The organism is Dactylosporangium sp. McL0621, assembly GCF_049995355.1.
Classification (GTDB): domain Bacteria; phylum Actinomycetota; class Actinomycetes; order Mycobacteriales; family Micromonosporaceae; genus Dactylosporangium.
This window is the reverse complement of the sequence record NZ_CP188259.1, coordinates 5,601,402-5,825,690: the sequence shown is the minus strand read 5'-3', so window position 1 is coordinate 5,825,690 and position 224,289 is coordinate 5,601,402. Positions and strand designations below refer to the sequence as shown.

Annotated in this window: 213 protein-coding genes and 3 pseudogenes (2 of these 216 running past the window's edge); 69 read left to right on the top strand and 147 right to left on the bottom strand. The window is 73.7% G+C overall.

Going from position 1 to position 224,289, the window contains the following annotated elements; translation table 11 throughout:
• Window positions 1–229: the start of a helix-turn-helix domain-containing protein gene (locus ACPPVO_RS27520; RefSeq protein ID WP_426514041.1), read on the bottom strand. 713 nt of this gene lie to the left of the window's left edge; the window shows 229 of its 942 coding nt (coding positions 1–229); its start codon is at window positions 227–229; the stop codon falls past the left edge of the window.
• Window positions 230–300: 71 nt separating this feature from the next.
• Here ACPPVO_RS27520 and ACPPVO_RS27515 point away from each other — a divergent pair, with 71 nt between their 5' ends.
• Window positions 301–1,329 (top strand): saccharopine dehydrogenase family protein, encoded by a 1,029-nt coding sequence (locus ACPPVO_RS27515; protein WP_426514040.1) that lies wholly within the window; start codon window positions 301–303, stop codon window positions 1,327–1,329.
• Between the two features lie 194 nt (window positions 1,330–1,523).
• Window positions 1,524–2,486, top strand: a complete 963-nt coding sequence (locus ACPPVO_RS27510) for an NADPH:quinone reductase (protein ID WP_426514039.1) — start codon at window positions 1,524–1,526, stop codon at window positions 2,484–2,486.
• Here ACPPVO_RS27510 and ACPPVO_RS27505 read toward each other — a convergent pair.
• The gene (locus ACPPVO_RS27505; protein ID WP_426514038.1) at window positions 2,483–3,175 is read right to left on the bottom strand and encodes a type 1 glutamine amidotransferase domain-containing protein; all 693 of its coding nucleotides are present in this window, start codon (window positions 3,173–3,175) and stop codon (window positions 2,483–2,485) included. The two genes, ACPPVO_RS27510 and ACPPVO_RS27505, sit on opposite strands and share 4 nt — an antisense overlap.
• A gap of 127 nt (window positions 3,176–3,302) precedes the next feature.
• Between ACPPVO_RS27505 and ACPPVO_RS27500 the strand changes: the two genes are divergently transcribed.
• The gene (locus ACPPVO_RS27500) at window positions 3,303–3,449 is read left to right on the top strand and encodes a hypothetical protein (RefSeq protein WP_426514037.1); all 147 of its coding nucleotides are present in this window, start codon (window positions 3,303–3,305) and stop codon (window positions 3,447–3,449) included.
• Between the two features lie 28 nt (window positions 3,450–3,477).
• Complete coding sequence (locus tag ACPPVO_RS27495) at window positions 3,478–4,191, top strand: SDR family NAD(P)-dependent oxidoreductase (RefSeq protein ID WP_426514036.1); 714 nt, start codon at window positions 3,478–3,480, stop codon at window positions 4,189–4,191.
• 7 nt (window positions 4,192–4,198) lie between these two features.
• Here the strand turns inward: ACPPVO_RS27495 and ACPPVO_RS27490 are convergent, their stop codons facing one another.
• The gene (locus ACPPVO_RS27490) at window positions 4,199–5,386 is read right to left on the bottom strand and encodes an LCP family protein (RefSeq protein ID WP_426514035.1); all 1,188 of its coding nucleotides are present in this window, start codon (window positions 5,384–5,386) and stop codon (window positions 4,199–4,201) included.
• Between the two features lie 237 nt (window positions 5,387–5,623).
• Between ACPPVO_RS27490 and ACPPVO_RS27485 the strand changes: the two genes are divergently transcribed.
• The 3 genes from ACPPVO_RS27485 (at window position 5,624) to ACPPVO_RS27475 (ending at window position 8,095) form a co-directional block, all read left to right on the top strand.
• Complete coding sequence (locus ACPPVO_RS27485) at window positions 5,624–6,466, top strand: hypothetical protein (protein ID WP_426514034.1); 843 nt, start codon at window positions 5,624–5,626, stop codon at window positions 6,464–6,466.
• A gap of 54 nt (window positions 6,467–6,520) precedes the next feature.
• A complete protein-coding gene (locus tag ACPPVO_RS27480) occupies window positions 6,521–7,522 on the top strand; it encodes a serine hydrolase (RefSeq protein WP_426514033.1) in 1,002 nt (333 codons plus the stop codon).
• 81 nt (window positions 7,523–7,603) lie between these two features.
• Window positions 7,604–8,095, top strand: a complete 492-nt coding sequence (locus ACPPVO_RS27475) for a hypothetical protein (protein ID WP_426514032.1) — start codon at window positions 7,604–7,606, stop codon at window positions 8,093–8,095.
• A 128-nt stretch (window positions 8,096–8,223) separates the two neighbouring features.
• Here ACPPVO_RS27475 and ACPPVO_RS27470 read toward each other — a convergent pair whose 3' ends face one another.
• The 4 genes from ACPPVO_RS27470 to ACPPVO_RS27455 all read right to left on the bottom strand — a co-directional run bounded on the left by ACPPVO_RS27470 (window position 8,224) and on the right by ACPPVO_RS27455 (window position 13,610).
• A complete protein-coding gene (locus tag ACPPVO_RS27470; protein WP_426514031.1) occupies window positions 8,224–11,142 on the bottom strand; it encodes an FAD-binding and (Fe-S)-binding domain-containing protein in 2,919 nt (972 codons plus the stop codon).
• Between the two features lie 3 nt (window positions 11,143–11,145).
• The gene (locus tag ACPPVO_RS27465) at window positions 11,146–12,909 is read right to left on the bottom strand and encodes a thiamine pyrophosphate-dependent enzyme (RefSeq protein WP_426514030.1); all 1,764 of its coding nucleotides are present in this window, start codon (window positions 12,907–12,909) and stop codon (window positions 11,146–11,148) included.
• A gap of 159 nt (window positions 12,910–13,068) precedes the next feature.
• A complete protein-coding gene (locus tag ACPPVO_RS27460) occupies window positions 13,069–13,443 on the bottom strand; it encodes a hypothetical protein (protein WP_426514029.1) in 375 nt (124 codons plus the stop codon).
• Complete coding sequence (locus ACPPVO_RS27455; protein ID WP_426514028.1) at window positions 13,437–13,610, bottom strand: hypothetical protein; 174 nt, start codon at window positions 13,608–13,610, stop codon at window positions 13,437–13,439. Before ACPPVO_RS27455 ends, ACPPVO_RS27460 begins: the two co-directional genes overlap by 7 nt.
• A 50-nt stretch (window positions 13,611–13,660) precedes the next feature.
• Between ACPPVO_RS27455 and ACPPVO_RS27450 the strand changes: the two genes are divergently transcribed.
• Complete coding sequence (locus tag ACPPVO_RS27450; protein WP_426514027.1) at window positions 13,661–14,251, top strand: class I SAM-dependent methyltransferase; 591 nt, start codon at window positions 13,661–13,663, stop codon at window positions 14,249–14,251.
• On the opposite strand, the gene ACPPVO_RS27445 is transcribed toward ACPPVO_RS27450, so the two are convergent.
• The 3 genes from ACPPVO_RS27445 to ACPPVO_RS27435 all read right to left on the bottom strand — a co-directional run bounded on the left by ACPPVO_RS27445 (window position 14,178) and on the right by ACPPVO_RS27435 (window position 16,096).
• The gene (locus ACPPVO_RS27445; protein ID WP_426514026.1) at window positions 14,178–14,828 is read right to left on the bottom strand and encodes a rhomboid family intramembrane serine protease; all 651 of its coding nucleotides are present in this window, start codon (window positions 14,826–14,828) and stop codon (window positions 14,178–14,180) included. The genes ACPPVO_RS27450 and ACPPVO_RS27445 overlap by 74 nt on opposite strands.
• A 108-nt stretch (window positions 14,829–14,936) precedes the next feature.
• Complete coding sequence (locus tag ACPPVO_RS27440) at window positions 14,937–15,134, bottom strand: hypothetical protein (RefSeq protein ID WP_426514025.1); 198 nt, start codon at window positions 15,132–15,134, stop codon at window positions 14,937–14,939.
• Between the two features lie 44 nt (window positions 15,135–15,178).
• Window positions 15,179–16,096, bottom strand: coding sequence for a cation diffusion facilitator family transporter (locus ACPPVO_RS27435; RefSeq protein WP_426514024.1), 918 nt, complete (start codon window positions 16,094–16,096; stop codon window positions 15,179–15,181).
• 73 nt (window positions 16,097–16,169) lie between these two features.
• On the opposite strand from ACPPVO_RS27435, the gene ACPPVO_RS27430 reads away from it, so the two are divergent.
• The 6 genes from ACPPVO_RS27430 (at window position 16,170) to ACPPVO_RS27405 (ending at window position 19,724) form a co-directional block, all read left to right on the top strand.
• The gene (locus tag ACPPVO_RS27430; protein WP_426514023.1) at window positions 16,170–16,589 is read left to right on the top strand and encodes a hypothetical protein; all 420 of its coding nucleotides are present in this window, start codon (window positions 16,170–16,172) and stop codon (window positions 16,587–16,589) included.
• Window positions 16,586–17,815 (top strand): NRAMP family divalent metal transporter, encoded by a 1,230-nt coding sequence (locus ACPPVO_RS27425; protein ID WP_426514022.1) that lies wholly within the window; start codon window positions 16,586–16,588, stop codon window positions 17,813–17,815. The genes ACPPVO_RS27430 and ACPPVO_RS27425 overlap by 4 nt, the downstream gene beginning before the upstream one ends.
• A 2-nt stretch (window positions 17,816–17,817) precedes the next feature.
• Window positions 17,818–18,198 (top strand): hypothetical protein, encoded by a 381-nt coding sequence (locus ACPPVO_RS27420; protein ID WP_426514021.1) that lies wholly within the window; start codon window positions 17,818–17,820, stop codon window positions 18,196–18,198.
• A complete protein-coding gene (locus ACPPVO_RS27415; RefSeq protein ID WP_426514020.1) occupies window positions 18,185–18,472 on the top strand; it encodes a PRC-barrel domain-containing protein in 288 nt (95 codons plus the stop codon). The genes ACPPVO_RS27420 and ACPPVO_RS27415 overlap by 14 nt, the downstream gene beginning before the upstream one ends.
• 121 nt (window positions 18,473–18,593) lie before the next feature.
• The gene (locus tag ACPPVO_RS27410; protein WP_426514019.1) at window positions 18,594–18,842 is read left to right on the top strand and encodes a hypothetical protein; all 249 of its coding nucleotides are present in this window, start codon (window positions 18,594–18,596) and stop codon (window positions 18,840–18,842) included.
• A gap of 87 nt (window positions 18,843–18,929) precedes the next feature.
• Window positions 18,930–19,724 (top strand): hypothetical protein, encoded by a 795-nt coding sequence (locus tag ACPPVO_RS27405; RefSeq protein ID WP_426514018.1) that lies wholly within the window; start codon window positions 18,930–18,932, stop codon window positions 19,722–19,724.
• On the opposite strand, the gene ACPPVO_RS27400 is transcribed toward ACPPVO_RS27405, so the two are convergent.
• The 3 genes from ACPPVO_RS27400 to ACPPVO_RS27390 form a co-directional block, all read right to left on the bottom strand.
• Complete coding sequence (locus tag ACPPVO_RS27400; RefSeq protein ID WP_426514017.1) at window positions 19,655–21,028, bottom strand: FAD-dependent oxidoreductase; 1,374 nt, start codon at window positions 21,026–21,028, stop codon at window positions 19,655–19,657. The two genes, ACPPVO_RS27405 and ACPPVO_RS27400, sit on opposite strands and share 70 nt — an antisense overlap.
• Before the next feature lie 371 nt (window positions 21,029–21,399).
• Window positions 21,400–22,350 carry an NAD(+)/NADH kinase gene (locus ACPPVO_RS27395; RefSeq protein ID WP_426514016.1) on the bottom strand — a complete coding sequence of 317 codons (951 nt, stop codon included), beginning with the start codon at window positions 22,348–22,350 and terminating at the stop codon, window positions 21,400–21,402.
• A gap of 245 nt (window positions 22,351–22,595) precedes the next feature.
• On the bottom strand, window positions 22,596–23,246 hold the full coding sequence (locus ACPPVO_RS27390) for a phosphoribosyltransferase (protein ID WP_426514702.1): 651 nt from the start codon (window positions 23,244–23,246) through the stop codon (window positions 22,596–22,598).
• A 70-nt stretch (window positions 23,247–23,316) separates the two neighbouring features.
• Between ACPPVO_RS27390 and ACPPVO_RS27385 the strand changes: the two genes are divergently transcribed.
• Entirely contained in the window at window positions 23,317–24,012 is a 696-nt protein-coding gene (locus ACPPVO_RS27385) for a dienelactone hydrolase family protein (RefSeq protein WP_426514015.1), read from the top strand.
• 329 nt (window positions 24,013–24,341) lie between these two features.
• On the opposite strand, the gene ACPPVO_RS27380 is transcribed toward ACPPVO_RS27385, so the two are convergent.
• The 12 genes from ACPPVO_RS27380 to ACPPVO_RS27325 all read right to left on the bottom strand — a co-directional run bounded on the left by ACPPVO_RS27380 (window position 24,342) and on the right by ACPPVO_RS27325 (window position 38,423).
• The gene (locus ACPPVO_RS27380; RefSeq protein ID WP_426514014.1) at window positions 24,342–25,850 is read right to left on the bottom strand and encodes a DUF7402 domain-containing protein; all 1,509 of its coding nucleotides are present in this window, start codon (window positions 25,848–25,850) and stop codon (window positions 24,342–24,344) included.
• A 191-nt stretch (window positions 25,851–26,041) separates the two neighbouring features.
• Window positions 26,042–28,042, bottom strand: a complete 2,001-nt coding sequence (locus ACPPVO_RS27375; RefSeq protein ID WP_426514013.1) for an RDD family protein — start codon at window positions 28,040–28,042, stop codon at window positions 26,042–26,044.
• A gap of 11 nt (window positions 28,043–28,053) precedes the next feature.
• Window positions 28,054–29,364: an Nramp family divalent metal transporter gene (locus ACPPVO_RS27370; protein WP_426514012.1), complete on the bottom strand. Its 1,311-nt coding sequence runs from the start codon at window positions 29,362–29,364 to the stop codon at window positions 28,054–28,056.
• Between the two features lie 12 nt (window positions 29,365–29,376).
• Window positions 29,377–31,077 (bottom strand): chaperonin GroEL, encoded by a 1,701-nt coding sequence (gene groL / locus ACPPVO_RS27365; RefSeq protein ID WP_426514011.1) that lies wholly within the window; start codon window positions 31,075–31,077, stop codon window positions 29,377–29,379.
• Window positions 31,078–31,093: 16 nt separating this feature from the next.
• Window positions 31,094–32,119, bottom strand: coding sequence for an NAD(P)-dependent alcohol dehydrogenase (locus ACPPVO_RS27360; RefSeq protein WP_426514010.1), 1,026 nt, complete (start codon window positions 32,117–32,119; stop codon window positions 31,094–31,096).
• Entirely contained in the window at window positions 32,116–32,829 is a 714-nt protein-coding gene (locus ACPPVO_RS27355) for an iron-sulfur cluster assembly protein (RefSeq protein WP_426514009.1), read from the bottom strand. Before ACPPVO_RS27355 ends, ACPPVO_RS27360 begins: the two co-directional genes overlap by 4 nt.
• Window positions 32,826–33,875 (bottom strand): amidohydrolase family protein, encoded by a 1,050-nt coding sequence (locus tag ACPPVO_RS27350; RefSeq protein WP_426514008.1) that lies wholly within the window; start codon window positions 33,873–33,875, stop codon window positions 32,826–32,828. The genes ACPPVO_RS27355 and ACPPVO_RS27350 overlap by 4 nt, the downstream gene beginning before the upstream one ends.
• A 4-nt stretch (window positions 33,876–33,879) precedes the next feature.
• Window positions 33,880–34,254, bottom strand: a complete 375-nt coding sequence (mimD, locus tag ACPPVO_RS27345; protein WP_426514007.1) for a propane 2-monooxygenase effector subunit MimD — start codon at window positions 34,252–34,254, stop codon at window positions 33,880–33,882.
• The gene (locus ACPPVO_RS27340; RefSeq protein ID WP_426514006.1) at window positions 34,251–35,423 is read right to left on the bottom strand and encodes a toluene hydroxylase; all 1,173 of its coding nucleotides are present in this window, start codon (window positions 35,421–35,423) and stop codon (window positions 34,251–34,253) included. Before ACPPVO_RS27340 ends, mimD begins: the two co-directional genes overlap by 4 nt.
• Complete coding sequence (locus tag ACPPVO_RS27335) at window positions 35,423–36,463, bottom strand: FAD-binding oxidoreductase (protein WP_426514005.1); 1,041 nt, start codon at window positions 36,461–36,463, stop codon at window positions 35,423–35,425. The genes ACPPVO_RS27340 and ACPPVO_RS27335 overlap by 1 nt, the downstream gene beginning before the upstream one ends.
• Window positions 36,464–36,468: 5 nt before the next feature.
• A complete protein-coding gene (locus ACPPVO_RS27330; protein WP_426514004.1) occupies window positions 36,469–38,118 on the bottom strand; it encodes a methane monooxygenase in 1,650 nt (549 codons plus the stop codon).
• Between the two features lie 65 nt (window positions 38,119–38,183).
• Window positions 38,184–38,423, bottom strand: coding sequence for a hypothetical protein (locus ACPPVO_RS27325; RefSeq protein WP_360394461.1), 240 nt, complete (start codon window positions 38,421–38,423; stop codon window positions 38,184–38,186).
• Between the two features lie 128 nt (window positions 38,424–38,551).
• Between ACPPVO_RS27325 and ACPPVO_RS27320 the strand changes: the two genes are divergently transcribed.
• Both ACPPVO_RS27320 and ACPPVO_RS27315 read left to right on the top strand, forming a co-directional pair.
• The gene (locus ACPPVO_RS27320) at window positions 38,552–40,366 is read left to right on the top strand and encodes a sigma-54-dependent Fis family transcriptional regulator (protein ID WP_426514003.1); all 1,815 of its coding nucleotides are present in this window, start codon (window positions 38,552–38,554) and stop codon (window positions 40,364–40,366) included.
• Between the two features lie 20 nt (window positions 40,367–40,386).
• Entirely contained in the window at window positions 40,387–40,479 is a 93-nt protein-coding gene (locus ACPPVO_RS27315; protein WP_426514002.1) for a hypothetical protein, read from the top strand.
• Here the strand turns inward: ACPPVO_RS27315 and lgt are convergent.
• Genes lgt through ACPPVO_RS27300 form a run of 3 tightly spaced genes read right to left on the bottom strand, consistent with a single transcriptional unit; the run spans window position 40,436 to window position 42,399 of the window.
• A complete protein-coding gene (lgt, locus tag ACPPVO_RS27310) occupies window positions 40,436–41,266 on the bottom strand; it encodes a prolipoprotein diacylglyceryl transferase (RefSeq protein WP_426514001.1) in 831 nt (276 codons plus the stop codon). The two genes, ACPPVO_RS27315 and lgt, sit on opposite strands and share 44 nt — an antisense overlap.
• A gap of 54 nt (window positions 41,267–41,320) precedes the next feature.
• A complete protein-coding gene (locus tag ACPPVO_RS27305) occupies window positions 41,321–42,106 on the bottom strand; it encodes a class I SAM-dependent methyltransferase (protein ID WP_426514000.1) in 786 nt (261 codons plus the stop codon).
• Window positions 42,106–42,399, bottom strand: a complete 294-nt coding sequence (locus ACPPVO_RS27300; protein WP_426513999.1) for a hypothetical protein — start codon at window positions 42,397–42,399, stop codon at window positions 42,106–42,108. Before ACPPVO_RS27300 ends, ACPPVO_RS27305 begins: the two co-directional genes overlap by 1 nt.
• Before the next feature lie 59 nt (window positions 42,400–42,458).
• On the opposite strand from ACPPVO_RS27300, the gene ACPPVO_RS27295 reads away from it, so the two are divergent.
• Window positions 42,459–43,097, top strand: coding sequence for a TetR/AcrR family transcriptional regulator (locus ACPPVO_RS27295; protein ID WP_426513998.1), 639 nt, complete (start codon window positions 42,459–42,461; stop codon window positions 43,095–43,097).
• Here ACPPVO_RS27295 and ACPPVO_RS27290 read toward each other — a convergent pair.
• Both ACPPVO_RS27290 and ACPPVO_RS27285 read right to left on the bottom strand, forming a co-directional pair.
• Window positions 43,087–43,722 (bottom strand): response regulator, encoded by a 636-nt coding sequence (locus ACPPVO_RS27290; RefSeq protein WP_426513997.1) that lies wholly within the window; start codon window positions 43,720–43,722, stop codon window positions 43,087–43,089. The two genes, ACPPVO_RS27295 and ACPPVO_RS27290, sit on opposite strands and share 11 nt — an antisense overlap.
• On the bottom strand, window positions 43,719–45,407 hold the full coding sequence (locus ACPPVO_RS27285) for a sensor histidine kinase (protein WP_426513996.1): 1,689 nt from the start codon (window positions 45,405–45,407) through the stop codon (window positions 43,719–43,721). Before ACPPVO_RS27285 ends, ACPPVO_RS27290 begins: the two co-directional genes overlap by 4 nt.
• Window positions 45,408–45,554: 147 nt before the next feature.
• Between ACPPVO_RS27285 and ACPPVO_RS27280 the strand changes: the two genes are divergently transcribed.
• Complete coding sequence (locus ACPPVO_RS27280) at window positions 45,555–46,040, top strand: hypothetical protein (protein WP_426513995.1); 486 nt, start codon at window positions 45,555–45,557, stop codon at window positions 46,038–46,040.
• A gap of 11 nt (window positions 46,041–46,051) precedes the next feature.
• Here ACPPVO_RS27280 and ACPPVO_RS27275 read toward each other — a convergent pair whose 3' ends face one another.
• Together ACPPVO_RS27275 and ACPPVO_RS27270 are read right to left on the bottom strand one after the other, a co-directional pair.
• Window positions 46,052–46,702 (bottom strand): hypothetical protein, encoded by a 651-nt coding sequence (locus ACPPVO_RS27275; RefSeq protein ID WP_426513994.1) that lies wholly within the window; start codon window positions 46,700–46,702, stop codon window positions 46,052–46,054.
• Window positions 46,699–47,133, bottom strand: coding sequence for a hypothetical protein (locus ACPPVO_RS27270; RefSeq protein WP_426513993.1), 435 nt, complete (start codon window positions 47,131–47,133; stop codon window positions 46,699–46,701). Before ACPPVO_RS27270 ends, ACPPVO_RS27275 begins: the two co-directional genes overlap by 4 nt.
• Window positions 47,134–47,208: 75 nt before the next feature.
• Here ACPPVO_RS27270 and ACPPVO_RS27265 point away from each other — a divergent pair, with 75 nt between their 5' ends.
• Entirely contained in the window at window positions 47,209–51,423 is a 4,215-nt protein-coding gene (locus ACPPVO_RS27265) for a hypothetical protein (protein ID WP_426513992.1), read from the top strand.
• Here ACPPVO_RS27265 and ACPPVO_RS27260 read toward each other — a convergent pair.
• The 3 genes from ACPPVO_RS27260 to ACPPVO_RS27250 all read right to left on the bottom strand — a co-directional run bounded on the left by ACPPVO_RS27260 (window position 51,393) and on the right by ACPPVO_RS27250 (window position 53,558).
• On the bottom strand, window positions 51,393–52,760 hold the full coding sequence (locus tag ACPPVO_RS27260) for an esterase/lipase family protein (protein ID WP_426513991.1): 1,368 nt from the start codon (window positions 52,758–52,760) through the stop codon (window positions 51,393–51,395). The two genes, ACPPVO_RS27265 and ACPPVO_RS27260, sit on opposite strands and share 31 nt — an antisense overlap.
• A gap of 183 nt (window positions 52,761–52,943) precedes the next feature.
• The gene (locus ACPPVO_RS27255; RefSeq protein WP_426513990.1) at window positions 52,944–53,387 is read right to left on the bottom strand and encodes a methyltransferase domain-containing protein; all 444 of its coding nucleotides are present in this window, start codon (window positions 53,385–53,387) and stop codon (window positions 52,944–52,946) included.
• Window positions 53,388–53,414: 27 nt separating this feature from the next.
• Complete coding sequence (locus ACPPVO_RS27250) at window positions 53,415–53,558, bottom strand: hypothetical protein (RefSeq protein ID WP_426513989.1); 144 nt, start codon at window positions 53,556–53,558, stop codon at window positions 53,415–53,417.
• Window positions 53,559–53,701: 143 nt separating this feature from the next.
• On the opposite strand from ACPPVO_RS27250, the gene ACPPVO_RS27245 reads away from it, so the two are divergent.
• The gene (locus ACPPVO_RS27245; protein ID WP_426513988.1) at window positions 53,702–53,923 is read left to right on the top strand and encodes a three-helix bundle dimerization domain-containing protein; all 222 of its coding nucleotides are present in this window, start codon (window positions 53,702–53,704) and stop codon (window positions 53,921–53,923) included.
• Window positions 53,924–54,123: 200 nt separating this feature from the next.
• On the top strand, window positions 54,124–55,626 hold the full coding sequence (locus ACPPVO_RS27240) for a beta-N-acetylhexosaminidase (RefSeq protein WP_426513987.1): 1,503 nt from the start codon (window positions 54,124–54,126) through the stop codon (window positions 55,624–55,626).
• Window positions 55,627–55,636: 10 nt separating this feature from the next.
• Here ACPPVO_RS27240 and ACPPVO_RS27235 read toward each other — a convergent pair whose 3' ends face one another.
• The 3 genes from ACPPVO_RS27235 to ACPPVO_RS27225 all read right to left on the bottom strand — a co-directional run bounded on the left by ACPPVO_RS27235 (window position 55,637) and on the right by ACPPVO_RS27225 (window position 58,636).
• Complete coding sequence (locus tag ACPPVO_RS27235; RefSeq protein ID WP_426513986.1) at window positions 55,637–56,581, bottom strand: dipeptidase; 945 nt, start codon at window positions 56,579–56,581, stop codon at window positions 55,637–55,639.
• Window positions 56,582–56,607: 26 nt separating this feature from the next.
• Entirely contained in the window at window positions 56,608–57,585 is a 978-nt protein-coding gene (locus tag ACPPVO_RS27230) for a hypothetical protein (protein ID WP_426513985.1), read from the bottom strand.
• Between the two features lie 97 nt (window positions 57,586–57,682).
• On the bottom strand, window positions 57,683–58,636 hold the full coding sequence (locus tag ACPPVO_RS27225) for a sulfotransferase domain-containing protein (RefSeq protein ID WP_426513984.1): 954 nt from the start codon (window positions 58,634–58,636) through the stop codon (window positions 57,683–57,685).
• Window positions 58,637–58,830: 194 nt separating this feature from the next.
• On the opposite strand from ACPPVO_RS27225, the gene ACPPVO_RS27220 reads away from it, so the two are divergent.
• From ACPPVO_RS27220 to ACPPVO_RS27210, 3 genes are all read left to right on the top strand, one after another.
• Entirely contained in the window at window positions 58,831–59,277 is a 447-nt protein-coding gene (locus ACPPVO_RS27220; RefSeq protein ID WP_426513983.1) for an ATP-binding protein, read from the top strand.
• Window positions 59,278–59,431: 154 nt separating this feature from the next.
• Complete coding sequence (locus tag ACPPVO_RS27215; RefSeq protein WP_426514701.1) at window positions 59,432–60,229, top strand: hypothetical protein; 798 nt, start codon at window positions 59,432–59,434, stop codon at window positions 60,227–60,229.
• A gap of 156 nt (window positions 60,230–60,385) precedes the next feature.
• Window positions 60,386–61,168, top strand: a complete 783-nt coding sequence (locus ACPPVO_RS27210; RefSeq protein ID WP_426513982.1) for a hypothetical protein — start codon at window positions 60,386–60,388, stop codon at window positions 61,166–61,168.
• Here ACPPVO_RS27210 and ACPPVO_RS27205 read toward each other — a convergent pair.
• Window positions 61,159–61,941 carry a helix-turn-helix domain-containing protein gene (locus tag ACPPVO_RS27205; RefSeq protein ID WP_426513981.1) on the bottom strand — a complete coding sequence of 261 codons (783 nt, stop codon included), beginning with the start codon at window positions 61,939–61,941 and terminating at the stop codon, window positions 61,159–61,161. The two genes, ACPPVO_RS27210 and ACPPVO_RS27205, sit on opposite strands and share 10 nt — an antisense overlap.
• 87 nt (window positions 61,942–62,028) lie before the next feature.
• On the opposite strand from ACPPVO_RS27205, the gene ACPPVO_RS27200 reads away from it, so the two are divergent.
• The gene (locus ACPPVO_RS27200) at window positions 62,029–62,409 is read left to right on the top strand and encodes a nuclear transport factor 2 family protein (RefSeq protein ID WP_426513980.1); all 381 of its coding nucleotides are present in this window, start codon (window positions 62,029–62,031) and stop codon (window positions 62,407–62,409) included.
• On the opposite strand, the gene ACPPVO_RS27195 is transcribed toward ACPPVO_RS27200, so the two are convergent.
• From ACPPVO_RS27195 to ACPPVO_RS27170, 6 genes are all read right to left on the bottom strand, one after another.
• Window positions 62,406–63,134: a mechanosensitive ion channel domain-containing protein gene (locus ACPPVO_RS27195; protein ID WP_426513979.1), complete on the bottom strand. Its 729-nt coding sequence runs from the start codon at window positions 63,132–63,134 to the stop codon at window positions 62,406–62,408. The two genes, ACPPVO_RS27200 and ACPPVO_RS27195, sit on opposite strands and share 4 nt — an antisense overlap.
• Before the next feature lie 38 nt (window positions 63,135–63,172).
• On the bottom strand, window positions 63,173–64,363 hold the full coding sequence (locus ACPPVO_RS27190; protein ID WP_426513978.1) for an MFS transporter: 1,191 nt from the start codon (window positions 64,361–64,363) through the stop codon (window positions 63,173–63,175).
• 60 nt (window positions 64,364–64,423) lie between these two features.
• A complete protein-coding gene (locus tag ACPPVO_RS27185; protein WP_426513977.1) occupies window positions 64,424–65,635 on the bottom strand; it encodes an MFS transporter in 1,212 nt (403 codons plus the stop codon).
• Between the two features lie 102 nt (window positions 65,636–65,737).
• The gene (locus ACPPVO_RS27180) at window positions 65,738–68,419 is read right to left on the bottom strand and encodes a bifunctional YncE family protein/alkaline phosphatase family protein (RefSeq protein ID WP_426513976.1); all 2,682 of its coding nucleotides are present in this window, start codon (window positions 68,417–68,419) and stop codon (window positions 65,738–65,740) included.
• 75 nt (window positions 68,420–68,494) lie between these two features.
• On the bottom strand, window positions 68,495–69,844 hold the full coding sequence (locus tag ACPPVO_RS27175) for an ABC transporter permease (RefSeq protein ID WP_426513975.1): 1,350 nt from the start codon (window positions 69,842–69,844) through the stop codon (window positions 68,495–68,497).
• Window positions 69,841–70,761, bottom strand: coding sequence for an ABC transporter ATP-binding protein (locus tag ACPPVO_RS27170; RefSeq protein WP_426513974.1), 921 nt, complete (start codon window positions 70,759–70,761; stop codon window positions 69,841–69,843). Before ACPPVO_RS27170 ends, ACPPVO_RS27175 begins: the two co-directional genes overlap by 4 nt.
• Before the next feature lie 264 nt (window positions 70,762–71,025).
• Between ACPPVO_RS27170 and ACPPVO_RS27165 the strand changes: the two genes are divergently transcribed.
• The 3 genes from ACPPVO_RS27165 to ACPPVO_RS27155 all read left to right on the top strand — a co-directional run bounded on the left by ACPPVO_RS27165 (window position 71,026) and on the right by ACPPVO_RS27155 (window position 73,297).
• A complete protein-coding gene (locus tag ACPPVO_RS27165; protein WP_426513973.1) occupies window positions 71,026–72,258 on the top strand; it encodes a condensation domain-containing protein in 1,233 nt (410 codons plus the stop codon).
• Between the two features lie 16 nt (window positions 72,259–72,274).
• The gene (locus tag ACPPVO_RS27160) at window positions 72,275–72,622 is read left to right on the top strand and encodes a dihydrofolate reductase family protein (RefSeq protein WP_426513972.1); all 348 of its coding nucleotides are present in this window, start codon (window positions 72,275–72,277) and stop codon (window positions 72,620–72,622) included.
• A gap of 78 nt (window positions 72,623–72,700) precedes the next feature.
• Window positions 72,701–73,297, top strand: a complete 597-nt coding sequence (locus ACPPVO_RS27155; protein WP_426513971.1) for a dihydrofolate reductase family protein — start codon at window positions 72,701–72,703, stop codon at window positions 73,295–73,297.
• A 237-nt stretch (window positions 73,298–73,534) separates the two neighbouring features.
• Here ACPPVO_RS27155 and ACPPVO_RS27150 read toward each other — a convergent pair whose 3' ends face one another.
• The 8 genes from ACPPVO_RS27150 to ACPPVO_RS27115 form a co-directional block, all read right to left on the bottom strand.
• Window positions 73,535–74,962, bottom strand: coding sequence for a hypothetical protein (locus ACPPVO_RS27150; RefSeq protein WP_426513970.1), 1,428 nt, complete (start codon window positions 74,960–74,962; stop codon window positions 73,535–73,537).
• Window positions 74,953–75,681, bottom strand: a complete 729-nt coding sequence (locus ACPPVO_RS27145; protein WP_426513969.1) for an SDR family NAD(P)-dependent oxidoreductase — start codon at window positions 75,679–75,681, stop codon at window positions 74,953–74,955. Before ACPPVO_RS27145 ends, ACPPVO_RS27150 begins: the two co-directional genes overlap by 10 nt.
• Window positions 75,674–76,840, bottom strand: coding sequence for a mandelate racemase/muconate lactonizing enzyme family protein (locus ACPPVO_RS27140; protein WP_360395182.1), 1,167 nt, complete (start codon window positions 76,838–76,840; stop codon window positions 75,674–75,676). Before ACPPVO_RS27140 ends, ACPPVO_RS27145 begins: the two co-directional genes overlap by 8 nt.
• 8 nt (window positions 76,841–76,848) lie before the next feature.
• Window positions 76,849–78,129, bottom strand: a complete 1,281-nt coding sequence (locus ACPPVO_RS27135) for an ABC transporter substrate-binding protein (protein ID WP_426513968.1) — start codon at window positions 78,127–78,129, stop codon at window positions 76,849–76,851.
• 26 nt (window positions 78,130–78,155) lie between these two features.
• Window positions 78,156–78,980 carry a carbohydrate ABC transporter permease gene (locus tag ACPPVO_RS27130; RefSeq protein WP_426513967.1) on the bottom strand — a complete coding sequence of 275 codons (825 nt, stop codon included), beginning with the start codon at window positions 78,978–78,980 and terminating at the stop codon, window positions 78,156–78,158.
• Window positions 78,977–79,861, bottom strand: coding sequence for a carbohydrate ABC transporter permease (locus ACPPVO_RS27125; protein ID WP_426513966.1), 885 nt, complete (start codon window positions 79,859–79,861; stop codon window positions 78,977–78,979). Before ACPPVO_RS27125 ends, ACPPVO_RS27130 begins: the two co-directional genes overlap by 4 nt.
• Entirely contained in the window at window positions 79,858–80,571 is a 714-nt protein-coding gene (locus ACPPVO_RS27120; protein ID WP_426513965.1) for a GntR family transcriptional regulator, read from the bottom strand. The genes ACPPVO_RS27125 and ACPPVO_RS27120 overlap by 4 nt, the downstream gene beginning before the upstream one ends.
• An 87-nt stretch (window positions 80,572–80,658) precedes the next feature.
• Complete coding sequence (locus ACPPVO_RS27115; protein WP_426513964.1) at window positions 80,659–81,606, bottom strand: ATP-binding cassette domain-containing protein; 948 nt, start codon at window positions 81,604–81,606, stop codon at window positions 80,659–80,661.
• Window positions 81,607–81,725: 119 nt separating this feature from the next.
• Here ACPPVO_RS27115 and ACPPVO_RS27110 point away from each other — a divergent pair, with 119 nt between their 5' ends.
• A complete protein-coding gene (locus ACPPVO_RS27110; RefSeq protein WP_426513963.1) occupies window positions 81,726–81,926 on the top strand; it encodes a TOBE domain-containing protein in 201 nt (66 codons plus the stop codon).
• 6 nt (window positions 81,927–81,932) lie between these two features.
• Here the strand turns inward: ACPPVO_RS27110 and ACPPVO_RS27105 are convergent, their stop codons facing one another.
• From ACPPVO_RS27105 to ACPPVO_RS27090, 4 genes are read right to left on the bottom strand one after another with little or no spacing between them, the layout of a single operon-like run.
• Entirely contained in the window at window positions 81,933–82,982 is a 1,050-nt protein-coding gene (locus tag ACPPVO_RS27105) for an ABC transporter ATP-binding protein (RefSeq protein ID WP_426514700.1), read from the bottom strand.
• Between the two features lie 20 nt (window positions 82,983–83,002).
• Complete coding sequence (locus ACPPVO_RS27100; RefSeq protein ID WP_426513962.1) at window positions 83,003–83,845, bottom strand: ABC transporter permease; 843 nt, start codon at window positions 83,843–83,845, stop codon at window positions 83,003–83,005.
• The gene (gene modA, locus ACPPVO_RS27095) at window positions 83,842–84,663 is read right to left on the bottom strand and encodes a molybdate ABC transporter substrate-binding protein (protein ID WP_426513961.1); all 822 of its coding nucleotides are present in this window, start codon (window positions 84,661–84,663) and stop codon (window positions 83,842–83,844) included. The genes ACPPVO_RS27100 and modA overlap by 4 nt, the downstream gene beginning before the upstream one ends.
• Entirely contained in the window at window positions 84,660–85,079 is a 420-nt protein-coding gene (locus ACPPVO_RS27090; protein ID WP_426514699.1) for a TOBE domain-containing protein, read from the bottom strand. The genes modA and ACPPVO_RS27090 overlap by 4 nt, the downstream gene beginning before the upstream one ends.
• 306 nt (window positions 85,080–85,385) lie before the next feature.
• Between ACPPVO_RS27090 and ACPPVO_RS27085 the strand changes: the two genes are divergently transcribed.
• Window positions 85,386–85,631, top strand: a complete 246-nt coding sequence (locus tag ACPPVO_RS27085) for a hypothetical protein (RefSeq protein WP_426513960.1) — start codon at window positions 85,386–85,388, stop codon at window positions 85,629–85,631.
• Window positions 85,632–85,649: 18 nt separating this feature from the next.
• On the opposite strand, the gene ACPPVO_RS27080 is transcribed toward ACPPVO_RS27085, so the two are convergent.
• The 4 genes and pseudogenes from ACPPVO_RS27080 to pdhA all read right to left on the bottom strand — a co-directional run bounded on the left by ACPPVO_RS27080 (window position 85,650) and on the right by pdhA (window position 92,147).
• Window positions 85,650–88,061, bottom strand: a complete 2,412-nt coding sequence (locus ACPPVO_RS27080) for a GcvT family protein (RefSeq protein ID WP_426513959.1) — start codon at window positions 88,059–88,061, stop codon at window positions 85,650–85,652.
• 430 nt (window positions 88,062–88,491) lie between these two features.
• Complete coding sequence (locus tag ACPPVO_RS27075; RefSeq protein ID WP_426513958.1) at window positions 88,492–89,988, bottom strand: dihydrolipoamide acetyltransferase family protein; 1,497 nt, start codon at window positions 89,986–89,988, stop codon at window positions 88,492–88,494.
• Window positions 89,981–90,975: pseudogene (locus tag ACPPVO_RS27070) on the bottom strand (alpha-ketoacid dehydrogenase subunit beta). Before ACPPVO_RS27070 ends, ACPPVO_RS27075 begins: the two are co-directional and overlap by 8 nt.
• A gap of 89 nt (window positions 90,976–91,064) precedes the next feature.
• Window positions 91,065–92,147, bottom strand: coding sequence for a pyruvate dehydrogenase (acetyl-transferring) E1 component subunit alpha (gene pdhA / locus ACPPVO_RS27065; protein WP_426513957.1), 1,083 nt, complete (start codon window positions 92,145–92,147; stop codon window positions 91,065–91,067).
• A gap of 127 nt (window positions 92,148–92,274) precedes the next feature.
• Here pdhA and ACPPVO_RS27060 point away from each other — a divergent pair, with 127 nt between their 5' ends.
• Together ACPPVO_RS27060 and ACPPVO_RS27055 are read left to right on the top strand one after the other, a co-directional pair.
• The gene (locus ACPPVO_RS27060) at window positions 92,275–92,733 is read left to right on the top strand and encodes an Lrp/AsnC family transcriptional regulator (protein ID WP_426513956.1); all 459 of its coding nucleotides are present in this window, start codon (window positions 92,275–92,277) and stop codon (window positions 92,731–92,733) included.
• The gene (locus ACPPVO_RS27055) at window positions 92,730–93,170 is read left to right on the top strand and encodes a TIGR03618 family F420-dependent PPOX class oxidoreductase (RefSeq protein ID WP_426513955.1); all 441 of its coding nucleotides are present in this window, start codon (window positions 92,730–92,732) and stop codon (window positions 93,168–93,170) included. Before ACPPVO_RS27060 ends, ACPPVO_RS27055 begins: the two co-directional genes overlap by 4 nt.
• Before the next feature lie 210 nt (window positions 93,171–93,380).
• Here the strand turns inward: ACPPVO_RS27055 and ACPPVO_RS27050 are convergent, their stop codons facing one another.
• Together ACPPVO_RS27050 and wrbA are read right to left on the bottom strand one after the other, a co-directional pair.
• On the bottom strand, window positions 93,381–96,023 hold the full coding sequence (locus tag ACPPVO_RS27050) for a glycosyl hydrolase (RefSeq protein ID WP_426513954.1): 2,643 nt from the start codon (window positions 96,021–96,023) through the stop codon (window positions 93,381–93,383).
• Between the two features lie 169 nt (window positions 96,024–96,192).
• On the bottom strand, window positions 96,193–96,804 hold the full coding sequence (gene wrbA / locus ACPPVO_RS27045) for an NAD(P)H:quinone oxidoreductase (RefSeq protein ID WP_426513953.1): 612 nt from the start codon (window positions 96,802–96,804) through the stop codon (window positions 96,193–96,195).
• Between the two features lie 88 nt (window positions 96,805–96,892).
• Between wrbA and ACPPVO_RS27040 the strand changes: the two genes are divergently transcribed.
• Window positions 96,893–97,495, top strand: coding sequence for a TetR/AcrR family transcriptional regulator (locus ACPPVO_RS27040; RefSeq protein ID WP_426513952.1), 603 nt, complete (start codon window positions 96,893–96,895; stop codon window positions 97,493–97,495).
• A 41-nt stretch (window positions 97,496–97,536) separates the two neighbouring features.
• Here ACPPVO_RS27040 and ACPPVO_RS27035 read toward each other — a convergent pair whose 3' ends face one another.
• The 10 genes from ACPPVO_RS27035 to ACPPVO_RS26990 form a co-directional block, all read right to left on the bottom strand.
• Complete coding sequence (locus tag ACPPVO_RS27035) at window positions 97,537–97,947, bottom strand: hypothetical protein (RefSeq protein WP_426513951.1); 411 nt, start codon at window positions 97,945–97,947, stop codon at window positions 97,537–97,539.
• A gap of 34 nt (window positions 97,948–97,981) precedes the next feature.
• Window positions 97,982–98,947, bottom strand: coding sequence for a MerR family transcriptional regulator (locus tag ACPPVO_RS27030; protein WP_426513950.1), 966 nt, complete (start codon window positions 98,945–98,947; stop codon window positions 97,982–97,984).
• Window positions 98,948–98,997: 50 nt separating this feature from the next.
• Entirely contained in the window at window positions 98,998–99,420 is a 423-nt protein-coding gene (locus ACPPVO_RS27025; RefSeq protein ID WP_426513949.1) for a hypothetical protein, read from the bottom strand.
• A 34-nt stretch (window positions 99,421–99,454) separates the two neighbouring features.
• The gene (locus ACPPVO_RS27020; RefSeq protein WP_426513948.1) at window positions 99,455–106,474 is read right to left on the bottom strand and encodes an RHS repeat-associated core domain-containing protein; all 7,020 of its coding nucleotides are present in this window, start codon (window positions 106,472–106,474) and stop codon (window positions 99,455–99,457) included.
• Between the two features lie 5 nt (window positions 106,475–106,479).
• Entirely contained in the window at window positions 106,480–107,016 is a 537-nt protein-coding gene (locus ACPPVO_RS27015; RefSeq protein ID WP_426513947.1) for a hypothetical protein, read from the bottom strand.
• Entirely contained in the window at window positions 106,959–111,146 is a 4,188-nt protein-coding gene (locus tag ACPPVO_RS27010; protein WP_426513946.1) for a LamG-like jellyroll fold domain-containing protein, read from the bottom strand. Before ACPPVO_RS27010 ends, ACPPVO_RS27015 begins: the two co-directional genes overlap by 58 nt.
• 219 nt (window positions 111,147–111,365) lie before the next feature.
• The gene (locus tag ACPPVO_RS27005; protein WP_426513945.1) at window positions 111,366–112,034 is read right to left on the bottom strand and encodes a hypothetical protein; all 669 of its coding nucleotides are present in this window, start codon (window positions 112,032–112,034) and stop codon (window positions 111,366–111,368) included.
• Between the two features lie 72 nt (window positions 112,035–112,106).
• Entirely contained in the window at window positions 112,107–112,862 is a 756-nt protein-coding gene (locus tag ACPPVO_RS27000) for an ATP-binding protein (protein ID WP_426513944.1), read from the bottom strand.
• 136 nt (window positions 112,863–112,998) lie between these two features.
• The gene (locus ACPPVO_RS26995) at window positions 112,999–114,681 is read right to left on the bottom strand and encodes an MFS transporter (protein WP_426513943.1); all 1,683 of its coding nucleotides are present in this window, start codon (window positions 114,679–114,681) and stop codon (window positions 112,999–113,001) included.
• Window positions 114,678–115,133, bottom strand: coding sequence for a MarR family winged helix-turn-helix transcriptional regulator (locus ACPPVO_RS26990; protein WP_426513942.1), 456 nt, complete (start codon window positions 115,131–115,133; stop codon window positions 114,678–114,680). The genes ACPPVO_RS26995 and ACPPVO_RS26990 overlap by 4 nt, the downstream gene beginning before the upstream one ends.
• 47 nt (window positions 115,134–115,180) lie before the next feature.
• Between ACPPVO_RS26990 and ACPPVO_RS26985 the strand changes: the two genes are divergently transcribed.
• The gene (locus tag ACPPVO_RS26985; RefSeq protein ID WP_426513941.1) at window positions 115,181–115,639 is read left to right on the top strand and encodes a universal stress protein; all 459 of its coding nucleotides are present in this window, start codon (window positions 115,181–115,183) and stop codon (window positions 115,637–115,639) included.
• Window positions 115,640–115,957: 318 nt separating this feature from the next.
• Here ACPPVO_RS26985 and ACPPVO_RS26980 read toward each other — a convergent pair whose 3' ends face one another.
• Window positions 115,958–117,019 carry an MBL fold metallo-hydrolase gene (locus tag ACPPVO_RS26980; RefSeq protein ID WP_426513940.1) on the bottom strand — a complete coding sequence of 354 codons (1,062 nt, stop codon included), beginning with the start codon at window positions 117,017–117,019 and terminating at the stop codon, window positions 115,958–115,960.
• 23 nt (window positions 117,020–117,042) lie between these two features.
• The gene (locus ACPPVO_RS26975) at window positions 117,043–118,104 is read right to left on the bottom strand and encodes a hypothetical protein (RefSeq protein WP_426513939.1); all 1,062 of its coding nucleotides are present in this window, start codon (window positions 118,102–118,104) and stop codon (window positions 117,043–117,045) included.
• A gap of 45 nt (window positions 118,105–118,149) precedes the next feature.
• Between ACPPVO_RS26975 and ACPPVO_RS26970 the strand changes: the two genes are divergently transcribed.
• From ACPPVO_RS26970 to ACPPVO_RS26960, 3 genes are read left to right on the top strand one after another with little or no spacing between them, the layout of a single operon-like run.
• Window positions 118,150–118,500, top strand: a complete 351-nt coding sequence (locus tag ACPPVO_RS26970) for an ArsR/SmtB family transcription factor (protein WP_426513938.1) — start codon at window positions 118,150–118,152, stop codon at window positions 118,498–118,500.
• Complete coding sequence (locus ACPPVO_RS26965; protein ID WP_426513937.1) at window positions 118,497–118,868, top strand: VOC family protein; 372 nt, start codon at window positions 118,497–118,499, stop codon at window positions 118,866–118,868. Before ACPPVO_RS26970 ends, ACPPVO_RS26965 begins: the two co-directional genes overlap by 4 nt.
• Before the next feature lie 33 nt (window positions 118,869–118,901).
• Window positions 118,902–120,461 carry a PP2C family protein-serine/threonine phosphatase gene (locus tag ACPPVO_RS26960; RefSeq protein WP_426513936.1) on the top strand — a complete coding sequence of 520 codons (1,560 nt, stop codon included), beginning with the start codon at window positions 118,902–118,904 and terminating at the stop codon, window positions 120,459–120,461.
• Between the two features lie 83 nt (window positions 120,462–120,544).
• Here the strand turns inward: ACPPVO_RS26960 and def are convergent, their stop codons facing one another.
• Window positions 120,545–121,045: a peptide deformylase gene (gene def / locus ACPPVO_RS26955; RefSeq protein ID WP_426513935.1), complete on the bottom strand. Its 501-nt coding sequence runs from the start codon at window positions 121,043–121,045 to the stop codon at window positions 120,545–120,547.
• 78 nt (window positions 121,046–121,123) lie between these two features.
• Here def and ACPPVO_RS26950 point away from each other — a divergent pair, with 78 nt between their 5' ends.
• Window positions 121,124–121,309, top strand: a complete 186-nt coding sequence (locus ACPPVO_RS26950) for a hypothetical protein (RefSeq protein WP_426513934.1) — start codon at window positions 121,124–121,126, stop codon at window positions 121,307–121,309.
• A 30-nt stretch (window positions 121,310–121,339) separates the two neighbouring features.
• Here ACPPVO_RS26950 and ACPPVO_RS26945 read toward each other — a convergent pair whose 3' ends face one another.
• Window positions 121,340–121,885, bottom strand: a complete 546-nt coding sequence (locus tag ACPPVO_RS26945; protein ID WP_426513933.1) for a CGNR zinc finger domain-containing protein — start codon at window positions 121,883–121,885, stop codon at window positions 121,340–121,342.
• A gap of 62 nt (window positions 121,886–121,947) precedes the next feature.
• Here ACPPVO_RS26945 and ACPPVO_RS26940 point away from each other — a divergent pair, with 62 nt between their 5' ends.
• The 3 genes from ACPPVO_RS26940 to ACPPVO_RS26930 all read left to right on the top strand — a co-directional run bounded on the left by ACPPVO_RS26940 (window position 121,948) and on the right by ACPPVO_RS26930 (window position 123,371).
• Window positions 121,948–122,667: an AzlC family ABC transporter permease gene (locus ACPPVO_RS26940; protein ID WP_426513932.1), complete on the top strand. Its 720-nt coding sequence runs from the start codon at window positions 121,948–121,950 to the stop codon at window positions 122,665–122,667.
• Entirely contained in the window at window positions 122,664–122,984 is a 321-nt protein-coding gene (locus ACPPVO_RS26935; RefSeq protein ID WP_426513931.1) for an AzlD domain-containing protein, read from the top strand. Before ACPPVO_RS26940 ends, ACPPVO_RS26935 begins: the two co-directional genes overlap by 4 nt.
• Window positions 122,985–123,131: 147 nt before the next feature.
• Window positions 123,132–123,371 (top strand): hypothetical protein, encoded by a 240-nt coding sequence (locus ACPPVO_RS26930; RefSeq protein WP_426513930.1) that lies wholly within the window; start codon window positions 123,132–123,134, stop codon window positions 123,369–123,371.
• Here the strand turns inward: ACPPVO_RS26930 and ACPPVO_RS26925 are convergent.
• Window positions 123,346–124,071, bottom strand: coding sequence for a class I SAM-dependent DNA methyltransferase (locus ACPPVO_RS26925; protein ID WP_426513929.1), 726 nt, complete (start codon window positions 124,069–124,071; stop codon window positions 123,346–123,348). The two genes, ACPPVO_RS26930 and ACPPVO_RS26925, sit on opposite strands and share 26 nt — an antisense overlap.
• A gap of 72 nt (window positions 124,072–124,143) precedes the next feature.
• Between ACPPVO_RS26925 and ACPPVO_RS26920 the strand changes: the two genes are divergently transcribed.
• Entirely contained in the window at window positions 124,144–125,133 is a 990-nt protein-coding gene (locus tag ACPPVO_RS26920; RefSeq protein ID WP_426513928.1) for a fibronectin type III domain-containing protein, read from the top strand.
• A gap of 16 nt (window positions 125,134–125,149) precedes the next feature.
• On the opposite strand, the gene ACPPVO_RS26915 is transcribed toward ACPPVO_RS26920, so the two are convergent.
• Window positions 125,150–127,111, bottom strand: coding sequence for a family 43 glycosylhydrolase (locus ACPPVO_RS26915; protein ID WP_426513927.1), 1,962 nt, complete (start codon window positions 127,109–127,111; stop codon window positions 125,150–125,152).
• A gap of 117 nt (window positions 127,112–127,228) precedes the next feature.
• Here ACPPVO_RS26915 and ACPPVO_RS26910 point away from each other — a divergent pair, with 117 nt between their 5' ends.
• A complete protein-coding gene (locus ACPPVO_RS26910) occupies window positions 127,229–128,596 on the top strand; it encodes a putative Ig domain-containing protein (protein ID WP_426513926.1) in 1,368 nt (455 codons plus the stop codon).
• A 71-nt stretch (window positions 128,597–128,667) separates the two neighbouring features.
• On the opposite strand, the gene ACPPVO_RS26905 is transcribed toward ACPPVO_RS26910, so the two are convergent.
• The 3 genes from ACPPVO_RS26905 to ACPPVO_RS26895 all read right to left on the bottom strand — a co-directional run bounded on the left by ACPPVO_RS26905 (window position 128,668) and on the right by ACPPVO_RS26895 (window position 130,147).
• Window positions 128,668–128,943, bottom strand: coding sequence for a GlsB/YeaQ/YmgE family stress response membrane protein (locus ACPPVO_RS26905; RefSeq protein WP_426513925.1), 276 nt, complete (start codon window positions 128,941–128,943; stop codon window positions 128,668–128,670).
• An 84-nt stretch (window positions 128,944–129,027) separates the two neighbouring features.
• On the bottom strand, window positions 129,028–129,720 hold the full coding sequence (locus ACPPVO_RS26900; protein ID WP_426513924.1) for a DUF427 domain-containing protein: 693 nt from the start codon (window positions 129,718–129,720) through the stop codon (window positions 129,028–129,030).
• The gene (locus tag ACPPVO_RS26895) at window positions 129,689–130,147 is read right to left on the bottom strand and encodes a MarR family winged helix-turn-helix transcriptional regulator (protein WP_426513923.1); all 459 of its coding nucleotides are present in this window, start codon (window positions 130,145–130,147) and stop codon (window positions 129,689–129,691) included. The genes ACPPVO_RS26900 and ACPPVO_RS26895 overlap by 32 nt, the downstream gene beginning before the upstream one ends.
• A 47-nt stretch (window positions 130,148–130,194) precedes the next feature.
• Here ACPPVO_RS26895 and ACPPVO_RS26890 point away from each other — a divergent pair, with 47 nt between their 5' ends.
• Together ACPPVO_RS26890 and ACPPVO_RS26885 are read left to right on the top strand one after the other, a co-directional pair.
• A complete protein-coding gene (locus ACPPVO_RS26890; RefSeq protein ID WP_426513922.1) occupies window positions 130,195–131,031 on the top strand; it encodes an alpha/beta hydrolase fold domain-containing protein in 837 nt (278 codons plus the stop codon).
• An 11-nt stretch (window positions 131,032–131,042) separates the two neighbouring features.
• Complete coding sequence (locus ACPPVO_RS26885) at window positions 131,043–131,471, top strand: GNAT family N-acetyltransferase (RefSeq protein ID WP_426513921.1); 429 nt, start codon at window positions 131,043–131,045, stop codon at window positions 131,469–131,471.
• Here the strand turns inward: ACPPVO_RS26885 and ACPPVO_RS26880 are convergent.
• The 5 genes from ACPPVO_RS26880 to ACPPVO_RS26860 are packed head-to-tail and all read right to left on the bottom strand — an operon-like array spanning window position 131,468 to window position 137,465.
• A complete protein-coding gene (locus ACPPVO_RS26880; protein ID WP_426513920.1) occupies window positions 131,468–133,660 on the bottom strand; it encodes a glycoside hydrolase family 3 N-terminal domain-containing protein in 2,193 nt (730 codons plus the stop codon). The two genes, ACPPVO_RS26885 and ACPPVO_RS26880, sit on opposite strands and share 4 nt — an antisense overlap.
• Window positions 133,661–133,665: 5 nt before the next feature.
• On the bottom strand, window positions 133,666–134,928 hold the full coding sequence (locus tag ACPPVO_RS26875; protein WP_426513919.1) for an MFS transporter: 1,263 nt from the start codon (window positions 134,926–134,928) through the stop codon (window positions 133,666–133,668).
• 27 nt (window positions 134,929–134,955) lie between these two features.
• Window positions 134,956–135,687 carry a sulfite exporter TauE/SafE family protein gene (locus tag ACPPVO_RS26870; protein ID WP_426513918.1) on the bottom strand — a complete coding sequence of 244 codons (732 nt, stop codon included), beginning with the start codon at window positions 135,685–135,687 and terminating at the stop codon, window positions 134,956–134,958.
• A gap of 22 nt (window positions 135,688–135,709) precedes the next feature.
• Complete coding sequence (locus ACPPVO_RS26865; protein ID WP_426513917.1) at window positions 135,710–136,990, bottom strand: Dyp-type peroxidase; 1,281 nt, start codon at window positions 136,988–136,990, stop codon at window positions 135,710–135,712.
• Window position 136,991: 1 nt separating this feature from the next.
• Window positions 136,992–137,465 carry a copper chaperone PCu(A)C gene (locus ACPPVO_RS26860; RefSeq protein ID WP_426513916.1) on the bottom strand — a complete coding sequence of 158 codons (474 nt, stop codon included), beginning with the start codon at window positions 137,463–137,465 and terminating at the stop codon, window positions 136,992–136,994.
• 69 nt (window positions 137,466–137,534) lie between these two features.
• On the opposite strand from ACPPVO_RS26860, the gene ACPPVO_RS26855 reads away from it, so the two are divergent.
• Entirely contained in the window at window positions 137,535–138,053 is a 519-nt protein-coding gene (locus ACPPVO_RS26855) for a copper resistance CopC family protein (RefSeq protein ID WP_426513915.1), read from the top strand.
• Window positions 138,054–138,072: 19 nt separating this feature from the next.
• Entirely contained in the window at window positions 138,073–138,459 is a 387-nt protein-coding gene (locus ACPPVO_RS26850; RefSeq protein ID WP_426513914.1) for a hypothetical protein, read from the top strand.
• Window positions 138,460–138,956: 497 nt separating this feature from the next.
• Here ACPPVO_RS26850 and ACPPVO_RS26845 read toward each other — a convergent pair whose 3' ends face one another.
• The 4 genes from ACPPVO_RS26845 to cbiM all read right to left on the bottom strand — a co-directional run bounded on the left by ACPPVO_RS26845 (window position 138,957) and on the right by cbiM (window position 142,659).
• A complete protein-coding gene (locus ACPPVO_RS26845) occupies window positions 138,957–139,718 on the bottom strand; it encodes a class I SAM-dependent methyltransferase (protein WP_426513913.1) in 762 nt (253 codons plus the stop codon).
• 174 nt (window positions 139,719–139,892) lie between these two features.
• Complete coding sequence (locus ACPPVO_RS26840) at window positions 139,893–140,663, bottom strand: energy-coupling factor ABC transporter ATP-binding protein (RefSeq protein WP_426513912.1); 771 nt, start codon at window positions 140,661–140,663, stop codon at window positions 139,893–139,895.
• On the bottom strand, window positions 140,660–141,595 hold the full coding sequence (cbiQ, locus tag ACPPVO_RS26835) for a cobalt ECF transporter T component CbiQ (protein WP_426513911.1): 936 nt from the start codon (window positions 141,593–141,595) through the stop codon (window positions 140,660–140,662). The genes ACPPVO_RS26840 and cbiQ overlap by 4 nt, the downstream gene beginning before the upstream one ends.
• Window positions 141,592–142,659 carry a cobalt transporter CbiM gene (gene cbiM / locus ACPPVO_RS26830; protein WP_426513910.1) on the bottom strand — a complete coding sequence of 356 codons (1,068 nt, stop codon included), beginning with the start codon at window positions 142,657–142,659 and terminating at the stop codon, window positions 141,592–141,594. The genes cbiQ and cbiM overlap by 4 nt, the downstream gene beginning before the upstream one ends.
• A 136-nt stretch (window positions 142,660–142,795) precedes the next feature.
• Between cbiM and ACPPVO_RS26825 the strand changes: the two genes are divergently transcribed.
• Window positions 142,796–143,284 carry a hypothetical protein gene (locus tag ACPPVO_RS26825; protein ID WP_426513909.1) on the top strand — a complete coding sequence of 163 codons (489 nt, stop codon included), beginning with the start codon at window positions 142,796–142,798 and terminating at the stop codon, window positions 143,282–143,284.
• Window positions 143,285–143,295: 11 nt separating this feature from the next.
• On the opposite strand, the gene ACPPVO_RS26820 is transcribed toward ACPPVO_RS26825, so the two are convergent.
• Complete coding sequence (locus ACPPVO_RS26820) at window positions 143,296–144,015, bottom strand: cobalt transporter (RefSeq protein ID WP_426513908.1); 720 nt, start codon at window positions 144,013–144,015, stop codon at window positions 143,296–143,298.
• 116 nt (window positions 144,016–144,131) lie between these two features.
• On the opposite strand from ACPPVO_RS26820, the gene ACPPVO_RS26815 reads away from it, so the two are divergent.
• Genes ACPPVO_RS26815 through ACPPVO_RS26800 form a run of 4 tightly spaced genes read left to right on the top strand, consistent with a single transcriptional unit; the run spans window position 144,132 to window position 146,814 of the window.
• A complete protein-coding gene (locus ACPPVO_RS26815; RefSeq protein WP_426513907.1) occupies window positions 144,132–144,449 on the top strand; it encodes a hypothetical protein in 318 nt (105 codons plus the stop codon).
• A complete protein-coding gene (locus ACPPVO_RS26810) occupies window positions 144,446–145,390 on the top strand; it encodes a PEP/pyruvate-binding domain-containing protein (RefSeq protein WP_426513906.1) in 945 nt (314 codons plus the stop codon). The genes ACPPVO_RS26815 and ACPPVO_RS26810 overlap by 4 nt, the downstream gene beginning before the upstream one ends.
• Window positions 145,390–145,929: a transcriptional regulator gene (locus ACPPVO_RS26805; RefSeq protein ID WP_426513905.1), complete on the top strand. Its 540-nt coding sequence runs from the start codon at window positions 145,390–145,392 to the stop codon at window positions 145,927–145,929. The genes ACPPVO_RS26810 and ACPPVO_RS26805 overlap by 1 nt, the downstream gene beginning before the upstream one ends.
• A 9-nt stretch (window positions 145,930–145,938) precedes the next feature.
• On the top strand, window positions 145,939–146,814 hold the full coding sequence (locus ACPPVO_RS26800; protein WP_426513904.1) for an LLM class flavin-dependent oxidoreductase: 876 nt from the start codon (window positions 145,939–145,941) through the stop codon (window positions 146,812–146,814).
• Here ACPPVO_RS26800 and ACPPVO_RS26795 read toward each other — a convergent pair.
• Together ACPPVO_RS26795 and ACPPVO_RS26790 are read right to left on the bottom strand one after the other, a co-directional pair.
• Entirely contained in the window at window positions 146,805–147,425 is a 621-nt protein-coding gene (locus ACPPVO_RS26795; protein ID WP_426513903.1) for a carboxymuconolactone decarboxylase family protein, read from the bottom strand. The two genes, ACPPVO_RS26800 and ACPPVO_RS26795, sit on opposite strands and share 10 nt — an antisense overlap.
• Window positions 147,422–147,829 (bottom strand): (R)-mandelonitrile lyase, encoded by a 408-nt coding sequence (locus tag ACPPVO_RS26790; RefSeq protein ID WP_426513902.1) that lies wholly within the window; start codon window positions 147,827–147,829, stop codon window positions 147,422–147,424. Before ACPPVO_RS26790 ends, ACPPVO_RS26795 begins: the two co-directional genes overlap by 4 nt.
• A 130-nt stretch (window positions 147,830–147,959) precedes the next feature.
• Here ACPPVO_RS26790 and ACPPVO_RS26785 point away from each other — a divergent pair, with 130 nt between their 5' ends.
• Window positions 147,960–148,832 carry a helix-turn-helix transcriptional regulator gene (locus ACPPVO_RS26785; RefSeq protein ID WP_426513901.1) on the top strand — a complete coding sequence of 291 codons (873 nt, stop codon included), beginning with the start codon at window positions 147,960–147,962 and terminating at the stop codon, window positions 148,830–148,832.
• Window positions 148,833–148,841: 9 nt separating this feature from the next.
• A complete protein-coding gene (locus tag ACPPVO_RS26780) occupies window positions 148,842–149,018 on the top strand; it encodes a hypothetical protein (protein ID WP_426513900.1) in 177 nt (58 codons plus the stop codon).
• 122 nt (window positions 149,019–149,140) lie between these two features.
• Here the strand turns inward: ACPPVO_RS26780 and ACPPVO_RS26775 are convergent, their stop codons facing one another.
• Window positions 149,141–151,681, bottom strand: coding sequence for an FAD/NAD(P)-binding protein (locus ACPPVO_RS26775; protein ID WP_426513899.1), 2,541 nt, complete (start codon window positions 151,679–151,681; stop codon window positions 149,141–149,143).
• Between the two features lie 115 nt (window positions 151,682–151,796).
• On the opposite strand from ACPPVO_RS26775, the gene ACPPVO_RS26770 reads away from it, so the two are divergent.
• The 3 genes from ACPPVO_RS26770 to ACPPVO_RS26760 are packed head-to-tail and all read left to right on the top strand — an operon-like array spanning window position 151,797 to window position 154,455.
• A complete protein-coding gene (locus tag ACPPVO_RS26770; RefSeq protein WP_426513898.1) occupies window positions 151,797–152,768 on the top strand; it encodes a MetQ/NlpA family ABC transporter substrate-binding protein in 972 nt (323 codons plus the stop codon).
• 3 nt (window positions 152,769–152,771) lie between these two features.
• Complete coding sequence (locus ACPPVO_RS26765; protein ID WP_426513897.1) at window positions 152,772–153,794, top strand: methionine ABC transporter ATP-binding protein; 1,023 nt, start codon at window positions 152,772–152,774, stop codon at window positions 153,792–153,794.
• Between the two features lies 1 nt (window position 153,795).
• Window positions 153,796–154,455 carry a methionine ABC transporter permease gene (locus ACPPVO_RS26760; RefSeq protein WP_426513896.1) on the top strand — a complete coding sequence of 220 codons (660 nt, stop codon included), beginning with the start codon at window positions 153,796–153,798 and terminating at the stop codon, window positions 154,453–154,455.
• Window positions 154,456–154,461: 6 nt separating this feature from the next.
• Here the strand turns inward: ACPPVO_RS26760 and ACPPVO_RS26755 are convergent, their stop codons facing one another.
• Window positions 154,462–155,061 carry a cysteine hydrolase family protein gene (locus ACPPVO_RS26755; RefSeq protein WP_426513895.1) on the bottom strand — a complete coding sequence of 200 codons (600 nt, stop codon included), beginning with the start codon at window positions 155,059–155,061 and terminating at the stop codon, window positions 154,462–154,464.
• Between the two features lie 70 nt (window positions 155,062–155,131).
• On the opposite strand from ACPPVO_RS26755, the gene ACPPVO_RS26750 reads away from it, so the two are divergent.
• Window positions 155,132–156,079: a GlxA family transcriptional regulator gene (locus ACPPVO_RS26750; RefSeq protein WP_426513894.1), complete on the top strand. Its 948-nt coding sequence runs from the start codon at window positions 155,132–155,134 to the stop codon at window positions 156,077–156,079.
• Window positions 156,080–156,742: 663 nt separating this feature from the next.
• On the opposite strand, the pseudogene ACPPVO_RS26745 reads toward ACPPVO_RS26750, so the two are convergent.
• The 3 genes and pseudogenes from ACPPVO_RS26745 to ACPPVO_RS26735 form a co-directional block, all read right to left on the bottom strand.
• Window positions 156,743–157,396, bottom strand: a pseudogene (locus tag ACPPVO_RS26745) (serine/threonine-protein kinase); the annotation flags it as partial.
• 95 nt (window positions 157,397–157,491) lie between these two features.
• On the bottom strand, window positions 157,492–159,669 hold the full coding sequence (locus ACPPVO_RS26740) for a bifunctional polysaccharide deacetylase/glycosyltransferase family 2 protein (RefSeq protein ID WP_426513893.1): 2,178 nt from the start codon (window positions 159,667–159,669) through the stop codon (window positions 157,492–157,494).
• Window positions 159,666–159,974 (bottom strand): hypothetical protein, encoded by a 309-nt coding sequence (locus ACPPVO_RS26735; RefSeq protein ID WP_426513892.1) that lies wholly within the window; start codon window positions 159,972–159,974, stop codon window positions 159,666–159,668. The genes ACPPVO_RS26740 and ACPPVO_RS26735 overlap by 4 nt, the downstream gene beginning before the upstream one ends.
• Before the next feature lie 68 nt (window positions 159,975–160,042).
• Here ACPPVO_RS26735 and ACPPVO_RS26730 point away from each other — a divergent pair, with 68 nt between their 5' ends.
• Entirely contained in the window at window positions 160,043–160,870 is an 828-nt protein-coding gene (locus ACPPVO_RS26730) for a chitosanase (protein WP_426513891.1), read from the top strand.
• Between the two features lie 21 nt (window positions 160,871–160,891).
• On the opposite strand, the gene ACPPVO_RS26725 is transcribed toward ACPPVO_RS26730, so the two are convergent.
• From ACPPVO_RS26725 to ACPPVO_RS26715, 3 genes and pseudogenes are all read right to left on the bottom strand, one after another.
• The gene (locus ACPPVO_RS26725; protein WP_426513890.1) at window positions 160,892–161,536 is read right to left on the bottom strand and encodes an SDR family NAD(P)-dependent oxidoreductase; all 645 of its coding nucleotides are present in this window, start codon (window positions 161,534–161,536) and stop codon (window positions 160,892–160,894) included.
• A gap of 99 nt (window positions 161,537–161,635) precedes the next feature.
• A complete protein-coding gene (locus ACPPVO_RS26720; RefSeq protein WP_426513889.1) occupies window positions 161,636–162,574 on the bottom strand; it encodes a quinone oxidoreductase family protein in 939 nt (312 codons plus the stop codon).
• Window positions 162,575–162,592: 18 nt separating this feature from the next.
• Window positions 162,593–163,700 (bottom strand): annotated as a pseudogene (locus ACPPVO_RS26715) (LLM class flavin-dependent oxidoreductase).
• A gap of 82 nt (window positions 163,701–163,782) precedes the next feature.
• Between ACPPVO_RS26715 and ACPPVO_RS26710 the strand changes: the two are divergent.
• Window positions 163,783–164,049, top strand: a complete 267-nt coding sequence (locus ACPPVO_RS26710) for a hypothetical protein (RefSeq protein WP_360391723.1) — start codon at window positions 163,783–163,785, stop codon at window positions 164,047–164,049.
• 329 nt (window positions 164,050–164,378) lie between these two features.
• On the top strand, window positions 164,379–164,798 hold the full coding sequence (locus ACPPVO_RS26705) for a DUF3618 domain-containing protein (protein WP_426513888.1): 420 nt from the start codon (window positions 164,379–164,381) through the stop codon (window positions 164,796–164,798).
• 4 nt (window positions 164,799–164,802) lie between these two features.
• Here ACPPVO_RS26705 and ACPPVO_RS26700 read toward each other — a convergent pair whose 3' ends face one another.
• The 6 genes from ACPPVO_RS26700 to ACPPVO_RS26675 all read right to left on the bottom strand — a co-directional run bounded on the left by ACPPVO_RS26700 (window position 164,803) and on the right by ACPPVO_RS26675 (window position 169,686).
• Window positions 164,803–165,159, bottom strand: coding sequence for an STAS domain-containing protein (locus tag ACPPVO_RS26700; protein ID WP_426513887.1), 357 nt, complete (start codon window positions 165,157–165,159; stop codon window positions 164,803–164,805).
• 485 nt (window positions 165,160–165,644) lie between these two features.
• Window positions 165,645–166,142: an N-acetyltransferase family protein gene (locus ACPPVO_RS26695; RefSeq protein WP_426513886.1), complete on the bottom strand. Its 498-nt coding sequence runs from the start codon at window positions 166,140–166,142 to the stop codon at window positions 165,645–165,647.
• Window positions 166,143–166,341: 199 nt separating this feature from the next.
• Window positions 166,342–167,505, bottom strand: coding sequence for a multidrug effflux MFS transporter (locus ACPPVO_RS26690; protein WP_426513885.1), 1,164 nt, complete (start codon window positions 167,503–167,505; stop codon window positions 166,342–166,344).
• Window positions 167,502–168,434: an ATP-binding protein gene (locus tag ACPPVO_RS26685; protein WP_426513884.1), complete on the bottom strand. Its 933-nt coding sequence runs from the start codon at window positions 168,432–168,434 to the stop codon at window positions 167,502–167,504. The genes ACPPVO_RS26690 and ACPPVO_RS26685 overlap by 4 nt, the downstream gene beginning before the upstream one ends.
• The gene (locus ACPPVO_RS26680) at window positions 168,431–168,772 is read right to left on the bottom strand and encodes an STAS domain-containing protein (protein ID WP_426513883.1); all 342 of its coding nucleotides are present in this window, start codon (window positions 168,770–168,772) and stop codon (window positions 168,431–168,433) included. The genes ACPPVO_RS26685 and ACPPVO_RS26680 overlap by 4 nt, the downstream gene beginning before the upstream one ends.
• A gap of 149 nt (window positions 168,773–168,921) precedes the next feature.
• Window positions 168,922–169,686 carry an enoyl-CoA hydratase-related protein gene (locus tag ACPPVO_RS26675; RefSeq protein ID WP_426513882.1) on the bottom strand — a complete coding sequence of 255 codons (765 nt, stop codon included), beginning with the start codon at window positions 169,684–169,686 and terminating at the stop codon, window positions 168,922–168,924.
• A gap of 40 nt (window positions 169,687–169,726) precedes the next feature.
• On the opposite strand from ACPPVO_RS26675, the gene ACPPVO_RS26670 reads away from it, so the two are divergent.
• Window positions 169,727–171,055 (top strand): PLP-dependent aminotransferase family protein, encoded by a 1,329-nt coding sequence (locus ACPPVO_RS26670; RefSeq protein WP_426513881.1) that lies wholly within the window; start codon window positions 169,727–169,729, stop codon window positions 171,053–171,055.
• Window positions 171,056–171,058: 3 nt separating this feature from the next.
• Here the strand turns inward: ACPPVO_RS26670 and ACPPVO_RS26665 are convergent, their stop codons facing one another.
• Both ACPPVO_RS26665 and ACPPVO_RS26660 read right to left on the bottom strand, forming a co-directional pair.
• Window positions 171,059–171,523, bottom strand: coding sequence for a hypothetical protein (locus ACPPVO_RS26665; protein WP_426513880.1), 465 nt, complete (start codon window positions 171,521–171,523; stop codon window positions 171,059–171,061).
• Between the two features lie 8 nt (window positions 171,524–171,531).
• A complete protein-coding gene (locus ACPPVO_RS26660; protein WP_426513879.1) occupies window positions 171,532–173,313 on the bottom strand; it encodes a putative bifunctional diguanylate cyclase/phosphodiesterase in 1,782 nt (593 codons plus the stop codon).
• Between the two features lie 128 nt (window positions 173,314–173,441).
• Between ACPPVO_RS26660 and ACPPVO_RS26655 the strand changes: the two genes are divergently transcribed.
• Window positions 173,442–173,855: a hypothetical protein gene (locus ACPPVO_RS26655; protein ID WP_426513878.1), complete on the top strand. Its 414-nt coding sequence runs from the start codon at window positions 173,442–173,444 to the stop codon at window positions 173,853–173,855.
• A gap of 4 nt (window positions 173,856–173,859) precedes the next feature.
• Here the strand turns inward: ACPPVO_RS26655 and ACPPVO_RS26650 are convergent, their stop codons facing one another.
• Both ACPPVO_RS26650 and ACPPVO_RS26645 read right to left on the bottom strand, forming a co-directional pair.
• Window positions 173,860–175,353: an MFS transporter gene (locus tag ACPPVO_RS26650; protein WP_426513877.1), complete on the bottom strand. Its 1,494-nt coding sequence runs from the start codon at window positions 175,351–175,353 to the stop codon at window positions 173,860–173,862.
• A 96-nt stretch (window positions 175,354–175,449) separates the two neighbouring features.
• A complete protein-coding gene (locus ACPPVO_RS26645; RefSeq protein WP_426513876.1) occupies window positions 175,450–176,556 on the bottom strand; it encodes a Vms1/Ankzf1 family peptidyl-tRNA hydrolase in 1,107 nt (368 codons plus the stop codon).
• Between the two features lie 121 nt (window positions 176,557–176,677).
• On the opposite strand from ACPPVO_RS26645, the gene ACPPVO_RS26640 reads away from it, so the two are divergent.
• The gene (locus ACPPVO_RS26640; RefSeq protein WP_426513875.1) at window positions 176,678–176,923 is read left to right on the top strand and encodes a hypothetical protein; all 246 of its coding nucleotides are present in this window, start codon (window positions 176,678–176,680) and stop codon (window positions 176,921–176,923) included.
• 89 nt (window positions 176,924–177,012) lie between these two features.
• On the opposite strand, the gene ACPPVO_RS26635 is transcribed toward ACPPVO_RS26640, so the two are convergent.
• The 5 genes from ACPPVO_RS26635 to ACPPVO_RS26615 are packed head-to-tail and all read right to left on the bottom strand — an operon-like array spanning window position 177,013 to window position 181,779.
• Window positions 177,013–178,752: a hypothetical protein gene (locus tag ACPPVO_RS26635; RefSeq protein ID WP_426513874.1), complete on the bottom strand. Its 1,740-nt coding sequence runs from the start codon at window positions 178,750–178,752 to the stop codon at window positions 177,013–177,015.
• Between the two features lie 36 nt (window positions 178,753–178,788).
• A complete protein-coding gene (locus ACPPVO_RS26630; RefSeq protein ID WP_426513873.1) occupies window positions 178,789–179,541 on the bottom strand; it encodes a hypothetical protein in 753 nt (250 codons plus the stop codon).
• A gap of 50 nt (window positions 179,542–179,591) precedes the next feature.
• A complete protein-coding gene (locus tag ACPPVO_RS26625) occupies window positions 179,592–180,083 on the bottom strand; it encodes a hypothetical protein (protein WP_426513872.1) in 492 nt (163 codons plus the stop codon).
• Window positions 180,080–180,631, bottom strand: a complete 552-nt coding sequence (locus ACPPVO_RS26620; protein WP_426513871.1) for an RNA polymerase sigma factor — start codon at window positions 180,629–180,631, stop codon at window positions 180,080–180,082. The genes ACPPVO_RS26625 and ACPPVO_RS26620 overlap by 4 nt, the downstream gene beginning before the upstream one ends.
• Window positions 180,628–181,779 carry a S8 family serine peptidase gene (locus ACPPVO_RS26615; protein ID WP_426513870.1) on the bottom strand — a complete coding sequence of 384 codons (1,152 nt, stop codon included), beginning with the start codon at window positions 181,777–181,779 and terminating at the stop codon, window positions 180,628–180,630. Before ACPPVO_RS26615 ends, ACPPVO_RS26620 begins: the two co-directional genes overlap by 4 nt.
• A gap of 101 nt (window positions 181,780–181,880) precedes the next feature.
• On the opposite strand from ACPPVO_RS26615, the gene ACPPVO_RS26610 reads away from it, so the two are divergent.
• Window positions 181,881–184,496 (top strand): CHAT domain-containing protein, encoded by a 2,616-nt coding sequence (locus ACPPVO_RS26610; RefSeq protein ID WP_426513869.1) that lies wholly within the window; start codon window positions 181,881–181,883, stop codon window positions 184,494–184,496.
• A gap of 4 nt (window positions 184,497–184,500) precedes the next feature.
• On the opposite strand, the gene ACPPVO_RS26605 is transcribed toward ACPPVO_RS26610, so the two are convergent.
• From ACPPVO_RS26605 to ACPPVO_RS26495, 23 genes are all read right to left on the bottom strand, one after another.
• On the bottom strand, window positions 184,501–185,286 hold the full coding sequence (locus ACPPVO_RS26605; RefSeq protein ID WP_426513868.1) for a hypothetical protein: 786 nt from the start codon (window positions 185,284–185,286) through the stop codon (window positions 184,501–184,503).
• Window positions 185,287–185,291: 5 nt separating this feature from the next.
• Window positions 185,292–185,741, bottom strand: coding sequence for a hypothetical protein (locus tag ACPPVO_RS26600; RefSeq protein WP_426513867.1), 450 nt, complete (start codon window positions 185,739–185,741; stop codon window positions 185,292–185,294).
• 1 nt (window position 185,742) lies between these two features.
• Complete coding sequence (locus ACPPVO_RS26595; RefSeq protein ID WP_426513866.1) at window positions 185,743–186,795, bottom strand: PASTA domain-containing protein; 1,053 nt, start codon at window positions 186,793–186,795, stop codon at window positions 185,743–185,745.
• Between the two features lie 22 nt (window positions 186,796–186,817).
• Window positions 186,818–187,288 carry a phage tail protein gene (locus tag ACPPVO_RS26590; protein WP_426513865.1) on the bottom strand — a complete coding sequence of 157 codons (471 nt, stop codon included), beginning with the start codon at window positions 187,286–187,288 and terminating at the stop codon, window positions 186,818–186,820.
• Window positions 187,275–189,845 carry a baseplate J/gp47 family protein gene (locus ACPPVO_RS26585; protein WP_426513864.1) on the bottom strand — a complete coding sequence of 857 codons (2,571 nt, stop codon included), beginning with the start codon at window positions 189,843–189,845 and terminating at the stop codon, window positions 187,275–187,277. The genes ACPPVO_RS26590 and ACPPVO_RS26585 overlap by 14 nt, the downstream gene beginning before the upstream one ends.
• A 10-nt stretch (window positions 189,846–189,855) precedes the next feature.
• Window positions 189,856–190,257 (bottom strand): GPW/gp25 family protein, encoded by a 402-nt coding sequence (locus ACPPVO_RS26580; protein WP_360385696.1) that lies wholly within the window; start codon window positions 190,255–190,257, stop codon window positions 189,856–189,858.
• Window positions 190,254–190,592: a hypothetical protein gene (locus ACPPVO_RS26575; RefSeq protein ID WP_426513863.1), complete on the bottom strand. Its 339-nt coding sequence runs from the start codon at window positions 190,590–190,592 to the stop codon at window positions 190,254–190,256. Before ACPPVO_RS26575 ends, ACPPVO_RS26580 begins: the two co-directional genes overlap by 4 nt.
• Window positions 190,589–192,103, bottom strand: a complete 1,515-nt coding sequence (locus ACPPVO_RS26570) for a phage baseplate assembly protein V (RefSeq protein WP_426513862.1) — start codon at window positions 192,101–192,103, stop codon at window positions 190,589–190,591. Before ACPPVO_RS26570 ends, ACPPVO_RS26575 begins: the two co-directional genes overlap by 4 nt.
• Window positions 192,100–192,831: a hypothetical protein gene (locus ACPPVO_RS26565; RefSeq protein ID WP_426513861.1), complete on the bottom strand. Its 732-nt coding sequence runs from the start codon at window positions 192,829–192,831 to the stop codon at window positions 192,100–192,102. Before ACPPVO_RS26565 ends, ACPPVO_RS26570 begins: the two co-directional genes overlap by 4 nt.
• Window positions 192,819–193,652 carry a hypothetical protein gene (locus ACPPVO_RS26560; protein WP_426513860.1) on the bottom strand — a complete coding sequence of 278 codons (834 nt, stop codon included), beginning with the start codon at window positions 193,650–193,652 and terminating at the stop codon, window positions 192,819–192,821. The genes ACPPVO_RS26565 and ACPPVO_RS26560 overlap by 13 nt, the downstream gene beginning before the upstream one ends.
• Window positions 193,630–194,133, bottom strand: coding sequence for a phage tail protein (locus tag ACPPVO_RS26555; protein WP_426513859.1), 504 nt, complete (start codon window positions 194,131–194,133; stop codon window positions 193,630–193,632). The genes ACPPVO_RS26560 and ACPPVO_RS26555 overlap by 23 nt, the downstream gene beginning before the upstream one ends.
• Window positions 194,134–194,146: 13 nt before the next feature.
• Window positions 194,147–195,349, bottom strand: a complete 1,203-nt coding sequence (locus ACPPVO_RS26550; protein WP_426513858.1) for a phage tail sheath family protein — start codon at window positions 195,347–195,349, stop codon at window positions 194,147–194,149.
• 1 nt (window position 195,350) lies between these two features.
• A complete protein-coding gene (locus ACPPVO_RS26545) occupies window positions 195,351–196,016 on the bottom strand; it encodes a carboxypeptidase-like regulatory domain-containing protein (RefSeq protein WP_426513857.1) in 666 nt (221 codons plus the stop codon).
• 6 nt (window positions 196,017–196,022) lie between these two features.
• Entirely contained in the window at window positions 196,023–197,339 is a 1,317-nt protein-coding gene (locus ACPPVO_RS26540; protein ID WP_426513856.1) for a hypothetical protein, read from the bottom strand.
• A gap of 89 nt (window positions 197,340–197,428) precedes the next feature.
• Window positions 197,429–197,827, bottom strand: coding sequence for a hypothetical protein (locus ACPPVO_RS26535; RefSeq protein WP_426513855.1), 399 nt, complete (start codon window positions 197,825–197,827; stop codon window positions 197,429–197,431).
• A 12-nt stretch (window positions 197,828–197,839) separates the two neighbouring features.
• Window positions 197,840–199,636: a glycoside hydrolase family 15 protein gene (locus tag ACPPVO_RS26530; RefSeq protein ID WP_426513854.1), complete on the bottom strand. Its 1,797-nt coding sequence runs from the start codon at window positions 199,634–199,636 to the stop codon at window positions 197,840–197,842.
• A gap of 34 nt (window positions 199,637–199,670) precedes the next feature.
• A complete protein-coding gene (locus ACPPVO_RS26525; RefSeq protein ID WP_426513853.1) occupies window positions 199,671–200,063 on the bottom strand; it encodes an ATP-binding protein in 393 nt (130 codons plus the stop codon).
• 94 nt (window positions 200,064–200,157) lie between these two features.
• Window positions 200,158–201,174, bottom strand: coding sequence for an AI-2E family transporter (locus ACPPVO_RS26520; protein ID WP_426513852.1), 1,017 nt, complete (start codon window positions 201,172–201,174; stop codon window positions 200,158–200,160).
• Complete coding sequence (locus ACPPVO_RS26515; RefSeq protein ID WP_426513851.1) at window positions 201,171–202,037, bottom strand: PPK2 family polyphosphate kinase; 867 nt, start codon at window positions 202,035–202,037, stop codon at window positions 201,171–201,173. The genes ACPPVO_RS26520 and ACPPVO_RS26515 overlap by 4 nt, the downstream gene beginning before the upstream one ends.
• The gene (locus ACPPVO_RS26510) at window positions 202,018–204,717 is read right to left on the bottom strand and encodes a cation-translocating P-type ATPase (protein WP_426513850.1); all 2,700 of its coding nucleotides are present in this window, start codon (window positions 204,715–204,717) and stop codon (window positions 202,018–202,020) included. The genes ACPPVO_RS26515 and ACPPVO_RS26510 overlap by 20 nt, the downstream gene beginning before the upstream one ends.
• A gap of 63 nt (window positions 204,718–204,780) precedes the next feature.
• Window positions 204,781–208,029 carry a chemotaxis protein CheB gene (locus tag ACPPVO_RS26505; protein ID WP_426513849.1) on the bottom strand — a complete coding sequence of 1,083 codons (3,249 nt, stop codon included), beginning with the start codon at window positions 208,027–208,029 and terminating at the stop codon, window positions 204,781–204,783.
• Window positions 208,030–208,033: 4 nt separating this feature from the next.
• Window positions 208,034–208,213 carry a hypothetical protein gene (locus ACPPVO_RS26500; protein WP_426513848.1) on the bottom strand — a complete coding sequence of 60 codons (180 nt, stop codon included), beginning with the start codon at window positions 208,211–208,213 and terminating at the stop codon, window positions 208,034–208,036.
• 115 nt (window positions 208,214–208,328) lie between these two features.
• Window positions 208,329–209,213 carry an SDR family oxidoreductase gene (locus ACPPVO_RS26495; protein ID WP_426513847.1) on the bottom strand — a complete coding sequence of 295 codons (885 nt, stop codon included), beginning with the start codon at window positions 209,211–209,213 and terminating at the stop codon, window positions 208,329–208,331.
• A gap of 147 nt (window positions 209,214–209,360) precedes the next feature.
• On the opposite strand from ACPPVO_RS26495, the gene ACPPVO_RS26490 reads away from it, so the two are divergent.
• From ACPPVO_RS26490 to ACPPVO_RS26480, 3 genes are read left to right on the top strand one after another with little or no spacing between them, the layout of a single operon-like run.
• Window positions 209,361–209,864, top strand: coding sequence for a SigE family RNA polymerase sigma factor (locus tag ACPPVO_RS26490; RefSeq protein WP_426513846.1), 504 nt, complete (start codon window positions 209,361–209,363; stop codon window positions 209,862–209,864).
• Window positions 209,861–211,006, top strand: a complete 1,146-nt coding sequence (locus ACPPVO_RS26485) for a hypothetical protein (protein WP_426513845.1) — start codon at window positions 209,861–209,863, stop codon at window positions 211,004–211,006. The genes ACPPVO_RS26490 and ACPPVO_RS26485 overlap by 4 nt, the downstream gene beginning before the upstream one ends.
• A gap of 25 nt (window positions 211,007–211,031) precedes the next feature.
• Window positions 211,032–211,901: an alpha/beta fold hydrolase gene (locus tag ACPPVO_RS26480; RefSeq protein ID WP_426513844.1), complete on the top strand. Its 870-nt coding sequence runs from the start codon at window positions 211,032–211,034 to the stop codon at window positions 211,899–211,901.
• 78 nt (window positions 211,902–211,979) lie between these two features.
• On the opposite strand, the gene ACPPVO_RS26475 is transcribed toward ACPPVO_RS26480, so the two are convergent.
• The 7 genes in view from ACPPVO_RS26475 to ACPPVO_RS26445 are tightly spaced (at most 44 nt apart) and all read right to left on the bottom strand, a layout consistent with a single transcriptional unit that may run on beyond the window.
• Window positions 211,980–213,203, bottom strand: a complete 1,224-nt coding sequence (locus ACPPVO_RS26475; RefSeq protein WP_426513843.1) for a hypothetical protein — start codon at window positions 213,201–213,203, stop codon at window positions 211,980–211,982.
• Window positions 213,200–215,692 (bottom strand): hypothetical protein, encoded by a 2,493-nt coding sequence (locus ACPPVO_RS26470; protein WP_426513842.1) that lies wholly within the window; start codon window positions 215,690–215,692, stop codon window positions 213,200–213,202. The genes ACPPVO_RS26475 and ACPPVO_RS26470 overlap by 4 nt, the downstream gene beginning before the upstream one ends.
• Window positions 215,692–217,851, bottom strand: coding sequence for an ATP-binding protein (locus ACPPVO_RS26465; RefSeq protein ID WP_426513841.1), 2,160 nt, complete (start codon window positions 217,849–217,851; stop codon window positions 215,692–215,694). Before ACPPVO_RS26465 ends, ACPPVO_RS26470 begins: the two co-directional genes overlap by 1 nt.
• The gene (locus tag ACPPVO_RS26460) at window positions 217,848–220,046 is read right to left on the bottom strand and encodes a hypothetical protein (RefSeq protein WP_426513840.1); all 2,199 of its coding nucleotides are present in this window, start codon (window positions 220,044–220,046) and stop codon (window positions 217,848–217,850) included. The genes ACPPVO_RS26465 and ACPPVO_RS26460 overlap by 4 nt, the downstream gene beginning before the upstream one ends.
• A gap of 44 nt (window positions 220,047–220,090) precedes the next feature.
• Window positions 220,091–221,740 (bottom strand): phage tail protein, encoded by a 1,650-nt coding sequence (locus ACPPVO_RS26455; RefSeq protein WP_426513839.1) that lies wholly within the window; start codon window positions 221,738–221,740, stop codon window positions 220,091–220,093.
• Window positions 221,741–221,753: 13 nt separating this feature from the next.
• Window positions 221,754–223,958, bottom strand: coding sequence for a putative baseplate assembly protein (locus ACPPVO_RS26450; protein WP_426513838.1), 2,205 nt, complete (start codon window positions 223,956–223,958; stop codon window positions 221,754–221,756).
• Window positions 223,955–224,289, bottom strand: the 3' portion of a protein-coding gene (locus ACPPVO_RS26445; RefSeq protein ID WP_426513837.1) for a GPW/gp25 family protein. Its footprint extends 55 nt past the window's final position; only the last 335 of its 390 coding nucleotides appear in the window; its start codon lies off the right edge, out of view; its stop codon occupies window positions 223,955–223,957. The genes ACPPVO_RS26450 and ACPPVO_RS26445 overlap by 4 nt, the downstream gene beginning before the upstream one ends.

Sequence of the window (224,289 nt, the reverse complement as noted above, 5' to 3'; positions counted from 1 at the left end):
GCTCGGCCCAGCCGGGCACGATCACGGTGCCGGCCCGGGCCAGCCGGTCCAGCCCGTCGTCGGGCTCCAGCAGGAACCGGCCGTCGGCGCGGACCGGGGCGGCGCCGCAGATGACGAGGTCGTACCAGGGCGCGACCGGCACGGGCGGGGCCGAGCCGAACAGCTCGCAGGCCAGCGACAGCTCGAAGTTGAGGACCCCGTCGGCGACAGCCACCGCGACTGTGTGCATGTCCGAAACTGTACGCATCTCGTCGTTCCCGACGCTCACGGTCCCCCGGTCCCGGTCGGCACGATGAGCGAGTGGATCTTTCAGGCAGGACCGTGACCGTCTACGGCGCGTACGGGCACACTGGTCGTTTCGTCACCGCCGCGCTGCTCGAGCGCGGCCTCACCCCCGTCCTGGCCGGCCGCGACCCGCGCCGCCTCGAGGCCGTGGCCCGCGCCAGCCTCGACACCCGGCCGGCGGCGGTCGACGACCCGGCGGCGCTGGACCGGGCGCTGGACGGCGCGGCCGCGGTGATCAACACGGCCGGCCCGTTCGCCGCGACAGCGGGCCCGGTGATCGAGGCCGCGCTGCGGGCCGGCATCCCGTACGTGGACGTGGCCGCCGAGATCGAGGCCAACGCCGACACGTTCCGGCGCTTCGGCGAGCGCGCCGGGGCGGCCGGCGCGGTCGTGGTGCCGGCGATGGCGTTCTACGGCGGCCTCGGCGACCTGCTCGTCACCGCGGCGATGGGCGACTGGACCCGGGCCGACCGCGTGGACATCGCGTACGGCCTGGACAGCTGGCACCCCACCCCCGGCACCCGCATCGCCGGCGACGTCTCCCGGCAGCGGCGCAACGGCCGCCGGGTCCGCTTCACCGAGGGCCGGCTCGACTACCACGACGACGCGCCGCGGACCGAGCGCTGGGCCTTCCCGCCGCCGGCCGGCGCCCGCGAGGTCGTCGCCGAGTTCTCGATGGCCGACATCGTGACCGTGCCCAGCCACGTGGACGTGCGGGAGGTGCGCACCCACATGACGGTCGAGGCGGCGCGGGACCTCGCCGCCCCGGACACGCCGGCCCCGGTCGCGGCCGACGCGAGCGGCCGCTCCGCCCAGTCGTTCGTCGTCGACGCCGTCGTGCACCGCGGTGGGCAGCGGCGACGGCTCGTGGCGTACGGCCGCGACATCTACGCCGTCACCGCGCCCCTCGCGGTGGAGGCGGTCACGCGCATCCTCACCGGCCGCACGCGCACCACCGGCGTCGCGTCCGCGGGCGCCATGTTCGACGCCGCGGACTTCCTGGCCGCCCTGGCCCCCGACATCGTCGTCGAGCCGGCCGGCTGACGTGCGCGCGACCGGAAAAGCGCGACCGGAAAGCGCGACCGGAAAGCGCGACCGGAAAAGCGCGACCGGAAAGCGCGACCGGAAAGCGCGACCGGAAAGCGCGACCGGAAAGCGCGACCGGGAAAAGCGCGACCGGAAAAGATCGTCCTCGGGCCGTGAGGCGGCGGCCCGGCCGGCGCGCAGAATTGGCTTCCATGCGCGCCGCCCACCTGCACGAGCTGGGAACGCCCGACGTCATCCGGTACGGCGAGCTCGACGACCCCGTGCCCGGGCCGACCGACGTCCTCGTCGAGGTCGTCGCCACCACGGTCAACCCGGTCGACGCGTTCGTGCGGTCGGGGCTGTTCCGCACGCCGCTGCCGATGCCGTTCGTCGTCGGCCGCGACCTCGCCGGGACCGTCGTGGCCGCGGGGCCCGGGGCGGCCGGGTTCGCGCCGGGCGACGCCGTGTGGTGCAACAGCCTCGGCCATGCGGGCCGGCAGGGCGCCGCCGCGCAGTTCGCGGTCGTGCCGATCGAGCGGTCGTACCCCCTCCCGCCCGGCGTCGCCCCCGAGACCGCCGTGACCGTGGCCCACCCCGCCGCGACCGCGTACCTCGCGCTGTTCACCCACGGCCGGCTCCGGGCGGGCGAGACGGTCGCGGTGGCGGGCGGCGCGGGCAACGTCGGGGCCGCGCTGATCGTGCTGGCCGCGGAGGCGGGCGCCCGGGTCGTGGCGACCGCGTCCGCAGCCGACGCCGAGTACTGCCGCTCCCTGGGCGCGCACGAGGTCCTCGACTACCGCGAGGCCGGCCTCGGAACCCGACGGCCGGACCTGTACGTCGACACCTCCGGCCGCAACGACCTGGAGACGGTGCTCGACCGGCTGGCGTTCCGCGGCCGCGCGGTCATCCTGTCCGGGGCGACCTCGCGCCCGGTCCTGCCCGCGGCGGCGCTGTACATGGACGACCGCACGGTGACCGGCTTCGTCATCTCCCACGCCACGACCGCCGAGCTCGCCAAAGCCGCCGCGGCCGTCAACCGCCTGCTCGCCGCGGGCCGCCTGCGGCCCCGCGCGACGGTGGAGCTCCCGCTGTCGGCGACGGCCGAGGCCCACCGCATGCTGGAGCGCGGCGACCTCCGCGGCCGGCGGGTCGTGCTGCGCCCCGGCGTCCGCTAGGCGAGCACCTTGAGCAGTTCGCGGGCCAGGGGCGCGGCCGAGGCCGGGTTCTGCCCGGTGTACAGGTTGCGGTCCACGACCGTGTAGGGCTTCCAGCTCTCGCCGCGCTCGAAGCGGACGCCCAGGTTCTTCAGCTCGTCCTCGAGCAGCCAGCGGGCCCGCGCGGCCAGGCCGACGGCGTCCTCCTCGTCGTTGGTGTAGGCGGTCACGCGGTACCCCTGGAAGGGTGAGACGCCGTCGCGCCGGGTGGCCAGCATCGCGGCCGGGGCGTGGCAGACGACCGCGAGGGGCTTGCCGGACGCGAGGGCCGCGCTGAGCAGCCGGCCCGAGTCGGCGTCGTCCCACAGATCCTGCATCGGGCCGTGGCCGCCCGGGTAGTACACGGCGTCGTAGTCGGACAGCCGCACCTCGGCCAGGACGAGCGGCCGGCGCAGCTCCTCGGCGGAGCGCAGCACGCTCTCCTCGTCGAGGGCGCCCTGCTCCCCGCCGGCCATCGACGGGCGCAGGCTCATCACGTCCACGTGCGGGACGACGCCGCCGGGGGTGGCGACCTCGACGGTGTGGCCGGCCTCGGTCAGCGCGCGGTACGGCGCCGCGAACTCCTCGGCCCAGTAACCGGTCGGATGCCGGGTGCCGTCCTTGAGCGTCCAGTAGCTGGCCCCGGTGAGCACGAACAGGATCTTCGCCATGCGACCGACGGTGCCGCGGGCCGGGGTGATGCCGCCTAGTCCTGTCCGGGTGGGCCCCGGCGACGGGGCATCGGAGCGCGCCCGCAGCCGCTACAGTCGCCAGCGTCGATTCCCGAAGGAGGACGAGATGCGTCGGTCGATGGCAGTCCTGTTCGCGATCCTGGCCCTGGGCACGCTGACCACGGTTCCGGGGGCGACGCCCGACTCCCCCGTGGTGCTCCACGTCAACGCCGAGAAGGATTACCACGACGCCGGTGAGACCCGGCCGGAGTAGGCGACCGGGTCGGGCGGCGAGGGGGAACATGAGCGGCGCGGGCGGCCGGAGGCGGCTGGCGGTCGTCACGGGCGCCGGGCGCGGGCTCGGGGCCGCCCTCGTGGACCGCCTCGCCGCCGGCAACTGGGACGTCATCGCCTGCGTGCGCACGCCGCGGGTCCCGGCCGGCCCCGACCGCGTGGTGACCGTCGTGCAGGACGTGCGCGACCCGGTCGGGGCGGCCCTGCTCGCGGCCGTCGGCGAGCGGCCGGTCGACGCGCTGGTCAACAACGCCGGCGTGGGGGCGCCCGGGCGGCCCCTCGCCGAGTGCGACCCGCAGAGCATCCTGCACGCGGTCGACGTGAACGTGGCCGGGCCGCTGCGGCTCACGCAGGCGCTGCTGCCCCGGCTCACCGCCGCCCCGGCGCCGATCGTCGTCAACGTGACGTCGCGGCTCGGGTCGCTGTCCGCGCAGGCCGCGGGCGAGTTCGCGGGGCGCAGCACCAGCTACGCGTACCGGATCTCGAAGGCCGCCCAGAACATGCTCACCATCGCCCTCGCGCAGGAGCTCGCCGGGCGGGTGCGGTGCTGGGCGGTGCACCCGGGGAGCCTGACCACGGCCATGGGGGTCGCCGGCGCCGCCACGTCGCCCGAGCGGGCCGCCGACCGGCTCGCGGAGCTGCTCGACAGCGCCGACCCGGCCTCGCCGCGGTACCTGTCGCTGGACGGGAGCGAACGGGACGGGCCCGAGCTGGCCTGGTGAGCCCGGCTCAGCTGGGGGCGACCAGGTCCAGGTGGCCGGCGACGAAGGCCTGGACCCGCTCGGTGCGCACCGCGTCGAGCAGCTCCAGCGTCGTCTGGTCGAGGGTCTCCGCGTTGGCGGCGTCCGGGCTGTTGTTGAAGGTGCCGTTGTTGGTCTTGATGGTGAGCAGGTCGTCGCCGCCGATGCCGCGCATGGCGTACGCCCAGTCGGCCAGGTCGAGGCCGCCGCTGTCGATGGTCATCGCCTTGCCCACGACCTGCAGCACCTGGCTGAGCCGGCCCGGGTTGGTGAGCACGTCCTGGCTGAGCATCTTCTTGAACACGGCCTTGAGGAACTGCTGCTGGTGGCGCTGGCGGTCGTAGTCGCTGTTGGGCAGCAGCTCGCGCTGGCGCACGTAGTCGAGGGCCTGCCACGGCTCGAGGTGCTGGTAGCCGACGTGGTACACCACCGGCGTCACCCCCGCCACCGGGGACAGCCCCTGGCCGCCGTCGGCCCGCGTGTACTGCCGGAACGGGACCTTGGTCTCGCCCTTGGCGTCGTGGCCGATGTGGACCGAGGTGGTCTCCTCGTCCACGTACATGTCGACGCCGCCGAGCACCTCGACGACCTGCTGGAAGCCGGTGAAGTCGACGATCGCGGCGCCGTCGAACGTGATGCCCCACAGCGACTTGATGGTCAGGGCGAGCAGCTCCACGGCGTGGGAGCGCTGGTTGGCCCCGGTGAGCCCGTCGCCGCCCCACGCGTAGGCGCCGTTGATCTTGTCGTGGCCGCCCTCGTACTCCTTCACCCCGTTGTCGTACGGCGGAATCTTCACCCACGTGTCGCGCGGGATGGAGACCAGGTAGGCCTGGTCGTGGCTCGCCGGGATGTGCAGGATGATGATCGAGTCGGCCCGCACCAGGTCGGCCGGGTCCTGGCCGGGCCGCGCGTCGATGCCGATGAGCAGGATGTTCTTGGCCCCGTCGATGTCGACGTGCCCGCGCTGCTGGGCCTGGCGCCCGCTGTCGCCGAGCAGGTTCTCCTGGGCGACGCCCCGGGTGGCGTACTTGAACAGCGCCTCCTTGCCCGCCAGCGCCCCGCCCGCCAGGAGCGTGAACACGAGCCCGAACGCGATGAGCAGCCGTGCCCACACGGGGTCGCGGCCGGGCAGCCGAGGGGCGCGGCGCCGGCGATCTGGGGGGTCCGGCGAGGTCACGGCCGACTCCTGAGGGTCAACGGGCTTTCACTGTACAAGATCACCGCCGGTGGATCGGGTGGCCTTCACCGCTATTGACGCAATTCCCAGGCCGTGCGTTGCACCGGGCCGCGGTCCCACACGGCCGAGGACCACCTCGTCGAGTCCTGCTCGGCCCCTGCAGGAAGTCGAGTCCTGCTCGGCGCTGGAGGAAACGGCACGGTGACGGGGTGGCCCGCATCGGCCAAGATGGGCGGCGTGGGCATGACGGCGCGGCGGGTCGCGATCGGTGGCGGGCTGTCCGCCGTGGCGCTGCTCGGCCTGGCCTACGCCCGCACCGCCGCCACCATGGTGCTCGCCGTCGTCGCGCTCGCCGTCGCCGGGATCGTCACCCTCGTCCCCGGGCCCGACCAGGCGCCGCGCCGCGACCGGCTGCTGCTGCCCCTCGCCGCCAGCGTCGCGCTCTCCACGCTCGCCGCGCTCTCCGTCGTGTGGGCGGCCGTCACACCCGAGGGGCCGATCCCGTGCGTCGGGCCGTCGAGCGCCGCGCGGCTCGGGCTCGCGGCCGCGTTCGTCGCGCAGGGCGCGGCGGCGGTCGTGGTCGTGCGGGCCGCGAACCGGGACCGGGGGGCGGCGTCGTGGCGCGCGTACCTGCGCCACAACCCGCGGCTGCGCGCCTCGCTCGCGGTCGCGCTGCACCTGGCCGCGCCCGCCGCCACGCTCGCCGTGCTCGCCGGGGCGACCGCCTGTCACCTGAGCCACACGCGGCTGCTCGACACGCTTGCCGCCGGTACCGTCGCCGCCGCCATCGCCGGGGTCGACCTCTTCCTCGCCGTCCGGCTCGCGGGGCTGGTGACCCTGGCGCCGGCGCGCGCCGTGGACACCGACGGGATCGAGCTCGCCCTGCTGGCCGCCGACATCCGCTCGATCACCCAGCTCAGCGTCGTGCACCTCACGCACGACGAGCTCATGGTCACCGCCCGTGTCGGCGTGCCCGCCGGGGCCGACGTCGCCGCGGCGCTGCACGAGGCCCGGGCCCACATCCGCGACTTCGTGCCGACGGCCCGGCACATCTATCTTCAGCCCCATTTGCAGGGTTAAATATGCCTTCGGACTGACAAACGCGACAAACGGGGAGGGCTTATGGCCATGGGGATGAGCCGGCGGGCGGCGATCGCGGCCGGCGCGGGGGCGACCGCGGCGCTTGTCGCGAGCGGGTCGGCGGGCGCGGCGCCGGCCCGGGACGAGCTCGCCGGGCTGCCGCCGGCCGAGAAGATCCGGCGGGTGTACGGGCGGCAGAAGGCGAAGGCCGGCGGCACCTGGTACTCGCACGTCACGCGGGTCAACGCCGCGGGCGCGCTGGAGACCGTGGTCGAGGACGACGCCGACCACGTCGTGAACGGGTACAGCGTGCAGAAGCTGGCCGTCGCGACCGCGGTCATGGACAAGATCGACCGGGGCCGGCTCACCCTCGGGCAGAAGCTGGACCTGCAGGCCGACATCATCCTGGGCGGCAGCGGGATCTACTTCCTGCACACCGTCTGGGGCGACGACATCACCGTGGCGAACTTCCTCACCGCGATGCTGCTCGTCTCCGACAACACCGCGGTGCGCATGTGCGGGCGGGTCGTGCCGGCGCTGGAGATCAACGACATCCTGGCCGCGAAGGGCTTCGTGCACACCCGGGTCGAGCCGGTGGCCAACCCGAACCGCTTCTTCCTCGGTACCACCACCCCGCACGAGATCACCGACCTGCTGACCCGGCTGGCGAACGGGACGCTGCTGTCGGCGTCCTCGTGCACGTTCCTGCTGAGCATCCTGCGCTGGATCGACGGGTACCACGACGGCATCCGCCGCAACATGTCCTCGGAAGAGCGCAGCCGGGTCGCGACCAAGTACGGCGCCGACTTCAACACGCTCGGCGCGGCGCGGCACGAGGCCGGCATCATGTTCGGCGCCGACGGCTCGCCGGCGCTGGTGTACGGGTTCTTCGCCGAGGCCCTGGGCGACCTCGACAACTACGGCGCGACCCACCCGGCCGTCGAGGCCCACGCGGTGCTCGGCCGCACGATGTTCGACACGATCCAGACCACCACCACGGCGGCCGCCCGCACGAAGATGCTCGTGCCGGAGTTCAAGCCCAACAACGGCGGCTGACCCGTCCTGCCCGCGCCGCGCGATTCGCCCGGCGCGGGCCCGCCGCCGTTAGTGACGGGGACCGGCGGGTAGAGCCCGGCCATGACCACGGGACTGCTTCGCGGTGCGCTCGCCGGTGCGGCCGGGACGACCGCGCTCAACGCCGCCGGATACCTCGACATGGCCGTGCGCGGACGGCCCGCCAGCAACGCGCCCCAGGACCTCGTCGAGCGGGCCGCCGAGGACGCCGGGGTGCACGTGCCCGGCGACGAGCGGACCCGCGCCAACCGCCTGCAGGGGCTCGGCCCGCTGGTCGGCGCCGGGGTCGGCATCGCCGTCGGCGCCCTGGCCGGCCTGCTGCACCACGCCCTGGCCCGCCGCGGCCGGGAGCTGCGCCCGGCGGTCGAGGTGGCGCTCATCGGCGGCGTGGCCATGGCGCTGGCCGACGTCCCGCTGAAGGCGCTCGGCATCAGCGACCCGAGGACGTGGTCGGCCAAGGACTGGGCGAGCGACATCGTGCCGCACCTGGTGTACGGCACCGTCACCCGCGCGGCCCTGCGGCGACCAGGTACGGCTCGGCGTCGGCCGCTCTGAACGTCAGGCCGTGGCCGGGCGCGTTCAGGTCCGGCCACGGCCTGACGTTCAGAGCGCCGTCCTCGCCCGGCCGGGTGACGCCGTCGAGCAGGCATCTTGTACGCCGCCCAGCGCACCGGGACGCAACATCAGCCACGGTCGCCCGGCCGATGCGAGATGCGCTGCTCCGGGTACGCGCCGAGGATCTCGCCGTGCACCGCGGCGTTGAGCACCTCCGCGAGGTGCACGGCGCGGCGCCCGGTGCCGGCGTCCTCGATCTGCGTGCGGCACGAGAAGCCGTCGGCGAGCACCAGGGTGCCCGGGTCCGCGGCGCGCACGGCGGGCAGCAGGGTCCGCTCGGCGCAGGCGAGCGAGACGTCCCGGTGCCCGGCGGTCATGCCGAAGTTGCCGGCCAGCCCGCAGCAGCCCGAGTCGAGGTCCTGCGCCTCCAGGCCGATCGCGTCCATCAGCGCGGCGTCCGCCTCGGCGCCGAGCACCGCGTGCTGGTGGCAGTGGCGCTGCACGATCGCGCGGCCGCCGCCGGGCAGCTGCGGGGCGAAGTCCGGGGCGCGTTCGGTCAGCAGCTGGGCGAGGGTGACGCTCTGCCGGGCCAGGCGGTCGGCGTCCTGGTCGCGGCCGAACAGCTCGCCGAGGTCGGAGCGGAACACCGCGGTGCACGACGGCTCGAGGCCGACCAGCGGCAGGCCCTCGCGCATGTACGGGGCGAGCGTGTCGACGGTGCGCCGCAGCACCCGCCGGGCGGTCCCGAGCTGGCCGGTCGAGATCCAGGTCAGGCCGCAGCAGACCGGTTTGGGCGGGACGATCACCTCGAAGCCGGCGGCCTCGAGCACGCCGACGGCCGCGGCGGCGATGGCGGGCGCGAACGCGGTGGTGAACGAGTCGGGGAAGAGCAGCACGCGGCCCCGCTCGCCGGTGCCGCGGGAGCCGCGGCGGCGCAGCCACTTGTCGATGCGGGCGGGCGCGAACCGCGGTACCGAACGCTGCGGGTCGATGCCCGCCAGGCGTTTCGCGCCGGGCAGCCGCGCGGCCAGGCTCGCCAGGTCGGGCGCCACCGACGCGGCCCGGGCCAGCAGCGGCAGCCAGCCGAGGGAGTAGTGCTCGCGCGGGCGCAGCCGCCCGGCGTAGTGGTGGTGCAGGAACTCGGCCTTGTACGTGGCCATGTCGACCTGCACCGGGCAGTCGCTGCGGCAGCCCTTGCAGGCCAGGCAGAGGTCGAGCGAGTCGCGCACCGCGGTGCTGCGCCACCCGTCGTCGATGACCCCGCCGTTGACCATCTCGAACAGCAGCCGGGCCCGGCCCCGGGTCGAGTGCTCCTCGTCGCGGGTGACCTGGTAGCTCGGGCACATCACGCCGCCGTCGGGCGCGCTGCGGCGGCACTCGCCGACCCCGGCGCAGCGCATCGCGGCCCGGGCGAAGCTGCCGTCGTCCTCGGCGTAGCGGAACGCGGTCGCGGGCTGGGCCGGGGCGTAGTCGGCGCCGAGGCGCAGGTCGCCGTCGAGGGGCCGGGCGTGCACGACCTTGCCGGGGTTCATCCGCCCGGCCGGGTCGAAGATCGCCTTGAACTCCTCGAAGGCCCGCACGACGTCGTCGCCGTACATGATCCGCAGCAGCTCGCCGCGGGCCTGCCCGTCGCCGTGCTCCCCGGACAGCGAGCCGCCGTGCTCGACGCACAGCCGCGCCGCGCGCCGCACGAACTCGCGGTATTGGGCGATGCCGGGGGCGCTGGTGAGGTCGAACGGGATGCTGCAGTGCACGCAGCCGTGGCCGAAGTGGCCGTAGAGGCTGGTGGCGCCGTACCCGAACTCGTCGAGCAGCCCGCCGAGCGCGCGCAGGTAGTCGCCGAGCCGCGCCGGGGCGACCGCCGAGTCCTCCCAGCCGGGCCAGGCGTCGGGGCCGTTCGGGGTGCGCGCGGTGGTCGCGAGGGCGGCCTCGCGCACCTTCGCGAGCCGCTCGCGCATGTCGTCGTCGTCCAGGATCGTGCCCGGCCCGTCGTGCTCGGCGACGACGGCCCGCGCGGTCCGTTCCGAGTCGTCGCCGGCGAAGTCCGCCATGAGCCAGGCACGGCCGTCCGGCAACGCGCGCAGGATCTCCGTCGGCCGGTGCTCCTCCCGCTCGTACCGCAGCAGCTTCTCGTCCAGCCCCTCCAGCTGGATCGGCGAGTGCGCGGCCACCCGCGGGGCCGCGTCGCCCGCCGCCGCGATGTCGGGGAAGCCCAGCAGCACGGTGACCAGGTTCCCGGGCCGGGGCAGCACCCGCAGCTCGGCCCGCAGGACCACCACGCAGGTGGACTCGGTCCCGACGAGCGCCCGGGCGACGTGGAACCCGTGGTCGTCGCGCAGCTCGGGCAGGTTGAAGCCGGAGACCCGCCGCGGAATGTCCGGGAATCGGGTCGCGATCTGCTCCTCGTAGCGGTCCCGCAGCTCGCGCAGCGCGTGGTGGAGCCCGGTGTCCTCGAAGCCGGCCCCCACCCACATCCGCGTGCCGTCGTACGTCAGGATCTCGAGGCGCTCGACGTTCGCGGCGGTGGTGCCCGACCACTGGGCGGTGGACCCGCAAGAGTTGTTGCCGACCATCCCGCCGATCGTGCAGTGCGAGTGCGTCGCCGGCTTCGGGCCGATGATCAGGCCGTGCGGGGCGAGCGCCGCGTTGGCGTCGTCCAGCGGCGTGCCCGGCAGGATCACCGCCGTGCGGGCGTCCGGGTCGACGGACTCCACGCCGCGCACGTACTTCGAGAAGTCCAGCACCACCGCGACGTTGCAGCACTGCCCGCCGAGGCTGGTGCCGCCGCCGCGGGACACGATCGGCACGTCGTGCTCGCGGCAGACCCGCACGGCGGCGACCGCGTCGTCCGGGTCGCGCGGGCACACCACGGCGATCGGTACCTGGCGGTAGTTGGAGCCGTCGGTGGAGTATGCGGCCCGCGCCCCGGCGTCGAAGCGCACGTCGCCGCGGACCGCCCGGCGCAGCGCCGACTCCAGCCCCGCCGCGTCGCGGGACTGGGGTGCGGCCCGGCGGGCGGTCGGCGCCGGCAGGGAGACGACCGCCATGGCTCAGCTCCTCAGCTTCTGGATCTTGTCCTTGAACAGGGTGGTGGCGATGGCCGCCGGGTGCGGCTGGCCCTTGATGAACGCCGTGGCGAACTTCTTGGCCTGCTCGTAGGTGACGCTCGCCGGCATCGGCGGCTCGTTCGGGTCCACGGCCACGTCGACCAGGGCCGGGCCGTCGTACGCGAACGCCTCCCGCAGCGCGCTCGCCACGTCGCCGGGCTTGTCGACGCGGGTGCCGAAGCCGCCGCAGGCCCGGGCGATCGCGGCGTAGTCCGGGTTCGGCTCGCCGAAGCGCACGCCGTGCTCCGGGTAGCCGAGCACCATCTGCTCCCACAGGATCTGGCCGAGGGAGTTGTTGTTGCTCACCACGACCTTGATCGGCAGGCCGTACCGGGCCGCGGTGTTGAACTCGGCCATGAGCATGGCGAAGCCGCCGTCGCCGACGAACGCGACGACCTGGCGGCCCCGGTGGGCGTGCTGGGCGGCGATCGCGTACGGCAGCCCGGGCGCCATCGACGCCAGCGTGCCCGAGAGATAGAACTCGCGGCCGCCGCGGATCTGCCAGTGCCGCGCCGCCCAGGTCGCGATCGTGCCCGAGTCGCACGTGAGGATGGCGTCGTCGGTGCAGAGCGCGTCGAGCTGGGCGGCGAGATACTGCGGGGCGATCGGGTCGCGCTCCGGCGACTCCAGGGCCGTCAGGTGCTCCCGCCAGTCGCGCACCTTCTCCTGGTACCGCCGCAGATGCTTCTGGTCCTTGCGCTCCAGCAGGGGCAGCAGTGCCTCCAGGGTGGCCCCGACGTCGCCGACGAGGGGCACGTCCGTGGCGACGCGGGTGCCGGCGCGTCCCGGGTCGATCTCGACCTGCACGACCTTGGCGGTGCCGGGCTTGGGCAGGAACTTGGTGTACGGGAAGTTCGTGCCGAGCATCAGCAGGACGTCGATGTCCTCCATCAGGTCCTCGCTCGGCTTGGTGCCGAGCAGGCCGAGGCCGCCGGTGACGTACGGCGAGTCGTCGGGCACCACCATCTTGCCGGCCAGCGTCTTGACGATCGGGGCGCCGAGCGTGTCCGCGACCTGCACGACCAGCGCGCCGGCCCCGCGGGCCCCGATCCCGGCGAGGATGCCCACCTTCTCCGCGCCGTTGAGCAGGCCGGCGGCCACGCGCAGGTCGGCGTCGCGGGGCCGGACGGCCGGCGGCAGGTACACCGGCGAGCTCGACGGCGCCACCACGGGCGCAACCGTCTGGTACGGGTCCTTGCCGGCCGGGGCGACCTGGATGTCGTTGGGGATGGTCAGATGGGCCACGCCGCGGCGCGCGTAGGCGGTGCGGATCGCGATGTCGACCAGGGTCGGCAGCTGGGCCGGGTTCATGATGATCTGGTTGTACTCGGACACGTCCTCGAACAGCCGGTCGAGGTTGACCTCCTGCTGGTAGGCCGTGCCGAGCACACTGGACTCCTGCAGTCCGGTGATCGCCAGCACCGGGGCGTGGTCGAGCTTCGCGTCGTACAGACCGTTGGCCAGGTGGATGCCGCCGGGCCCGGACGTCGCCAGGCACACCCCGATCCGGCCGGTCGCCTTGGCGTGCGCGGTGGCCATGAACGCCGCCGCCTCCTCGTGGTGCACGAGGACGAATCGGATCTTGTCCTGGTTGCGGCGCAGCCCCTCCATGATGCCGTTGATCCCGTCGCCGGGCAGCCCGAACACCGTGTCGACGCCCCACTCGACGAGCCGGGAAATCAGTACTTCAGCCGTAATCGCGCCCATGTCAATGCGCGCTACCCGGTCAGATCCCGCCCAAACTGCCCCCTGCCACGTACCGGTTCGACCGAACGCTCCCGGGCCTCACGACACTCATCCGCAGCGGCCGCCGGGCCGTGGTGACCCGCCGCAACGACCTGGATGTATCAGTCCATGTAGACGGAGTCATCCGGCGATCACCTCGCGGGCGGCGATCGCCGCGGCGAGCAGTGTCTCGTCGGCGCGCATCTCGGCGTCCTCGTCGCCGATGTTGAACGCCGCCCGGCGCCGCGAGGAGATGAACCGATCGAGCCGGCCGAGCACCGGCCGCGCGTGCGACCCCATCGCGGTGAGTACCCGCAGCGCCTTCGGCCCGTACAGGTCGTCGGTGAGGTAGTACGGCAGGACGGCCAGCAACCCGTCGGCGACCGCGGGACCTTCGTGGAGCCAGAGCGCGCCGGCCGACTCCACCTGGCCGAATCCGGGCGAACCGAACAGGCTCCGCAGCTGCTTGTGCTGGCGGACTGTGAGGCCGCCGTGCTCGGCGAGCCAGGTCAGCAACTCGGGTGCGAGACGGTCCCGCCGGCCAGCATCTCGCGAGCGGCGGCCACCGGCGCCTGCGGGTCGGCGCCCGCCCGGGCAACCGCCCGGAACGCCTCCGCCAGCCGGGGCTCGTCGCTGCCGGCGCGCATCAGCCGTACCAGTTCCGGCACGTCCGACATGGACACAACGGCGATCGTACGCAGCACGGGAACCGCCGGGATGGCACAGTGGACGGGTGATCTCTGCGCAGTTCGCTCGTCCGCGTGGTCTGCTCGGGCGCCTCGTCGGCCGCACGATGGCGCGCAAGAACGCGCAGCTGACCCGCCGCGTCGTGGCCGCGCTGCAGTTGACCGGCGGCGAGACGGTGGTCGAGTTCGGCTCGGGTCCCGGCGTGGGGCTGCGGCTGCTCGCCGAGGCCCTGCCCGCCGGGCGCGTCATCGGCGTCGAGCCCTCGTCCGTGATGCGCGCCCAGGCCACGGCCCGGCTCCGCCGGATCGCCGGCCGGGTCGAGCTGATCGACGCCACCGCCGAGACCGTCACGCTCCCCGCCGGAAGCGTCGACGCGGTCTGCGCGGTCAACAACGTCCAGCTGTGGCAGCCCCTGCCGGCGTCCCTGGCCAACGTCGTCCGGCTGCTGCGCCCCGGCGGCCGGTTCGCGCTGGGCGTCACCGAGCACGCCGTCCGGCCCGACGGTGGCAGCGTCGGGCGCGCCTTCGACGACGAGCTGATGCCCTGCCTGCGGGAGGCGGGACTCACCGGCCTGACGGCCACCTGGGAACCCGGCGGAAACGGCCGGGAGCTCCTGATCGAGGGCCAGGCCGGCTGACCTCCAGGCGGGCCAGCGCCGCTCCCCCGAGGGCGCCGAGGACCGCCGCGCCGCCGTGGATGTCGCCGAGGACCAGGAGCACCAGCGCGACCACCAGCGACACGGCGGCGGCCAGGCGGCGCCGGCGGTCCGGCTCGCCCAGCAGCGCGGCCGCGGCCAGGGAGGCGGCGAGGCCGAAGTTGACGAGCGAAGTGCCGGCGCCGACGGGGTACACCACCAGCCCCCACAGATCCCCCAGCACCTGCACGACCAGGGCCAGACCGATCCAGCGCACGGTTCCCCAGCGGCGCTCGGCGAGCGTGCCGATCACCGCCAGCGTGACGAGGTTGAAGATCGTGCCCGGCCACCCGCTGTCCTGCACGACGAACGACGTCACGAGGCGCCACAGCTCGCCCCCGGCGATCGCCGCACGGTCGCGGCGCAGCGCCTCGTACAGCGCCGGTGCCACGGTCAGCTGCAGTAGCGAGAACACCGCGACGAGCCCGAACGCGACCGCCGTGGCGATCGGGAACTTCCGCGAAACCGGGGCGCCCGCCAGCCCGGCGGTCACCAGCAGCGCGACGTAGAGGACGGCCACGCGTCAATGATGCCGGGAACCGATGAGTGGATGACATCTCCGGCGTCCGGGTCTGCCGTTCCGGCTGCGGCGCTGCTTCGATGATCCCGGAAGTATCCCCATGAGCGGTCAACAGGGAGATGCGAGGTTGCCGTGAAGGCCGACGCCATTTCCGCGATGGCGGCTGTCGCCGCCCTTGTCGTGAACATCGTGTTCCTGGCATTGCTGGTGAAGCAGCTGCGGCTGCTGCAGCAGCAGATCACCGACGCGAGCGAGTCGTTCGTGGCCGAGCAGGTTCGCATCAAGCGCCAGGCGACCCTGGCCCACATCGCGGCCACCATGGAGCATCGCCGGCAAGGACGGCCACGCGATCAGACCAGTGTGATGACCGCGTCGGCGACGCCCGGGTTGCGCAGCAGGCGCTCGCGCAGCTCGGTGACGTGCGTGACGAGCTCCGAGCCGGGGCGGGCGCGCAGCTCCTCGCTCGGCGACACGTTCATGGTCACGAGCAGCTGGGAAGGGCCGACGTACACGGCGCGCAGCTCGTGCACGGTGCCGATCCACGGCTGCGGGCCGATCGTCTCGCGCAGGTCCTCCATCACGTCGTCGGGCGCGGCCGCGTCGATCAGCAGCGCCTTGGAGCGGCGGGCCAGCAGCCACGCGACCACGGCCAGCAGGACGCCGATGGCCATGCTCGCCGCCGGGTCCCACCAGGCCCAGCCGGTGACCATGTGCATGATCAGGGCGATCAGGGCCAGGGCGATGCCGACGAGGGCGGCGGAGTCCTCGAGGTACACGGTGGTGGCGCTCGGGTCGGAGGCGCGGACCAGGTGCTCGCGGACCGAGCGGCGCCGGGCCTTGGCGTCCTCGCGCAGCTGGCGGCGGGCGGTCAGCCACGACCACGACTCGAAGCCCGCCGACACCACGAGCACCGCGATGCCGATCCACGGGCTCTCCAGCGGCTCCGGCACCAGCCAGCTGCGCACGCCCTCGGCGATCGACAGCAGGCCGCCGACGAGGAAGATGCCGAGCGCGGCCAGGAACGCCCAGAAGTACCGCTCCTGGCCGTAGCCGAACGGGTGACGGCCGTCGGGCTTGCGCTTCGAGCGGCGCAGCCCCAGCCACAGCAGCACCTCGTTGCCGGTGTCGGCGGCCGAGTGCATCGTCTCCGCCCACAGCGCGGCCGAACCAGTGAGGATCGCCGCGACCGCCTTGGCCGCGGCGATCGCCAGGTTCGCCCCCGCGGCCACGAGGACGGTCTTGGTGCTGCTCTCGTCGCTTTCCGCCATGCACCCATCGATACCCGTCCGGGCGCCGGGCAACCGTGTTTGGAAATGGACCGCACCCGGGTACAGCGCGCTCATGCGACCTCGGATCATGGCCGCCACGGTGACCGGGTTGCTCGTGGTCCTGTGCGGGCTGCTCGGGTACTGCTCGGTGCGCCCGCCCGATTTCCACGACTTCCGCGTGGCCGCCGAGCGCACGGCCCAGGCGGCCCACGACGCGCTGCTGACCGCCGACCTGACCGGCGGCGCCGTGCGCGACGGGCGGGCGCCGGAGCTCTACGCGACGGTACTGCTGGATGACAGTGCGAAGAGCTTGGCGTCCTCGGTACGCGACTTCGCCCAGCTGCCCCCGCCGGACGACCCGGCCAAGGCGCTGCGCGACCGCCTGCTGCCCCTGCTGACCGAGGCCGTCGCCCGGCTGCAGGACGTCGCGGCCGACCCCACGGACACCGACGGGCTGCGGGAACTGGCCGGACGGCTCGGTGAGGTCGGATGAACAAGGCGTTCGCCATCACGCTGGGCATCCTGACCGCGATCGGCGGGTTCGTCGACATCGGCGACATCGTGGCCAACTCCGAGGCCGGGGCCCGGTTCGGGATGTCCCTCGCCTGGGTCGTGGTCGTCGGCGTGGTCGGGATCTGCGTGTACGCCGAGATGGCCGGCCGCGTCGCCGCCGTCTCCGGCCGCCCGGTGTTCGACCTGGTCCGCGAGCGCCTCGGGCCGCGCGTCGGGCTGGTCAACCTGGCCGGCTCCTACCTGGTGACCGTGCTGACCCTCGGCGCGGAGCTCGGCGGCGTCGCCCTCGCGCTGCAGCTGGCCACGAGCGTCAACTACCTGCTGTTCGTGCCCGTCGTCGGGTTCGTCGCCTGGGTCGTGCTGTGGCGCACGAAGTTCGAGACCATCGAGCGGGTCTTCGGCCTGCTCGGCCTGACGCTGATCGTGTTCGTCGTGGCGCTGTTCAAGCTCGACGTGCCGTGGTCGGACCTGTGGCACCAGGCAAGCCGCCCGGGCCCGGCCGGCGACGAGAACTGGGGCACGTACTCGTTCCAGGCCGTCGCCCTGTTCGGCGCGGCGATGACACCGTACGAGGTGTTCTTCTTCTCCTCCGGCGGTGTCGAGGAGCGCTGGACGGCCAAGGACCTGACGATCAACAAGGCGAACGTGTTCATCGGCTTCCCGCTCGGCGGCCTGCTCTCGCTGGCGCTGATGGCCACGGCCGCGACCGTGTACCACCCGCTCGGGATGCGCCTGGACAACCTCGGCCAGTCCGCGCTGCCGGTGGTGCTCGCGCTGGGCAAGCTCGGGCTCGCCGTGGCCATCCTCGGCTTCTTCGCGGCCACGTTCGGGGCGGCCATGGAGACCGGGCTCTCGGCCGGGTACACCATCGCCCAGTATTTCGGCTGGTCCTGGGGCAAGCGCCTCAAGCCCACGCAGGCGGCCCGCTTCCACACGGTCGTGCTCGTGAGCGTCCTCATCGGCGTCGCCGCGCTCGCGACAATGGTCGATCCCGTGCAGCTGACCGAGTACACCCTCATCTTCAGCGCGGTCGTGCTGCCGCTGACGTACCTGCCGATCCTGGTCGTCGCCAACGACCGCGACTACCTCGGCGACCGCGTCAACGGCCGGCTCGCCAACGCGCTCGGCCTGCTCTACCTCGCCGTCATCGTGATCGCGGCCGTGGCCGCGATCCCGCTGCTGGTCATGACCGGAATGGGAGGCTGACCATGCCGCTGCTGATCGGCTTCGACCTGCTCGACCGGCAGATCGTCGACCTGGCCGGCGAGGCGGTGGGCAAGGTCGACGACGTCGAGCTCGCCCCCGGCCCCGACGGCGGGCCGCGCATCGCCGCGCTGCTCGTCGGCCCGCAGGCCCTCGGCCGCCGGCTCGGCGGGCGCCTCGGCCGCTGGGTCTCCAGCGTCTCGGGCCGGCTGCACCCGGCCGAGAACCCCGACCCGCTGCGCATCCCGTGGGACGTCGTCGGCCACACCGACAGCGCCGTGCACCTGACCATCCGGCGGGAGCTGCTCGCCGAGCCCGCGCTGGAGCAGTGGCTGCGCGAGCACCTCATCAGCCGAATCCCGGGAGCCCACGATGCCGGCAACTGACCCCGCCCAGGCCGGCCTGCGCGCCAGTGATCTTCTGGGCAAACGCGTCGACGGTACTGCGGGCCGCGTCACCGACCTCGTCGTGGACGACGGCGCGATCGTCGCGGTGATCGTCACCCGGCGCCCCTGGGGCCGCCTGCTCGGCTACGAGCGCGACCAGACGACCGGCCCGTGGCTGCTGGAGGCCCTGGCCCGCTGGGTCCTGCGCCGCGACAGCGCCGAGATCCCCTGGTCGCAGGCGGCGCCCAGCCTGCTACGGGACGTGAGTTACTGAGGCCCCCACCTCTTCCGAGGGATGTTCATACTCCACATGGCCTCGCGATCATGCCCGCGGGCGAAGACGGTCGTACGCTGCGTTTGCATGTGCATGTTGCCGAGACGGAGAGGGTGCCCGCGTGATCGAGGCCGACGAACCGCTGCTGGACGACGCGCCGCGGTTGTTCGGGATCGTCGCCGACCCCGAGGACGACGGCCACCCGTCGGTCGTCGCGTGGGGGCACGAGCTCACCGGACACGCCCTGACGAGCTGGTTCCTGGCCGACGGGCGCATCGAGGTCGCCGTGTTCGGCTCCGCCGAGGCCGCCCTGGCCACGGCCGAGGCGCTGTACCCGTCCAAGCTCGTGTGGATCGACGGGAAGCCATAAGGCCGCCCTCCCGGCGTGCCGGTGTGCGGGTCACGCGAGAATCTGGGTACACGCGTGGGCATGGACACGGCTTGGGGGACGGCTTCGGTGACGGATACGGTGACGCGGCGGTGGCAGGAGGCCGACGACGCCGTCGAGTCGCTGGTGGCGACGCTGACGGCGCTGGTCGTCCGGGCCGAGCACCGCGGCAGCCGCAAGCGCCCGCGCGGCCGGTCCCGGCCGAAGAGCACGCGGCGGTACCTCGCCGAGGTCATCCGCTCCCACCGGCTCGCGCCCGGGCTGCGGGTGGACCGGAACATGATCGCGGCGCTGTTCACCGGGCACCGGGAGCTCGTCGGCAATCCGGTGCTCGTCGTCGCGGTGGCCCAGGCGTGCGGGATCATCGCCGGGCACAAGGTGCCCGCGAAGGAGGCCGCGCGGTTGCGCGCCGCCAGCGCGCGCGTGGCCCGGCTCATCGAGCGCGCGCAGTCTGCCGGCCCGGTCGCAGTCCCGGTCGCCGTCCCGGTTCCGATTCCCGCGCCCTCGCCTCCGCCGGTGCTGGAGACGCTGCCTTTGCCAACGGCGCCCGTGGAAACGGCACCGGTCGTGCCGGCGCCTCCGCTTGTGCCGGCGCCTCCGCTTGTGCCGACGCCTCCGCCGCCGGTCGGGGCGCCTCCGCTTGTGCCGGCGCCTCCGCTTGTGCCGGCGCCTCCGCTTGTGCCGACGCCTCCGCCGCCGGTCGGGGCGCCTCCGCTTGTGCCGGTGTCTCCGCCGCCGGTCGGGGCGCCTCCGCCGTCGGTTGTCGAAACGCCGGCGGAGGCCTCCCGGAGGTCCTACTGGGCGATGGTGGCCGTCGCCCTGCTCGTCGTGCTCGTCGCGCTCTGGGCCTTGCTCCTGCGCTGAGCCCGCAGCACCCGGGCCAGCATCCCGGGCGCCAGCAGCGACTGCGGCGGACGCATGAGGTTCGTGACCTCGAGGAAGCGCCGGGCCACGGCCGCGTCGTGGCCGGTCGCGGCCTGGACCCGGGCGACGTACGCGTTGAGCACCTCGCCCCGCCGCGTCCGCGCCCCCTCCACGAACGGGTAGGCGAGGTCGCCGCCGGCCGACATGTCCCACGGCACGTCGATGATCCGGGCCGCCCGCGCGTAGAAGCGCCGTGGCAGACCATCGAGCCCCGCACCGGCCGCCCGCCCGAGGGCCGCGGCCTGCGCGACCGCGACCGTCATCCCCTGGCCGTACGCCGGGTTGAAGCTGCACAGCGCGTCCCCGATCGACACCAGCCGCTCCGGAAGCCGGGTCAGCCGCTCGTAGCGCCGCCGCACGCTGGCCGGCAGCCGCAGCCGCACCGGGTCGCCCAGCGGCTCCGAGGAGGCCAGGAGCGCGTGCAGGCGCGGGTCGGGCAGCTTCGCGGCGAAGTCGAGGTACCCGTCCGGGTCGGTGGGCGGGGCCTGGCCGGGGCCGACCCCGAGCAGGGTCACCATCCAGCGGTCGCCGTCGACGCCGAGGGCGATCCCGCCGTAGGGCCGCGCCGGGCCGCCGGGCGCGTTGAGGATCGCGGGGAAATCGGCCGCACCGGGCCCGCGGCGGTAGTCGCGGGAGACGTAGACGGTACCGGCGTCGATGCGCTCCTCGGCCGGGCGCTCGAAGCCCAGCGCGGCGAGCCAGGTCGTGCCCCGGTTCCCGCGGCCGGTGGCGTCGACGACGAGGTCGGCGCGGACCTCGTGCTCGCCGCCGCCGACCGGCCGGACGGTGGCGCCGGTGACCCGGGCGCCGTCGAAGGTCAGCCCGGTGGCCTCGTGGCCGTCGAGGATCGTGACCCCGGGCAGCGCCGCGACCCGGCGGCGCAGGCCGGCCTCGAGCAGGGCCCGGCTGATCGAGAGCCCGGCCAGCCCGGAGGCGACGCGGGGCGCGGGCCGGTCGCCGAAGATCCACACGACGTCGCGCTGGATGTCGAGCGGGATGGCGCCCAGCTCGGCGAGCTCGTCGACGAGGCCGGGAAAGAGCTCCTCGAGCACGGCCCGGCCGCGGGCGAGCAGGCCGTGGCCGTGCTCGGCCTGGGGTACGCCCCGGCGGTGGGCGGCCCCGTCGGGCAGGGTGTCGCGGTCGAAGACGGTGACACGGTCAAAGGAATCACGAAGGGCGCGGGCGGCCGTCAGGCCGGCGATGCTGCCCCCGAGGACAATGGCATGGCGTTGGTTGTCGGACACGCCGATGATCCTGCGTCCCCCGGCCGGAGCCCAGGGTCAGTAACGAGACAGTGCCCATCTGCGGACCTTACGTATCACGGCCCGCGATGGCCTCGTGGGCGCGCTGGCGCATCTCGGGCGGGATGAAATCGAGCAGTTGGTCGGGGCGCAGCGGCAGGTCGAGGAGGCTCAGCTTCACCCGGCTGCGGCTGGCGTGCTCGGCCGCCGAGAACCGGACGGTTACGTATCGCGGCCCGCGATGGCCTCGTGGGCGCGCTGGCGCATCTCCGGCGGGATGAGCTCCAGCAGCTGGTCGGGGCGCAGCGGCAGGTCGAGGAGGCTCAGCTTCACCCGGCTGCGGCTGGCGTGCTCGGCCGCCGAGAACCGGACGGTTACGTATCACGGCCCGCGATGGCCTCGTGGGCGCGCTGACGCATCTCCGGCGGGATGAGCTCCAGCAGCTGGTCGGGGCGCAGCGGCAGGTCGAGGAGGCTCAGCTTCACCCGGCTGCGGCTGGCGTGCTCGGCCGCCGAGAACCGGACGATCTCGCCCGCGTCGCGGCGCAGCGTCGTGGTGATGCGGTCGCCGGGGTGGAGGATCGCACCGGCGGTACCGTCGACGTCGACCGCGATCGGAGCGCTGTCCTCGGCCACGGTGAAGCTCACCCGGTCGCCGGCGCCGAGGACCACCGAGCGGGCGATGCCGGCCATCGGGGCGACCGGCGTGACGACGACGGCGTCCGAGGACGGCGAGAGGATCGGCCCGCCGGCCGCATGGTTGTACGCCGTCGACCCGGTCGGCGTCGCCACGATGACGGCGTCGGCGCGGTAGTAGCCGAACCGCACGTCGTTGACGGACAGGTCGACGGAGACGGCCCCGGAGCGCCCGGTGCGGGCCAGGACGACGTCGTTGAACCCGAACCCGGTCGCGAGCTCGGCCGGCCCGGCGTTCGCGGCGAGCCCGGCGTGCCGCTCGATCGTGAAGTCACCGGCGGCGAGGCGGGCGAGCGCGGCGGGCAGCTCGGGCGGCGACACCTCGGCGAGGAACCCGAGGTTGCCGTGGTTGACGCCGAGGATGGGCACCGGCCGCGCGACCACCAGCCGCATAGCGCCCAGAATCGTGCCGTCGCCGCCGAGCGCGATGATCCCGTCGACGTCGGCCGCGAACCGGTCGTCGGCGACGGTACCGACACCGTCCGGCAGCCGGTCCCGGTCGCGCTCCCGGGCCACGACCCGCACGGGGTGCCCACCCGTGGCCGCGAGGATGGCCGCAACGGAGTCGTCGACCGGCTTGCGCGGGTGCAGCACGAGACCGACGGTGCCGACCTTCGAGTGCTCGCTCATGCGTACCAGTCTGCCGTGCCGCGAACAACACGCCCGTGCTGCGTCCCAGTCCCCGTGCCGTGTCACTGTCACAGATAGGCCCGTGCCGCGTCCCAGGTGGGCCCGTGACCTGTCCCAGCGCCCGTGCCGCGGCACAAGGTCGGCCCGTGCCGCGTCACAGCCGGACCGTGCGCGTCACAGCCGGACCGTGCCGCCGTTACAGCGCGGCCGGGCCGCTTCCACTTCCACGCCCCACTGCCGCGGCGCTACGGCGTGCCGGTCCGGGCGTGGCGCTCCAGCGCCGCATCCACGTCGGCGTCGGTGAGCTGGGTGAAGTCGGCGTACCACTGCCCGACCGCGGCGAAGTCCGGCGGCGCGTGCAGGTAGACGACGGTCGCGCTGCCGCCCAGCCGGTCGCGCGCCTGCTCGGAGCAGACCGGCACGGCCAGGACGATCCGCGCCGGTTCCCGGGAGGCCAGCCAGCCCACGGTGGCCTGGGCGGTGACACCGGTGGCCAGACCGTCGTCGACGAGCACCACGCAGCGGCCGGTCACCGCGGGGGCCGGGCGGTCGCCACGGTACCGCCGCACCCGCCGACGCAGCTCGGCCCGCTCGGCGGCGACGGTCGGGGCGAGGTCGGCGGAGCTGAGCCCGAGGTAGCGCAAGACGTGCGTGTCGAAGACCGGCGGCCCGTCCTCAGCAAGCGCCCCGACGCCGAACTCCGCGTGGCCGGGCGCCCCGATCTTGCGGGCGACCACGATGTCGAGCTCGGCGCCGAGCCGCTCGGCCACGGGCACGGCGACCGGCACACCGCCACGGGGCAGCGCCAGCACCAGAACGTCACCGGCGACGGCGGGCGAGCCGGCCAGCTTCTCGGCGAGGGCTCGACCGGCACCGCTCCGGTCGGCGAACAGCATCACGCCGTTCCTCTACCCGCCCGAGGCCCCGGCATGCGTACTCCACCCCACTCGGGGTAGGCGGGAGATCATGGGACACGACACGATGATGGCGGTACCGTCCGCCGGGGTCGTCCTCGACGCCGACGTGACCGTGCCCGCCGATGCGCGCGGGATCGTGCTGTTCGCCCACGGCAGCGGCAGCTCTCGCCTCAGCCCGCGCAACCGCATGGTCGCCGGCCGTCTGAACGGCGTCGGCCTGGCCACGGTGCTGACCGACCTGCTCACCGCCGACGAGGAACGCCGGGACGCCGCCGGGGGGCGCCTGCGCTTCGACATCGGGCTGCTCGCCGACCGGCTGACCGGCGTCGTCGACTGGATCGCCGCACAGACCGTGCTGACCCGGCTCCCGCTGGGCCTGTTCGGGGCCAGCACCGGCGCCGCCGCGGCGCTGCTCACCGCGGCCGACCGTCCGCGCCACGTGCGGGCGGTGGTCTCCCGCGGCGGCCGCCCGGACCTTGCCGGCCCCCGGCTCACTGAGGTGACCGCGCCGGTACTGCTCATCGTCGGCGAGCTCGACGCCTCGGTCCTGGACCTCAACCGGGCCGCGCACCACGACCTCGGCGGCGAGTCGGCGCTGTGGATCGTGCCGGGCGCGACGCACCTCTTCGAGGAGCCCGGGACGCTGGACCAGGTCGCGGGCGCGGCGGCGCAGTGGTTCGACCGGCACCTGGCCGACTTCGACCTGACCCTGAACGGCTACCTGCCCGACGACGACGGCACCTGAACGGCTACCCGCCCGACGACGGCACCTGAACCCGTCCGCGCGCCGCCGATTTGGGCACCCGGCCGAGGTCAACCTCACCCTGCACGGGCTACCCGGCCGGCGACGGCACCTGAGACCGTCCGGGCGCGGCCGATTTGGGCACCCGGCCGACGTCGACCTCACCCTGCACGGGCTACCCGGCCGGCGACGGCACCTGAGACCGTCCGGGCGCGGCCGATTTGGGCACCCGGCCGACGTCGACCTCACCCTGCACGGGCTACCCGGCCGGCGACGGCACCTGAGACCGTCCGGGCGCGGCCGATTGCGACCACGCCCGAACGGTCCTGATGTCAGCTGGCGAAGGCCTTGACCTCCAGCAGGCCGACCGAGCTGGTGCCGGTGGACTGCAGCAGCACCCGCAGGCGCGTGGTGCTGACCTGGGTGAAGTTCACGGTGATGTACGCGTTCGCGGTGACCGGGTAGCCGCTGGCGCCCGGCACGTCGACGTACGCGCTGCCGTTCCAGTACTGCAACTTCCAGCTCGAGGGCACATCGATGCCCTGGTTGTCGTCGAAGAGGTACACCTGCACGCGCTTCAGCGTCTGGGCGCTCGACCATTGCAGCTCGGCCCACTGCTGCCCGCTGTTGGGCCACGTGCCCCAGCGCGGGTTGACGGTGTCGTTCGACGACGGCGGGTCGATCCCGTCGTTGATGGCGTTCACCGACTCCCACGACGACGTGTACGACGCCGACGGCGTCGCGGACCTCGCCAGGTTGCTGTCCGGCTGCGGGTTGCCGCCGCCTCCGGTGCCCTTGATGAGGAACAGGTTGTCGGCGACGTTGTAGTACTTCGACAGGTACGACCCGGCGGGCGGGTTGGTGCTGTAGTAGTCGTCGTGGTTGCAGTCCAGCCGGTTGTCGTGCGCCCGGTCGGTGCACACCGTGCGGACCGTGACGCTGGCGTCGTCCTTGTAGCACATCACGTCCCACTCGTCCGTGCAGTGGCCGAAGCCGGACGCGTTGGGCGCGTTGTTGTTGACGGCGCCGAGGGTGTGGCCGAGCTCGTGCGCGGCCACGCCGGCGTTCCAGCAGCCGTTGTCGGCGCGGGCGTACTCCGGGCCGGTGTTCGACCGGTTGGAGTCGCTCTTGGTCGTGTCGCCGGCGAGGCCGCCGATGCCGCAGTACACGTTCGCGTCGACGAACTGCAGGTACTTGCGGTCCGTGCGGGTGTACCCGGCCGCCTTGACCGCGTTGAGCAGCGGCGCCCAGTCGTTGGCGTTCAGGGCGGAGTCGGCGATCTGCACGTCACGGACCACAGGGCGGCAGGCGCCGTTGACGGTCTCGGTCACGTACCGCACGTGCCGCTCCCCGCCGGTCTCCTTCGCGCTCTCGTTGAAGATCGTGTCCACGCCCTCGGCGAGGGTGCGGAACGTCTCCAGGTACTGCGAGTAGCGGCTGCTGGAGCCGTGGATGTAGAGCACCTCGACGCGGCGGCCGCTCGTACCGTCGCCCTCGCAGACGGCGAGCGCCTGAGTGGACGCCGCGGCCGAGGCGATGGCGGGCACGCCGGCCTTGACCGACAGCCCGGCGGGCGGCGTGTCGGGCCCGTGCGTGCACATGACCGGGCTGGTCCCCTTGACCTCGAGCAGGCCGGCCCCGCACGGCCCGGCGGGGCGGCGCTGCAGGCCGTCGTACACGAGGCCCTTGGCGGGCTCGTTGGCGGGCACGGCGGTGAGGTCGGCGGTCTGACTGGTCCGGTCGCCGGCGAACGCGCTGCCGGCGGCGTAGACCCCGGCGACGACGAGGCCGATGGCGGCGGCCGCGGCGACGATGATCCGTGTGGGTCCGGATCTGGGCATGGGTTGGGGGCTCCCTTCACAGGGCATTGACGAAATCCTTTTCGTAACCCTGGTCGCCCGTATTGCCGGGAGTCAATGCTTGTGACGGGTTGTGCCAAGACTTAAGCGGCATCAAAGAGTGAGCACGGAGCCGAAAACATTTCGGGGTGAAACGTTCACGACAGAACTTCCGCCGCCGGAGGGCGGCCGAATCAATCGGCGGCGGAATGCGGCGGAATCGCGTCGGGCGGCGTCTCGGGCCACATCGGCAACGGCGGCACGGCGGGAGGCTGCGACTGCACGGCGGGAGGCTGCGACTGCACGGCGGGAGGCTGGGACGGAACGGCGGAAGGCTGGGAAGGCACGGTGGGCACGGCGAACGACTGGGACGTCACAGCGTCAGGCTGGGATGGCACGGCGGAAGGCTGGGACGGCACGGCGGGCACGGCAAACGACTGGGACCGCACAGTGGAAGGCTGGGAAGGCACGGCGGCGGGGTGGAACGGCACGGTAGGAGACTGGGACGGCGCGGTCGGCACGTCGAACGACTGGGACCGCACGGCGGGACGCTCGGACGGCACGGTCGGCACGGCGGGAGGCTGGAACGGCGCGGCGGGTAGGGCGGGCGGTGCCGGTGCGGTCGGGGGGTCGGCGGGCGTGTTCGGCTCCTGGCGCTCGGCCCGCGCCGCCTGGCGCTCCTGCCACAGCTGCTGCGCCCGGTCGCCGACCTTGCGCGCCGCGCCGGCCGTGCGGTCGCCGAGCTCGCGGGCCCGCTTCGCTCCGGCGGCGCCCAAGGCCTGCGACTGCTGGCCGACCTTCGAGTTGAGCGCCTGCTGCACGGGCGCGGCCTGGACCAGCTTCTCGGCGCCCTGCCGCGCCGCCTCGCCCGCCGCCGCCGCGCCCTGCCGCGCCGCCTCGCCCGCCGCCGCCGCGCCCTGCCGCGCCGCCTCGCCCGCCGCCGCCGCGCCCTGCCGCGCCGCCTCGCCCGCCGCCGCCGCGCCCTGCCGTGCCGCCTCGCCCGCCGCCGCCGCGCCCTGCCGTGCCGCCTGGCCCGCCACCGCCGCGGCCTCCGCCGCCGCCGTGGCGGTCTTGCGCGCCGCGGCCGCCGCCGCGTCAGTGGTGCGCCTGGCCGCCGCCGGGAGGTGTTCCGCTCCGCGACGCCGGGCCGCGGCCGCCGCCTCCGCCGCGACCTGGGCCGCCACCACCGCCGCGTCCGCGCCCATGCGCCCGGCCACCGCGGCCGCATCCCCGGTCCGCCGCCCGGCGTCCAGCGCCGCGCCCGCAGTCCAGCGCCCGGCGTCAGCCGCCGCACCAGTCGTCCAGCGCCCGGCGTCAACTGCCGCATCCGTGGTCCGTCGACCCGCATCCAGCGCCGCATCCGTGGTCCGCCGACCCGCATCCAGCGCCGCCCCCGTCGTCCGCCGCCCGGCGTCCAGCGCCGCACCAGTGGTCCGCCGCCCGGCGTCGATGGCCGCCCCCGACGTGCGCCGTGCGAGCTCCGCGGTCGCCGCCGCGACCTGCGCGTAGAGCGCCCGCCGCACGACCACCGTCCCGGCCACGCGATCCACGACGGTGCGGTGCTTCGGGCCGAGGGCAGGCAGCAGGTTGACCCACCACACCACCGTGGCCACGACCAGCACGAGGACGCCGAGGGAGAACTCCCCGTAGACGGCCAGGGCCAGCCCGATCCCGACCAGCCCGGTCTCGACGAACGTGGTGGCGAAGGCCCGCCGCACCGCGAACCGCCCGCCCCCGACCTTGGTGTCGGCGACGATCTTGCCGATCGTCCGGCCCCGCCAGGCCAGCATGGACGCCTGGTACGTGAACTGCAGCAGCGGCACGGCGAGTACCGCCAAAATCAGCGGCAACGCCAGGTCGAGCCACTGGCCCGAGGCTACCGCCCGGAAGCCGGGGCCGCCCGCGCCGCGGTGTGTGACCAGCCCGACCAGGCGCGTGGCCCCGACGTCGGCGGCGACGCCACCGACGTAGTTGGGCAGGCCGCGCACCAGGCTCCACAGCGCGTACGCGACCAGGGCCACGCCGGGCACCATGACGATCAGGTAGTCGATCCACCAGCCGAGCAGCCGCCGCCCGATCCCGGCCCGCTTCGGCTCCGCGTTCACGACCGGGGGCGACGGCGGCGCACCCACCAACGGCGCGCCCGGAAAAGGAGGTGGGGCCCAGTACTGCGGCTGGTATGAGGGATCGACCACGACGATATACCTTAGTGCCCCCGCAGCACCGTCCACAGCAGGTACACGTTCAGAACAATGATGAGCGCGGCGATCAGCGACGTCGCGGCCGTGGTCAGCGGGCGGTTCACGAAGGTGCCCATGATGTCGCGGCGGCGGGTGAGCAGCACCAGCGGTACCAGGGCGAACGGGATGCCGAAGGACAGGACCACCTGGGACGCGACCAGGCTCCCGGTCGGCGGCAGGCCCAGGCCCAGCACGAGCAGGGCGGGCAGCATCGTCAGGCCCCGGCGCAGGAACAGCGGGATGCGCCGGCGGATGAAGCCCTGCATGACGACCTGGCCGGCGTAGGTGCCGACGCTCGAGGAGGACAGGCCGGACGCGAGCAGGGCCGCGGCGAAGGCCAGGGCCGCGCCGCCGCCGACCAGCTCGGCGAGGCCCGCGTGCGCGGCCTCGATCGAGTCGATGCCCGCGCGGGCGGTGCCGTGGAACAGTGAGGCGGCGACGACGAGCATCGAGAGGTTGATGACGCCGGCGGCGCCGAGGCCGACGATGACGTCGAGGCGCTGGAAGCGCAGCAGCTCGTGCCGCTCGGCGTCGTCGCGGCAGGAGACGCGGGCCTTGGTGAGGGCGGAGTGCAGGTACACCACGTGCGGCATGACGGTCGCGCCGAAGATGCCCGCGACGAGCAGCAGGGCGCCGCTGTCGCCCAGGCGGGGCAGCAGTCCCCCGGCGATGGCACCCGGGTCGGCGCCGACGGCGGCGAGGTCGTAGAGGAACCCGAGGAAGACGATGGCGAGCAGGGCGGCGATGGCCAGCTCGAAGCGGCGGTACCCGCGCTGCTCCAGCGCCAGGATGCCGAACGCGACCACGGCGGTGATGAGGCCGGCGGGGAACAGCGGCACGCCGAAGACCAGGTAGAGGCCGACGGCGGCGCCGACGAACTCGGCGAGGTCGGTGGCCATGGCGATGACCTCGGCCTGGACCCACAGGCCGCGGGCGACCGCGCGCGGGAAGTGTTCGCGGCACAGCTCCGGCAGGTCGCGGCCGGTGGCCACGCCGGTCTTGGCCGACAGGTACTGCACCAGCATCGCCATGAGGTTCGCCGTGATGATGACCCAGACGAGCAGGTATCCGTGGGCGGCCCCGGCGGTGATGTTTATCGCGAAGTTGCCCGGGTCGATGTAGGCGACGGCGGCCACGAACGCGGGGCCGAGCAGGGCCAGGCCGCCGCGCAGGCGTCCCCGGGCGCGCAGGGCGTGCAGGGCCGGGGCGGGCCGCGGCGGCTGGTCGAGGGTGGGGACGGCGGCGATGGCGCCGCCGTCCCCGGGAAGGGGTGGCATGCTCGGCTGCTCTCAGCCGACCGACGGGCCGAGCCCGAGCGACTGCGGGGTACTCGAGTCCGGCGAGGGCTGGTGCAGACCCTCGTCGAGCGCGCCGAACTCCGTCATGAGCGCCGGGCTGCCACCCCACGGCGTCTGTTCCTCGGCCACGAGTGTGTTCGTGGTGAGCAGGAGCCCGGCCACTGAGGCACCGTTCTGCAGCGCGGAGCGCGCCACCCGGAGCGGGTCGACGATCCCCATCTCCAGCATGTTGCCGTAGCGGCCCTCGAGGGCGTCGAAGCCCTCCTCCGGGCCGAGGTGTTGCAGGCGCGCGACGACCTCGGGGCCGGAGTAGCCGGCGTTGGCGGCGATCAGGAAGGCGGGTTCGGTGAGGGCGCGGCGCACGATCTCCACGCCGGTGGCGTAGTCGTCCTTGACCTCGAGGTCGTGCAGCGCGGACTCGGCGTGCAGCAGGGCCGCCCCGCCGCCGGCGACGACGCCCTCGGCCATCGCCGCGCGGGTGGCCGACAGCGCGTCCTCGACGCGGTGCTGCAGCTCCTTGAGCTCGGCGTTGGTCGGGGCGCCGACCCGGATGACGGCGACCTTGCCGGAGAGCGCGCCGATGCGCTCGGTGAGCACGTCCTCGTCGATGCCGAAGGTGGCCCGGGCGAGCTCGGAGCGCAGCTGGGTGAGGCGGAACTCGACGTCGTCCGGGGCGCCGTTGCCGCCGATGATCGCGGTGCTGCCGGCGGTCACCCGCACCTGGGTCGCCCGGCCGAGGTGCTCCACGGTCATGGTCTCCAGCGAGAAGCCGGAGTGGCGGCTGTACACCGCGCCGCCGGTGATCGCGGCGATGTCCTCGAGCTTGTGCAGCCGCCGGTCCCCGAAGCCGGGGGCGCGGACGGCGACGCACTGGAAGGTGCGGTTCACGTGGTTGTGCACGAGCATGCTCAGCGCCGTGCCCTCGACGTTCTCGGCGATGATGACGAGCGGGCGGGGCGCCCGCATGATCTTGTCGAGGATCGGCATGAGCTGCTGTACCTTGGTGATCTTCTCGCTGCACAGCAGGATGTAGGGCTCGTCGAGGACGGCCTCCAGCGCGGCCGGGTTCGTGACGAGGTACGGCGAGAGGTACCCGTTGTCGAACTCGAAGCCCTCGACGAACCCGACGCTCATCCCGTGCGAGCCGGGCGCGGCGGACTCCTCGACGGTGACGATCCCGCCGTTGCCGACGGTGTGCAGGGCCTTGGCGATCACCGCGCCGACGACCTCGTCGTCGTTGGCCGAGATCGCCGCGACGCGCCCGAGGTCGGCCTCGGTGTCGACCGGCCGGGCCACGGCGCGCAGGTGCTCGACGAGCCGGCCCACGGCGAAGTCGATGCCGCGCTTGACGAGCACCGGGTTGGCGCCGCCGTCGATGGCGGTCATGCCCTCGCGCACGATCGCCTGGGCCAGCACGGTCGCGGTGGTCGTGCCGTCGCCGACGATGTCGTTGGTCTTGATCGCGGCTTCCTTGACCAGCTGGGCGCCCATGTTCTCGAACTGGTTCTTGAGGTGGATCTCGCGGGCGATGGTGACGCCGTCGTTGGTGACCACCGGCGAACCGGTGATCTTCTCCAGGATGACGTTGCGGCCCTTGGGCCCGAGCGTCGACTTCACCGCCTCGGCGAGCTGGTCGACGCCGGCCAGCAGCAGGCTGCGCGCCTGCGGGCCGAAGCGGAGTTCCTTGGCCATCGGTTCCTCCCGGCCGCTACGGCACGAGGATCGCGCGGCCGCGGACCCGGCCGGCGTCGAGGTCGGCGATCGCTTCCGCGGCGGCGGAGAGCGGGTAGGTCTTGGTGTGCAGCGTGACCTTGCCGGACTCGGCGAGCACCATGAGCTCGGCGAGGTCGGTGTAGGTCCCGACGATGTTGCCGATGATGTTGCGCTCGGTCGAGATGATGTCGAGGGTCGGAATCTGTACCGTGCCGCCGTAGCCGATGACGAAGTACGACCCGTTGCGCCCGGTCATCGCGAAGCCGTCGTGCTCGGCGCCCTGTTCGGCCACGAAGTCGAGCACGACCTCGGCGCCGCGGCCCCCCGTCAGATCCTGGACCGCCTCGACGTGCCGGCCGTCGGCGACGACGGTGTGGTCGGCGCCGAGCTGCTCGGCCAGCTTGAGCGCGTCGGGGTTGCGGTCCACCACGATGATCTTCGTGGCGGTCAGCGCGGCCAGGCACTGGATGCCGATGTGCCCGAGGCCGCCGGCGCCGATGAGCACCGCGGTCGTGCCGGGGTACAGCAGCGGGATCGCCTTGCGCACGGCGTGGTAGGCGGTGATGCCGGCGTCGGCGAGGGCGGCGACGTCCTCGGGCCGGGTGGCCGGGTCGAGCCGGACACAGGCGCGGGCCGAGGTGAGCAGGAGCTCGGCCATGCCGCCGTCGTGCGACAGCCCCGGGAAGCTGCTGTCGACGCAGTGCATGTCGTTGCCGGCGCGGCAGGCGTGGCAGAGCCCGCACGTCGGGGTGGGGTGCAGGATCACGGTGTCGCCGACGGCGACGTTCGTCACGCCGGCGCCGATCGCGTGCACCCAGCCGGCGTTCTCGTGGCCGAGGGTGTAGGGCAGCGCGGGGTTCATCGCCGCGGCCCACTGGCCCTCGATGATGTGCAGGTCGGTGCGGCAGACACCGGCCCCGCCGATGCGTACGACGACGTCGAGCGGCCCGGAGACGACCGGCTCGGGGATCTCCTCGACGACGGGCGTCTGGTGGTAGCCGTGCAGTCGAACGGCCTTCATCGATCCTCCTCAGAAGTTTGCCCGAGGCCCGCGTCGGCGTAGCGGTGCCGCAGCATGCCGCGGCAGATGCCGGTGTTGGCCTCGATGTTCACGCGCGTGGTGCGCGCCTTGCGCAGGTACAGCGGCGCCGCCCCGCCCGGCACGCCGCCCCCGCCGTCGGGGTCGATGAGCAGGGGCGCGTCATCGCCGGCGGCGAGCCCGAGCTCGGCCCGGCGTCGCCGCAGCCGCCGCAGCTCGGGCGACGGTGGCACGTCGCCGAGCCGCAGCCGGGCCAGGTCCGCCGGGTCGCGCCCGGCGCCGAGCAAGGGCCGGCACACCTGGTCGGTGCCCGCGAGCACGGCCTTGCGCAGGAACCCCGCACGCAGCTCGTCGAGCTCGCCGGCCGCCTCGCCGGCGAAGGACCCCGCGAACCCGGCCCGCGCGGCGACGCCCGCGTTTATCGCGTCGGCCGCGAAGTGGTCCTCGAGCACGATGCGGGCCGCGCGGACCCCGTCGACGGCCGCGACCGCGTCGTAGGCGTCGGCGACCATGAGGAACGCGAAGTTCGGCGCGCAGAAGTACGTCGGCAGGCGCAGGTGCACCTCGGCGACGCCGTCCGCCGAGCGGGTGCACGAGGCGACGAAGCCGAGCGCGGTGATCGGCTCGTCGAGCTCCGGGTCCCGGACCCCCTCCAGCGCGGTCAGGAGAGGGTCCGCGAGCACCCCGGTCATGCCGAGTCGACGAGCTGGGCGTCGTCGCGGGCGGCCGGGGTACCCTGGCCGGCGTCGAGGCGGAACTGCGCCGGCACGTCGATGCCGTAGAGCCGGGCGGCGTTGAGCCCGAGGATCTTCTTCTTGGTCGCGGTCGTCACCCGCGGGTAGTCGGAGAACTCGTCGTCCGGGTAGTCCCAGTCGACGAAGCCCTCGACCTGCCACTTCGGCTCCCAGATGCCGTAGTCGCTGCCGAAGGTCATCTTGTCCTCGCCGACCCAGAACAGCAGCTCCCCCATGACCTTGGCGAAGAAGCGCGGCCGGGCGTGCATGAGCCCGCCGATGACGACCGACAGCCCGGCGTACACATTCGGCTCCTGCGTCGCCATGAAGCAGAAGTCCTCGATGCGGGGCAGGCCGACGTGCTCGACGATGAAGTTCAGGCCCGGGAAGTCGGTCGCGGCGTGGTCGACGTCGCTGACGTCGAACGCGTCCTTGTCCAGCGGCCAGATCGTCGGTCCCTTGTGGACGTGGATGTTCACGATGCCGAGCTCCTGGCAGGCCTCGAGGTAGCGGTAGGCCTCGCGGTCGGTGAGCTTCCAGCCCCGCGAGCCGTTGCGCCACTCGGCGGTGTAGAGCTTGACGCCGCGGGATCCGTAGCGCTCGACGTTCTCCTTGAGCCGCTTGAGGCCGTCGTCGCCCTCGCGGGGGTCCCAGCGGGTGTTGGCGATGAACCGGCCGGGGTGCTTTTCGCCGAGGGCGGCGTTGCGCTCGGTGGTGTTGAAGCCCTCGCGGTACCACTCGGTGAGGTATGTCGGTTGGAACACCGCGACGTCGACGTGGCCGTCCTGGAAGACGTCGCGCATGAGGTCTTCCTCGGTGTACTTCATGAACTTCTCGATCGGCCAGTGCGTCTCCTCGGGCCCGAGGCCCTGGTACGCGTGGAAGCACTCGATCCAGCCCTTGGCGTACTGCTCCGCGCCCGGCACCCAGTTGTCCGGGGCGGCGTTCCAGTAGTGCATATGGCTGTCGACGACGAAGTACCGCTCGCCATCCTTCTCGTACACGGTGCTACCTCGATCCGGCGGTGAGGTCGAAGCCGATGTACTCGGCCGCGTCCTCGGGGTTGGCGAACATGATGGTCCGGTCGTCCTCGTGGATCATGCGGCCGTAGTGTGTCGACATGCTCTCCTCGAACTGGGCCGCGTCGAAGTAGCCGGGCTCCTCGCCGAGGGCCTCGGAGACCTCGTCGTACACGACGTCCATCCGGCCGGACGCGTCGACGCGGATCATCGAGGGCAGCGGCAGCACCCGGACATTGGGCTTGCCCGCCATCACCTCGGCGACGACGACGCCGACCTGGTTGTTCATGAGCGTGAAGCCGCACATGTTGGACGGGCTGCTGTCGGACTTGAACGGGCTGTGCCCGAACTCGGTGGTGGTCACTGGGCCAGCTCCTTCGGGGTCGGCAGGCCGAGGTCGGTGAGGATGCCGGTGAAGCGGCTCTTGGCCCGGTCGAGGGCGTCCTCGAAGCGCGGCGGCTTCGCGTCGGGCTGGGACCACAGCGGCTGCAGCGCCCGGGCGGCGGCGATGCACCGCGGCACCCAGTTCGCCAGCCACTGCCCGATCAGGCCGCGGTTGTGCTCGGCGAACTCGCGGTCGTTGGTGAGCAGCTGGAACATCGCCACGGTGTAGCGCAGGTCGCGCTCCGAGAAGTCGTACTCCTCCGCGCCGACGATCGTGGGGGTCACGAAGTCGCCGTTGCGGGGGGCCGCGTGCTGGACGAGCCCGCTGCGGAACAGCTCGCCGACCAGCGGCTCGAACACGACGTTGGCCGCCAGGACCGCCTCGCACCAGTCGTCGATCGCGGTGAGCGCCTCGGCCGTGTCCCGTACACCCTGCCAGGCCGGATCGGTGTTCCAGGTCTCCAGGTGGGCGGAGCCGTCGAAGCCGGGGATCTCCTCGCTGAGGGTCAGGCTGTACAGCGCGAGGTCCTGCGCGGCCCGGATGCGGTGCATGCTGTTGACCGAGATCGCGTTGTTGTGCATGTTCGTGGGGGCGCGCCGGTTGGCGTTGGCGAACAGGTAGAGGCCGAGGCCGTGGTCGACGTGCATCCAGGCGCCGACGTGGCGCTCGACGAACTGGACCCAGTTGGGGTTCCACTGCTCGAACGCCTTGGCCCGGCGGGCCGCCTCCACGTTCTGGGTGACCTGGCGCACGACGTTGGAGTTGTAGCGGTACAGCGAAAACTCCCACTCCTCGTTGGGGTCCCGGAACTCGTGCCACCCGTGCGCCGGCCAGTCGTAGCCGCGCCCGCCGGAGCCGGGCCCGCGCCGCGGCTCGGGCCGGTCGGAGCCCCAGGCCTTCAGGGCGGTCCAGTCCAGCGGGTAGCCGCCGCGGCCGTCGGAGAAGCCGTAGAGCCAGCCCTGCGCCAGGTAGTGCCGCGGGTCCGGCTGCACCTCGACGGTGACGTCCTCGTAGTGGGTCTGCTTGCGCTTCTGCGGCAGGTAGTAGTTGAACCGGCGGGCGCCGGAGTCAGGGAACTGCTTGGCGCCGGCCTCGGCGTCGGTGAAGACGGGCTTCGGAACGCTGCGTTCCTGCGGCACGGTCGTCATCAATCCTCCCCACCTGTGGTGGTGAACTTGTCGAAGTAGATGCGTTTCTCCTCCACGCCGAGCGCGGTGAGCGCGGCCATCGCCGCCTCGACCATCGGCGGCGGCCCGCACACGTAGGCGTGCACGCCCTTGAGGTCGGTCTCGTGGCGCTTCAGTACGTCGGTGACGAGCCCGGTCTCGCCGTCCCAGCCGGAACCGTCCTCTTCGGACAGTGCCGGCACGTAGCGGAAGTCCTTGATGGTGGCCTCGAGCGCCCGCAGCTCCGGGCCGAAGCACAGGTCCCGCCGGGTCCGGGCGCCGTAGTAGAAGACCGCCGGGCGCTCGATGCCCCGCTCGGCGATCGAGCGCAGCAGGCCCAGGATCGGCGCCAGGCCGGCGCCGCCGCCGACGAACACGATGCGTTCGTCGTGGGCCTCCCGCAGCGTGAAGACCCCGAACGGGCCGGTGATGTCTAGCCGGTCCCCGACGGCCAGCCGGTTGTCCAGGAAGGACGAGAACAGGCCGCCGGGGTACACCTTGATGACGAACTCGAGCCGGCCGTCCTCGCGGCTGGAGACGTTGGCCATCGAGAACGACCGGGTCTCGCCCGTGCCCGGCACGGTGATGTCCATGTACTGGCCGGGAAAGAACTTGATCTCCGCCGGCTCGACCAGGCGCAGGACGAGGTGGCGCAGGTCGTGGGTCACCGGCTCGATCGACACGACCTCGGCCACGGCCTGCTGGATCGGCAGGCCGGACCGGATCATGTCCTCGTCGAAGTTGAGCAGCTCGATCCGCACGTCCTCGTAGACGTGCGCCCGGCAGAGCAGGGTGAAGCCCTCGTCCTTCTCGTAGTCGGGCAACGCGAACGTCGAGTAGCGATCGAGCTCGATGTCGTCGCCGTCCAGGACGAACGACTTGCAGGAGGCGCACTGCCCCTCCTTGCAGCCGTGCATGAGCATGATGCCCTGCTCGGCCGCGGCACGCAGGACCGTCTGGTCCTCGTCGACCTCGATCTCGATCCCGACCGGCTCGAACCGGACCAGGTGCTTGTCGCCCACGGTGCCTATTTCTTGGGTGCCGGACGGCCGGCGGGGCCGCCGCGGATGTAGTCGGCGTGGAACGCCTCGCGCTCCTGGGGCGTCATCTGGTTGAGCAGCACGTTGGGGCTGAGCACCTCGGGCATGCGGCGCAGGTGGTCCAGCGTCCACATCTTCCTGGGGTCCAGGTCCAGGTGCGGCTGGGCGACGAGCGTCCTGCCGTCGTCGCGGACGAAGCCCATGTCGCTGACGACATCGGCCCAGTTCCAGCCGTGGTACAGCGTCTCCCACTCGCGGGCGCCGATGAGCTGGCCCATGTTCGGGGTGTTGCGGCCCTGGTACACCGGCCGGAACGCCTCGACGTCGGTCCACCGGCACGCCTCGTGGCAGTAGGTGCGCCACTGGCCGTCGACCTCGGCCATAACCATGTCCTCGCGCACGAGGCACGGCACCATGCAGGTCCAGCAGCGGTGCGGGTACTGGTAGTCGACGTCCTCGGCCACGATCGGGTGGTGGCCGTTGGGCCGCGACAGGCGGTTGTACTGCTCCCACCACTTGCCGTACCGGTTGTACCAGCCGGGGTACTTGTGCTCGAACCACTCGAAGTCGGCGTCGGTCATCGGGTCGATCCGCCAGTAGTTGGCCAGCCAGCCGGTGGCGAAGAACTGCGCGACCTCGTGCACGTAGCCCTTGTTCCAGATCTGGTTCCAGGCCTCCTCGATGAGGTCGTGCGGGATGGTCAGGCCGTACTTCTCCAGCGGTACGAGGTAGCTGCGGTAGTAGTCGTCGTAGATCCAGCGCCGCCACATCTCGGCGTAGCTCTCGCGGTCCTTGCGGCGGTCCTTCGTGCCGTACTCGATGAAGGTCCCGATCGCCGCGTCGACCACGCGGTGGTTGTTCCACCACGCGTAGCGCAGGTCGCGCTCGAGCAGCTGGTGGTTGCTCTCGTCCGACAGCGCCATGAGCAGGGTCGCGTACCCGTTGCTGATGTGCCGCGACTCGTCGGACTGCACCGAGTGGAACACCGTCGGCAGCAGGTAGTCGCCGTTGGCGGCGGCCTCGGCCGGCATCGCCACGAACAGCGTGTTGGTGAACGCGGTCTCGGCCACGATCGTCAGGTAGATGCTGGCCGCGGTGATCGCGTCGCCGGTGATGAACCCCTCGGCGAACTGCCGGCCGATGGTGCCGCAGTAGTCGTTCTGGAAGTTGCGCAGGCTGCTGTTGAAGCCGGCCGGGTCGATGTAGTTGTTCATGTACAGGCGCTTGAGGTTCTGCTGGATCGTCGAGTGCCGGACCTCGTCGATCATCTGGATCGCCTGGCCGTTGTGCAGCTCCGGGTTGGGCACGGTGCGGAACAGCAGCGGCATCGCCCGCGCCGCGGAGATCTCCGGCAGCGGGATGATGCTCAGGAACAGCTTCTGCCACTCCAGCCAGCGCTCCTGGACCTGGCGGAACATGTTGCCGCGGATCGCGCCGTCGGAGGCGCCGTACACCCGGTTGTCCTTCTCCTCCTGCATCGGGAAGTACGAGCGCAGGACCTGTTTGAGCGGGTCCTTCTTCTGCGCCTTGCGGAACGTGTAGTCGGTGCCGTACTGCGACACCGGCTCGTGGTACATCGGCTCCCAGGAGAGCTCCTGGATCTTCTGGTGGGCCCTGGCCACACTCTGCCGACTCATCCTCACTCCTTCACCGGTACGTGTCGTGACAGGAATGACACCGCACGTATCCGCGTGCGGCTGTCTCAACTTGAAGCAGGGGGCTGCTCGAAGAAGGCCGCCCGGATCTCGGCCAGGTGGACCTTGACGCCCGCGGCGACCTGGCGGTCCCCCTCCGCGGCCGGCGTGATGCCCAGCGCCTCCAGCAGCCGCGCGGCCGGCTCCCCCGGGTCGCGGCCGCCGAGCACCGGGTGCAGGCCCTGCGCGGCGAGATGGTGGAACACGACGTTGACGACGCTCCACGGGTTGTACGTCTCGGCGTCCATGGGGGCATCACACGGCGTGCCAGATGCACGTGCGGTCTCAACATGAGACACGTCCGGGGTCACCTGCGCGTAGTTTGTAGTGAGCACCGGGCGTCGAAGGCCGTCGACGGGTCCGGGAAGGGGGCGCAGTGTCGCGCACACCGAAACAACCCCCGTCAACGGCCTCCGTCTCGGCGGACGCCGACGGGCTCGCCGTGACCCGCGAACGGTTCCTGTCCGCCGAGAAGATCGAGCCGGCCCAGGTCCGCGACACGATCCTGGCCTCGTGGTGGCGTTCGCGGCACTGGAACGTCGCCGCCGACCGGATCGAGCTGACCTACCTGCGCGACCCCGACCTGGACACGCCGCTGACGCACAGCGCGCTGCCGGTGCTGCGCCACCTGCGGGAGAACCTCGACGGCCAGCCGATCAGCATCATCCTCACCGACCCGGCGGGCGTGGTGCTGAGCCGGATGACCGCCGACCGCGACCTCACCGCGCACCTGGACCGGGTCAACCTCGCGCCCGGCTTCAGCTACGCCGAGCAGTTCGTGGGCACCAACGGCATCGGCACGGCGCTGGAGGGCGGGCGGCCGATGCACGTGTTCGGCCACGAGCACTACGCCGAGCACCTCGAGGACCTGGCCTGCGCGGCCGTGCCGATCCACCATCCGATCTCCGGCAAGACCGTCGGCGCCATCGACCTCACGTGCTGGCGGCGCGACGCCGGGCCGCTGCTGCTGGCCCTGGCCAAGAACGCCGCGGGGCAGATCCAGCAGGCGCTGCTCGCCGACAGCGGGGTGCGGGAGCTGGAACTGCTGCAGGAGTACCTGCGCACCTGCCGCCGCACCGCCGGGATCGTGTTCGCGCTGAACAACGACGTGGTGATGATGAACGACCAGGCCCGGCAGGTGCTGGACCCGGCCGAGCAGGCCGTCCTGCTGGGGCAGGCCTCGCAGACCCTCGCCGGCCCGCGCCCGTCGTCCGCGGTCGACGTGCAGCTGCCCAGCGGCCTCACCGCGCGGCTGCACTGCCGGCCGGTGCCCGCCGACGGCCGGCGCAACGGCGGCGTCGTGCACGTCAAGCTCTCCCCGAACGCCCGCCCGGCGCTCGAGTCCGCCCCGGCCCACGGGCGGGTCTCGGCACTGGCCGGCACCGGCCTGGTCGGGTCGGGCGTGCTCTGGCTGCACGGCGTCCGCCGGGTCGAGGAGGCCTTCGCGGCCGGCGAGTGGGTGGTGGTCGAGGGCGAGCCGGGCGTCGGCAAGCTGGCCGTGATCCGCGCCGTGCACGACCGGCACGACCCGGGCGGGCACTTCAAGGTGCTCGACGCCGCCGGCACCGGCGACCCGGCGTGGGCCGCCGCCGCCCGCCGCGAGATCGTCACCGGCTCCGGGACCGTGGTCGTGCGCCATCTCGACCGGCTCGGCCCCGGGCGGGTCCAGGCGCTCGCGGCGGCGCTGCTCGCGCTGCGCAGCTCCGAGCGCCGCGACCGGTGCCGGGTCGCGGCGACCATGAGCACCGGGGCCGGCCCGGCCGACCTGCTGCGGTTCTTCCCCACCACGGTGGAGATCCCGCCGCTGCGCCACCACAGCGAGGACGTGCAGGAGCTGGTGCCGCAGTTCCTGGGGCGGCTGGTACCCGACGGGCGCCTGGTGTGCTCGCCGGAGGCGATGCAGGTGCTGGTGCGGGCCAGCTGGCCGGGCAACGTCGAGCAGCTGTGGCAGGCGCTGCGGCGCACCGTGCAGCGGCGGCGCACCGGCTCGATCCAGCCGCAGGACCTGCCGCCCGAGGCCCGCACGGTGAGCCGCCGGCTGCTGAGCACCCTGGAGTCGATCGAGCGCGACGCGATCGTGCAGAGCCTGATCGACAACGACGGCAACAAGGTCAAGGCCGCGGACAGCCTGGGCATGTCCCGCGCGACGATCTACCGGAAGATCCACGAGTACGGGATCGTCACGGCCTGACGCTCCGGCACCGCGCGCGGGTGACGCTCACGTTGCACTTCCGCAGCGGCACCCTGGTCACCTACCACGTCACGAAGTCAGGGACGTCCGTGACCGGGACCGTGACCGGCTGAGCCAGAACGCGGTCACCGCCCCGGCGAACACGATCGCGCACGTGAAGGTGTTCAGGCGCAGCCCGAGCACGTGGTTGGCGGTGTCGACGCGCAGCAGCTCGACACCGGCCCGCCCGACCGTGTACGCGGCCACGCACAGCGCGAACACCTGCCCGCGCACGAGGCCGAAGCGCCGCTGGGCCCAGACGACGAGCACGGCGACGCCGAGGCACCACAGCGCCTCGTAGAGGAAGACCGGGTGGTACAGCGCGATGTCCGGCGTCGCCGCCGGCCGGTGCTGCGGATCGATCCGCAGCGCCCACGGCAGCGACGTCGGCCGCCCGTACAGCTCCTGGTTGAAGTAGTTCCCGAGCCGCCCGACCGCCTCGGCGACGGCCACCCCGGGCGCCGCGGCGTCGGCGAAGGACGGCAGCGAGATCCCGAGGCGGCGGCAGCCGATCCACGCGCCGAGCGCCCCGAGCGCGATAGCGCCCCAGATGCCGAGCCCGCCGTCCCAGATGTACAGCGCACGCACGGGGTCGCGGCCGCGCGCGAAGTACAGCTCGGGGTCGGTCAGCACGTGATAGATGCGCCCGCCGGCGATGCCGAACGGCACCGCCCAGATCGCCACGTCGACGACGTCGTCGCGCCGCCCGCCCGCGGCCGCCCACCGCCGCTGCGTCATCACGACGGCGACGATGATCCCGGCGATGATGCACAGCGCGTAGGCCCGTATGGGCAGCGGCCCGAGGTGCCACACGCCACGGGCCGGGCTGGGAATGGCGGCAAGCAACGCCGGGGCATTCATCGAGCTACTGTCGCACAGCCCGGGCGGTGGCGCGGTCCCCCGCCGGGCGCCCGGTCAGGCGCGGGCGGTGACCAGCCACAGGCCGGCCGGTAGGCGGTGGCCCGGGCCCGGCCCCCGGTACCGGGCGAGGAGCCGGGCCGCTGCGTCCCGGGCCGCGGCCCGGGCCTCCGCCGGCGCGGCCCGGTACGCGGCGCCGGCCGGCCCGAGCTCGATCAGCCACTCCGCCACCGTCCCCGGCTCGTCCGGCGGCTCCAGCACCACGTCGACCGGCTCGACCTCGATGCCGTCGAAGCCCGCCGCCGTGAGGATGCGCCGCACGCGGGCCGGGTCGGCCCAGGCGAACGGGCCCGGCTCGTCGCCCACCGGCAGCGGCGGCAGCGCGCCGACGTGCGGGGCGGCGCCGAGCAGCGCCGCCGGCAGCCACGGGTTCGCGGCCATGTCGCGGAAGACCATCGCGGCCAGCGGGGCGCCGGGGCGCAGGGAGCGGCGGATCGCCGTGCAGCCCGCGACCGGGTCGGCGAGGAGCATCAGCGCGTTGCGGGAGTACGCCGCGTCGAAGGGGGCGCCCGGGATCTCGTCGAGGGTCTCCACGTCGGCGCAGACGAACTCCAGGTGCGGGAAGCGGCGGCGGGCGGCAGCGATCATCTCCGGGGAGACGTCGACGCCGACCGCCGCCAGCTCGGCCGTCGTGCCGCCGCACCCGCACCCCACGTCGACCACCCGGCCGGGCGCGGGCCCGAGCCGTTCGATCGCCGCCGCGCCCAGCGGTCGCCCGACGGTGTCGGTGCGATCGGCGTGGCGGACCCAGCCGGGCGCGGCCTGCGCCCAGAAGGCGGTCATCAGAACGGCATCTCGTCGCCGTCGACCGTCATGACCCGGAACCCGGCGGCCAGCGCGGGGTCGAACCCGTCCTCCTGGGCGGCGAGGCCGGCCGCGCGGACCAGCCGCTCGGACTGGAACCGGCGGAACGAGCCCTCGTCCTGCCAGACGTTGACGATCCGCCACCCGCCGTCGACCGGGCCGGCGACGTGGGCGAGCAGGCCCGGCGGCCGGTCGGGGCCGAGGTTGCGCTCGACCATCCGGTAGTCCGCCTCGCGTACCCCGGGCATGTCCTGCACGACACCGAACGGCATCGCCACCACCTCCGTTTAGTAGAGTGACACTCTATCCAATAGAGCACTACACTCCAGCCGTGGTTGTCAAGCGGCGGTACGAGTCGGCCCGGCGACAGGAGCAGGCAAGACAGACCCGGCGCGCGATCCTGGCCGCGGCCGCGAAGCTGTTCGTCGAGCCCGGGTACGCGGCCACCCCGCTCACCGCGGTCGCCGCCGAGGCCGGGGTCGCGGTCCAGACCGTGTACGCGGTGTTCGGCAGCAAGCGGCAGCTGCTCTCCCAGCTGGTCGACGTCACCATCGCGGGCGACGACGAGCCGGTGGCGCTGCCGGACCGGGCGTTCGTCGCCGAGATCGCGGCGCTGCCGGACCCGCGGGCCAAGCTGGCCCGCTACGCCCGGCACCTGTCCGCGACGAACGCCCGCCTCGCCGACGTGATCATCGCGCTGGCCGGGGCCGCGAGCGCCGACCCGGACGCCGCGGAGATCTGGCGCAAGAACGCGGACGAGCGCCGCCACGGGATGGGCCTGTTCGCCGCCGAGCTCGCCGCGACCGGGGAGCTGCGGCCCGACCACGACGTGGAGTCGGCGGCCGACGTGCTGTGGCTCGCCATGGACATCCGCAACTACGACTGGCTGGTGCGCCGGCGGGGGTGGAGCCCGCAGCGGTACGAGCGCTGGTACGTCGACACCGTCGCCGCCGCGATCCTCAGGCCTTAGCCCGGCCGAGGCCGCCCGCACGGCCCAGCGCGATCGCCTCCTCGCGCGTGGCCACGCCGAGCTTGGCGAGCATGTCGGAGACGCGGTTGCGGATGGTCTTGGGGGCCAGGAAGAGCCGGGCCGCGACCTGGCCCGTCGGCAGGCCCTGGGCCAGCAGCTCGAGGATCTCCAGGTCGCGGGAGTCCAGCGCGGCGAGGACGGCCGGGGGCGGGGCGGCCGCCGCGGCCGCGATGACCGCCGCCTGGGTGCCGCGGCCGAGCACGAGGGTGCCACGGGCCGCGGAGTGGATGGCGGCGAGGACGTCGTCGGGGTCGGAGTCCTTCAGCAGGTACCCGTCCAGGCCCGACCCCAGGCTGCGGATCACCGACTGGTCGTCGGCGTGCATGGTGAACAGCACCGCGCGCAGGCCCGGCCACCGCCGCTTGAGCTGCGCGCCCAGCGTGATGCCGTCGCCGTCGGGCAGGCGGAGGTCGAGCAGGGCGATGTCGGGGCGGGCGGTCACCGCGAGCGCGTCGGCCGCGCTGCGCACAGCCGCGACCAGCTCCAGGCCGCCGTCGGACTCGATCAGCGCGGCCAGGCCGGCGAGCACGATCGGGTGGTCGTCCACCACCAGCACGCCCGTCATGCCGGCAGCTCCAGCCGCAGGCGCGTGCCGTCCGGGCCGGCCGCGACGTCCAGGGTCCCGCCGAGCTCCTCGGCGCGGCGCCGCAGCGAGGAGAGGCCGACGCCGGGGTTGATCGGGCCGCCGGCGCCGTCGTCGTGTACCTCCACCAGCACCGGCCCGCCGGGGGTCGCGCGCACGGCGACGGCGACCCGGGCCGCGCGGGCGTGGCGCAGCGCGTTGGTCAGGCCCTCGGCCACGGTGCGGTAGACCGCGACGGTGACGGGGGCCGCGAGGGGCGTCTCGAGGCGGTCGTCCAGCGTGACGGACGGGCCCTGGCCGGTGAAGGTACCGACGAGGCGGGCCAGGGCCGTGGACAGGTCGGTGTCGTCCAGCACCGACGGGGTCAGCCCGGACACGACCCGGCGCAGGTCGCCGCGGCAGCCGGCCAGATCGGCGGCGAGCTCCTCCAGCAGCGGGGTCGGGCTCCGGCGCAGCTCGGCCCGCACCCGCAGGCTCATGCCGGCGAGCACCGGGCCGATGCCGTCGTGCAGGTCGCCGAGGATCCGGGCGCGCTCGGCGTCGCGGTGGCGGGCGACGTCGCGGCGGGCGTGGTCGGCCTCGACGGCGAGGCTGACCGCCCGGGCCATCAGCGCGACCGTCGGCAGCAGCTGGCGCACGACGCGCTCCTGCCACGGCTCGGGGCCCTCGGGGTGGCGGGGCTCGAGGAACACCGTGCCGGCGCGGGTGCCGGCGACGATCAGCGGGTACAACACCCAATGCCCCGGCGGCTCGGGCGCGTCGGGGCCGATGACGATCTCGACCCGCCGGTGCCCGCTCGCCGCGGCGATCATCGCGGCGGCCTTGCTCAGCAGCGCCCGGACGTCGGCCTCCGCGTGCAGGTCGGCGGTGATCTGCTCGACGTCGGCGGCGGTGAGGGTGCCGCGGCCGTACCGTCGCGACAGCAACGCCCGCCGCAGCCACAGCGCGGCGGGCAGGACGAGGGCGGCCGCCACGACGGCCGCGAACACCCCGGACACGTCCGCGCCGGGCAGCCCCGCCCGCTGCCCGACGGCGCGCACGGCGGTCCCGGCGCCGGCCCCGGCCAGCAACGTGAGCACCGCGACCGCGGCGTCGAGCACCGGCTCGTCGACGGGCCGCAGCTCGCGCACGGTCGCCAGGCGGAACACGACCCCGGCCATGGCCGCCGCGCCCAGCGCCTCGACCGTCGCCGCCACCCGGGGCCCGCCCCCGGCCGCGGCGAGCAGCGCCGCCGTGACGAACCCGGCCGACCACACGACGAGCCACACCAGCCGGCGGCGCGACATCCGGTCGGCGGGCCGGTCCAGGCCCCAGGCGATGACCGCGAACGCCGCCACGACCGGGGCGACGCCGAGCCCCGTCCAGCCGTGCTCGACCCGCGCCCACCGCGACGGGTCGCCGCCGCTCGCGAGGGCGACCGCGACGACGACGGCCGGCAGGACGGCCAGGGCGGCGCACGACCAGCCGAGCCGCGAGCGGGGGTCGCGGTCGAGCAGCAGCGCGCCGACGATCCCGAACGCCGGCCAGCCGAAGCCGAACAGCGCACCGGTCGGCATCACCGCGCCGTCGAACCCGGGAATGCCCGGCGCCACGCCCACGGCGGTCGCCGCGCCCGCCACCACGACGGCGCGCGACAGCCCGCGGGGGATCGACGCCGGAACGGTCACGGGTTCATAGTGCTACAGCGGGGGCGCGGCGCCACAGACCGGCGGGACACGCCGGGACGGCGCGGGACACGGCGGGCCTGGCCCGCGGGACGGCCCGGCCCGCACGGTGGGTGCACACCGACCCGCTCCCCCAGAGAGGCAACCGACATGTCCGCTCTCAGCACCGACCGGCCCGCGTCCACGACCCGCGGCCTGCCCGCCCCGCTGCTCGTCGGCGGCGCGTTCGCCCTGTCGACCGTGGCCAACATCGCCTTCCAGCTCGGCGACATCCTGTTCACCGACAAGGACCCGCACCGGCCCGAGGGCCCGATCGCGAGCATCGTGAGCATCGCCGTGGTCGGCGTGGCCGCGCTGGCGATCGCCCTCGCGGCCGGCCTCCCGCTGGCGCCGCACCCGGCCCGGGCCCGCGTCGGGGCGATCGTGCTCGGCGCCCTGTCCCTGGTGACCGTGCCGCTGTTCTGGTCCGGGGCACCCGCGGTCCTGGGCGCGGCGGCGGCCTGGCTCGCGGGCCTCGCGCGGGGCGGCCACCCGCAGCCGGGCGCGGCGCGCGCCTTCGGCATCATCGGCTTCGTGGTGGCGATCCTGGGCGTCGTGGCCGTCTTCGCGGGCGGGATCAGCGGCCTGATCGGCTGAGCGCGCGGCGTTCAGGCGTCCTCGTCCGGGGCCGGCGCCACCACGCGGTCCCAGTCGACCGTGACCCGGCGCCCGGTGATGCGGACCGGCAGCGTCGCCCCCGGCTCCGGCCACCTGTCCACCGCCACCACCTCCTCGACCCGGAACCGCGCCTGCCGCAGCCCGGGCGCGTCCACCACCAGCTCCATCTCCGCCGAGCCCTCCGGCCGATCGCCGGGGGGCTCGGACACCTCGGCCACGACGGCGACGCCGGCCATGTCCCACGGCGCCCGCCGGCCGGCCGGCATCGTCAGCGTGAGCACCGCCGCGCCCACCGAGGCGATGGCGAGCGCGGCCCCGAGCGTGACGACCCACGGGGCCCCGGACCCGCTGCCGAAGCTGAACAGCGCCAGCGCGACCAGCAGGCCGACGCCCGCCCCGGCCCGGGCCAGCAGCCGCCGGAAGTGGAACCCCTCGTCGCCGACCGCCCCGAGGAGCCGGGCGAGCGCGCCGGGCCCGGACCGGCCCAGCTCGTCGGCGCTCAGGTGCGACAGGCGCTCGGCGGCGACGGACAGCGCGCGGCTCGACGTGCCCAGCGCAAGGCTCGGGGCGCCGCGGCCCACGGCGGTGCGCGCCGCCCGCCACACCTGCGGCGTCAGCTCGAGACGGTCCGGCGACGTCATCGGCGCGCCGCCAGCACCAGGGCGAGCACCGTGGCGACGAGGGCGGCCGCGGCCTGGCCGTAGACGGCGAGGGACGCGAAGACGAGGCGCCGCCGGTTCGCCTCCAGCACCAGGAGCTTGGCGGCGTAGAGCGCGGCCAGCCCGTCCTCGGCCGAGTCGTCCACCGCCCAGGCCTTCAGCGCCCCGGCGCCGGGCCCGACCGCCAGCGCCGGCACCACCGCGCCGACGCCCGCGACCATGGCCAGCACGAGCGCGACGAGGAGCAGCACCGCGACGGCGCCGCCGTCGCCGGCCGCGGCGAGCACGACCGCGCCGACGAGGCCCGCCGCGAGCAGCAGCCCGGCCCGGCCGGCGAGCGCGGCGGACTGTTCCCGCACGTCGCCGAGCTGCCGGTCGACCTCGGCCAGCAGGTGATCGAGACGGGACGTCACGCGGTCCACCCACCTGTCGGAGCGGCTTGACACGGAATGCTGGTGCGCCTGTCGGTCAATCGGCACGATAACACTGTGGACACGGACGGTAAGCGCGACGGACGGCTCGCCGTCGTGCTCATCGACCGGTACGACCACCTGCCCGGGCTCGATCACAGCCGCCGCGAGGTCGCCGAGACGGCGGTACTGCTGGAGACGCTCGGGTTCGCCACCCAGGACCCGCCGGCCGGCCAGGGGCTGCTGGCCGACCTGCTCGACATGCTGCGCGGGTTCGAGCCGGCCGAGCGGCGGCTGCTGCTGTACTGGACGGGCCACGGCAAGGGCGAGCACGACGGGCGCCACTACCTGGCCGCCCGGGACAGCCCGAGCAGCGGGCTGGACAGCGTCAACGCGATCCCCATGGAGACGCTGGGCCGCCGGCTGGCGCGCACCGACGCGGAGCAGATCCTGGTCCTCGTCGACGCCTGCTACAGCGGCGGCGGCGCCGACGAGCTGGCCACCGCGTTCAAGGCGGCCGCCGACGCGCGGCGCAGCGTATCCGGCCGGCCCCGCGGCATCGCGGTCATCACCTCCGCCGAGCGCTACGACACGGCGCGGGAGAAGGTCTTCGCGGCCGCGATCCGCACGCTGCTCACCGACGGGCCGCCGGCCGGGCCGGAGCTGAACCTCTGGGGCCCGCACGACAAGTACATCGGCGCCGACGAGTTCGCCCGCGCCCTGAGCATGGTGATGGGCGACGGGTCCGCGCTACAGCGGCCGGACATCGCCACCCGCGGGCCGTTGGGCCGCTGGCTGCACAACCCGCACCACGAGCCGGACCTGCCGTCGCGGCCGCTGCTCGACCCGGGCTCGGAGGTGCTGCGCGCGGCGGACGTGGCCGAGCACTTCCTGCCGAAGTTCCGCGGGATCGAGGTCGGCGAGCGCGGTTGGTACTTCACCGGCCGCGAACAGCAGCTGCGCGAGCTCGTCGACTGGCTGGGCACCGCGCCGCACGGCCTCGCGGTGGTCACCGGCGCGCCCGGCACCGGCAAGTCCGCGCTCCTGGGCCGGATCGCGCTGCTGTCGGTGCCGCGGTACCGGGAGGCGGCCGAGGCGGCCGGCGGCGCGACAGGCGTCGTCCCGCCCGTCGGCGCGATCGACATCGGGCTGCACGCCAAGAACAAGACGCTCCTCGAGTGCGCGGCCGAGATCGCGGCGGCCGCGGGGCTGCCGGCGTCGGGCTGGGCCACCGCCGAACAGTTCGTCGCCGCGGTCGGGCGCTCGGGGCGGCGCCTGACCATCCTCGTCGACGCGCTCGACGAGACCCAGCCCGACGACACGTACGCGATCGCCGCCGACCTCCTGCGCCCGCTGGCCCATCTCGACGGCGTGCGGGTGCTCGTCGGCACCCGGCCGGACCGCGCCGGGCTCGAGGCGGGCGCCGACGGGCCGCTGCTGCGTTCGCTCGCCGCCGAGCACACGGTGCGCCTGGCCGACACCGTCGACACGCGCAAGGACGTCGCCGCGTACGCCCGGCTGCGGTTGCGCGCGACTCCGGGCTCGCCGTACGCGGACCGGCCCGAGGCGGCGGAGGCGGCCGCCGAGGAGATCGGCCGCGCCGCCCAGGGCGTGTTCCTCATCGCCCGCCTGCTGGCCCGGGCGCTGGCCGGCCGCGCCGACGTGCTCGACCTGACCGGCACCGAGGCCCGCGAGCTGTTCAGCGGCGGCCTCGCCGACGTGTTCGCGGCCGACCTGCGCCGCTACGGCAGCGACATGCAGCGGGTCGTGGTGTTCCTGCGGGCGCTGGCCTGGGCCGAGGGCGCGGGCCTGCCGCGCCGGCAGGTCTGGCTCGCCGTGGCGGACGCGCTCGGGCCGGCCGGGTCCGCGTACACCGAGGACGACCTGAACTGGATCATGGCGCACGCCGGCGCCCACCTCATCGAGGCCGGCGAGGACGGGCAGACCGTCTACCGGCTGTACCACCAGTCCTACAACGACTACTTCCGCCGCGGCCGGGACCCGGCGCGGGTGCAGTCGCTGGTCGTCGACGGGCTGCTGGCGACGGTCCGCCAGGACGGCGTCCCCGCCTGGCCGATCGCCAACCCGTACGTGCTGCGCCACCTCGCCACCCACGCCGCGGCGGCCGGGCGGATCGAGGAGGTGATCCGCGACGCCGGCCTGCTGGTGTACGCCGACCCCGACCGCCTCGCCCGGGCGCTGGCCACGCTGGGCTCGGTCGCCAACCCCGCCGCCGAGCTCTACTGGCGCGCGCTGGACACGCTGCGCACGACCGAGCCGGACCACCGGGCGAAGCTGCTGCACAACGTGGCGCTGCACGAACAGCCGACGGGCCTGGCCGTGCTCGGCGGCCTGCTCGCCGGGGAGTTCCGGGCCCTCTGGTCGACCACGCCGACCGGGCCGCTGCTGCTGTCGCTGACCGGGCACACCGACGCCGTCCTGTCGGTGTCGTTCGGGACGGTCGGCGGGCGCACCCTGCTCGCCACGGCGAGCCTCGACCGCACTGTGCGCATCTGGGACGCCGCCACCAGCGAGCAGCTGCTCACGATCGGCGGGTTCGCCGAGACCCCGCGCACGGCCGCGTTCGTCGCGACCGGCGCGGGACCCTGCGTCGCCGTGCTCGAGGAGGGCGGCCGGGTCCGGCTCTGGGACCCCGTCTCCGGCGCCGCGCTGGAGGCCCAGGTGCCCGGCATGACCGGCTTCGACGAGCTCGCCGTGCACGGTCAGCTGCTCGCGGGATCCCGGGGCGAGACGATCGAGCTCTGGGACGTCGCGGCCGCGAGCCTGCGGATGACGCTGGACCGCGTGCCCGGCGGCCCCACGGACCTGCGCCGGCCGGCGTCGACGTTCGGGTTCGGCGAGCACCGCGACGGCGTCTACCTGGTCGACGGCGGGGGCGGCCGGGTCCGGGTGTGGGACACCGGCTCCGGCGCCGTGCTCACCGACCGGCTCGAGCACGACGACGGATGGGTGCGCAAGGCCGCCGGGGGCGTGGTCGGCGGGCGCGCCGTGATCGCCGGCAGCGGCAACGGCACGGCCCTGTGGGACCTGGCCAGCGGCCGCGAGGTGCTGCGGCTGCGCGGCCACCTGAGCTGCGTGGCGCTCGGCACCTCCCGCCAGCACGGCCCCGTGCTCGCCGGCGGCCAGGCCGTGTGGTCCTGGGCCAGCAACCGGGACCACAACCAGCTGGTGCTGTGGGACGCGCGCACCGGCGAGGAGCGGCTGCGGCTGCGCAGCCGCGGCCCGGCGCGCACCGTCGCGTTCGGCACGGTCAGCGACCGGAGCCTGCTGGCCTCGGTCTCGGACGAGAGCTCGGCGGTGAGCCTGTGGGACCTGAGCCTCGGCGCCGACGACCGGCCGGCCGCGACCGCGGTCACGGCGCTCGCCCTGCGCTCGACCGAGGCCGGCCCCCTGCTCGCCGCGAGCACCGACGACGGGGTGCGCATGTGGAACGCACGCACCGGCGAGCACCTGTTCCGCCTCGCCGGCGAGCCGTACCCGGGCCGGCCGCTGGCCTTCGGCCGCCTCCGCGAGCGCACCCTGCTCGCGACGGGCGAGAGCGACTCGGTGTACCTGTGGGACGCCCACACCGGCGCCGAGCTCGCCTCGCTGGCCGAGCCCGCGCCGTGGACCAGCGCGCTGGAGTTCGGGCGGCTCGGCGACCGGCGCGTGCTGGCGTCCGGCTCCGCCGACGGGCACGTCCGGCTCTGGGACGTCGCCACCCGGCGGGTCCGGCTGGCGCTACGCCTCGGCCGGCGGGCGGTGCCGGCGCACCGGGGCGCGGTGACGGCCGTGGCCTTCGGCCGCATCGGCGACGACACCGTGCTCGTGAGCTGTGCCGCCGACGCGGTGCACCTGTGGGACGCCCACACCGGCGAGCACCTGGCCGACCTCGGCCCCGGGTTCGCCGACGCCACCGGGGTGGCGACGGTCGACGCCGCCGGCGCGGCGATCCTCGTCGCCGGGTTCCGGGACGGGCGGGTCTGGATCGGGCCGGTCGATCCGCGGCGCGCGGGCGAGGGGCGCACGGTGCAGTCGCGCGAGCCGGGCCGGGCGGTCACCGCCGTCGCGGCCGGCGTCCACGAGCCCTGGCCGCTGGCCGCGACCGGCAACCTCGACGGCGAGGTCGTGCTGTACGACGCGACGAACGGCCAGTGGTACGCCCGGGTCGTCGGGCACTTCGACGAGGTCGCCGCGCTCACGGTCGGCTCCGACGGCGGCCGCACGCTGCTGGCCGTGGCCGACCAGGCCCGGGCGACCGTCTACGAGCTGCCCGACGCGACGGTGACGTAGTCGCCGACGGTCACCGGCGGCGTCTCCGCGACGGCCGTGACGTCCAGCCGCCAGATGCCCTCCGGGGCGGGGATCCGGCCGTGGTACCCGCCCGAGCCGTCGGCGTCGAGCCGGATCTCCGCGACGGTGTCCCGGCCGTACGGGTCGGGCCCCTCCGCGCCCGGCTCGCGCAGTACCGCGTGCAGGAGCAGGTCGGCCCGGTCGGCGCGCACGGCGACCGGCACCGGCCCGGACGCGACGACCTCGGGCACGTCCAGCCCGAGCTCGCACGGCGGCGCCAGGATGCCGCCGAGGTCCCGGGCCAGGATCTTGTCGGTCAGCGCGTCGAGGAGCGCGGCGGTGCCCGGCAGGCCGCCGTGCCGGGCCGCATGCAGCAGCGCGGGCGCGGTGTTCGGCCACTCCGGCGGCACCGCCGAGAACAGCGCGACCGTGCCGTCGCCGGCGTGGTCGACGCCGCCCTGCTCGTGCCGGTACCGGCGGACCGGCCCGAGCTCGACGCTCTGCACGGTGGCCTGGATCTTGCCCGCGAAGGCGTAGAGCTCGTAGGGCGGGGCGCCGTTGCCGGCGACGGCGGCGGCGATCTCGCGGTGGAACGCCAGGGCGTCGCGGACCATCGCCGGGTCGGCGCCGGGCACGCTCACGGTGTCGAGGCCGGCGGGCCCGTCGGCGGTGGACACGCACCGGTACGTCGGCAGCAGCTGGTACACCGCGGGCAGGCTGCGGGCCAGCTCGGTCAGGGGCTCGTCCCAGCCGAGGGCGCCCAGGCCGCCGAACGCGTCGCCGGTCAGCGCCGAGATGGCCTTCACCGCGCCGCGGTAGGGCGTGCCGAGCGTGACCACGCGCCAGGCGTGCTCGCGGCCGCCGAGCACCTCGAGGTGGTACCGGACCACCAGCCCGCCCATCGAGTGGCAGACGAACACGACCCGCGCACCGGCGTTGCCCGGCCGCGCGCGCCACTCGGCGAGCCAGCGCTCGACCCGGCGGCTCAGCAAACGGGCGGTGTGGCGGTTCGAAAGACGCCAGTCGTACCCGAACCCGCGCACGCCGCCGGGGTTGACGCTCTCGAGGTGGGCGAGCAGCCGGCCGTACCCGCCGCCGGCCCAGAACCCGGGCCACAGGTGCCAGCCGGTGATCGGTCCGCCGGCGCTCAGCCCGGCCGGGTCGTCGGGGGCGGCGTCGCCGATGCCGGCCGGCAGCCGGAGCGCGCCGACGGTGCGCCGCAGCCCGGTGAGCCCGCCGACGATCGCGCGGGGCGACAGGTTCCACACGTCACGACCGGCGGCGTCACGCAGGACGCTGCCGGTGATCCCGGGCACGACGACCAGGAGGTCAGCCATCGACATCAGCCTAACAGCCCTCGGGCCGCCATCACCGGACGGCGAGCAGGACCCGGTCCGACAGCACCTGCCAGACCGTGCCGACCTCCCGGAACCCGGCGTCGCGCAGGGCCCGCACGTGAAAGGCGAAGTCCGGTGGTACTTCCTGCCGCCGCTTCGTCGCCAGGAGCCGTTCCCGCGCGGCTAGGGGCTGTGTCGAAGTGGGGGTCGGAGCGAGGCGAGCTCGCGGTACACCCGGGTCAGGGAATCCGGCCACAGCCAGTGCAGTGCGGTGCTGCTCAGCACCGCGTCGACCCGCGGCTCGCCAAGCTCCGCGACCCAGCCGGGCGCGGCGAGGTCCGCCTCGACCCAGCGCAGCCGGCCGCCCGCGTCACCGAGGGCGCCGCGGCCCAGGGCGAGCATCACCGGGTCCATGTCGACGGCGACGACGCGCGCGGCGGGGAAGCGCGCGAGCAGGCGCTGGGCGATCGAGCCGGGCCCGCAGGCGAGGTCGACCGCGGTGAACCCGTCCGGCAGGAGCGCCGCGAGCACGTCGAACATCGCCGTGAAGCGGGCCTCGCGCTCGGGCACGTACCCCTCCTGCTGCGCGTCCCACCGGTGCAGCCAGTCATCCCAGTCGATTCCCATGCCGCCGATTCTGACAGGTTCCTGCCATCACCGCCGCCCCACCCGCGACGCGGGCCGCTCAGTGCGCCGCTCGGCCCGCACCGTGAGCCGGGCCAGTACGTCACTCATCGCCATCCCGAGGGCCGCGACCCCCGCCCCGAACACCAGCACCCGTACGTCTCGCCGAAGCATCGTCCTCGACCTCCCTCGCCTCCACGATGCGGCCCGGGGGCGCCGGCGCGCCTGAGGCCGGCGGCCCGGATCGACGGGACGTTCGGCCCTGCCGCCGGGTCGGCCGCGACGCGAGAGTGAAGGCGAGAGATGGGAGCCCCGACATGCCCGCGACCGAGTACCGGACGAAGCTCGAAGCGCACGCGATCGAACACCTCACGGCCCGGCTGATCCGCCGGTACGCCGCCCGGCACGACCCCGCGACGGTCCGCGCCACGGTCGAACGGGTCACCCGGCGCTACGCCACGGTCGGCGTGCACACCTTCGTGCCCGTCCTGATCGAGCGCGACGCCCGCAACGAGCTGGAAGCCGCCGCCGAGGTCTAGAGGACGCGGGCCTGGACGAGGAAGCGGTGGGTGCGCACGGCGAACGCGCCGTCGCCGCGGATGCGCGGCCACGAGCCGCTCGAATGCCTGCACAGCGCCCAGCTTATGCTCGAGGCGCCACGGCCTTGTCCTGGGCGGACTCCAGGAATAGGGTGACGTCTGTCGATCAGTCAGGCTTGTTAACAGTACGGAGGCACGCCATGCGGTGGAGGCTGATCCTGGCAGCACTGGTCGCGGCCGGCGCGTCCACGGTGGCGGTCGCCGAGCCCGGCGCCGCCGCCCCGGCCCGCGGCGCGTACGCCGACATCCTCCCCGCGCCCGTCTCCGCCCGGCCCGAGCGGGGCGCGTTTACGATCGGCCGCCACACCACGATCACGGCCGGCCCGGGCGCGCGCGGCGTGGCCGAGCAGCTCTCGGCGATCCTGCACGTGCCCGTGGTGAGCCGGGCCCCGAAGGGCGGCAACACCATCGCGCTCACGGTCGCCGGGCGCGACCAGGGCGACGAGAGCTACCGCCTCGACGTCGGCCCGGCCCGGGTGACGCTGACCGCCGGGCGCGCGGCCGGCCTGTTCGCGGGCGTGCAGACCCTGCGGCAGCTGGCGAACGGGCACAGCATCCCGGCCGGGCACGTCGCCGACGCGCCGCGGTTCGCCTACCGCGGGGCCATGCTCGACGTCGCCCGGCACTTCTTCAGCGTCGCGCAGGTGGAGCGGTACATCGACCAGCTGGCGCTGTACAAGATCAACACTTTGCATCTGCACCTGGCCGACGACCAGGGCTGGCGCATCATGATCAACAGCTGGCCCCGGCTCGCGACCTACGGCGGCAGCACCGCCGTCGACGGCGACCCGGGCGGGTACTACACGCAGGCCCAGTACCGCGCCATCGTCGCCTACGCGGCCGCCCGGTACGTCACCGTCATCCCCGAGATCGACATGCCGGGGCACGTGAACGCCGCGCTCGCCTCCTACGCGGAGCTCAACTGCGACGGGGTCGCGCCGCCGCTGTACACCGGCACCGACGTCGGCTTCAGCTCCCTGTGCGTGAACAAGGAGATCACGTACCGCTTCCTCGACGACGTGATCGGCGAGCTGGCCGCCCTCACGCCCGGCCCGTACCTGCACATCGGCGGCGACGAGGCCCACGCCACGAGCCAGGCCGACTACGTGACGTTCATGAACCGCGTCCAGGGCATCGTGGCCGCGCACGGCAAGCGCGTCCAGGCCTGGCACCAGGTCGTGACCGCGAGCCCGCTGCCGACGACGGTCGCGCAGTACTGGGACACCACGAACGTCAACCCGGAGGTCGCCGCGGCGGCGGCGAACGGCACCGGCGTGGTCCTGTCCCCGGCGAACCTCGCCTACCTCGACATGAAGTACAACGACTCCACCCCGCTCGGCCAGGACTGGGCCGGGCTGATCGAGGTCGCCGACGCGTACGGCTGGGACCCCGGCACGTACCTCGTGGGCGCCCCGACGTCCGCCGTCCGCGGCGTCGAGGCTCCACTGTGGACCGAGACGATCCGGACGTCGGCCGACATCGAGTACATGGCGTTCCCGCGCCTGCCGGCCATCGCCGAGCTCGGCTGGTCGCCGGCGTCGACCCACGACTGGGCCGCGTTCCGCCTGCGCCTGGCCGCCCAGGCCCCGCGCTGGCAGGCCATGGGCATCAACTTCTACCGCTCACCCCAGGTCCCCTGGTAGGTGCGAACGGTCAGCGCCAGCTCCGGGCGGCGACCCGACGGAAGTTGCCGCCCAGGATCGCGCCGACGGCGTCGTCCGGGTACCCCCGCTCGCGCAGGGCCGCGCCGACGCCGAGCAGCCCCTCCGGCGGCATGAACTCGACCGGCCCCCAGCGGGTGTAGCTCTCCGGGAACAGCGAAGGGTTCTGCCGCATATCGGCCGCCAGGTCGTCGGCGTCGAACGAGTAGTCGGTGGCCAGGCCGACGTGCTCGGGGCCGACCAGGTCCACGGCGTAGTCGACGTGACGCAGCAGCGCCTCCATTGACGCGTCGTTCGGCCCCAGGAAGATCCCGACACCGGTGATGCCGACGACGCCCCCGGTCGCCGCGCACGCCCGCGCCTGCTCGTCGGTGATGTTGCGCGGGTGGTCCCAGAGGGCGCGCATGCAGGAGTGGCTGTAGATCACCGGGCGCTCGGACGCCTCGCACAGGTCCAGACCGGTCCGGGCGCTGCAGTGCGAGCCGTCGGGCACCATGCCCACCGCGTTCATCTCGCGGACCAGGGCCCGGCCGAAGGCGGTCAGCCCGTCGTCGGTCTCGTCGAGACACCCGCACCCGGCGGCATTGCGCTGGTTGTACGTCGGGAGCAGCGTGCGCACGCCGAGGTCGTAGAACTGCCGTACCCGGCCGAGGTCGCCCTCCAGCGGCCCGGAGTCCTCGAGGTCGAACGCGACGGCCACGCGGCCGGCCCCGATGTCGTCGAGGCCCGCGGCCAGCCCGAGCCGCTCGTCGGCCGCGATCCGCCGCCGCCAGCTCTCCAGCAGCCCGAGCACCTCGCCGGCCCCGTGCGGCGCGTACCCGACGTTCACCGACACGAAGCTGCCGCCGGGCCGCTGGTACCGGGCCAGCTGCCCCACGTCGGCGCCGGTCGACAGCGGCAGGCAGCAGTGCTGCTCCCACAACAGATGATCGCTCATGCACAGATCCTGCAACGCGCCCGGCGTCACTGCATCGCGGTGGCCGGCGGGTGGTCGAAGGATTCGGGGCAGCGGAAGGTGTACAGCGCGTAGCCACGCCCGATCTGCACGCCGACGGGGTCCGGGGATGCGGCCGGGTCTTCATCGGACGGGCGCCAGCTGCAGTTCGTGCCGTTCCAGTCGGACGAGTCCGCGGTGAAGGTCAAGGTCATCGAGGCGCCGCAGACCGCACAGTCCATCGGGTACGGGTCGGTCAGCGACCAGTTCGCGTACCCGCCGACCTTCCATCCCGGTGCCAGCGACAGGTCGGCCTGGTAGTCGGGACGGCGGTCTTCGTCGTCGTCCTCGTCCTCGTCTCCACCCCACGCCTCGAGCCGCTCGCGGAGGTCATCGGGGAGCAGGTCGGCGTACTGGTACTCGCGAACCTGCTCGGGGTACACCACGCACGGGATCGGCAGGTACATGTCGCTGACCACCGCCGGCTCGGGAGGCGCCTCGAGCAGCGGGCCGACGGCGGAGCTGTCGCGCCAGTAGAGAAATACGCGGGGGCTGTAATGCCGGTCCGAGTGGTCCACCGGGCACCACAGCACCTGGAGCACGTCGGTGCCGTCCGGACCGGCGTAGTCGGGGATGTCCCGGCGGTACAGCTGCGCGACCGGGACCAGCGGGATCGACTCCTCGAGCAGGTCGTCCAGGTCCAGCGCCTCGGCCGCGTCGAGTTCGGCCCGCTCCTCGGCGGTCAGGAACTCCCCGCCCGGCAGCGGCTCCCGGGCTTTCGCGGCCGCGAGAACCTCCCGCCGGCGACGCACGAAGGCCGGGCTGGTCAGGTTGAACGGCTCGTGCGCCCCGGCGTCGTCACAGACCGGCCACGCCTCGCCGGCCGGCCAGAGCAGCGGCCCGCCGACCGAGCTGTCGGCCGCGGTCGGAGCGCCGGGCCGGGGATGCAGGCGGGTGGCGGTGGTGGAGTGTTCCCGCAGCTCGGGGAAGAGCTCGGTGATGTCCACGGGACGCGGCGGTGTAGTGCGGACCATAGCAGTGGATCGTACGTCGCGTCCCGGCCGAACCCGCCCCCAAGATCAGGGTGTGCGACGGCCGTTTGCGTCAAACGCCGGAGACAAGCGTCGGCGCGGAATCGGCTTCGAGCCATGAGCGCAGCCCCGGGTCGAGCGGAGCGGCTGCTGTCTCGTAGAGGGCCAGGTCTTCCTCGGTGAGGACATTGCGCCAGCGTCCGTTGGTGCCCTTGTAGAAGAAGCGACCGGCGCCGCCCTCGAACATCAGTGGCCGGCTGATGTGCTCCTCGTTGCGGGTCGCGTCCTGCTTCATGGCGTCGAACCGGGCGGCCGCCACGAGCTCGGGCCAAGCATCCTCGGCCACCTCGAGGTCGGTGAAGGCGGCGACGCGGCGCATCTGCGCCTCAAGATCGGCGAGCAGATCGGCGTAGTGAACCATCAGCACGTTGGACAGGTTCCGATACGGCCAGAAGGACGCGGCGTGGTGATGGTGGGACCAGAACGGCCAGCCGTCCGACTCCCAATCGAACAGGCTGCGGGTCATCCAATCGGCCCACAGGTCTCGCTCAGTGGCCGGGCACCGCGGCATCGGGCCGGCCGCGCCACCCGCGGCGTCCAGCAGCGAGTAGGTGAACTCGGTGTAGGCGCTGTAGTGGTTGAAGGCCGACATGAACACGTCCCGCGTGTCGCGGCCGACGTACACGTAACGGACGGCCGGGTCGTACGGCAGAGCGTCGAACGGCAAGTGGCTCTTCAGGAAACGCTGGTGCTCCTGGGCCTCGATGCTCGCCACGACGCCATCCACCTCGCCCAGGAAGGCCGCGTCGATCCACGGAGACAACTCGGCGAGCGGTGCCGGCAAGGGGCCCGCGCCGAAGACCAGCAGGCTCATGATGCGTTGCATCCAGGTCGTACCCGCCTTCATCGAGGTCGAGATGACGACGTCGCCAGGCCGCAGTGTGATGTGATCCCACCGCACGCTGTCGAGGTGATGGCTGCGGTAGGTGCGGGTACGACGCGGCGTGTCCATGTACTCCTTTCCCACGCCTATAACATGCCGACCCGGGCAACGCCGCCATCCGTCCGATCGGCGGCTCACCGCGCCGTCCGGGTGCTCAGCGGTGCAGTGACTCCTGGCCGCTAGCATCGGATCCCGTGATCGTATGGATCAACGGTACCCACGGTGTAGGCAAGACAACGACCAGCGCACTCGTGCAGCAGCTGATCCCGGGTTCACGGGTGTTCGACGCCGAGAAGGTCGGCGCGGTACTCATGGACATCACGCCGGGGCTGCCCGAGACGGACAACTTCCAGCACTGGCCGCCGTGGCGGCCGCTCGTGGTCGAGACCGCCCGCCATGTCCTCGACTACACCGGCGGCACGCTGGTGATCCCCATGACGGTCCTGGTCGAACAGTACTGGCGCGAGATCAGCGCGGGTCTCGACCAGCATGCCATCCCGGTCAGGCACTTCGTCCTCCACGCCGACCGGGACACCCTCATCGGGCGCATCGAGGGGGAACACCCGGTGCCCTCCCCGTTCCGTCTCGAATACCTCGAGCCCTACGCCGAGGCGGCCCGCGCCTGGCTGCACGCCGAGGCCGAAGTCGTCGACACCACCCATCTCACGGCCGCCGAGGCTGCCTCGCGGATCGCAGATGCCGTCAAGTTCGGCATGGGACGATGAGGTCGAGGCTTCCGTCGTGCAGCACATGGTCAGCAGCTCGGCCAGGTAGGCCGCCACGTTGGCCAGGCGCGCGTTGCGGCTGAACGAGCGCGGACGCGGGATGCCCGGACCGTCGGATGGATCGTGTGGCATGTGTTGAACTAGGGGCGTGCAGATGCGTCCCGCAGAACTGGAGGCGATCCGGGCCGGCGACGTCGACGTGGCGTTCCGACGGTGGGAGCAGCCTCGGGTCAGGGTCGGTACCCGGATGCGTACCGCGGTCGGACTGGTCGAGATCACATCCGTCGACCGCGTGGCGGTGAGCTCGCTGTCCGCCGCGGATGCCCGCCGGGCCGGCGCGGCGTCGCTGGCCGCGCTCCGGCAGGGGCTGGACCGCCTCCACCCCGAGCGGCCGGTGTATCGGATCGGGCTGCGGTACGGGGGCGCGGACCCGCGGCACGCGTTGCGGGAGTCGGTACCCGACGCTGCGGACATCGACGCGATCATCGCGGCGCTCGACCGGCTCGACCGCGCCTCGCCGATCGGGCCCTGGACCCGGGCGACGCTGCTACTGATCGACGAACTGCCGGCCACCCGGGCCCCCGACCTCGCACAACGGCTGGGGCGCGACACCCCGTCGTTCAAGCAGGACGTGCGCAAGCTCAAGGAGCGCGGCCTGACCGAGTCGCTCGACATCGGGTACCGGCTCTCGCCACGCGGCGCCGCCGTCCTGGACCACGAGGGTCATCCCCGGCCGGCCCGGGCCCGGCCGGTACCGGAGCCGGGCACCCCGCTGCCACACATCGGCGCGGCCGCGACACGTGCGCTCACCGCACAGGGCGTGGTCCGGCTCGAACAGGTGGCCGGACTCAGCGAAGGCGAGGTCCAGGCACTCCACGGAGTCGGGCCCTACGCCATTCGCCACCTACGAGCGGCGATGGACGCGGCCGGGCTGTCCTTCCGATCACCGTAGGCGGGCGATACAACAGAGACGTTCCGAGCTCCGCCAGGCTCTTCTCGCGACGCCTTGACCGATTCGGTGAGCGGCCGACGGCGTCGACAAATCGTGGCAGGACCGTCGCCCGGTCGGCTATTCTTCGCCCCGCCATCGACACGGGGGGATGTCAACATGCCACGTCGAACGCCGCTGCTTGCTGCCCTGATCCTGACCGCCGCCGCCCTCGGCACGTCGGGCTGCCTCGGCCTGCCCGACACCGACTCGGAGCCGTACCGGCCCACGAGCGCGCCGAGCGTCAGCCGCTCGCCCGCCCCGCCGCCGGCCAAGGACGACGTCGTCGCCGCGCTCACGAAGCTGATGTCGGCCCAGTACACCTTCCACGTCCAGAGCAACCTCGCCGACGAGACCAACGGCCGGATCGAGGCCACCGGCGGGTACGACCACGCCGGCAAGGTGTTCGAGGAGGACGTCACGCTCACCGGCACCGCCCACGACACCCACCTGCACCGGGTCGTGTTCGGCACCGACTCGTACAGCCGGGACAAGGACTCCGAGAAGTGGGTCCACCTGGACCTGGCGCGGCTCAAGAGCCAGTCCCTGGTCGGCCTGAACATGGACAACCCGACCGGCCTGGCCACGTTCATCACCAGCGTGGCCTCGGCGACGGCGACGGGCCCGCACGCGTACAAGGGGCTCTTCGACCCGATGGAGGGCACCGACGAGTTCCTGCCGGTCGGGCACCCGAGCATCGTCGCGTTCTACTCGAAGAACGCGCCGTTCATGCTGGAGACCGACGACCAGGGCAACGTGACCTCCATCCACGTCGAGATGGAGCTGACGGACAAGCCGGCGTTCGTGTGCACGACGACGTTCGCCGGGCACGGCCAGCCGCTGGCCACGAAGCGCCCGGCCAAGAACAAGACCGCCGAGGCGGACAGCTTCTACTACAACTGAGCCGCGAGGAAGTAGCGTGCCGTCGCCTCGTCCGCGGGCAGGTACGTCTCCACGGCGACCTCCGAGAGCGCGATGTCGAACGCGGCCCCGAACGTGGTGACGGTGTTGATGAAGTGCAGCTCGGACCCGCGGTGCCCGATCCGGATCGGCAGGGCGATGTCGGCCGGGTCGGGCGGCGGCGGGTGTACGTCGCGCCCGTACCGCAGCAGCTCCTCGTGCAGCGCGTGCAGCTGCGGGTCGCCGGTGTGCAGGGCCTGGCGGGCGAGCCGGGGCAGGAGGTGGGCACGCACCTGGGCGAGGTTGCGGATGCGCGGCGCGAGGCCGCCGGGGTGGAACCCGAGCCGCATCATGTTGACCGGCGGGCGCAGCAGCTCGGGGTCGACGCCCTCGGCCAGGCCGCCGAACGCGGCGTTGGCGGCCAGGACGTTCCAGCGGCCGTCGACCGCGACCGCCGGGTACGGCTCGTGCGCCCGCAGGATCCGTTCCAGCGCGTCGCGGACGCGGCCCGAGTCCGGATCGTCCGGCGGCCGTTCCCGGTAGAGCGGGGCGTGGCCGGCCGCGACCAGGAGGCGGTTGCGCTCCCGCAGCGGGATGTGGAGGTACTCGGCCAGCCGGAGCACCATCGCGCCGCTGGGCACGGTGCGGCCGGTCTCCACGAAGCTGATGTGCCGGGCCGACACCTCGGCGCCGATCGCCAGGTCGAGCTGGCTGAGGCCGCGCAGCCGGCGCCACCGGCGCAGCAGCGGGCCGATCGGTTCGGCGGAGGCAGGCACGTCCCGAGTGTCGCCGACGGACGCGCGGATGACCATTACCTCGCATGTCATCGACAGGCCGCCGGTCCGGCTGCCACGGTGCTGGGCATGACAGACATCAGCGTTGCCGAGCGCAACCGGGCGTTGGTCCTGCACGGCTTCCGCGAGTTCGCGGCCGGCAACATCGAGGTGCTGCGGCCGCTGCTGCGGGAGGACTTCGTCGAGCACAGCCCCGGCAACCCGTCGGGCCGGGACGCCTTCATGGAGTGGATCGCGGCCGCGCCGGTCGCCGGCGCCGCGCTGGAGCTCAAGCGGGTCGTCGCCGACGACGAGTACGTGGTCGTGCACTACCGGATGGTGACGCCGGAGGACGAGCGCGGCACCGCCGTCATCGACATCTGGCGGCTCGCCGACGGGCAGATCGCCGAGCACTGGGACGTCGTCCAGCCCGTCCCCGAGCCGTCCACGACGCCGAACGGCATGTTCTAGACGTGCTTGCGCTCCTCGCCGGACTCGGCCCCGGCGATGACGGTGGCCAGGGCGGCGCCGTCCGGCACCGGGGCCGAGACGTCGGCCGGGGCCTCCTCGTCCGGCTCGTCGACGGCCGGGCCCACGGCCGCGGCCAGCAGCGCCGAGTTCGGGATGTTGAGCGGGCCGTCCTTCGTCTCCAGGATCGTGTACAGCAGGCCCGCCGACACGACCACGCCCGTGTGCGGGCCGTTTATCGCGCCGGACAGGACCCGGACCTGCTGGCCGGGCACGTACGGGCGGGCGAAGAGCAGCACCAGCCCGGCGAAGAGGTTGCCCAGCACCGGCTGCGCCGCGAGGCCGACGACGATGCCGGTGATCGCGCCGCCGACGAGCACCTGCCGCAGCTGCACGCCGAGCAGGTCGCACACGGCGAGCACGGCGATGAGGTACCCGGCGAGCAGCACGAACAGTCGCAGCGGGGTGCCGGCGGCGGCCCCGGCCCGGGCTACGGCGACGCGCTGCACCTCGCGGGCGGCGGTACGGCTGGCGGCCACCCCGAAGATCGCCGTGAACAGCGCGCAGCCGTAGGCGATCAGCCGCGCCCGCAGCGACTCGGCGTGCACGCCGCCGATGTCGTGCCCGACGACCAGGAAGATCAACGCCAGCGTGCCGAACGTGATCGTCTTGCGGAAGTCGGCGCGCACCGTGATCTCGATCGCGCGCCGCCGTGTCAGCCAGCCCACCGCCGTACCTCCCGCTCGGATGATCACCGGAGGCGACCCTACCGCGCGACCTCCGCGGTGCTCGCCAGGACCAGCGCCGACACCGCGGCGAGTACCGCCGCGAGCGCGAAGACGAGGCCCGGCATTCCGAAGGCCAGCGACCACGCGAAGACCGCGAGGGCGGCGACCGGCACCGCCGCCTCCGCGATGGCCCCGATGCCGCTGACCGCCCCCTGGACCGTGCCCTGCTCGTCCGGCCCGGTGACGCGGGACAGCCAGGCCTGCGCGGCCGCGGACCCGACGGCGCCGAGCACGCCCACGGCCTGCAGCACGTAGACCCCGGCCGGTACGGTCACGAACGCGGTGCCGGCCAGCGTCGCGGACCCGAGGGCTCCCCCGAGTACCGCCGCACGCTTCTCCCCCAGCCGGCGCACGACCGGCCCGACGAGCCGCGCCTGGAACGCGACGCCGGCGAGCGCCCCCGCGGCCATGACGAGCCCGACGTGGGCGGTGCTCCACGCGAACCGGTAGGTGACCAGGAACGTCCAGCTCGCCTGGCTGGTCATCCGCGCCAGGTCGGCGAGGAACCGGGCGACGGCGAGCCGGGACAGCACCGGCCGGCGCAGCACGTCCGCGAGGGCGGCGAGCGGGTTGGCGGCCCGCAGGCTCAGCGGCGTGCGGCGGTCGCCGGGCCGCGACTCCGGCAGCACGAACCATCCGTAGGCGGCGTTGGCGAACGCGAGTGCGGCCGCGGCGTAGAACGGCAGCCGCACGTCGACGCCCCCGAGCAGGCCGCCGACCGTCGGGCCGGCGATGAACCCGAGCCCGAACGCGGACCCGACCAGCCCGTAGGCGCGGGCCCGGTCCGGGGCGGGCGTGACGTCGGCGATGTAGGCGTTGACGACGGTGTTGGTGCCCGCGCAGGCGCCGGCGAGGCCGTGGAAGAGCAGCAGCAGGGCCGCGGCCGGCGTGACGGCGTGGCCGAGGTAGTCGACGCCGAGGCCGAGGAGGGACAACAGCAGGACCGGGCGGCGGCCGTACCGGTCGGCAAGCCGCCCCAGCAGCGGGGAGGAAAGGAACTGCAGCACGCCGTAGCTGGAGCCGACGATCCCGGACCAGCGCGCGGCGTCGGCGGCGGTCCCGGCGATCGCGGTCATGAGGGCGGGCACGATCGGCACGATCAGGCCGAGCCCGAGCATGTCGACGAAGACGGTGACGAGCAGGAACGACAGGGCGGGGGCCCGGCGCATGGGTACTCCTGGGGTCGAGGGGGTCGGGTGCCCCCCTCGACCTCGCAGAGGTACGGAGGATCAACCTATCGCGGGCGTCAAATGGTTTAATTCGGGCGGCGCGGCGGCGTGCATCCGCCGGTCGACGACGAGCATCAGCACGGCGGCGAGGGCGGCGGCCGCGGCGAGCACCAACCAGAACGGCGCCGGCCCGCCGACCAGGAACACCGCGATCGGCGGCCCGATGGTGTTGCCGAGCTGGAACACCGCCCAGGCCGCCCCGGACGAGCGCCCGAGCGTGCCGGCCGGCGCGATCCGCTCGACGAGCGTGTAGAACGCCGGGCTGTACGCGCACTCCCCCAGCGCGAACGTGACGATCATCGCGAACAGCAGCGCGGTGCGCGCCCCGCCGGTGAGCGCCCCGGCGGCCCAGCCGAGCAGCCAGGCCCCCGCCCACAGCAGCCCCATGACGATCAGGGCCCGCGTCTTGTGCACCCGCTCCACCCAGCGCGCCACCGGCAGCTGCCCGACGAGCACGACCAGCGTGGCGACCGCGTACAGCCCGCCCACCAGGGCCGTGGACCCGGACATCGCGCCGCGGACCATGAGCGGCACGCCGCTGTCCACCTGCGCCAGCCCGAACGTGACGAGCAGCAGCTGGGCGGCGAGCAGCAGCCCGAAGGTGTACCCCGGCCGGAAGGGCGCGAGCCGCTCCTCCCGCCGCACCGCACGGACCGGCGGGACGCGCCGGGCGAGCACGAGCGCGTACACCGCGCAGCTGACCCCGTTGGCGACACACAGCCAGCGGAACGCCGGCGCGCCGGCCGGCCCGAGCACAAGCCCGCCGATCCCGGCCCCGACGCCCAGGCCGAGGTTGAGCAGCAGGTACCGCATGGACATCGTGCGCGCCCGGACCGCCTCGGAGGCGCTCAGCCCGGCGATGACGGGGACCACGGCGGGCAGGAACGCGCCGGTACCGACGCCGATGACGAGCATCGCGGGCCCGTCGGCCCCGGCGGCCAGCAGCACCCACCCGGCCGCCTGCACGAGCAGCGCGCCGATCGCCACGGCCCGGGGCGCGTACCGGTCGACGAGCCGCCCCCCGAGCACCGACACGGGCACCGCGACCCCGGCGAGCAGCAACAGCAGCAAGGCGGTCGCGGTGTCGGACCGCCCGCGCAGCTGGTGCAGGTAGATGGCGAGGAAGGGGTAGCAGAGCCCGGTCCCGATCGCGGACACCGCGTACCCGGCGACGAACCACCACGCCGGGCCGCTCAACCGCGCCGCGCGCATACGCCTCCCCGCTCCGCCCGCCCCGAGCGTAGCCCGGTGCGCTGCGCCATGACGGGCCCCCGACCGGCGCGGCGGCCGGGCGGGGGCCCTTTGCGAGGACGGTCAGCCGTCGGTGTCCGGGGCCGGGAGGTAGGCCCCCGGCACGTTCTCGGGGGCGTAGATCTTGTCCTCACCGGGGTACGGCTTGGACCAGTCGTGCGCCTCGTACCAGTCGAAGTGGTTCATCTGCGCGGGGTTGGACGAGTCCGCCCGCGCGTTGGTGCCCGTCAGGTGCTGCTGCGACTTCCACTGCGCCCACTTCGACGCCACGGCCTGCTGGGCCGCGGGTACCGTCGCGGTGGCCGCGGGCGGGGCGTTCGGGTTCGCCGGGGCGGGGGTATCGGCGCCGCACAGGGGCAGCGTCGTCAGGCCCGCGGTCAGCGAGGTCTGGTTCGGCAGCGCGGTGAAGGGCGTGTAGTCCGGGCGCTGGGTGAAGGCGTCGCGCATCGGGGTCGCCGCGCTGTCCTTCTGGTTCATCGGCCGGATGCCGAGGATCTGCTCGATCGTCCGGATCATCGTGATCTGCGTGTAGTAGCGGCTGTCGACCACGCCGTGCTGGGCCCACGGGCTGATGATCTGGATCGGGGCCCGGTGGCCGTCGACGTGGTCCAGGCCGGCCTGGGAGTCGTCCTCGACCACGAAGATCGCGGAGTCCTTCCAGTACGGGCTGTGCGAGATCTCGTCGATGATCCGGCCGGTGGCGAGGTCGTTGTCGGCGACCTGGGCCGCACCGTTCGGCGGGCCGCCGGTGTGGTCGCTGGAGAGCCAGAACATGTTCAGGTTGGCCGGGCCGTGCTGCTCGAAGTCGCGCTTCCAGATCTCGTACCGGTAGATGTCCGGCACGTCCGTGTCGAACTTCGGGAAGCCGTGCACCGACACGTCGTTCAGCGACGGGATCGGCGAGGACGAGGTCAGCGGGTACGCCGTGTCCTGACCGGTCGCGGCCATGTTCTTCGTGTCGCAGTACAGGTTCTGCCAGGTCGCGCCGGCCGGCTTGGTGAGGAACTGCTGGAACTCGCCGAAGTCCCGGACGGTCTTGCCGGTCGCCTGGGCGCCGGTCCACAGGAAGCCGGTGCGCTGGTGGCCGAGGGCGTCGTCCTCGGTGTCGTAGCTGCGCAGGTACTCGCCGGCCGAGGACTCGGTGTACTCCGGGTCGTCGGCCTGCATCAGCCAGTTGTGCCCCTCGGCGGAGTTCGTGCCGATGTCGTACGTGTTGTCGTACAGGCCGAACTGCTGCGCCAGCGCGTGCTGGTTCGGCGTCACGTTCTGGCCGTACTGCGCCAGCGCCGGGTCGCCGTTGCCCCGCGTGTCGTCGCCGAACATCTGGTCGTAGGTCCGGTTCTCCTTGACGATCAGGAACACGTGCTTGATCGTCGACGGGTCGCCGAGGCGCGCCGGGACCGGCACCGGCCGCGGGTGCAGCCGGCCCTGGTCGGCCGCCAGCGCGACGGAGCCGCCGGCCCAGCCGTTCTGGCTGAAGACCTTGGCCGTCATGGCCCGGATGACACGGTCGCTGGGGAGCGTGAACCGCTGCAGGCTCGAGGTCGTGTCGTGGGTACCGTGGCCGGCCGGGTTGTTGGGCCGGCGGGCGTCCACGCCCCGCGTGTTGGAGACCAGCACCTGCTTGCCCACCGTGGTGATCTCGGCCGGGAAGTAGTCGGTCGGGAGCAGGCCGACGAAGCTGACCGGCTGCTGCGCGCCGCCGAACCGGTAGACGGCGACCGCGTTGGCCCGGCCGAGCGTCACCAGCAGATGGCCGTCGTCGGTGAGCGTCACGGCGTCGGGCTCGTAGCCCACGGACGCCTCCGGCCACGGCTGGGTGGCGATCGTCTGCACGACCTTGTTGCGGGCCGTGTCGATGACGGACACGTCGTTCGACGCCGTGTTGGTGACGAACAGCGTCCCCCGCTTGGCGAACAGCGCCGTCGGGTGCAGGCCGACGTCGATGCTCGCCACGGCCGCGGCCGGGTTCGCCAGGTCGATGACGCTGACCGTGCCGGTGGTGGTGGCCGCGGTCACCTGGCTGGCCGGCACCTGCGTGTTGTACGAGTTGATCGTGCTCTCGCCGGGCTTGGCCGGACGGCCGCCCTCGTTGCTGACGTAGAGCCGGCCCCCGGCCATGAGCAGGTCGCGCGGCGCGTTGCCGACCGCCCAGCTGTGCTGGATCTCGCCCGTGGCCGCGTTGATGGCGACGACGCGGTTCTGGCCGTTGACGGCGGAGTACACGGTGGCGCCGTCGGGCGAGAACACCGCCTCGCCGACGAGCGCCCGCCGCGGACCGTCCGCCGCGATCGGGACGAACACCGGGTCGGCGAGCGAGCCGTCGGCCTGCACGGTGAACTTGCGGTAGCCGTCGGCCTGGCCCAGCCACAGCTGCGAACCGTCCGGCGAGTACGTGGGGCCCTCCTGGCCCACGTCGTTGCCGCTGATGCGCAGGTTCGCCGCGGCGTTGTTGCCGATGAGCTGCTGCACCTTCCAGTTGCGCAGGTCGACGATGGCCAGCGCCTCCCCGCCGTCGGCGACCGCGGCCGCCAGGTGGGTGCCGTCCGGGCTGGCCGACGACGACATGATCTTGCCGTTGTTGATCTGGAGGCGTTCGCCGATCGGGTCGAGGTACTGGTCGTCGGAGACGACGAGGCCCCGGTCGGTGAGCTGGCCGACCTGGTCGGTGCCGAACTGGTGGGTCTGGGCGTAGGCCGCGCCTGCGCCGGCGGCGACCACGGCGACCGCGGTGGTGCCGGCCACGAGGGGGATCTGGCGAGTGAGAAGGCGGACGTGAGCCTTCTCGACACGCCTGCGGCGGCGTGTTACCTGCATGGGCTATCCCTTCCGGTTGGTTGACCACAGCTCGACGTTGCCGTCGAACTGCCAGAGCGGGTTCGGTGTGTCCCCGGCCGGGGTGTGCACCAGGAAGTAGCCGTTCACTTCCTTCGGTCCATCGCCGTCGGCGATGTACCGCCCGTCTGCGGTGACGTCGAGCTGGTAGATGGCCGACCCGGTGGCCTCGACGTCGGGAAGGTGCCAGGAGACGACGCAGCGCCAGTCGTTGCCCGGCCCCTCGGGGGTGCCCTGGCCGCCGCCCTTGGTGCACGCCGCGGTCGCGCCGAGCCGCTCCTCGGTCACGTCCGGGCGGTTCAGCTGGCCGGTCTGGATGCGGTACAGGTGGGCGAACGCGATCGCGACCGAGCGCTCGACCTTGTCCTGATCGATGCCGGAGCTCGTCGCCCCGCTGCCGTTCGCCGCGGCGACGACCGCGATAGTCACGGCGACCAGGCCCGCGAGCGGCAGCAGGCCGGCGGTGACCGCCCGCCGCCCGGCGCCGTCGTAGGCCGGGTTGGTGAAGTCGCGCCGGATGAAGAGCAGGTAGGCCAGGGCCGTCGCGGTCGCCGCCCACGCCAGGCTGACCGCGACGCCGATGAGCAGCGGACCGGGCTGCGCCGGGCTGGTGAACAGGCCGTTCCAGGCGATGAAGGCGTACCCGGGCAGCGCGAGACGCACGGCGACGGGCAGCGGCAGCATCTGGGCGACCTGCATCGCGAGGGCGACGAGCGCCGGCAGCAGCAGCCCCATCGGCGAGCGCCCGAGCGCGACGGAGCCCAGCAGCCCGATCGCGGCGAGCGCGAGGGTCGGCGCCAGCACGCAGACCCAGGCCAGCAGGACCTTGCCGGCGGCGTCGCCCGGGGACAGCAGGTGCCCGTCGAGGCCGACCAGCGGCCGGTTGCCGACGGCCGCGAGCCCGCCGGCCGTGCTGGAGACGGCCAGCCCGGTCACCATCAGCACGATGACGCTGAGGCTCGCGAGGGCCTTCGCGGCGAAGATGCGCCGCGGCGAGCGGACCGCCACGAGCAGGTGCCGCCAGGTGCCGAGCCGGTCCTCGGCGGCGAACACGTCGCCGGCGACGACCGAGGTGAGCAGCGGCAGCGCCCAGGTGCCGGCGAAGCCGAGCATGACCAGCGACCCGGCCCAGCCGGTGGTGAGCATCCAGCGGCCGAAGAGGGTGTCGGTGGGCAGCGTGCTCTGCTGGCCGACCGCGGCCACGAACAGGGCCGGCGCGATCCAGCAGGCGAGCACCAGCAGCCGGACGCGCCACTGCGAGACGAGCTTGACCACCTCGAACCGGTAGCCCCGGGGCACGGAGACGGGCCGGGCGGCGGTGATGGTCGCGGTCATACGGCCGCCTCCTGCTGTTCGGTGAGCGTCAGGAACGCGGCCTCCAGGGGCGACACCACGGGCGCGAGCTCGCGCAGCGCGATGCCGGCCCGCACGAGCCGCACCACGAGCTCGTCGAGGGCGGGCACCAGCGCGTGCACGACGAGCGTGTCGCCCTCGGCGACGGCGATCCCGGGGGTCTCGGCGGCCAGCCGGCGCGCGGCGGGCGGGTCGGAGGTGAGCAGCCGGTAGTCGAGCTCCCGGCTCTCCACGGCCAGCTTGGACAGCGGGCCGGAGAAGACAACCCGCCCGGTGGCGAGGATGGTGACGTCGGAGCAGAGCGCCTCGACGTCGTCCATGCGGTGGCTGGACAGCACGACGCCGGTGCCCTGGGCCGCGAGCCGGGTGAGGACGCCGTTGACGTGCTTCTTGCCGGCCGGGTCGAGGCCGTTGGCGGGCTCGTCCAGCACGAGCAGCCGGGGCCGGGACAGCAGGGCGGCGGCCAGCCCGAGCCGCTGGCGCATGCCGAGGGAGAAGCCGGCGGCCCGGTCGTCGGCGACGTCGGTGAGCCCGACCTGCTCCAGCGCCTCGTCGATCGGGGTCGTGGGCGCGTCGCGGCCGCGCAGCGCGGCGAGCGCGGCGAGGTTCTGGCGGGCGGTGAGCGAGGGGTAGAGGCCGGGCCCGTCTACGAAGCCGGCGACGCCGTCCGGGGCGGCGAGCGCCCGGCCGACCGGGGTGCCGAGGATCTCGAGCCGGCCGCTGTCGGCGACGGCGAGGCCCAGCAGCAGCCCCAGCAGCGTCGTCTTGCCGGCGCCGTTGGGCCCGACGAGCCCGTGGATCTGACCCTCGGCCACGTCCAGGTCGACGCCGTCGAGCGCGACGACCTCGCCGAAACACTTGGTGATCCCGCGCGCGCGGATGGCTCGACGTCTGTCCATGCCATCGAACCTAAGGACCGCGCAACGACACAGCAGGCCCGCCGAGCTGAACGTTTCCGAAACGGGGAGAAGACCGACGTCGATGAACAATCCTCCGGAAACCGCCCCTTTCCAATGTATGGTCACCCTCCCCCGTAGAATCCCCGGCGTCGATGCGTCGGGTGAGCCAGGGGGCGGCATGCCGGAAACGATCATGGTGGCGTTCCGGCCGCCGGCGGCGGCGTCGAGGAGCTCAGCTGGGGGCAGCGCGAGCTGTGGAACGGCATGGAGCGGCAGCGCACCTGGATGCCGATGGGCATCGTGCTACCGCTGGCCGCCGGGGCCACCGTCGAGGACGTCGCCGAGGAGCTGCGGTTCATCCTCGAGCGCTTCCCCTCGATGCGCACCCGGCTGCGCCTGCGCCCGGACGGGCCGCCGCTGCAGGTGCTCGCCGGCGCCGGGGAGGTACCGCTGGAAGTCATCGACGCCCCGGACGACGCCGATCCGGCCGCGGTCGCCGCGGCGGTCAGCGCCCGGCTGCACGGGACGGCGTTCGACTTCGAGCGCGACTGGCCGGTCCGCACCGCCGTCATCCGGCACCGGGGCGCGCTGACCCACCAGGTGACGGTCGTGTGCCACCTCGTCAACGACGGCTTCGGCGGGCTCGTGCTGGCCGAGCAGGTCGGCCGCTGGCACCGCGCGGGCCGGCGCGCCGACGGCGAGCCGGGCGGCCTGGCCCCGCTGGAGCAGGCACGGTGGCAGCGGTCCGAGGCCGGGCGCAGGCAGTCGGCGTCGGCGCTGCGGCACTGGGAGAAGACCCTGCGGGCCATCGAGCCGCGGCGCTTCCCCGGGCCCGTCGACGCCCGGCGGCCGCGGCACTGGCAGGCCGACTTCTCCTCGCGCGCGCTGCACCTGGCCGCGCAGGCCGTCGCCCGGCGTACCGGCACCGACCGCACCACGGTGCTGCTGACCGCGTTCGCCGCCGCCCTGTCCGAGGCGACCGGCATCCACCCGGTGGTCGTGCGCGTGGTGGTCAGCAACCGGTTCCGCAGCGCGCTCGCCGAGGCCGTGAGCCCGGTCAGCCAGCCCGCCCTGTGCGTGCTCGACGTGGCGGGCCGGCCCTTCGACGAGGCCGTGGCGCTGACCGGACGGCGGAGCCTCACGGCGTACAAACACGCCTACTACGACCCCGGCGACCTCGAGGAGCTCATCGCGCGGGTCAACCGCGACCGCGGCGAGGAGGTCGACATCGCCTGCTACTTCAACGACCGCCGCCCGCCAGGCCCGGCCGACGGGCCGGTGCCGGCCGCCGAGGAGGTGCGGGCCGCGCTGCCCGAGACCACGTTCCGGTGGATGGCCAGGCAGGACCGGCCCAACGAGCGCATGTTCGTCACCATCGCCGCCGAGCCGGATACGGTACACCTGGACATCTGCGGCGACACCGAGCACATCCCGCCGGCCGCCCTCGAGGCCTGCGTGCGCGGCATGGAGGCGGTGACCGTCGCCGCGGCCACCTGATCGCACAGGAGGACGCATGCCGGGCCGGTTCGAGATCTGGACGTCGATGCCCAAGGTGCTCGTGTCCACCACCCGCACCGGCGCGGGCCACAACACCCGGGTCATCGGCGGCGACCTGCTGCGCGCGCTCGCGGAGCTGCGCGCGCAGACCGACGGCGACGTGGGGGTCGGCGGGGCGACGCTCGCCACCCACCTGCTGCGGGCCGGGCTGCTCGACGAGCTGCTGCTCCTCACCCACCCCGTCATCCTCGGCGCGGGCCGGCCGCTGTTCGACGACCACGCCGAGCCGATCGAGCTGGACCTGCTCGAGCAGCGCGCGTTCGAGCAGGGCGTGACGATGCACCGGTACGCGGTCAGAGGGTGACCACACCTTGATGTCGAGAACCGGCGGGCCGCTCCGACCGGATGGCGAACGGACACCCGGAGGGAGAGGATCACCGCCATGAGCAAGGTCGTCTGCAACATCGCCGCTTCGCTGGACGGGTACGTCGCGGGGCCGAACCAGAGCCTCGAGGCGCCGCTGGGCGAGGGCGCCGAGAGCGTGCTGCACCGGTGGATGTTCGAGGCCGAGGAGGAGAACGCGGCCGAGGTCGCCGAGATCTGCGACGCCGGCGCGTTCATCATGGGGCGCAACATGTTCGGGCCGGGCCGCGGCGCGTGGGACCTCGGCTGGCAGGGCTGGTGGGGCGAGGACCCGCCGTACCACGGCCCCGTCTTCGTGCTCACCCACCACGAACGCGAACCGCTGCCGATGGACGGCGGCACCACGTTCCACTTCGTCACCGGCGGGATCGCCGAGGCGCTCGAGCGGGCCCGCGCGGCGGCCGGGGACCGCAACGTCGCCGTCGCCGGGGGCGCCTCGACCGTCAACCAGTTCCTGGCCGCCGGGCTCCTCGACGAGCTGCGGCTGCACGTCGCGCCGGTGCTGCTCGGGCGGGGCGAGCGGCTCTTCGAGGGGGTCGGCCGGGCCGGGCTGACCCAGGTCTCGGCCCGGCAGACCTCGCTCGTGACGCACCTGCGCTACACGATCGACCGGTAGGCGGCGTGGACACCGGTTCGTGGACGTGGGGGTCGGGCTGCTGCTCACGCGGGGGTGACCGCGGCACGTCGTGTCGCGGCACCACCACGCTCAGCCTCGCCGGTGACCGGCTGGAGTACCGCGGGTTCTGCGCCGACCCCGGATTCGGCGGCGGCTACTGGATCGCCGATCAGCCGGTCGACGACTTCCTCGCCCGCGGACCGGCACGACCGCTGCCCGAGGACGTCGTCGCGGCCGTCACAGCCGCTCGATCCAGAACTGGACCGACGTAGGCGGCAGGGACAGCGACAGCACCGGGCCGGTCTTGTCGGCCAGGTTGGCGTTGCGCGCCGCCGGCGTGTACTGCTGGCCCTGGAACGCCCGCGCCGAGCCGGTGTCCACGGTGTAGGAGACGGTCGACGTGCCCCGGTTGGTGAAGGCGAAGACGAGCTTGCCCTGCGGGGTCTTCCACGCCATGATCCGCTGGTCGGTGCGGACCGTCGCCTCGTCGACGGCGTAGCGGACCGAGTTCCACGGCAGGTACTTCACGAAGCCGTGGATGCCGTTGAAGTTCTGCGGGTTGTAGTCCCAGTGCCCCTTGGCGATGCCGGCGAACTTCGTGAAGTCGTCGTCGTCATAGGGGCGCCAGTAGCCCAGCGAGTAGCCCGAGGACTCCGAGTTGTACGTCGGCTTGAGCGCGTGCAGCCAGAACCAGGTCGGCGCGTTCTGGAACGTCATCCAGTTCATGATGGACTGGGCGGTGTTCACCATCTTCCAGTCGCTGGTCGGCACCTGGTACTCGAACTCGTTGGAGAACACCGGCTTGCCGGCCGCGTCGCTGGTGTAGTTGTTCTGCAGCTGGTCGTTGCTGTCCGAGCCGATCCGGTGGAACGACCAGCCGTCCACGTAGGACAGTGCGGCGGCGTCGGCCCGGATGAGCGCCCCGCCGCGGCCGCGCTGGCCGTTCTCGGCGTCGGCGTGGATGAAGACGTCCGGGAAGGCCGCGCGGACCTTGGGCGCGACCGCCTTGAACGCCTTGTAGTACTGGTCGTTGCTGTACCCGCAGCAGGAGTAGGCGACCCCGGCGATGCTGGGCTCGTTCTGCAGGCTGAACATCTTGACGGGCACGCCGTTGTCGCGCAGGTACTGCAGGTCGCGCACGATCGCGTCGCCGAACTGGTCGAGCCAGCCCGGGTCGGTGGAGGCGATGGTGCCGCCGACGTAGCTGCCGTTGCTCTTCCAGCCGGGCGCGGGCGACCAGTACTCGGCCGAGACGCCCTCGATCCCGGACTGCGCGACGAGCTCGGCCAGCTCGCTCAGCTGCGTCGACCAGCGGCCGACGATCTGCTTCTGGGCCGCGTCCAGGCCGCGCAGGTAGAGCCCGAGCGCCAGGCGGAGATAGCGGAAGCCGCGGTCGTCGCGGATCTTCAGCAGGTCGCGGTACATCCGGGTGCGCTCGGTCGCGACCAGGTCGTGCGGCACCGAGGTGGTCGCGGCGGGCAGGCCGTTGTTGCCCGAGCCGATCGAGTCGGACTGGATCTCCACGCCGAGGCCGAGGATGGTCTGGCGGGGCTGGTCGTGGCGGATGACGTAGTCGGCGGTGGCGGCGCTCGCGGGGCGGGCGAAGGCGGAGGCGCCGATGACGGCGCCGGCGAGGCCGATGGTGGTGCGTCGGGTCAGAGGCATGGCGGTCCCTCCTGGAGCGGTGGCAGGCCGAGCTTGCCCCGTGGTCCGGGGCGGAGCAGGGCGGCGGTCTGGGCCGCGCCGGCGCCGCCGTCGAGGACGAGTTCGGTGCCGGTCAGATATGGGGCGGTGAGGACGTAGGCGACGGCGGCGGCGATGTCGTCGGGGGTGCCGAGGTGCTGGGTTTCGGTGAGGCGGGCGAGGTCGTCGGGGTCGGTGAGGCGGGTTTCGGTGTCGGGGGTGCGGACCCAGGCGGGGGCGATGGTGACGGCGCGGATGCCGTGGCGGGCGTAGTCGACGGCGAGCTGGCGGGTGAGGGCGGCGAGGGCGGCTTTGGATGCGCTGTAGGCGGGCAGGGCGGGGAAGTGGCGGGTGGCGTGGATGGAGCCGATGGTGATGATGACGCCGTGGCCGGCGGCCATCATGGCGGGCAGGACGGCGCGGGCGCACAGGAACGCGGAGGTGACGTTGGTGTCCATGACGTGGTGCCAGGCTTCGAGGGTGGTCTCGTGCGCGGGGGCACCGGCGGTGATCCCGGCGCAATGAACAAGGGCCTTCACCAGGCCGGCATCGGCGAGCGCGGCCTGCACGCCTTCCTCGGTGGTGAGGTCGCCGTCGGCGCGGTCGACGCCGTGGACCTGGTAGCCGTCGGCGGCGAGCCGGGCCGCGACCGCCGACCCGATGCCGCCGGCCGCGCCCGTCACCACGACCAGGTCAGGCACGGAACACCGCGTACTCGGCGATCAGGTCCTCGTCGAGCGTGACCCCGAGCCCGGGCCCGTCCGGCACGACCAGCGCACCATCCACGAGGGACGGTCGCTCGAGCGGCAGGTCGTCGCGCAGGGGGTTGGGCAGCCGGTTGTACTCGTAGATGGGCACGTTCGGCGTGGCCGCGGCGAACTGCAGGGCGGCCGCGAGCCCGACCGCCGACCCGACACCGTGCGGGGACACGGCGACGTGGAACGCGTCGCACAGCGCCGCGATGCGCCGGGCCTCGGTGATCCCGCCGGCCCGGGCCAGGTTCGGCATGACCACGTCGACGGCCCGCCGCAGCAGGAACTCCCGGTAGCCGTACCGGGTGAACTCGCTCTCGCCGGTCACCACCGGGATGTGCACGGCCGCGCGGACCTCGGCCAGCCCGGCCACGTCGTCGGTCGCCAGCGGCTCCTCCAGCCAGCGCACGCCGAGCGGCTCCAGGGCGAGCCCGAGCCGCACGGCCGTCTTGACGTCGTAGGCGCAGTTGAGGTCGACGTGCAGCGCGGCCCGGCCGGCCATCGCCTCGACCACCGCGCCGGCGTGGGCCAGGTCCGTCGCCTCGCCCCGGCCCAGCTTGAGCTTCACCGCCCGGAAGCCGGCGTCCACGAAGGACAGTGCCCGCTCGGCCGACTCCGCGGTGGTCGGCAGGAACGGGATCGGCGAGGCGTACACCGGCACCCGGTCCCGGACCGGGCCGCCGAGCAGCCGGTGGACCGGCAGCCCGGCGGCCTTGCCGCGCAGGTCCCACAGGGCCAGGTCGACGCCGCTGATCGCCTCCAGGTAGAAGCCGCCGGTGCGCCCGGCGCCGGCCTGCGCGCCGAACATGAGCTCCCACAGCGCCTCCGAAGCGCCGGCGTCCCGCCCGAGCAGCATCGGCGCGAGCACGCTGCCGACGATTGTCGCGGTGACGCGCGGCTCCGGCAGCCCGTAGGCCTCCCCGATGCCCTCCAGCCCGTCGGTCGTGCGGATACGAACGAGGGTGGTGTACTGCCCGAGCCGCGGCAGCACCCGATGGCTGGACGCGGGCGTGAGCAGCCAGTCGGGCACCGCGTCGCGGCTGCCGTAGACCCGCTCGAACGGGGCGGACAGGGCGACGGCCTCGACGGAGGCGATGGTGAGCTTCACGGGATCCCTTACTTGATGAGGGCGTTCATCCGGTCGCGGGCCGAGGCGAGCGCGTCCTTCGGCGTCTTCTTGCCGATGAGGATCGACTGCACCTCCTCGGCGAGGACCTTCTCCATCTGCGAGAACTGCGGATACCCCCAGAACGGGCTGGCACTGGAGTTCGCACCGATCTGCGCACTGAAATCGGTCGCGAACTTGTCGTTCTTCACCGCCGTATCCGCCAAACCCGCATTCGTCGTCGGCGGCAACCCCGTCCTGGTGAACCAGTCCACCGCATACCCCTTATCGGTGGTGACCGTCTTCGCGAAATTCGCCGCCGCGGCCGCCCCCGCACCGTTCATCACCGCGATCACCTGACCCCAGGCCAGATGCCGAGGCTTGTCCCCACCGGCCTTCACCGGCCGCGCCACCGGCTGCAACTTCGCCGCAAGATCCTTGTCCGGCGACGACTTCGTCACCGTCGCCTTCCCACCGATCGCATCCTCATAGAACGCGGTCTTCCCCTGCGACATCAACGCCCGCGCATCAACCCGGTTCACATCCGCCGCGATCAGCTTCTGGTCATACAACTTCTTGTACCAGGTCAACGCCTCAACACTGCCGTCATCCCCGATCACAATCCGGTTGTCCCGCACAATCGGCGACCCGAACTCCCACATCCACGGAATGACATCCTTGAGCTGATCCACCTTCGTCATACCCGCCCACGGCACAATCCCGTTCCCGAGCCCCTTCACCGCCGTCAACGCCGCCTCGAACTCGGCCACCGTCTTCGGCGGAGCCGTCACCCCCGCCCGCGTCAGCAACTCGTTGTTGGCGATCAGCCCGATCCCGGCGAACGTCCACGGCAACCCGTACTGCACCCCGTTCGACTGCCCCAACGCCAACGCCGCCGGCGCATAATCCAGCCCGCCCACCACACTCCGCAGATCCACCAACTTCCCCGTCGCCGCCAGGGTCGCCAGCCACGCCACATCGAGCTGGATCGCCCCCTTCAACTGACCACCCTGCACCTGCAACAGCAACTGATTCAGATAATCGTTGTACGGATACGACGGCGTCGTGATCTTCACACCGGCATTCGCGGCACTGTACTTATCGATCGCATCCTGCATCGGCTGCTTCGTCACCGCCTCGTTGAACGACCACGACGTGAACGGAAACTCCTTCACCCCGTCATCCTTGAGGCCTTCGGAGCCGGCGGGAGTGGGGGCCTGGGTGGACGGGGCGCAGGCGGCGAGCGTGGTCAGACCGATCGCGCCGAGGAAGGTGCGGCGGGTGATATGCATCGGGACAACTCCTGAAAAGGGGGTGTTCAGCCCTTCACGGCGCCGGAGGTCAGGCCGGCGACGAGATAGCGCTGCAGAACGGTGAAGCCGATGACGACAGGGAGGGACACGACGAGGGAGGCCGCCATGAGATCGGGCCAGGCCGTCTCGAACTCGCCGAGGAACGTATTCACCAGACCCGGCGGCAGCGTCTGCTTGTCAGGCCCGGCAAGCGTCAGGGCGAAAATGAAGTCGTTCCAGCCGCGGATGAACGCGAACAGTCCCGTGGCGACGAGGCCGGGCAGCGAGACCGGCAGCAGAATGCGATGGATGATCGCACCCTGCCCGGCCCCGTCGACCTTCGCCGCCTCGATGAGCTCATCGGGGATGGTGTCGAAGAAGCCCTTCAGCATCCACACGCACAGCGGCAGCGTGAACGTGGTGAAGGACAGAATCAGCGCCAGGTACGAGTTGAGCAGACCGGCCTGACTGAACACGAGGTACAACGTGATGAGCAGCAGGGCCTGCGGAAACATCTGCGAGGCCAGCACGAGGTACATGAGCGAACGGCGGCCGCGGTACCGGAACTTCGCGAACGAATAACCGGTGTAGGCGGACACGATGACGGTGAGCACCGCGGTGAGCGCCGAGACGATGAGCGAGTTCAGCAGGTACCGCAGCAGCTTGGGATTTTGGAAGATGTTCCCGAAGTGCTCGAACGTGATGTGGTCGGGCACGAAGTGCGGCGGAAACCGGAACACCTCCTGCGTAGGCGTCAACGCCGTGACGAGGACCCAGTAGACCGGGCCGAACGCAAACACCCCGATGACGGCGACGGTGCTCACGGCGAGCCAGGGGCGCGGGCGGGTCACGCCCGCTCACCCCGCTCGGCCAGCCGCACGTAGACGACGGTCAGCCCGAGGATGAGCAGGAGCCACAGGGCGCCGAGAGCGCTCGCCCGGCCGAGGTCGAAGGCCTTGAAGGCGGTGTCGTACACCGCGACGGCGAACGTCGTCGTCGAGCCGGCCGGCCCACCACCCGTGAGCACATAGATCATGTCGAAGTGCTGCACATTCCAGATCACCTCGAGCAGCACGACAATCCCGAGAATCCCCCGCAGATGCGGCAACGTCACATGCCAGAACCGCGCCACCGCACCCGCACCATCCAGCGCCGCCGCCTCATGCAACGCCGCCGGCACCGTCTGCAGACCCGCCAGCAACATCACCATGATCCACGGGAAACTCGCCCACGACTTCGCCACCACGATCGCCGCCATCGCCGTACCCGGCTGCCCCAACCACGACACCGGCTCATCCACCAGATGCAGCCTCGTCAGTAACCCATTGAGCAGCCCATAGTTCGCATTGAAAATCCAAAGCCAGATGAACGACACGACGACACCCGGGATGACCCACGGCATCAGGAACAGACCGCGCAGCACCGCACGGCCGCGGATGCGCGAGTTGAGCGCCAGGGCCAGAGCGAAGCCGAGGACCACCGGCACGACCGTCGAGGCGACCGTGAACACCAGGGTGTTCTGCAGTACCGGCCAGAAGTTCTGCGCCAGCACGTCCCGGAAGTTCCCCAGGCCGACGAACGAACGGCCCGGGAGCACCAGGCTCTGCCGGAACAGGCTGGTGCTCAGCGCCCCGGCGAGCGGGTAGAGCACCACGGCGCCCAGCAGCGCGAGCGCCGGGAGGGTCAGCAGGAAGCCGAACGTACGGTCGGACAGGCCCCTGGGCGCGCTCACGGCTCCACCGCCCCGGTGCCGACGCTCGGGTGGTCGTCGTCGAGGTCGATGAGCTCCGGGTCGAGGTGCGCCCGCAGCTCCACGCCGAGCTGCCACTCCACGTGGTCACGCGCGGCGCGCTCGGCGTCGTCCGGGTCGCGGCGGCGCAGCGCGTCGAGGATCGCCGCATGCTCGGTCATGACCTGGCCCCAGGCCGGGTCGACACGCACGCCGATGCGGTAGTGCTGCACGCGCAGCAGCGCGAGATCGGTCATCTCGCGCAGCGTCGCGTACCGGGTGGCGGTGGCGATCCCGGTATGGAACCGCCGGTTGAGCTCCGACATCGGACCGAGCCGCCCCCGCTCGAACTGGAAGCGCATCTGCTCGTGCAGCTCCTGCAGCTCGGCCAGCTCGGCGTCGGCGATGGTGGTCGCGGCGACCCGGGCGGCCAGGCCCTCCATCGCGCCACGGGCCAGGTAGACCCCGCGCATCTCGCGCAGCGACAGCGGCGCGACGTGGGCGCCGGCGTGCGGGTTGGGCTGCACGACGAGGCCCTGGCCGGTGAGCCGCTGGACCGCCTCGCGCAGCGGGATCTTGCTGATGCCGAGCGAGCGCGACAGGGCGTCGATGTTGATGCGGGCGCCCGGGCGCAGCTCGCCGGAGAGGATGGCCCGGCGGAGGCGGTCGTAGACGACATCGGCCTTCGTCTGGAACCCCTCGAGTCGATCCACGCCATCTCCCCAGGTCAGGCGATCGTCGTATACTATCGATCGCATGCGAGGCAGTGTTGCACCCGCATCCAGGGCGGCGCAAGAGGCTCAGCGGGCGGTCACCGCCAGGTAGCCGTCCTCGAGGCCCGGCTCCACCGGCAGGGCCTGCGGGCTCGGGGCGACGGGGGCGACGATGCGGTACCGGACGCCGCCCTCCTGCGGGATCGCGGACACGATGGTGCCGTCGGCGGGCGGCGGGCCGTCGGTGACGAGCGACCACACGCGGCCCTCGGCGCACCGGGTCAGGTCGCCGACCGTGCCGCGGAAGATGAGCCGCCCCTTCGCCAGCACCGCGACCTCCCGGCAGGTCTGCGCGATGTCGTCGACGATGTGCGTGCTCAGCAGCACCGTGCGCCGGCCCGCGAACTGCGACAGCAGCGTGCGGAACCGGATCCGCTCCTCCGGGTCGAGGCCCGCGGTCGGCTCGTCGACGATGAGCAGCCGCGGGTCGGCGAGCAGCGCCTGGGCGATGCCGACCCGCTGGCGCATGCCGCCGGAGAAGCCGCGCAGCCGCCGGTCGGCGTGCTCGGTCAGCGCCACGACCTCGAGCAGCTCGCCGACCCGCCGGCGCCGGGCCGCACGGTCGTCGAGGCCCTTGAGCAGCGCCACGTAGTCCAGGAACTGGCGGGCCGTCAGGTCCGGGTATACGCCGAGGTCCTGCGGCAGGTAGCCGAGCTCGCGCTGCACCGCGGTGCGCCCCGCCCCGCCGCCGAGGTCGTGCCCGCCCACGGTCACGCGGCCCGACGACGGGCGCACGATGCCGGCGAGGATGCGCATGAGCGTGGTCTTGCCGGCGCCGTTGGCCCCGAGCAGCCCGAACATGCCGGTCGGCACGACGAGGTCGAGGCCGTCGAGGGCGGCCACCCCGCCGCGGTACGTCTTGGTCAGCCGTTCTATCTCGATACGCATGCAAGGTCGACCGGTGGGGGCCGGCAGCAGTACCACCGCCAGGCCCGCCGTGGCGAGCACGACCGCACTCAGCAGCGGCAGCGCCACGACCGGGCCGGTGAGCGCCGCGATCGCCGGCCACCGCGGCCACGCAGTCCCTGGTGTAGAAGGCGGCCGCGGCCCGGCCCCGCACCGCGTCCTCGCTGCCCGTCTGCACCCGACAGCCGGTGACGACCTTCGCCACGGCGCCGGGCACACCGGCGGCGGTCACGGCGGCGAGCGCCACCGGGAGCGCGGTCGTGGGAAGCATGGCGCTGGACGGGGGCCGGACGGCGACCGGGGACGCGGCGGAGGACCTCGGGCTCGCCGCCGGCGCCCGGGTGGTCGTGCCGGTGAAGGCGACCGAGGTCAGCGTGGCGCTGCCCTAGAGCGGTTCAGGCCGGGTAGGCGTGGGTCTCGATCGCCTTGACCGCGGCCCACACCTGCTCCCCCGGGGCCAGGTGCAGGTGCGCGGCGGCGGCCGGGGTGACGTCGGCGGCCGCGGCGATCGGCCCGTCCAGCTGGACGCGCAGGTTGTCGCCGTGCCGCTGGATGCCGGTGATGGTGGCCGGCCACGTGTTGCGGGGGCTGCCGTCGGGCCGGCTCGGGTGCAGGGCGACGGCGGCGGGGCGGAACACGACGAACGCGTCGCCGTCGACCCGGTCGTCGCAGGTGAGGGCGAACCCGTCGGCGAGCCGGACGGTGTGGCCGTCGGCGCGGCCGCGGTACAGGTTGAGCCCGACGAGCCGGGCGACGTAGTCGGTGCGCGGCCGGGCGGTGACGGTGGCGGCGTCGCCCTCCTGCACGACGTGGCCGTCCTCCACGATGACGAGCCGGTCGGCCAGGACGAGCGCGTCGAGCGGGTCGTGGGTCACCAGCAGCGTGGCGCCCGGGTGGGCGGCCAGGTGCCGGTGCAGCTCGGCCCGGGTGTCCAGGCGGGTGCGGGCGTCGAGCGCGGCGAGGGGTTCGTCGAGCAGCAGCAGGGTCGGGTCCACGGCCAGGGCCCGGGCCAGCGCGACCCGCTGGGCCTGGCCGCCGGACAGTTGCCGGGGTCGGCGGCGGCCGTAGTCGGCGAGCCCGACCCGGGTCAGCCACGCCTCGGCGGTGGCGTGGGCGGTGCGCCGGTCGGCGCCGCGCCGGCGGGGGCCGAACGCGACGTTGTCGGCGGCGGTCAGGTGCGGAAAGAGCAGGTAGTCCTGGAACACCACGCCGATCGGGCGGCGCTCCGGCGGCGTCCACACCCGGCGGGCGGGCCGGTCCAGGTCGGCGCCGGCGAGGGTGAGGTGGCCGCCGGTGAGCGGTTGCAGGCCGGCGAGGGCGCGCAGGGCGGTGGTCTTGCCGGCCCCGTTCGGGCCGAGCAGGGCGACGACCTCCCCGGCGGCGATGGTCAGCGCGATGTCCAGGCGGAACGTGCCCCGGTCGACGACCAGGTGCGCGTCGAGCATCGCCGGGTCGGAGTGGCCCGTCACGTGCTGCCGATCCAGCGGTCGCGCAGCCCGGCGAGGATGGCCACGGAGACGGTGAGCAGGATGAGGCTGAGCACGATGGCGGCGTCCAGGTCGCCGCTCTCGAGGGTCTGGTACACGGCGAGGGGCATGGTCTGGGTGATGCCGGGATAGTTCCCGGCGAACGTGATCGTGGCGCCGAACTCGCCGAGCGCGCGGGCCCAGCACAGGATCGCCCCGGCGGCGACCCCGGGCGCGACCAGCGGCAGGGTCACGTGGGTGAACGTGGTCCAGCGCCCGGCGCCGAGCGTGGCCGCGGCCTCCTCGTAGCGGCGGTCGGCGCCGCGCAGCGCCCCCTCGACGGCGATGATGAGGAACGGCATCGCCACGAACGCCTCGGCCACGACGACGCCGGTGGTGGTGAACGGCAGCGTGAACCCGAACGTCGTGTCGAGCCACTCGCCGAGCAGGCCCCGGCGGCCGAACACGAGCAGCAGCGCCACCCCGCCGACGACCGGCGGCAGCACCAGCGGGACGGTGACGAACGCCCGGACCAGCCGCCGGCCCGGGAACTCGACCCGGGCGAGCAGCCACGCCAGCGGTACGCCCAGCAGGAGGCACAGCACCGTGGCGAGGGTCGCGCACTGCAGGGACAGCCACAGCGCGGTCAGCAGCCCGGGGGTGGCGAGCCGCTGGGGCAGCGTGCTCCACGGCGCCCGGATCAGCAGCCCGGCCAGCGGCAGGACCAGGAACGCCAGGCCGAGTGCGGCGGGCAGCAACAGGCCGAGCGGCGCCTGCCGGCCCGGGGCAGCGCGGCGGGGCAGCGCGGTGTCGCGCCGTCCCGGCTCGTCGTCCGTGGTCACGGGGCCTGGAAGCCGGCCTCGGTCAGGACCGTCTTGCCCTTGTCCGACAGCACGTACGCGATGAACGCCTTCGCCCCGGCCGCATTCTTGGCCGCCTTGAGCGCGACGATCGGGTACTCGTTGATCGCCCCCGCCGACTCCGGGAACTCGATGCCCTCGACGTCCGCGGTGGCGACCTTGGCGTCGGTGCGGTACACGAGCGCGGCATCGACCTCGCCGAGCCTCACCTTCGACAGGGCCGCCTTGACGTCCTGCTCGAGCGTGACCGGGGTCAGCTTCACGCCGGCGGCGCCGAGCGCCTTCTTCGCCGCCGCGCCGCACGGGACCGCCTCGGCGCACAGCGCCACCTTGACCCCGGGCTTGGTCAGGTCGGCCAGGCCCTTGACCGCCTTCGGGTTGCCCTTCGGCACGGCGATCACGAGCTGGTTCTTCACGAACGTCGTCGGGGTGCCGTCGCCGTTGCCGGCGTCGGTGACGGTCTTCATGTTCGCCGGCGCCGCGGAGGCGAACACGTCCGCCGGGGCGCCCTGGTTGATCTGGGTGGCGAGGGTGGAGCTGCCGCCGAAGTTGAACTTCACCGTCGCGCCCGGGTTCGCGGCCTCGAAGTCCTTGCCGAGCTTGGTGAACGTCTCGGTCAGCGACGCCGCCGCGAACACGTTCACGGTGCCGGTCACGCTCGGCGCGGCGGCACTCGTGGCGCCCGTGGTCCCGGTCCCGGCGGCGGGGGTGTCGGTCTTGTCGCTGCCGCAGCCGGTCACGGTCAGCGCCGCCGCCGCCGCGACAGCGGCGAGCGTGGTGCGCGCGCGGTGCAGTCTCACGTGGTCCTCCCTCTATGTGCCACGGCCGGGGTGGACCGCTCCACCACCACCGTGGTCGACTTGATCACTGCCACCGCGACCGACCCGACCTGCAGATCGAGCTCGTCGACGGCCTCCCGGCTCATCAGCGACACCAGCCGGAACGGCCCGGCCTGGATGTCGACCTGGGCCATGACCGTGTCCTTCACCACCGCGGTGACGATTCCCCGCAGCCGGTTGCGCGCCGACGTCTCGGACCGCCCGTCGGGCTCCACGCCCTGGGTGCGGACGAAACCGGCGAGCTCGACGCCGTCGATCGTGCGGTGGCCGTGCTCGTCGCGGCCCGCCTGGAGCCGGCCGGCGTCGACCCACCGCCGCACGGTGTCCACGCTCACCCCGAGCAGTTCGGCCGCCTCGCCGATCCGAAAGACCGTCACGGCCATCACCGTACCGCGCCGCACTTGCGGCCTTCTACCCACCGATCGGACCGCATCCTCGGCATGGTTTAGGCGGAACAGCCGCCGCATCTGCATCATGGCTACATGGCCGAGCAGGATCGGCGGTGGGCCACGGTGCTCGACCATCTCGCCGCCGCGCTGCTCGAACGGGCCGCGCGGGTCGTGGTCGACGGCACTGACAGCGCCGCTTGCGCTGCTGGCCGACCGGCTCGCGGAGCGGCTGCACGCCGCCGACCGGCACTGCGTCCGGCTCACCGCGGCCGCGGGCGTCGCCGAGGACGACGGATGGGCGGTCCGCTCCGCCGGCCGCGTGGTCATCGCCGACGGGGGCCGCTGGCGCGACCGGCTCCCGTCCGGCTCCTGGGACCTGACCGTCTGGGTCCGCACGCCGCCCGCCACGGCCGCACCCTGCGCCCCGACGAGCCGCTCGCCGAGCCGGTGCTGCGCTCCGTCACCGGCCGCACCGGCTGGCGGCTCGTCAGCTACGACGACCCGCCGCACCGCTTCCACGCCGTCGCCGTCCGCCGGTGACCGGCCGGCGGGGCCGCGCTAGACCTTGATCCGCTCTCCCGCCGGGTCGAAGGGCGGGCGCCGGTGTACCGTCGCGGGCACGAGCCGGCCGCCGACGTTGATCTCGAAGGCGCCGCCCTCCCAGGCCGTGACGTACGCCAGGGCCACGCACGCGCCAAGCGTCTCGCCCCAGGCCGCCGAGGTGACCTGGCCGACCGGGCGCCCGTCGCGCCGGACCAGTTCGCCGCCCCACATCATGACGTCCGGGTCGCCGGCGACGAGGGAGACCAGGCGGCGGGCCGGGCCCTCGGCCTTGGCCCGTTCGACGGCGGCGCGGCCCAGGAACGGGGTGTCCGAGCGCAGCTTGCAGGCGAACAGCAGCCCCGCCTCGACCGGGTTCGTGTCCGGGTTCAGGTCGGGGCCCCAGGCGCGGTACCCCTTCTCCAGGCGCAGCGAGTTGATCGTGTAGTAGCCGGCCGGCGCGATGCCGGTCTCCAGCAGCCGCTCGTAGACGCCGGCGGCGAACTCGGCCGGGACGTACAGCTCCCAGCCCAGCTCGCCGACGTAGGTGATGCGGGTCGCGCGCACAGTGGCGTGCCCGAGGTCGATCTCCCGGCTGGTCGCGAACGGGAACGCGGCGTCGGACAGGTCGGCCCGCGTCAGCGACCGGAGCAGCTCGCGCGACCGCGGCCCCATCACCCCGTAGACGGCGTAGGCGGAGGTGACGTCGGTGGCGGTGACGTGCCGCTCGCCCGTGTGCCGGCGGATCCAGTCGCGGTCGCGCTCCACCGAGCCGGAGCTGGTCACCAGCAGGTACTCGTCGCGCGCCAGCCGGGTGACGGTCACGTCGGACTCGTAGCCGCCGCGGGCGTTGAGCAGGCCGGTGTACACCGCACGGCCGGTCGGCACCGCGACGTCGGCGGTGCACAGCCACTGCAGCAGCTCCTCGGCGTCGCGGCCGGCGATGAGCAGCTTGCCGAAGGACGTCTGGTCGAACAGCGCCGCCGCCTCCCGGGTCGCGCGCTGCTCGGCGGCCGACCACGCGAGCCAGTTCGGTTTGCCCCAGGTGTACTCCAGCGAAGGCGTCACGCCCGCGGGCGCGAACACGTTCACGCGCTCCCAGCCCATCTTCGAGCCGAAGGCGGCGCCCGCGGCCGCCTGCAGGTGGTGGGCCGGGGAGCGCCGGAACGGCCGGGCGGACGTCAGCTCGCGGTTGGGCCACGGCACCTCGTAGTGCAGCCCGAGCACCTCGGCGACCCGGTCGTGCAGCCACTGGTTGTTGCCGTGGAACGGCGCGAACCGGCGGATGTCCACACTGGACAGGTCGCTGGTCGGCTCGCCGGCCACGATCCACTCCGCGAGGGCCCGCCCGGCGCCGCCGGCCGAGGCGATGCCGACCGAGTTGAAGCCCGCGCCGACGAAGAAGTTCCGCACCTCCGGCGCCTCGCCGAGGATGAACTGGTTGTCCGGGGTGAAGCTCTCCGGGCCGTTGTAGAACTTCTTGATGCCGGTCTCCCGCAGCGCCGGAATCCGCAGCTGCGCGTTGTCCATGAGGATGCCGAAGTGGTCCCAGTCCTCGGGCAGGAGCTGGAACTCGAAGGGGTACGGCAGCCGGTCAGGCGCGACCCACGGCTTGGCCTCGGGCTCGAACCCGCCGACGACGAGCCCGCCGACCTCCTCCTTGAAATAGGTGTACCCGTCCGGGTCGCGCAGGATCGGCAGCATCCGGTGCACGCCGGCGATCGCGTCGGTGACCACGTAGAAGTGCTCGGCCGAGTGCAGCGGCACGTTGACCCCGGCGAGCGCGCCGACCGCCTTCGCCCACTGCCCGGCGCAGTTGACGACGATCTCGGCCTCGATGTCGCCCGCGTCGGTGCGCACCCCGGCGACGGCACCGTCGCGCACGTCGACGCCGAGCACGCGCACGCCCTGCACGATCCGCGCGCCGCGGTCGCGGGCGCCCTTCGCGAGGGAGTTCGTGACGTCGGTGGGGTTGGCGGTACCGTCGCCCGGCAGCCAGATCGCCCCGACGAGGTCCTCGGTGGCCAGGATCGGGTACAGGTCCCGGGCCCGCACGGGGCCGATGAGCTCGCACTCGAGGTCGTAGGCGGCGGCGGACGCGGCGGTGCGCTCGAGCTGGACCATCCGGTCGGGGGTGCGGGCGACGGTGACGCCGCCGCACCGCTTGAAGCCGGTACCGAGCCCGGTCTCGGCCTCCAACTCGCCGTACAGCTGCGCGGAGTACTGCACGAGCCGGGTGCCGCTCTCGGTCGCGCGCAGCTGCCCGACGAGGCCGGCCGCGTGCCAGGTGGTGCCGCTGGACAGCCGCCCCTGCTCGACGAGGACCAGGTCGGTCCAGCCGAGCTTGGCCAGGTGGTAGGCGACGCTGGCCCCGATGACGCCACCGCCGATGACGACGACGCGAGCCCGGTCCGGCAGGGCGCTGCTCATGCCCGCGACGCTAGCAGCGCCGTCGCCACCGCAAAAGGATCTACAGGTCGCCGCTCAGCCCCGCCGCGCCACGAACGCCCTACAGATCGCCGCTCAGCCCCGCCGCGCCACGAACGCCCTACAGATCGCCGCTCAACCCCGCCGCGCCACGAACGCCCTACAGCTCGCCGCTCAACCCCGCCGCGCCACGAACGCCCTACAGCTCGCCGCTCAACCCCGCCGCGCCACGAACGCCCTACAGATCGCCGCTCAGCCCCGCCGCGCCACGAACGCCCTACAGATCGCCGCTCAACCCCGCCGCGCCACGAACGCCCTACAGATCGCCGCTCAGCCCCGCCGCGCCACGAACGCCCTACAGCTCGCCGCTCAGCCCCGCGGCGCCACGAACGCCCTACAGCTCGCCGCTCAGCCCCGCGGCGCCACGAACGCTCTACAGCTCGCCGAGCGCCGTCAGCGGGGACTCGACGCAGTCGGCGATGTAGCGCAGGAAGCCGCCCGCCGCGCCGCCGTCGCAGGCCCGGTGGTCGAACGCGAGGGTGAGCTGGCTGACCTTGCGCACGGTGAGCTCGCCGCCGACCACCCACGGCCGGTCGATGATCCGGCCGATGCCGAGGATCGCGACCTCCGGGTGGTTGATGATCGCGGCGGAGCCGTCGACGCCGAAGACACCGTAGTTGTTGACGGTGAACGTGCCGCCGGTCAGCGCGGCCGGCGCGAGGGTGCCGGCCCGGGCGGCCGCGGTGCGCTCGGCGATGGCGGCCGACAGGGCGCGGGTCGGCATCCGGTGGGCGTCGCGGACGACGGGAACGACCAGGCCGCGGTCCGTCTGCGCGGCAAATCCCAGGTGTACGTGCTGCGGTATGACGATCTCGTCCCGCTCGACGCGGGCGTTGAGCTCGGGGTGGCGGGCCAGGCCCAGCAGCGCGAACCGGGACAGCAGCGCGAGCAGGCTGACCGGCCGCTCCGGCGCGGCCGCGTTGAGCGCGGCGCGGGCCGCGAGGAACTCGGTGGCGTCGACGTCGACCCACACGGTGGCCTCGGGGATCTCGCGGCGCGACCGGCTGAGCTTCTCGGCCACGGCGCCGCGCACGCCCTTGAGCGGGATGCGGGTCTCCCCCGGCTCGGTGGGCACCAGGGCCTTCTCGACGTCGGCGCGGCGGATCAGCCCCTCGGGGCCGGTGCCGACAACGGTCCGCAGGTCGAGCCCGCCCTCGCGCGCGATCCGCCGGACCAGGGGCGAGATGACCCGCACGGGACCGCCGCCGTGCGGCACAGGCCCAACGCCGTGCGGCACAGGCCCAACGCCGTGCGGCACAGACCCGTCGCCGTGCGGCACAGACCCAACGCCGTGCGGCACAGGCCCAACGCCGTGCGGCACAGACCCGTCGCCGTGCGGCACAGGCCCAACGCCGTGCGGCACAGACCCGCCGCCGTGCGGCACAGGCCCAACGCCGTGCGGCACAGGCCCAACGCCGTGCGGTACAGACCCGTCGCCGTGCGGTACAGACCCGTCGCCGTGCGGCACAGACCCGCCGCCGTGCGGTACAGACCCGTCGCCGTGCGGCACAGACCCACCGCCGTGCGGCACGGTCTGGGCCCGGCGGGGGCCGCGGCGGTTGCGGCGGGTCTCGGTCGTGGTGCCGTAGCCGATGAGCACGTTGCCGCTGACGACGCCCGGCTCCTGGAGGCCCTCGACCGGCTCGACCGTGATCAGCGGCGCGCCGACACGGACCACGGTGCCCGGCGGGGCGTGCAGAGCGGTGACGGTACCGGCGAAGGGAACCGGCACCTCGACCGCCGCCTTGGCCGTCTCGACCTCGACGACGGGCTGGTCGACGCGCACGGTGTCGCCGACGCGGACCATCCAGGTGAGCACCTCGGCCTCGGTGAGGCCCTCGCCGAGGTCGGGCAGGAGAAAGTCAGGCATGGTCGTCCCACTGCAGCTTGGCGACGGCGTCGAGGATGCGGTCGGGGTTGGGCAGGTGGTGCTGCTCGAGGTGCGGCGGCGGGTACGGGATGTCCAGCCCCGTGACGCGCAGGATCGGCGCCTGCAGGTAGTGGAAGCACTGCTCCTGCAGGCGGGCGACGACCTCGGCGCCGTACCCGGCGAACCGTGCGGCCTCGTGCACGACCACGACGCGGCCGGTGCGGCGCACGGAGGCGGTGACGGTGGCGTCGTCGAACGGCGAGAGGCTGCGCAGGTCGATGACCTCGAGGTCCCAGCCCTCCGCGACGGCCGCGTCGGCCGCCTCGAGCGCGGTGGCGACCATGCCACCGTAGGCGACGACTGTCACGTCCGGCCCGGGCGCCGCACGAGGGCGCGGTCGATCGCCGGGCCGTCGACGGTGAGCGGCTCGGTCTCCTTGGACCAGTACCGCCGCTTGGGCTCCAGGAAGATGACCGGGTCGGGGCAGGCGATCGCCTGGCGCAGCAGCCGGTACGCGTCCGACGGCGTGCCGGGCGTGACGACCCGCAGGCCCGGGGTGTGCGTGTAGTACGCCTCGGACGAGTCGCAGTGGTGCTCGACGCCGCCGATCCCGCCGCCGTACGGGACTCGCACGACGATCGGCAGGCCCACCTTGCCGCGGGTCCGGTTGCGCAGCTTCGCCAGGTGGCTGGTGATCTGCTCGAAGGCCGGGTACGCGAACGCGTCGAACTGCATCTCGACCACGGGCACCAGGCCGTTCATCGCCATGCCGATCGCGGTGCCGACGATCCCGGACTCGGCCAGCGGGGTGTCGAACACCCGGCCGTCGCCGAACTTGGCCGCGAGCCCGTCGGTGACGCGGAAGACGCCGCCGAGGGGGCCCACGTCCTCGCCGAACACGAGCACCCGCGGGTCGTCGGCGAGCGCGTCGGCCAGGGCGGCGTTGAGCGCCCCGGCCAGGCTGACCGTGGTCGGCCGCTCCACCATGCTGGTCATGCGGCCTCCGCTTCGCTCCGGCCGCACGACCTCCGAGCTGAGCCCATGATGCCCGGCCCCTCCGCTTCGCTCCGGACCGGTCATGCCCGTGCCTCCTCGTCGAGTTCGGCCATGAGCTCGGCCCGCTGCGCGAGCAGCGCCGGGGTCGGGGTCGCGTACACGTGCTCGAACAGCTCCACGGGGTCGACCACGGCGTCGGCGTTCATCGCCTCGCGGACGTCCGCCGCGAACCGCTCGGCCTGCTCGGCGAACCCGGCCTCGGTGGCGTCGTCGAGGAGGCCGGCGTCGTGCAGGTACACCCGCAGGCGCTTGATCGGATCGCGCTCGAGCCACGCCCGGACCTCGTCGGAGTCGCGGTAACGGCTGGCGTCGTCGGCGTTCGTGTGCGCCTCGATGCGGTAGGTGAGCGCCTCGATGAGCGTCGGGCCCTCCCCCGCGGCGGCGTGTTCGACCGCCTCGCGCACCACCGCGTGGACCGCGGCCGCGTCGTTGCCGTCGACGAGCCGGGAGCGCATGCCGTACCCGACGCCCTTGTGCGCCAGCGTCGGTGCGGCGGTCTGCTTGGACAGCGGCACGCTGATCGCGTAGCCGTTGTTCTGCACCAGGAACACCACGGGCGCCTTCCACACCGCGGCGAAGTTCAGCGCCTCGTGCGTATCGCCCTCGCTGGTGGCCCCGTCGCCGAGCAGTACCAGGGCGACCTGGTCCTCGCCCTTGAGCCGCGCCGCGTGCCCGAGGCCGACGGCGTGCAGGGTGTTGGTGGCCAGCGGGGTGCACTGCGGGGCGACGCGGTACGCGTACGGGTCGTAGCCGCAGTGCCAGTCGCCGCGCAGCAGGGAGAGCACCTCGACCGGCGGGACGGCGCGGGAGACGATCGCCACGGAGTCGCGGTACGTCGGGAAGAGCCAGTCCTGCTCGCGCAGCGCGAGCACGGCGCCGATCTGGCACGCCTCCTGGCCGTGCGAGGACGGGTACACCGCGAGGCGGCCCTGCTTGGTGAGCGCCGTCGCCTGGGCGTCGAAGCGGCGGCCGACCGTCATCCGGCGGTACAGCTCCAGCAGTGTCTCGTTCTCCGGAAGGCTCGCGCCGGCGCGGCGGTGGCCGTCGGCGTCGATCAGGCCGAGCGGGGTGTCGCTCGGCAGCAGCGCCTCGATGGTGGTCACGGGGTTTCCTTCCACCAGGTGGGATGTCCAGCATCATCGGCCCCTCTGCGGCCATTGGTCCAGCGCAGGACTACATTTGGAGACGAATGGACCTGCTTTTGCTCGGATCCGCCGCTTAGGGAGACGGATGGCTCAGCTGGATGAGGTGGACCGGCGCATCGTCGAGGCGCTGCGGGCCGACGGCCGGGCGTCGATGCGCACCCTGGCCGAGGCCCTGCACATCTCGCGGGCCAACGTCTACGCGCGCGTGCAGCGCCTCGAGCACGACGGCGTGATCACCGGCTATACCGCGACCATCGATCCGCAGCGGTACGGCCTGGGCGTCGCCGCCTATGTGTACGTCAACATCAGCCAGCACTCGTGGAAGGCGGTCCAGGCGCGCATCCTCGCGATGCCGGAGGTCGACCACGCCGCGCTCGTGTCGGGCTCGCACGACCTGGTGCTGCTCGTGCGTACCCGCGACACGACCTCGCTGCGCGAGCTGGTGCTGACCCGCCTGCAGGGCATGCCCGAGATCACCTCGACCGAGACGGTGCTCATCTTCGACGAGCTGCCGACCACACCGCGCGTAAATTCTCTGCCATGACAACGCTGGATGAGTTTGCCGCGCTGGCCGCGCGGGAGCACGGCCTCGTGGTGGTCTCGACGGTCCGCGCGGACGGCACGGTCCAGGCCTCGGTGGTGAACGCGGGCGCCCTGGCCCACCCGCTCACCGGCGCGCCCGCGCTCGCCTTCGTCACCTACGGGAAGGTGAAGCTGGGCAACCTGCGCGCCCGGCCCCGCGTGACGGTGACGGCCCGGGCGGGCTGGGAGTGGGCGACGCTGGAGGGCACCGCGACCCTGATCGGCCCGGACGACCCGGCGGTCGGCGTCGACGCCGACCGCCTGCGGCTGCTGCTGCGCGAGGTCTTCAAGGCGGCGGGCGGCGATCACGAGGACTGGGACGAGTACGACCGGGTGATGGCCGAGCAGCACCGCACGGCCGTGCTCATCGACCCGGCCCGCATCTACAGCAACGGGTAGGCGGCTTCAGGCCGCGCGCAGCCACAGGGTGGTGCCGGCGGCGGCGGTTATCCGGCCGTCGCCGAGCATCAGCAGCGAGCCCATGCGATCACGCTACGGCGCGCCAGGCCACTCGACTGTGGCATTCATAATAGTGAATGTCGATAGCAGGGCCGGCGCCCGCGACGACGTGGAGCGGGCCGGGACCGAGCCCCGGCCCGCTCCTTTCGCCTAACCGAACAGCAGCAGCTGCCAGAGGTCGAACGACTGCACACCGCGCCCGTGGGTCGCCGCGTAGAGCCGCAGCCCGAACAGGCCCGTGCGCAGCTGCATCGTGGTGGTGGTGGGCAGGTTGCGGCCGAGGACCTTCCAGTTCGCCTGGCCCGGCGGGCGGTACAGCACGCCGAGGTCGGTGCCGACGACCAGGCCGCCGCCCCACAGGACCTTCAGCGCGTTGGCCGGAATGTCGGGCAGGTTGGCCGAGATGTCGGTCCAGTGGGCGCCCGCGTCGCGGGACTCGAAGACGTGCCCGACGCCGGCGCCGGGGCCCTCGGTCCACTTGCGGGAGTAGCCGTTGATGGCCACGAACACGTGGTTGGCGTCGGCCGGGTCGACGTCGAAGCCGGACACGTACCGGTTCGGGATGACCCCGTCGACCGGCAGCGTGAGCTGGTGCCAGCCGGTGCCGTCGGCCTTGCCGACCGCGATGCCACGGGTGAAGCCCTGGTTGTTGCACGGGCCGCACCAGCCGACGTAGACCATACCCCCGGAGATCGAGACACCGGTGGCGACGTGGCCCGGGCCGAGGTCGAACGCGTTGACCCAGTCCGCGCCCGACTGGATGTTGAAGCCCTTGTGCTGGATCCACACGTGCCGGCCGCCGGCGACCCAGTCGTTGACGTTCTTCGGGTCGGCGGCGATCGGCGCGATGAACCGCGCGCCGGCCGAGCCCAGCGCGTTGTCGGGCGGGGCGATGTTGCGGCTGGAGACCTTGCTCGGGTCGGTCGTCCACGAGCCGTCGTTGACCGCGCAGTTGTTCGTCACCGACAGGGCCAGGTACACGTACTCGGCCGCGATGTTGCACCCGTTGTTCGGGTCGACGATGGTGTCGCCGCCGTCGCCGCCGAAGTTGGAGCCCATCACCCGGTCGCCCGGCCGCAGGATCGACTCGCCGTTGTCCTGCAGGCCGCCGCTGATCGCGACCCCCGCGTTGTGCCCCTGCCGGTCGGCGCCGACACCGACCGAGTAGTACTGCAGCACGTCCATGCTGCCGTCGTTCTGCGACACCCAGTCGGTGGCGTGCCCGGACGCGTCCGCCTGGCCGTTGACGGGACGCTTGTAGATGCCGCCGTCGTCGCCGACGACCACGTACGGCTTGCCGCCGTTGCTGCCGATCGCGGCCGCGTGCTGGTCGGCGTGGACGGTCTGGTGGCAGTCGCCGGTCTGCTTCGACGGGTCGATGCTCCAGCACGCGAAGTTGAAGTTCCAGTACGGGCCGGGCGTCGTCCACGTGGCGCCGGCGTCCTTGGACTCGAAGACCTCCTCCAGCCCGATGTACAGGTGCTTCGGGTCCTTCGGGTCAACCTGGACGAACTGGTTGTACCAGGCCTGAATGCCCGGCATGTAGCCCGGCGCGGTGTTGGCCGAGCCGGACGCGGCCAGCTTGTGGTAGTCGGCCGCGAGCTTCCACGGCCCGAAGGGCGAGCCGCTGTCGGAGACGAACACGCCGTAGAGGTTGCTGTCGCCGTTGGTGGCCAGCATCTCGGGCGACTGCTCGATCGCGTAGTACTTCGAGCCGTCCGCGGACCGGCCGAACGTGACGGCCCCGAGGTTGTCGGGGTCGCTGGCGATGTCGCCCGCGAGGGTCGTCTTCTGCCAGGTGCCGCCGACCTTGGTGTAGAAGCCGTTGTAGTCGTCGCCGCTGCGCCAGCCGATGGCGAGGACCACCTTCGACGGGTCGCGCGGGTCGATCGCGACGTCGTTGGCGATGTTCTTGTACGCCGCGGCGTCATCGGCAGCGTCGGCGCCGCCGGGCAGGAAGGTCGGGTTGGGCGCGAACTCGAGGTGCCACGGCCCGGACAGGTTCGTGGTCGAGTGCGTCCACACGCCGCGGCTGGTCGCCGCCCACACTTTGTCGCCGCCGAAGCGCAGCGCCCGGATCGTGGTGTTCTCCAGCTCCGTGCCGCCGACCCGGTCCGAGCTGCGGAACTCGCCGTGCCGCGGGTCGGCGAGCAGGTAGACGCCGGTGCCGACGAAGCTGGTCGCGCTGGTGTTGGCCTCGCCGGTGGCGAACCACAGCCGGCCGCGGTCGTCGAGGCGCAGGTCGCCGGTGGCCGGGGCGGGCAGCTTGTCGGAGATCGGCTGCCAGTGCCCGCCGCCCGTCGACGAGCGCCACACGCCGCCGTTGGCGGAGCCGGCGTACACGTATCCGTGATCGTCGGCGGCCATGCCGACGACCCGGCCGGTCACGTTGCCCGCGCCGCCGGATGAGTTCGAGTTGATGTCGCGGTACCGCGGGTCGTCCGAGTTGTACGGCAGCCCGGTCTCGTCGACCCACCGGCCGCCGGTGTGTGGCAGGGACTGCAGCTGCGCCCACGCGGCCGAGTACGCCCCCGGCGCCACGATCCCGGGCGCGCTGCGGGCCTCGTTCCACTGGTCGGCCTGCTCCATGATGTCGCTGGAGCCCTCTTCGTCGTCCTCGCCCGGCGCAAGGCTGTTGACCGTGCCCGCCCGGTGTGCGGTCGCGGCGCGGTCGGACGCGTGGGACGGGCGCGGGAGGCTCGGCGCGGCGCTTGCGGGCGCGCCGCCGAGCGTGAGCGCGAGCACCGAGAGGCTCGCGGTGATGAGCAGACGTCGATGCCGAAGCTGCGGCAAGGCCGGCTCCCTCCAGAACCGAGGCGCCGGCCGGGCATGGCCGGCGCATTCACGCCTGATCGGTTCATTGATCGGCTTTCACATCAAGTGAAGCCGATCAACAAACGCGTTCCGGAGGGTGAAGAAGAGGGTTCTCCTATTGACGCCGTTAGCTTAGCCAAGCCTATTCTTATTTCACCAACGCGCTTTCCAGGAGCCGGGCGGTCACGATGGCGAGGCGGCGCCCCTGGTACCGCGCGGCCGTCAGCGTCGCCACGGTCGGAGCACCCTCGGCGCCCGGGTGGGCGATGCCGTACGGGTTGCCGCGCGCGGCGTGGATCGACGGGTCCGTGTAGCCGGGCGGGACGATGAACGCGCCCCAGTGGTAGAACGTGTTGTACAGCGCGAGCAGCGTGGACTCGTTGCCGCCCTGCGGGTTGGCCGCGCTCGTGAAGGCGGTCGCGGCCTTGTCCGCCAGCTGCCCGGTCGCCCAGAGCCCGCCCGTGGTGTCGATGAACTGCTTCAGCTGCGCGGCGATGTTGCCGTACCGCGTCGGCGAACCGAACGCATAGGCGTCCGCCCATGTCAGGTCCTCGTGCGTGGCGGTCTCGACGTGCGGGGTGGCCTCCACGTGCGCGCGCCAGGCCGGGTTGGCGTCGATCGCGTTCTCCGGGGCCAGCTCCGCCACACGGCGCAGCCGCACCTCGGCGCCCGCGTCGACCGCCCCTTCCGCGATCGCCTCGGCCAGCGCGTGCACGTTGCCCGTGGCCGAGTAGTAGATGACGGCGACCTTCGCGCCCATGACGCCTCCAAAACTGGAAACAATTCCGCTTACGTGGTCGAGACTAAGTGGAACTTCTTCCACTTACAAGGGGTGGGATGCTTCTCACGTGAACCGCCGCAAGCCGCCCCCGCTGCCGCTCATCGACCAGCCCCCCGCCGAGCGGGCCGACGCCGCCCGCAACCGGCAGCGGCTCGTCGAGGCGGCGCTGCGGATCGTGGCCACCCACGGCGTCGCCGGGCTCGCGCTCGACGAGGTTGCCCGCGAAGCAGGAGTCGGCGTCGGTACCGCGTACCGCCGCTTCGGCGACGTCGGCGCGCTCGCGTACGCGCTGCTGGAGGAGCACGAGGTGCGTTTCCAGGAGGCGTTCCTGGCCGGCCCGCCCCCGCTCGGCCCGGGCGCGCCGCCGGACGAGCGCATCCGCGCCTTCGTGATCGCGCTGCTCGATCTGCAGGAGGAGCAGTGGGACCTGCGGCTGCTGGCGGTGAAGAAGGCGGCGCTGGGGTACGCCAGCGGCCCCTACCCGACGTACCACCTGCACCTGACGCGGCTGATCGAGGACCTCGGCCGCGGCCTGGACGCGCCGTACGTGGCGAGCGTCCTGCTGGCCCTGCTCACCCCGAACGTGCTCGACCATCAGCGCCGGGTGCTCGCGCTCGACCCGGAGCGCATCCGGCACGGCATCGAGACCGTGCTGGCCGGGCTCCTCTGACACAGCACCCTGTTTTGGTTGCGCTTGAGTTTGGGTGCGCTTTATTGCAGGACCCGCCCGCGCGGGTTCTTGGCCATCCAGCGCTGGTGCTCGCGTTCGAGCATCGCCGGGTACCGACGGAACTGCGGCCCGGCGTCGGCGAGCGCGTCCTCGATCCACTCGCGGGCGGCGTCGGTCGACACACCCCACCGCCACACGAGCGCCTCGCGGGCGCCCCGCTCCCGGCCGAGCAGCCGGGGCCGCACGAGCAGCAGCGGAAAGTCGTGCGTGACCTCGGCGATCATCTGCATCCGCGCGACGGCGTCGTCGACCTCGTACGCGGCGATCGCCCCCTGCCGCAGGTCACTCGCGAGCGCGCGCACCTCGAGGGCGCCGACCCCGAGCAGCGCGGCGACGGCCCGCACGGCCGTGGCCCGCCCGCCGATGAACCTGACCTCAGCTCCCCTGCGCATCGATAGCCCACGATAGTAGATCGCGCCGTTCCGTTCAGCCGCGCCCCAGGATCCCGGGTTCCGAGTTCGCCCGCAGCGCTGTCATGAGCCACTCCCCCGGACCGGCGAGACTCTCGGGCACCGGGCGACCGGTGATGGTGCGGACGAGCCGCCAGTACCGCTCGGCCTTGGGGTTGCTCGCGACCTCGAGCTGCTCCAGCAGCCGGCTGCGCGCCTTGCGCCCGTCCTCGTGCGGCGGATCGACGGTGGCGCGCTGGGTGGGCAGCCAGACCGCGACGATCTCGCCGACAATGGGATCGGCGGAGGGCGAGTCGGCCGCAATCCCGTGCGCGATGGCCGCCTTCGCCTGCTGAACCCAGAACGCGGCGACCTCTTCGGCTCCTCGGGGCTGCGGCCCGGGCGCGATCCGGGCAACGTACTCGGCCGTGCGGCGCATGGACTCGGCCAGGCCGGGGTCTTGGACGAGCTCGGCCAGCTCCAGCCACGCGTCGACCTGCTCGGCGGTGGGATCATCGGGCAACTCGGGCCGCGCGGCGAGCAGCCCTTCGCGGTACGCGGGAACGTCAACCCCGTCGAGCACCTCGGCCACGAACCGCTCGATGATTGCGGCCCGCTCCCGGGCGGACAGCTTCGCGAGCCTCGTCAGCACGGCAAGTTCCGCGGCCCCGGTACCGCGGGCCGCGACCGACCGGAGCACGGCCTGCTGCAGCCTCAGCGCCCGGATCTGAGCCTCGACAGCCCGCGCGTGCACGCCCGCGACCTCGGCGAGATCCTGTTCCTGCCCGACGACGTCGCGGATCGCGGCCATGCCGAGCCCGAGCTGCCGGAGCGTGCGCGCGAGCTCGAGCCGCGCTACGGCCTCGATCCCGAACCGGCGGTAGCCGGCACCGGTCCGTTCCGCGGGCGGCACGATCCCGAGGTCGGACCAGTGCCGGATGAGCTTGACGGAGAGCCCGGTCCGGCCGGCGAGGTCACCGATGCTCAGCAGTACGTCATCCACACACCCATGCTGCGGTCTCCCACCGTGGGAGAGTCAACGCTGGGGCACGCTCATTCGAACGGTCCACAACCGAGCCTTTGGGCAACCACACCGAAGATGTCCTCGCCTCCGAGAGCCGAGAACAGATTCTCCAGCAGTTCGCCGGACCGCTCGACCGAAAGCCGCTCGCCGTTGAGGCCTGTGCCCGACAGGTCACCACCGGCGATCTGGTGCCAGGAGACCGCACCCACTATGCCCAGCGCGACGGACGACTTGTTCCTGTCCGCCTCGACAAATCCGAAACAGGTGCCGGTCGACGCGTCGTAATTCAACTGGTCCAACGAGACGCGGGCATCTTCACCTGAGATCGGGACGGCGAGTACCAGTTCGAACTCCGCCCCCGTCACGATGTTGTTCCGCACGCGCTGACGCAGGTCGACCGGCTGTCGCCCGAATCGCTCGAACGCGACCTCCATCTGCCGGACCAGGTCCATGGGGACCACGGGCCGACCGTCGGAGATAGTCCACTCAAAGGCCATAGTGCACCCAACCGTCGGCAGCGCGAATGGAGATCCTCGAGAATGCCGGGCCACCAGCCATCCTGGTCAAGTGGTCGATGCCGGTGGCCTCCGCGACAGATACCCCATGCGCGCGAATGAACAGGACCGCGCCTTGGCCGCCAAACCCGTTCCTCAGGATGGACCTGCGCGCTTTGTCCGCCGCACCCTTCAATGCGTTGACGTTGTTAGCGCTACCGGGTGCCACTTCCTTGAGACTTGCCGGAATGCCGTTCCAAGTGCCATCGATCCCCGCAGTGTTGCCGACGCCCTGCCCTTCGAAATGGCCGCACAGCTCATCCACCACTTCCTTGGCCTGCACGAACTCGTCGTCCGACAAAACGTTGCGATTGATGGTTCCACAGTTGTGGACCAGGACGGGCAGGTCGCCCGCAACGACATAGTACGTGTGGGTGTCAGCGACGGTGAGGTCGTACATGTCCCGCGCGCCGAGGTAGTTGCGGACCCCGAGGAACTCGGCCGAGGTCCCGGCAGTTCCACCCTGCTCCGTTCCCGATCGCAGATCGCCGGCGCTGACCCACAATTGCTGGGTGCTGTCCCAGAACGGGTGGTTCTGGGAGGTCCTGATCGTGGCAACAGTGCCGTCTGCGGTCTTGACCGCAAGGTCGGTAAGAGCGTGGTCGCGGTTCAGCTTGACCGCGAGCACTGTGCGCGGCGATGTCTCACCTGTCCTTGGATCAGTGGCCTTAACCGCGTCGCCGACCTTGACGTCCTTGATGGGTTTCTGCTTGCCGTCCGCCATCTGGACTTTGGTCTCGGCGGTGAAGCTACAACCCTTCTTGAACGCGCCCTTGGCACCCTGGGCAATGGCCTTCGACTCGGCCGCGGCCGCCTTACCGCCCGCAGACGCGGCGGCCTTGAGTCCGCCGCCGCCCATGAGGGCTGCCTTACCGGCCTTGAGCATGGCACCCCCGACGGAGCCCAAACCGCCCATGAGACCGCCGACGATGGCCCCCTGCGCGCCAGTCTTGAGCATTCCTCCCCAGGAGAAGTTGCCCTTGTGTTCGACCTTCGTCTGGATGGCGTAGGTGACCATGTTGGTCACCGCGCCCGCCAGTGCACCGCAGGCGACGGCTCCTACCCCGGTCACGCCGATGAGTGCGCCGCAGCCGAGCCCGACCGCGAAACCGGCGATGTTGCCGATGATCTCGGCCTTGTGCTCGTCGACCCAGTTGACCGTTGCGGTCGTGGCCTTCTTCAGGCCGCACTTGATCGGGTGGGCCTTGCACCAGGCCTTCTGCTGCGCCTCCTTGGCGCGTTTCTGCCGGTCCAGCTCGGCCTGCGCGTCGCGGTCGTACTGGGCCTGATCGAAGGGCTTGTCCATGTTGGCGGCGCCGGACTTGCCGTAGTACTGCTCGTCCGTCCGCTCGCCGGTCGGGTCGCTGTGAGTGATCGGGCTGTTCTCGGCATACGCATAGGCCTGCAGTTGCTGCGGATCACTGCTGTCCACGACTGGGTCGGCCGAGATGAAGCGGCCGATCGCGGCGTCGTAGTACCGGGCACCGACCTCTTCCAGGCCGGTCGGATCATTGGTTCCGCCGACGAAGCCCTTCTCGTTGGGCCAGGTGATCGAGGCGCCGCGCTGCTCACCGAACGGCTGCTGGCGGCGAACCGTTACTGCCTGTGTGGTAGCCACGATCGAGACGTCAGCGGTGCCTTGGCCGTCATTGGCGAGCCAGGTCAGGCCCGCCGCACTACGCTGGCCGACGATTGTCCCGCCGAACGAGTAGTAGCGGGTGCAGGTCTTCGCCGCGGTCTGCGTGTTGTAGCGCAGCTCCATGCCCGGCAGGTACAACGTCTTGCCTGTTACGTCCTTACGGATCAGGCGGTTGCCGCTGGCATCGTACAGAAACGTGGTGGTGCCGGCGGTGTCGGTGACGCTGGTGAGATGGCCCTCGGCGTCCCATTGCAGAGTTTGGTCGCCATTGGCGCCCGGGCGGCCGGTGGTGTTCCCGGCAATGTCGTACGTGTACGAGGCAATCCGCGTGCCGTTGTTGTCGGTGACGCTGGTACCTGTCAGCGAATGCGGGCGGACGATGTTCGCCGGAGTCGTGCCGGTTGGGTACGTGTAGTCGGTAACGGCGGTGCCGGCGGCCGTACCGTACTGAGTCTGCTGGGTGCGGCGGCCGATCGTGTCGTACTGGTAGTTGACCCGGTACGGGGCCGGGCCGCCCGTCGCGGCCGTCGGGCCGGTCGCACAGTCGCCCGAAGCCGGCGTCCACGCATCCGTAAGCCGCTCATAGCGGTCGTGAAGGAAGCACTGCGAGTCGGCAGTGCCGCCGGCCGGCGTGTCGGCGATCTTCGTGATGGTGCCGAAGTCATTGTACGAGTAATGCAGGTCAGCCACCGTGTTCGGCGACACCTGGTCGCGCTCGGCTTTCAGGCCGGTCACCCGGCCGGTCTCCAGCTCGTACGAGCGCGAGAGGTAAGCGCGAGGGCCGTTGCTGTCACCGTCGTCGGTGCTCACCGTGCTGTTGAACAGGGTGTACTGCGTCGGCTGGGCGAGCGCATTGAACGACGTACGTTCGACGAGCCAGCGACGCTGATCGGCCCCGTAGAACGTGCTCAGGTTGTCGGTCATGCCGAGGGCGTTGTACCCCACGACTGTGGTCTCGGACTGCAGGTCACCGGCGGCCGGAGAGCCGATGCTGTTGATCGAGCCGTCGACGTTGTAGCCCGTATAAAACGTGTAGTCGCCCGCGAGGCCGGTCTCCGCGGTAGGGATGCTGAGGGTTGAGACCGTCGGCTGGTACTGGTCGTTGTATTGCACCGAGGTCGACTTGTACTGCTGCCCGCTGACATAACGGATCGACGAGGTCGGGTAGCCCTTGGCGTTGGTGACGCCGTCTTCGAACTTGGTCGTGTCGTACGTCCAGCCCGCGAGCTGGTTCGCCGCGGTGATCGAGGTCTGGTACAGGCCCGTCTTGCGGTTCAGGTTGTCATAGGTGGTGAGCAGGACTTTGTTGCGGCTGTCAGTGCTCTTGGTCAGGCGTCCGGCGTTGTCGTACTCCTTGGTCGTGGTACCGCTGTCCGGGTCCTTGGAGGAGGTGTTGCGCCCACGCAGGTCGTAGTCGTACGTCCACTCATATCCGGCCGGGTCGACCACTTTAGAGAGCAGACCGCGGCGGTTGTAGCTGTACGTGGTCTTGTCAAAGGTGCTCGGGTCCGAGTTCAAGTTGCCGGGAATCCGGTTCGCGAACTGCCAGAGCTCGGTGGTGCGGCCGTTCTCGTCCGTGCGCGTCAGGCTGCCAGTGCCACCCATCGGCGGCGTGACGGCCGTGTAATCGCCGCCGTAGTACGTCGTCGTGCGCCACCGTTCGGTGTTGTACGGCTGGAAGATGTCCGCGATCTGCCGACCGGCCCCATCGTAGATGTAGCGGCTCTGCGTCGGGATGGTCAGGCCCTCATCGACCGGTGCCACGATGGAGGTGCCCGGCGTCCCCGATGCGTCGTGGTACACGCCGAAGTTGCGCGAGCTCCGGCCGGCGGTGTCGTAGAAGGTGTCGGTGAGCAGACGGCCGCCGGATGGTGAGTCGGTCTGGGTCTGCCGCTCGCGGACCAGGCCGTCAAAGAGCTCGTATGACGTGGTGTAGCCGCCCGACGGGTTCAGTGTCTGCGTCGTGACCGCGTTCGCGCCGTTGGTCCGAATCAGGTAGGCGTACTTCGAGTTGGCTGGCGCGTTGGCCGCCTTGCTCTGGCCGGGCAGCCACACCGCGGTGAGGCGGCCGAGCCCGTCGTATGCCTGGTCTGTGCGCCGGCCGTTCTGATCCACGGTGGATGTGGCCAGGCCCCATGCCGGCTCCAGCGTCGTTGTCATTGTCCAGTTGCGCGGGTTGGTGTCGACGGTCTTGGTGACGGGGCCGGTGGTGGCCGGGGTGTAGTCGGTCTGCGAGTGGTAGTCCATCGCGTCCCAGGACTCCGTGACGCGGCCCAGCACGTCGTATGCCGAGCGGCTGAGCTGGTAGTACGTCGGGTTGGTCGCGCTCCAGACGCTCAACGCCTCGCTCTTCGTCACATCACCCTTCGTCGGGGCGGTGCCGAACGTGGTCGCGTTGTCGTAATACAGGCGGCTGTCACCGATCACATCAGCCTCGGTGATCGGACCCGCCGCCACCTTGTCACAGTCGACCGAGAACGTCTGCGTCCGCTGCTGCGCCGTCATCAGCCACACCGACGTGTTCCGCGGTTCGAACGACGTCGTCGTGCACTGCTCATCGCCCGTCACCGCGTCATCGCCGTAATCCGTCGCGGTCACGACCATGCCCAGCGAGTCGAACGTGTTCTTCGTCGACGAGCGGCGCACCCCACGGCCCGCATCCAGCGTCGTGCGGCTGTGCACCGCCGACGTGTTGATGAACTTCGCCGTCGTCGTAACGCCGTTGATCGTCCGCGTCGCCGTGGCCGCGGACTGCCACGGATCGTTGATCGCGCCGCTGACCTCCGCACCGCCGACACCGTTGAACGTCCGCGACTCCCGGATCATCCCCGAGTAGGCGTCGTCGTCCGGGACGCTGCCACCCTCGGAGTCGACCACGTTCACCGAACGCGTCCCCGACGGCAGGTGATCGCCGTTCATCCCCCGGAAGTACAGCGTCTCCGAGTACGTCCGCTCATCCGGGTTCCCCGGCGCGGTCGGTGCCTCACCCGCCGACGTGCCGACCTTCGCGTAGCCCCGCCACACGTTCCACGTCTTCTGATCCGACGAGATCAGCCCGTCGTCGTCGGCGTAATGCCACGCCGGGTCACCGAGGTACGTGTACTGGTGCAGGACCCGCTTCGACCCGCCCGTCAGATCGTTCTCGATGACCTTGTCCACCACATACTTGTGGAAATAGTCCGTGACCTCACCCGTGATCGGGTCCGGCGTCCACCGCACCGGATAACACCGCAACGTGTTGTTCTCCGGCGACGCCGGCATCCGCGAACCGACCACACAGTCCTTCCCCAGATACACAATCTGGATCTGACCACCGGTCTCCGTGTTGATCGCCGTCAACCGCGACCAGTTCATCGACGGCGACGCATCCACCCCATCCACCCGGTTCGGCATCTGCGTCGGCACGAAACTCACATCAGGCAGATCCGTCTGCCCACCCACCAGGCCGCTGTGCCCGACCTTGTCCAGCCACAACCCCGCCCGGGTCCCGTCCTCCGGATCCGGGAACGTGTGCGTCAGCGTCCACCGCTCGGTGTCGCGCATCGCCGACGTCGACACCTCCCACACCTGCGTCGTGATCGAGGCGAGGCGGCGGGTCGTCCAGAACGACGGCGACGTCTGCGGACACGTCGCCCCACTGTCACAGTTCAAATCCCACGGCGTGTCCGGCCAGTGCGCCTTGTCCTTCGTCCCACACGACGACAGGCACCGATCGGCGTAGCCGTAGTTGATCCGCGCCGCCGGATGCCCCGAGAACACCGTGTCCGTGCCGGTGGTCCAGTCCCCGGCCGTGGTCAGGTTCTCATCCCGCGTCCCGTACACGACGTGGTCGAGGTAGCCACCCCGGTCGTACTGCGTCGCCGTACCGTTGTTCTTGCTGTAGAAGTTCCGGTCGGCGCCGTACCAGTACGACATCGTGTTGCCGTGCGGATCGACAACGAAGTCGAGATTCCACCGGTACGCCTGCGTACACGACGACGCCGCGAACGTCGCACCATGACACGGCTCGCCGGCGTCGTTGCCGAACACCGGCTCCGTCCACGTCGACTGCGTCGCCGTCCCCGCCGGCGCACCCGGCAACTGATTCCGCCCGAACCAGTACTGCGTCCCATTCACCGTGGTGACAACCCACCACTCACCATCATTGTCACCATTGGCCGCACCCAGCTTGTGCTCCACCCGCGACCCGTCATCATTACGCGGATGCCACTTGTTCGGGTCCGTACCATCCTTGATCAGCTCCGAACCCGAACCGTTCAAACTCATCGTCGCGTTGTCCGTCGCCCAGCACATGTCACCGGTCTTCGCCGCCGCGTTCCCGCCAGTCTTCGGATCCTCCGCACACGTCTTGTACCGACGCTCGATATAACCCGACGTCGACAGCTCGAAACCCTCACCCACAATCGACGGCTGATTGTTCGACGTCACCATCCGCCCATCAACCGACTGCGCCGAATACGTAATCTGCAACGTCGGCGACGGACCACCCAACGACGGCGGCGTCCGCATCGGGAACGACCACGAAAAATCACCAGCCGACCCACCAGCCGACCACGTACTCGACGACGACAGACTCGTCGCACCGTAACTACCCGACGCCCCCGAGCTCCCGGCCGTCAGGGCGAGCGTCTTCGCCGTCGCGCCGAGGACGACGTCCGCGGAGACCGTCTTCGTCTTGGAGTCGTTGTGGCTGGGCACGTCGGTGCCCCGGCACTCGGCCCGCTCCGGCGTCGACTGCGCGCACGCGGGCAGTTCCACCAGCTTCAGCCGGGTCGACCAGTCCGCGCCGTACGCCGTCGCGAACTTGCTGTAGTCGACCTTCACCCCGACGCCGGCCGCGTCGCTGCCGCCGTCGCCCCGCCCGACCTTGAACAGCAGGCCCTGGACGTTGGCCTTCTTCGCCGCCTGCTGGTCCAGGACCTCGACGTGCACCTTGCCCGGGATCGGCACGCTCGCCGCGCCGATCGTCCGCGCCTGCCGCGTCGTCGTCGGCGTGGTGATCGTGACCGGGCCGCCCGCCACCTTCGCCGCGGCCGGATCCATGTCCGTCGCCGACGCGCCGGGCCAGACCGGGGCCGGGTTGTCCTGCGCCTTCTTCGTGGTGTCCTTGACCGGCTTCCCCGCCGGTACCGGCTTCGTCTTCACGCTCGGCACCTTCGCGGCGCCGGCCGGGGTGAACGGCTTGGCCGGGCCCGCGAACGCAGGCGCCTGCACGCCGAGCGCCACCAACAAGGCCAGGGGCAGGCCCAGCAGGAGACCCCGCCGGAACTTCGAGTCACGCACCAGCGACCTCCGGAGCTGAATGACGGACATGGCGGTCACGCGACCGGCGGGGTGTAGATGACGGCCCGGCTGTCGACGAGCGCGTCGCGGAAGGAGGAGTAGGTCTGCCCGACGGTCCCGTCGGCGTTCTCGATGCCGACGACCGTCCCGAGCCCGCGTTCGTAGGCGTTGTCGAGGCCGGCGTAGTTGAAGGTGATCGTGCCGTTCTCGGCGATGAGCACCTCGGCGTTGACGCGTCGCGACGTGTTGCCGAAGAGGTACATGTCGCGCCACTCGATGACGAACTTGCGGTTCGGCGCGGAGCCGACGACCGCGGTCCGGACGCTGGAGCTGCCGTCCAGGACCAGGTCGTCCCAGAACGGATACAGCGCGGCGTTCGGGCCGGTCGGATCGGGTAGCGCGGCCCGCGCGTCCGGCACCTCGTAGCCGGGATCGGTGAAGCTGACGAAGCCGTTGGCCGAAACCCAGGCGCTGGTGTACGTCTGGCCGTAGAACGTCACCGGGAACGGCAGCGTTATCGGGGTGTGCGCGTCGTCGTCGACGATCGGCAGGACCGTGGTGTCGGCCGGCACGAACGCCTGCGTCGCCGTCGTGCACGTGTAGCCGAACTCGTCCGGTACCGGGGCCAGCGCCAGGTTCGCCACCGTCGGCCCGGACACGTGCCCGGTGACCGCGGCCGTGGCGCAGCCGTCCACCGTGGACACGCTGAACCCGCCCTCCTCCACGGAGGCGAACGCGTAGCTGCCGTCGCTCGCCGACGTGGTCGTGAGGCCCTGGGGCTGCAGCGACACGGTGAGCCCGGCGGCGGGTGCGCCGTTGCGGGCACGGTGCCCGTCACGGTCCCGGTGCCGATCGGCTGGGCGTCGAGCGGGTAGTCGATCAGGATCGCCTTGCCGTTCTCCAGCAGCGGCTGGTTGTAGAGGTACTGCAGGCCGTACTCGCCGCCGGTGCTCTCGATGCCGACCGTCGCGTCCAGGCCCTTCTCGACGTCGTCGGCGTCGATGTCGGCGTAGTTGAAGGCGATGTCGCCGTTCTCGGACAGGATCGCCTCGAACGTGACCCGCTTCGGCGTGCCCCACATCTCGACGTTGCGCCACTCGACGATGTACTGCCGGTTCGGGAACGCCCCGGTGAGCTCGGTGCGGACGCTGGCGCTGCCGTCGACGATCAGGTCCCGCCAGAACGGCGCGACGATCGCGTTCGGGGCGGCCGCCTGCGGGATGGCCGCGCCGGCGGAGGCGTCGCCCGCCGCGCTCGGGTCGGCGAAGGCGATGAAGCCGTTCGTCGACACCCAGGCGGTGGAGGAGTTGTGACCGTAGAACGGCACCACGAACGGCAGCGCAACCTGGGTGGTGGCGTCGTCGCCGCTGAGGTTGAGGAGGCTGCCGTCGGCGGGGTCGAACGCCTGGCTCTGCGCCGTGCAGGTGTACCCGAAGATGTCGGACTGCGGGTACAGCGCCAGGTCCACGTACGTCTGCCCGGTGACCACGACCTCCGTGCTGGCGTACAGCCCGCACGCGTCGCCGACCGCGGTCGACACGGTGTACGTGCCGGCCGTCAGCCCGGTGAACTGGTAGACGCCGTTCGCGTCCGTCACCCGGGTCACGCCGCTCGGGCGCAGCATCACCGTCGCGCCGGCGACCGCGCTGCCGCTGATCGGGTCGGTGACGGTACCGGTGATCGCCGGCGGCGTGCCGACGTTGACCAGCGCGGTGGTGGTCTCGCTGTTGCGGGTGCCCGCGACGGACTCGGCGAACAGCTGGATCTGGCCCTGGGTGAGCGGGGTGACGGTCACGGTGACCGAGCCGCCCGGCGTGGGCAGCGTCGCGGTCGAGCCCGGCGGGTAGATGCCGAGGCCGTACTTGATCGCCGTCACCGAGGGGTCGCCGCCCGCGCTCAGGGTCACCTGCAGCGGCTGGTTCGCCGTGGCGTTGTTGCCGTTGGGGAACGTGACGATCGGCTTCTCCGGCTTGAGCTGGCTGGTGAGCTCCGGGTCGGTGCTCGGCACGACGCGGCCGTAGATGCGTACGTCGTCGACGCCGCCCTTGAAGAAGCTGTCGGCGGCGCCGTTCCACTTGCGCCGGCCGAGCGTGACCGGGCCGGTCGCGTTGAACCCGCCGGAGAGCACGAGCGTCCCGGTCTGCAGTACCCCGTCGACGTACATGCGCAGGGTGTGGGTCGACGCGTCGTAGGTGGCGACGATGTACGTCCACCGGCCCGCGACGGGCGTGCCGTCGGACACGAGGCCGGCGACGACCGGCGGGTTGTCGACGTCGGTGCCGTACATCGCGAACCGCCAGCGGTTGGTGCTGCCGTGGTATCCGAGGGTCCACGCCGAGGTGCGCGTGCCGTCCTGGCCCACCGCGACGTAGCTCGCGCCGCCCGGGTCGAGGGTGTCGACCTTCAGCCAGGCGGTGACGGTGAAGTTGGCGTCGGTCCGCACGGTCGTGGCGGCGCCGGTCGACGGGTCCTTGGTCTGGATCGGGCCGGCCGTCGCGCCGGTGGCGTTGGTGCCGTTGAACTGCAGCGCCTTGCCGGTGCTGCCGCGGCTGGCGATCCACGCCGGGTTGGTCAGCGTGAGCGGGTTGCCGTGGCCGCTCGCGTCCACCGCGGTGGTGCCGGAGCCCTCGTCGAGCCGCCAGCGGGCATCGGGACCGGCGCCGGCCTGGACGCTGAACGCGTACGACTTCGGGGTCGCCGAGTAGCTGCCGCCGGTGTCCTTGGTCCACACCCGCAGGGTGAACGCGTCGTCGGTCGGCGGGGTGATGGTCACCGTCGCCGTGTTGTCCGCGGCCGGAGCCACCTGCGTGGCGTTCGGCGGGGTCGTGCCCGTGTCGAGGGTGTACGCGTAGCCGGCGAAGTCCGACGGCACCGTGGCCGGCGGGAAGAACTTGAACGTCCCCGCCACCCCCGCCCCGCCGTGCCGCTGCCCGTCACTGGGATAGTCCGTCGACGTCACCTGCGACGGCGCCCCCGGCGGCGCGGTGTCCACCTTGAACTCGCACACCTGCGAGAACTGCCCGTCGTCGGTACCGTCGTAGGAACGGGCCTGGAACTGGTACACCCCGTCGTTGACCAGCCGGCCCGGCGGCACACTCACGATCGCCGTCGTCCCCGGCGTGACCGAGTTCTGCATCACCCGGTCGTTGTCGTTGCGGGCACCGCCCACCGGCCACCACCAGAACGACACATTGTGCACCTGCGCCGTACCGTCACCATCACTCGTCCGCGCCCGCAACTCCGGCGTCACCGTCTTCACCACCGGCCGCCCCGCACCCGTCACACACGCACTGCCCGACACCGTCAGCTGATCCGGGGCGTTCGGGTACGAGTTGTACGTCACCGTCAGCAACGCCGTCCCGGCGTCGAACTTCTTCCACGCGTTATGGTTCGCCTCATCACCCGCCCGCAGGCCGATCGTCACACCGTTCCAGTACTGCCCGGCCGCGGACTGGATCAGCCCGGTGATCCCCCACTCACTGCGCACCCGGGTCTTGTTGCAGGTGTGGTTGTCCACAAACGTCTGCAACGAGCTCCAGCTACCCGCATGGTTGCTCCAGTTCGTGTTCGCGTCGATCCCCCCGACCCACCACAGGCTCGTACGCGTGTCGCTGCACGTCCACGAATGCAGCAGATCCATCGAAAACTTCGCGTCCAGCACATGCTTGCCCACATACGAAGACGTCGGCAGCAGGAAGATCGACCGGTAGATCATCGTCTGACCCTCATCGGTGTACCCGACCTTCGCACACGGCACCGCCGTATACGGCGACGGACACCCGTTGCGGTCATAGCTCCAATACGACTGCGACGTGAACCGGCTATTGATCATCGTCCAGGCCGACGCGTTGAACGCCGGATCGATGAACACCGGAAACTTCGTCGCACCCCCGCGCAGCACCTGCAGATCCGGCCGGATCACGACATCGCCGCCCTCGACCGCCACCGGCATCCGCGCGGTACGGCTCTGCACCCCGACCGCCTTCGCGTCGGCCGGCACACCGCCGGAGGAGTCCCACATCGCCGGCGTACCCGAGGAGAACATCGGCGCGCCGCTACCGTCGACATAACTCACCGACCCCGCATCACCGGTCTTCACCCGCAGACCCTTGGTCGCGGTGCGGAACCGCACATTCTCCAGCGCCCGCTGCTTCGCCGCCTCCGGCGTCTTCACCACCAGAACCTCGGAGTAGCCCTCAACCTCGGCGGTCAGCTGCAGATCCACGCCGGGAAGCACCTCCGGATACGTGGCGGTGCGGCCCTCCACCTTCGGCGCGGGCAACGCCGTGGGCCACGACAGCGCCAGCTCACCGGACCCGCGCCGCAGCGACACCAGCGGACCGCTGCCACCACCCGAAAACGTCGTACCCAGCCAACTCGCCACCGGCGCATACCCGGACGACGTCTTACGCAGCATCGGATCCGGCGCGGTCCAGCCGCCGTTCGCGGTCCGCACCCGCTGCACCACCATCGCCTCGGACGACGTGAAGGTCCCGTTCGGGTTCGCGAAAACCTGCGCCCGCTCGGTACGCCCCGACAGGACCTCGACCCGGCCCTTACACACGGCCGCCTGCTGCTGCGCACTCGCCGCATCGTTCGCCGTTCCGGGACAGGCGACCGGCTTGGGCGCGGCCGCGGCCGGGCCCGCGAAGGGCGGTGCCACCAGCAATGCGACGACGAGACCGAGCAGCGCGATGAGCACGCCGGGCCGAAAATGCGCACGCCGAACAGGCAGACGAATATCCACGCCGGCCACTCCCCCATGATCCAGTTGACTGGTGCGAGGGAAGGCTAGGAGTTACCTGGGAACGCGGTCAACGGGTCGGGGTGCTGCCATGACCGGCGGGCGCTACTCACGGTCGCTACCCAATGTGAGCGTGCGTGCACGGCACCCTGTTCGAACCGGACGGAGTCTTAACCGTCAGTCGTATTCCGGTGCGTCAATATGAAGAAAATCACGCCCATCTACCTGGCTGAATGCCAGCTCATGGGCGAGTCCGGCGTCCGCCGGCGACGCCTCGGTGCGCTCGACCATCTGGGCGAGCCGCTCCACCTCCGGCAGCAGCCGCACGGAGATGATCAGCTCGCCGACGCCGGCGATCGCGGCGGCGATGATCGGGCCGGCCACCGGGGCCGCGGCCACCGCGATCGTGGCGATCAGGCCGCTCGCCGCGCGCACGCGCAGGCACAGGCGGCCCAGGCTCGGGAAGGGCTGCGCCGCCGCGGCGTCGACGGCCGCGGCGACGCCGAAGGCCAGGGCGGTCACGGCGACGCCGACGGACGGGTCGGCGCCGGGCATGCGGAGCAGGATCACGCCGGCGAGAGCGAGCAGGGCGGGGCCGGCCTGCGGGGCGAGCGGGCCGCCGTACCGGGCGCGCAGCACCTGGCCGCCGCCGAGCCGGCCGCACGCGGTGAACAGCAGCCACGCGCCGAGCGTGGCCGCGCCGGCCGCGCGCACGGACGTGGGCCAGAGCGCCGCGAGCGCCGCCACGAGGACGCTCAGCAGGCCGAAGCTCGTCACGGCCCACCAGCCGAGGACGCCGAGCAACGGGCGCGCGTGCCGGCCGACCGTTTCCAGCTCGGGTTGCATGGGGGGTCTCCTCGCGGTGTTGCCGGATCGACCACCCTGATACCCATCAGCCCGGGCTACCGAACATATCGGTCATCGTGACTGATGCCGTGGCAGCCAGATGGCAGCCCAGACGCATTTCCCCCTTGCGGTGCACAGACAGCCCCAGACGGTGGCGTTGCGGTCGATGATGTGCAGCCCGTCGCCCGGGAGGTCGACGCGGCGGCGGGCATTGGGCAGTACCGTCGGAGGCCGGGGATCCCCGTCGCGCACGGCCAGATGCAGGTAGCTGCCGCGGCGGCTGACGGTCAGGGTCAGCGGCGTGGCGGCGTGGGTGGCGGCGTTGTGCACGAGCTCGAAGACGATCCGGCGCGCGACCGTGGCGGCCTCCGGCAGGCTCCAGGCCATGCAGGCGTCGTGGACCTGCAGCCGGGCCTGGCTCGGCGCGAAGCCGTCCGGCTCCAGCGTGACGGTGAACCGGTCCGGCGGCGTCGGGCCGAGCTCGACGGCCGCCTCGGCCGCCGGCACGTCGTCGAAGAGCCGCAGCACGCGGTGCCAGAACGGGTTCGCGAGCCGCGCCCGCAGCCGGCCGCGGGCCGGGCGCACCCACAGCAGGAAGACGCCGTAGTCGCGCAGGGCCCTGGCCTGGGCCGCGTGGCACAGCGGCGCGGCGGCGCCGGTGGCGTCGTCGAAGTCGGTGAGGTCGACGATGACGGCCCGGGGGCAGGCGACGAGCGACTTGCCGATGGTGGTCCGCAGCCGGTGCTTGTGCTCCGTGGTCAGCGAACCGGCGACGGTGACCCAGGTGATTTCCCGCTCGAGATCATGACGGGTCTCAATGGTCATCATGGGCTAACCATAAAACGAACCCGTTGAACCTGAACCCGTCCGCGGAACGAACCACCATCCGTGGTGCAGACAGCCGGAAACCGCCGGTCCGGCGACCCCTGAGGGGTTACCGGGCCGGCGGCACGGGCCGGGCCGGTCAGCGCAGGGACGGCTCCGGCGGCACGACGAGCACCTCGCACCCGGCCTCGGCGACGATGCGCTGACCGGCGCTGCCGTCGAGCAGATGGGCGACGCCGCCGTGGGTCGGGCCGCCGATCGCGACCAGCTGGGCGCCGACCGCCTTGGCGTGCCGGGCGATGAGGCTGCCGGCGTGGCCGTGGTCGGCGACGCTGCGCAGGACGTGGCCGGACGCGGCGACGCCGCGGGCGGCGAGCCCGTCGAGGGCGGCCTGGACGCGGGCGCGGGCCTGCTCGTAGGTCTCCCGGTCGACGGCCTCCTCGCCGACGACCGCGATCTCGTGGACGTGCAGCAGCTCCAGCGGCGCGTGCAGCTCGGCGGCCCGTTCGGCCGCGGCCGCGGTGACGGCGGCCGCGTTCGGGCCCGAGTCGACGGCGACGACCACCGGCCGGTTGCCGTTGGCCGGTCCGGTGCGCCCGACGGCGACGATCTCGCCGATCGGCTCGGCCTCCTCCGCGGCGGCGGCGTTCTCGGCGTCGGTGAGGATGCGGTGGCCGGTGGCCAGCACCGCGATCGCCAGGAGGAAGGTCGCGGCGCCGAGGTAGAACGGCACGTGGATGTTGTAGTGGTCGGCGAGCTTGCCGGCCGCGAACGGGGCGAGGCCGCCGCCGATGAAGCGCACGAAGCCGTAGGAGGCCGAGGCGACCGGCCGCGGCACCGGGGCGACGGTCATGACGGCCTGGGTGGTCAGGGTGTTGTTGATGCCGATGAAGGCGCCGCACACGATGACCGCGACGATGACCGTGGCCGGCGAGTCGGTGAACGCGGCGATGACGGTCATCACGACGCCGAGCAGGAACAGGTTGACGTACAGCGTCCGGGCCGTGCCGAAGCGCCGCTGCAGCCGCGGGGCGACCGCGACGCTGAAGAGGGCGACGAGCAGGCCCCAGCCGGTGAAGACCAGGCCGAGCTTGTGCTCGTTCAGGTGCATCGGGTACGGCGCGTACCCGAGCATGGTGAAGAAGCCCCAGTTGTACAGCACCGCGGTCAGGCTCATGATCAGCAGCCCGCGGTGGCGCAGCGCGGTGAGCGGGGCGGCGATCGAGGTCCGCACGGCGGGCGTGGTCGTCTTCGGCACCAGGAAGATCGTCGCCAGCAGCGCGATGAACATCAGCACGCTGACGCCGTAGAACGGGCCGCGCCAGCTGATGCCGCCCAGGGTGCCGCCGAGCAGCGGGCCGACCGCGATGCCGATGCCGAGCGCCGTCTCGTACAGGATGATCGCCCCGCTGAAGCCGCCGGTCGCGGACGCCACGATGACGGCGAGCGAGGTGGCGATGAACAGCGCATTGCCCAGGCCCCAGCCGGCCCGGAAGCCGACGATGCCGCCGATCGTGTCGGAGGTGCCGGCGAGCGCCGCGAAGACGACGATGATCGCCAGGCCGGCGATGAGGGTGTACTTCGGCCCGATCCGGCTCGACACCATGTTCGTGATGAGCATGGCGACCGCGGTCACGAGCAGGTAGCTGGTGAACAGCAGCGACACCTGGCTGGGCGAGGCGTGCAGCTGGGCCGAGAGCGCCGGCAGGATCGGGTCGACCAGGCCGATGCCCATGAACGACACGACGCAGGCGAACGCGACGGCCCACACCGCCTTCGGCTGGCGGAACGGGCTGGCCGCCGCCGGACTGTGCTGGCTCACATGCATGAGGAGGTACTCCCGGGAAGGGTCTGGTAGGTGGTGACGAGCCGGTCCAGGGCGGGCAGGGCGGCGGCGAGCGCGGCGCGGTCCGCCGGGTCGAGGCGGTCGGCGAGCCCGGCCAGCAGCCGGGCCCGGGTGTCGCGGCGCCGGCGCAGCACCTCGGCGCCGTCCTCGGTGAGGTGCACCATCACCACCCGGGCGTCGTCGGCCCAGGAGCGCCGCTCGGCGTAGCCGTCCTGCTCGAGGCGGGACACGAGCTGCGTCATGGCCGGCTGCGTGATGCCTTCGCGCGCGGCGAGCTCCGAGATGCGGCACGGGCCGTGCACGTCGAGCGTCCGCAGCACCGCCGCCTTCGACAGCGAGACCTGGTCCGCGGGGGCCAGCCGCCGCAGGAGCGAGACGACCCGCTCCAGGCTGTTGGCGAGGGCCACCCCGTCGAGGATCTTGGACACACAACTTTTATATCACGTGCTTATATTCAGGCGTTATGCTTCTGGGTGTGATCGAACCCTCAAGCACCCCGGGGGACGGGCCCGGCACGATCCTCGTCGGCGTCGACGGCTCGACGTCCTCGCTGCGGGCCGCCGCGTACGCCGTCGGGCTGGCCCGCCGCCAGCGCTGCCGCCTCGTCGCGGTGTACGTGCGCACGCTGCCCGCGACCGTGCTCTCCCTGGCCGACACCGGCGGCGGGGCGGCGACGAACGTGGTCGACGCGCACGACGCCGTGGAGCGGCAGCTGCGCGACGCCGTCGAGCACTACATCCCGCTGCTGAGCGTCGACGCGCACCTGGTCGTGCGCACCGGCGAGCCGTACACCGAGCTGGTCGACGCCGCCCGGCAGCTCAACGCGGACGCGGTAATCGTCGGGCGCTCGGCGAACGCGCTGCACCGCATCGCCGGCTCGGTCGCCGTCAAACTCGTGCGCTGCGGCCGCTGGCCGGTGACCGTGGTGCCGTGATCAGGCGCGCGACCACCGCTTGCGGCGGCCGGCCGGTGACCGTGGTGCCGTGATCAGGCGCGCGACCACCGCTTGCGGCGGCCGGCCGGTGACCGTGGTGCCGTGATCAGGCGCGCGACCACCGCTTGCGGCGGCCGGCCGGTGACCGTGGTGCCGCGATCAGGCGCGCGACCACCGCTTGCGGCGGCCGGCCGGTGACCGTGGTGCCGCGATCAGGCGCGCGACCACCGCTTGCGGCGGCCGGCCGGTGACCGTGGTGCCGCGATCAGGCGCGCGACCACCGCTTGCGGCGGTCCGCCGGTGACCGTGGTGCCGTGATCAGGCCCGGCGCCAGCGCACCAGCGCGTCCTCCGACGCCTGCACCGCCCCGATCGCGGCCAGGTGCTCCAGGTGCGCGAGCGTCTCACCCAGGGCCATCCTCCGCAGCATCCCCACCAGCGCGTCCCACCCGCGCGACCACGTGATCGCCGCCGCGACCGCCCACGCGGACGGCGCGCCGAGGGCGTCGATCGCGCGCAGGATCTCCCCGCCCCGCTCGTCGTGGTGGCGCACGAGGTCGGCGGCGCGCGTGTCGAGGCCCCGGAAGCGGTACTCGTGCGCCGGCAGTGCCTCCTCCGCCCCGAACTTGCCGGTCAGCCCGAGCGAGGCCAGGTAGTCGCCGAGCGGGTTGCCCGCGCTCGCGGCGTGGACCGTGATGTTGGGGCTGATCCGCGGCAGCAGATGGTCGCCGGTGAGCAGCACGCCCGCGCCGGACTCGTGCAGGCAGAGGTGCCCGGGGGTGTGCCCCGGCGTCCAGACCGCCCGCAGCTCGTGCCGCGCGAGGGGCAGCCGGTCGCCGTCCTCGATCGCGCGGTCGGGCTCGGCCATGTGCAGGAGCTCCCCGAGCCGCTCCGGGGAGATGGCCAGCGCCTCCGCCTCGGCCTCGGGCGCGCCGTGGCGCAGCAGCCAGGCGCGGTCGGTCCCGGGGTCGCGGCCCCGCCACGAGCGGGCGGGCAGCGTGCGGGCCTCGGCCGGGTGCATGCCGATCCAGGCGCCGGTGCGCTCGCGCAGCCAGCCGCTGAGCCCATGGTGGTCGGGGTGGATGTGCGTGACCACGATCCCGGTGATGTCGGCGAGGTCGGCGCCGGCGGCCCGCGCCCCGGACGTGAGCGCGGCGCGCCCCTCGGCCGTGTCCCAGCCCGGGTCGACCAGCAGCGCGCCGGCGTCGTCGAGGAAGAGGTAGCTCAGCGTGTACCGCAGCGGGTTGTCCGGAATCGGCACGGGAATCGACCACACGTCGGGCCGGACCCGCTCGACCGGCGGCAGGACCCGACGCTGCCAGGCCTGGTGCTGGTCGGTCCCGGTGACGATCACGCCGCGTTCGTCGGCCGCAGCGCTCATAGGCGTCATGCTAGCCACAACGGTCACGGTTCGGCCGGGCCGGCGGCTGTCCAACCGGTCACATGCCCGCACAACAGGCCGGTCGCGACCACCAGGCGCGCGACCGCCGTGTCGGCCGCCGCGGCGCCGATGCCGACGGCGGCGAGACCCACCGCGGCGTACCGGCGGTGCGCTGACGGCACCGGCCCGGGCGCGAGCGTCAGCCCGGTGTGCCGCCCGGCCTGGTCGAGCGCGGCGAGCAGCGCGTGCGCCGGACCGCGGGCCTCGACCGGAACGGCGTCGGCGCGGTCCCCGGCCCCGGCGACGTGGATGACGAGCGGGGTCGCGCCGGCCTTGTGCAGCTGCCGCGCGTGGTGGGCCGAGCCCTGCGCGCCGAGCAGCGCCACCGACAGCCCCGCGGCCCCCGGCAGCGCCGCGGCGAGGACCCGGGCCGCCTCCAGGACGACCGCCACCCCGCCGGCGTCGTCGGCCTGGGCGGTGAGCAGCAGCTCGGGGGCGGTCCCCGAGCGCCAGCGGCCGTGCCGGTTGACGCCGGGCCGGTCGAGCCGGCGGATGGGCGTGCTGCCGGCCAGCCAGGCGTCGCCGGCCGCGGCCGCGCGGGCGACCTCGGCGTGGATGCCGGTGTCGAGCGTGAGGATCGGCAGCGGTCCCGGGTTGGGTCCGGTCCGGATGGTGTACCGCCAGCCGTCCGCATCCACCCCGCGCGGGACGAGCAGCCCGAGCGCGCCGTGGGCGTGGCCGTACGCGGCGAACAGGGTCATCCCGGCCGGCACGACGAGCCAGCGCCCGGCCGGATCGCCGCCGCCCGCGACGACGAGCTCGCCCCGCCGGACGAGCGGGCGGTCGGCCGACGCCAGGTGTACCGCGACCTCGCGCCCGGCCGCGAGGGGGCCGCCGGACCAGCGGACGCTCGGCTCGGCGTACACCTCGGGGACGAACGGCACCGTGAACGGCTCGGCCGTCACCGCCGCGCCGGCATCCTCGAGGACGTGGCGCGGGTCGTGTGCGGCGACGGTGGCGGCGAGACGCTCGCCGGAGACCCCGGCGAGCGCACGCGGCAGCGCGTCGTCGGCGCAGGTGGCCATCGTTCAACCGTTGCACGGTATTTCGAGATCTGTCAAGCTAGACACATGTCAAATCAGCTGGTCGTGCTCACCGGAGACGCGTGCTGCACCCCGATCGCGCGGGAGCGCATGCCCGCCGAGACCGCGGCGGTCCTCGCGCCCGCGTTCAAGGCCCTCGGCGACCCGGTGCGGCTCCAGCTCATGTCGATGATCGCCAGCGCGCCCGAGGGCGAGATCTGCGTCTGCGACCTGACCCCGGCGTTCGAGCTGTCGGGCCCGACCATCTCGCACCACCTGCGCACCCTGCGCGAGGCCGGGCTGGTCGACGCCGACCGGCGCGGCACGTGGGTCTACTACCGCGCCCGGCCCGGCGTGCTGCAACAGCTGGCGACGCTGCTCTCGGTGGATTCCGCGTGACCGTGGGGCGCCGGCACCACCTGATCGTCGACTGCCCCGACCCGGCGGCGAGCGCGCGCTTCTGGAGCGCGGTGCTCGGCGAGCCGGTCACCTACGACGACGGCGACTTCGTGGTCGTGTCGGCCGACACCACCACGTCGGGGCTGGCCTTCCAGCGCGCGCCGGGGCAGCCGCGGCCGACCTGGCCCGATCCCGCGGTACCGCAGCAGATGCACCTCGACGTGATGGTCGACGACCTCGCCGCGGCCGCCGGCGCGGTCGTGACGCTCGGGGCGGTACAACTGCCGGGCGATTTTGTGTTCGCCGATCCCGCCGGGCACCCGTTCTGCCTGGTCCAGCGCCCGGGCTGGGCGCCGCCGATCGGCTGACCGACAGGCGCCGCCGGGCGGTACCGTCGAGCTGTGCATCAGCTGTTCGAGGCGGCCGGGTCGCTGCGCGAGGCGTACGCGAAGGTCGACTGGGCCGCCACCCCCCTGGGGCCGGTGGCGTCCTGGAGCCCGGCCCTGCGCGGGGCCGTCGAGCTGGCGCTGCGCACGCGGTTCCCGGTGACGCTCTTCTGGGGGCCGCAGTTCGTGATGGTGTACAACGAAGCCTATGCGCCGATGATCGCCGAGAAGCACCCGGACGCGCTCGGCACGCCGGCCGAGGTCGTGTTCGCCGAAATCTGGGGCGACATCGGGCCGATGCTGGAGCAGGTCCGCGCCGGCGGCGACGCCACCTGGGTCGAGGACTTCCGCCTGGAAATGCTCCGGCACGGCTTCCTCGAGGAGTGCTACTTCACGTTCTCGTACTCCCCGGTGGTCGGCGACGACGGCCGGGTCGAGGGCGTCGTCGACATCGCGTTCGAGACCACGACGCAGGTCCTGCTCCACCGCCGCCTGCAGCTGCTCAACACGCTGCAGGACCGGCTCGCCGCCGTCCACCACCGCGGCGAGGTCCTGCAGCGGGCCATGCCGGTGCTGCACGCCGACCCGCACGACCTGCCCGACGTCGAGATCGCCGCGGCCGACGACCCGGGCGACGTGGTGGTCCGCGAGACGGCGGCGGGAAAGGTGGCGACGGTACGGCTGAGCGCCCGCAGGTACACCTCGGGCGACCTGATGCTGCGCACGACCCTGAGCCCGCGCCTGGTCGCCGACGACGCGTACCTGATCTTCGTGCGGCTCGTCGGGGCCACGATCACCCAGGCGCTGGACCGGGCGCGGCTGCGCGAGACCGAGCGCCGGGTCGCCGCGATCGAGCGGGAGATGTCCGCGACGCTGCAGCGCAGCCTGCTGACCCCGCCGATCGGCACGGAGCACTACCAGGTCGCCGCGCGCTACCTGCCCGCGCTGGAGCACGCCCGCGTCGGCGGCGACTGGTACGACTCGTTCCTGCTGCCCGACGGCACCCTGACCGTCGTCGTGGGCGACATCACCGGCCACGACCGGTACGCGGCGGCGACCATGGCCCAGGTCCGCAGCATCCTGCGGGGCATCGCGTACACCCTGCTCGGCCCGCCGTCACGCATTCTGACCGCGACCGACGAGGCCATGTCCGGCCTCGGCCTGGACACCTTCGCGACGGTGATCCTCGCCCAGGTCAGCGCCGAGCCGGGCACCCCAGCCCCCTACACGCTGCGCTGGTCCAACGCCGGCCACCCGCCTCCGATCCTGCTCGCCCCCGACGGCCACGCCCGCCTGCTGCGCCACCCGCCGGAACTCCTGCTCGGCACCGGCCTGCCGGCGACGCGCAGCGATCACACCGTCACCCTGGCGCCCGGCAGTCACGTGGCCCTCTACACCGACGGCCTGATCGAGCTGCCCGGCGAGCCCCTCGACGACGGCCTGGACGGCCTCGCCGAACTGCTCACCGACCGGCAGGACCTAACCGCCGACCAGCTGTGCGACCACCTGCTGGCGACGTCCAGGACCGGCAACGCCGACGACATCGTCGTCACCGTGCTGCGGACGGGCCGCTGATGCGCCCCCGCGGCACCAACGACCTCGTGAGCCTGCCAGAGGCGCGTTAAGAATTTGTTGTACCGCCGCCGCGCCGACGATCCTCAGACCCGCAGGCCGGCCTCGCGCAGCAGCTCCTCCCGCCGCTCGGCCGGCAGCCGGTCCACGTACAGCACCCCGTTGAGGTGGTCGGTCTCGTGCTGCAGGCACCGCGCGAAGTACCCGGTGCCGGTGACCGTGATCGGGTTGCCGTGCCGGTCCTGCCCGGTGACGGTCGCGACCGCCGCGCGGGGCAGCGACCCGCGTGGCCCGGGCACGGACAGGCAGCCCTCGTCGCCGTCGGCGGGCTCGGCCAGCGGCTCCAGCACCGGGTTGACCACGTGCCCGACCTGCCGGGCGTCGTCGGCGTCGGGGCAGTCGTAGACGAACACCTGCCGGTCGACGCCGATCTGGTTGGCCGCGAGCCCGACGCCGCGCGCCTCGTACATCGAGGCGAACATGTCGTCGATGAGCTCGCCGAGCGCGTCGTCGAACTCGGTGACATCGGCGCAGCGGCGGTGCAGGACGGGGTCGCCGTAGTTGACGATCGGGCGCGCGGTGGGCATTGATCAACAGTACCCGCCCGCCGCCGTCACTTCCGCAGTACTGCCAGGGCGTCGGACCAGGCGACCACCTGGTCGAGGGTGGCGCTCAGCGCGTCGAACTGGTGCGCGGGCGTGCTCGACGTGCTCTCGGTCGGCGGTCTGCACGACCGCGTCCAGCACGACTACGTCGTGAACGGCCTGCTGCACCACCTGCGCAAGCGCGGCATCGTCAAGGACGGCTATCTGGGCCCGACGCTGCGCGACAACCTCGGACTGCCGCTGTGACCGTGGCCGCCGGCCGGACCGGATAGCACGTCAGGTCGCCCGCCGGCGGCGGCTGTAGGCGCGCACCCGCGCCCGGTTGCCGCAGTCGTCCGGGTCGCACCAGCGCCGGCTGCGGTTGCGCGTGGTGTCCAGGAAGAGCCATCCGCAGCCTTCGCCGTCGCAGCGGCGCAGCGTCGAGAGGTCCGGCCGGCGCAGCAGCTCGGCCACGGCCAGGGCCAGGTACGGCACCGGCCGATCGGCCGGGACGGTCTCCGTCAGGGGCAGGCGGTCGGACACCCGCGCCTCGGCGAGGGCGGCCCGCCAGGCCTCGTGCACGGTCCGCACGTCGTCGCCGGTCGCGGGCTCGCCCGCGAGGTGTGCGTCGATCAGGCCGATCGCCGCCCCGCGCAGGCCGCGCACGCGCTCCAGCGCCGCGTCGTCGGCCCGCGCCCGCGCGCCGGTCGCGGCCTCGAACCAGTCGGCGAGCAGCGTCGCGGAGCCGAGCCGGTCGACGCTCCGCGCCGGGTCCAGCCGCCAAGACAGCGTGTTGCACAGGTCGAGCGCCAGGTGGCCGCCGATGAAGCACCATTGGTACACCCTCAGTAATCTACATGCTCTAAAGGTGTTTAGGCCATGTGAGCGCCGGAGAAGACGAAGGCATGGGTAACGGCATTCGGGTGGGCGTCGGGCTCGCCGCGGGCGCGTTCCTGCTCGCGGTGGGCTTCGGCGCGTTCGCGGTGACGCACGGCTGGCCGGCCTGGCTGGCCATCGCCATGTCCGCGGTCGTGTTCTCCGGCTCGGCCCAGTTCGCGCTCGTCACCGCGCTCGCCGGGGGCGGCGGCATCGGCCCGGCGCTCGTCGGCGGCGGCATCGGCCCGGCGCTCGTCGGCGGCGGCATCGGCCCGGCGCTCGCGAGCGCGGCGCTGATGAACCTGCGGTTCGTGCCGATGGCCGCGGCCACCGCCCGGTTCCTGCCCGGCGGCCCGCTGCGCCGCGCACTGCAGGGCCAGGCCGTCGTCGACGGCTCCTGGGTCGCCGCGCAGCGACCCGGCGGCGGCTTCGACCGGCGGCTCATGTTCGGCGCGACCCTGGTGCAGTGGCCGGCCTGGGTCCTCGGCACCGCCCTGGGCGCCCTGGTCGTACCGGGCGGCTCCGCGCTCGCGGCCACCGGTCTCGACGTCATCTTCCCCGGCTTCTTCGCCCTGCTGCTCCTCGATGCCCTGCGCACCGCCCCCCGCCTGGCCCCGGCCGGAGCGCTCGCGGCCGCGATCGCCGCCACGTGCCGGTTCATGCCGTCCGGGGGGGCGCTGGCCCTGGCCGGGGCGGCCGCCGTGCTCGCCCTGCGCACGCCGGCCCGCGTGCGGGAGGCCCGGCCGTGACCACGCTGATCGTCGCCACGGTCGCGCTCGCGCTGCTCAACGTGCTGTACAAGGCGATCGGGCCGGCGCTCCTGGGCGGCCGGACCTTCCCGCCCCGGCTGCAGGCCGTGGCCGACGCGCTGCCCGTGGTACTGCTCGCCGCCCTGCTCACCGTCGACGTGCTGGGCCCGGGCTGGCGGGACTTCGACTGGACGCTGCTGCCCGGGCTGGGCATCGCCATCGGACTGCGCGCGCTGGGCCGTTCCCACCTGACGTGCATCGTGGCGGCGGTCGCGGGCACCGCCGGGCTGCGCCTGCTGCTCGACGCAATCGGCTGAGCGCTGTGCGCTGGGCCGCCTATCATGGCGGGCATGAACGGGCCGACCCCTGAATGGATCATGGTTCTCGCCTACGCCAATGTGGCCGGCTCCCCGCGGCCCCAGGCGGCCCTGCGCGGCTGACTGCGCGAGCGCGGCATCGACTGGATGCCGTTCGCGGACGACGAGGTGCGCATCGACGTCTACTGCGGCCGCGACGAGTCCGGCCGCCCGAGCGGCTCGATCGTGCTGCGGGTCGCCGCGGGCGCATTGGAGCGGCACGGGCTCCATCCGGACCAGCCGCTGTCCCGCGCCGTCGGGCCGTCGCCGCCGAAGTGGTGGCACGCCGAGTGCGAGCGCCGCTGGGCCGGGCGCCGCTCGCTCACCTGGTGGGCCGGTCCGCGATGAACACGAACTCCAGGCCCGGGCGGTCCGGCGCCTGCCGCACGTCGCGCACCCGGTAGCCGGCGGCGGCCAGGCTCGCCTCGACCTCGTCGCGGGCCCGGAAGCGCAGCGTCGAGTCCGAGGTGATCTCCGTGCCGTCGTCGAGAAAGCTATAGGTGTACCGGAACGACACGAACGGCAGCCGCACGTCCGTCACCTCGCGGCGCCGCTCCACCCGCCCGGCGCCGGGCACGTCGAGGGTCACCGGTCCGGCGTCGGCGGCCCACTCCTCCCATGCGCGCGCCTCGGGTCGCCTGGTCTCGAAGGCGAGCACGCCGCCCGGGCGCAGCGCGTGGCGAACGGCCCGCAGCGCTCCGGTCCAGGCCTCGTCGGTCAGGAAGACCTGGGCCACGTTGCCGGTCATCAGGGCCAGGTCGGCCCCGATCGCCGGTACCGCCGCGGCCTCGCCGTGCACCCACGTGACCGCGCCGGACTTCGCGCGCGCGACCGCGAGCGAGGCCTCGGCCGGGTCGACGCCCACGACGGTGCGGCCGCCGCTCGCCAGGCGCACCGCCAGCGCCCCGGTGCCGCAGCCGACGTCGAGCACGCGGCGGGCGCCGAGCTCGCCGGCCAGGGCGAGATAGGCCGGCAGATCGGTCCGGGCGCCGTCGAACGCGTCGTAGACGCGGGCGAGTCGCGGATCGGCGAAGATGGCGTCGGGCACGCAGCGAGGGTATAAGGTTTGCGACGACATCGATGTCTATGGAAGTCCGCCCCACGTTTCGGAGGCGCCGCCATGTCTCAGATTCTCCGTCTTCTCCGCCGCGTCGCCGGCGCCGCCACGGCCCTGACCGTGGCCTTCGTGATCGCGGGGGCGCCGAGCGCGCACGCCGCCGACACGGGCGCGCCGACGGTCCCGGCCGACTTCACCGGGTCGATCAACTGTGCCCTGGTGCTGACCCTGCACTGGACCGCCTCGACCGATGACGTCGGCGTCGTCGGCTACGACGTCTTCCGGTCGGTCGGCAACGAGCCGTTCGCCTTCGTCCGGACGACCCCGGCGACCTCGTTCTCGGAGTCGCTGCTCGGCGTCGTGAAGTACCAGGTCCGGGCCCGCGACGCGGCCGGCAACGTCTCCGGCTTCACCGCCGCGGCAAGCATCATCCCGCCGCCCTGCCCGTTCCCGACGGACCGGGAGGCGCCCACGACGCCGGGCCCGATCGGCGTGTCGGTCAACTGCGCCCTGATGGTGACGCTGAACTGGGGCGCCTCCACCGACAACGTGGCGGTCATCGGCTACGACGTGTACCGGTCCGTCAACAACGGGCCGTTCACGTCGGTCGCGACGACCCCGGCGACGACGTTCACGGAGGCGCTGCTCGGCGTCGTGAGATACGAGGTGCGGGCCCGGGACACCTCCGCCAACGTCTCCGCCTTCACCGCGGCCGTGTCCGCCGTGCCGCCGCCGTGCCCGGCGCCCGACACGCAGCCGCCCACGACGCCGGGGACGCCGAGCGCGTCGGGGACCACCCGCTCGTCCACCACGCTGGCGTGGGCCGCCTCGTCGGACAACGTTCACGTCAGCGGGTACGACATCTATCGCGCCTCAGGGGCCACGGGCGGCACCTTCGCGCCCGTCGGCACCGCCACGACCAACTCGTTCACGGACACCGGCCTGACCGCGGGGACCACCTACCGGTACCAGGTCCGGGCCCGCGACGCCGCCGGGAACGTCTCGGCGTTCTCGGCGGCGGTCACGGTCACCACGCGGCGGGTCCGGTGGTGACGGCCCGCGGGAGTTCCTACGGTCCGAGGTAGCAGGCCTTGACGACGTTGTAGAACGCGTCGCCGAACACGGCGTTGGTGCAGGCGGTCGCGCCGGCGACCGAGCGGTAGGCGAACGCGCCGTTGGCGCCGTAGGCGACGGTGTGGGTACCGCTGAAGCCGCACGTTCCGTTTTCGGCGGCGCACTGCGTATATCCGGCCGGGCCGCCGATCGGGGCGGTGTAGCAGGACTTCAGCGAGCCGTAGGCGGGGTCGGTGCCGAAGGCCGCGCTCGTGCACGGCACCGGGCCGGCGGGCGCGGTCTGGTACACCAGCGTCCCCGCCCCGTAGGCCACGACCGCCGGCGCGGTCAGCGTGCAGACGCCGTGCTCGCCGGTGCAGCGGGTGAACCCGGCCGGGACCGCTCCGGCCGGGAGGGCGGCGCGGGAGCTGACCGTCGTCGCGAACCGCGTGGTCCGGTTCGCCTCGGCGCGGAAGGTCGCGCCGCCGTCGGAGCTGTAGCCCTGGCCGCCGCCGGGGTACGGCGCCGAGTCGTTGTGCAGCATGCCGTAGCAGCCGGTGGTGTTGGCCGACTTCACGACGATGCCGTAGCGGGTGCCCGCGGTCACCGCGATGTTGGGATAGACGGTGGCGTCCCGCGGCGCCCACCCGATCGAGTACGCGGGCAGCGTGGTGCTGTACAGCGCGTTGCCCGTCGGCTGGAACGAGGCGTTCGCCTGGTAGATCGAGATCTGCAGCCCGGCGTCGGGGTAGCCCTGCTGGTAGGTGCTGTAGGAGGCGGAGGTGAGCGTGCCGCCGCGCGACGGGACGAACGTCTGGATGCGGGCGATGTTCCGGCCGATGTCGCACCAGGACTGGTACCCGCCGACCCCGCCCGACTGGTCCTGGTCCGGGGAGGCCTGCTGGGCGCCGGGCGACCCGGTGGCCAGGGCGAGGGAGAACGTGGCCTGGCAGGTGATCGGCGCGATCGCCCCGTTCGCGCCGAACTCCAGCGGCGCCCAGTACGAGTTCGCGAGGGCCTCGTTGGGGTCAGCGTTGTTCCACAGGTCGCTCGCGTACAGGTAGGCCGTGCCCGTCGTGGTCGGCAGCGCCGAGACGAACGCGGGCTGGCCGCCGCAGGAGCTGGTCGTGACCTTCGTGGCGGCCGACCAGGGGCCGAGCGGGTTCGTGGCCGTGCGGTAGGACGTGCCCGTGCCGGCGCAGTAGCCGCAGTTGGGGTCCGAGTAGGTGATGTAGTAGATCCCGTTGCGCTTGAACAGCGCGGGCGCCTCGGTGGCGGACTGGTGCAGGCGCGTGTAGCTGCCGGTGCCGGAGAGGTACGCCGCGTTGAGGCGCTCGACGACGATGTCGCCGGAGCTGCGCCAGTCGGTGTACGCCAGGTACGCCGCCCCGTCGTCGTCGACGAGCAGCGCGTGGTCGCCGTTGTTGACGCCGGCGACCGGCGCGTTGTTGTTCACTGCGAGCGTCGGCACGGCGACCTCGGTGAACGGGCCGATCGGCGAGGAGGCGGTGAAGACGCGATAGCCGACGCTGTTGTCGTAGACGTTCACCCACAGCACGTACTGGCCGGTGGCGGCGTTGCGGACCACGTGCGGCCGGAAGCAGCCGTAGGTGTCGCCGTTGCAACGGGTCTGCCAGGTCGCGGTCGTCGGGTCGAAGAGGTAGCCGCGGTCCGTCCAGTGCACGAGATCGGTGGAGGTGTACACCTTGAAGCCGCAGAACGGGGTGCCGGCCTGCCGCCAGCGGTACCCGCAGTCGTAGCTGGTGCCGTAGAGGTGGTACAGGCCGTCGAAGAGCGCGATGTGCCCGTCGTGGGCGTCGACCGCGTTGCCGCGCGTGTCCAGCCGGGCGACCTGATGGCCGCCGGAGTCGAAGTTGGTCACCGTCGCCTGGTAGGCCGCGCCGGCCCGGCCGGGCGCGGCGACGGTGGCGAGGACGGCGGCCGCGAGGACGACGAGGGCGGCCAGGAATCGGTTCATGGGTTCTCCACTCTGGCGGGAGTGAAACGTTTTAATCGGCTTCCCTATGACGCAGGTTAAGAACCCTACGAATCAATGGCAATAGATGAGTTTTGTAAAATTTGCGAGCCCGGGGCCGTGGAGAGCGACCTGGCGCAGTACCGCGGCCAGTTCAACCTGCCCGCCTGCACCACCGCGAACGGATGCTTCGTCAACGTGAACCAGAACGGCTCCCCGGCCAAGGCCGACCTGCCGGCCGCGAACCCGGTCTGGTGGAAGGAGGTCTCCACCGATCTGGACATGGTGTCGGCGATCTGCCCGCTGTGTCACATCCTGCTGGTCGAGACGAACGACAACCTCGACGCCAACATGTACGCCGCCGAGGACTACGCCACCGCGCACGCCAAGTTCGTCTCCAACAGCTGGACCGACCCCGAGGACCCGGGTGACGCCGCCTGGGACGCGCACTTCGACCGGCCCGGCGTGGTGATCACCGTCAGCACCGGCGACATGGGCGCCGGGCCGCGGTACCCGGCCACCAACCCGCACGTCGTCGCGGTCGGCGGGACGTCGCTGACGAGGTCGGGCCCCGGCTTCACCGAGTCCGCCTGGGGCGGCGCCGGGTCCGGGTGCTCCGCGTTCGAACCGAAGCCGGCCTGGCAGCCGACGGTCGCCGGCTGCACCGGGCGGGCCGAGGCCGACGTGTCGGCGGTCGCCGAACCCGAGCACGGTGTCGCCGTGTACGACGGCGGCTGGCTGGCGACCCCGATCGGCGGGACCAGCGTCGCCGCGCCGATCATCGCGGCCACCTTCGCCCTGGCCACGCCGCCGCGCGCGGCCGACTACCCGGCCTCCTACCTGTACGGCCACACCGCGTACCTCAACGACGTCAAGTCGGGCAGCAACGGCGGCTGCGGCGCGCCGATCTGCGCGGCCGGGACGGGCTGGGACGGGCCGACCGGCCTCGGCACCCCGAACACGGTGGGGGCCTTCGCCTGGTACAGCCCGGTCCAGTCCAGCGCGCCGGACCAGGCCGGGCTGGTGGGCACCCCCGTCAGTCTCAACCTGGCCGCATACGCGTCCGGCGGTGTCCCGCCGTACCACTGGTTCCCCAGCCTCTTCTACACGCTGCCGCCGGGGCTGACCCTGAACAACAGCACCGGCGTGGTCTCGGGGACGCCGAGCGGCGCCGGGTCGTACACCTTCTGCTTCGAGGTCCTCGACGCCTCGGCCCACGGCAACTGGTTCGACGACTGTCTGCAGTGGACGCTCACCGACCCGACCGTGATCGTGCCCGGCATCGTCGGGGCCGGGCTGCAGGGCGCGCAGAACGCGCTGGGTGCGGTCGGGCTGAAGCTGGGCAACGAGACCGACAAGGACACCACCAACTGCGACCTGGCCGAGACCATCGGCTCACAGAGCCCGGGCGCGGGCAGCGCGGTGCCGAAGGGATCGTCGGTGAGCTTCACGATGTGGAAGCTCAAGTCCGGCTCGCACTGCCAATAGGTGTCACGAGACGGATGGCGCGGACCGTGGTGGTCCGCGCCATCGGCGATGTCGGGGTCAGGGACGGGTGGTCAGTGCACACTGTGCCGGCGGCCCCAGAAGCCGGCGACGGCCCAGACACCGACCGCGGCCAGCACGACCTGGATGACGATCTCCAGCCAGTCGATGCCGGACGTGTTGGCCACGCCCACGGCGCGGGCGATCGCCGTGCCGATGAGCGCGGCGACGATACCGATGACGATGGTGAGCCAGATCGGAATGTTCTGCCTACCGGGCACGACCAGGCGCCCCAACGCGCCGATGATCGCGCCGACGATCAGGGCGGAGATGATGCCGCCGACGGTCATGTCACGCCTCCATAGTTCCGGGGTTGCCCTTGTCGGGGCGTATGCCCCCTCCGGGGCGGGGTCAAACCGGGGTGGCCCGGCCGATCAGTGACCGAGCGACCGGCTGAAGTGGGTCACCGGTCGCTCCAGCCGTTCGCCGTCTACGGTCAGGTCCACCGCCTCGTTGTAGAACGCCAGGTGGCCCTGGACCGGGCCGACGGCGGGCAGCGGCTCCGCGTACGACCAGACGATGTTCGGCGGGGCGTCGCCCGGCTCCCGCAGCGACATGTACCCGGCCGTGCCCTTGTACGGGCAGCCGGTGCGCAGGTCCGTCGGCTCGAACAGCTCGAGGCGCACGTCGGCGCGCGGGATGTAGTACCGCGTCGGCAGCCCGGTCTCGAAGACCAGCACGGGCGTGCGGGTGTCCGCGACCGTCACGCCGCCGATCTCGACGGTCACGTGGCGGCTGCTCGGGATCGCGTCGACGCGTTTGTGCGGGTCGCGGGGGTGGACGAAGATCTCCTCCTCCTCCTCGTACCAGTGCTCGGCCGCGGTCCACGGGAGCGCGATGTATCGGGCGCCGCCCGGGCCGGTGCCGTCGCCGATGACGAGGTCGAAGCGCTCCCCGGCCGCGCGCAGCAGGTCGGTGCGCACGTCGGCCTCCGGGAAGGCGTACCGCGGCACCGGCGTCGGCGAGTCCCAGACCAGGATCGCCCGGCGCGAGTCGACGATCGTGAGGTCGCCGCGGCGGCCGCGGACCCAGCGCTCACTCGGCTCCCAGCGCGGCGCGACGGTCATGGTTCCAGGCTAGACCGAGGAGGCGCTCCACGTCGGCGGCGAAGCGATCCAGGCCGCGGGCGCCGAGCACCGGACCCAGGCGCGCCTGCATCTCCTCGCGGATGACGGCCGAGCCGGCGGCCACCACGCGCTCGCCCTCCGGGGTCAGCTCGAGCAGCGACGAGCGCCGGTCGGCCGGGTTGTCGATGCGGCGCACCCACCCGCCGCGCTCGAGGCGATCGGCCGACTTGCTCGCCCCGCCCACGCTGATGCCCACCCCGTCGGCGATGTCCTGCACCCGGCAGCCCGGGGTCGCGGCGACGACCCGCAGCGGCAGCAGCGCGATGAGCAGCAGGTCCAGCTCCTCGCGCAGCCGGGCGTCGACCACGGCGAACAGCTCGACCTGCAGCCGCACGATCCGTTCGAACAGCTCGGCGAGATCAGTCATGTTGCTTCCTGGGAATATACATCCTGGGAATCATGTTTCGACCGTACATGACTGTTGTGCACGAGCTCATCGAGGACCAGCGCCGCTTCTTCGCCGAGGTCATGGGGGCCCGGCCCATCGCCCCCGACGTACGGCTCCGCGAGACGGACCTGGGTCTCGAGGTGACGATCACCGGCACCCGGCCGCGCGGCACCGTCCTGTGGGTGCACGGCGGCGCCTTCGTCGCGGGCTCCGCGCGCACCGCCGTCGCGCCCGCGGTGCACGTCGCCCGGGCCGCGGGCGCGCGCCTGCTGTCCATCGACTACCGCCTGGCCCCGGAGCACCCGCACCCGGCCGCGCTCGACGACGCCCTGGCCGCGTACTGGGCCGTGCTCGCGGCGGTGCCCGCGCACGAGCTGGCCGTCGCCGGCGAGTCGGCGGGCGGCACCCTCACGCTCGCGCTGCTGCTCGCCGCCCGGGACGCGGGCCTGCCGCTCCCGCGCGCGGCCGTGGTCCTCTCCCCCGCCAGCGACCTGACGATGGCGGGGGCGAGCCACCGCACCAAGTCGGGCGTGGACCCGGTGGTGCGGGCCGACCTGCTGCGGGCGAGCTTCGAGGCGTACCGGGCCGGCGCCGACGCCGCGGACCCGCGCATCAGCCCGCTGCACGCCGACCTGGCCGGGCTGCCGCCGACGCTGATCCAGTGCGGCTCGCACGAGGTGCTGCTCGACGACTCGACGCGCCTGGCCGCCCGCCTCGCCGCGGCCGACGTCGCCGTCACCCTGGAGGTCGCGCCGGGCATGCCGCACGTCTTCCAGGCCCGCGGGCCGGAGCTGCCGGAGGCGGGCGCCGCCCTGCGCAGCATCGGCCGCTTCCTCCGCGAACACCTCGATGCGGCACCGTAAGGTCAACGGGCATGAGCGTTGAGATCGAGGTCGTACGCGAGGTCACCGACGAGGTCGTCGCGGCGTTCGGACGGCTGCTCCCGCAGCTCTCGCGGTCCGCGACGGCCCTCGACGCCGCGGCGTTGCGCGCCGTGGCCGGGGCGGCCGGCAACCACGTGCTGCTCGCGCGGGTCGGGGGCGGGATCGTCGGGACCCTCACGCTCGTGGTGTTCGCCATCCCGACCGGCACCCGCGCGTGGATCGAGGACGTCGTCGTCGACGAGGCGGCGCGCGGGCACGGCGCCGGGGCGGCCCTCACCCAGGCCGCCGTGCGCATCGCGCGGGAGCACGGGGCGCGCACGGTCGACCTGACCTCGCGGCCGTCGCGGGAGGCCGCGAACCGCCTCTACGAGCGGCTCGGGTTCGAGCAGCGGGAATCGAAGCTGTACCGGCTCGGCTAACGCACCTCGAATGTCGTCGTGAGCTCGGCGGTCGAGGTGCCGCCGGCCCAGACGTCGAACGTCGTGGCGTCGAGGACCCAGTCCCGGACGGCGGCGTGCCAGTACCGCCGCTGCTGCGGCCCGACCGTGAACGTCACGCGGCGCGTCTCGCCCGGGGCCAGGACGACGCGCGTGAAGCCCTTCAGCTCCCGGACCGGGCGCGAGGCGCGGCCGTGGCGCTGGTGGAGGTACAGCTGGACGACCTCCGGGGCCTCGCGCCCGCCGGTGTTGGTGACGTCGACCGACACGGTGACCTCGTCGTCCACCCCGGCCGAGCCCGCCGACACCGACAGGTTCGCGTACTCGAAGGTGCTGTAGGTCAGCCCGTGGCCGAACGGGAACAGCGGCGTGCTCTCCTCGTCCCAGTAGCGGCGGTACTGGTTCTGCGGCTCGTGCGAGCGCGTGTGCCCGTAGAACATCGGGATCTGCCCGGCCGTCCGGGGCCAGGTGAACGGCAGCTTCCCGCCCGGCGCGGCCGCGCCGAAGAGCAGGTCGGCGACCGCGTTGCCGCCCTGGCTGCCGGGGTACCAGATGTCCAGGATCGCCGGCACGTGCCCGGCCGCCCAGCGCAGGTCGAGCGGGCGGCCGTTCATCACCAGCAGGACGGTCGGCGTGCCGGTGGCCGCGACCGCCTGCAGCAGCTCCAGCTGCGCCCCGGGCAGCTCCAGCGAGGAGCGCGACGCCGACTCGCCGATCATGTTCTGGTACTCCCCCAGCACCACGACCGCGACGTCGGACGCGGCCGCGAGGTCCACCGCCGAGGCGAGCTCCAGGGCGGGGTCGAAGCCGTCGGGGTCGGCCGGGCGGTTGCCGCCGAACATGTCGAACATCGACGGGAAGACGCGCTGCGTCACCGGGATGCCCTGGGCGTACTCGACGCGGACCCCGTCGCCGGCCGCGCGCCGGATGCCGTCGAGGACCGTCACGGTCTCGTCGAGGTCGAAGTCGAAGACCCACGGGCCGATCGTGTCGCGCCGGGAGTCCGCGAGCGGCCCGAGCACGGCGATGGAGCCGAGCGCCGCGGCGTCCAGCGGCAGGACGTCGCCCTCGTTCCGCAGCAGTACCGCACTGCGCCGGGCGGCCTCCCGCGCGACCTCGCGGTGCTGCGGGTCGGCGAGGATCTCCCGGGCCCGGTCCTCGTCCACGTACGGCTCGTCGAGCACCCCGAGCCGCAGCTTCGCGGCCAGGATGCGCCGCACGCTCGCGTCGATCGCGTCCGCCGCCTCCGGTACCTCCGGCAGATGGTCGTAGGCGGGCTCCGACACGGCCATCTCCAGGTCGACGCCGGCCAGGACGCCCCGGGCCGCCGCGTCCGCCGGGTCGGCCGCGAAGCCGTGCGTCTCCAGGCTCTTGACGGCGTTGGCGTCGCTGACCACGAACCCGGTGAAGCCCCACGTGTCGCGCAGCACCTTGGTCAGCAGCCAGTGGCTGCCGGAGGCCGGGACGCCGTTGAGGTCCATGTAGGCGGTCATGATGTTGCCGGCCCCGGCCTCGACGGCGGCGCGGAACGGCGGGAGGTAGGTGTTCCAGAGCTCGTACTCGGAGATGTTCGCCTCGTCGTAGTCGCGGCCGCCCAGGGACGCGCCGTACCCGGCGAAGTGCTTCGGGCCCGCGATGATGCCGCCGCTCTGGAAGCCCCGCACCTGCGCCGCGGCGACGGCGGCGCCGAGGAAGGGGTCCTCGCCGGCGCCCTCGATGATGCGGCCCCAGCGCGGGTCGCGGGCGATGTCCACCATCGGGGCGAACGTCCAGTGGATGCCGACGGCGCGCGCCTCGCGGGCCGCGACCGCCTGGCCGCGCTCGATCGTCTCCGGGTCCCAGGAGGCGGCCATCGCGATCGGCACCGGGAAGATGGTCCGCAGCCCGTGGATGACGTCGAAGCCGAACAGCACCGGGATGCCGTGTGGGTTGCCCTCGATGGCGAGCCGCTGCAGCCGGTTGGTCTCGGCCGGGTCGGTCACGAAGAGCAGCGAGCCCACCCGGCCGCGGCCGAGCGCCGCCTCGACCGCCCGCGGCTGCTGCTCGGCGTCGACGCCGAGCGCGGGGTCCGCCTCGCCGGGGAGCTTGAAGTAGAAGTACTGGGTCAGCTGTCCGGCCTTCTCCGCCGGCGACAGCTCCGCCAGCATTGCCTCGATCCGCTCGTCGGTCATCCGGCCTACCTCACCTTCTTGATCGGCAGTACGACCAATGCGCCGACCAGCGACGCGACCCCGGCGCTGTACAGCAGCAGGGTGTAATTCTGGTTGCTCACGCTGCCCACCGCCAGCAGCGCCGCGCCGATGACGGGCGCCACGGTCTGCGGCAGCGCGTTGGCGATGTTGAACACGCCGAGGTCCTTGCCCGAGTCGTCCGGGTTGGGCAGCACGTCGACCACGAGCGCCAGGTCGACGCCGACGTAGATGCCGGACGCGACGCCCATCACCGCCTCCACGCAGTAGAACTGCCCGACCGTCGAGACGTGCGCGAGCGCCACGGTGCCGACACCGAACAGCAGCGTGGAGCCGGCGACGAGCATCTTGCGCCGCCCGGTTCGGTCGGAGAGCCGGCCGGCGACCCAGCCGCAGGCGATCAGGGCGATGGTGTACACCAGCACGCCGACGGTCACCGCGGCCGGCGCCGCGTCCGGGTCCAGCCCGATCCGGTCCTGCAGGAAGAACAGCCGGAACGTGGTGAACATGTACGTGGCCAGGGTGATGAGGAACCGCGACGCCCACGCCAGCGCGAAGTCCCGGTGGACGACCGGGTTCACCCAGAACGTCGCGAGCCACTCCCGGACCAGCATCGGCGGCGGGCGTTCCGGCAGCCGCTGGTCGGGCAGGATGACGGCGAAGAGCACCATGGCGCCGATCGCCAGCAGCGCCGGCGCCACGAACATGACCACGACCTGGTGCTGGAACCGCTGCGTGACGTACGTGCCGCCGAGGATGCCGACGTTCTGCGCGATGCCGAGCAGGGCCGAGACCGAACCGCGCTGGAACCGCGGCACCTGGTCGGCGATGGTGGCGATGAACGGGGCCAGGGTCGCGTTGGCGCCGAGCTGGGCCAGGCACCACCCCACCGTGACGACCGCGACCGACTGGCCGAGCGCCATGATGAGCAGCGCGATGGTCATGACGACGGTACCGGCGACGATCCAGGGCCTTCGGCGGCCGAGCCGCGACGTGGTGCGGTCGGAGAGCCGGCCGAAGAGGACGTTGCCGACGACGGCGAACAGCGCCCCGAACCCGGCGACCGTTCCCAGCGCGGAGGTCTTCTGCTCGTCCGGCACGATCTGCTGCACCTTGACGCCGATGCCGACGATCGCCGGGCCCAGCAGCGCCACGTAGAAGACGAACTGGGCCACGATCAGCCAGATGACGTACCGGCGGCTGACCGGGGTCGTCGGCTCCGCGAACCAATGGTGCTCGCGCACAACCACGCGCGTTCCTACCCGCCCGGCCGCGCGCTATGCCCCGAGGATGAACAGCGCTCCGGCGACGACCAGGCCCCCCTCGACCAGCACGACGAATACACGGTCGCTGATCCGCCCGACGATCTTCCGGCCGACCCACGCCCCGGCCAGCGTCGCCGGGGTCAGCGCGGCCCCGAAGAACAGGACCCGGCTCGTGAGGAGGTCCCCGGCCCCGTAGGCCGCGACCTTCGACAGGTGCAGCGTGACCGCCCCGGCCGCCTCGGTGCCGACGTACGCCGCGCGGGTCAGCCCGTAGGCGAGGAAGAACGGCGCGGTCAGCGGCCCGACCGAGCCCAGCAGCGCCGACCCGAGCCCGGACGCGGCCCCGACGGCGGAGAACGCCCGGTCCGGCGGCTTGCGCGGCGTCCGGCTCCACCGCCGCCAGGCCACGACGCCGATCAGGAACACGCCGAGCCCGCGCTTGAGCACGCCCAGCGGCGCGTGGGCGAGCAGCAGCCCGCCGGCCACCGCGAACGGGACCGCGCCGGCGGCGAACCAGCCGATCAGCGGCCAGCGCAGCTCGCGCCGGTTGAGCCACATCCGCGCGACGTTGCTGGAGATCTGGGTCAGCGTGAGGATCGGCACCGCGACCCGGAAGCCGAACAGCGCGGTGAACACCGGCAGGAGCAGCACTCCCCCGCCGAAGCCGGCCACCGCCGACAACACGGCCAGCAGGAACGCGGCCACCGACGCGATGGCCACGGTACCGATGTCTCCGCTCAGCATCCCGCCAGCCTGCCATGGCCCGTCACCCCAGCAGGGTCTGGCCGATCCACCCGCCTTCGGCGCAGCCGGGCGGGACGGCGAAGACCGCGGAGCCGATCGGCGTTATCCACTCGTCGAGCAGGTCGGCCTCGGCGAGGTTGCGCTGGATCGGCAGGAACTGCCGTGCAATGTCACGCTGGAACGAGGCGAAGATCAAACCCGCCTCGGCGGTACCGTCGGCAGCCGGCGGCTCGTCGTAGTTGTACGGCCGGCGGAAGATGCGCTGCCGGTCGTCGAGCACGTGCGCGCGGGCGGCGTGCGCGAACTCCGGGATGACCGGGAACCCGATCGCGTCCCTCGCCCGCAGGTCGAGCGGGTCGTGCTCGCGCCGCCCGGTGAGCGGGGCGCCGTCGGCGAGGCGGCGGCCGACGGCGAACTCCTTGCCGGCGGTGTCGGCCGCGTCCCACGTCTCGAGCTCGGCCCGGATGCGGCGCAGCACGAGCGTCGTGCCGCCGGCCCGCGGCCGGCACCGGCGGTGTCGGCCGCGTCCCACGTCTCGAGCTCGGCCCGGATGCGGCGCAGCACGAGCGTCGTGCCGCCGGCCCGCAGCCAGTCCGGGCCCCTCGTCCGTCCACACCGCGCCGGCGAACACGCCGGTGCCGGGGGGCGGGTTGGCCGTACCGTCGACCTGGCCGAGCACGTTGCGCTGGGTCACCCCGTCGTCCTGCACGCCGCGACCGCGCCGGAAGCCGCGCTGCACCCAGCGCACGGTCGCGAACGCCCGGGCGTCCTTGACGAGCATCCGCTGCGCGTGGGACACGGTGACGGGGTCGTCGGCGCAGATCTGCAGCAGCAGGTCCCCTCCGCACCACCGCGGCTCGAGCCGGTCGATGCCGAACGCGGGCAGCGGCCGCAGCGACTCGGGGCGCCGCGCCGCGAGCCCCGCGGCGTCGAACAGGTCCGGCCCGAAGCCGAAGGTGACGGTGAGCCGGGCGGGCACGGCGGCCAGCTCGGGCTGGCCGTCGGCGAGCGGCGGGGCGCCCCGGGCGAGCCGGGCGGCATCGTCGGTGAGCAGCCGCAGGACCCGCCCGAGCGCGGCCCGGTCGGTGCCGGGCCTGAGATCGAGGGCGACGAACGCGGCGTGCGCCTGGGCGGGCGTCTCGATGCCGGCCTGGTGCACACCGTGGAACGGGACGACCTGCGCGCCGAAGTCCACAGTGGACTCACCGGGCCGGCCCGCGGCCACGGCGGCCGTGGCCCCGGCCCCGGCCAGCGCCAGGGCGCCGCCGGTCAGCAGGGCGCGCCGCCCGACTCGACCCGGCACGTCAGCCCCGGCCCGGCTGGTAGGACTCGTTGCCGCCGGCGAAGTCCTTGCCCAGCGCGGTGAACCGCACCGTCCCGCCGTCCTTCAGGGTGAGCGTGAAGGTGACCTGGTCGCCGGGCCTCACCGGGGTCTTCACGTCCATGAGCATCAGGTGGTCGCCGCCGGGCTCGAACTCGTGGCGGCCGTGGGCCGGAATGGCGAACCCGCCCTCCTTGGGCTTCATCGCCATCTTCCCGTCGACGATCGTCGTCTCGTGCAGCTCCATCGCCGGCGACGCGCTCGACGTGGCCGACACCACCACGACCTCCTTGCCGGTGGTGTTCACCAGCGTGCCGTACGCGGCCGACATCCCCGAGTCGGCCGTCTTCACCCACGGGTCCTGCATCACCAGCGAGGGTCCGGCCGGGACGGCCTCGCCGCAGCCGGCGAGCGTCAGCAGCAGAGCTGCACCGAAAATGCGCAGCGGCAACGACATCGGGACATCCTTTGTACCAAGTGGACAGTCACCGGGATAGTCGCCGCGGCATGGCCTAAAGTTCCCGGCGTGCGTCGCATCACTCGCGTTCTCCTCGCCGCGGCCCTGCTCCTGCTGCTCGCCCCGGCCGCCCCGGCGTTCGCGCACTCCCGGCTCGTGGCCAGCGATCCCGCCGACGGCGCCGCCGTGCGCGCACCGCTGAGCGCCGTCGCCCTGACCTTCAGCGACGGCGTCAAGCAGCAGTTCAGCACCGTCGTGGTCACGGGCCCGGACGGCGCGTCCTATGTGGACGGATCCGCGCGCGTGGCGGACCGGACCCTCACCCAGCCGCTGCGGCCGTTGCCGAACGGTGCGGTGAGGGTCACCTGGCGCACGGTCTCCGCCGACGGTCATCCGATCGAGGGGCAGTTCTCCTTCACCGTCTCCGGATCGGCGGTGACGGCGACGGAGTCGGCCGTCGCCGCGGCGACCCACGACTCCTGGACGGTGCCCGGGACGGTCGTCGTCGCCGCCGCCGCCGCCGTCGTCGTCGTGCTGGCGCTCGCCGCCTCGATCCTGGTCATCAGGGGTGCTCGGCGGCGCGTTTGAGGAAGGCGTTGTACCGCGCGTGGTCGTCCTCCTCGCCCGTCGCCTCGGCGCGGTCGGCGGCGCGGTCGAGGCGGCGCTGCTCCCGTTCGTCGGCCCGGATCCAGCGCACAACGAGCAGCCGGTCAGCGCGGGCGGTACGAGAGCCGCACAGGCCAGCAGGGCGACCACCGCGGCGCCGGTCCGGGTCAGCACGAGCCGCGCGGCGACCGCCACGGCCCCGGCGAGCACCGCCTGGGCGAGCGCGGACTGGCCCTGCGCCACCGACCAGGCGAGGCTGCGCACCCCGGCGAACGTCACCTCCGGCACCGGCCGCCCGAGCAGGTCCGACAGCGTCAGCGGCAGCAGCGTGAGGCAGGCCAGCGCCCAGCCGCCGGCCCACCACGCCGCCCGGCGCAGCATCCGGTAGGCGGCCGCGCCGAGCAGCGTCCCGTCGCCGGGGAGCAGGAAGGCCGCCGTCACCGCGAACCCGGCGCAGGCCACGGCGCACGCCTCGGCCGCCGCGCGGGTGAGCGGCAGGCCCCAGGCGGTGAACGCGCCGGGATCGGGCAGCCCGGCGATGGTCCGGCCGGTGACGCCGCCGCCCCAGCGCAGCGCCACGACGAGGGTCACGACGCCGGCGAGCGCGGCGAGTCCTCTGGCCCGGTTCATCACTGTGTTTGGTCGGTGGAACCGGCGCCGAAGTTCCCGGGATGATTCTGTTCGGCGCGGCGGTGGGTCAGCGCACGCCCACGACGGCCGCATCGAGGCCGCCGCGCGTGGTGGTCAGCGCACGGCCACCACGGCCGCGTCGGGACGGCCGGGCGTGGTGGTCAGCGCACGGCCACCACGGCCGCGTCGGGACGGCCGGGCGTGGTGGTCAGCGCACGGCCACCACGGCCGCGTCGGGACGGCCGGGCGTGGTGGTCAGCGCACGCCCACGACGGCCGCGTCGGGGCCGCCGCGCCACAGGACGCCGGCCTCCGCGTAGCCGGCGGACCGCAGCGCCTCCAGGTGCCACGCGACCGGCGGCGTGTACTCCGAGGCGTGCCCGCTCGGGTAGATCTCGTGCCGCCGCGCGACAAGCGGCCCCAGCTCCGGCACCGTGGCCACGTGCGCCCACCACTGCGACCACGACAGCGCGGCCCCGGCGGCGTACCGGGCGTTGCGCGTCGCCTCCTCGGTCGCGAGCAGGTTCTTGGTCAGCGTCGGCAGCCCCTCGTCGGGCATGTGGTCGGCGTTGACGAACACGCCACCGGGGCGGAGCAGGTCGCGGATCTCGGCGTACAGCCCCTCGATGCGCTCGCCGGGCAGCCAGTGCAGGGCCGTAGCGGTGAGCACCGCGTCGAACTCGCCGGCCGGCAGCGCGGCCGCCCATTCGGGCCGGGACAGGTCGGCGGCGACGATCGCGGCCCGCCCGGCCAGGCTGCCCTCGGCGATGGCCAGCAGCGCCGGGTCGAGGTCGAGCACCGTCGCGTCGACGGCCGCGAACCGGCGCAGGGCCCGCAGCGTGATCGACCCGGTGCCCCCGGCGAGGTCGAGCAGGCGCACCGGCCCGCCGTCGGCGGCGGTGGCGGCGACGGCATCGAGCATCGCGGCGAAGCGATGTTCGCGGTCGGGCATATACCCTTCCTGCTGGCGGTCCCAGCCCTCCTGCAGCGCGGCGGCGTCCACAAACGACAGTGTCACGACGGGCTCCCTCGACGGCTACATTGCAACACTCTCGTACTTGCCAGGCCTCCAGATTCTCGAAGCGCATCCGGGGCCGGTGCGGGGACGAACCCGGCGAGCACGAAGTCCATCGGGTCGACGGTGCTTTTGCAATAGTGTCGGGTCATGGAGAGGCGGCGGCACCGCGGCGGGTCAGCGCGGGTCGGGCTGGCGAACGCTCCGGGCGTGGATCAGGTTCGCCGACAGCAGCAGCTCGCGGTCGGCCAGCACCGTGGCGGTCGCGGCGTCGGCGAGGATCCTGTGGTTCTCGCCGAAGACCACGCAGCGGTCGGCCAGCGACGGCAGGGACTCCAGGTCGTGGGTGGCCAGGACGATTGTCTTGCCCGCGGCGCGCAGCTGCTCCAGCAGCTCGATCAGCCAGAACTGGGTGCGCGGGTCCAGGGCCGCGGTCGGCTCGTCGAACAGCAGCACCTCCGGGTTCATCACCAGCACCGAGGCGATCGCGACGCGCTTCTTCTGCCCGCCCGACAGCTGGAACGGCGCCCGGTCGGCCAGCTCGGCGATGTCCAGCATCTCCAGGACGTCGTCGACGCGCTGCGCGGCGACCGCCCGGTCCAGGCCCAGCTGCAGGCAGCCGAAGGCGATCTCCTCGCGTACCGACGGGGAGAACACCTGCGCGTCGGAGTTCTGGAAGACGAACCCGACCCGGGCGCGGAAGCCGTGGTTGAACTGCTCGTCCTCGAGCTTGTCCTCGGTGACCTCCTCGCCGAACGCGGTGAACGTCCCCCGCTCGGCGAACAGCAGCCCGTCGAGGAGCTTGAGGAGGGTGGACTTGCCGCAGCCGTTCGCGCCGAGCAGCGCGACCGTCTCGCCCCCGTTGACCTGCAGGCTGACCCCGTCGAGGGCCGGGAAGCGCTCCAGGTAACGGTAGTGCAGGCCGGTGCACTCGAAGACGACGCTCATCGGCCCACCCGGTGGTCGGCGACCAGCAGCGCGACGGCCAGGGCGACCACCGCGACGCTCCACACGGCGTCGGCCGGGCGCAGCCGGAAGCCGGTGAGGGTCCGGGCGTTGCCGGTGTAACCGCGGGCGGTCATCGCCTGGTGTACCTCCTCGGAGAGCTGGTGCGCCTTGCCGAACAGGGTGCCGGCGCCGGCCGCGACGAACCGGCGACCCTCGGCGACCTGCCGCTTCCCAGTGTCGCCGACGAGGGTGCGGGCCTTGCGCGCGGTGTACATGTCGTCGACCGCGTCGAGCAGGAGGAACAGGTACCGGTACGCCATCCCGATGATGAGCACGAAGATCTTCGGCACGCCGAGCGCCCGCAGCGCCGCGAGCAGGCGCACCCAGGGCGTGGTCAGGGTGAGCAGGACGACGAGGGAGATCGAGGTCGCCACGCGCGCGACGATGATCCCGGCGCCGTGCAGCCCCTGCTCCGTGACGCCGTGCGTGTGACCGTGCCAGTGCCACAGCGGCAGCAGTACGTCTCCGGGCGTGACGATCGACAGCGTCGCCGGGAGCACCACGATGCCGGTGAAGATCGGGATGAACAGCCAGACGCGCTTGATGAAGAAGCCGAGCGACAGCCCGGAGGCCACGGCCAGCGCGACGGTGGCCGCGTACGCGCCGGCCAGCAGCGGCAGCGAGTGCACCAGCGCCACCGCGACGAGCAGCCCGACCATCGTGACGAGCTTGACCCGCGGGTCGAGCCGCTGCAGCAGGCCCTTGGCCGCGGCGATGTCGTCGGAGAACATCGCCTGCCGCAGCACGCCCGAGGCGCCCTCGAGGGTCTTGGCCACGAAGCTGCCCTTGCGCCGCTTGCCGATGCAGCCGCACGGGCACAGCCCGACCTCGGGCTGCAGCAGCCAGGCCGGCGCCGATGCCGGGGCGCTCACGAGCGGACCGGCGGCGCGTCCAGGTCGGCCGCCTCCCGCTCGCCGCCGCGCCGCCGCCCGATCAGCCAGGTGATGCCGAAGACCAGGCCGGCGACGACCACGACGCCGATCAGGGCGCTGAGGATGTACTGCCACCAGCTCCCGCCCCCGTAGTCCGGCAGCAGCGTGCGGCCCCAGAAGCCGGTGTACTTCGCGAGGCCCTCGGGCACGGCGCTCAGCCCGTACTTGCCCAGGTCGAGGTCCCCGGGCGCATCCTCGCCGAAGGCCCCGCCCGGGGCGAGCAGGCCGAGCGGGCTGATGACGGCCATGATCCCGAGCGTGGCCAGGGCCGCGCGCAGCGGGCTCACGGGTCTGCGCTGCACCTCGGCCTCGGTGAGCGGCACCTCGGGCGCGTTGATCCGCAGCAGCGGCACGTTGGCCCGCTGCAGGTACGCCACGACGCCGCCGGTCAGCACGCCCTCCACGACGCCGGCGATGATCAGGTGGGCGAGCATCATCGCGGGGATCGTCTGCGACAGGTGGAACGGGGCGTAGAGCGGGGTCCCGTCGGCCTTGTGGAACAGGTCGGGCTGAATGCCGAACTCGATCGCGGCCGCCAGCGCGGACATGTTCAGCCCGGCGTACGCCCCGGCCGCGCCCGCCCAGATCCGCCGGCGCGAGGTCAGCGCGGCGTTGCGGGTCAGCAGGCGGTACACCCCGTAGGCCACGAACGGCAGGACCACCGCCATGTTGAAGGCGTTGGCGGGGAAGGCGAGGATGCCGCCGTCGCCGAAGAACAGGGCCTGGATGAGCAGGGCGATGGACACGGCTATGCAGGCCGCCCACGGCCCCAGCAGGATCGCGATCAGGCCGCCGCCGACCGCGTGGGCGGTGGTGCCGTCGGGGATCGGGATGTTGAACATCATGACCACGAACGAGAACGCCGCCCCGAGCGCCACGAGCGGCACGTACCGGCTCTTGACGACCTTCTTCACCTGGCGGGCCGACTGCCACCACAGCGGCAGCATCGCCACGCCGAAGACGGCGCTCGTCTGCGGACTGAGGTACCCGTCCGGAATGTGCATGATGTCCCTCCCCCACCCCCGCGCCGCCCGCACGACGCTTGTTGGCAGTCTCCTGCTATCGCAAGTTGTTGGCAAGAACGCCAGGCGTGCATGTGTTGTGATGGAGGCGACCGCAGGGCTAACAGTGGAGGTACCGATGGCCGGAATTCAGCTGCGCGACGTGCCCGAGCAGCAGGTCGTGACGGAGACGCGCGTCGTCGACCAGGCCGCCCTGGAGGCGTGGCTGCCCGGCGCGATGGCCCGCGTCGCCGAGCGCGCGCGGGCGGCCGGCGGGCTGCTCGGCACCGGCGACTGGCCCTTCCTGGGGCGGACCGGCCCCGACGAGCCGGTGTTCCCGACCATCTACGAGGGCAACCCGAACGAGGCCCCGACCGCGGTCGAGGTCGCCGCGACCGTCGCGGCGGGCGGCGACCGCGCCATCCCGGCCCACCGCGAGGCCTACGCCCGGGTGACCAAGGCCCAGGTGACCGGCGGCGAGCTCGGCCGGGTGTACGAGGCGGTCGAGCGGTGGCCCACCGACAACGGCCTCGCCGTGGCGCGGGCCCCGCGGGAGACGTACTGGACCGACTTCGGGGCCGCGGCCGACGACGACGAGGTGTTCGACGTCGCCTTCCCGGTGAGCTGAGGGCTACGGCGCTACGCGACCGCCGCCAGGTGTACCGCCGCGACCGTGACCAGGCCGGCGCCGAACAGCGTGATGCCGCCCGCGGCCAGGACCGGGGTGAGCCGGCCCACCCGGCGCAGGGCGGCCAGCGAGCGGGCGTTGCGCGTGACGAGCGAGGTGCCGGCGACGGCCAGGGCGCCGACGGCGAACAGCACGACCGCCATCCCGAGGCCGAACGTGAGCACCAGCAGCAGCGCGAAGCCCGCGCGGCCGAGGAACAGGCCGGTGGCGAGCACCAGGAACGCCGACGGCGACGGGGTCAGGCCGCCGGAGATGCCCAGCAGCACCAGGCCGGGCCGCTTCCCGTGCTCGTGGTGGCGGTGCTCGTGCCCGTGGGCACGGAGGTGGCGGCGGAGCATCCAGATGCCGGTGGCTATGACGAGTACACCCGCGGCGATCTGCAGCCAGGTGGTGAGCGCCTCCATGCGGATCAGGCCGGACAGCGACAGGAAGGTCCAGGCCACGCCGATCACCAGGACCGACACGGTGTGCATGGCGGCGACCGACCCGCCGAGCCAGGCGGCGTCGCGGATACGGCCGCGGGACCCGGCCAGGTACGCGGCGGCGAGCGTCTTGCCGTGCCCGGGCGTGACCGCGTGCCCGGCGCCGGCCAGGAACGCGAGCAGGAACGCGAGCGGGGCGATGCCGGGCGCGTGGACCAGGTCCTGCAGCCGGTCGGACAGGGATGGCACGGCCGCTCAGTGTGCCGAGCGCCGGTGATCGGCGGACGTCGCCCACGTGAACACTGAGCCGGGGCCGACGTCAACAAGTTGTTGACAAACAGATTGTTGAAGACGAGGCTGGGGCGATGGTACGAGGCCAGGACCTGCCGCGGCTGCCGTGGCTCGCCGACGGGCAGCCGCACGACGCCTTCACGCTCATCCGGCAGGCGCTCTGGCTCGCCAACACCGACCGCGGCGCGGTGGAGATCCCCGACGACCTGCTCGCCGCGATCGGGCTGCTCGCCGCGGCCCGGGCCGAGGTCGACCAACTCGAGGCGGCGCTGCTGTTCGTGGCCCGCGCCGAGGGGCTGACCTGGGGCCAGATCGCGCCCGCGCTCGGGCTGCGGACGGCCCAGGCGGCCCAGCAGCGGCACGAGCGCGTGCTCGGGCGGCTCGAGCCGTGAGCGTCGTACCGCTCGCCGCGGCCGGCCCCGAGTGCGGCGGCAAGGCCCACGCGCTCGGCATCCTGCTCCGGGCCGGCCTCCCCGTGCCCGACGGGTTCGTCGTGACCGGCCCGGTCGACCGCGCGACCCTCGGCCGGCACCTCGGCGACCACCCCGTCGCCGTGCGCTCCTCGGGGCTGGCCGAGGACTCCGTCACGGCGTCGTTCGCCGGGCAGTACGAGACCGTGCTGGGGGTCCGCGGCGTCGACGAGGTCCTCGCCGCGATCGGGCGGTGCGCCGCTGGTACCGAACGGGGCCGCCACTACCGCGAACACCTCGGGCTCCCCGAGCGACCGATCCCGGTCCTGGTGCAGGCGCTCGTCGCGGCCGACTCGGCGGGCGTGCTGTTCACCCGCGACCCGCGCGACGGCGCCGACGCGATAGTCATCAACGCCGCCGCCGGACCCGGCGCGCCGGTCGTCTCCGGCGCGGTGACCCCCGACGAGATCATCGTGACCGGCGCCGGCCCCGCCGAATTCCGGGAGCTTGTCGCGCTGGGCCGCCGGTGCGAGGAGATCCTCGGCCGCCCGCAGGACGTCGAGTGGGCGATCCGGGGCGACCGGGTCTGGGTGTTGCAGTCGCGGCCGATCACCCGGCTCGGGGCGAGCCCCGGCCGGGCCCGCGGGCCGGCCCGGATCGTGTGCTCGGCCGACGACTTCGCCCGCGTCCGGCCCGGCGACGTGCTGGTGTGCCGCACCACCGACCCGGCCTGGACGCCGCTGTTCCGCGTCGCCGCCGGCGTCGTCACCGAGACCGGCGGGGTGCTGTGCCACGCGGCGATAGTCGCGCGCGAGTTCGGCATTCCCGCCGTCGTCGGCCTGGGCGGAGCCACAAGCAGATTCGCCGACGGTACCGTCGTGATCGTCGACGGCGCCGCCGGTACCGTCACGGAGGTCTCCTGATGCTCGTGCTGCACGCCGTGCGCCTCAAGGGGTTCGCCGACACCGCGACGATCGCGGCCAGGTTCCGCCTCGACCCCGGGCAGACCGGGGAGGACCTCCTCGACGCCGAGGCGTTCGGCCAGGTGGCCCGGTCGGCGTTCGCCGGCCTCAGCGGCTGGTCGCTCACCGAGCGCGGCCGCCGGCACAACGAGGCCCAGCTGCGCGACGAGCTCGACCGCGCCGGCGCCCGCGCCGCCGTCACCGCGGTCCACGACCGGTTCGTCCCGCTCAACGCCCGCGCCGCGGCCGCGTTCACGGCGTGGCAGCTCGGCACCGATCGGAGCGTCGAGGCCTTCCATACGCTCGCCGGCGCCCTGCGCGACCTCGAACGGGACCTGACCGCGCACCTGGACCGTTTCGCGGGCTACCACGAGCGGTTCACCGCCGCGCTGTCCCGCGGCGGGGAGTGGATCACCGGCGTCGAGGTCGACTCCTGCCACCGGGTGTGGTTCGAGCTGCACGAGGACCTCGTCGCCACGCTGGGCATCGCCCGCGCATAGGATTACCGGGTGCGCATCGGTGTCCTGCTCCTGCCCGCCGACCCGTGGCCACAGACCGTCGCCCGGGCGCGACACCTGGAGTCGCTGGGCTACACGCACCTGTGGACTTATGATCATCTTTCCTGGCGGCGGTACCGTGACCAGGCCTGGCACGCCGCGATCCCCTGGCTGACCGGGCTCGCCGCGGCGACCTCCCGCATCCGCCTCGGCACGATGGTGACCTCGCCGAACTTCCGCCACCCGGTGACGCTGGCCAAGGAGGCGATGACGCTCGACCACATCAGCGATGGCCGCCTCACGCTCGGCATCGGCGCGGGCGGCACCGGCTTCGACGCCACCGTCCTCGGCGGCACGGCGCCGACGCCCCGGGAGCGCTCGGCCCGGTTCGCCGAGTTCGTGGAGGTTCTCGACGGCGCGCTGCGCGAGCCCGCCTACAGCCATCGCGGCCCGCACTACGCCGCCGACGAGGCCCGCACCTACCCCGGCTGCGTCCAGCGGCCGCGGGTCCCGCTGGCCATCGCGGCCGGCGGCCCGAAGGCGCTCGACCTGACCGCCCGCATCGGCGACGGCTGGATCACGTACGGCGACCCGAACGGCGAGGACAAGTCCGGCGCCGCCATCGAGGCCGCCGTGCGCGCCCAGTCCGCGCAGCTCGACGAGCGCTGCGCGGTGCACGGCCGCGACCCGTCGACGCTCGCCCGGTACATCCTCACCGGCGACACCCCGGACCGCCCGCTGGCGAGCGTGGACGCGTTCGAGGACTTCGCCGGCCGCTACGAGCGGCTCGGCTTCACCGACGTCGTCTTCCACGACCCGCGCCCGGGCGACCCGGTCCTGACCGACGACCCGAAGATCGTCGAGGCCATCGCGGAGCGCTACTTCTGACGCGTCAGGCCCTCCCCGATGCGCTCCGCCGGGGTCGGGCCGACCCGCTCCCCGAGGACCGCGGCCAGGTCGCGCAGCTCCGTCTCGGTGAGCCCGGTGTTGAGGGCGATGCCGAGGTGGGACCGCAGCTGTGAGTCCACGCCGTCGAGGGTGGCCAGGGCGGCCACGGTGGCGATCTCCCGGCTCGGCCAGTCGAGGTTGTCGCGGCCGAAGATGTCGCCGAACAGGTGGGCCTTGAGGAACTCGTCGACGGCCGGGGCGAAGTCGAAGACGGCCCCGGTCACCGGCCGGCCGGTGAGGCGGGTCTGGTTCTCGGCGCCGAGGTCGTAGCTGCTCCGGCCGGTCGGCCGCGCGCCGGGCTCGGCGCCGGCCGGGTCGTCGAGGCCGGCCGCCTGCCGCTCCTGCAGCAGCGCCATGAACGTGCCGAGGGCGTTGAGGCTGCGGGGAAAGCCCGCGTACGCGTACAGCTGGACCAGGATCTCCTTGATCTCGTTCACCGACAGCCCGGCGTCGAGGCCGCCGGCGAGGGCCTCGCGCAGCCGGGGCAGCTCCCCGGACGCGGTGAACGCGGCGATGGGCCCGATGGCCCGCCGGCTCGGGGTGAGGGTCACCGCCGGTTCGCCTGCTCGTAGTCCTCGCCGGTGACCGGCTCCAGCCAGGTGGTGGGGTCGCCGCCGCCGGGCTCGGCCTCGAGCATGGCCAGGTGGCTCATGAACGTGCCGGTCGCGGCGCCGTGCCAGTGGTCCTCGCCGGGCGGGCAGACGACTGTCTCGCCGGCGTGGATGCGCAGCACCGACCCGTCGCGGGTGCCGACCAGGCCGACGCCCTCGGTCACGTGCAGGGCCTGCCCGACGGCGTGCGAGTGCCAGTTGGTCCGGGCCCCCGGGGTGAACCGCACGAGCGCGACGGTCAGGCGCGACGGTCCGGTGCCGTTGTAGATCGGCGTCATGTAGACGTCGCCGGTGAACGCCTGCGCGGGCGTCTTCACGGTGGGGCGTACAGGTAGCAGCTCCATGTCGTACTCCTCGAGGTCGTCGGCGCGTCTCCTCCATGGAACCGGCTCGTGCACACCGGCGGGAGGGTTTGCCGTAGCAGGTAATGACAGAACCCCCATGCCGTTCACCCCGCGCCGTACCGTGACGGGCATGGACAACCAGGGCGACGTGCGCGAGTTCCTGGCCGGCCGGCGCGCCCGGATCACCCTCCAACAGGCCGGCCTGCCGGACTTCGGCGGCACCCGCCGCGTCGCCGGGCTGCGCCGCGCCGAGGTCGCCCTGCTCGCCGGGGTCAGCCCCGACTACTACACCCGCCTGGAACGCGGCAACCTCTCCGGCGTCTCCGACAGCGTCCTGGACGCCATCGCCCGCGCGCTGCAGCTCGACGAGGCCGAGCGCTCCCACCTGTATGACCTGGCCCGCGCGGCCAACACCTCCGCCCGCACCCGGCGGCGGCCGGCCCGGCCGCAGATCCGGCCCGGCGTGCGGAGCCTCCTCGACGCCATGACCGACGCCCCCGCGTTCGTGCGCAACGGCCGGCTCGACATCCTCGCGATCAACCCCCTGGGGCGGGCCCTGTACTCGCCCGCGTTCGCCTCCGGCCCGGCCTCGGTCAATCTGGCCCGGTTCTGCTTCCTCGACCCCGCCGCCGACGGCTTCTACCCCGACTGGAGCGGCGCCGCGGACACGACCGTCAACCTGCTGCGCACCGAGGCCGGCCGCGACCCGTACAACAAGGCCCTGAGCGACCTGGTCGGCGAGCTCGCCACCCGCAGCGACGACTTCCGCGCCCGGTGGGCCGCGCACAACGTGCGCCTGCACCACACCGGCGTCAAGCACTTCCAGCACCCCGTCGTCGGCCGGCTCGACCTCGCCTTCGAGGCCCTGCCGCTGCCGGCCGACCCCGGGCTGACCCTCACCGCCTACAGCGCCGAGGCCGGCACCGCGGCCCACGACACCCTGCGCCTGCTGGCCAGCTGGGCCGCCACGAACACACCGTCGGACGCGTCAGCCGATCGATGAGCGCCCGCGATGGTGGCCGCCGCGATGGCCGGGGTGGCGGCCCGGCCGGACTACGACGAGCCCGCCGAGATCAGCGTGGACGCCGGCAACGGCGCGGCCGGCCGGCTCTTCCGGCACTGCGGGTTCCGTCCCGACTCCCGTGAGACGTACTTCACCGCCCGGCCGGCGGCTCAGCCGCGGAGGTGATTCGCGGCCCGGGGCAACGAGCGCACCCACCCTTCTGGATGGCGGTCGGCGCCCCGGAGATGGCGAACACGAAGATGCCGGTGTGCTCCAGGACGACCAGCGCGGTGTGACTCGACATCCCGTCAGTCTCGCGCGGCGGGCGTCCGGGACGACTCGTAGCGGCCGGCCCGGACCAGGGCGCTGAGCAGCGTGTCGTCGATGACCTCGCGCTGGGCGTCGCTGCCCCCGAGCCGGACCCACTCCCCGGTGCGGCGGGAGATCAGCTCGACGGTCAGCGCGTAGTCCCCCTTCACGTACGCGCTCAGCGCCCGCACGAGCACGGCGACGAGGTCGAAGGCGGGGCCGGTGCGGCCGGTGGCGTACCGGCGCAGGGCCTCCAGCCCGGTCAGGTCACCCGCGGCGGCCAACGCGAGGGCGGCGTGCAGGGCGATGAACGCGGTCCGCGGCTCGCGCAGCAGGCCTTCCGGCACGGCGCCGAGCACCGCCTCGATCGGCACCGGCTGCGGCGGCGCGCCGAGCACGTGGCAGCGCCACAGCAGCGACGCCGAGTCGACGAGCGCCCGGACCCCGCTGACCGACCGTGGCGACAGCCGGCCCTGGAGCCGGGCCGACACGCCGTCCCAGCGCTCGAGGGCGATCTCGTGCAGCGCCGCGTGCCAGGAGTAGTGCGCGCCCTGCAGCGCGGTGCGGCCCGGGCCCGCGATCCAGGCGTCGAGCCATTCGAGGCCGGCGCGGTGGTCGCCCGTCTCGTAGTACACGTGGCTGCGGGCGTGGGCCGCGTGCCCGCCGGCCGGGTCGGCGGCGAGGGCACGGTCGGCGAGGTCGGCGCTCTGGGCCCAGCGGTGCTGCTCCTGCCGTACGAACGCCAGGAGGCCGAGGTACCACCAGTCCTCGCCGTACACCGGGGCGAGCCGCTCGACGATCGCCCAGGCGTGCTGCGGTACCTGCGTGGCGCCCCCGAACGCGATCGTCGGGACGCAGGCGTTGACGACGAGCGCGTCGCGCGGGAACTCCTCGATGTGCGCGAGCAGCCCGGCCGGGTCGTTGGCCCGCACGCGCCCGGCGACGGCCCGCAGCAGGCTGCCAGTCCGGGCGTCGCTGCGCACCTGCGCGGCCGCCTCGGCCTCCTCCAGCGCGGAGCGCGCGTCGGCGCCGATGAGCCCCTCGACGGCCAGCAGCGCGCGCACGGTGTGGGCGAGCGCGAACGACGGGTCCTCGGCGGTCGCCGCGGCCAGCGCCTCCTCCGCGCCCCGCTGGACGCGCAGGACCCGCCGCACCGCGTCGTCGAAGTGCTCGGCGGCGGGCGCGGTGGCGAGGACCGGCAGCCCGTACTGGTCGCGGCGGACCAGCCGGGCCGGGCCTCGGCGCGGTGACGGCGTGTCGCGCAGCCGCTCGGCGAGGGCGAGGGCCTGGGCCCGGATCTCGGGGACCGCGGTGCTCTCCAGCAGCTGGCCGCGGCGCGTGCTCCCGAGCGTCCACAGGCCCGGGACCCGGTTGCCGTAGGCGTCGCGCAGCTGCCCGTCGTCGGTGGTGGCCCAGCCCATGCCCAGGCTGCCGGCGGTCACGTACCCCTCGGCGAACAGCTGCTGGATGAGCGGGTTCGTGGAGCCGGCCAGGTCGGGGTCGGGCCCGGTGGTGTTGACGATCCAGCTGCCGGGCTCGGCGACGGCGATGGCGACCGAGGGGTGCTCGGTCGCGATCACGAGCCGGCCCGCGGACCGCAGCCCCGCGATGGCGTCGGCGACCGCGGGCGCCATGCGGTGCCGGGCGTTGTCCCAGCGGCGCAGGTCCCGGCGCAGGAACTCGCGCCGCTCGGCCTCGGGCAGCGCGGCCCAGATCGCCTGCGTGTGGGGGCGCATGCCGTCGATCGCCGGGCGCCAGTCGCCGGTCGCCGCGATCGACTCGCGGACGCGGCGGTGCATCAGCCGCCGCAGCTGCTTGACGGTCGCGGGCCGGTCGGTGCCGTCCAGCGGCATCGGCGCCCGGACCTCGCGCGTGTGCGCGAACGGCAGCAGGCCGTTGCGCGACGTCGCGGTGATCGTGCCCCGGGCCCGGGCGCCGAGCGACACGGCCACGTCGACCGCGGTCAGCCCGGTGCCGACGATGAGGACCGGGTCGTCGGGCCCGACGTCGTCCAGCGCGCCCGGCCGCCACGGGTCGGCGACGAACCGCGGCTGATGGCGCAGGCGGCGCGGTACCCACGCCTGGGCCGGCGGCTCGATGCCGATGGCGAGCACGACCTCGGTCGCGACCACCGGGGCGGCCCCGTCGATGGTGATGCTCCAGCCGTCCGGCGTGCGGTGGACGCCGTTGGCCCGGCCCCGGATCAGGCGCACGTCGGCCAGGTCGCCCCCGGCCGCCTCGGCGGCCAGGGCGGCGAGGTAGGCGCCGTAGGTGGCGCGGGGCGCGAACTCGTCGGCGGGCACGCCGCTCCAGCGCGTGAAGTGGTCGGGCCGGTCGGGCCAGGCGCTCATCGCGCTCGCCCGGACGTTGAGCAGGTGCGCCGGGTCCGGCGTGCGGTACGCGGTGCCGCTGCCGAGCTCGCCCGGGCCGCGGTCGATCAGCGCGACCCGGAGCCGGTCGGGCGCGAGCCGCGCCAGATGCGCCAGGACCAGCGCCCCGGCCGCCCCGCCGCCGACGACCGCCACATCGACGTCACTCACGTTCCACCCACTGTCTCGATCAACTGCAGAGGAAAAGGCTACGCCCCCGGCCCGCCGGACCGGGTAGATATAGAACACATTTTTCCTATCGATTTAGTCGACTATGGTTGCCGGCATGACCGAACCGAGCAACGCCCCCGAGCCCGATCCGTCCCAAGAGCCCCGGCTGCCCGCGCGAAGGCGCAGCCGCTGGCCGTGGATCGCCGTCGCGGCCGCCGTCGTGGTCGTGGCCGCCGTCGTGGCGGTGGCCGTGACCCGGGGCGGCGACGACGACAGCGGCGGCGAGGCCGCGAAGACCGTGCGCATCGGCGTCACCGACGCGTCGCAGCCGTACTGGAAGACCTACGCGGACCTGGCCCACCAGCGGCTGAACGTCACCGTGCAGTTCGTGAACTTCAACGACTACAGCCAGCCCAACCCGGCCCTGAAGGAGAAGCAGCTGGAGCTCAACGAGTTCCAGCACATCCAGTACCTGGCCAACTACAACGCCACCGCCCACGACGACCTGCAGCCGATCGGTGCGACAGCCGTTTACCCGCTGCCGTTGTACTCCCTGAACTACCCGTCGCCGGCGGCGATCCCGGCCGGCGCGAAGGTCGCCATCCCCAACGACGCCATCAACCAGGCCCGCGGGCTGCTGGTGCTGCAGGCGGCCGGCCTGGTGACGCTGAAGAACGGCGGCACCGCGTTCTCCAGCGCGGCCGACATCGACACGAAGAAGGTCGACGTCGTCACGCTCGACGCCTCGCAGACCGCCGGGGCGCTCAAGAGCGGCTCGGTCGCCGCGGCGATCGTCAACAACAACTACGCCACCAGCGCCGGCCTGCCCCGCACGGCGGCCGTGTTCCAGGACGACCCGGCGAGCGCGAGCGCGGCCCCGTACGTCAACATCTTCGTCGCCCGCGCGGCCGACAAGGACAACCCGACCTACCTCAAGCTCGCCGAGCTCTACCACGAGGTGACGGTGGAGCAGGGCGTGCAGCAGTCCAACGGCGGCACCGCCGTCTTCCGCAAGGTGGCCCCGGGCGAGCTGCAGTCGCTGCTCAAGACCGTGCAGGACCAGGCCGTCGCGGCGGGCAAGAAGTAGACCGTGCCGCACGTACGGCTCGACCAGGTCACGAAGGCGTTCACCCGGGGCCGCAACGGCGCCCGGGTGCTCGCCCTGGACGACGTCAGCCTCGAGGTGGCCGAGGGCGAGGTGTTCGGCGTCATCGGCCACTCCGGCGCCGGCAAGAGCACGCTGATCCGGCTCGTCAACGGCCTCGAGGCGCCGACGAGCGGGCGCGTGTTCGTCGGCGGCCGCGAGATCTCGGCACTGTCCGAACGGGACGTTCGCGGGGTCCGCCGCGACATCGGCATGATCTTCCAGCAGTTCAACCTGTTCCGCTCGCGGACGGTGGCGGGCAACGTGGCGTACCCGCTGAAGGTCGCCGGCGTGCGGAAGGACGAACGGGACCGGCGGGTGGCGCGGCTGCTCGACTTCGTGGGGCTGCTCGACCGCGCGCACGACCACCCGGAGCAGCTCTCGGGCGGGCAGAAGCAGCGCGTCGGCATCGCCCGGGCGCTCGCCACCGAGCCGTCCCTGCTGCTGGCCGACGAGGCCACCAGCGCCCTCGACCCGCGCACCACGGCCGAGGTGCTGGACCTGCTCGGCCGGGTCAACCGCGAGCTCGGGGTGACGATCGTGCTCATCACCCACGAGCTCGACGTGATCCGGGCCGTCGCCGACCGGGTCGCGGTGATGGACGGCGGCCGGATCGCCGAGACGGGCACGGTGTACGACGTGTTCGCCCGGCCCCGCAGTACCGCCGCCGCCGACTTCGTGCGGGGCGCCCTGCGGGACCGCCCCTCGAAGGAGACCCTGCAACGGCTGCGCCGCACGCACAGCGGGCGCCTGGTGAGCGTGGCGATCCGCGACCGGACCGGCCTGCACCTGGTCCGGACGTTCACCGCGCACGACGTGGCCGCGGACATCGTCTTCGGCGGCATCAGCGAGCTGCAGGAGCGGGCGGTCGGCAGCCTCACCTTCGAGCTGACCGGCCCGGCCGAGGGCATCGACGCGGCGCTGGCCGCCCTGCGTGCCGACGGCATCGACGTGGCCGAGGAGGACTGACGTGGACGAGTTCGTCACCAACCTGCCCGTGTTCCGCGACGCGATCGGGCAGACGTTCTACATCGTCATCATCTCGGTCGTCGCCGGCGGCCTCCTGGGCCTGGTGCTCGGGCTGGCGTTGTACGCCACGCGCCCGGGCAGCCTGCTGTCCCACCGCGCGGTCTTCATCATCATCAACATCCTGGTCAACGTCGTGCGGCCGATCCCGTTCGTCATCTTCCTCACCGCGATCCAGCCGCTCATGCTTGTCGCGATCGGCACGACCATCGGCACGAACGCGGTCACCTTCGCGCTGTCGCTCGCGGCCGCGTTCGCGGTGAGCCGCATCATCGAGCAGAACCTGCTCGCGGTCGAGCCCGGGGTCATCGAGGCGGCGCGCGCGGCCGGCGCCCGCCCGATCAGCATCCTGCTCACCGTGGTCGTACCGGAGGCGCTGGGCCCGGTCATCCTCGGCTACACCTTCATCTTCGTGGGCGTGGTCGACATGTCCGCGCAGGCTGGCCTCTTCGGCGGCGGCGGCCTCGGCGACTTCGCGGTCACGTACGGGTCGCAGCGCTACAACTGGCCGGTCGTGTACATCACCGTCGCCACGATCATCGTGATCGTCCAGGCCGGCCAGTTCCTCGGCAACGCCCTGGCGCGGCGCGCCCTGCGCCGCTGAGACCCGCTACGCCAGGGCCGCGAGCACCTCGGCGGTACAGCGGACGGCGTCGGCGTACAGCGGCCCGGTGAGCTCGGTCGCGGCCCGCTGAAGGTCCATGGTGAACGCGGCCGTGGCGTCCTTGACGAGCGTCACGCCGTAGCCGAGCTCCATCGCGTGCCGGCCGGTGCCCTCGACGCAGCCGGGCGCGGTCAGGCCGGCGAGGATGACGTGCTCGATGCCGTGCCGGCGCAGGAGCAGGTCGAGGTCGGTGTGCACGAAGCCGTTCATGGCCCAGTGCTCGCCCGCGACGACGTCGCCGGCGCGCGGGCCGAGCTCGGGGTGGAACTCGCCGCCCGGGGTGCCGAGCTCGAACAGCCGCGCGTCGCGCAGCATGGCGTGCGGGCGCGGGGCGTGGGCCCAGCCGTCGACGTCGCCCGGGCGGTAGCGGCGGTGCGGGGCGACGAACACCGGCCGGCCCGCCGCGCGCACCCCGGCCAGCAGCGCGCGCAGGTGCTCGCGCAGCCCGACCGCCTCGGCGACGTCGCGGATGCGGGGCCAGATCCTGCCGTCGTCGGCGAGGAAGTCGTTGTAGGGGTCGACCAGGACCAGACCGGTTGCGCTCATGGACCCAGTCTGCGGCGGCAGCGTCTGGCCCGGGTGCCGTCCATCGCAGGATTCGTGCCACGATGGGCCGATGGCGTTCCAGAAGGTCGCGGCCTACGCGCCGGCCGGGGCGGCCGCGCTCGGGCTCGGGATGGCCAGCGCCGCGTTCCGGGCGCGGCCCGGGCTGACGGGCTTCGACTTCGCCGTCTGCGCCGACCGGCGCGGGCCGGTGACCACCGACCTCGGCGTGCCGGTGCTCGCGGAGCACGGGCCGGGCCTGCTGGAGCGGGCCGACCTGGTGCTGGTGCTCCCGGGCGCGGAGCAGATCGGCGAGCCGGCCCCGCGGCTGCGGTCGGCCCTGCGCCGCGCCCACGCCCGGGGCGCGACCGTGGCCGCGCACTGCCTCGGCGTGTTCGCGCTGGCCGCGAGCGGGCTCCTCGACGGGCGCGAGGCCACCACGCACTGGCAGCACGCCGGGACGCTCGCGGCCCGGCACCCGGACGTCACGGTCCGGGCCGAGCGCCTCTACGTCGACCAGGGCCGGATCGCCACCGGCGCCGGGGCCGCGGCCGGCCTGGACCTGTACCTGCACCTGATCCGCCGCGACCACGGCGCCGGGCTCGCCAACGCGATCGCGCGGCTGCTCGTGGTACCGCCGCACCGGGAAGGCGGCCAGCGGCAGTATGTGGACGTGCCGGTCGCGGACGGCGGCGAGACCGAGCGCCTCGCCGAGGTCGTCGGATGGGCCCGCGCGCACCTGCACGAGCGGCTCACCCTCGACGCCCTCGCCGCCCGGGCGCTCATGAGCCGCCGTTCGTTCATCCGGTACTTCAAGGCCGCCACCGGCACCACCCCGCACGCCTGGCTGCGCGCCCAGCGGCTCAACCTGGCCGAGGAGCTACTGGAGACCACGGACCTGTCCACCGAGCGGATCGCCGAGCGCACCGGCTACCGCAGCGCCGCCGTTCTGCGCGAGCAGTTCGCCCGGCGCCGCGGCCTGCCGCCGCGTGACTACCGCCGCGCGTTCACCCGGCGCTGAGCGCTCAACCGCTCGTCGCGACCAGCGGCTCCGTGGTCGGCTCGACGGCCGTCGTCGGGGTCGGCTCCGCGGCCGGACCGGCCGCTCCGCTCCGCCGCCGGTCGGGGTCGCGCCGCCCCCGCCGCCGGCGGTCGTCGGGGTCGCGGCCCCGCCGCCGCCGGGGCCGGTGGTGCCGTTGCCATTGCCGTTGCCGTTGCCGTTACCGGTGCCGGTCGACGGGCCGCCCGTGGTCTTGGTGCCGCCGGTGGTCTTGGCGTTGCCCGCGCCGCCGCCGCCGCCCGCGGGGGCGGTGCCGACGCCGGAGTCGCCCGACGTCGTGCCGGAGGGGGCCGGGGTCCCGCCCGGGCCGTGGAAGAGCGAGTCCGAGGTACCGAGCCAGACGGCGAGGCCGATCGCGAGCGCGGCCAGCAGCCCGAGCGCCCACGGGACGGGCGACCGCCGGCGCGGGGGGCGCGGGCCGAACTCCTCGGTGAGCTCGCCGACCGGCGCCGGGGGCACGGCCGCCGACCCGATCCCGGCGCCGGCCAAGGGAGCGGTCACCTCGTCCACGGCGGTCGTGTCGTCCGCGGCGACGGTGGCGGCCTCGGCGGCCGCGGCCATCGCCGCCGCGGACGGGTAGCGCCGCGCCGGCTGCTTGTCCATCGCGGTCGTGATCAGCCGGCTGATCGGCGCCGGCACGTCGGCCGGCAGCGGCGGCGGCTCGTCCTGGAGGTGGTGCACGGCGATCGCGATCGGGTTGTCGCCCATGAACGGCGGGCGGCCGGCGACGCAGTGGTACGCGACCGCGCCGAGCGCGTACACGTCGGTGGCCGGGCCGACATTCTCCTTCGAGACCTGCTCGGGCGCGATGTAGAGCGCGGTGCCCACGACGTCGTTGGTGGCGGTGAGCGCGGCCATCGCGGCCGAGCGGGCGACGCCGAAGTCGACGAGCACGACGGTACCGTCGGGCTGCACGATCAGGTTGCCCGGCTTGACGTCGCGGTGGACGATCCCGGCCTCGTGCGCGGCCTCGAGCGCGTGGGCGGCCTGAGCCACGATCGACATCGTGGTCGCCGGGTCGAGGCGCCCGTCCTCGGCGATGCGCCGGTCGAGCGGCTGGCCGTCGATGAAGGCCATGACGATGTACGCCGAGCCCTCACCGTACTCGCCGTAGTCGTAGACGGCGGCGATGCCGGGGTGGTGCAGCGCGGCCATGGCCCGGGCCTCGTGGTGGAAGCGGCTCTGGAACTCGCGGTCGCCGGCCCGGCCGGCGTGCAGCAGCTTCACCGCCACGCACCGGCCCAGCAGCGTGTCGTCCGCACGCCAGACCTCGCCCATGCCCCCGGCCGCGATGCGGTCGTCGAGCCGGTACCGGTCGTTGAGGAGGTCACCTTCGCTTGCCACGTGGACCGGGTACCCATCTGGCCGCATCGCTATGCACCGGGGGCGGGTACCACGTCCACCTCGCCGGTGCGGCGCAGCTTCTGCCAGCGCAGCCGGCGGCCGGTGAGCGCGGTGATCGCCGAGTGCAGCAGCACGAGGTACATCACCTGGCGGTACACCAGCTGCTGCAGCGGCAATGTCCACAAGGGACGGAGTGGCTCGCGGTCGAGGCGGAAGGCGAGCACGGCGGTCACCGCGTGCACGACCAGCATGGCGCCCCAGCCGATGGCGGTCTCGGTGCGGTTGAGGAAGAACGTGCCGTACACCGCCATGATGTCGAGCAGGGGGGCCAGCAGCGGCAGGAGCACGCTGAACAGGGTGATGAACGGCAGCGCGCGGCGGCCGAAGCGGCCGGACGGGCCGGAGTCGCGCACGGCCGAGCGGTGCTTCCAGATCGCCTGCATCGTGCCGTAGCTCCAGCGGTACCGCTGCTTCCACAGCTGCCCGAGCGTCGCCGGCGCCTCCGTGTGGGCCCGTGCGGTCTCCTGGTACACGACCCGCCACCCGGCCCGGTGGATCGCCATGGTGAGGTCGGTGTCCTCGGCGATCGTGTCGGTGGTGAGCCCGCCGGCGTCGGTGAGGGCCCGGCGCCGGAACGCGCCGAGCGCGCCCGGGATCGTGGGAATGCAACCGAAGGTGTCGTACAGCCTCCGGTCGAGGTTGAAGCCCATGACGTACTCGATGTGCTGCCACTTCCCCAGCAGCCCCCGGCGGTTGCCGACCTTGACGTTGCCGGCCACCGCGCCGACGGTCTCGTCGCCGAAGGGCTGCAGCAGCCGGCGCACGGAGTCGGGCTCGACCACGGTGTCGGCGTCGACCATCACGACGAGCTCGTTGCGCGACAGGGCCACGCCGGTGTTGAGCGCGGTCGCCTTCCCACCGGGCGGTACCCGCACCACGCGCACGTTGTCCAGGCCGAGCGCCTCGACCGCCTCGGCGGTGCCGTCGGTGGAGGCGTCGTCGACCAGGATCACCTCCACGCCGGGGTGCGCCGACAGCGCGAGCGACCGCACCGCCGGCTCGATCGTGGTGCGCTCGTTGTAGGCGGGCACGACGATCGTCACCGGCTCGGTGACCGGCGGCCCCCAGGACCAGGTGACCGACCTCCGGCGGCGGGAGTGGCGCACGGCGAAGAGCAACAGCAGCAGCGCCCGGGCCAGGGTCAGCGCGCCGACCAGGATGAGCAGGCCCCACAGCACCCACCAGCTGACGTCGGCGAGGCGGATCGCCCAGGCCAGGCCGCGCCCGCGCCACACGTCGGCGGCGGCCGCGGGCGGGTTGGCCGGCCCCAGGTTCGAGCCGAGGGCCTCGGCGACGGTGCCGAAGCGGTACCCGCGCTGCTGCAGCTGTGGGATGAGCCGGTCGAGGGCGGCGACGGTCTGCGCGCGGTCGCCGCCGGCGTCGTGGAAGAGCACCACCGCGCCGGCCTGGCCCTGCGGGGTCGCCTGGCGCACGATCGCGTCGACGCCCGGGCGGGCCCAGTCGCGGCTGTCGAGGTCGTTGAGGACGGCGACGTACCCCTGCCCGGCCGCCTCCTGCACCGTGCCCCAGTCGCGGTCCTTCAGCGCGTCGGGCACCGAGGAGTAGGGCGGGCGCAGCAGCGAGGTCGAACGGCCGGTGGCGTACGCGATGAGCATCTGCGTCTGCGAGTACTCCAGCCGCTGCCGCCACACCGGCAGGTCGGCCAGCTGCGGGTGGCTGAACGTGTGCGACCCGAGCTGGTGCCCCTCGGCCAGCACCCGGCGGGCCAGCTCCGGGTGCCGGGCCACCTCCGAGCCGATCTCGAAGAACGTGGCGTGCACGCCGTAGCGGCGCAGCACCTGCAGGATCCGCGGCGTCCAGGTGGGGTCGGGGCCGTCGTCGAAGGTCAGCGCGATCGTGCGGTCGGGCACCCGCAGCGAGCGCTCCTGCGGCCCGGTCGCGTCGAGCACCGGCCCGCCGTCGCGGACCCCGGCCGGCACGGCCCCGGTGGACTCGGCGTCCTGCGCCGCGTGGTCCGGGGCGAAACCGCTGTTGGTGTACGCCTCCACGAACAGCACGTTGGCCATCAGCGCGACGGCGAGCAGGGCGAGGAGCAGGCGCAGCGCCGTGCGGCGGCGGCGCACGGCGGGCAGGTGGCTGGAGGAGGCGGGGTCGGCGCCGGGCTGGGCCGCGCGGTAGATGGTCATCGGCAGGCCGCAGGCGTCGCCGTGGCGGCGGGCGGACAGTGCCCGGCGGGCGGCCGCGCGGTGCCGACGAACTGGCTGACCCACAGCGCGAGCAGCGCGGCGAGCAGCAGGAGGCCGATGAGGTACACGGTCCGGCGCAGCCGGCGGCGGCGCACGCCGCTGGGGTCGACGAACACCGGCGGCGCCGGCTGCCGTCCGTCGCGGATCACGGAGGTGGCGGCCCGCTCGGGGAGCGGCGCCTTGCCGACGGCCCGCCCGAGCCGGGCGCGCCCCACCTTGCGGGTCGTCTCGGGCTGCTCGGTCACGTCATGAACATATGAGAGCCGTTCGGGGCCTGCATGATCCGCAACTACGGTGGGTAGCCTGATGGTCGATGCGACCTGCGCGAATGTGGATTGCAGCAATTCTGCTGGCGTTCCTGACCGGTGCCTGCGGCGGTCCCGCCTGGCCGGAGGCCGGTCACGGACCCTCGGCCATCGAGCTGACGGCGACCCAGCGTCACCTGGCCGACGAGCTCGTCAGCCTCTTCGAGCACGGCGACCCCGACCCGCACTACGCCGCGGTCGAGGCGCTCGGCGACGGCCGCGGGTACACCTGCGGCACGATAGGGTTCACCACGAGCAGCACCGAGGTGCGCACGATCGTCGAGGCCTACGACGCCGAGGCGCCCGGCAGCCGCCTCGCCCGGCACCTGCCCCGCCTGCGCGAACTGGCCGACGCGGGCAGCGCCGACACCGCCGGCCTGCCTGGCTTCGCCGAGGACTGGGCGGCCGCGGCGACCGACCCGAAGTTCCGCGCCGAGCAGGACCGGCTGACCGACCGCCTGGCGTTCGGTCCGGCCCTGGCGGACGCGCACCGGCTGGGCCTGCGCACACCGCTGGGCGTGGCCGTGCTGTACGACAGCGCCGTACAACACGGCACGGACGACGATCCGGACGGGCTGCCGGCACTGATCACCCGGGCCACCCAGCGGGCCGGCGGCACGCCGGCGACGGGCGTCGACGAGCAGGACTGGCTGGGCGAGTTCCTGGACGTGCGGGCCGAGACGCTGCGCAACCCGCACGACAAGGACAGCCGCGAGGCCTGGGCCGAGTCGGTGGACCGGGTCGACGCGCTGCGCGACCTGGTAGACAACGACAGGTACGGCCTCGAGCCGCCCGTGAAGTTCACCCTCGACGGCGACGACCAGGAACTGCGCTAGCCGCCGGCGTCCGGCCCGCGGTCACCGCTGGAACACTACCTCGTGGCGCCAGGCGTCGCGGGGCTCGCGGTGCAGGGCCGCGAACTCCTCGGCGATGAGGTCCGGGTCGTACGCGGTGCCCGGGACGACGGCGTCGCACACCGTGACGGTTGCGACGTGCAGGCCCTGCGGGCCGTACTGGTCGCGGAACAGGTCGGCGACCGAGCGCAGGCCGGCCTTGCCCAGCGACAGCGAGGTCGCCGCCGCTTTCGCCTGTGGCATGCCGCCGGTGAACAGCAGCGAGCCGCCGCCGGCGGCCGCCATGGCCGGGGCCAGGTGGGCCGCGACGGTCACGCCGCCGACGACGTTCACCGCCAGCGTGGCCAGGAGCTGCTCGGACGTCAGTTCGCCGGGCGCGTCGTAGCGGATTTGGGCGGCGTTGTACAGCACCACCTCCGGCACCCCGATGGCGTCCACGGCCGCGTCCAGCGCCGCGCGGATCGAGGCCTCGTCGGTCACGTCTCCCACGAAGCCGTGCGCGGCCGCCGGACCGGTGGCGCGCACCGCGGCGTCGACCGTCGGGCGCGAGCGGGCGACGAGCGCGACGGGCAGGCCGTCGGCGGCGAACCGGCGGGCGGTGGACGTGCCGATCAGCGGTCCCGCGCCGACGACGATCAGTCCGGGCATGTACGGCTCCTTGTCAGTGCGCCTGGCCTCCGCCCCGTGCGGGACCGCGGCATCACACTGAACCGGTAGGAACGCTAGATCATTCCCAGCGCCGGCCGGTCAGGGGATCAGGGCGACCTTGCCGCCCGGGTGGCCGCTGCGCACCAGCTCGATGGCCGCGAGGGCCTCCGTCAGCGGGAACGTGCGCGCCAGCGGGACGACCAGGCGGCCCTCGCCGGCCAGGTCGAGCAGGTCGGCGCGGACGCTGTCGCGGTACGCGGCGCTCTCGGGCCGGTTGCCCCCGATCGCGGTGATGCCGGCCGCCCGCGAGCGTTCCGAGAGCACGATCGTCACGGCGCGGCTCGTGTCGGGCAGCAGGTGGTACACCGAGTCGACGGCCTCGTCGGTGCCGACGGTGTCGATGATGGCGGCGACGCCCTCCGGGGCGGCCGTGCGCACGCGGTCGAGCAGGCCGGGGCCGTAGGCGATCGCCTGGGCGCCGAACCCGCGCAGCAGGGCGAAGTTGGCCTCGCTCGCGGTACCGATGACGTTGATGCCCTTGATGCGAGCCTGCTGCAGGACGCTGGCGCCGACCGCCCCGGACGCGCCGTGCACCAGGATCGTCTCGCCCTTGGCCGCGCCGACCACGTGCAGCGCCTCGGCGGCGGTGCACCCGGCGAGCAACAGGTTCGCCGCGGCCGGGAAGTCGAGCGCCTCGGGCTTGGCGAAGACGTCCTTGGCGGGGACGGTGACCTGCGTGGCGTACCCCCCGGTGATCCGGAACGCGACGACCGGGTCGCCCGCCGTCCCGCCCCCGGAGGCGATCTCGGTGTCGGGCCCGACGGCGCTGAGCACCCCGGCGACCTCGTACCCGATCGGGAGCGGCAGCTCCTGGGCGGCCCCGCGCGGGGCGGCGATGTGCTTGTAGTCGGCCGGGTTCACCCCGGCGGCCCGCACGTCGATCGTGACCTCGCCGGGGCCGGGCGGCCGCACCGCGGTCTCGACGAGGGTGAGCACCTCGGGCCCGCCGAAGTCGGGGGCAATCCACCGTAGAGCCATAGCGGTCCCCCTACCCCGTCAGCCGTCCAGCAACCCGGCGCGGCGCAGGATCGGCATGACGCCCTCGCCGAAGTGGTACGCCTCTTCCAGGTGCGGCTGGCCCGACAGGATGAAGTGGTCGATGCCGAGATCATGGTACTCACGGATGCGCTCGGCGACCTCCCCGTGGCTGCCCACCAGCGCCGTGCCGGCCCCACCGCGGACAAGGCCGTAGCCGGCCCACACGTTCGGGTACACCACCAGCCGGTCCCGCCGCCCGCCGTGCAGCTCCGACATCCGCCGCTGGCCCACCGACTCCCCCCGCGGCGAACTGGCGCTGCACGAGCTCGACCCGGTCCGGGTCGATGCGCCCGAGCAGGCGCTCGGCCTCGGCCCACGCCGCGTCGGCGGTGTCGCGGCTCAGCACGTGGAACCGGATGCCGAAGCTGAGCGTGCGCCCGGCCTCGGCGGCGAGCTTGCGCATCCGCTCGAGCCGCTCGGCGATCTGCGGCGGCGTCTCGCCCCAGGCCAGGTACGTGTCGACGTGCCGGGCGGCGACGCGCTCGGCGGCCGGGCTGGCCCCGCCGAAGAAGATCTGCGGCGGCGGCCACGGGTCGAACGGGATGCGGGCCTGCTCGATGCGGTAGTGCTCGCCGGTGAAGTCGAACGGCTCCGGCGCGCCGGCGACCCCGCGCAGCACGGCGAGGAAGTCGTCGGTGCGGGCGTAGCGCTGGTCGTGGTCGAGGTGGTCGCCGAAGCGCCGCTGCTCGACGGGGTCACCGCCGGTGACGATGTTGAGCAGCAGCCGGCCGCCGGAGATGCGCTGGAAGGTGGCGGCCTGGTGCGCGGCGAGCGTGGGGGTGATGAGGCCGGGCCGGAAGGCGACGAGGAACTTGAGCTTCTTCGTCACCTGGGTCAGCGCCGCGGTGGTGATCCAGGCGTCCTCGCACCAGGTGCCGGTCGGGGTGAGCACCGCCTCGAAGCCGAGCTGCTCGGCCGAGCGCGCGATCTGCGCGAGGTAGTCGATGCCGGGCCGCCGGAACCCGTCGGCGACGGCGCCGAGCGTCAGCTGGGAACCGTCGCCGGACCCGACGATGTCGCGGCTGTCACCGTTGGTCGGCAGGAACCAGTGGAGATGGATGCTCACCCAGTCGACTTTACCTGTCTGCTTAGTAGGCAATTCGACCACCGGTCGCGGATCTTGGCGGGCTGTCGTAGGCTCGCCGCTCGTGACCATTGAATTCGCTGCTGAGACCCCCGAGACGCTGTCCGAGCCGGCCGAGGAGCCGGGCGCCGGGCCGGCGGTCATGTACACCGCCTACTTCTCCGCCGTCGACGAGCTCGTCGAGCACATCCGCGCGGCCGAGGTGCTCAACCTCGGCTTCCGTGTCGAGTCCTACCTGGTCGTGCCGGAGGAGGCGCCCGACAGCACCCAGGTCGAGTTCGAGTTCACGCTGCTCAGCGAGGTTCCGGCCCGCGACGAGGAGCGCGACTAGGGGCTGTATCGAAGTGGGGGTCGGAGCGAGGCGAGGCTCAGGCGTCGGCTGGGGCCGCGCCGGGCGCGCCCCGATACCGGGGTTGTATCGGGGTGTGACCGCTACGGTTCCCGGCGGCGTCTGAGTCCGCCGCAGCCCGGCCATCCACTTCGATACAGCCCCTGGGCGTAAGAGCCGAACCGCGGCCCGGACCCTCGGCAGCCGGCCCAGCCGGCTCGTCGAGGGCACCCGGGTCCGCTTGTGATCGGCCGGTCCACAGTCGACAGTGCGTTTACTTTCCGTCAGCGAGGGAACGACGACAGTAACTGGACTGCACGGAAGGACCCGCCATGACCACGGTCGCCCCCGCCCCGGACGCGCAGCAGCTGCGCGCGGAGATTGCCCGCACCCGCGCCGCGCTCGGCGAGACCGTCGAGGCGCTGGCGGCCAAGGCCGACGTGAAGGCGCGGGTCAAGAACGCCGCGAACGACGCCACCGGCCGGGCCCGGGCCCGCGCCGAGGCCCTGGCCGGCCGCACCCAGACCCAGGCCGCGGCCCTCGCCGGCCGCGTCCGAGCGCAGGCGACCCACGCCGCGGCCGCGGTCACGCAGCGGGCGGGCGCGACGGCCGGCTCGGTCACGAGCACGGTCCGCGACCCGAACCTGCGCCGCCGGCTCGCCCGCCCCGTCCCGCTCACGGTGCTCGGCGCGGCGGCCCTGGGCACGGTGGCTGCGATCACCACCCTGACTCTGCGTAACCGGAAGCGCTGACCCGCTAGTCCTCCGCGGACGGCTCGGCAATGTCGAGTACCGTATCCAGGCCCGTCACGGTGAGAATCCGCCGCAGGTTGTGGTCCGGGCCCCGCAGCGCGAACCGGCGCCCGGCCAGGTGCGCCGCCTTGTGCGCCCGGATCAGCGCGGCCAGCCCCGACGAGTCGGTGAACCCGACCGCGGACACGTCGGCGGTCACCGTCGCCGCGCCGGCCTCGAAGGCCTGCTGCACGGCGGCGCCGAAGCGCCCCGCGGTGTGGTAGTCGAGGGCGCCGGTCACGGTCAGCACGACAACCCCGTCCGCAACGGCCGCCGTGGCGATGGTGAGCGTCGCCTCGCCCTGCCGCTGATCCTCCACCATGTTCGTCCCCCAGTGCCAGATGCCGGCGCCAGCCTAACGCGCCGGCCCGCATCCCGCCGAGCAGCGTCGCGACGCTGCTCGGGTGCCTACAGCCGCCCGGACTCGATGATGCGCGCCGGGAACTGGCGGGTGCGCGCCTCCCGCGGCCCACGCCGAGCAGGCCGTCGAGGTCGTAGACCGACGGCACCGTGTCCGGCGGGTATTTCTCGTCGAAGCCGGCGGTGTCGGCGTCGGCGACGATCTGGAACACCGCGTTCGTCGCGCCCAGCACCCCCAGCACCTGGGCCTGCCCGTCGAGGCCGATCCGGAGCCGTTCGGCGTCTGCACGGTCTGCCGGGCCTCCAGCGAGTCGAACGCCCCGGTCGTGATCTGCTGCATCACGAGGAACGCCGCGGCGAGGCCGGCCAGCGCCCCGGCGACGCGCGTCAATCCGGCCATGCCGGGCCGTTCGACGCCGGGCCGCACGACTTGAGGGCAAAAGATGTTTATCCCAGGGTGTACTGCATGAGCAGCGTGTCGATCCACTTCCCGTGCTTGTAGCCCACCCCGGTGAGCCGGCCCGCCTCGGTGAAGCCGGCCGACCGGTGCAGGGCCGCCGACGCTTCGCTGCCGGTGTCGGCGATCACGGCCACGACCTGGCGCATGCCCGCCTGCGCGCAGCCGTCGAGCACCCCGCGCAGCAGCGCCGTGCCGAAGCCGCGCCCGCCCCACCCCGGGGCCAGGTACACCGAGTCCTCGACCGAGTGCCGGTAGGCGGGCTTGGGGCGCCACGGGGCGGCGTAGGCGTAGCCGGCGATGCGCCCCTCGGCCTCGCCGACGAGGAACGGCAGCCCGCGCGAGCCGAGGTCGTCGAGTCGGGCGTGCCAGGCCTCGGCGGCCGGCGGGGTCTCGTCGAAGGTCGCGACCGTTTCGGTGACGTAGTGCGCGTAGATCGCGGCGACGGCGGCGAGATCCCCGGCCCCGGCCGGGCGAACGGTAAGCATCGGTTCAGCTTAGGAGCGGCGCCGGGCGCCGCCGGGCGGAGGGTCAGCGTAGGAGCGGCGCCGGGCGCCGCGGGGCGGAGGGTCAGCGTAGGAGCGGCGCCGGGCGCCGCCGGGCGGAGGGTCAGCGTAGGAGCGGCGCCGGGCGCCGCCGGGCGGAGGGTCAGCGTACGAGCGGCGCCGGGCGCCGCCGGGCGGAGGGTCAGCGTAGGAGCCGCAGCGCCGCCAGTGCGGCGGCGGCGCACGTGAACATCGTGACTCCCATCGCCACCGCCGAGCCCGGCCCGGCCAGCCCCATCGCCGAGGCCGCCGCCCCGCCGACGAGGAACTGCAGCAGCCCCTGCAGCGACGACGCGGCCCCGGCGGTGGCGCCGTGCGGGCCGAGGGCGAGCGCGGTGGCGTCGGCCAGCACCACCCCGAGCATCGACACGACCGCGAAGAGGCAGGCGAGCAGCAGCGGCAGCGGCGCGCCCAGGGCGGTGCACAGCAGGACCCCGGCCGCGGCGAGCACGGCGACCGTCAGCGCGCCGCGCAGCAGCGTGTCGGCGGAGGCGACGCGGCCGACGAGCCGGCCGTTGACCTGGGCGAGCAGCACGATGCCGAGCCCGTTGGCGCCGAAGACGAGGCTGAACTGCTGGGCGCTGAGGCCGTAGGCGTTCTGCAGCACGAACGACGACCCGGAGATGTACGCGAAAACCGCTGCGAACATGAGCGCCGCGGCGAGCACGTAGCGCAGGTAGGTGCGGTCGGTGGCCAGCGCGCCCATCGAGCGCAGCGTGCCGCCGAGGTGGGCGGGGCGGCGCCGCCCGGCGGGCAGCGACTCGGGCAGGCCGGCCAGCACCGCGGCGAAGAGCAGGGTGCCGATCGCGGCGAGGACCAGGAATAGCACCCGCCAGCCGGCGATCCGCAGCAGCTGCCCGCCGGCGACCGGGGCGAGGATCGGGGCGAGCCCGTTGACGAGCATCTGGGTGGAGAAGAACCGGACCATGTCCAGGCCCTCGAACAGGTCGCGGACGATCGCCCGGGCCAGCACGACGCCCGCCGCGGCGCCGAGCGACTCCAGGGCGCGGGCGGCGACCAGCAGGCCGGCGGTGGGGGCGACCGCGCAGCAGAGGGAGCCGGTGACGTACAGCAGCAGCCCGCCCAGCAGCGGCCGGCGCCGGCCCCAGGTGTCCGAGAGCGGCCCGGCCACAACCTGGCCCAGCGCCAGGCCGACGACGAACACGGTGAGCGACAGCTGCACCACCGGGGCGCTGGTGTGCAGGTCGCGGGCCATGCCGGGCAGGGCCGGCAGGTACATGTCGATGGTGAGCGGGGCGAAGCCGCTGAGCGAGCCGAGGACGAGGGCCAGCCACAGCCGCCTCACCGAGGGCGGGACCTGACCTGGCGGAAGTCCACCCGGGCCTGGGCGACCTCGGCGCGCGCGATAGCGCCGTACGTCTGCCGGGCCAGCTCGGGCGCGATCGCGGTCGCCAGCCGCACGGTGAAGCCCTCCGGGGCCGGCCAGGCGTCGACGTCGTCGCAGGCCTGCCGGGCCAGCCACAGGCCGCTGCCGGTGCGGGTGCCGCCGGACCCGGGGCGGTAGCCGGCGAGGGGATCGTCGAAGCCGGGGCCGCGATCGGTGACGCGGCCCTCGACCCGGTCGGCGGTGAGCCACACGGTGACGTCGACGGGCGGCCGGCCGTGCAGGTAGGCGTTGGTCAGCACCTCGTTGAGGGCGGCGACGAAGTCGGTGCGGATCAGGGTGGGCAGGCCGGCGAGGGCCTCGGCGGCGCGGGCGCGCACGGGGCCGATGTCGTACCGGTCGCGCGAGCCGGACAGCAGACGCACCGGCGGTACACCCGGATCCGGCCGCGGCGCGTCGCCGTCCGGTGTCGTGTGGACGCGCCCGGACAGGACCTCGGCCGGGGTGCCGGCGCGCGGGTAGGCGCTGACGGTCGTCATCGGTTCACCCGCAAGCGCGACGTCGCAGGCGGCGTCGTAGGTCGCCGCCCGCGCCCAGTCGCCGGCCGTGGTGCCGTGGTCGGGCTCGGCGACGTACCGGACGGGCGCGCCGGGCCGGCGGTCCGGATGGCGCAGCAGCCGGCGCACGGCCGCGAGCACGGCGACCGGCCGGCGGAAGGTCTCGGGGCGCGGCTGGAGCAGCGCGCCCGGGCACGCGGCGGCGAGCAGGCGGTTGTGCTCGGGCCGGCACGCGAGGACGACGAGCTCGCCGTCGGCCCGGTCGGCGACGGCGGCGCGCAGCTCGTCGGCGTCGTCGTAGAGCAGGACGGCGTGGTGGTGCGGGTCGGTCATGGCGCCGGGGGGCCGCCGAGCGGGATCCGGCCGTCGAGGTCGACGCGGTCGATGACGCCGCGGACGTACTGGTCCTCGCCCACGACCACCCGCAGCGGCACGTGGACCCGGTCGGCCGCGTCCGCGGCCCGCAACAGCGCCCGGACCCCGCCGGCGGCGATGAACTCGAGCGCGCACAGGTCCACCACCAGCGCGTGGCCGGGGTTCGCGGCGGCGAGCGCCTCGCCCATCGCCCGGTCGAGGTCGGGCGCGGCGAAGGCGTCGAGCGCGCCGGTCAGCGTGAGCACGACCGCGTCGCGCACGTCGCCGCGGCGCACCGCGAACGTGGGAGCAGCCATCGCGCCTCCTGGTGTCGCGCCCCAGCCTACGCGCCGGCGACGCCGGGCGGATCGGTCGTCACCGCGGGCCTGCTCGGCGTTCACGGGGTGACGCCCATCTTGCGTCCTCCAACCAGCGGGGCGACCCCAATAGCCCGCCGGCGATCCCATCAAACGTTTTCGTCGCCGAGGAATCGCCGCAGGCCGGCGCGGACGCCCTCGGTGGGGACGACGGCGGCGAAGGCCGCGGCCTCGACGGCGAGCCCCTCGTCGATGGGCAGGTTGACCCCGCGGGTGACCGCCCGCAGGCAGGCCGCGACCGCGCTCGGGGCGTGCCGGATCACCCGGGCGGCCAGGTCGCGGGCCGCGGCGGCCAGGTCGTCGGCCGGCACCACGGCGTTGACGAGGCCGAGCTCGGCGGCCCGGGCGGCCGGGATCGGGTCCCCGGTCAGGATCATCTCCAGCGCGCGCTTGCGGCCGGCGTGCCGCGGCAGCCGCTGGGTGCCGCCGAACGGCGGCGGGAAGCCGAGCGTGATCTCCGGCTTGGCGAAGGTCGCGTGCTCGGCCGCGAGCGCGAGCGGGGCCGCCTCGGTGATCTCGCAGCCGGCGCCGTAGGCGAGCCCGTTGACGGCGACGATCACCGGCTTGGGGTACTCCTCGATCCGGCGGGTCAGCGCCTGGCCCCGCCGGACGATGTCGTGCAGGGCGTGCTCGGTGCCCCGGCCGATGCTCGCGGCCAGCGACGGGATGTCGGCGCCGGCGCTGAAAGCCCGCCGCCCGGCGCCGGTCAGGATCACGGCGCGCACGGTGGCGTCGGTGGCGAGGCGGTCCAGCGCCCCGAGGATGGCGTCGATCTCCGGGTAGTCCAGGGCGTTGAGCTTGTGCTCGCGGTCGATGGTGAGCGTGGCGACGCGCTCGTGCAGCTCGATGATCATGCGTCGACCGTACGTGTCGTACCCTGGGACAATCCAACGATTGTCACAGGGACAGGCGATCGCCGGGGAGCTCGCGGCCCGGATCCGCTCGGGCGAGGTCCCGGCGGGCACCCGGCTGCCGACCCACCGCGAGCTGGCCCGCGAGCGCCGGATCGCGGTCGGCACGGCGACGCGGGTGTACGCCGAGCTGGCCGCCATGGGCCTCACCGTCGGCGAGCCCGGGCGCGGCACGTACGTGCGCGACCTCGCCGGCTTCGACGGGCCCGAGCCGTCGCGGGCGCTGCCGGTGCCGCGGGTCGCCGACCTGTCGTTCAACCAGCCGCTCGACCCGGCCCAGGCCGGGGAGCTGCGCCGGGCCCTGCGCCGGCTCGCGGGCGCGGGCGACCCGGAGCGCCTGCTGCGCCAGGAGCCGCCCGGCGGCCGCCGCGCCGACCGGGCCGCGGTCGCCACCTACCTGCTCGGCCGCGGCATCGACACGGCACCGGCGAACGTGCTGCTGACCGGCGGCACCCAGCAGGGCCTGGACACGGTGCTGCGCGCGCTGACCCGCCCCGGCGACCTCCTGGCCGTGGACGCCCTCACCTACCCCGGCATCCGGCTGCTCGCCGCGGCCCACGGCCTGCGGCTGCTGCCGGTCCCGGGCACGGCCGCGGGGCCCGACCTCGACGCGCTCGACGCGCTGTGCCGCACCCGCCCGGTCCGGGCGATCTACGCGATGCCGACCGTGCACAACCCGCTGGGCTGGGTGCTCACGGCGCGGCAGCGCGAGCGCGTGGTCGCCGCCGCGCGGGCCGGCGACTGCCTGATCGTGGAGGACGGCACGTACGCGTTCCTCGAGCCGGCCCCGCCCCCGCCGCTGCAGGCGCTGGCCCCGGAGCGCACCTGCTACGTCGCCGGGCTGTCCAAGAACGTGGCCGCGGGCCTGCGGTTCGGCTTCGCGGTGCTGCCCGCCGCACACGTGGCCGCGGCCGTCCGGCAGCTGCGCACCGCCGCCTGGGGCGCGCCGGCCCTGGTGACCGCGCTGGCGACGGGCTGGCTGGCCGACGGTACCGTGGCCCGGCTGGAGCAGTCCCGCCGCGCGGACGCCGCCGCCCGCCAGGCCGTCGCCCGCGCGGCGCTGCGGGGCCTGGACGTCGTCGCGCACCCCACCTCGTACGTCGCCTGGCTCGCGCTGGAGCCGCACCAGCGCCCGGACCACGCGGCCGCGGTGCTCGCGCGCGAGGGCATCCTCGTCTCCACGGGCGACACCTTCGCCGCCGGCGCGTACCGCCCGCACGCGCTGCGCCTGGCCCTCGCCACGCCGCCGCTGGACGAGCTCGGCCCGGCCCTGACCCGCCTGCGGGCCGCCCTGGAGGCCATCCCGCCGTAGGTGTCAGTCGCGGCGCTCCAGGATCGCGCTGCCCCCGTTGCGGCCGAACGCCCACCACAGGGTGGAGCCGATGGCGGTCCCGGCCAGGATGACCACCGCCACGAGGCCCGGCCCGTCCACGGTGCGCGCCGCCAGCACGATCCCCGACCCGGCGACGAGCGCGAAGACCAGCGCGAACGGCTTGCCCGGGCGCACCCGGTACCGCCCGTCGCCGATGCGCTCGCGGGTCATGCCCCACAGCAGGGGCGAGCCGGTCGGCGGGTCCTCGTGGTCGTCGAGGTCGAGCGCCGTGCCGCGGCCCCGCCCGAAGGCCTGCCACAGCATGGTGCCGCCGACGACCAGCCCGATCGCGCCCCACCAGAGCGCGATGCCCAGGCCGGTCGCGATCGCGTAGCCGACCAGGGCCGCGATCGTCACGGCGATGACGACCGCCTGGGGGCGCGTCGGCCGGAGCCGGTATCTTGCCATGTCGATGGTTATACGCCGGTGGCGGCCCACTCGACAGGGGGCAGCCGGACGCTCGCCACGCCGCGCGGCCGGCCGGTGCGCAGCAGGGCGCTCAGGTGGTCGGCGGGCGCGGGCTGGCCGAGGAGGTAGCCCTGGGCGAACGGCACCTGGAGCTCCTTCAGCACCGTCAGCTGCGCATCCTCCTCGATGCCCTCGGCCGTGACGCTCACCCCGGTGCTGCGCCCCAGCTCGCCGAGCAGCTTCACGACCGCGTGGTCGTTGCGGTTGTCGAGCATGCCCGCGATGAACGAGCGGTCGATCTTGATGCCGGAGACGGGCAGCGCGGACAGGTGGCGCAGGGTCGCCGAGCCCGCGCCCATGTCGTCGAGGACGATCCCGACGCCGTGCTCGCGCAGCTCCTCCAGCTGGCGTACCGCGTCCTGCAGCTGCCCCAGGTCCGCGGACTCGGGCAGCTCGACCCGGATGCGGTCCGGCGCGAGCCCGTTGCGGCGCGCCGCCGCGAGCACGTCGCCGGCCAGCCCGGCCCCGCGCAGCGTCTCGACGGTGAGGTTCACGTTGACGTACCGCGGCGCGCGGTCGCCGAGCACGAGGACCCAGGCGGCCAGGTCGGCGCAGGCCCGGCCGAGCACCCAGCGGTCCACGGCCGGCATCTGCCCGGCCCGGGCCGCGTCGGCGAGGAACCGGCCCGGGGTGAGCAGGCCGTGCTGCGGGTGCTGCCAGCGGACGAGCGCCTCGACGGCCCAGACCCGGCCGTCGTCCACGCCGACGATCGGCTGGTAGAACAGCCGCAGCTCGCCGCGGTCGATCGCGGCCAGGATGCCGTCCCCGGCCCCCGGGCGGGGCGCGGCGGGCGCGCCGGCGTCCACGACCACGCGGACCTTGTCGCCGCCGGCCTGCTTGGCGCGGTACATCGCCGCGTCCGCCTCGCGCAGCAGCGTCTCGGCGTCGGCCGTGGCGGCGCCGACGGCCACGCCGACGCTGGCCGAGCTGTGCGCGCCGGGCGGCAGGGCCGGGTCGGGCGTGGCGATCGCGAGCCGGAACCGCTCGCCGAGCGCGGCCGCCGACAGCTCCGGCTGGTGGCCGCCGGGGACGCGGGTCAGCACCGCGAACTCGTCGCCGCCGAGCCGGGCCACGACGTCGTCCCCGCCGGCCGCGGCCGCGAGGCGGTGCGCGGCCGAGACGATGAGCCGGTCGCCGGCGGCGTGCCCGAGGGTGTCGTTGACCTGCTTCATCCGGTCGAGGTCGACGAAGACCACGGCGACGCCGGGGCGGGCGGTGTCGCGGCAGGCCGCGGCGAGCCGGGCGAGGAAGCGGGCCCGGTTCGCCAGCCCGCTGAGCGGGTCGACGACCGCCTGCAGCGCCATGAGGTCGGCGAGGGCCTCGTACAGCCACGCCGCCGAGACCCGCGCGAGGCGCCCGTCGCCGCGGCGGACGAGCACGTCGTCGTAGCGGCGCACCCGGTCGCGCCGGCTGATCTGCTCGCAGACGTCGATCACCGAGGCGCGCTCGTCGACGATCATCGGCGCCGGGTCGGCGGTGCGCCCGACCGGCGTGCGCTCCCACAGCGCGCGGCCGTACCCGAACGGGCCGGACATCAGCTGCCCGAAGCGCTCCCGGTCGATCAGGCCGATGCCGCCGTCGAGGTACATGACGGCCACGCACGGTAGCGAAGGATCGGCGCGGAAGTGGAGATCGAGCTCGATGCAGCGCATGGTGGCCTCGACGACCGCGACCGGGCGCGCGAGGGCCCCGACAGTGTCAGCCGGGCTGCCCGGTGCGACCCGTGTCACGGGTCAATCATCGATGGGGGAAGCCTTTCCACCAAGCAGAAATCCGGCCGCTCACCATCTCGTAACGCGCCATTCAAGTCATCACTGACCGTGACTGATCCCCACTCGATGTGGGTAGTCGTACGCCCATGAGCGCTCCGGACGAGATCCCGGCTGACGAACGCCGGGCCCGGCGCCGCGCCGAGGCCCACGACCGAGCCGACAAGGCCCGGCAGCGCGCCGAGGAGGCCGCGGCCCGGCTGGCGGAGCTGCGCCGCGACGTGATCGAGTCCGATGCCGGGCCGCGGGGCTCGACGGCGTCGCAGAGCGACCGCGCGGCCCGGCTCGCCGAGGAGTCCCGGCGCCTGGCCGAGCGGGCGGCGCAGAACGCCGCCACCGCGGCCCGGGCGACCGCGGACGGGCACGACACCGCGGCGTGGCCGCACGCCCGGCCGGCCGAGGCGGGCCCGGGCGGCGCCGACGAGCACCGCCGGCAGGGCCGCCGACACCTCGACCAGGCCGAGACCGACCGGGAGGAGGCGCGGCGGCGGCCCGAACCCTGAACCGCTACTTGGCCGGCGCGGGCGCGGGTGCGCCGTGGGGCCGGCCCGCGGGCTCTTCCGGCAGGTCCTCGACGCCCGCCTCGACCGCCTGCTCGTGACGGCGGCGCGCCGAGGGCAGGATCAGGGCCGCCACGATGCCGAGCACCGCGACGCCCGCGCAGAGCCAGAAGCCCTGGGTGAACGCGTCGTCGGTCGGCAGCCCCTGCGGCGTCGTGTTGGACGCGATGACGGCGGCGATGACGGCGGTACCGATGCTGCTGCCGATCGTCCGCGCGATGGTGTTCACGCTCGCCGCCTCGCCGGTGTGAGTGGCCGGGACGCTCTCGATGATGGCATTGGACATCGCGGCGAACGCGAGGCCGATGCCGGCCCCCGTGAACAGGCCGGAGACCAGGATCATCCAGATCTCGCCGTGGCCGGCGGCCGGCAGGGCGAAGGCGGCGGTGACCGCGATCGCGCCGAGGGCCATCGGGACCTTGGGGCCGAAGCGGCGGTCCAGCAGGCCGGCGAGCGGGCCGAAGACGAGCATCATGAGCACGGTCGGCAGCAGGAACAGGCCGGCCTGGGAGACGGACTTGCCGAAGCCGTAGCCGGTCGCCGCGGGCAGCTCGAGCAGCGTCGGGACGAGCACGAACGTGCCGAACATCGCGAAGCCGAAGATCAGCGCGACGAAGTTGGTCGCCCACACGCCGCGCAGCGCCATCAGGCGCATGTTCACCAGCGGCTCGCGCACGCGCAGCTCGACGGCGACGAACACGGCGAGCAGCACGACGCCGCCGGCCAGCAGGGTCAGGGTCGCGACGCTGTCCCAGCCCCACTCGCGGCCCTTGCTGATCCCCAGCAGCAGCGCGACGAGCGACACCGACAGGATCGCCGCGCCGGCCACGTCGAGGCGGCCGGGCGCGCGCACCGGCGACTCGGGCACGCCGAAGAAGACGCCGAGCAGCGCCACGGCGACGACCGCCAGCGGGAGCCAGAACAGCCAGTGCCAGGACAGGTGGTCGACGATCGGTCCGGCGGCCACGATGCCGACGCCGGCCCCGATGCCGAAGATGGCCGAGAGCAGGCCGACGGTGACGCCGACCCGCTCGCGGGGCAGTTCGTCGCGCACGATGCCGATCGACAGCGGCATGATCGCGCCGGCCGCGCCCTGCAGCGCCCGGGCGACGATCAGCGTCGCCAGGTTGGGCGCGAGCGCGGCCAGCAGCGTGCCGGCGGCCAGGATGACGAGCACCACAAGCATCACCCGGCGCTTGCCGACCATGTCGCCGAGCCGGCCCAGGATCGGCGTGAGCACGGACGCCGACAGCAGGTACGCGGTGAGGATCCAGCTGATGTCGCCGGTGGACGCGTGGAGGTCCCGGGCGATGATCGGCAGCGCGGGCGCGACGAGCGACTGCAGGACCGCGAACGCCAGGCCGCCCAGCGACAGGAACAACACCACGAGCGTGCTGTTCGAGTGCCGGCCGGTCCGCCCGGACGAGACGGAGTTTGCCACGGAGTACCCCTCGTAATGTAAACGTCTGTTGACATTGCACGGTAGACCGGGGTCCACGGGAAAGTCAACGGCGGTTTACATCACATCGGGGCCTCCTCAGCGCCGGCGCGTCCCGGCGTCGGCGTAGCGCAGCAGCGCGGCGACCCCGCCGTCGGCCGGCAGCTCGTCCGGCGCGGCGAAGAGCAGGTCGGCCTCGGTGCCGACGATCGCGCGCACGAGCGCCGCGTCGGCCCGGACCCGCCGGGTGTCGCGGACCCCCATGGCGATCAGCTCCGCCCGGTCGAACGACAGCTGGGCCGGCTCCGGCCCGATCCACAGCTCCGTGGTCGAGGTCGGGTCGTCGACGAGCAGCACGGTGCCGACCTGGCCGCGCTGCAGGGCGGTGACGACGGCGGGCAGACCGTCGCCGGCCGCGTCGTTGCCCCGCCGGCTCTGGTACCGGTCGAGCACCGCCCGCGCCTTCTCCGCCGCGCGCTCCGCGATCGCGTGCACGGTCACGTCCTCCAGGGCCGCCGGGCCGGTGGTGGAGCTGGTCTCCACGACCCGCTCGCGCCAGTGCTCCGGCAGCTGCGCGACGAGCAGCGGGCGCGCCTGCGGGTCCCCGGCCACGAGGATGACCTCGGCCCCGCACCGCTCGGCGGCGTCCGCCACGGCCGCGGCGACGGTACCGGCGTTGCGCTCCCAGGACACGTGGGCGGCGCGCTGGTACCGCGGCTGCGACCACCCGCCCGGCTTGACCCGGTGCACCGGCCACTGCTCCGTGCCCGCCACGGTGTCGGTGCGCACGAGCCGGGAGGCGTCGACCGCCTCGATCCGGCCGCCGGTACGGTCGACGAGCACCCGGACATAGGGGATCGACTCGCCCATCTGGGCCAGCAGCGGCATGACGTGCGGCAGCGGGCCGAACGCGGCGATGTCGCGCCGCGGCGGGGCCGGCAGCACCTGCAGCATCGCCACCTCGCCGGCGGTGGCGAAGGCAGCCAGTCCGTACCGGCCGTCCTCGCCCGTGTGCCCGAGCAGGGCGCGCCCCAGCGCGTCCAAGGTCTCCGGGTCGCACAGGGCCGCCTCGAGGCTCTCCCGGGCCGCCCGCCAGCGCAGCTCGACGGTGCCCGCGGGGTCCTCGTTGTTGCGCGTCCCATCGAGGTAGACCGACGCCCACGGTCCGGGACGCTCGTACAACGGGCGTAGGAAGGACACGTTCATATGCGGCGGTTACCCCAATTGCCGGGAAGGAACCGTTTCGCGGGTTAGCCGGGATGCACCCCGGGTAGGTGGTGGAAACACGGACGCGAGAGGCCTGAGTGACCCGCACCGGAGGTGCACCATGAGCTCGCCCGAGCAGCGCGCCGACGAGGCCGCCAGCGCCGAGATGCGGCGCAACGGCGGCCCGACGACGACCGGCGGCATCCGCACCACCACGGGGTCCAACGCCGGCCCGGGCGGACCGGGCGGCGGCCACCACCGGCGCTTCCGCAGCGGGGTCGCCCCGGCCACGACCGGCTCCTCCGACGGCACCGAGCCACGAAGCGACGACGGAACCGCATCACGCAACGACGCCGTGGCGGAGTAACGCAACGACGACGTGAGCCCCGGGGTGTACTTCACCCTGGCCTACATACATCATGCGCAGCACCACCGCGTCGGAGTACTGAGGGCGCGTCAGAGCTTCAGCAGCTGCCAGCCGGCGCGGCGGGGCGGGTCGTCGCGGGGCTCGGTCGGGTACTGCCAACCCTGGTTGGTGCCGAAGAAGAGGTGCTCGTCGCCGACCGGCAGGACCCCGCGGATGCCCCAGTTGCAGGCGTTGTTGAACCCGGTGGTGGTGAGCGGCCGGGCGGGACGGTCGGCGTCGTCGAAGACCCACACCTGCCCGGCCGTGCGCCGGTCGCGGAAGACCAGCCGTGACGCCACCTGGCGGCACAGCGCGGCCTCCACCGCCGGGACCGGCCGGCCGAGCACCTGGCTCAGCACGCCGGTGTCGGGGTTGAGGGTGATGTCGCGCAGCACCTTCTCGGTGTTGAAGGTGCCGAGGTACAGCTTGCCGCGGAACACGGCGGCGCCCCAGCCGACGTAGTCGTTGAACCGGCTGCCGAAGCCGCCGCCGCCGAACCTCGGGTCCTGGTGCAGCAGGTTGTCCCGCAGCGCCCACTCGGCGGTGCCGGGCTCGTAGCACCAGTACCGGCGCTCGCCGTAGAGGAGCTCGACCTGCTGGTTGAGCTCGCCGGGGTTCTTGATGCGGTACACCACGCCGCCGGGCGAGCTGCGCAGGTACGCCAGCGCGAGCTCCGGCACGGTGCCGCGCGGGATCTGCGGGTACGCCGCGAGATGCCGCGTCATCGACGGCGCGACCGACGGCAGGCCGAACGTGGCGTAGACCCAGCCCTCGTAGGACGTGACGGCGAAGGAGACCATCGCGTCGGCGGTCAGCGGGTCGGGGAACAGCTGCGCGGCCGTGAACACCGGGCGCCACCGGTCGCGGGCGCGCGGCCCCAGCTCGTGCAGCGGCGGGCTCACGTAGACGCCGGCCGGCTCGGTGCTGCCGGTGCCGTGCCAGGTGCCCGTGACGATGCGGTTCTCGTGCACGGTGAAGTAGGCGGGCTGGTTGCCGAGCCGCCCGACCTCCTCGAAACGGAAGGGATCGGCGGCGGTACCGCACCAGCGCTGCACGCCCCCGGACGGCGGTTCGACCCGGCCGACGCCGAAGTACAGGCGCCCGCCGGCGACGACGAAGTTCTTGATGTTGTCCCACTCCGGGAACCGCCGCGCGCCGAGGAACGTGCCGTCGACGTGGTAGGCCAGCAGCACCACCGTGCCCCCGGCGTGGGGGCCGGCGGTGGTGGTCGTCTCGACGCCGCCGAGCAGCACCACGTCGCCGATCGAGCCGGCCGCGCGCACGCCCGCGAGCCGCGCGAAGTCGGGGCACTCCCCCGGGTCCGGGGTGCGCTCGGTGGCGATGCCGGTGGCGATGTCGTACTGCCAGACCTGCGCCGCCACCACGTCCCCGGCCACCCCCTGGGCCGGCGCGACGTCGTGGGCGGCGTTGTAGGAGGCGGCGAACTCGCAGGTGACGTTGTCCGGGTCGTCCCAGGGGCGCACCGGCACGCCGAGCCCCGCGCCGGCGAACTCCCCGGCCAGCGTGGCCATCCCGCCGCCGGTCGCGTTCGACACGGTGCCCCACCACAGGTGCCGCTGGGCCTCGTCGGCGGTGAACGCCCAGATGTAGCCCTGGGTGGTCTGCTCCCGCCCGCCGTCGGGCACATCGCCGCCGTCCTCGATCGGCCGGGTCGGCCGGCCCAGCCCGAACCACCACCGGTCCGGCCGCGCCTGCGCCGCGACGGTCACGCCGTGTCTGCGGTCCTCGCCCGGCACCGTCGGCCGCGCGCCGAGCATCGTCGCCAGCATGGCGGCGGGTCTACCCCCGGCGACCCCGCCGAACCCTCAGTCGTCAAAGTCGCAGACCTTCCACTTCCGGTTCTCCTTGACCAGCTTCACGGTGAGGTTCTCGCTGCGGTTCTTGCCGTTCGACTTGACGGTGAACGTGGTGTAGACGCTCGCCGCGTCGCCGTTGACGGTCTCCCCGGTGACGTGCCACTCGACGACCTCGTTCGAGGAGGAGGTGTCGTCGTCGCCGGCCGCGACCTCCTTGCGCGCCTGGTCGGCCTTCTCCTTGCACAGCATGTCGATGAGCTTGTTCTTGTCGGGGTGGGGCTTCGCGGCCTCGCCGAAGTAGTCCTGCACCACCTCGGTGGGCGTGTGTACGAAGACCTTCTGGTACGTGAAGTAGCCACCCACGGCGAGCACGATGACGGCGAGCAGCCCGCCGATCCCGATCAGCGCGATCTTTCCGCCCCGCTGCGGCGTGCCCGTGTTCGGCGGCTGCGTGGACCACGGCACGCTGGGCGGCTGCTGGCCGTACCCCGGCTGCTGCCCATACCCCGGAGGCGGCCCGTAACCGGGCTGCTGCCCATAGCCCGGCTGCTGCCCGTACGCCGGAGGCTGCTGCCCGTAGCCCGGCTGCTCCCCGTACGCCGGAGGCTGCTGGCCGTAGCCCGGCTGCTGCTCCCCGTACGCCGGAGGCTGCTGGCCGTAGCCCGGCTGCTGCCCGTACGGCGGCTGGGCCGGCGGCTGCGGCGGCCCGTAAGGCGGCTGATATGGCTGCTGCGGATCGTCCGATCCCCCCGGATAGGTCACCGGCACATCGTATACATGCGGCTCATTGCCGCAATCCGAGTTCCGACCGGCTAGCCGGGCATGATCGCCGGCGTCGACAGGGTGGTGCCGTCCGGGGCCGGGCCCCAGGTCACCCGCAGCGGCCCGGCGGGCAGCCCGGCGGCGGTGAAGCGGCCCAGCGCGTCCGTCGTGCCCGACCAGGTGCCGTCCCGGTGGCGGATCTCCAGCGGCGCCGCGACCGGCCGGCTGACCTGGCCGATGAGGTGCAGGGTGCCCTCGTCCTCGCTCACCTCGAGATCCAGCACGGTGTCGCCCGAGCCGTAGCTGAGCAGCCGCGGCGCGCCCGAACCGCCCGCGCGGACGCCCGGGGCCGCGCCCGCCACCGCGCTGTCCAGCAGCAGCGTGGCCAGGGCGGCGTCCGGGCGGCGCCAGGCCAGGATGCCGGACGCCGCCCGCAGCAACGGGACCGGCGGCGGGTCGACGGCGGTGTAGACCCGCCCGACCGCATCGCCGAGCGCGTCGTCGCTCGCCCCGCTCATCGCCGTCTCCTCCTCGTCGGTCACAGCGCCGCCGCCATCAGGGTGCGCAGCTGGCCGAGGCAGCGGGCGCGGGTCGGGCCGATGCTGCCGACGGGCACGTCCAGGGCCGCGGCCAGCTCCGCGTACGTCGGGACGGGGTCGGTGCCCATCGCCCGCAGCAGCCGCGAGCACCGGCCCGGCAGGCGCCGGATGGCCTGCCACAGCAGCCGCTCCTCCTCGGCCCGCAGCACCGACTCCTCCGGCAGGCCGGAGGTCGACCGGATGACCGACATGTGGTCGTCGAGGTCGGCCGGCGACTCCCGGCCGCGCCGGCGCAGCATGTCGATCGCCTCGTTCCGGGCCGTCGTGGCCAGCCAGGCGCCCAGGCCCGCCCCGTCGCGGATCTGGTGCAGCTTCTCCACGAGCCGGAACCAGGTCGCCTGGAACACGTCGGCGGCGTCGGCGTCGCCCAGCCGGAAGCTGCGGGCGGTGGCCCAGACCAGGCCGGAGTAGCGCGTCACCAGTGCGTCCCAGGCGCGCTGATCCCCGTCGGCGGCCTCGATGAGCGCGATCGTGGGATCGAAGGTCGTCACAGGATCGAAGGGTACCCGGCGAAGCTGTGCGCGGCACCGGATTGCACGATCTTGGCCGCCGCCACCACCGCCCCGGGGTGGGCCGCCTCGGCGATCGCCGCGACCACGTGCGGGGTCGCGAACGACGTGCCGCTCCAGGCCGCCCAGCCGGTGCCGAAGTCGGGGTGGTTGATGTACGTGCTCACGACGTCGGCCCCGGGCGCCGCCAGGCTCACCCACGGACCGGTGTTGCTCCACGGGCACACGGCCGTGCCGTCGTGGGCGGCCACCGCGACGACCTGGTCCTTCCAGGGCACGTCGGCGGCGGCGAACGCGGCCGGCCAGTACGGCCCGGCCTGGCCGTCGTTGCCGGCCGCGGCGACGACGACCCGGTCGCGGCCGGCGAGGAACCGGTCGAGGGCCGCGCCGAGCAGGACCGGCGGCTGGTCGTCGGCGGTGTACCCGCCGAGCGACAGGTTGAGGACGTCGGCGTCGCCGAGGCCGGCGATGCGCAGCGCCAGGTCGAGCTCGGTGCCGACGCCGAAGGAGTCCAGCACCTTGACGATGCGCACCTGCGCGCGGGTGGTGCCCTGCAGCACGACGCCGGCGATGAAGTTCGCGTGGCCGACGTCGGAGTCCAGCACCGAGTCCAGGTCGGCGTCGACGACGGTCTCGTAGTCGGACGCGCCGACGGCGTACCGGCTCGGCGGGAGCGGGCTGTCGGCCCACACCCCGGTGTCCAGGACGGCCACGCGCACCGGCGCCTCGGCCCCGGGCGCGGCGATCGCGGCCGCCCGGCTGGCCACGGGGCGGCCGAACGGCCCACCCTGTTCGTGGGGCGCGCCGAGCAGGACGTGGTTCGGGCCGACGAGCCCGCCCCGGCCGGCCCGCTCGTGCACCCGCCGGGCCGCGCGCAGCGGGTCGAGCCCGCGGGCCCGGATACGCCGTACTCCGGGCAGCGGCTCGTCCTCGGCGAGGTCGGCGGCCTTGTGGCCCTGGGCGGAGACCGCGGCGCGGGCGTCGTCGTAGTGCTCGTCGAGGGCGAGCAGCTCACCGCCGACGTAGCGCACCGGACGCGCCCCGGCCGTGTCCGTGACCAGCCAGGGCAGGGCGGCCAGGTGCTCGGCGCGGCGGGACCGCCACCGCTCCAACCGTTGCGACGCGTTCACGGCTCCTCCTCGATGTCGGTGACTGCAGAGGATGACTGGTCCGGTCATCCGATCGATACGTCGGGTAGGCGACAGCTCACGGTGGTGGCAGGATCGGCCGTGTGACCGAGGGTGCCGCCGAACCGCTCGCGCTGGCGGCGCGGGCGATCGAGGCGGCGGCGGGCGACCCGCGGCGGGCGCGCGCGCTCGCGGAGGTAGCCCTGGGTGCGGCCCGCCGGGCCCGTGACGCCGAGGCGCTGTCGATGGCCCACCGGGCGGCGGGCCTTGCCGCCCGGGCATCGTACGACGCCCGGGCCGCCGCGGAACATCTCCGGAAGGCGGTAACCGTCGCGGTACGACACGATCGGGCGACCCTGGCGGCCGAGGCACGGATGAGCCTGGCGCTGGTGCTGCAGGACCTGGGCCGCCCGGCCGCCGCGCTGCGGGAGATCGACGCGGCGCTGGTCGGGCTGCGCGGGCTGCGCCGGGCCCGGGCGGTCATGCAGCAGGCCGTGATCCTGCGCCGGCTGGGCCGCGACGACGAGGCGATGCGCGGCTACCGGACGGCGCTGCGGGTGTTCCGGCGCGCCGGCGACCGGCTGTGGCAGGCCCGCGCGCTGAACAACCGCGGCATCCTGCACGGGTACCACGGCAATGTCCGCCTCGCCCAGGCCGACCTCGCCGCCGCGGCGGCCATCTACGCCGAGCTGGGCCTGCCGACCGGCGCCGCGCAGGTGCAGCACAACCGGGGCTTCGTGGCCGCGCAGGCCGGCGACGTGCCCGAGGCGCTGGCCCGCTACGCCCGGGCCCGGCCGGAGCTGAGCCGGACCGGGCCCGACGCGGTCGGCCTGCTCGACCTGGCCGAGCTGCTGCAGTCGGTGCGGCTGCTGCCGGAGGCCCAGCGGGCCGCCCAGGAGGCCCTCGACGCCGGCGCGCGGGGGCGGCTCGACGCGGTGCGGGGCGAGGCGGCGCTGCTGGTGGCGCGGATCGCGCTGGCACGGGGCCGGGCCGCCGAGGCGCGCGCGACGGCCCGGGCGGCCCGGCGGGCGTTCGGCGCCCACGGCCGGCCGCTGCTCGCGCTGCGGGCCCTGGCCGTGGAGCTGTCCGCGACCGTCGCGGCCGGGGCCGCCCACCGGGGCACGCTGCGGCGGCTGCAGGACACCGCGGCGGCGCTGGGCCGCGCCGGGTGGCTCATCCCGGCGTGGGAGGCCTGGCTCGACTCGGTGCAGCTCGCGGTACACCTGAAGGATCCCGAACGCGTGCGGCTGGGGCTCGCCGCCGCGGCCGGGGCTGCCCGGCGCGGACCGGCGGCGCTGCGGGCCCGGCTGTGGCACGAGCGGGCCCGGGCGTCGCGGGCCGGCGGTGACGTGGCCGCCGCGATCCGCCACGCCGACGCCGGGCTCGCCGAGTTCGAGGTGCACCGCGCCAGCCTGGGCGCGACCGAGCTGCGGGTGCGCAGCGGCGCCACCGTCGCCGAGCTGGCCGAACTGCGGCTGGAGCTCGCCGTCGCGCACGAGGAGCCGGCCCGGATGCTGGCGGCCGCCCAGCGCACGAGCGCCGCGACGCTGTGGCTGCCGCCGGCCCGGCCGAGCGCCGACCCGGTGGTCACCCGCGGGCTGGCGATGCTGCGCCGGGTGCACGCCGACCTGTCCGCGGCGCCGGTCAGCGCCGCGGACTCCGGGCGGCTCATGCGCTGGCAGCACGACCTGGAGGCGCGGGTGCGGGCCCGCGCGTGGCAGGCGCAGGGCAACGGCCCGTCGGCGGGCGGACCGCCGGGGCCGGCCGAGCTGACCGCGGCGCTCGGCCCGGCCGCCCTGGTCGACTTCGTCGCGGTCGGGGGCGTCCTGCACGCGCTCGTGGTGGCCGGCGGGGAGGTCACCCACCGGCCGCTGGGGCCGCTGGCGCCGGTGGCCGAGGAGCTCGCCGGGCTGCGGTTCGCGCAGCGGCGGCTGGTGGCGGCGCGCGGGCACACGGCCGCCGCGGAGGCCGCGGCCCGGCACGCCGCGAACGTGCTCGACGCGGCGCTGCTGTCCCCGCTCGCGGACCGCATCGGCGACCGGGACCTGGTGCTGGCGCCGGTGGCACGGCTGCACGCGGTGCCGTGGGCCCTGCTGCCCAGCTGCCGGGGCCGGCCGGTGCGGGTGGCGCCCTCGGCGGCGATGTGGTGGCGGGCGTACCGCACGCCGGAGCCCACGGGCCGCCCGGTGCTCGTCGGCCCGTCCGACCCGCCGCACGCGCGGGCCGAGGTGGCCCGGATCGCGGGGTACGCGCCCGGATCGCGGGTCCTGGACGGCGAGCGGGCCCGGGTCGCCGACGTGCTCGCCGCGCTCGACGGCGCCCGGATCGGCCACATCGCCTGCCACGGCGACTTCCGCGCCGACAACGGCCTGTTCTCCGCGCTGCGGCTCACCGACGGGCCGCTCACCATCTACGACCTCTCCGCGCTGCGGACCGCGCCCGGCACGCTCGTGCTGTCCGGCTGCGACACCGGCGTCGCGGCCGTGCACCTCGGCGAGGAGCTGCTCGGGCTGACCAGCGCCCTGCTGCAGCTGGGCACCCGCTCGGTGGTGGCCAGCACCGGCCCGGTCGACGACCGGGCGACCGCGGTCCTGATGAGCGACGTGCACAAGCGCCTCGCCGCCGGCAGCGACGCGGCGGCCGCCCTGGCCGCCGCGCAGCTGGCCGCCGATCCGGCGCACCGGTACAGCACCGGCGTCTTCGCCTGTTTCGGCGCGTGAGTGCTCAGGCCGCGATCGCGGGCACGGCCGCGGTGCGGGCCGCGTCGGCCGTCGCCCGGGCCGCGGTCACGATGCCCACGACCGCGCCGACGAGCAGCACGATCGCCCACACGATCCCGGCGATGGCGCACACGATCCCGGCCACCGCGTCGGTGATGCTCACCAGCACCCCCGGCACGACGCCGTGCAGCAGGCTCACCACCACGGTGCACAGCAGGGATGTGAGCACGAGCGCCACGAGGCCCTTGTTCTGCAGGAAGCGCTGCTGCGCCGCGGCGAGCGCGCCGGCGAACACGAACTTCAGGAACATCAGCAGCGACAGGATGACGACGGCGGTACCGCGGGGAAAGAACCCGAACCCGATCAGGTAGGCGATCGTGCCGAACGGGAACGCCAGCAGCAGGGTCACCATGAGGATCAGCTTGGCGATCGCGAGCACCAGCAGCCCGGCCGCGGCCAGCAGCAGCAGGATCGCGAAGACCAGCGTCACGATCGCCTGCAGCCGGCCCTGCAGCCGCTGCGGCACCACGAGCCCGGCCGCCATGAGCGCGACGGTGAACAGGGCGGCGGCGTCGACGAGGGCGAGGTACGGCACGCCCAGCCCGGCCGGCCGCTCGACCTGCCCGCCGGCCGGGACGTCGAGCCCGGCCGCCGCGGCTTGACCGGTCAGCGCGGTGCCGGCGTCGAACCCGCCGACGATGAGGTGCTCGCCGAGCTCGACGGCGACGACCAGCGCCATCGCGACGAGGGCGATGAGGAAGAACGGGGTGCGCAGCCGCTCGAGGTTCATCGGGCTCACTCCCCCGCCACCAGGGTCAGCACGCAGGTGCGCTCGCCCGCGCAGATGACGTCGATGTCGGCGCCGGCCCGGCCGACGGCGACACTGACCGTGGCGCCGGCCTCGACGTCGCTGCGCACGAGGGTGTCGCGGCCGGGCGCCGGGGCCTGCACCGCGAGGTTGCTGTCGCTGCGCAGCCGCACGTTGCGCTGGTCCGCCGGGGCCGCGGCGACCTTGAGCGTGCAGGTGCCGTTGGTGACCGTGAGCCGCGCCTCGCTCAGGCACGGGGCGCTCAGGTCCTTCCGGTCGGCGTCGGGGGTGCCGCCGAGCCACCGCCCGAGCCAACCGACGAACCCGCCGGGCCGCTGCAGCGCCGCGGCGTCGCCGCCGGTGTGGTTGACCGCGGAGAGCACGTACAGCACCGCGATCGCCGCCATCACGAGGATGGCGATCCGCTTCGAGCTCATGTCAGACCCCCAGCTTCGCGGTGAGCGTCGGGCTGGCCGTCCCGACGACGCCGAAGTCGTCCACGGCGGCGACCGTCCACTGGAAGGTGCCGTCGAAGTCCTGGCTGTACATGTCGTACGGGGCGGGGCTCAGGTTGGCCCGGGCCGGCTGCAGCGGCGGCACGGCCGAGCGCGTGTCGACGCGGACGATGGCCAGCGGGACGTACGCGCACGCCAGCGCGGGCGGGTTCTGCCCGATGCAGACCTTGGGCCAGTAGGCAACCGCCCAGTGGGTGACGTAGGGCTCGGCCTGGTCCCACTCCAGCTTGCCGTTCTTCATGCTGATCGTGGCGTTGTCGGCCGTCTTGGGAGCCGGCGGGGCGAGCCGCACCGCGATGACCAGCCCGACCACGTCGCCCTTCTGCAGCGTGGCCCCGGCCTTGACGCTCTGCTCGACGACGGTGTCGGTCCGGGTGGAGTCGTTGCGGTGCTTGACGACGCCGGGCACGAGCCCGTTGCGGCGCAGCTCGAACGCGGCCTGGGCCTCGTTGAGCTGGGTCACGTCGGGCACGGTGACCGGGCCCGACGCGGCGACGGCCGGCTGGGGCGCGGCCCGGTCCTCGCCGCCGCCGAGGGTCACCACGAGCGTGACCACGATGCCGGTGACGACGACGAGGCCGGTCGCGACTGCGATGATCCACAGTGGCATCCGGCGCCGCGGCGCCGCGGGCGGGGCGGGGACGTCGAAGACGATCCGGTTGCTCAGCACCGAGGACTCCTCGGGCGCCTCGCTGGACGAGTACACGCGGCCGCGGACCTCGTAGGTGCCGGGCGCGGCGCCGGCGGGGACCGCGACGGCGAGCAGGAACGACGCCGACCCGCTGGCCGCGACCTGCCGCTGCGGCTGGTCGACGGTGAACCACGCCGGGTCCGCGTTGTCGCCGGGGACGACCTCGAAGACCGCGCGGTCGGCGCGCGCCCCGGGGTTGGTGACGGTGAAGGTGGTCTCACCCTGTTTGGCGTCGTCGAGCGCGATGCGCTCGGCGGCGGTGGTGACCACCCAGCTGGTGGACATGACGGCTCCTCCTTGTCGCAGGTCAGGCGATGTCGACGGTGACGGCGGCGGGCTTCTCCAGCGCCACCGCCATCCGGATCAGCGGTAGTTGGTCGCGGGCGGCCTCGGGCACCCGCACGACGATGTGGAAGGGGCGGTCGGCGGGCTCGTCGACCGCGAATCCGCCGACGCCGGTGACGGTGCCCAGCAGCGCGCAGAGCCCGGCGGCGGTACCGCGGGCCCGCGCCAGCTCACCGGCGCGCGCGGCGAGGTCGCGGCGCCGGCCCGGGGGCAGCGAGCGCCCGAGGTGGTCCATCGCGAGCCAGCTCAGCAGGTACGGCAGGAACGCGTCCGGGGCCCGGTAGGGCGCGACGAGGTCCTCGACCGCGGCCAGCCGGCGCTCGACCGGCTCGTGCATGCCCTCCATGACGTCCAGCAGCGCGGCGAGGGGTCCGCCCCCGGCGGCCCGCTGGTAGACCGCCGGCAGCAGGCGCTCGATCTCAGTCCGTCGCATCGGTGCGCACCACCTCGATGTCGTGCTCCGCCGAGCAGAGCAGCCAGGTCTCCGGGATCGTCACCGGGCCGGTGGTCTCCCGCCCGGCGGTGAGCGCCCATCCGGCGCCGTCGTCGGTGCGGTAGACGCCGCTGCCCGTGCCGGCCAGCACCCGGCGGGGCCGGCCGCCGGGGGCGCCCGCGGCCAGCGAGGACACCGGGGCGAACCGGGTCCGGTCGCGCAGCGGCAGCCCGCTGTTGACGCTGCCCGGCACCCACTGGGGGGAGGGCGCGGCCCCGTCGAGGCGCAGCACGCCGGCGCTCTGGGTCGCGGCCAGCACCGTGGGCCCGTCGAAGTCGATGTCCCAGCAGGTGCCGCCGGACCAGCCGGCGCCGAGCCGCTCCCAGCGCACGTCGGCCTCGAACAGCCGGGCCCGGTGGCAGCCCTGGCCGGGCTTGTTCGGGTCCGACTCGCCGGCCCCGACCCACAGCACCGTGGCCGGCCCGTCGTACTGCACCTCGAGCGCCCGCGCGTCCACCTTGGCCAGCCCGATGGGCACGAACGAGCCGGCCGCGCCGCCCTCGACCGACAGATATACCCCCAGCTGGGCCTGGGCCGCGACCGCGACGCCGTGCACGCCGCGCTCGGAGACGAAGGCCCGCACGCCGGCGAAGCCCCGGTCGGGGTCGGACGGTTCGACCAGGATCTGCAGCGGTACCGCCCCCGCCTCCGCCGCGACCTCGTAGAGCCCCGCGTCCGTGGCGCACAGCAGCGCGGCCGCGCCCTCGCGGTCGATCCAGGCCACGTCGGCGACGGCGGGCTCCAGCGCGGCCACGAGCGTCCACGTCTCGCCCAGGTCGGCCGAGACCCGGACCACCGAGCCGCCGTCCGCGTCGCGGGTCACGACCGCGAGGTGCCCGGGGCGCGCGACGATGCCCGGCCGGGCCGCCTCCGGGGCGACCGCGACGATCCGCACGTCCTCGCCCGGGAACCGGCCGACCGTCTCCCAGCCGTCGCCGCCGTTGGTCGAGCGGAACAGCAGCCCGGCGCTGCCCGCGTACCAGGTGTCGCGCTGGTAGCGGTCGGCGGCCACGGCCCGCACGGCGCCGTCGGGCACCTCGTCGAGCACGAAGCGCACGTCCTCGACGTAGCGCACGCCGGGCTCGGCCTGCTCCAGCATCCGGTACACGTTCGACGCGCGCAGCGGCTCGCCGAACGCCCAGCCGGTCGGGCTGGCCGGAGTCGGCAGCGGGCTGATGGTGGCGTGCAGCCGGTCGTTGACGCGCCGCCGTACCGCGTCGACGTCCTCGTGCGGGCCGACGACGACCCGGCCGCGGACCGAGACCGCCTTGTACCGCGCCCAGCCGGCCAGGACCTTGGTGCCGAGCGCCCGCCGGGCGTCGAGGTCGCCCTGGGTCTGCGCCCGCACGTCCTCGGTCTGCCGGCCCAGCATCGTGGCCATCGGCAGCCGCCCGCCGGTCCGCGACTCCTCCCCGACGTGCGGTACGAGCACCACCTCGACCTCGCCGGGGCGCGCGAACGCCCACATGCTGCTGCGGGTGAACGCCTTGGCGCGCGCCACGGCCGGGGACGCCGACGTGGCCAGCAGCTCGAAGTCGCGGGCGGTGACGGCCCGGCGCAGCGCGAAGAACTCGTACGGGCCGCGGGTCAGCGCCGCCTCGGTCCGCTCCATCTCGCGGCCGCCGACCGCCGGGTCGGGGTTGGTGACGCGCACGCCCGGGATCGGCTCGCGCAGCGCGGTGAGCGTGCCCGCGGCGACGTTGCCGGACGGGCCGCCGCCGGTGCGGTACCACAGCCGCACCTCGCGCCCCGCGGCCGGGACCGCCGCGACCGGCACCCCGGCGTCGTCGACCGCCGGGGCGAACGTGACCGTGCCGGTGCTGCGGTCGAGCAGGTACACGCGGGCGTCCGGGGCCAGGCCGGCGAACCCGTCCACCGGATGCCAGATCTCGAAGGAGCGGCCGCCGAAGTCCCGGGCCGCCGCGCCGTCGGCGACCTCGCCCGCCGGGGTCTCGACGCCGAGCATGACGTCGAACGGCTCGGTGGTGGTGACGAGCGGGGCGTGCGCGGTGCGCAGCACCTGGCCGGGCCGGCCGGTGCCGAGGCCGAGCAGCTCGGCGGCGACCGGCTCGCAGTGGTGCCCGCGGACGCTCGCCTCCGCGGCGCCCTCGGCGAGCACGACCGGCTCGGTCGTCACGAACACCACCGGGCGCGGGTCGGCGCCGGCCGCGGCGAGGACCGCGGTGCCGGCCGGGATGCCCACGCGCGGCCGGTCCTCGCCGGTGCGGGCGAAGGTGAGCGCCGTCCACGCGGCGGCGGGCGGGCGGCGGGCCACCCCGAGCAGGTTCAGGAACTCGACGTACGTCTTCTCCGGGACGCGGTTGAGCCGGTACAGCAGCACCTCGGTCAGGTGCGCGAACGCCTCGACCAGGGTGATGCCGGGATCGTGCACGGACAGGTCGGTCCACTCGGGACAGGTGCGGGCGATGCGCTCGCGGGCCTCGCGGACGAGGTCGGCGAAGGCGCGGTCGTCGAGGTTCGGGGCTGGAAGGCTCATGACGGGCTCCTCATGCGGGTGTACCGGGCTCGGCCGGGGCGAGGTCCAGGGGCAGGTCGATGACGCCGAGCGCGGCCGTGGCCCGCACCCGGTAGCGCAGCCGGATGTTGAGCCGCGTCGGGCGGTCGGGGTCCGCCGCCGCGTCGAGCTCGACGATGTCGGCGCGCGGCTCCCAGCGCTGGACCGCTTGGCGCACGTAGTGCACGGCGAGCCCGGCGGTGGTCTGGTCGTTCGGCGCGAACAGGAGCCGGTTCAGGTGGCAGCCGTACTCCGGCCGCATCAGCCGCTCGCCGGGGGTGATCGCGAGCAGCAGCAGGAGCGCCTGCCGTACGGCCGCGTCGCCCTCCACCATGGACAGCGTCCCGGCCGCGGTGACCGCGAGGCCGTTGTCGAGGAAGCGGATCGCCCTCATGCGTCGGCCCCCGCGAGGCCCTGGCCGGGATCCCGGACGGTGTAGTGCACGGTGCCGGGTACCGTGCCGTCGGTGAGCCCGTCCAGGTTGGACAGCACGATCCGGCGGCCGTCGATGCGCAGCCACGAGCTGTAGCCGGCGCTCACGGCGAGCGTCGTGGTGCACGGCTTCATCGTCGGGCCGATGTTCGGGCAGCCGGCGATGGGCCGCCGCTCGGGGTCGGCGTCGACGAGCACGGGGCGGCCGGCGGCCCGCACCCACGTCTGCGAGGCCGCGTTCTGCACGCGGCCGTCGTGCCCGCAGCGGACCACGGCGGCCAGGGTCACGAGCTTCACGAGGGACCTCCCGGGACGGCGATGATCGCGTGTTCGAAGTCGACGGTGCCGGCCCGGACCGTGATGCCGTGGCCGGGCGCCTCCAGCACCAGGTCGCTCGCGGCGTGCAGGCGCAGCAGGTCGGGGCCCAGCTCCACGTAGGAGCCGGCGTCGTTCTGCAGGCGCAGCGACCGGCGCTCGTCGTCGACGACGACGGACTGGCCGGACGCGGTCCGCATCGACCAGCGCCGGACGCGGCCGCCCTCGACCCCGGCCCCGTCGGGCGCGGCCGCGGTGCCGTAGAGGGAGCCGACGACGAGCGCGCCGCCGTACGCGTCCTGGGGCAGCGCCACCAGCACCGCGTCGCCGACGTCGGGCAGCACCACGAGGCCGCGGCCGGCGCCCGCCCCCGGCACGAGCACCGGCAGCCAGCCCAGGTCGAGCCCCGCGACGGCGCCGAGCCCGACGCGGACCCGGCCGCAGCCGTCGGGGTCGCCGACGTCCGTGACCGTGCCCAGCGTGAGCGCCGCCCCGCCGCGGGACGCGGGGCGCTCCGGCGGCCGGGTGGACACGGCGGCCAGGTACCCGTCGGCGTCGACGGTGGTGACCACCTGGGTCAGCACGTAGCCGCCGTCGAGGGCCGGAGCGATCCCGTCGACCCGGACCCGCCCGCCCGGCCGCAGCCGCGGGTCGCCGTCGGCCACCCCGTCGAGCACCACCGTGCGGGCGTCGCTGGCGTCGAGGGCCGCCTGCGCGACCGCCTGCAGCTCCTCCGCCCCGCCGGCGGCCTCGTCGAGCAGCGTCAGGGTGCCCGCGCCGCCGTCGGTGCCCGGGCTGGGGCGCAGCCCGATGTCCCGGCCGCCGCCGGGCCGCTCGGCCGAGGCCGTCAGCAGGTCGGCGGTGCGGGGCCGCCAGGCCGACGCGGTGCACCGGGCCGCGGCGCGCTCCAGGCTGGCGGTGACCTCGGCGCGGTGGAGGTTGCGGCCGTACCGCAGCCCGACCGCCTCGCCGTGGCCGGCCAGCGACACCAGGCGCAGCGCCGCGCCGTCCACCGCCGCGTAGAGCCCGACCCGGGCGAGCGTGGCGACCAGCACCTCCAGGTCGCGCTGGCGGTGCTGCACGATCCGCTCGAAGCGCGGCCCGCGCTCCCCGGCCTCGACGCTCAGCCCGATCCCGCCGGCGATCGCCTCGGCGAGCCCGGCGGCGTCCACGTTCTCGAAGCACCGCGGGGTCTGCCGCTTGCGCAGCCGGTGCAGCGCGTCGTAGGCGACGAGCCGCGACCCGGCCTCGCCGTCGGCGGCGCGGACCACGTCGGCCCCGGTGACCTCCCCGGCGAACAGGTCCTGCCCGTCGCCGGCCACCCGCACGGTGATCGCGGCGCCGAGCAGCTCCGTCGCCCGGCCCAGCGGGTCGTCGAGGGTGAGCTCGCACTGCGCGGGCTGGGAGAGCCGCCGCGCCACGCGGACCGCCCGCACCCGGCACCCGTCGGGCAGCGGTGCGCCCCCGGCCCGCACCTCGACCGCGGGGATCACGACGCGCTCCCGTCCGGCGGCACGGCCAGGACGGTGCCCGCGGTGACGGCTAGGGGGTCGTCGACGTCGTTGTGGGCGGCCAGCTCGCGCCAGCGCATCGGGCTGCCGAGCGCCTCGGCGGCGAGCAGGTCCAGGCGGGCCGAGCCGGGGGCCCCGTCCGGCCGCCCGCCGTCGCCGATCGCCTCGACCGCGGCCGGGCGGTCGGCGCCGGCCGTGGCGGTCGCGGAGCGGGTCAGCTCGTCGTCGAACGAGCGGGCCGAGGCGGCGTCCGGCTCGCCGACGCGCAGCAGCTTCAGCCGGATCCAGGAGCGCCCCGGCGCGCCACCGGAGTTGAACGCGTCGAACCGCTCGGCGATCGCCGACACGACGCAGGGCACGTTCCACGACTTGCCCCACACGAGCCGGATGAGCGGCGGCCGGCCGTTGCCCAGCTCCTGGGCGGAGTTCTCGGCCAGGTTCCACAGCCGCGCGGTCAGCGCGCGCACGTCCTGCGGCGCCCCGGCCGTCTCCATCAGCCCGACGTCGAAGACCATGTCGAGCTGCAGCTCGGTGCGGCCGCCGCCGGTGTAGCGCACCGGGTCGTCGGCCCGGCCGCGCCCGACGATGGGCTCGGCCCCGGCCGCCGGGGTGCGCACCCCGGCGAGCCGCCTGACCTCGAAGGTCTCCGGGTTGAGCAGGCAGTCGATCCGCTCACCGGTCGTGTCGACGATGAACGCTACGCGTTCCATGGCAGTCCTCGCTGTTCCTCGTCCAGGTACCGGTCGCGCTCACGCCGCCGCGGGCGCGGCGCGACCGTCCACTGTGCTGTGTCGTCGGGCAGTTCGGGCCAGTCCCCCGGCCGGATCGCGCCGGGGCTCCCGTCCCATCCCGGGCTCGCGGCCTCGTCCACGTTCGCGACCGGGCCGATGGCCGGCATCGGCTCGCCGCGGCCCGGGTCACCGATTCGCGGCCGAACCTCCGGCCGGCCGTCCGGCGCGGACGACGGCCATCGGGAAGACGGCCGAATGTCCGGCGCGGACGACGGCCACCCGGAAGCCGGCCGAATGTCCGGCGCGGACGACGGCCACCCGGAAGCCGGCCGAGCGTCCGGCGGGGACGAAGGCCGCCCGAATACCGGGCGAGCGCGCACCAGCTCGAGGTCGGTCCCAACCGGTCGGGGCGCCGCATTGTCCGGTGTGGACAGTGCGACGGAGGCCGGTGCGGACGGGCCCGGCGAGTCCGGTGTGGACAGTTCCGGGAACCGTGCCGTCGAGAAGCCCGCCGACGGCCCCGCGCCCACGGGAGCGCGGCGGTTGACCGCGTCGAGCCAGTGCTGCGGAGGTCGCGCCGGCCTGGACGGCGGGGTCAGGTCCGGTGGCAGATCCAGGTCCACGTCGGCTTCGAGCGGGAGCAGCGGGTCTTCGAACGGGAACGGCGGGTCGAGGACCGGCGGGGGCGGCGCCGCCAGGCGGTCGGCCAGGCGCTCGGCCCGCTCGGCGAGCCGGCGCGCCCGGGCCGCCCCGCGGCGCAGCCCCGCGGCGAGGCCGTTACGCAGTCGCCGCCGCGCCACCGCCGGCCTCCCGCTGCAGACCCTCGTGCGCCAGCGACAGCGTCTCGATGGCCAGCTCCCGGCTCATGGCGTCCAGCGGCGACCCGTACCACTCCTGCGGCCAGGCGTTGATGAGGTTCCAGCGCAGCACCTCGGTGGAGCCGGACGAGTCGAGCAGCACGATCGAGGCGTTGCGGCGGCTGACCCGGCCCTCGACCGCGGTCATGAGCCACTCCCACAGGTCGGCCGAGCGGGTCAGGCCGAAGCGCAGCGTGACCGGCGGATAGGTCACGCGGCTCGGGATCGCGCGCACGACGCTGTTGTTGCCGGCCTCGCGGTACGAGATCCGCTCGACCTTGACCCCGAGCCCGGTCACCTCCGTGAAGTGGCCCTCGGTCACGTTGTTGACGAGCAGCTTGAAGTTGTAGGCCCGGTAGGGGTCGACCCAGTTGCCGGGCTGGGCCGCCGGGGTCGCGGCGGGCGCGCTCAGTGGCGTGGTCATTGGCGGGGCTCCCTTACTGCGCTTCGGTGCCGACGGACGACTGGCTGAGCTTGAACACGACGAACTCGGCCGGCTTCACCGGCGCGACCCCGATGAGCGCGACGACCTGGCCGGCGTCGCGCACCTCCGGCGGGTTGGTCTCCGCGTCGCACTTGACGAAGAAGGCCTGCTGCGGCGAGGCGCCCATGAGCGCGCCGTCGCGCCAGACCCGGGTGAGAAACGCGCCGACGTCGCGGCGGATCGAGCGCCACAGCTGCTCGTCGTTGGGCTCGAAGACGATCCAGCGGGTACCGTCGGCGATGGACTCCTTGAGCATGCTGAACAGCCGCCGCACGTTGAGGTAGCGCCACTCCGACGCCTCGGCGGCCAGCGTGCGGGCGCCCCACACGCGGATGCCCTCGGCCGGGAAGTAGCGGATGCAGTTGACCCCGGCCGGGTTGAGCACCTCCTGCTCGGCGCGGGTGATGCGGTACGTGAGGTCGAGCGCCCCGCGCACCGGCTCGTTGGCGGGCGCCTTGTGCACGCCCCGCAGCGTGTCGGTCCGCGCCCAGATGCCGGCCACGTGGCCGCTCGGCGGCGTCGGCACGATCTCGCCGGTGATCGGGTCGCGCACGACGAGCCACGGCAGGTAGAAGGTGCCGTAGTCGGACTGGCGCGGCCGCAGCGCGCCGTCGTTGACCGGAGCCGGCGGGGCGTCGCCGTCGCCCTTGGGCTTCTTCGGCACGGCGGCGGTCGCGACGCGGGTGAACCGCTCGACCTCGGCCGGCTCCTCGGGCGGGTCGAGGATCGCGACCCGGTCGCCGAGGGCCTCGCAGTGCTTGAGCAGCTCCTCGTGGGAGGCCGCGTCGCTGTAGCCGGGCGCGGCCACGATCGCGATCTCGTCGATGGCCTCGAGCAGGCCGAGGCCGCTGCGGGCGCGCCCGGTGCCGCCGATCGGCTCGCCCGGGCCGACGTTCACGACGTAGCAGCGGCCGCCGCCGTTGTCGAAGAAGCCGTACACGGCGCGGGACAGCGCGGTGCTGCTGCCGGGCCCCTCGCCGCCGAAGGCGCGCAGGAACTCCGACCACGACCCGATCGCGACGGCCTCGTTGCGCCGCGCGCCGCCGTCCGGGGCGGTGCCGACGAAGCCGGCGGTGCTCGTGCCCACCGCCCCGATCGGCCGGGCGCCGCCGCTGACCTCTTCGACGTAGATGCCGGGTGATGCGTAGTGGGGCATGTCAGTCCTCTCTGAACTCGCAGCGGATCACCGCGGGCTGACCGTCCGCGGGAACCTGGTGTTGGAAGTGCCGGCCGCGGCCGCTGAGCCGCAGCGCGACCGGGCCGCCGGCGACCGCGCCGGGCAGCGCGAACCGCCCGGCGCGATCGGTCTCGGCGCCGACCCGCCCGTCCGCGGTCTCGACCCGCATCCCGGGCAGCGGCACGCCGCCGGGGCCGAGCACGGTGCCGTGCAGGGTCGCCATCGGCGCGGTCCGCAGTTGCAGCGGCGCGGTGACCCGCGGCACGGCCCGCACGGGGCGCTCGAGCCGGGCGACGACGTCGAGGTGGAAGGCGGGGCGCGGGGCCAGTCCGGCGCTGAGCCACAGCTCGGCGGGGACCGGCTCGAACACCGCGGGGTGCGGGCCGCCGACCGTGGCCTGCAGGAGCCGGTCCAGCGAGGCGAGGTCGTCGGGGCGGCCGGCGCAGCACAGGTACCGCAGCCGCAGCCGTACCGCCGCGACGCCCTCGCCCGGGCGCAGCTGCTGCTCCGGCAGCAGGCCGAGCAGCCAGAGGTACACCTGCGACCGATCGCCGGCCGGTGGGCCGGACGCGACCGTCAGGCCGGCCGCCCGCGCCCACGCCAGCAGCTCCTCGGTCGCGGCTGGGATGACGCCGGAGGCGGGCATCGCCGGCTACATCTCCTCGTCGGAGAAGAGCTTCAGCGGCGCCTGGGCGATCGGCCGGTCGCGCTCGTCGAGCGCGACGAAGATCGAGTTGTAGTCCGGCTCCTCGTCGTCGCCGACCTCGTCGGGCTCCTCGTCGAGGAAGTACACCAGCAGCACCAGGAACGGCAGGATCGGTGCGACCGACTGCTGCAGGGTGGTACCGCCCCCCGACGGGCCGCCGTCGCCGCCACCGCCGCCGTCGCCCCCGCCGCCGCCGGTCTTGGGCCGCGGCTTGCCGAGCACGGACGGCGCGCCGACCACCTCCCCGCCGAAGATCAGCCGGGCCGTGCGGGACAGGCCGCTGGCGAAGTCGAGGGCCCAGGCCAGCTGGCGGTGCAGGAACAGCCGCTTGTCGGTGCGCCGCAGGTACTCGTTGAGCGCCTGGTGCGCCTCCCGCGGCTTGCGGAGGATGTCGAGCGTCTCCGCGCTCGTGTCGCCGGACTCGCGGCGCGCCTTGGCCCGCTCGTCGAGCAGGCGGTTCCAGGCGAAGAACGAGCGCAGCATCACGTCGAACACGAACGGGGCGAGCGGGTTGTTGATCCCGTCGACGGTGCGGACTGCGTGCCGGCCCTCGCCGTTGGCCTGGAAGAAGATGTCGCCGGTCTCGAGGTCGACGACGTGGCGGTGCTCGGCATAGCCGTCCAGGCCGTGGTTGAACCGGCGCGTGCTGGCCAGGTACTGGATGATGAGGTACTTGCCCTTGCGGGAGACCTTCACGTGCGAGCGCTCGATGATGTTGCTGCCGAGGGCGGTCAGCGACTCCATCGTGGCGATCCGCTCGGGCGTGAGCTCCTCCTGGGTCAGGGCCCGGGGCACGTACCCCTCGTCCTGGCCGGCCCACTCCAGCGGCAGCTCGGTCATCCAGGCGTCGCGGCGCGGTGACGGCGCGAAGCAGCTCAGCAGCGCCGCGATGACCTCGCTGTAGTCGCCGGACCGGTAGTACCGCGCCCGGGCGAGCTCGCTGAGCTGACCGCCGTAGATGAGGGTCGAGTACTTGTGCCCCTTGTCGTCGATGACCACCCACGTGCGCTTCTTCCACTTCGCCGCCTTGACCGCCGCGGCGTGCGTGGTGACCCACTCGATGGTCTTGTCGTCGACGCCCTCGGACTGGAAGTCGTCGTCGCGCGCCATGCCCCAGATCGCCGACGGCGCCTTGACGCGGTCGAACTCGAGAAGCGACAGCACCGTGAGCTCGTGGCGCGTGAACCGCGCCAGCCGGCCGACGTTGACGCCGATCCGCAGGTACGGACCGCGGTACCGGAGCAGGGGACGGAAGAGATGCATGGGGCGTTTCCCTTCGTGCGGCGGTGCGGCTCTCCCGCACCAGGCCTCACAAAGAGCCCCGGCGAGTGCCCCGAAATACTCGGGTTCTGTCAGCTACTCGACGTACGCAGGACGAGGTCGACCGCCTCGGGCCAGTCGGGTTCGTCGAAGTACGCCTCGACGTCGTAGTGCCCCGGCGGGAGGTGCACGGTCATCGTGGCCGGGGACTCGCGCTCGACGTCGCCGATGACGAGGCGGCCCGACGGCACCGCGATCGGGGCCGCGCCCACCGGCGGCCCGGTCAGCGCCGGGCCAGGGGCGTCGCGCCAGACGCGCACGGTCACGTCGTCGAACACCGCGTGGGCGACGCGGCACACGATCGCGTCCTCGCCCGCGATGAGCGGCACGTCGCGCTCCGGCTCGTCGGGCAGCGTGGCGAAGTCGGAGTCCGCGTCCGCCACCACGAGCAGGCCCCAGGGGAAGCCACCCCGGCCCTCGGCGATCATCATGCCCCCATCGTGTCAGCCCAGGGCCCGGTCGAGGCGGACCGCCGCGTTGATGAGGCCGAGATGGGAGAACGCCTGCGGGAAGTTGCCCAGCTGCTCCCCCGTCGGGCCGATCTCCTCGGCGTACAGGCCGACGTAGTTGCTGTACGTCAGCATCTTCTCGAACGTCAGGCGCGCCTCGTCGAGGCGGCCCGCGCGCACGAGCGCCTCGACGTACCAGAAGGTGCACATCGAGAAGGTACCCTCGGCGCCGGCGAGACCGTCCGGGGACTTGAGCGGGTCGTAGCGGTACACGAGGCTGTCCGAGACGAGGTGCTCGTCGATCGCCTCCAGGGTCGACAGCCAGCGCGGGTCCTCCGGGGCGATGAAGCCGACGATCGGCATGTACAGCAGGGCGGCGTCGACCACGTCGGTCTCGTAGTGCTGCGTGAACGTCTCGGCGTCCGGGTTCCAGCCGCGGGCCATCACCTGCTCGTAGACGGCGTCGCGGGCGGCGGTCCACCGGGGCAGGTCGGCCGGGGCGCCGAGCACGCGGGCGATGCGGATGGCGCGGTCGAACGCGACCCAGCACATGAGCCGGCCGTAGGTGTTGTCGTGCCGCCCGCTGCGGGACTCCCAGATGCCGTCGTCGGGCCGGTCCCACGAGTCGCAGAGCCGGTCGATGCCGCGGGTGAACGCGCTCCAGCCGTCGTAGGCCGGGCGCAGGCCGGAGCGGAAGCCGCGGTACATGGCGTCGAGGGCCTCGCCGTAGACGTCGAGCTGGAGCTGGCCGTTGGCGTCGTTGCCGATGCGGACCGGCTTCGAGCCGCGGTAGCCGCGCAGGTGCTGCAGCTCGAGCTCGGGCAGGTCGGTGGAGCCGTCGATGCGGTACATGATGCGCGGCTCACCCTCGGTCACCCGGTCGCGCAGCCAGCTCAGGAACGCCCGGGCCTCGTCGCGGTAGCCCAGGCCGAGCAGGGCGTGCACGGACAGGGAGGCGTCGCGGATCCAGGTGTAGCGGTAGTCCCAGTTGCGCTCCCCGCCGACGAGCTCGGGCAGCCCCGCGGTGGGGGCCGCGACCGGGGCGCCCGTCGGGGCGTAGGTCAGCAGCTTGAGCGTGACGGCCGAGCGCTCCACCTGTTCGCGCCAGCGGCCGGTGTACCGCGACTGCCCGACCCAGCCGCGCCAGTAGTCGCGCGTCCGCGCGTACAGCCGCCAGATCTCGTCCGTCGCGACAGTCCGGGGCGTCTCGGACGGCCCCGCGGTCAGCACCATCCCGCCGCTGTCGCCCTCGTGCGCGTCGAGCACGACCCGGATGCCGCCGTTGACCCGCTCGATCTGGCTCGCCAGCTCGGTGCGGCCGGGGTTGAGGGTGAGCGCCTGGCCGCCGCCGGTGAACACGACGCCGGACTCGGTGATGTCGATGTCCGGCTCGGCCCGCCCGTAGTCGAACGCGGGGGAGCACTCGAACACGAACCGGCCGTGCCCGCGGACCATCCGCATCACGCGCACGATCTGGTGCCGCTCGGACGGCTCGTAGCCGGTGACCGGCATGAAGTCGAGCACCTCGCCGACGCCCTCGGGGCTCATGAAGCGCGTGATGAGGATGGCGGTGCCGGGCAGGTACAGCTGGCGGCTCACGAAGTCGTCGCGCTCGGGCCGGAACCGGCAGAGCCCGCCGCCGGCGTGCCCGTCGTCGACCAGGGCGGCGAAGATGCTTGGTGAGTCGAAACGCGGCGCGCAGAACCAGTCGATCGACCCGTCCTCGGCGACGAGGGCGGCGGTCTGCAGGTCGCCGATCAGTCCGTGGTGCTCGATCGGGGCAGTCTCCATACCCCGAGGGTGGCGGTCCCGGGTGGTACCACCATCACCCTTCCGGGGTCGTCGTGACCGCCGAGAACGAGGCCCAGATGTGCTTGGCGTCGACGGTGGCGTACCAGCCGACGTCGAGCGAAAGCTGCCGCGCCAGGTGCAGCCCGCGGCCGCCCGAGTCCGTGGGCTCGACGTCGCGCAGCTGCGGGAACGCCTGCATGTCGTGGTCGGCGATGTCGAGCACGAAGCAGCCGTCGGCCAGCAGCAGCCGTACGACGCTCGGCGGCAGCCCGTGGATGAGCGCGTTGGTCGCGAGCTCCGAGGCGACGAGCAGCACCCGGTCGGCGCGGTCGTCGAGCGCGGGCGCGGCCACGAGGCGCCGGCTCGTCAGGGCGTCGAGCAGCGCCTCGCGCAGGCCTGCAGCTCGCGCACGTCGGCGATGACCCACCGGCGCAGCTCCGTCGTCACCGGCGGCGGCGGGGAAACACTCAAGGTCGTCACCCACCCGGGATACCCCGCGCGGGCCGCCTTCTACCCTTCGGTCAGGCGTCCGGAGGACGGGCGGCGCGGCGGGCCTTCCACCACGAGCGGACGATCGCGGTCAGCGGCGGGGCGAGGAACACCCCGCACAGCCCGCCCACCGCCGCGCCCACCACGGTGGCCGCGAGCACCGCCACCGGGTGCAGGTCGAGGGCGCGGCCGAAGATGAGCGGGCGCAGGACGCCCTCGAGGAGGTTCTGGGTGATGAGGACGATGACGAGCATCCACACGGCCGCGGTGGCGCCGCCCGAGCCGAGCGCGAGCAGCACCGCGAACGCGGCCGAGACCCAGGCGCCGAGGTACGGCACGAACGCGGCGACGAACGTGACGACGGCGATCGTGAGCAGGAACGGCACCCGCAGCACGGCCGCGCCGAACGTGATCACGGACGCGTCCATGGCCGCGACGACGGTGGTGCCGACCATGTACCGCCGCAGCTGCACCGACGAGCGCCGGACGAGCTGGTGGTCGGGGTCGACCTCGGTGGGGAGCCGCCGCTCGATCGCCGCGCCCCAGCGGGGTCCGTCGTGCAGCAGGTAGTACAGCAGGTACGTGCCGACCAGCAGGCCGACCACGGCCTGCCCGAGCGCGACCGCCCCGCCGGTCACGGCCGAGCCGACGCCGAGCAGCGCGGCGCGCCACGACGCCGACTGCAGGATCGTCTGCACGGGGTCGGCCCCGAGCGCGTCCTGCAGCCGCCGGCCGGCCTCGGCCAGGGCCGGGCGCCATTCGGCCGCCTGCAGCGTCAGCACCCACACGAGCAGCGCGGCGACGAGCACCAGGCCGAGCGGCAGGATGAGCGCCCCGACCAGCGCCGCGGGCCCCTGGGCCAGGCCGAGCCGCCGCAGCCGGGCCACGAGCGGCTGCACGGTGATGGCGATGACGACCATGAGCAGCAGGGGCATGATCAGCGGTACCAGCACCGCGACCGCCGCCGCGGCCAGCGCCGCCCCGCCGATCAGCCCGGCGACCGACCAGCCGGTCCGCCCGAGCCGCTGCAGCCGCTCCCGGCCGTTCACCCGTCCTCCAGGGCGCCGCGGAACTGCTTGAGCTCCCGGCGCGCCTTGCGGTCGAGGGTCGGGTACCGCGGGTCCATCGCCATGAGCGTGTCGGCGATGACGGCGGCCGCGGCGATGCGGGCGAACCACTTCTGGTCGGCCGGGATCACGTGCCACGGCGCCCAGTCCGTGCTGGTGTGGGACAGCAGGTCGGCGTAGGCGCGCTGGTAGTCGTCCCAGTGCCGCCGCTCGGCGAGGTCGGAGGCGGAGAACTTCCAGTTCTTGGCCGGCTCGTCGATGCGGGCCAGCAGGCGCCGGCGCTGCTCCTCGGGGCTGAGGTTGAGGAACAGCTTCACGATGTGGAAGCCGCTCGCGGCGACGTGGTGCTCCCAGTCGTTGATGGCCCGGAACCGGTCCCGCCAGTGTGACGTCGGCGCCTCCGGGTCGTGCACCCGCACGACGAGCACCTCCTCGTAGTGGGACCGGTTGAAGATGGCGATCTCGCCGCGGGCCGGCAGCCGCAGGCCGTACCGCCACAGATAGTCGTGGGCCCGCTCCTCGGCGCTGGGCACCTTGAAGCTGTGCACGCGCACGCCCTGCGGGTTGACGCCGCTCATCACGTGCCGGATGGTGCCGTCCTTGCCGCCGGCGTCGAGGGCCTGGAGCACGACGAGCACGCCCCGGGTGCCCTCGGCGGCCAGCCGCGCCTGGTGGTCGGCGAGCAGCGCCACCCCACGCTCGAGCAGCTCGGTGCGGTCGCGCTTGCGCACGAGGTCGCCGGTGTAGCCGGGGTCGAAGTCGCGGGGCAGCCGGACCCGGCGGCCCGGCTCGACCCGCAGCGGGGCGATGAGCTCGGCGATGCGGTCACGCGGACGCTTGGGCATTGCGGGCCTCCCTCCGGCGCAGCAGCGCCTTGCGCAGCTCCGTCACCGCGAGTATCGACGCCGCCGCCACGGCACAGACCAGCCACTCGGCGAGGTCGAGGTGGACGGTGTGCAGGAGCGCCTGCAGCGGGGCGAGCTCGGTCGCGAGGACGATGGTGAGCAGCGACAGGCCGCTGGTCATCAGGAACCGGTGGTCGTCGAACGTGTCGAGGCTGAACACCGAGCGGGTGTCGCTGCGGACGGTGGCGGAGAGGTACAGGCTCATCAGCGAGAAGGTCGTCAGCCCCATGGTGCGGGCGGTGTCGAGGTCGTGCCGGGCGTCGGTCCCCGCGAGCACGGCCAGCGTCACCGCGCCCATCACGACCCCGAGCACGCCGAGCCACGCGAGGGTCCGCCCGGCCAGCAGCGGCTCGTCGGCGGGGCGGGGCGGGCGGCGCATGATGTCCTCCTCGGGGCGGCCGTAGCCGAGCCCGATGGACTGCAGCAGGTGCACGGTGAAGTTGATCCACAGCGACTGCAGCGGCAGGAACGGCAGCCCCGCGGCGATGCCCAGGATGCCGGCCCCCAGGAAGGTGGCGATGAACCCGATCAGAGCGCCCATCTGGAAGTACACGTACCGCTTGAGGTTGTCGTAGAGCGCCCGGCCGATGGCGACCGCCTTGACGATCGTGGCGAAGTCGTCGTCGGTGAGGATCATCGCGGCGGCCTCCTTCGACACGTCGGTGCCGGTGATGCCCATCGCGATGCCGATGTCGGCGCGTTTGAGCGCCGGGGCGTCGTTGACCCCGTCGCCGGTCATCGCGACGATGTGGCCCTTGCGGCGCAGGATCTCCACCAGGCGCACCTTGTGCTCCGGCGTGACCCGGGCGATGACCCCGATGCCGTCGATCTCGCGCACCGCCTCCTCGTCGTCCATCGCCGCGAAGTCGGCCCCGGTGATGGCCCGGCCGGTGATGCCGAGCTGCCCGGCGATCGCGCCCGCGGTGACCGCGTGGTCGCCGGTGATCATGCGGACCTGGACGCCGGCCGCGTGCGCCTGGGCGATCGCGTCCCGGGCCTGCGGCCGCGGCGGGTCGACGATGCCGGCCAGCGCGAGCAGGGTGAGCTCGTCGAGGGTGCCGAGCAGGTCGCCGTGCGGGTCGAACGTCGCCGGGTCGAAGTCGCGGCGGGCCGTGGCCATCACGCGCAGGCCCTGGCCGGCCATGCGCTCGTTCTCGGCGAGGTACCGCCGCCGGCGCTCGTCGTCCAGCGCGCCCCGCGCGAGCAGCTGGTCCGGGGCGCCCTTGACGAAGCAGCGCACCACGTCGCGCCCGGACTCGTCGGTCATGCGGTGGTAGGTGGCCATCAGCTTGTACGCCGCGTCGAATGGCACCTCGGCGATCCGCGGGTACCGCTCCCGGGTCGCGGCCACGTCGAGGTGCCCCTTCTCGGCGAGCACCACGAGCGCGCCCTCGGTCGGGTCGCCGACGAGCCGCCCGGCGGTGACGACGGCATCGCCGGCGAGCGCCATCGGCAGCAGATAGGGCTCCAGCGGTACGTCGGGGTCGCCCGCCACCCGCCGGATGTCCCCGTCGGCGGAGTAGCCGGTGCCCGACACCGTGTACCGCCGGCCCGGGATCGCCAGCTCCGCGACCGTCATCTGGTTGAGCGTCAGGGTGCCGGTCTTGTCGGAGTTGATCGCCGACGTCGAGCCGAGGGTCTCGGTGGAGCGCAGCCGCTTGACGATCGCGTTGGCCCGGGCGAGCAGCTGCGTGCCCAGCGAGAGGATCGTGGTCACCACGGCCGGCAACCCGGTCGGGATCGCCGAGATCGCGAACGCGATGGCCGCGGTGAACACGACGTCGAAGGGGTTGCCGCGGGCCAGGCTCATCACGACCGACAGCAGCAGCGCGACGCCGGCGACGAGCAGGATCTGGTTGGTCAGCCGGCTCAGCTGCCGGGTCAGCGGCGTCGGCGGCTCCTCGCCGGTCTGCAGCATCCCCGAGATCCGGCCGACCTCCGTGGTCATGCCGGTCGCGGTGACCACCATCTCGCCGGTGCCGCGGGTGACGTTGGTGTGCATGTAGGCCATGTCGACCCGGTCCCCGAGCGCGGCGGCGGCCGCGGCGACCACGCCGGCGTCCTTGCCGACCGGCACGCTCTCCCCGGTCAGCGCCGACTCGTCAACCTCGAGCCGGGCGGTGCGCACCAGCCGTCCGTCGGCCGGCACGCGGTCGCCGGCCTCGACGAGCACCACGTCGCCGGGCACGAGATCCTCCGACGGCACCGAGTCGGTCCGCCCGTCGCGGCGCACCCGGGCCCGGGTGATCATCGCCTGCTGCAGCGCGCTCACCGCGGCCGCGGCCTTGCCCTCCTGCCGCAGCCCGAGCACGGCGTTGAACAGGGTCAGCGCGATGAGGAGCAGGCCGGTGCCGTACTGCCGCAGCGGATACACGCTGCCGATGCCGGCCACCAGCAGCACGATCTGCATCGGGTCGGCGTACTGCCGCACGAACGCCCGCCATCGCGGCTCGCGGCCGGCCTCGGCGAACCGGTTCGGCCCGTACCTCCCCCGCCGCCGCTCGACTTCGTCAGGCGTCAGCCCGGCCTGCGCCTCGACGTGCTCGACGGCCAGCGCCTCGGCGGCCGACAGCGCGTGGAACGGCGGCTCCTGCGTCGGCGCCAGCGTGGAGGTCCCCATCGCCGCGTGCTACCCGCACGATCGCGGCTCAGCCCTGGTCGCGCCGCCGATCATCCGGGCCGCTCATCCGTGCTCCGGCGGCGGGGCGATCTCGGTCGCGGTGCCGACCCACTCCACGATGTCGCCGGCGTCGTCGAGCAGCGGCACGGCCCGCGACAGCGTCCAGCCCAGCGTGCCGTCGGAGCGCCTGACGCGGTGCTGGAGCTGGAAGACCGCCTTGTCGCGCACCGCGGCGGCGATCGCGTCGAGGACCTCGCGCTGGTCGTCGGGGTGGATGTAGGTGTCGAGCCAGGTGGCGGACGGCTCGCTGGGGTCGGCGACGAACCCGCGGCCGTCGAGGGCGCCCATCCTGGTCCAGTCGGGGCTCATCCGGTACACCACGTCGAAACTGGCGTTCACCAGCGCCCGGAAGCGGCGTTCGGCCTCCTCCCGGACCCGCGCCAGCTCGAGCTGCGCGCCCACGCGGGCGATGAGCTCCCGCGCCGCGAACGGCTTGACGAGATAGTCGTCGGCGCCGGCCGCGAGCCCGTCGACGGCGGCCTGCTCGCCGGCCCGGGCGCTGAGCATGATCATCGGCAGGCCGCGCAGCACGCTCTCGGCGCGCAGTGTGCGCAGCAGCTGCCGGCCGTCGACGTTGGGCATCATCACGTCGGTGAGGATCAGATCGGGGCGGTGGCGGCGGGCGGCGGCCATGGCCTGGGCCCCGGTGCCGACCGCCTCGACGTCCCAGGCGACCGACAGCAGCCGGGCCAGGTACGCGCGCATGTCGTGGTTGTCGTCGACGACCAGGATCCGCGCCCGGGTGGCGGCCTCGCCGGCGCCGGGCGCGGGGGCCGGCGGGCCGGTTGCGGCGGGCCGGGCGGGGGTGTCCCAGAAGCCGGCGACCTCGGCCAGGATCCCCGCGACCGGGTGGTGGCGGCGCTCCGGCTCGGCCGCGGCGGCGGGGTTCCCGGCCCGCGCCGGCCGGGTCTTGGGCAGCCAGACGGTGAACCGGCTGCCCTTGCCGGCGCTGCTCTGCACCCGCACACGGCCGTGGTGGCGGCGGGCGAGCTGGTCGACCAGCGCCAGGCCGATCCCGGCGCCCTCGTGGGTGCGGGCGCGGCTGTCGCGGACGCGGTGGAAGCGCTTGAAGATGTGCGGCAGCTGGTCGGCCGGGATGCCGACGCCGGTGTCGCTCACCGCGAGCTCGGCGTGCTCGGGCAGCTCCCGCAGCTCGACGCTGATCTGCCCGTCGAAGGTGAACTTGAGCGCGTTGGACAGCAGGTTGGCGACGATCTTCTCCCACATGCCGGGGTCGACGGTGACCGGGCCGCTCATCGGCGGGCAGTCCACGCGCAGCTCGAGCCCGGCGCGGTCGGCGGCCCTGCGGAAGGCGCTGACGATGTCGACGGTGAGCGCGGCCAGGTCCACCTCCTCCGGGTGGGCCCGCAGGCGGCCCGCCTCGAGCTGGGAGAAGTCGAGCAGGGTCTCCACCATGAGCAGCAGCCGGCGGGCGTTGCGGGCGGCGATGTCGACCTCGGCCCGCAGCGGCGCGGGCAGCCCCGCCCGGTCGGCCCCGAGCGTCTCCAGCGGGGCCAGCAGCAGCGTCAGCGGGGTCCGCAGCTCGTGGCTGATGTTGGACAGGAAGTCGGTCTTCGCGCGGTCGAGCTCGGCCAGGCGGTCGATGCGGTCGCGCTGGCGCTGGCGGGCGGTGGCCTCGGTGAGCGAGCCCGCGACCTGCCCGGCGACGAGGTCCAGGAACTCCCGGTACCCGCCGTTGAGCGGCAGGTGCGGGTTGATGCCGAGCACGAGGACGCCGGCCACCTGGCTCTCGGCGTCGTACGGCTCCCGCAGCGGGAAGGCCGCCGCGCTGTGCGGCTCCCGGGCGGCGGCGCCGATGGTGACGCCGCGGAACGTCTCGGCCAGCCGCTCGACGGTCGCGGCGCGATCGGTGCGGACCACGCGGCCGATCGGCCAGGCCGCGTCGTCGTCGAGCAGCGCGATCGTGTGCGGCGCCATCGGGCCGCCGGCCTCGACGCCCGCCGCGGCGACGAGCTCGGCCTGGCTGCGCACGCCGTCGACGAGGTACGCCAGCGCGAACGGGCAGTCCTCCTCGCCGCCGGCCAGCGCGGCCAGCGACCGTTCGAGCGAGGCCCGCCGCGTGGGCGCCCCGACGGGCCCGGACACGAGCCGGTTGAGCAGCTGCAGGCGGCGCCGGCTGAGCACCTCGGCCGTCTTCTCGATCACCGTCGAGAAGACCCCGCCGATGCGGCCGTCGCGGTCGCGGACCGGGCTGAAGTTCAGGTCGAACCAGGCGTCCTCGAGCTCGTCGCTGCGGGTGATCGGGTACAGCGCGTCGGTCAGCGACACCGCCTCGCCGGCCAGCACCCGGGCGTACAGCGGCTCGTTCAGGTGCCACACCTCGGGCCAGCACTCCCGGGTCGGCTGGGCCAGGCCGGCCGGGTGCTTGCGGCCCATGACGAGCCGGTACCCGTCGTTGTAGAGCTGCAGCAGCTCCGGCCCCCAGAGCACGCACATCCCGACCGGGCTCGCGAGCACCGTCTGCACCACCCCGACGAGCGCGTCGGGCCACGTGTCGACCGGCCCGAGCCGGGTCCGCCGCCAGTCCACCCGCCGCATCAGCTCCGCCACCTCGCCCGAGCCGCCGAAGACGACCTCGGCCCGGGCCCGGTCGGCGCGTGCCCGCGGCAGCTCGCCGCCGCGCACGACGTCGACGAGCACCGGTCCGATGTCGCGCAGGTCGAGCACCAGGTCGACGGCGCCGATCTCGACCGCGGCCCGGGGCATGCCGGGGTACTCGGCCGAGTCCTCGCTCTGCGCCACCACCGTGCCGCCGGCGTCCTTGAGCGCCCGCGCCCCGGCGGCCGCGTCGCGCCCCATGCCGGAGAGCACGACCCCGGCCGCCTGCGCCCCGAACGAGTCGGCGAGCGAGCGCAGCAGCACGTCGAGCGGCCCGGTCTCCGACGAGTTCGGCGACGGCGTCATCGCCAGGGTGCCGTCGGGCAGCACCTCGACCGCGGTCTTCGGCGGCGCGATCACGACCCGGCCCCGCTGCAGCACCATCCCGTCGACGGCCCAGCTCACCGGCAGCCCGGTGCGCCGCCGCAGGATCTCGACCAGCGCGCTGCCGTGCCCGCCCAGGTGCTGCGCCACGACGACCGCCGCGGGAAGGTCGGCCGGGAACGCCTTGAGCACCGTGGTGACGGCGCCCAGCCCGCCGGCCGAGGCCACGAGGGCGACGACGGCCGGCCCCTTGCCCGGCCGGCCGGCCGAGGTGATCGCTCGGTCCTGTGCGGGGGGACGCTCCTCCACGCCATCAGTCTGCCCCCGCCGCCCCTTTGGGGCGCAAGGGACCGTTGGGGTGCATACGCGCCGCTCCGGAGCCGAGCGTGCCGAGCCCGGCGGCGGCCGTCCACACGGGCAGTGCGAACGCGGCCACGCGCTCCCAGCCGCCGCGGCCCAGCGCGGGCCCGGCCCCGGACAGGTGCAGCACCATCGCCGCCAGCCCGAGCGCCCCGAGGACGAGGGCCGCCCAGCGCAGGCGGGCCGGCCACCCGCCGCGCGGTGAACAGCAGCCCGCCGTTGCCCAGGGCGAGGATGAGCACCGCGGGTCAGCCCTTGAGGTAGTAGCCCGCGTCGAGATCGGCGATCAGGCCCTGGTGCCGCGGGGTCCAGCCGAGCAGTTCCCGGGTGTGCTCGCTGGACGCGTGCGCGTCGAGGCCGAAGAACTGGCCGATCCAGCCGAAGTGGGCCGGGGCGTCCTCGGCCGGGATGGACTTGACCGGCAGGTCGAGCCCGCGGGCGATGGCCTCGGCGATGTCCCTCGTGGGCACGCCCGGCTCGGCCACGGCGTGCAGTACCGATGCCGCGGGCGCCTTTTCGAGGGCCAGCCGGACCAGTTCGGCCGCGTCGAGGCGGTGCACGGCCGGCCAGCTGCCGCCGTCGCCGATGTAGGCCGACACGCCCCGCTCGCGCGCGACGGACACCAGGACGGCGACGAAGCCGTGGTCGCCGTCGCCGTGCACCGTCGGGGCGAAGCGGATGATGCCGGTGCGCACGCCCCGGTCGGCGAAGGCCAGTGCGGCGTTCGCGTTGGCGACCCGCGGGTGGACGCCCGGGTCCGCGGTGTCCCGCTCCGTCGCGGGGCGGCCCGGCAGGCCGGCCACCCCGGAGGCGATGAGCAGGGGCCGGTCGCTGCCGGCCAGGGTCTCGCCGAGCGCGGTGATCGCGGCGAGGTCGGTCTGCGCGGCGTCGGCCATGCGGGAGAAGTCGTGGTTGTAGCCGAGGTGTACCACCCCGTCGGAGTCGGCGGCGCCGGCGCGCAGGGCGTCGAGGTCGTCGAGGCCGCCCCGCCGCACCTCGGCGCCGAGGTTCGCGATGGTGGCAGCGGCCGCGTCGGATCGGGCCAGGCCGACGACCCGGTGCCCGGAGCCGAGCAGCTCGGCGGTGACGGCGGAGCCGATCCAGCCGCTGGCGCCGGTGACGAAGATGCGCATGGTGGTCCTCCCGAAGGCGATGTCACTTGATGACATGCCCAACGCTAGCACGGCATGTCACCCGGTGACATGGAGACCGGGGTAAACCTTTCCCGGGGCGTTCGACTCGAAGAGGGTGGATCGGCCCAGGGAAGGGAAACCCACCGCGTGCGCCCGGACAGGGAAGACGAGTTTCTGCAGTACGTCAGCAGCCGCAAGCAACGGCTGCACCGCGTCGCGTACCACCTGCTCGGCGACCGCGACCGCGCCGACGACGCCGTTCAGGACGTGCTGACCGTGCTCTACCAGCGGTGGAACCGCATGCACGACGTCACGAACCTGGACGGGTACGCCCACACGATGGTCGTGCGCGAGTGCCTGCGCGACCGCCGGCGCTGGCTGGCGCGGGTCCACCTGTGGGAGTCGCCGCCCGACGTGCCGGTCGCGGCCACCGACCCCGACGTCGAGGAGCGGATGCTGCTGCGCGCCGCGCTGCGGCAGCTGCCCGAGCGGCAGCGGACCGTGCTCGTGCTGCGGTTCCTGTGCGACCTGCCGGTGCTGGAGGTCGCGGCGCTGCTGGGGGTGGCCGAGGGCACCGTCAAGGCGCACACCGCCAAGGGCCTCGACGCCCTGCGCCGCCGGCTGGACACGACGACGAGGAGCCTGGCATGAGCGAGAACCCCTTCGCGATCCTGACCGGTGAACCGGTCCCGGACAGCCGCCTCGACGAGCGGGCGGTCATCGCCCGCGGGCGGGTCCGGGTGCGCCGCCGGCGGGGCCTGACCGCGGTCGCGGCCGGTCTCGCTTTGGCGGTCGTCGCCGGTGCCGTCGCCCTGGCCGAGCCGCGTCCCGGGCCGAAGCCCGCCCCGGTGGGGCCGTCGCCCGCCTGCGTACCGGAGCAGCTGCCGCAGCTGGGCCCGACCGTGAGCGCGACGATCGACCCGTCGGGCCGGTACATCGCCGCCACCCCGGACTCCCTCGACGGCACGGTACTGCTCGCTGGGCCCGGCGGGGTCCGCACGCTCACCGCCGTGCCGAGGCTGGTCGTGTCCGGCGTCAACGGCGGCGGGACGGTCGTCGGCAACGTCGAGAACGACGCCGACGAGGACGGGTACGTCATAGACGGCGGGACCGCCGTCGAGCTCGGCCGGCCGCCGGGCGCCCTGAACGCCGGGGCGCACGCGGTGGGCGAGAACGGCGACGTCGTCGGCGATGTCCGCATGCCGGACAACACCTTCCGCGCCGTCGTGTGGCGGCACGGCCGCTGGGACCAGCCGCAGGTGCTGGCCGCCCCGGCCGGCGGCCAGTCCAGCGCGTTCGGCGTCGCCGCGGACGGGCGGATCGTGGGCAGCGTGGGCAAGAGCCCGCAGCCGTACCTGTGGCAGCCCGACGGCACCGGCGCGCCCCTGCCCACCCCGGAGGGCAGGCCCGGCGGGATCGCCAGCGACATCGCCGGGGACTGGGCGGCCGGCCCCGTCGACTACGCCGCCAACGCGACGACCCTTCCGAACGGCCGGCCGGCCGCCCGGCCCCCGCTGACGTGGGCCCGGTGGAACCTGCGCACCGGCGAGGTCCGGGCGCTTGCGGGCGGGCCGCGCACCGTGGCCTCGGGCGGCCTGCTGGCCGACGGCACCGTGGTGCTGCAGGACGTCCGGACCGCCACGCTGTGGACGGAGGCCGGGGCCACCGAGCTGCCCGTCCCGGCCGGCTTCACCCGCTGGCTGGTCACCGGGGCGAGCGCGGGCGGCGTGCTGGTCGGTCCCGCCTCCGACGACCGCGGCTGGACGGCGACGTACCGCTGGGCGTGCCGGTGAGCGCTGCGGCGGTACCGTGGCGGGCATGCGCATCGCATTGGCCGACGGACGGGCGCTCGAGGTTCTCGCGTTCGGACCGGAGGACGGGCGGCCGTTCGTGCTGCACCTCGGCACGCCGTCCGGCCCCCGGGACGTACCGTCGCTGACCGGTCCCGCCGCCGAGCGCGGCCTGCGCACGCTGGTCTTCGGCCGGCCCGGCTACGCGGGCTCCACCCCGCGCCCGGGCCGGCGCGTCGCCGACGTCGCCGGGGACGTGGCCGAGGTCCTCGACCACCTCGGGTACGACCGGTTCGTCACCCTCGGCTGGTCCGGCGGCGGCCCGCACGCCCTGGCCTGCGCGGCGCTGCTGCCGGACCGGTGCGCCGCGGCCGCGACCCTGGCCGGCGTGGCCCCCCACGACGCGGGCGGCCTCGACTGGACCGAGGGCATGGGCCCGGAGAACATCGTCGAGTTCGGCGCGGCGATCGCCGGACCGGAGGCGCTCACCGAGGTCCTCGACCACCAGGCGGCCGGGCTTGCCCGGGTGACCGGGGCCGAGATCGCCGCGGCGCTCGGCGGGCTGCTGCCCCCGGTCGACGCGGCCGAGCTCACCGGCGACTTCGCCGACGCCGTCGCGCTGGGCTTCCGGACGGCCGTCTCCACCGGTACCGCGGGCTGGCGCGACGACGACCTCGCGTTCGTGCGCCCCTGGGGCTTCGAACCCTGGGCCATCACCGTGCCGGTCTGCGTGTGGCAGGGCGGCCAGGACCTCATGGTGCCGCCCGGGCACGGCGCCTGGCTCGCGGCGCACATCCCGGGCGCCCGCGCGCACCTCGACCCGGAGGCGGGCCACCTCTCTCTGGTCCAGCACGCCGACGGCATAGTCGACGACCTCCTCGCCGCCGCCGGCTGGTGAGCAGATGCCGCCGAGCCCGGGGGCCGCGTGGCGCGCGGCCCCCGGCAGCCGGCCGGCCGGTCGGGTGCGGCAGGCCGGTCAGGACGGCAGCCAGGGGCAGCCTTCCGGGCCCTCCCGCAGCGTTACGCCACCGTCGAAGGGCTCGATCCAGCGCAGCCGGCCGCCGCGCAGCAGGGGTTCGAGGTCGGTCGCGGGCGTCAGGCCGGCGACCCGCCCCGCGGCCCGGGTCCCCCACTCCCGGAAGGGTGCCGGTCCGGCCGGTCGGCGCCGGCTGAAGTAGGCGACGACGTCGCAGCGCAGCCCGGCGACCCGCACGGCCGCCAGCACGGCCCGGGTGTCGGGGTCGCCGAGCAGCTCGGCGTACACCGGTGGCCGGCCGGGTCCGAGGGTTTCGGGCGTGATCTCCGGATGTTCGGCGGCGGCCGGGTCGACGACCGCGCCGGCCAGGCCGACGAACGTGGCGGGCACCTCGTCGACCGGTCGCAGCGGGTGCACCGGGTCCCAGTAGGGGCCGTCGAAGCCCCAGCCGTCGAGCGCGAGGCGGAGCACCTCGCCCGTGAACGGGCACCGGGACAGCCAGACGCGCGGCAGCAGGGCGGCGAACTCGCGGTCGAGCCGCGTGACCGCGGTCCGGTCGCCGGCCGCGTCGGCGACCTTGCGGGTGCCGACCAGCCCGTCGCGCCAGGCCTGGTCGCCGGGCCGCTCGAACGGCCGCGGCACCGCGTGGGTTCCTGTTGGCAGCGGTACCTCGCCGAGCCGGTCGAGCGGTGGCCGCCCGGCCCGGGCGTAAAGCGCGTCGATCCGCAGGACGCGGGCCGGGTCGGGACCCTCGACGCGGACCGCGCCGGTGGGGTCCTGGACCAGGCGGGCCACCACCTCGCGGCGCAGATAGTCGTCGGTGCCGGGCCGGCGGAGCTCGACGACGTCGAATCCGGCGAGCTCGGGCGGCGGCTGCTCCGGGTAGGGGACGGTGGCGGCGACGTGTGGCACCGGTGGCATCGGCAGCTCGGTACGGGGGTCGCCGGCCTGCTCGCCGGGCAGCTCGACCAGCGGGGTCACCCAGAGCCGATCGGTCGAGCGGGCCCATCGGAGGGTGCGCACGAAATCGGCGCCGTCGGCGTTGGAGACGGTATGGCCGAACGGGTCCTGCAGCGACTCGTCCAGCAGGTCACGGGCGATCGCCCCGCCATTCGGGTGCAGCTCGAGGACGTCGATCCCGCCGTCGGGACGGACCAGCAGGCGGGCCAGCGGCACGACGTCAAAGGAATCGTCGAGCCGGCGTATCTCGGCGACAATCGTCACGGCGCCTCCCTGATCGAGCCGTTTTGGAGCCTGGTGACGATCTCGTCGAGGCGCGCCTTCGCGCCGGCCACTTCCCTGACGGTCAGCCACTGCCGCAGCTCGCCCTCGGGCCAGTTGCGCTGCAGCTGCCGCATCCGTGCGCTCATCTCCCGGCTCAGCGTGCTCGGCAACGGTCGCGGCTGGTGCTCGTCCGGGTTCGGTCGCCGGTTCGCGTTGACCCGCTCCGCCGTTGGCGGCAGTGAGGAGTCCTGATCGATGGCCAGCATGTCATAGCCGCCGGCGGCCCGCCGCTTGAGCATGAAGTTGCCGCTGTGCCGGTCCTGCTGGGCGGAGACGTAGTCCATCGCGTCGAGGTCCAGGCGGTCCTGCGAGTTCCAGAACTCGTCGAACCCGGCCGGGTCGGTCGCTCGCACCTCCCGGCCGGGCTCGTAGTCGGCACGCCACTCCTGCAGCGAGCCGCGTTCGCCGTTCCAGGTGACCAGTCGCACGTCGGGGGTGTCGATGCCGAGGCGCTTGGCGATGAGGGCGGCGGCGGGGGCCCGGCGGTAGCGCTCCCCGGAAAAGACGCCCAGGCTCTCGCCGCGCAGACCCGTCTCCTCGCCGCTGGCCGGCTTGAACAGCCAGCGCTTCCCGGACGGATCCTTGAGCAGGTGTTTGCGGTTCACACCCTCGTTGCGGTCGCCGCCCTGCCGGCTGATTCTCCGTTCCTCGGTGAAGCCGTGCAGCTCCTCCGTCGCCGGCCTCGACAGCGTGGCCGCACGGGCGTCCGGGTGGCGCAGGAACAGCTCCGGCGACGTGCGCAGGCGCTGGTCGCCCGGGGCCGCCGTCGCCCGGGCCGGTTGCGGGCCGGGCGCCGAATCGGGCAGCGGTGACAGGGTTTCCGGGCCGGGAGCCGACGCCGTGCTGCCACGCGGCTGGACCGTCAGCGACTCGGCCGGCGTGCTGCCGCTGGGCCGGACGGTCCGGGACTCGGGCTGCGTGCGGCCGTCGTGGGGAACCGTCCGCGACTCGGGCCGCGTGCCCGCGAGCGCCGTGTTCGGCTCCACCGTGCGCGGACTCACCGAAGAGGAGCCGCCGCCGGACGACCCCCGGCCGGAGGTACCGCCGGAGGAACCACCGCCGGACGAGCCACCACCGGACGAACCGCCGCCGGACGACGAGCCGCCGCCCGCTCCCCCGCCCCCGGCGGGCGCGGCGGCCGCCAGGGCGTGCTCGGTGGAGATCATCGCGGCCGACATCACGGCGTTGGACAGCATGTCGTCGAAGACCTGGGAGGCGAACTCGTCGAAGTTGTGCACCTGCCACTGCCCATCGAGCGCCCGCTTGAGCGCGACCGCCGTCGCGGTGCTCAGCGGAGTGGCGCCGACGCCGGCGGACCAGTCCAGCACCGTCGCCATGGCCCGGCCCAGCAGCTCGTCCCCGGTCAGCCCGAGCGCGGCCATCTCGGTCTTCGACATCTTCGCGAGCCAGCGGCCCACGGCACCCTTGAGCGCCTTGCCGAAGGCGCCGCCGGCGACGGCGGAGACGAAGCCGGTGACCGTGTCGGTCACCCCGCGCTTGGCGATGCGGGCGACGTCGAACTCGGTCCGCGCACCGATGCGCAGCTCGCCGATCTGCGTGAACGTCTCGGTCGCGACCCCGAGGCCACCGGCGGTCAGCGCGGACGCGGCGCTCTTGGCGAGCAGTCCCGCGCCCCGGCCGGCGAAGGCGACGCCACCGCCGGAGGCGGCCGCGGACAGCACGGCGATCGACACCTTGATCCCGGTGATGGCCCGACCGGCCCCGCGCTGGACGCCGTCCTCGTAGGTCGCAATGAGGTTCCAGCTGTTCTGCAGCTCGACGGAGGCACGCTCCAGCAGCCGGGCGGACTTCTCGATGCGCATCTGGTCGGGGTCGAAGGCGAGCGCCGCGCGCATCAGCGGGAGGTTGCGAACGTCGTCGGACAGGCCGCGGTCGGAGGCCGCCTCGTTCTGCTCCCACTCCCGCCGCAGGACGTCGTCGTCGGTGCTCAGCGCCTGGATCGCCGCGGAGAGCGTCCCGCTGCCGATCTTGTTCCACATGTCGAGGTCCGGCAGCACGGCGCCGCCGAAGGTCTCCGACCAGAACCCCGCGGTGCGGTGCTCCCGCCGCTCGACGATGTGGTCGTTGTGCAGCTTCCGGAACAGGTCGAGGTCGTGGTGGCACTGCCGCCAGTAGAACAGCAGCCGCTCCCGCGCCTGCTCGGCCGAAAGGTTCGGATAGCTGCGGACCTTGCCGTCGATGAAGAGATCGACGGTGTACGACTTGGGCTGCGGTGCATCCGACGCGAAGGCGAGCGGGGCCGGCGGCGGCGCCGCGGACCGGTCGGCGACGGCAGCGTTGCCGGCCGCCCGGTGCAGCGGCGGCACACGCGAGCCCGCGGCCCGCTTGCGGTCGTGCTTCGGGGCCGGTGCCCGCAGCGCCGGCGCGGCCCGTCGGCCGCGCGGCTCCTCGTGGGTCTGCTCACCCATCAGTCCCTCCCGCGTTGCTGCGCGGGCTCGCCCGGCGGGGACCAGAGCTTGCCCATCTTGTCGTACTCGCGGCGGCCGCTGCGCAGAATGTGCGCCTCGGTGATGACGCCGCCGTCGGCCGCGGCGAGGAATGCGGCGCTCACGGCGATGTTGCGGATGTTGCCGCCCGCGACCGGGAACCACTCGGCAAGCACCGCGTAGTCCACAGTGGACGACACCGGCGCCGCGGCCGGCACGAGCGCGCGCCAGATGCGTTCCCGGTGGTCCGCGTCGGGGAACGGGAACTCGACGTGGAAGCGGATGCGCCGGGTGAACGCCTCGTCGAGATGCCGGGCGAGGTTGGTGGCGAGCAGGACCACGCCGTCGTACTCCTCCATCTTCTGCAGCAGGTAGCTGGTCTCGATGTTGGCGTAGCGGTCGTGCGCGTCGGACACCTCGGTGCGCTTGCCGAACAGCGCATCGGCCTCGTCGAAGAACAGGATCGCGTTGCTGGAGCGGGCCTCGGCGAACACGCGCGAAAGGTTCTTCTCGGTCTCGCCGATGTACTTGCTCACCACGCCGGACAGGTCGATGTGGTACAGGTCCAGGCCCAGGTCGCCGGCGAGCACCTCGGCGGCCATCGTCTTGCCGGTGCCCGGCGGGCCGTTGAACAGCGCGCTCAGTCCCCGGCCCCGGGCCGAGCGGCCGCCGAAGCCCCACGCCTGCCACACCCGGGCCTGGTGGCGGAACTGGTCGCTGATCTCGTGCAGCTGCGCGACGCTGCCGCCCGGCAGGACGAGGTCGTCCCAGCGCGCCCGGACCGTCACCCGCACCGCCAGGTTCCCGAGCGTCGGCGCGCTCTGTCCGCGGCAGGCCGCGAACAGGCCGGGCAGGCCGAGCGGGCCGGTGCGGGACCGCACGGCCAGGTCGACGGCGGCCGGGATGCGGCCGGCCGGCAGCCGGTAGCGGCCGGCCAGCTCGGTGGCCCACGCGTCGGCCCGGGGCGTGTGCGCGGCGAGCTCCTCCCGCCAGATCGCCGCGCTGCGCGCCGGATCGGGGGCCGGCACCGCGACCACCTGGACCCGGCCGCCCAGCAGCCGGCGGCCCTCGGGCCAGTCGTGCGCACCGGACAGGAACACCAGCCCGCCGTGCTGGTCCACGGCCGCGGCCAGCGCGGCGGCGACCGGCCGCTGCTCCTCCCCGCTCAGCGCGTCGATGCCGGCCAGGTGGACCGCCGCGCCGAAGAGGCGCCCGTCGCGCAGCACCAGCGCCACGAGTGCGCCCGGGTCGGCGGCCGGCGGAACGGCCGGCACGTCGAGGCTGAGCAGCGCCCGGCCCAGCCGGGCACTGACCCGGTGGGCCAGGTCGTCGACGTCGCCGGCATCGGCGCCCATCAGCTGCAGCACCGTCGCCGGGCCGCCCGGGCGATGCGTCCCCGCCAGCCGGGCGACCCGCTCGGTGAGGGCCGGGTCGACCTCGGTCCCCGGGACCGGTTCGCCGGGCCGGTCCAGCCGGGCGTACCCGGCCGTCCGCCCGTCGAGCCCCGGCGACCCGAGCAGGAACCGGGTCACCTGCGGGTCGAGGCTCAGCATCCGGGCCAGCCCCGACGACCCGGACGGGCTCTGCGGGTCGTCCCAGGTGTGCACCAGGCCCGAGCGCAGCAGCGGCGCGTCCGGCGCGAACACCGGCCGGGCGGCCCAGCGCTCACGCTCGTCCGCGCACAGCAGGTCGAGCACGAGGTCGACGCTCGGCCGCTGGCGGGTGATGTCGTCCTGAAGGTAGGCGTACAACCGGTCGTACGCCCGCCGCAGCTCCGGCGCCAGGCAGATGACGACGGCGTCCAGCTCCATCGGCGACAGCCCGAAGTGGCGGCCCAGCGCGGGCAGGCCGAGCGTCACCCCGACCCGCTCGCTGGCCAGCACCCGGTGGCCGATCTCGGCCGAAAGGTCGGCGGCCGGATCGGCGGGCTCCGGCGGCACACCGCCGGAGCCGCCCGCGAGCAGCCAGTCGACCTCGGCCCGGGTGATGTACACCGCCCGGGCCACCTGGTCGGGCGAGATCGCCTCGTGCCGCTCGGCCGTGCGGGCCAGCCGCCGGGCGATCCTCGCGTCGAGCCTGCGCAGCTCGTCGGTGAGGTGCTCAGCGTTGTCGCGGTAGGGCCGGACGCCGTCATCGGTCACGACGCCGGGCCGTCCGGTGCGGCGGCCGCCGCGCGGTCGGCCTCGGTCTGCCGGCGCGCGTTCTGCGTCTCGACGCGACCGGCCTCGGCGGCCGCGAACGTGCGCACGGACCGCTTGGCCAGCGCCGGGTTGCGCTTGATCAGCTCGGCGTTGCGCGGCCAGTGCACGCTGGCGTCCATCTGCCGGCCGTAGGCCTCCGGGTGGACGTAGAAGCCCCTCTCGTCCTCGGGCTTGTCCTCCTCGACGACGAAGTCGTTGGCGCGGGCGAAGGCGTCCTGCCGGACGCCGGTCAGCTGCCACGACACCTTGAGCCCGGCCGTGCCGCCGGCGATGCGGAACGCGTTGTCGCGCACCTCCTCGGCGATGTAGACGTTCGCGTGGCCTCCGATGCAGGTGAGCTGGTAGCGGAAGTCGGTGGCGAGGGCGTCCATCCACTCGGGCAGCCGGACCGTCGCGGTGCCGTCCTTGGCCAGCGTGACGTTGCCGTTGTACTGCACCGCCCGCTCGTCGGACTCGACGCTGGTGTGGTTGAGCAGCCGGTTGGCCGGGTCGAGCGGGTGGTCGATGGTGAACCGCTTGGCCCCGGCGCTCAGCGTGCCGGTCACGTCCACGTCCCGGCTGAACGAGCCGAACCCGAGGACGTTGACGTCGCCGATCGTCGAGATGGCCGAGCCGAGGCCGCCGTTGATGTCGTTGACCGCGGTGATCGTCGAGGTGGTGCTGTTGTTCGTCGCGCAGATGGCGTGGGAGTCCGCGGCCGTGACGTTGAACGCGGTAACCTTGGCGGCGGTGGTGCTCGTCAGCGCGGCGCTGGTGACCGCACCGGTGACGAGCGAGCCGGACGTGAGCTTGCCGGGGACCAGGACGTCGCCGGTCTCGCCGTCTACGGCGAAACGCAGCACGAAGCTCTGCGGCGCGGCCTTGGTGGTGCTGAACACCTGGAAGCGCCCCACGCCGGCGACGTCGTCCATCTCCAGGGTGACCGCGGGCCGGGTGGGCACCGGGAACACCCAGGCGCTGTTCGCGTCGTTGTGGAACGCGTTGTAGGACAGGCTGCTCCAGCCGAGCGTGCCGCTGAGGTACTGGGCGTTCTGGCGGATGCCGGAGGTGACGCCGACGTGCAGGGCGTGGGTGGCCGTCGGCGCGCCGATGCCGACGCGCGGCCCGGCGCCCGCGTTCGGCGCGGACGAGCGGGTCGCGACCGTGACCTGGTCCGAGCCGGACCACAGGCGGGCGACGCCGTCCTGCGCGTACCAGATCCACCGGCCGCCGATGCCGCCGGTCTCGTCGAAGCTGCCGACGGTCCGGTCGGCGAAGGAGAATCCGCCGTGGTTGCCGCCGGAGTGCACCTCGTTGCCCTCGACGTGCACGGTGCGCTGGGGCGGCTGGCCCTGCAGCCCGACCCCGACGCTGCCGCCGCCCGGCTGCAGCGCGAGCGTATTGCCGGTGGTGTCGGCCTTGAGGAGCTGATGGGCAGCGCCGCCGTCGGGCCGCATCGTGACGCTCAGGCTGCCGTCGCCCGCGGCGGTGATGTCGGCCGCCGGGACCTGCCCGACGGCCGTCTGCCCGCCGGTCGCGACCCGCGCACGGCGCAGCTCGACCCGGCCCGCCGGCAGGCCCGTGGGGCGCCGGTTCTCGGCGGTCACCGCGGTGATCTGCGACTGGCCGTCGAGGCTCACCCGGGCGAGCACCACCTGGTCGCCGTTGGCGCCGAGGTCGGCGACCGGGATGAGCCGCAGCCACGGCGCGTGGAACAGGTTCTGCTGGGTCGGCGTCGCGGCCGGGTCGAGCACCTCGCGGAAGGTGATGGTCAAGTAGCACTCGCCGGTCGCGGGGGTCGTGGCCAGCGGGACGCCGGTGTCGACGACCGGCACGATCGGGATGTTCACGACCTGCGTCGGGTCGACGCTCGGGTCGGTGACGGCCCAGCCGTTGGCCGCCAGCGCGATGAGGTTGCCGTTGCCGTCCAGGGCGACGCCGGTGCCGATCTGCAGGGTCGTCTGGCCGGTCGTGGCGGTGACGGCGAGGCCGTCGGCGACACCGAAGGTGAACAGGTCGGCGCCGAGCATCCGGTCGTGCGGCACCAGATAGGACTCGGCGTCCACCAGGCTCTCGGCATGGGCGGTGGCCCCACCGCGCGGCCCGCCCAGGCTGAGGTTGATGTACTCGGTACGTTGGAGCGGCAAGCTGGTCACCGCGGCCTCCTCAAATGGTTGGTGGGCGTATCGGATGGAACGGCTCAGATCTCTGTGACGAGGTTCCACAGCGCGTGGGCGGGCTTCTGCTGCTCGACGATGCCGCGGATGTTGCCGGCGACCCGGCGCTGCATGACGCCGCGCGCGGCCGGGTCGGCGGGCAGCCGCGAGTCGGTGAAGTGCACGACGACGTCGAAGCGGTACGGCAGGACGCGCGAGAGCACCGACACGAGCGCGGTGACCTCGGGCTGTCCGGGGTCGGCGATGACCAGCCGGTCGCCGAGGGCGCACAGGCCGGTCGGGTACACCAGCTGCCCGGGCTCTGTCGCCGCGGTCACGGTGGGCGGCGAGGCCGCGAGGTCGACGACGTAGACCCGGGCCGGTTCGGCCGCGGCGAGCACGAACGGGTCGATGGTCGGCGGCGCGAACGGCTTGAGGCCGTTGTCGAGCACGTACAGCCTGGTGCCGGCCAGGACCAGGCCGGTCGGCGCGACGAGGGGGTTGGCCGCCGGCAGCAGCGGCGTCTCGGTCCAGGTGGCCGCGCTGCGGTCGACCAGCACCAGGTTGCCGGCCGGGACGGGGACGCCGGTGGACTGCTGGACGCCGCCGTCGCCGACGACCAGCCGGCCGTCGGGCCGCACGAGCAGCGCGAGCGGTTCGAGCACCGTGGCGAGGTTCTTGCGGGTCACCTGCACCGGGCTGGTCCCCGGCCGTACCGCGATGACCTTCGGCGGGTTGGCGGTGCCCGGCCCGTCGCCGCGGTCGAGCACCAGCACGTCGCCGTTGGTGTCGATGGCCATGGCGACCGGCCAGAACGTGCTGGCGCCCACGACCAGGTTGGTCAGGACGCTTGCCGAGGCGCCGAGATAGGGCGACGGCAGCCCGTACAGCTGACCCGAACGGTCCTGGATGTACAGGGTCTCCGGCAGCGAGCCCAGCGCGGGCCGCACGGCCAGCGCCGTGACCCGGTTGAGCGGCAGCGTGCCCGGCGCCAGCGGTACCGGCAGCGGCGGGGTGCCGGACACGTCGTGGTGCCCCGCCGCGTCGAGGCGCCAGATGCGGTTCTTCAGCGGGATCGGCACCGACGTCGGCACGCCGATGTCGGCGACGAACACGCCGCCGCCCGGGGCCGGCGTGACCGCCCAGGGCCGCACGAGCCCCTCGGCCAGGATGGTGGTGCCCGACACGACCGGCCCCTGGCTGACGAACGCCGAGATCGGGGCGAGCGTGCCCGGCGCCGGCGCGGCGATCAGCAGCCGCCGCCCGTCGTCGACCGCGACGCGAGGCCGGGCCGGGCCGATGGAGAACAGGTCCAGGTACCGGTTCAGCCCGTTGCGCAGCCCGCGCAGCCGGTCGATCCCGGCGATGTCCGCGGTCGCCTTGCGCTGCTGGTACGCGTCCCACAGGGGCTGCCCGGACAGCGTCGGGAACTCCAGCCCGACCCAGGAAGCCAGCCACGGCAGGAACTCCGGCGGCGTGCGCCACGGGTCGACGAGGTCGGACAGCCCGGAGATCACGGTGCCGATCGCGTCGTGCGTGTGCCCGTCGTGCGTGACGGTGACTCCGTCGTCGATGCCGGTGAGGATCTTCTCGAAGATGCGCAGGAACGCCCCGAGCGAGAACTCCGGCAGATCGGGCTCGCCCTGCCACAGTACCGGCGGCAGGTGTTGCAGGTAGCTGCTCTTCTCGCTCACTCGCCCACCCCGCTCAGCTGGCCGGAACCGTCGTCGTGATCACGTGCAGGTTGTCGGCCGCGGCGCAGACCAGCTCGTAGTCGGCGATGCGGACCGTGGCGCCCAGCGGCGAGAGCGGGAAGGGCCGCTCCAGGCCCGCGTTGTAGTTGCCCGCGGTACCGGCCGGATTCAGCGGCGGGAAGTGGTACACCGGGATGTCGGCCTTGACCTGCAGGCCGGAGATGAAGCCGATGTCCTCGTTCGGCATGATCGCCGAGAACAGGTCGGAGACGAACACCGGCTGCTCGACCTGCCAGCCGGTCCCGTCCGCGCCGCCGCGGGTCGGGTGCAGGAACCGCTTGATGCGCCCCAGTGTGTCGGCCTTGATCTGGTTCCGGTCGGCGCCGGCGTCGATGGCCCGCTGCCAGACGATCAGGTCGACCTGCACGATGACGGGCAGGTACCGGGGTCCCGTGACCACCACCCGCCCGGTGAGGTCGCGGCGCTGGTCGAGGTGGGCCTGCACGGTGCGCACGAGGTCGGGCGTCGGCTGCGGCTGGGCGACGGCCAGGCCCTGGTCGGGCACGACGACGACGTTGACCACACCCGGCGCGCGCTGGATGCCGGCGAACTGCCACGGGTCGCCCTTCTTCCACGCCGTGCCGCCCGGCGCGTCGGCGTCCTGCAGCCGCGGCGGCAGCGCCCGCGCGATGACGACGTCGTTGGTCGCCTCGGCGGCCAGGAACTCGTAGTCGGCGGCGGTGATCGCGCGGTCCCGGATCTTCAGTTGCTGCGGCGCCCGGCGCAGCGCGTCGTCGACCGGCTCCTCGTCGGCCCCGTCGCGGGCCGGGGCGAGATTCGTCACCGCGGTGATGCCGGCCGGCAGGCCGCCCTGGGGAGTCGGCCCGAGGACCGTGAGCCGGTCGGCGGCCACGTTGCCGGCCGCGCCGCCGACGACGTACCGGTAGGTCAGCGCGCGGATCTGGCTACCGGCCGGTGGCATGGAACCGTGGCCCAGGCCGGTCTGATCGTCGAAGTTGCCGAAGCTCACCTCGGCGGTGACCGGATCGACCTTGTACACCTGGCCCGGACCGGCCGGCAGGTCCGCGACCTGCGTCCAGGTCTGGAACACCGCCGGGTTGCCGGTGCCGACCTGCACGGCGAGGTGGGCGTACGGCGCGGTGCCCGGCTGCCGGTACAGCGGCCGGTTCGCCAGCGGCACGACCTGGAACGGCTGGCCGGTGCCGCCGCCGAGCGCCTCGGCGGCCCGGATCGACAGCGCGTGGTGCGCCGGCGCGGCGTTGAACAGGGTCCGGTCGACGCCGATGGTCAGCGGTACCCCCGTGGTGTTGGCCACGCGCACGCCGATCCAGAACCGGGGCCGCGTCACCGTGGCGTTCGGGTCGGACGCGGTGACGGTGCTCCAGCCGGTGCCGGGCGGGTTCATTGCGGCGACGCTCGGCTGCTGGGCGGCCCAGTCCCCGGGCAGCATCAGCCGGACGCTGCCGTCGTGCGTCAGCGCTTCGGTCGAGTCGGACACCGTCGGGACCGCCGGCCACGCGAGGGGTTCGGTCGTGCCCTTGGAGTACACCCACGCGGCGGTGACCTGGCCCGGCCCGGGCGCCGGGCGGTACAGCCGCAGGCGCAGGAGCACCTCCTCGGCGCTGGCCTTGTCGAAGCCGAAGCAGACCTGGGAGACCTGGTTGGCCGGCAGGTTCAGCGGGTACGTCGCGGCCGGCGGTCCGACCAGGTCCTTCACCGCCGCGTAGGTGCTGCTCGCCGCGTTTGTCGCGAAGGGTCCGACGACGAGCGCGTCGGTCAGCGCGACCGGAAGTACCGTGACGTCGTCGTCGGTCTCGAAGACGATCGGCGGCACGGCGCCGGCGCCGCCGGTCGGCGGTACGGTCTGGGCCCGGGTGCCGGCCGGCACGGTCGACTTGGCGCCGGCCGCGAAGGTCAGGAAGGTGCCGGCCGGCGCGACCGGGTCCCGGGTCACGCCGAGCAGGTTGAGAAACGCGAGGAAGTTCTTCTCGGGCACCCGGTTCAGCCGGAAGACGACGCCCTCGGCGAGCCAGGCGAACAGCTCGATGAGCGCCACCCCGAGGTCGCTCGGGTTGTGATCGGTCCACTGTGGAGCGTACCGGGGAATGAGCGCGCGCATCTCGTCGACCAGGTCCTGCCAGCTGCGGTCGTCGAGGTTCGGCGGGACGATCCGGCCGCGGTCGTCGGCCACTGTCACCGCCCCCGCTCGAGGTAGAAGGGGTACACCAGGTTGCGCACGTCCTGGGTCGCGCGCAGCCGGTAGGTGACCGTGATGATCAGGGCGCCGCGCCGGGGGTCGTTGTCGACGTCGACGCCGACGACGTCGACGCGCGGCTCCGAACCGGCGAGGCCTTCCTGCACGTAGTAGCGGGCCAGGTTGGCCGTGGCGACGTCGTTCGGGGCGAACACGAGGCTGCGCAGGTTGCAGCCGAAGCGCGGCCGCATGACCCGTTCCCCGAACTGGGTGCCCAGGATGACGCGGATCGACTGCTCGACCTTCTCCTCGCCGGCCGACTCACCGATGCCGG

Bases quoted from the DNA above. Each gene is read 5' to 3' on its own strand.
- ACPPVO_RS27510 (WP_426514039.1), top strand. From the start codon at position 1,524: ATGCGCGCCGCCCACCTGCACGAGCTGGGAACGCCCGACGTCATCCGG.
- ACPPVO_RS27505 (WP_426514038.1), bottom strand. From the start codon at position 3,175: ATGGCGAAGATCCTGTTCGTGCTCACCGGGGCCAGCTACTGGACGCTC.
- ACPPVO_RS27500 (WP_426514037.1), top strand. From the start codon at position 3,303: ATGCGTCGGTCGATGGCAGTCCTGTTCGCGATCCTGGCCCTGGGCACG.
- ACPPVO_RS27495 (WP_426514036.1), top strand. From the start codon at position 3,478: ATGAGCGGCGCGGGCGGCCGGAGGCGGCTGGCGGTCGTCACGGGCGCC.
- ACPPVO_RS27480 (WP_426514033.1), top strand. From the start codon at position 6,521: ATGAGCCGGCGGGCGGCGATCGCGGCCGGCGCGGGGGCGACCGCGGCG.
- ACPPVO_RS27475 (WP_426514032.1), top strand. From the start codon at position 7,604: ATGACCACGGGACTGCTTCGCGGTGCGCTCGCCGGTGCGGCCGGGACG.
- ACPPVO_RS27470 (WP_426514031.1), bottom strand. From the start codon at position 11,142: ATGGCGGTCGTCTCCCTGCCGGCGCCGACCGCCCGCCGGGCCGCACCC.
- ACPPVO_RS27465 (WP_426514030.1), bottom strand. From the start codon at position 12,909: ATGGGCGCGATTACGGCTGAAGTACTGATTTCCCGGCTCGTCGAGTGG.
- ACPPVO_RS27435 (WP_426514024.1), bottom strand. From the start codon at position 16,096: ATGGCGGAAAGCGACGAGAGCAGCACCAAGACCGTCCTCGTGGCCGCG.
- ACPPVO_RS27430 (WP_426514023.1), top strand. From the start codon at position 16,170: ATGCGACCTCGGATCATGGCCGCCACGGTGACCGGGTTGCTCGTGGTC.
- ACPPVO_RS27425 (WP_426514022.1), top strand. From the start codon at position 16,586: ATGAACAAGGCGTTCGCCATCACGCTGGGCATCCTGACCGCGATCGGC.
- ACPPVO_RS27420 (WP_426514021.1), top strand. From the start codon at position 17,818: ATGCCGCTGCTGATCGGCTTCGACCTGCTCGACCGGCAGATCGTCGAC.
- ACPPVO_RS27415 (WP_426514020.1), top strand. From the start codon at position 18,185: ATGCCGGCAACTGACCCCGCCCAGGCCGGCCTGCGCGCCAGTGATCTT.
- ACPPVO_RS27395 (WP_426514016.1), bottom strand. From the start codon at position 22,350: ATGAGCGAGCACTCGAAGGTCGGCACCGTCGGTCTCGTGCTGCACCCG.
- ACPPVO_RS27390 (WP_426514702.1), bottom strand. From the start codon at position 23,246: ATGCTGTTCGCCGACCGGAGCGGTGCCGGTCGAGCCCTCGCCGAGAAG.
- ACPPVO_RS27385 (WP_426514015.1), top strand. From the start codon at position 23,317: ATGGGACACGACACGATGATGGCGGTACCGTCCGCCGGGGTCGTCCTC.
- ACPPVO_RS27380 (WP_426514014.1), bottom strand. From the start codon at position 25,850: ATGCCCAGATCCGGACCCACACGGATCATCGTCGCCGCGGCCGCCGCC.
- ACPPVO_RS27370 (WP_426514012.1), bottom strand. From the start codon at position 29,364: ATGCCACCCCTTCCCGGGGACGGCGGCGCCATCGCCGCCGTCCCCACC.
- groL (WP_426514011.1), bottom strand. From the start codon at position 31,077: ATGGCCAAGGAACTCCGCTTCGGCCCGCAGGCGCGCAGCCTGCTGCTG.
- ACPPVO_RS27360 (WP_426514010.1), bottom strand. From the start codon at position 32,119: ATGAAGGCCGTTCGACTGCACGGCTACCACCAGACGCCCGTCGTCGAG.
- ACPPVO_RS27355 (WP_426514009.1), bottom strand. From the start codon at position 32,829: ATGACCGGGGTGCTCGCGGACCCTCTCCTGACCGCGCTGGAGGGGGTC.
- ACPPVO_RS27340 (WP_426514006.1), bottom strand. From the start codon at position 35,423: ATGACGACCGTGCCGCAGGAACGCAGCGTTCCGAAGCCCGTCTTCACC.
- ACPPVO_RS27330 (WP_426514004.1), bottom strand. From the start codon at position 38,118: ATGAGTCGGCAGAGTGTGGCCAGGGCCCACCAGAAGATCCAGGAGCTC.
- ACPPVO_RS27325 (WP_360394461.1), bottom strand. From the start codon at position 38,423: ATGGACGCCGAGACGTACAACCCGTGGAGCGTCGTCAACGTCGTGTTC.
- lgt (WP_426514001.1), bottom strand. From the start codon at position 41,266: ATGAATGCCCCGGCGTTGCTTGCCGCCATTCCCAGCCCGGCCCGTGGC.
- ACPPVO_RS27305 (WP_426514000.1), bottom strand. From the start codon at position 42,106: ATGACCGCCTTCTGGGCGCAGGCCGCGCCCGGCTGGGTCCGCCACGCC.
- ACPPVO_RS27300 (WP_426513999.1), bottom strand. From the start codon at position 42,399: ATGCCGTTCGGTGTCGTGCAGGACATGCCCGGGGTACGCGAGGCGGAC.
- ACPPVO_RS27290 (WP_426513997.1), bottom strand. From the start codon at position 43,722: ATGACGGGCGTGCTGGTGGTGGACGACCACCCGATCGTGCTCGCCGGC.
- ACPPVO_RS27280 (WP_426513995.1), top strand. From the start codon at position 45,555: ATGTCCGCTCTCAGCACCGACCGGCCCGCGTCCACGACCCGCGGCCTG.
- ACPPVO_RS27275 (WP_426513994.1), bottom strand. From the start codon at position 46,702: ATGACGTCGCCGGACCGTCTCGAGCTGACGCCGCAGGTGTGGCGGGCG.
- ACPPVO_RS27260 (WP_426513991.1), bottom strand. From the start codon at position 52,760: ATGGCTGACCTCCTGGTCGTCGTGCCCGGGATCACCGGCAGCGTCCTG.
- ACPPVO_RS27255 (WP_426513990.1), bottom strand. From the start codon at position 53,387: ATGGGAATCGACTGGGATGACTGGCTGCACCGGTGGGACGCGCAGCAG.
- ACPPVO_RS27250 (WP_426513989.1), bottom strand. From the start codon at position 53,558: ATGCTTCGGCGAGACGTACGGGTGCTGGTGTTCGGGGCGGGGGTCGCG.
- ACPPVO_RS27245 (WP_426513988.1), top strand. From the start codon at position 53,702: ATGCCCGCGACCGAGTACCGGACGAAGCTCGAAGCGCACGCGATCGAA.
- ACPPVO_RS27240 (WP_426513987.1), top strand. From the start codon at position 54,124: ATGCGGTGGAGGCTGATCCTGGCAGCACTGGTCGCGGCCGGCGCGTCC.
- ACPPVO_RS27235 (WP_426513986.1), bottom strand. From the start codon at position 56,581: ATGAGCGATCATCTGTTGTGGGAGCAGCACTGCTGCCTGCCGCTGTCG.
- ACPPVO_RS27215 (WP_426514701.1), top strand. From the start codon at position 59,432: ATGCGTCCCGCAGAACTGGAGGCGATCCGGGCCGGCGACGTCGACGTG.
- ACPPVO_RS27210 (WP_426513982.1), top strand. From the start codon at position 60,386: ATGCCACGTCGAACGCCGCTGCTTGCTGCCCTGATCCTGACCGCCGCC.
- ACPPVO_RS27200 (WP_426513980.1), top strand. From the start codon at position 62,029: ATGACAGACATCAGCGTTGCCGAGCGCAACCGGGCGTTGGTCCTGCAC.
- ACPPVO_RS27190 (WP_426513978.1), bottom strand. From the start codon at position 64,363: ATGCGCCGGGCCCCCGCCCTGTCGTTCCTGCTCGTCACCGTCTTCGTC.
- ACPPVO_RS27185 (WP_426513977.1), bottom strand. From the start codon at position 65,635: ATGCGCGCGGCGCGGTTGAGCGGCCCGGCGTGGTGGTTCGTCGCCGGG.
- ACPPVO_RS27175 (WP_426513975.1), bottom strand. From the start codon at position 69,844: ATGACCGCGACCATCACCGCCGCCCGGCCCGTCTCCGTGCCCCGGGGC.
- ACPPVO_RS27170 (WP_426513974.1), bottom strand. From the start codon at position 70,761: ATGGACAGACGTCGAGCCATCCGCGCGCGCGGGATCACCAAGTGTTTC.
- ACPPVO_RS27165 (WP_426513973.1), top strand. From the start codon at position 71,026: ATGGAGCGGCAGCGCACCTGGATGCCGATGGGCATCGTGCTACCGCTG.
- ACPPVO_RS27160 (WP_426513972.1), top strand. From the start codon at position 72,275: ATGCCGGGCCGGTTCGAGATCTGGACGTCGATGCCCAAGGTGCTCGTG.
- ACPPVO_RS27155 (WP_426513971.1), top strand. From the start codon at position 72,701: ATGAGCAAGGTCGTCTGCAACATCGCCGCTTCGCTGGACGGGTACGTC.
- ACPPVO_RS27150 (WP_426513970.1), bottom strand. From the start codon at position 74,962: ATGCCTCTGACCCGACGCACCACCATCGGCCTCGCCGGCGCCGTCATC.
- ACPPVO_RS27135 (WP_426513968.1), bottom strand. From the start codon at position 78,129: ATGCATATCACCCGCCGCACCTTCCTCGGCGCGATCGGTCTGACCACG.
- ACPPVO_RS27105 (WP_426514700.1), bottom strand. From the start codon at position 82,982: ATGCTCGACGCGCACCTGGTCGTCGACCGGGGCACGTTCCGCCTGGAC.
- ACPPVO_RS27085 (WP_426513960.1), top strand. From the start codon at position 85,386: ATGGGCGGTCCGCTCCGCCGGCCGCGTGGTCATCGCCGACGGGGGCCG.
- ACPPVO_RS27080 (WP_426513959.1), bottom strand. From the start codon at position 88,061: ATGAGCAGCGCCCTGCCGGACCGGGCTCGCGTCGTCGTCATCGGCGGT.
- ACPPVO_RS27075 (WP_426513958.1), bottom strand. From the start codon at position 89,988: ATGCCTGACTTTCTCCTGCCCGACCTCGGCGAGGGCCTCACCGAGGCC.
- ACPPVO_RS27060 (WP_426513956.1), top strand. From the start codon at position 92,275: ATGGCTCAGCTGGATGAGGTGGACCGGCGCATCGTCGAGGCGCTGCGG.
- ACPPVO_RS27055 (WP_426513955.1), top strand. From the start codon at position 92,730: ATGACAACGCTGGATGAGTTTGCCGCGCTGGCCGCGCGGGAGCACGGC.
- wrbA (WP_426513953.1), bottom strand. From the start codon at position 96,804: ATGGGCGCGAAGGTCGCCGTCATCTACTACTCGGCCACGGGCAACGTG.
- ACPPVO_RS27035 (WP_426513951.1), bottom strand. From the start codon at position 97,947: ATGCGCAGGGGAGCTGAGGTCAGGTTCATCGGCGGGCGGGCCACGGCC.
- ACPPVO_RS27025 (WP_426513949.1), bottom strand. From the start codon at position 99,420: ATGGACCTGGTCCGGCAGATGGAGGTCGCGTTCGAGCGATTCGGGCGA.
- ACPPVO_RS27020 (WP_426513948.1), bottom strand. From the start codon at position 106,474: ATGTCCGTCATTCAGCTCCGGAGGTCGCTGGTGCGTGACTCGAAGTTC.
- ACPPVO_RS27005 (WP_426513945.1), bottom strand. From the start codon at position 112,034: ATGCAACCCGAGCTGGAAACGGTCGGCCGGCACGCGCGCCCGTTGCTC.
- ACPPVO_RS27000 (WP_426513944.1), bottom strand. From the start codon at position 112,862: ATGATGACCATTGAGACCCGTCATGATCTCGAGCGGGAAATCACCTGG.
- ACPPVO_RS26980 (WP_426513940.1), bottom strand. From the start codon at position 117,019: ATGAGCGCTGCGGCCGACGAACGCGGCGTGATCGTCACCGGGACCGAC.
- ACPPVO_RS26975 (WP_426513939.1), bottom strand. From the start codon at position 118,104: ATGGCCACCTGCGCCGACGACGCGCTGCCGCGTGCGCTCGCCGGGGTC.
- ACPPVO_RS26970 (WP_426513938.1), top strand. From the start codon at position 118,150: ATGTCAAATCAGCTGGTCGTGCTCACCGGAGACGCGTGCTGCACCCCG.
- def (WP_426513935.1), bottom strand. From the start codon at position 121,045: ATGCCCACCGCGCGCCCGATCGTCAACTACGGCGACCCCGTCCTGCAC.
- ACPPVO_RS26940 (WP_426513932.1), top strand. From the start codon at position 121,948: ATGGGTAACGGCATTCGGGTGGGCGTCGGGCTCGCCGCGGGCGCGTTC.
- ACPPVO_RS26930 (WP_426513930.1), top strand. From the start codon at position 123,132: ATGCCGTTCGCGGACGACGAGGTGCGCATCGACGTCTACTGCGGCCGC.
- ACPPVO_RS26920 (WP_426513928.1), top strand. From the start codon at position 124,144: ATGTCTCAGATTCTCCGTCTTCTCCGCCGCGTCGCCGGCGCCGCCACG.
- ACPPVO_RS26915 (WP_426513927.1), bottom strand. From the start codon at position 127,111: ATGAACCGATTCCTGGCCGCCCTCGTCGTCCTCGCGGCCGCCGTCCTC.
- ACPPVO_RS26905 (WP_426513925.1), bottom strand. From the start codon at position 128,943: ATGACCGTCGGCGGCATCATCTCCGCCCTGATCGTCGGCGCGATCATC.
- ACPPVO_RS26900 (WP_426513924.1), bottom strand. From the start codon at position 129,720: ATGACCGTCGCGCCGCGCTGGGAGCCGAGTGAGCGCTGGGTCCGCGGC.
- ACPPVO_RS26895 (WP_426513923.1), bottom strand. From the start codon at position 130,147: ATGACTGATCTCGCCGAGCTGTTCGAACGGATCGTGCGGCTGCAGGTC.
- ACPPVO_RS26890 (WP_426513922.1), top strand. From the start codon at position 130,195: ATGACTGTTGTGCACGAGCTCATCGAGGACCAGCGCCGCTTCTTCGCC.
- ACPPVO_RS26885 (WP_426513921.1), top strand. From the start codon at position 131,043: ATGAGCGTTGAGATCGAGGTCGTACGCGAGGTCACCGACGAGGTCGTC.
- ACPPVO_RS26880 (WP_426513920.1), bottom strand. From the start codon at position 133,660: ATGACCGACGAGCGGATCGAGGCAATGCTGGCGGAGCTGTCGCCGGCG.
- ACPPVO_RS26870 (WP_426513918.1), bottom strand. From the start codon at position 135,687: ATGCTGAGCGGAGACATCGGTACCGTGGCCATCGCGTCGGTGGCCGCG.
- ACPPVO_RS26860 (WP_426513916.1), bottom strand. From the start codon at position 137,465: ATGTCGTTGCCGCTGCGCATTTTCGGTGCAGCTCTGCTGCTGACGCTC.
- ACPPVO_RS26840 (WP_426513912.1), bottom strand. From the start codon at position 140,663: ATGAGCGTCGTCTTCGAGTGCACCGGCCTGCACTACCGTTACCTGGAG.
- cbiM (WP_426513910.1), bottom strand. From the start codon at position 142,659: ATGCACATTCCGGACGGGTACCTCAGTCCGCAGACGAGCGCCGTCTTC.
- ACPPVO_RS26825 (WP_426513909.1), top strand. From the start codon at position 142,796: ATGGCCGGAATTCAGCTGCGCGACGTGCCCGAGCAGCAGGTCGTGACG.
- ACPPVO_RS26815 (WP_426513907.1), top strand. From the start codon at position 144,132: ATGGTACGAGGCCAGGACCTGCCGCGGCTGCCGTGGCTCGCCGACGGG.
- ACPPVO_RS26805 (WP_426513905.1), top strand. From the start codon at position 145,390: ATGCTCGTGCTGCACGCCGTGCGCCTCAAGGGGTTCGCCGACACCGCG.
- ACPPVO_RS26790 (WP_426513902.1), bottom strand. From the start codon at position 147,829: ATGGAGCTGCTACCTGTACGCCCCACCGTGAAGACGCCCGCGCAGGCG.
- ACPPVO_RS26785 (WP_426513901.1), top strand. From the start codon at position 147,960: ATGGACAACCAGGGCGACGTGCGCGAGTTCCTGGCCGGCCGGCGCGCC.
- ACPPVO_RS26780 (WP_426513900.1), top strand. From the start codon at position 148,842: ATGGTGGCCGCCGCGATGGCCGGGGTGGCGGCCCGGCCGGACTACGAC.
- ACPPVO_RS26770 (WP_426513898.1), top strand. From the start codon at position 151,797: ATGACCGAACCGAGCAACGCCCCCGAGCCCGATCCGTCCCAAGAGCCC.
- ACPPVO_RS26755 (WP_426513895.1), bottom strand. From the start codon at position 155,061: ATGAGCGCAACCGGTCTGGTCCTGGTCGACCCCTACAACGACTTCCTC.
- ACPPVO_RS26750 (WP_426513894.1), top strand. From the start codon at position 155,132: ATGGCGTTCCAGAAGGTCGCGGCCTACGCGCCGGCCGGGGCGGCCGCG.
- ACPPVO_RS26740 (WP_426513893.1), bottom strand. From the start codon at position 159,669: ATGACCATCTACCGCGCGGCCCAGCCCGGCGCCGACCCCGCCTCCTCC.
- ACPPVO_RS26730 (WP_426513891.1), top strand. From the start codon at position 160,043: ATGCGACCTGCGCGAATGTGGATTGCAGCAATTCTGCTGGCGTTCCTG.
- ACPPVO_RS26725 (WP_426513890.1), bottom strand. From the start codon at position 161,536: ATGCCCGGACTGATCGTCGTCGGCGCGGGACCGCTGATCGGCACGTCC.
- ACPPVO_RS26720 (WP_426513889.1), bottom strand. From the start codon at position 162,574: ATGGCTCTACGGTGGATTGCCCCCGACTTCGGCGGGCCCGAGGTGCTC.
- ACPPVO_RS26705 (WP_426513888.1), top strand. From the start codon at position 164,379: ATGACCACGGTCGCCCCCGCCCCGGACGCGCAGCAGCTGCGCGCGGAG.
- ACPPVO_RS26700 (WP_426513887.1), bottom strand. From the start codon at position 165,159: ATGGTGGAGGATCAGCGGCAGGGCGAGGCGACGCTCACCATCGCCACG.
- ACPPVO_RS26695 (WP_426513886.1), bottom strand. From the start codon at position 166,142: ATGCTTACCGTTCGCCCGGCCGGGGCCGGGGATCTCGCCGCCGTCGCC.
- ACPPVO_RS26685 (WP_426513884.1), bottom strand. From the start codon at position 168,434: ATGACCGACCCGCACCACCACGCCGTCCTGCTCTACGACGACGCCGAC.
- ACPPVO_RS26680 (WP_426513883.1), bottom strand. From the start codon at position 168,772: ATGGCTGCTCCCACGTTCGCGGTGCGCCGCGGCGACGTGCGCGACGCG.
- ACPPVO_RS26675 (WP_426513882.1), bottom strand. From the start codon at position 169,686: ATGATCATCGAGCTGCACGAGCGCGTCGCCACGCTCACCATCGACCGC.
- ACPPVO_RS26665 (WP_426513880.1), bottom strand. From the start codon at position 171,523: ATGGCAAGATACCGGCTCCGGCCGACGCGCCCCCAGGCGGTCGTCATC.
- ACPPVO_RS26655 (WP_426513878.1), top strand. From the start codon at position 173,442: ATGAGCGCTCCGGACGAGATCCCGGCTGACGAACGCCGGGCCCGGCGC.
- ACPPVO_RS26645 (WP_426513876.1), bottom strand. From the start codon at position 176,556: ATGAACGTGTCCTTCCTACGCCCGTTGTACGAGCGTCCCGGACCGTGG.
- ACPPVO_RS26640 (WP_426513875.1), top strand. From the start codon at position 176,678: ATGAGCTCGCCCGAGCAGCGCGCCGACGAGGCCGCCAGCGCCGAGATG.
- ACPPVO_RS26635 (WP_426513874.1), bottom strand. From the start codon at position 178,752: ATGCTGGCGACGATGCTCGGCGCGCGGCCGACGGTGCCGGGCGAGGAC.
- ACPPVO_RS26605 (WP_426513868.1), bottom strand. From the start codon at position 185,286: ATGAACCTCGAGCGGCTGCGCACCCCGTTCTTCCTCATCGCCCTCGTC.
- ACPPVO_RS26600 (WP_426513867.1), bottom strand. From the start codon at position 185,741: ATGAGCTCGAAGCGGATCGCCATCCTCGTGATGGCGGCGATCGCGGTG.
- ACPPVO_RS26595 (WP_426513866.1), bottom strand. From the start codon at position 186,795: ATGTCCACCAGCTGGGTGGTCACCACCGCCGCCGAGCGCATCGCGCTC.
- ACPPVO_RS26590 (WP_426513865.1), bottom strand. From the start codon at position 187,288: ATGCGACGGACTGAGATCGAGCGCCTGCTGCCGGCGGTCTACCAGCGG.
- ACPPVO_RS26585 (WP_426513864.1), bottom strand. From the start codon at position 189,845: ATGAGCCTTCCAGCCCCGAACCTCGACGACCGCGCCTTCGCCGACCTC.
- ACPPVO_RS26580 (WP_360385696.1), bottom strand. From the start codon at position 190,257: ATGAGGGCGATCCGCTTCCTCGACAACGGCCTCGCGGTCACCGCGGCC.
- ACPPVO_RS26565 (WP_426513861.1), bottom strand. From the start codon at position 192,831: ATGGAACGCGTAGCGTTCATCGTCGACACGACCGGTGAGCGGATCGAC.
- ACPPVO_RS26555 (WP_426513859.1), bottom strand. From the start codon at position 194,133: ATGACCACGCCACTGAGCGCGCCCGCCGCGACCCCGGCGGCCCAGCCC.
- ACPPVO_RS26550 (WP_426513858.1), bottom strand. From the start codon at position 195,349: ATGCCCCACTACGCATCACCCGGCATCTACGTCGAAGAGGTCAGCGGC.
- ACPPVO_RS26545 (WP_426513857.1), bottom strand. From the start codon at position 196,016: ATGCCCGCCTCCGGCGTCATCCCAGCCGCGACCGAGGAGCTGCTGGCG.
- ACPPVO_RS26540 (WP_426513856.1), bottom strand. From the start codon at position 197,339: ATGCATCTCTTCCGTCCCCTGCTCCGGTACCGCGGTCCGTACCTGCGG.
- ACPPVO_RS26535 (WP_426513855.1), bottom strand. From the start codon at position 197,827: ATGATGATCGCCGAGGGCCGGGGTGGCTTCCCCTGGGGCCTGCTCGTG.
- ACPPVO_RS26530 (WP_426513854.1), bottom strand. From the start codon at position 199,636: ATGGAGACTGCCCCGATCGAGCACCACGGACTGATCGGCGACCTGCAG.
- ACPPVO_RS26515 (WP_426513851.1), bottom strand. From the start codon at position 202,037: ATGCCCAAGCGTCCGCGTGACCGCATCGCCGAGCTCATCGCCCCGCTG.
- ACPPVO_RS26510 (WP_426513850.1), bottom strand. From the start codon at position 204,717: ATGGGGACCTCCACGCTGGCGCCGACGCAGGAGCCGCCGTTCCACGCG.
- ACPPVO_RS26500 (WP_426513848.1), bottom strand. From the start codon at position 208,213: ATGGTGCTGCACCTGTCCGGGGCCGGGCCCGCGCTGGGCCGCGGCGGC.
- ACPPVO_RS26495 (WP_426513847.1), bottom strand. From the start codon at position 209,213: ATGCGCATCTTCGTCACCGGCGCCAGCGGCTGGATCGGCTCCGCCGTC.
- ACPPVO_RS26485 (WP_426513845.1), top strand. From the start codon at position 209,861: ATGAGCGAGAACCCCTTCGCGATCCTGACCGGTGAACCGGTCCCGGAC.
- ACPPVO_RS26480 (WP_426513844.1), top strand. From the start codon at position 211,032: ATGCGCATCGCATTGGCCGACGGACGGGCGCTCGAGGTTCTCGCGTTC.
- ACPPVO_RS26470 (WP_426513842.1), bottom strand. From the start codon at position 215,692: ATGGGTGAGCAGACCCACGAGGAGCCGCGCGGCCGACGGGCCGCGCCG.